The organism is Pseudomonas sp. SORT22 (assembly GCF_018417635.1).
Taxonomy (GTDB): domain Bacteria; phylum Pseudomonadota; class Gammaproteobacteria; order Pseudomonadales; family Pseudomonadaceae; genus Aquipseudomonas.
The window spans coordinates 2,990,168-3,220,853 of record NZ_CP071007.1 but is presented as its reverse complement, the minus strand read 5'-3'; the positions used below and the strand labels follow the sequence as shown (position 1 = coordinate 3,220,853).

The following is a 230,686-nucleotide window of genomic DNA, read 5'->3' as shown; positions in this document are numbered from 1 at the left end:
CATTCGGCCGGCAGCAGCGGTTGCAGGCTCAAGGTCTCGCCGCTGCGCTGCAAGCCCAGCAGTGACTCGACGATCAGCCGGTACATCCAGCCGGCGGCGCCGGTGTACCAGCTCCAGCCGCCGCGCCCGGCATGGGGCGGCGCGCCATAGACATCGGCGGCCATCACGTACGGCTCGACCTTGTAGGTGTCGATACGCTCGGCGCTGCCCTGGCGCAACGGGTTGATCAGGCGCAGCAGTTCCCAGGCCCTGGCGCCGTCGCCCAGGCGGGCAAAGGCCATGCTCGCCCAGACGGCGGCATGGCTGTACTGGCCGCCGTTCTCACGCACGCCGGGCACGTAGCCCTTGATGTAGCCAGGGTCCAGGCTGCCCTGGTCAAAGGGTGGATCAAGCAGCTTGACGATACCGATGTCGCGGCGCACCAGGTAACGGTCCAGCGCCTCCATGGCCAGGCGGCCCCGTTCAGGGGCGGCGGCGCCCGAGAGCACTGCCCAGCTCTGGGCGATGGAGTCGATACGGCATTCTTCATTGCTCGCCGAACCCAGCACCTGGCCGTCATCGAAATAGGCGCGGCGGTACCAACCGCCGTCCCAGCCATGGGCTTGGAGATTGCCACGCAGGGTGGCGGCGCGCCTGTTGCAGTCCTCGGCGAACGGGCCGTCACCCTGGCGCTGGGCGGTGCGGGCGAACTGCTGCAGCACCTCGACGCCGAAAAAGCCCAGCCACACACTTTCGCCCAGGCCCTGTTCGCCGACGCGGTTCATGCCGTCGTTCCAGTCGCCGCTGCCCATCAGCGGCAGGCCATGCACGCCGCACTGCAGGCCGTATTGCAGCGCCCGCTGGCAATGCTGGTAGAGGTTCTCGGTGAGTGCCGAACGGTTCGGCAGGTCGTAGTAGGACTCCTCGCCAGGGTTCAGCGCGCGGCCTTCGATATAGCCGACCTGTTCATCGAGCACGCCGAGGTCGCCGGTCACCTGCACATAGCGGCTGGTGGCCAGGGGCAGCCAGAGCATGTCGTCGGCGCAACGGGTGCGCACGCCGCGCTGCAGCGGCGGGTGCCACCAATGCTGGACGTCGCCTTCGCGGTACTGATGGCTGGCACACAGCAGCAAGTGCTGGCGCGCCGCGGCCGGGTCGGCGTGGATCATCGCCATGCTGTCCTGCAACTGGTCGCGGAACCCGAAGGCGCCACCGGACTGGTAAAAACCACTGCGCGCCCAGAAGCGGCAGGCAATCACCTGGTACATCAACCAGCCATTGACCAGTACATTCAGGGCCGGCTCCGGGGTTTCGATGCGGATGGCGCCGAGTACTTCGCGCCAGTGCGCGCGCACCCGTTCCAGCTCGATCGCTGCCGCGCGCAGCCCACGGTACTGCTGCACCCGGCGGGTGGCGGCGGTGGCGTCGTGCTCGGCGCCGAGGCGGAACACCACTTCCTGGCTTTCACCGTCGGCCAGTTCCAGCGCCACCTGCAGCGCTGCGCAAGGGTCCAGGCCACCGCCGCTGCGCCCGGAGAGCCGCGCCCGGCCCATGGCTGCCGGCGCGCCAAGATTGCCGTTGCGGCCAATGAACTCCAGGCGGTCGCAACTGAGGCTGCGGTCGGCCAGGTCGCTGTCGAGGAACGCCACCCGCGCGGAAAACTCGATGGAGTAGGCATTGCGCGCAAACAGCGCGCCACTGAACGGGTCGGCCTCACTGACCACGTGCATGGCCGTCTTGCTGCGCAGGTCGCCCAGCACCCATTCCACATAGCTGGTTACCGACAACCGGCGCGGCCGGCCCGAGGTGTTGCGCAGCTTCAGGCGCGAGAACTTCACCGGCGCATCGAGGGCGACGAACACCCACAGCTCGCTGTGCAGGCCGTCCTCGTCATGCTCGAAGACGCTGTAGCCAAATCCGTGGCGGGTGCGGTAGCTGCCCTGGCCAGGGCACGGCTGCGGGGTTGGCGACCAGTAGCGGCCGCTGTCTTCGTCGCGCAGGTACAGGGCTTCGCCGCTGGGGTCGCTGACCGGGTCGTTGTGCCAGGGCGTCAGGCGAAACTCATGGGCATTGTCGCCAAAGGTGTAGGCGCCACCGCTTTCGCTGATGACCGAGCCGAACTGCGGGTTGGCCAGCACGTTGACCCAGGGCGCCGGCGTCGGCTGCCCCGGGCGGTGATTGATGATGTACTCGCTGCCATCGGCGCTGAAACCGCCGTAGGGGTTTTCCATCAGCAGCCCTGGCTGCACGCTAGGCCCCGGCCGTACCGGCGCCTGCACCAGGCTGCCGGGGTTGGCTTCGAAGCGCGCCAAGGCGTGCTCACTGCGCCGTTGCTGTACCTGTTCGGCGAGGCTGCCACGGCTGTCGCTGAGCACCAGGCGGGCGACGCTGAGCATCAGCGTGCGGTCTTCGCTGGACAACTGCTGGGCCGGGCGCACGAAGATCCCGCCCGGGCGGTCGAGCAGCGCCGCTTCGCTGCCCGAGGTCACCAGGCCCATGATCAGCTCCTGCAGTTGCTGGCGGTAGCCGGCCTGGTCTTCGTTCCAGATCACCAGGTCCAGGCTCAGGCCTTTCTGCCGCCAGTAGGCATGGGCCTGGACCATCTGGCGCACCAGTTCGATGTTGGCCGGGTCGCTGATTTGCACCAGCACGATCGGCAGGTCGCCGGAAATCGCCTGGCCCCAGAGCCCGGACTGGTTACGCCGATTGCTTGTCAGCACTGCGCTTTCGCTGCGCAGCGACGGGTTGGCATAGATCACCGAGGCGGCCATCTGCTCGAACAGCCGCGCATCGGCCAGGGACGCGTTGAGCTGGCGCAGCAGCACCTGGCTGTGGGTCCAGGCCAGGTCAAAGACCCGGTCTGCCAGGTGCCGGTCGCGGTACTTGTGGATCTGCTGCAGGCAGCTTTCGCGGCTTGGGGCGATGCCGGTGACCAGGTCGATGGTCGCACTCTGCCCGGGATCAAGGCTGATCCGGCAGCGAATGGCGACGATCGGATCGAGCACCGCCCCGGCGCTGTCGGACAACCGCTCAACCTCAGGCAGCAACGCCGCCGGGGCCTTGAGCGTGCGGCCACGGCCGATGAAGCGGGCACGGTCGGTTTCGTACGAGAGCGCTTCGATGTCCACACCATGGGCGGCCAGCAGGTGGCACAGCCATGGCACCGGTTCTTGCTGCGAACGTGGCCGGCGGCTACAGACAATGGCCTGCAGCGGGCGCAGCAGCTCGGTCTGCACGAACAGCTTGCTGAACGCCGGGTGCAGGGCATCGCTGATCGCCGGGGCCAGCACCACCTCGGCGTAGCTGGTCAGCTCCAGTTGGCGGCGCTGGCGGCGCTGGCGGCCATGGTTGGTCAGGTGCAGGCGGCGCAGTTCGACATCGTCCTCGGGCGAGACGATGATTTCAGTGTGGCAGTCGATGTCGCGTTCGCGCAGGCGAAATTCGGCCCGCGCGTCACTGAAGATCGCCTCCTGGCTTTGTGGCCGGTACAGGGTCGGCTGGTGCGCCGTGGACCAGAACGCACCGCTGGCAACATCGCGCAGGTAGCAGAAGATGCCCAGGCTATCGCTGGCGATATCCTCGTGCCAGCGGGTCACGGCCAGGTCGTTGCAACGGCTGTAACCGGCGCCGGCGTTGTTGACCATCACGTGGTAACGGCCGTTGGACAGCAGTTGCACGGCCGGGCAGCGCCGGTTGGGCTCGGTGAACACCCGCAACTGTTGCTCGCCTGCGCTGGCGTCTTCGCTGACCGGGGCCTGGGCGGCGTGCAGGTAGGCGGCGGCAGTCTTCGGCACGCGCTCCTGCAGCAGCAGAGCGCTGGCCTGGAACTGCGGGTCGGACTCGAAACGCCGCTGCATCGGGCGATCGAGCAGCAATGAGGTCAGGGCAAGCAGGCTCATGCCCTGGTGGTGGGCCATGAACGACTTGATCACCACCGCCTCCTGCCCGGGCGGCAGCCGTGCTTCGCTGTAGTCCACCGCCTCATAAAGCCCGAAGCGCCCGGCAACCCCCTGTGCGGCCAGGCGCTGGAGGTTGGCGCAGGCCGCCGCGGGCGCCACCAGCAGCGCCAGGGCACTGGCATAGGGCGCTACCACCCGGTCTTCGCCCAAGCCGCGCTTCAGACCCAGGCCGGGCACGCCGAAGGCACGGTACTGGTAGTTGAAGTGGGTATCGAGGCTGTTGTAGGCCGACTCCGACACCCCCCAGGGGATGCCCAGCTGGTTGCCGTAGGCGATCTGCCGGTTGACCGCCGCGCGGCAGGACTGCTCCAGCAGCGTGCCCGGGTAGGAGGGCATCACCAGCATCGGCATCAGGTACTCGAACATCGACCCCGACCACGACAACAATACCGGCTCACCGGCATTGCTGGTGAGCAGGCGGCCAAGGGCGAACCAGCTGTCCTGAGGCACCTGGCCCTGGGCAATGACGACGAAGTTGGTCAGGCGCATTTCCGAGGCCAGCAGGTCGTAGAAGGCGCTGTCCAGGCGTTGTTCGTCGACGTTGTAGCCGATCACGAAAAGGTCGCGCTGCAGATCGTAGAGAAAGCGGAAATCCATGTTGGCCAGGGCGCCAGCCTGTTCGGCCAGGTGCGCGGCGCTGGCGATACGCTCGCGAGCGAGGTTGCGCACGGCATTAACCCGCGCGCGCTCGGCTGCCGGCCAGCGCTGGGCGTCGAGCTGCGCCAGTTGCCGCCAGCTTAGCGGTAGCTGCGCTGCCGGGTCGTCGCCAGCAGGCAGTTCGAAGGCGCGCAATTCATCGAGCAGGTCCTGGCAGTGCTCCTGCAGCGCAGCGCGCCAGAAGGCGCAATCGCCGCTGGGCTCGGCTGGCGACAGCGGGCAGTCGAGCAGCTGTTGCAGCAGCGCCGGCAGTTGCTGCGGTGCTTGGTTGATCTCGAGCTCGGCGCGCAGCACCTGCCATTGCTCATCGGCAATGCCCGCCGCCTTGTAGGCTTGCAGCAGCACATCGAGGCTGTCCAGCAGCCCCTGGCGCAGGCGCCCATCGAGCAGCGGCGCATCGCCCAGGGCCAGCAAGCCGGGGCGCAAGGTCAGCAGCAGGCCGGCGAGGTTGCCGCTGTCCACCGTCGATACATACAGGGGGTGCAGCGCCAAGCCGCTGCGGGTGTCGTACCAGTTGTAGAAGTGCTGCTGGTGACGCTCCAGGCTGTGCATGCTCTGTAGCATCGCTGCCAGGCGCTGCAGCAGGCGCGCGCTGCCCAGGTAGCCGAAGTCATGGGCGGCCAGGTGGGCAAGCAGGGCCATGCCCATGTTGGTCGGCGAGGTGCGGTGGGCGACGTTGGCGTAAGGCGCTTGCTGGATGTTGTCCGGTGGCAGCCAGCGATCTTCGGCATTGACGTACTGGTTGAAAAAAGCCCAGTTGCGCCGGGCCAGCAAGCGCAGAAACTGCACGCCCTGGGGCGAGATGGCCTGGCTGGCGCCGCTGTCGGCGCGGCTGACCCACCAGGCCAGGGCCGGGCCAGCCAGCCACAGCAGCAAAAACGGTGCGGCGAGGGCGAGCAGGCCCGGCGTTGGCGCCAGCACGGCGATCAGCGCCAGGGCCAGTACCGGCGCGACCCACAGGGTGCGATACAGCCCCGCCAGGCTGTTGACGCTGGTGCGCTCGACCTCCCGCGACGGGCTCCATTGCAACAAGCGCCGTTTGCTCACCAGCATGCGCCACAGCGTGCGGGCAATCGCATCCAGGCTGTAATGGGCCTCGAACGGCAACCAGGCCAGGTTGAAAGTGGCGCGTATGCCGTGCTGCGCGGCGCCGTGCAGCACCGCCAGCAGGTGCTCGGCCAGCGGCACGTCGGTGGTTTTGCCCAGCAGCGCGAGCAAGCTGTCCAGCAGCGGCTGAGTCAGCAGCAGGGCGACCACGGCCAGGGTCCACAGCCCCGGTTGCGGGGCAATCAACCAGGCGCACAGCAGCACACCAAGGAACGCCGCCGGCTCCAGGCTGCGGCGCAGGTTGTCGAACAGCTTCCAGCGCGCCAGGGCGCTGAGGTGGTTGCTTTGCAAGCCGCTACAGCACGGCGCCCAGGGCAGCAGCCACGGCAGCAGTTGCCAGTCGCCGCGAATCCAGCGGTGCCGGCGCTTGACGTCGGCGCTGTAGCGGGCCGGGTATTCCTCGAACAGTTGCACGTCGCTGAGTAGCCCGGAATGGGCGTAACAGCCTTCGATCAGGTCATGGCTGAGGATGCGGTTCTCGGCAAAGCGGCCGTCCAGCGCCTGTTCGAAGGCATCGACCGCGTAAATGCCTTTGCCGATGAACGAGCCGTGCAGGAACAGGTCCTGATACACATCGGACACCGCGCGGGTGTACGGGTCGACCCCGGCATCGCTGCCGAACAGCCGCGCATAGCGCGAACGGGCGGCGCTGGGCAGGCTGATGCCGACCCGCGGTTGCAATATGGCGTAGCCGCGATGGATCCGCCCCTGGACGTCGAAGTGTGGCTGATTCAGCGGGTGCTGCATGGCGCCGATGAACTGGCGAGCAGCATCGCGGGGCAACTGAGTGTCGGTGTCCAGGGTGATGACATAGCGCACTCCTGGCAACGCCGCGATATCGCCGACGATCAGCGCAAAGCGCTCAACGCCGTGCCCGCGCAGCAGCGCATTGAGCTCGGCCAGCTTGCCGCGCTTGCGCTCGTAACCCATCCAGGCGCGTTCGGCGGGGTTCCAGCGCCGCGGCCGGTGCAACAGCAAAAAACGCTCGCCAAGCAACGCCGGGTACTTGCGGTTCAAGGCGCTGATGCGCTCGCTGGCCTCGGTCAGCAGGCCGGCGTCCTGCTCCTGCACCTCGACCGGGCTATCCATGAAGTCGGTGAGCAGGGCGAAGTACAGCTGCTCGTCGCGGTTGGCGAGAAAACGCACCTCAAGCCCTTCGACCAGTTCCTCGACATCGGCACTGCTGGCCATCAGCGTCGGCACCACCACCAGGGTGCGGGCCTCGGCCGGCAGCCCTTCGCGGTAGTCCAGGCGCGGCAGCTGGCACGGCGCAACGGTGAGGGTCACCAGCCAGTTGATCAGGCCGATGGCCAGGCGGCTGGTCATCAGCAGCAGCGCCACGGCCAGCAGTGCCAGGCCCCAACCGGGCCAACCGGCCCGATGGCCGTCGAGCAGAAAGGGCCAGGCAAAGCCCAGCGACAGCAGCGCTACCGGGGTTAAAAAAAACGCCAGCGGCGCGCGGTGCAACAGCCGCTGCCAGCGTTGGGCCAGCGGCACACCGGCGCCCAGGTGGCGCTCCAGTTGCTCAAGGCCCGGGCCGATCAGGTAGAAGCCGACATGCCCGGCGACATCCGCTGCCGGCGGCGGTTGGCCGCGCTGCTGGGCGAGCGCGATGGCCTGTTGCGCGACCTGTTCCTCGCTGTGCCGGCAATGCCGCGCCAGGCGCTCGATGACGTGGCGGTAGTGATCGCGGCTGGCGAAGTCCATGTGCGCGTAGGCGCCTGCGGGGTCGTTGCGCAGCTGGCGCTCGACGTGGCTCAGGCGCTCGACGAAGGCCCGCCAGTCGCTGGTCGAGAGCAACCGCAGGCTGGCAATGCTGTTGCTGATCGACACCTGGTCGGCGGCCTGTTGCTGGGCATCCAGGTGCACCAGGCGCTCGATGGTCAGGCCGGATTCGGCCAGCAGTTGCTCGATCCAGGTCAACGGCTGGATCAGGGTTGCGCTCTGGCCCTGCAGCCTGCGGGTAAGTTCGGCAACGAAGGCGGCGGTCATCGGCGGTTCGGAGCGGGCCATGTCGGCCACCACCAGCACCACGCTTTTGGCGTCGCGCTCGGCGGTTTCGCTGAGACGGTCGGCCCAGTCATTGGCCAGGTTGCGGTCAGCCCAGCTGGCCATGACCCGCGCAGCGATGCGCCGCAGGTTCTCGATCAGGGCCAGGCGCAGCATGATCGGAATCGCCCACAACTCACCCAGGGTCAGCGCGGTGACGCTCTGGTAGGCCTCGACGAAGCGGCTCAGGCTTTCGTCGTCGACCCGCCCATCACCGTGGCTGATGGTTTCCAGGGCGATGTCGTAGACCCTCGGCAAGCCGGTCGACGGGCCGTTGCCCAGGCGCGGCAACTGGCGGCTGTAGCCTTTGGGCAAGTGGGTCTTGGCCAGGCGGATATGGGCTTCGACCAGGTAGTAGTTGTCCAGTAGCCATTCGGCGGCGGGGGTCACTCGCCGGCTGCTGGGCTGGGCGTCGATGAAGCGTGCGCAACTGCTGGCCAGGACCCGTTCATTGTCGGCCAGGCGTGCTAAAAGGCCATCGGCACGGGGCGTCGGGTCCAGCCGGTGCTGGCGGGCGAGCAGGGTGCCATGGCTGGACATTTGTTCGGCGCTCAGCAGCTCCGCGCGCAGCAGCGCCTCGTAGCCGAAAGTACGCGGTGCGGATCGCCATGAAAGGCGCTTGAGCAGCATCAGGGCACGGGGCCAGGGCTTGTCCATGATGTCCTTGTATGGGCTGAGGCTGACAGCTGCAGTGTGCCGCGCTGGCGGTGGCGGGTCTGTACGCTAGCGAACAGAGCGCTTGGTCCATTGCGCTCAGGCTGAGGTGTACAACTCGGTCACCGGCTCCTGGGGCTTGCAGGCCGGGGTGCGTAGCGAAGGGACGAAAATCTCGTTGATCAAATGCTGACGGTGGCGGTCTGAGGCTTTGAGGGCTGCGCTGCAGCCCATCGCTGGCAAGCCAGAGGAAGAGCCCCTTGAAGATCGCCACCTTCAACATCAACGGCATTCGCGCGCGGCTGCCCAATCTGCTCGACTGGCTGCAGCGCGAGCAGCCCGATGTGGTCTGCCTGCAGGAACTCAAGGCCGCCGATGCTGCGTTTCCGGCCGCCGATTTCGAGGCCCTTGGCTATGGCTCGCTGCACCACGGCCAGGCCTCGTGGAATGGCGTGGCGATTCTTGCCCGCGAGGCCCAGCCGCTGGAGATCCGCCGCGGCCTGCCGGGCCTTGAGGACGACAGCCAGAGCCGCTACCTGGAGGCCGCCGTACAGGGCATTCATATCGCCTGCCTGTACCTGCCCAACGGCAACCCGCAACCGGGGCCGAAGTTCGCCTACAAGCTGGCCTGGTTCGAGCGGCTGATCGACCATGCCAAGACCCTGGTCGGCAACGATCACCCGGTGTTGCTGGCCGGCGACTTCAATGTCGTGCCCACCGATTTCGACATCTACAACACCCGCTCCTGGCTCAAGGACGCCTTGCTCCAGCCCGAGAGCCGCGACTGCTACCAGCGCCTGCTGGCCCAGGGCTGGACCGATGCCATCCGCCACCTGTACCCGGATGAGCGGGTCTACACCTTCTGGGACTACTTTCGCCAGCACTGGCAGAAAAACGCCGGCCTGCGTATCGATCACCTGCTGCTCAACCCGGCCCTGGCCACGCAGCTGAAAAACGCCGGGGTCGATGCCTGGGTGCGCAACGAAGCGCACGCCAGCGATCATGCGCCGGTGTGGATCGAGCTCAAGGCCCCGGCGTGAGCCTGCGTACAACGGCCCTCGGGATTGAGTGCAGCTAGCGACTACATATGCAGTTACGAATACTGCGGTGCAAAGCGCTCTCGCGCACTAAGCTTTTAGCCCTTGAGTGCAGGCTTTATCAGGAGGTGTGCCATGCCCACCCGTCGCCACTTTCTTGCCGCCAGTGCCACCCTGGCCGCCGGGCTGGCCCTCACTGGCTTGCCCTTGGCCCAGGCCAGCAGCGCAATGCTCACCCGCAAGATCCCGTCCACGGGTGAGGCGCTGCCAGTGATCGGTGCCGGTACGTCTGGCAGTTTCGAGGTCGAGGCGGGTTCGCCTGATTACCAGCAGCTCAAGCAAGTGCTCAAGGTGTTTTTCAATGGTGGCGGCCGGGTTATCGACACCTCGCCCAACTACGGCGGCGCCGACGCCATCCTTGGCCAGCTGCTGGAGGAGGGCGGCTGGCGGGACAAAACCTTTATCGCCACCAAGATCGCCGCCGACAGCCGCGCCGACGCCGAATCGCAGTGGGCCGGGACCCTGCAAAAGCTGCGCACCGACAAGGTCGACCTGCTGCAAATTCACAACCTGCGCGACTGGCAACGCCAGTTGCCCTATGCCCGCGAGCTTAAAGCCCAGGGCCTGACCCGCTATGTCGGCGTGACCCACTACATTGACAGTGGCCTGGAAGCGCTTGAGCAAATTCTGCGCAGTGAAGCCCTGGACTTCATCCAGATCCACTACTCGGTCAATTCGCCCAAGGCTGCGCGCACCGTGCTGCCCCTGGCCCAGGACAAAGGCGTGGCGGTGTTGATCAACCGCGCCTTCGACGATGGCCGGCTGTTTGCCAAGGTCAAGGGCCAGGCGCTGCCCGGCTGGGCGACCGAGGCGGGGATCGGTAGCTGGGCGCAGTTGTTTCTCAAGTTCGCCATCAGCCACCCGGCGGTGACCACGGTGATCCCGGCCACCAGCCGCCCAGACCGCCAGCTTGACCAGCTCAAGGCCGGTAGCGGGCCACTGCTCACCAGCGCGCAGCAACAAGACCTGATCAAGCAGTTCGCCTGAAGCCATGAAACGCCTGGGCACCCGCGTGTTCAACGTCAGGCCTGGCGAGGCGCCGGCGGTGGTTGCCGGTTTGGCGCTGTTCTTTTTGCTGTTCGCCGGTTACTTCATGCTGCGCCCGGTGCGCGAAACCATGGGCGTGGCCGGTGGCGTGGACAACCTGCAGTGGCTGTTCACCGGGACCTTTGTCGTCACCCTGATCGCCTTGCCGCTGTTCGGCTGGCTGGCCTCGAAAGTACAGCGCCGGCGCATCCTGCCCTGGACCTACGCGTTCATGGCCAGCAACCTGTTGCTGTTTGCGGCCTTGTTCGCCGTGCAACCCGATAACCTCTGGGGCGCGCGGGCGTTCTATATCTGGTTGTCGATGTTCAACCTGTTGACCATCTCCCTGGCCTGGAGCGTGCTCGCCGACCTGTTCTCCAGCGAGCAGGCCAAACGCCTGTTCGGCCTGCTGGCGGCGGGGGCGAGCGGCGGTGGCTTGCTCGGGCCATTGCTCGGGACGTTGCTGGTGGGCCTGATCGGTCACGCCGGGCTGGTGCTGCTGGCCACGGTGTGCCTGCTCGCCAGTGTGGTGGCGGCCATGTACCTGCAGCACTGGCGCGACCTGTACCCGCTGCCGGCGCAAACCGAGCATCCGCGTTCACAGGCGTTGGGCGGCAACCCCTTTGCCGGTGCCAGCGAGGTGTTGCGTTCGCCCTACCTGCTGGGTATAGCGCTGTTCGTGGTGCTGCTGGCCAGCGTCAGCACCTTCTTGTATTTCGAGCAGGCGCGGCTGGTGGCCGCGCACTTCACCAGCCGTACCGAACAGACCCAGGTGTTCGGCCTGATCGACAGCGCCGTGCAGGCCCTGGCGATCCTCACCCAGCTGTTTGTCACCGGGCATGTCGCCCGCAAGCTCGGGGTCGGGGTGTTGCTGGTGGCGGTGCCGCTGGTGATGGTGCTGGGGTTCATCTGGCTGGCCCTGGCGCCGCTGTTTGCCGTGTTCGTGCTGGTCATGGTGGTGCGCCGGGTGGGCGAGTACGCGCTGGTGCGGCCGGGACGCGAAATGCTCTACACCGTGGTTGAGCCCGGGCACAAGTACAAGGCCAAGAACTTTACCGACACCGTGGTTTATCGCGGTGCCGATGCCGTGAGTGGCTGGCTCAAGCGCGGCCTGGATGTGATGGGCGATCATCCGCAGCTGGCGATGCTCATCGGCGCGGGGATTGCCCTGGGCTGGGCAGGCAGCGGCTGGTGGCTGGGGCGTCAGCAGCGCCGGCGCGAGGATCAGCCGGGCCATGTTTAACTGCTGCGCACCCCGCGCAACTGCGCGGCAAGCTCGGCATTGATCGCCACCAGCTTGGCAATGTTCTGCCGGGCCTTGAGCAGTTCGCTGTTGAGGTACTCGGCTTCGTTGGTCATCAGGACCACCTGATGCTTCCACATTTCCACCAGGGTCGGTGAATCCGGTGCGGCGAAGTCTTCTTCGTAGTCGGTCATCATGGTTACTCGTTGTTGCTGTATGTATATACAGTAATCCATATTTGCAACCTTTTGCCAGCCCAGCCGACAAACTGCAGGTGCCTGTGGCATTGTTCGCTAACCTTTTTCCGACCGGGACGGACATGAGCGAGCAGCGTGGCGCCCAGCGGCACATCAGCCTGGACCTGCTCAAGTGGCTGGCGATCATCAGCATGATCGCCGATCACCTGCGTTTTATCTGGCCGGCCGAGCATTGGCTGTTTGTCGTCGGCCGCCTGGCGTTCCCCTGGTTTTGCCTGGCGATTGCCGCCAACGTGGCCCGCGCCCCACCCGGGCAGGCCTTTACCGCGGGCACGGCGCGCTACCTGCAAGGGCTGGTGATTTTTGCCGTGCTGTCGCAGTGGCCGTATCGCTGGCTCAACGGCCCGTCGCCGACGCTCAACATCATGCCGACCCTGGCGCTGGGCCTGTTGATTGCCTGGGGCCTGCACCATCACCGTCGGCGCAGCAGTGTGTGGGTTGCCCTGGCAACAGCTGTGGTGGCGACGCTGGCAGCCGACGGGTTGATGTACGGGCTGGCCGGGGTGCTGCTGCCGGCGGCATTCCTGCTGGCCCTGCGCCTGGGGCCGCTAGCGTGGCTGCTACCTGCAGGCCTGGCGGTGGCGGCCAACCTGAGCAACCTCTGGCTGCGCGCCCATCCGCTGCAGGCCATTTCAGTCATGGCCCTGGGCGCCGCATTGCTGTCGGCCCCGCTCGGCCTCGGGCTGTTGCGCCTGCAGCTGCAACGTCAGGTATGGCGCGTCGGGCGCTGGGGCTACTGGTTCTATCCGCTGCATCTGTTGCTGATCAAACTCATTACCATCATTGACTATACTTGAGCTTCAGGTACTGGCTCACCGGTCGAAGTCGCGCGGACCCAGGTGTATCGATCAGTGAGGGCTTGATTCGGGCCCCAGGTGTCGCAGCATGATGGAAGTTCACTGGGGCTACTTGCTGTTGGCGGCGATGCTGATCGCCTCGGTCGGGGTACTGGCCTGGGGCGCGGCGTTGGCCCGGCGCCGACGGCGCGAAGAGCGCATCGCCCGCGAGCACGAGCGCGACAATCAGCGCTAAGGGTGCCAGCAGCGCAGGTCAGATGGACAACCGTGATGAACCCGCACCTCAGTGAGATTGACCCGCAAACCATGCTCGGCAATCGCCGGCTGTTGTATTTCGAGGATGACGGCGCGACCCCCAACAGCCGCTTGCCGGTGCTGCTCTATCATCTTCGGCTCGCGCCGCAGAGCGATGCCGCGGCGGGCTTCGAAGCCTTGTTCCGCGCCCATCAATGGCCACCCTTGTGGCGTGCGGGCATCTTTGCCTACCAGCATTATCACTCCAACGCCCACGAAGCCCTGGGCGTTGCCTGCGGGCACGCCCAGGTGATGCTCGGCGGTGCGCAGGGCCAGCTCCTGGGGCTCAAGCGCGGCGATGTGCTGGTGCTGCCGGCCGGTACCGGGCACTGCTGCATCGACAGCAGCGAGGACTTTCTGGTGGTCGGCGCTTACCCGCTGGGCCAGCAGGGCTACGATATCCAGCGCCCCAGCGCCAAGACCCATGAGGCGTGCCAGGCGCGCATCGCCCAGGTGCCGTTACCTTGCCAGGACCCGGTGATCGGCGCCGGCGGCTGGCTGGCGTCGGCCTGGCATGTGCTTGCTGATCCGGCGTAGCGGCCCTGTAGGTGATGATGTTTTGCGCGATAAATCCGAGGCAGCCGTGGCTACGGCTGCTGGCGAATTTAAAACGCTAGTCGCGTTGCAGCCAGGCGATATCCTGCGCCTGGTAACGGTGCGCACGGAAGATCGCATTGTTTTCACCCGGCAGGTAAGCCTGTGAGGCGGCGTCCGGGTAGGCGGCAAAGTGCGGGTTGATGTATTCCCAGACCACCTCGCCGGCGCGGGTGACCTCGAACAGGCGGCCGAAGTTGGCCTCGGTGATTAGCGTGTTGCCGTTGTGCAAACGCTGGGCGCCGCCCATGAACGGGGTGAAGAAGGCGTAGCCTGGGGTATCGGCATATTGCCATTCGATGCGCTGGCGCACGGGGTCGATCTCGATCACCCGCGAATGCGGCATCGATACCTGCGGGCGCGAGATGCCGTTGTCGAACACCAGGATACGGCCGTCCGCCAGCTCGCTGGGGCAATGCTGCTGCGCCACCAGGTCATGGCCCAGGCGCCAGAGTACGCGGTCGCTGGCTTTGTCGACGGCGATTACCGAGGATACGCTGCGCAGGCTGAGGATGACCTTGCCGTCGCGCCCCGGCGTCACGCTGTTGGTCATCGGCCAGTGATAGCGCTCGAAACAGGCGTGCAGCGGGTAGTCTTCCGGGGCCAGGTGTTCCCAACTGCGCCATTGCCAGAGCAGGTTGCCGGCGCGATCGACTTCCTTGACCACATCACCGTAGATCACCCCGCCAGGCGCTTCGCTGCCGGGGATACCGCCTTGCACGCGGCGGGCGATGTCCAGCGGCAACGGCTCGGCGGTGGTGTACAGCAGGTTGCCGTTGGCCAGCCACTGGGCGTCGTGATGATGGCCGAGGTCGGTGTGCTGCCAGAGCACTTCGCCCTCGGGCGTTACCTCGCTGAAGGCGCCGCCGTGCCACACCGACCAGCCGGGGAACAGCTCGGGCGAATCCGGGTGATTGCCGTTGTAGCCAAGGTTGCCGTTGGCGAGGATCACCGCGTCGCGCCCGGGGCGCTGGGGCAGTTGCCAGCGGTGCACTTCTTCGCCGTGCAGGTCGATCAAAAACACCTTGCCGCCGGCGGTTTGCGGGGCAAACAGGGTGTAGCCGCCGGCCGAACGTTCGGCGTCGACGGCCAGCAGGCCGGTGGCCTGGCGGCGCAAGGTGGTGCTATCGAGGGTGGGCATCACATTTCTCCAGATGAACGCCGCCCTGCCGGCGTTTGCGGCATGGCGACAAGGGCAGGGGGGTTAGGGCAGCAGGGGGTTGTAGCGGTCGTCGAAGGCCTCGGCGACCTTGATCGGCCGCGGAACCAACCGTGCCTGGGCAAAGCTGTCGGCCAGGCGTTGCTGCAGGCCGATGACCCGGGCGTCCAGGGCCACGTACTGCAAGTGCTGCTGGGCAAGCATGTCGCGCACCAGCCCCAGGGGCAGGCGGGTAACCCTGGCCAATTGTTGCGCCCAGGCTTCGGGGTTGGCCGTGGCCCAGGCCTGGGCGCGGGCCAGGCGCTGGACGAAATCACCCAGCGCCTCGGCTTTGTGCGGATCGTCGAGGGCGGCGAGGCTTGCCACGGTAAAGTTCAGCCCGGTTTCCGGCCACTGGCTGCCGTCCAGCAGTTTTTGCGCACCGCGCGCGGTGGCCTGGCCGACAAAGGGGTACCACACCGCCCAGGCATCGAGCTTGCCGCTGGCAAAGGCGTTCTGCGCATCCACCGGGCTTGCATAGACCACGTTGACGTCACTGAGCTGCAGCCCGGCGCGGGCGAGGGTGGCCAGCAGCAGGTAGTGGCCGCTGCTGCCTTTGGCCACGGCAATGCGCTTGCCCTTGAGGTCGGCCGCCTGGCGAATCGGCGAGTCCGCCTGCACCAGCAGCGCGTTGTTGTTCTGTGCACCTTCGGCCGCGGCGACCACGCGCACCGCAAAGCCGCCGGCCTGGGCAAACACCGGTGGCGCGTTACCGACTACACCCACGTCGATGGCAGCGGCATTGAGCGCTTCCATCAGCGCGGTGCCGGCGCCGAACGGGTGCCAGTCGAGGCGGTAGGCAAGCCCCTGGTCTTGGCCGGCGGCCACCAGCAGCGCCTGGGTCAGGCCGCTCTGGTCGCCGACTTCAAGTTCCGGCGCGGGCGCGGCCCAGACCTGCAAGGTGGCCAGCAGGCTGGTCAGCAACACAAGGTGCTTGGCAGTGAAGGACTTTCTCGGCATCGTCTGGGCTCTCGAATCACGTGTGCCTTGAGTATGTCGACGCAACCTGCCAGCCACCATGCCAAACACCCCACCTTTTCTGCCATGCACAGTGCCCGGACGGTGCTGGTACTGGCATTTCCCGGCGCGCTGCTGCTCAACGCCGCCGGGCCCCTTGAAGTATTTGCCGCGGCGTCGCGGGTGCTCGGCGGCGAACTGGCCGATAACCCGCCTTACCGGGTGATACTGGCGTCGGCCCAGGGCGGCGAGATCGAGACGATCTCCGGGATTGGCGTGATGACCCGTTCGTTGGCCGAGGTCGACAGCGCGCTTGCAATCGACACCCTGATCGTCATCGGTGGGCCGGGGGTTGCCGAGCTTGAGCGTGACCAGCAGGCAATCGCCTGGCTGCAACGCCGGGCGCCGACGGCGCGGCGCCTGTGTTCGATCGGCACCGGCGCCTTCGCCCTGGCCGCCACCGGGCTGCTGGACGGACGCCGGGTGGTCACCCACTGGCAGTTTGCCCAGGCTCTGCAACACAGCTACCCGGCGCTGCGCGTGGAACACCAGGCGTTGTACCTGCATGATGAGCGCTTATGGACCTGCGGCGGCGCCGCGGCCGGCATCGACCTGGGCCTGGCCCTGCTCGAACAGGACCTGGGTGCCCAGGCGGCATTGGCCCTGGCGCGTTACTTCACAGTGTTTTTGCAACGCTCGGCCGAGCAGGGCCAGCTCAGCGCGCCGCTCAAGGCGCAGAGCCAAGCCCTGCACCGCGACCGCGACCAGCGCCTGGTGCGCCTGCATGCCTGGATCGCGGCAAACCTCAATGGCGACCTGCGGGTTGAACGCCTGGCCGAAAAACTCGGCATGAGCCCCCGGCACTTTGCCCGCGCCTATGCCGCGGCTACGGGCGGCACCCCGGCGCAAACCGTCGAAACCCTGAGGCTTGAAGCCGCCTGCCGCTTGCTCGAAACCAGCCAGGAACCGATCAAGCGCATCGCCGAAACCACCGGCTTCGGTAACGAAGAACGCATGCGCCGCAGTTTTCAGCGGCAACTGGGCACCAGCCCGCTGGGCTACCGTTCGCAGTCAAGGCTGCAGCTTGCGCGCTAGCAGGTTTCATCGCCGGCAAGCCGGTTCCCACAGGTGGCGTAGGCCTTGAGAGGCGTGAGCGGATCCATTGGCGACGCTGCTCACACTTCACCTTTACGCTTTTGTGGCGGGCTACGAGTGGTGGTGAATGGACCGGCGATGCACGAAAAGCGAAAGCAAAGAAGCGCTTTGCTTCTAGATGTACGTAATCGCAGGCGCTACCTATCGTCCCTTGCAGAAGGCCGAGTGGAACCCGGAGCGCAGCGTAGGGCCGATGAAGGGACAGGGCGTTTTTGGTTACTTTTGCCGCCAAGCAAAAGTGACCCGCCGTAAGGGCGGAAGGCGCCGGCAGCGCCTCATCATCAAATGGATCAACTCAAACACAGCCTGGCCGCCCCAACACTTGTAAGCCTTCCAAGGCAGTTGCTCCCACAATGTTCAGCTTGCCGGCGCGGCCGGCTTGGCCAGTTCGATACCCGCCGCGCCCAGGCGCTTGAGGATCTCGAACAGCAGGTCGCTCTTGGTGGTACCGACAATCCGCGGGCTGCTGACGTAACCGGTCACGGTCAGGGTGATGCCGTCGGCCGTGAGCTTGCTGAAGCGCACGAACGGCGCCGGTTTGTCGAGGATGGTTTCGTGCTCGCAGTAGGTATCGTAAAGCAAGGTCTGCACCTGCTCGGGGTCGATATCCAGCGGGAACACCAGCTCCAGGCTCGCCACGCCCTGGGCGCTGCCACCGAGGGTGACGTTGCGCAGGTTCTGCGAGATCAGTTGCGAGTTGGGCACGATGACGATCGAGCGGTCGCTGAGCTGGATCTCGGTGGCGCGCACATTGATGCGGCGGATATCACCCTCGACCCCGCTGATGCTGATCAGGTCGCCGACCTTGACCGGGCGCTCGGTGAGCAGGATCAGCCCGGAGACGAAGTTCTTGACGATTTCCTGCAGGCCGAAGCCGATACCCACCGACAGCGCACTGACGATCCAGGCCAGGTTGGTCCACTTCACCCCTAGCGACGACAGGGTCAGGAGGATCACCAGGGCATAGCCGATGTTGGCGAACAGGGTGCTGAGCGAGGCGCACATGCCCGGGTCCATGTCGGTCTTGGGCAGGAACTCGTTGTCCAGCCAGCGGCGCAGCGTGCGGATCAGGTAGATGCCCAGCACCAGGGCCAGCACGGCATTGAACAGGTGCCCGGGGATGATGTTGAACTGGCGCAAGCCGGCGCCGCCCAGGAACGCGACGATGTTGCTGATCAACTGCCCCAGGGTGGTGCCGATGCCGCCAACGAACAGGGTGATTACCGCCAGCAGCAACAGCGCGGCACGGCCGAAGCCGGAGACCAGGGTCTCGATCTGGTCCAGGCGCCGGTCGCCGATGCCCAGCAGTTCCTTGAGCGCCTTGCCGCTGGCCTGACGCGGTGAGAAGACATATTCGCAGCCGTCCTTGAACACCTGGATGAGCACATAGAAGCCGGCCAGCAGGATGAACACCCAGACCACCTCGTAGGTCACAAAGCGCGCCAGCGACACGTAGCCGGTCAGCAGGGCAATCACCGAGATGACCATGGCCATGCTGGCGATGCTGTAGATCAGCCCGGCCATGGTCGAGGCGGCTTCCGGAGCATCGCCGGCGGCGGCCATGACCCGGCGCGCGCGGCTGGTGCGCACCAACAGGGCGATGATCAGGGCGCTGATCACCAGCGCGGCGATTCCCCGCCCGGCGATCACCAGCTGGCTGCTCATGCCGGCGGCGTTGGAGATCTGCACCAGGGCCACCAATACCAGCAAGGTACTGGCCAGCCAGCGGGCGAAGGGCTGCAAGGCCAGCGCCACCGGGTCGGCGATGTCCGGCAGCCGCCAGGACGGATGCGAGGTCGACAGCAGTGCGCGGCTCAAGCCGGTGATCAGCACGCAGGTATAGGCAAGCTTTTCGAACTCTTCAGAAAACGTCGCCAGCATCGACGGCAACGGCAGGTGGTGGGTGCAGGCGTAAAACAGCAGCTCCAGGGCTACCCCGGTGGCCAGCAGGGTGGCCATTACCGAGGCCAGAGCCAGCGAGCTGCGGCGCAGGCGGCCTTCAGGCACGCGGTTCATGCATAACCAGGCCAGCCAGCGCTCCAGCAGCCGGCGGCCGAGGGTCCAGGCCAGTATGGCAAGCAGCACCAGCAGCAGGGTGGCGAAGCGCTGGCCGGGCTGCCAGACCGCGTTGGCGGTATCGTTGACCTCGTCGAAGAACGCCTGCAAGCGCTGGCGGTCGTCTGCCGAAGGGGTGAGCACTGGCGACCAGAATGCCGGGTTGAGCAAGCTGTGGGTGCTCAGGGTCAGCTCGCTTTCGAGCATGGTGCGGCGAATGGCGGAAATCTGCGTCAGCAGGTTGCTGGCGTTTTCCTTGAGCGCGGCCAGGGCTTTGAGGGTGGTGTCGAGGCTGTTTTTTTGCTCGGTAAGCGCCGTGCGTTGCGCGGCGATGTCCGAGGTGCCGGGCACCAGGGCTTCGACCGGCGCCGGGCCGAGCACTTCCAGTTGCGCGCGCAACTGCGCCTGTTCGGGCAACAGCGCCGCGCTCAGCCGGTCGATATCGACGATCAGCGCCTGCAAGCGGTCTTGCGGGCCTTCGAGCTGGTTGTAGTTGTTGGCCTGGGAAATCTGCTGCTTGAGGCTGTCCAGGCGCAGTTGCAGGGCTTGCAGGTCTTGCTGGGTGACCTTGACCACAGGCGCGGCAGCACTGGCGGGAGCTGGCGCAGGGGGTTGTGCGGCCTGCCCGGGAGGGCTGGACAGCAGCAGGGTGAGGGCAATGAAGCCGATGATCTGCAAAGCACTGCGCATGGTTATGCCCGGTTCGGTTATTGATCTCCCAGCTTATGAGGGTAGGACATCGGCGGGCATTTGCCCGGCTGCGCTTGTGCGTTGTGTAGTGAACCGCGAGGCAAAGCCCGCGCCTACCGGGCGGTGGGAGCGGGCTTGCGCTGCGGCTTAAGCGAACATCTGCTTGACGTTGTTCATGGCACCATCGGCAAAGCCCTGGAGGAACGCCTGGAACGCCGGCAGGTCTTGCGCGCCGCCGGTCTGCGGCTCGCCAATGATGGTCCAGGTGGCCAGTGACTGATTGGCGCCCTGGGCCTTGACCTCCATGCGCGCCCAGAGGTTGCCGATGTTCAGCGAGGTGTAGATCAACGACCAGGTCATGACCATCTGCTGGTCATCATGGCTATTGAGTTGCTCCATCACCACGTTGCCATCCTTGAACAGCTTCTTGCGCACCGAGCGCACGCCGCTGCCGGTCATTTCAATGTGCGACAGCGCCGGGATAAACACCGGAAAACCGGCGAAGTTACCGACGATGTTCCACACGCTGCGGGCGTCGGCATTGACGGCCACCGTGGCAACCACGGGCTCGCCAACAGGGTTTTTGATCAGGGTATCGGGTTCCAGATGTGACATGTCGAGCTCCTTTGAGGGGTTAGATGAAGTCGATTTCTTTGAGGAATTCACAACCCCGGCGCAGCAGGGTCGGGCTTTTGGCGGGGTACTCCTCGCCCATGTTGTCGATGCCGTGACGGGCATTGCCGTGCTCGATCATCGAGATGTCGCCGATGTCTTCCTCAAAACCGTTGAGGTAGAAACCGACTACGCCGAACAGGGCGTTGTCGCTGCCGATGGTCGACAGCCGCTGCTGCCAGCGGCTGACCGGCACCAGCTGGAAGTCGTGGCCCATGTGGCGGAACGCCTCGACGTAGTTGTCCCAGCTCAGCGGCGTCGGGTTGTGCAGGTTGAACACCGCGCGGTTGATGGTGTGGCGGCTGGCATGAAAACCGATGAAGCGCGCGAGGAAATCCACCGGCATCAGGTCGAAGTTCAGCGACAGTTGCGGCACTTCCTTCAGTTGCAGCGAGCCCTTGAGCATCAGCATCAGGCGGTTCTGGTGCGGTTGGCAGACGCCGGTGCGGGTATTGAAGGCAATGTTCCCGGGGCGATAGATATTGACCCGCACGCCACGCTCGCAGGCGTTCCAGAGAATCCGCTCACCGACCCACTTGGACAGGTTGTAGCCATTGCGGATGTAGATCGGCGGCGTCGCCGCGGGCGGGGTTTCCAGCACCCGGCCCTGGGCATCGATGCTGCTGGAGGCCGACAGGGTGGAGATGAAGTTGAAGATCTTCTTGCTGCGCCCCTCGCACAGTTTCAGGCATTCAAGCAGCGGCGCCACGTTGTCCTTGATCAGCGACTCGTAGTCGAGCACGTGGTTGACGTTGGCCGCGTTGTAGATCAGCGCGCCGTAGTCGCGGTCCAGGTGTTCGTACTCTTCGGCGCTCAGGCCCAGCAGCGGCTGGCTGATGTCGGCGGCCAGCACCCGCACACGGCTCATGTCCAGGTGTTCGAGGCGGTTGTCGACCAGGGCCTGGGCAAAACGCTGCTGCGCCGATTGCCCGGGGGATGCGCGAACCAGGCAGGCGACTTCGCTGGAGCCCAGTTCGAGCAGTGCCTCGACCAGGTGCACACCAAGAAAGCCATTGGCGCCGGTGACGATGACCTTGTGCACGTCACCCTGGCGGCTGAGCGGCAGCACCTCAAGGTCGACACTGAGGTTGGCGTCGGCCAGGGCCCGGGCGCTGACCACGGCATCGGCGGTGTCGTCCTGCTCGAGCAGGCGCGCCAGGTTGGTCAGGGTTGGCTGCTCGATGAAGCGGTTGATCGACACGCCCTTGGCGAAGGTCTCGCGAATGTCCATGAGCATGCGCGAGAGCAGGATCGAATGGCCGCCGAGGTTGAAGAAGCTCTCGTCCAGGCCGATGTCGTCGGCGTCGATTTCCAGCAGCTTGGCCCAAATCGCCAGCAGGCTTTGCGTGGCCGCGCTCAGCGGCTGGGCGCGCACCTGGCGCTGACGGCTGTCGTCGGGCATCAGGCGCAGGGCCTTGCGATCGATCTTGCCGTTGGTGGTCGCGGGCAGGGTCTCGAGCAGGCGCCAGCGGGCAGGGCGCATGTAGTCCGGCAGGTGCTGCTGGGCATGGGCCTTCAAGGCTTCGGTGGCGCTGTGCGCATCACCGTTGCGCGGTTCGGCGAAGAACGCCAGGATGCGCCGCTGCTCATCGATCACCACGGCCTGCTGGCCGAAAAGGTTGCTGCTGCGCAGCACGTGCTCGATCTCTTCGGGCTCGACCCGAAAGCCGCGGATCTTCACCTGATTGTCCAGGCGGCCGATGATTTCCACGCCGGCGCGGCCCCAGCGCGCCAGGTCGCCGGTGCGGTACAGGCGCTCGCCGTGCAGGCCGCCGCTGCCGTTCAGGTAGCGCTCGGCGCTGGCGTCGGGGTTGTGCAGGTAGCCGGCACCGACGCCGGGCCCGGCGATGTAGATCTCGCCGCTCTGGCCTTCGGACACCGGCAGGCCTTGTTCGTCGAGCAGGTACAGGCGGGTATTGGCGATCGGCAGGCCGAGCAGGCGGTTCGAGTCGCCGGCGCGCATCACCCGGCTGGTGGCCAGCACCGTGGTTTCGGTGGGGCCGTAGATGTTGTGCAGGTGGCAGTGCTCGGCCAGGGCGTCGATCACGTGCGGCTCGCACACATCGCCGCCGGTGATCAGGTGGGTCATGCCGCGCAGGCTGTGCAGCGGCAGGATGCTCAGCAGCGCTGGTGGCAAGAAGGCATGGCTGACTTCGGCCTGGACCACCAGTTGCGCCAGGGCCAGCGGGTCGCGGCGCTGGTCCTCGTTGGGCACCACCAGGCAACCGCCTTCTAGCAGGGTCGGGAAGATGTCCAGCAGCGAAGCATCGAAGTTGATGGTCGAGAACTGCAAGGCGCGGGTCTTGGGCCCGACCTCGACATGCTCGGCGTACCAGGCACAGAAGTGGCTGAGGTTGGCAACGGTCAACTGCACGCCTTTGGGCGTTCCGGTGGTGCCCGAGGTGTAGATCGCCACGCACGGCCGCGCACCTTCCCAGGTGCCGCGCAGCAGCGACTGATGCTGGGCCAAGGCAATGCCCTGGTGGCCATCGGCGCCCTGGTGCACGGCGCTCAGGTGGCTGACATCCAGGCCGATGCAACCGGCGGGGATGGCCAGGTTATCGTCGTGGATGACGATCCGCGCCCGGGCATGTTCGACGATCAGCGCCCGGCGTTCGGCGGGGTGGCTGGGGTCCAGCGGCAGGTACAGGGCACCGCAGCCAAGCACGGCGAGGATCGAGGCGTAGAGGGCCACGCCCTTGCCCAGGGCGATGGCCACCACCGGCTGCTGCCGGTCTTCACCCAGCAGCGGCACCAGGCGCTCCTGGATCGCCACGCTCAGGGCATGCAGCTCGCCATAGCTGACGCTGCGGCCTTCGACCAGCAAGGCCGGGGCGTCATGGTGCTGGCGCAGGCTGGCGGCCAGGCGCTGGATGAACGGCACGCTGGCCGCCTCGCTAATGGCCGGTGCTGCCGTGCGGTTGCAACGGTGGGCGAAGGCCAGGGTGTCGAGCACGCCCAGCCCGGCGCTGGGCACCTGGCCCAGGGCCTGGAAGCGGTACTGGTTGAAGTAGTCGTCATGGCGCGAGTAGCCGCTGACATGCGCCGCTGCCGCCTCGACCAGTTCCTGCACGGCCCTGTTCACCAGGTCGGCGCCGTTGCCCGAGGCCTCTGCAGGTACATCCTGGCGTTCCAGGCATTGCCAGGGCTGGCTGCCCTGGCGGCCCAGCAGGTGCAGTTGCAGGTCTTGCAGCGGGTCGCTGAGGTCGCTGCCGCTGACCTGCAACGAGACTTGCCAGGTGTTGCCCGTTTCCGGCCACGGCGCCAGGGTCGCGTCGTCGATGACCAGGTCCGAGGCGTGGAGTTGCCAGTGATCGTAACTGGCCGGCGTGTCGAGCAAATGGGCACCATGGCCCATTCGCCGCAACTCGTCCGCCAGGCAGGCCAGCCCGCGGCTGCTCCCGCACAGCAGAATTTCAAGACGTCTCATCGGCATTGATTCCTTTGATGTCAGATCAGGTAGGCGGCCAGGGAAGACTGCACGGCCGGATCTTCGAGCATTGCGCTGGCGCGGAAAAACCGCATGATGTTGCCCACCAGGGGATGCCCCGGGGTGATCGGGAAGTCCATGGCTTCAACTTCCAGGCGCAGCGCTGCCTTGACCTGCTCACTGGTGTCCAGGTGGGCAATCAGCGCCAGGTCGAAGGCTTTCTGGATGTCGTTGGTCAGGTAGTGGCTGAGGAACACCGGCATGATCGAAGCGAGGATCTGCCGGTCTTCAGCCGGCGCCGCACTCCAGTAGATGCGCGTCAGCCGCGCCCAGAAGCTCGAATGCCGGCCTTCGTCGGCCAGGTGGTCAGCCATCAGGCCCTTGACCGACTCCTTGACCGTGTCGTCGCGGGCGAAGGCGGCGACATCATTGGTCAGGGTGTTCTCGGCAACCGCCACGCAAATCAGCTCGACCGCCGCTTTCAGGTGTTCGGGGGCCATCTCCATGGCTTTGGGGATCGAGCGGCTGAGCTCGATTTCCCGCGGCAGGGCGATGGGCTCGATACCGGTCAGCTCGATGGTCTGCTGCAGGTAGTCCATGGCCACCAGGGCGTGGTAGTCCTCATCCACCACCACGGTCATGGCGTCGTAGCGGCAGGCAAACGGAAAGCGGATCGCAAAGCTGTCCTTGGCAATGCTGCGTGCGGTTTTGTCGACAATCTCGGTTTCGAAGATCACCACGTCATTAATGAACTTGTAGAGACTTTGCACCAGGGCAAAGTCTGTCAAGTGCGGGCACTGTTCCATAAAGACGGCGCTGGTCACCAGGGGTTGACGGCTGGTCGGGTAAATCAACTTGCCGTCATCTTCCACAGTGCGCCGCGGACGCGTGCGAATGGTCGCTCGCCGCTCCCAGGAGTCGGCGAAAGACTGATACTCATGTGCGTTCATTTAACCTTGCCCACCGTTCAATAGTAATGAACTTCAAATAACAGGCAGCCCTGCTCCGAATGAAACGGACCATGTTCCGTGTGCGCCGCGCGAAAGAAGTAACTGCCTTGCCCGTAGGTCTTTTGTGCACGCCCCGGCGCGGCCTGTTCGGTTTGATCACCTTCGATCAAATACACTTCTTCGTGGTAATCATGGGTATAGATTTCACGCGTGCCGCCGCCGGGGTTAAAGCGCACCAGGCGTGTGCGGATACCGGTACGGGTGTTGGCATCGAGGGTGTCCTTGAACACCGTGAGGGTGATGCCGCGCTCGCTGCTGACCGCATGCCAGGTGGCCTGGTCGTGCTCGATGACTTCGAACTTCATGCGACACACTCGGCGATCTGCACGGCCATTTCGGCGCGCAGTTCGTCCCACAGCACGCGGCGGCTTTCGACTGCGGCAATGGCGGCGGCGTAGACTTCCTGCTGGCGCTGCGGGTCGCCCTGGACCAGGCGATCGAGCAGTTTTTCGGCGGCCGGGCCATGGTCGTCGGAGTCGACGTCGATATGGCGCTGCAGGTAGTAGCGGAAAGTCGGAGCCTGGTCGGTACCGATGTCCCAGTCATCGAGAATGGTCTGGAACATCCGTGGGATCACGCTTTCACGCCCGTGCAGAAAGGCTGCGGCAACTTCATGAGGCTTGGCGTTGATGGCGGTGTCCAGGGTGTTGCTGACAAACCGCACCGCTGCCGGCGAGGCATGGCAGTGCTGCAGGGCTTCGTCAAGCTCGACGCCGCCGCGCAGCAGACGGACAAAATGCTCGATACGGTCGGTGCTCGCGCCAATCTCGCGCATGGCGTGCAGGTACAGTTCGAAGTGGCTGTAGTGGCCGCCTTGCAGGTTCTGGTCGGACTCTTCACCGAGGACGATTTCGTTGATCAGGTGGGCGGCGGCGGGGTCCAGCGGTGGTAGCCACGGCAGGCGGGTGCAGGTCAGTTCCTGCTGCAGGCGCTTGGTCAGCGACATGAAGTCCCAGACCGCAAAAACATGGGTCTCCATGAACGTGCGCAATACCTGCAAAGAACCGATTTCAGCGAAGATCGGGTGGTTGCCAAGTTCGGTTTTGTTGTGTTCAAGAACGGCTTTTTGATTGTGCATGTTTTCCTCGGTTATCAGGTTTTTTGTCGGGATATAAAACAGCGTTATCGTTTTTAGGGCAGCCGCACAGGTGGCCAGAAACTGGCCTGTTGGCGCGTTTGCGTCATGCAATGGCCGGAACCGTTATGGCGCCAGGCAACGGAAAGCTAAGACATAAGAAGTTACAAATCAAGACTTCGCAAACATAAAATTTAGGGGCGGATTAATAACTTGCAGGCACGCGAAAAAGGCAACTTCATTACTGAAGTTGCCAAGCGGCAAGAGGCTGTTAATAGCGTTTTTTATCGCTATTTAATTAGATTTAGCGCATGCCATACCACTGAACTCCCTGTTCGCTAATACCGTTATAACTATTAATTACATGTAAACTTCAGGCCGCCCGCTGGGTGCGCAGCACCAGCGCTGCTACTGCGCAGCCAATCAGGGCCAGGCAGGCGACATAAAACGCATCGCTGTAGGCCATCAGGTACGCCTCGCGGCGTATGGTTGCAGCCAGACCCTCCAGTATCTGCTGCTGTTGCGGCAGCCAGGTGTGCACCGCCTGGTTGAGGCGCTCCTGCAAACCTGGCGAAAACACCGTGACATGTTCGTGAATACGCTCGCTGTGGTAGCGCTCACGGGTGGCAACGATCTGCGTCAGCCCGGCGGTACCGATGGCGCCACCGAGGTTGCGCAGCATGGAAAACACCGCCGATGCCGAGCCCGCTTCGCGCTTGTCCAGGCCCGCCACCGCCAGCACCGACAGCGCCACCATGATGAACGGCTGGCCGATGCCGCGAACCACGGTGGAGGGGATGATGACGTTGTCGGCGCTGTCGACGTTGAGGCTGGCGCCCAGCCAGCAGCCCAGGGCCATGATCAGAAAGCCGCTGGCAACCATGAACTTGGCGCTGGTCCAGGCCATTAACCGCGGCATCAGCGGCGCCAGCAGCAATTGCACCAGGCCATAGGCGATCAGGCTGACGCCGACATCGCGGGCGCTGAAACCCTGCAACTGCGAGAGGTAGTTGGGCACCAGGAACACCAGGCCGAAGGTGGCGCCGCCAAAGATGAACATGGCGACGCTGGCCACGCCAAAGTTGTAGCGCCCGAGCAGGCGCAGGTTGATGAAGGCGCGGCTGCCGTACAGCTGGGTGACCACAAACACCACCAGGGCGATGCCGGCGGCCACCGACATGCCGAGGATATAGCCCGAGCCGAACCAGTCCAGGCGCCCACCTTCCTCGAGCACGATCTGCAGGCCGCCCAGGCCCACGACCATGGCGAAGATCCCCAGCCAGTCGCCGCGGCGCAGTAACTCAAGCTTCATCGGCTTGGCCTCGATCGACCAGGCGATGGCAATCAATAGCGCCACCCCGGGGAACAGCTGCAGGTAGAAAATCCAGCGCCAGGAATAGGCATCGGTCAACCAGCCGCCAATCGACGGCCCCGCGGCCTGGGCGACACTGTTGGCGAGGCTGAACAGGGCCATGCCCATGGCCATCTTGCTGGCCGGCAGTTCGGTGATGATCAGCTGGAACGACAGCGGGATCAGCACCGCACCGGCGGCGCCCTGGATCACCCGGATGATGATCATCGCCTCGAGGTTGGGTGCCCAGGAGCAGGCGATCGAGGCCAGCAGGAAGATGAACGAGCCGGTCCACATCACCCGGCGCATGGAGAACACTTCGACCAGCCAGGCCGTGAGCGGAATCATGACGATCTCCGCCACCAGGTAGGCGGTGGAGATCCACGAGCCTTCCTCGAAACTGGCGCCCAGCGAACCGCGGATTTCCGGCAGCGCAGCGCTGGTGACGTGGACGTTCATGCCGGCCATGAAACAGCCGAACAAGCCGCCGATCACGGCCACCCAGGCCCGCAACGAGACCGGCTGTTCACTGCTCATCGGCAGGCTCCCCGCGGGTGTCGACGGTGGTCACCACCGACATGCCCGGCAGCACCTGCACGCCTCCCTCGGCCTGGTCGAGCAGGATGCGCACGGGAAAACGCTGGACGATCTTGGTGAAGTTGCCGGTGGCGTTGTCCGAGGGCAGCAGGGCAAAGACGTTGCCCGAAGCCGGCGAGAAGCTGGCCACCCGGCCGCGCAGGTGCTGGCTTGAGAAACTGTCGATGCTGATCTCTACCGGCTGCCCCGGGCGCATGTGGGCCAGCTGGGTTTCCTTGTAGTTGGCGACCACGTAGGTCTGGTGCAGCGGCACCACCGCCAGCAGCGGCTGGCCGGGCACCACGTACTGCCCGGCGCGCACCCGGCGCTGGCCGACCACGCCGTCGATGGGCGCGCGGATCACTGTGTCCTGGCTGTCCTGGTCGGCCAGGGCGTGGCGGGCCTTGGCGCTGGCCAGGGCTGCCGAACGTTGTTTGATCTGCGCCTCGGCCAGCAGCGCCTGGGCCTTGGCCATTGCCAGTTGCGACTGCTGCTCGCGCTGGCGGGCCTGGGCGCTCTGCAAGGCGGCGCGGGCCTGAATGGCATTGGCGTTGGCCGATTCCAGGCGCTGCACGGTGGCGGCGTTGTCGCGCACCAGGCCCTGGTAGCGCTGCATGTCCAGTTCGCTGCGGCGCCGCTCGGCCTCGGCGCTGTGCACGGCCGATTCGGCCTGGAGGATGGCTTGCTGCTGCTGGTTGATGCGCTCCACTGCCACCTGCTGGCTGGCCTGGGCGGCGGTCAGCGCCGCCTGGGCCTCGGCCACCCCGGCTTCGGCCTGGTCGCGGCGGGCCTGGTAGTCGCGGTTTTGCAGGCGTACCAGCACGTCGCCAGCTTTTACCGCCTGGTCGTCATCGACTTCAACTCGGGCGACATAGCCGGCCACGCGCGGGCTCAAGGCCACCCAGTCGGCGCGCACGTAGGCGTCATCGGTGGTCTCCAGAAAGCGCCCGGTGCTAAACCAGTAGCCGCCGAACACCAGCACCGCCACCACGCTCAGGCCGCCTGTGGCGTACAGCGCCAGGCGCCGCCGGGTGAGGGTGGGCAAAGGGGCTTTGCGCTGCTGCTGATCGGCAGCCAGCGGTGGTTTTTCAACGGCAATATTCATGGTTGGATTCCAGTGTCGGTAGGTGCGCTCTGCACCAGGGTCGCGGCCGCGGCCGGTGGCGTTTGCCAGCTGCCGCCCAGGGCCCGGAACAGATTGATTTGTGCCCGCGCCAGGCGCCCCTGGGCCTCGACGTGGCGAGCGCGGACGCTGATCAGGTCGCGCTCGCTGTCGAGCACCTCGAGGGCATCGACGGTGCCGGCGCGGTAGTTGTCCTGGGCCAGGGCAAAGCCGCGCTGGCTGTGCGCCAGGGCCGCATCCAGGGCTTGCGCCCGCTGGCGTTCGCCGTCGTAGCCGGCCAGGGCCTGGCGCACATCCTTGAGCGCGCCCAGGGCCACGCCGCGGTAGTGGGCGATCTGCGCTTGCTGCAGGGCCCGGGCCTTGCTGACCCGGGCGCGGTTGGCCTTGATGTTGGGGAACTCCCAGCTGATCAGCGGGCCGACGGCGAACATCACCGCCTGGCTGTCACCGAGGTTGGACAGGTGATGATCCGAGGACGTCAGCGAGGCGCCGAAGCTGACCTTCGGGTACAGGTCGGCCTTGACGATGTCGACTTCAAGGTCGGCGGCGCGCAGGTCGCGCTCGGCCTTGCGCACATCCGGGCGGCGGGCGAGCAGTTGCCAGCCATCGCCGCCAGGCAACGCTGCTTTCAGGGTCGGGATGCTTCGGCAGCTGGCGGCACCGGCGCTGATTGCCGCAGGCGGCTGGCCACTGAGCACGCTGAGTTCGAACAGCGCCATTTGCCGCCGCGCTTCCAGCATCGGCAGTTGCGCGCGGACCTGCTCGCGCAGCCCGCGCAGGCGCACCGCATCGAGTTCGGTGGCGATCCCGGCCTGGCGCTGGCGGTCACTGAGCTGCACGCTGCGCTCCAGGGTCTGCAGGGATTGTTCGGTTTCCTGCAGGCGCGCGCCGTAAACGCACTGGTCGATGTAAGCGCGGCTGGTCTGGGTCACCACCTGCAAACGCACCAGCTCCATGGCCTCGCGGGAGGCGTCGGCCTGGGCCCGGGCGCGCTCGATGGCAGCCCGCACCTGGCCCCAGACATCGACCTGATAGGCCAGCTCGATGCCCGGGTTGAATTCCCATTGCGACGGCGCATGGCTGTCGGTGGCCTGGGCCAGGGTCTGGTCGTCGGCACTTTTGCCGTAGCTGGCACCGAACTCGACGCTGGTCGAGGGCCAGCGTCTGGCGTCGTACTCGCCGATACCGGCGAGCATGGCCTGCACGTTGGCCTCGGCCTGGGCCAGGTCCTGGTTATGCGCCAGGGCTTGCTGGACCCAGGTGTTGAGCTGCGGGTCCTGGTACAGCTCCCACCAGCGCTCGGGCAAGGCCTGCTGGCTGACGCCGGCGGGCAGGCTGGCCAGTGGATCGGCTTGCAGTGCCAATGGCGCCGGGGTCGTTACGGATTGGCTGCTGCAAGCGCAGAGCACAGTCAGGAGGCTGGTGGCGGCGAGAAGCCGGGCGGGGAACGGCGGGGATCGAAGTGCACGCATCACGAAAGTCACATCTAGGGTCGTGATGCCAGATTAACGAGGGGAGGGCAGCGCTTCTGCCGCGAGCGGGACAACCATGGCCGTGACCGGGACAACCTGGCCCGGCAGCGAGGAGGGCGTGGCCGCCATCCTCGCTGCGGGTCTCAGTGGCTGCGCGTGGCGCTGCCTTCCAGGGCGCTGACCTGCCAGTCGCGTGGGGTGTAGCCGAGGATGCGCTTGAACATCGCGGCAAAGGCGCTGGCACTCTGGTAGCCGTGTTCGAGCGCCACGTGCAGGATCGGCATGCCACCGGCCAGGCGCTGCTGGCTGAGAATCATGCGCGTGCGGGTGCGCCATTCACCGTAGGACATCCCCACCTCGCGCTGGAACAATCGCGCCACGGTGCGCGCACTCATGTTCAACTGCGCGCCGCATTGCTCCAGGGTGAGGTCTTGCGCAGGGTCTTCGAGAAAGCGCTCGCACCAGGCCCGCAGGCGTGGATGCTGCGGCACCGGCACATGCGCCTCGATGCGTTCAGCCGCCTCCAGCTCGCGGTGAATCAGCGCGCGCACATGCTCGCCCAACGACTCGTCGCGCTGCTCCTGCATGCGTGATGAGGCCAGGATCAGCTCGCGCAGCAGCCCCGAGACCACGATCACCTGACAGCGGTCGACGTGGGCGCTGAGCAACAAGGTGCGCATGCTCACTTCGCCGCTCATGCGCACCTCGTGGCTGACCCCTGCCGGCACCCAGAGGGCGTGCCCGCAGGGGATCACCCAGTTGCCTTCGTCGCTGCACACGCGCATGACCCCGCTGGTGGCGTAGATCAACTGGTCCTCGGCATGGCAGTGGCTGCCCACGACCTCGCCATGTTCATAGTCCATCGCTAATGGTTCCATGCCTTTCTCCTCAGGCAGAAACGCTGGCGGCGTGCAGGGGTTTGAGCAGGCCCTGGCGGGTGGCCCGCGACACGGCACCGACCACGGCCTTGAGCGATGCCTGGAGGATGCTGTTGTCTTTGCCGACGCCGAATAGCAGCTGGCTGTTGACGCGGATTTCGACATAGGCGATGGCTTCGGCCTGGGCACCGTCACGAATGGCGTGCTCGTGATAGTCGGCGATATCGAAGTTCAGGCCTTGCTGGGCGAAGGCATTGACCAGCGCCGCCAACGGCCCGTTGCCTTCGCCGCTGAGCGCCAGGCGCGCGCCGGCGATGTCCAACTGGGCATCGAGGTAGGTGCAGCTGTCTTCGCTGGCAAGCCGAGGTTGCTGCAGGGTGTAGGGCTTGCCTTGCTCAAGGTAGTTGTCGGTGAAGCACGACAGGATCATGTCGCTGGTGATCTCCTGGCCGGCCTCGTCGGCCACTTGTTGCACCAGGCCACTGAACTCCATCTGCAGGCGCCGCGGCAGGACAATGCCGTGTTGCTCGAGCAGATAGGCGACGCCGCCTTTGCCGGACTGGCTGTTGACCCGGATCACTGCCTCGTAGCTGCGGCCCATGTCGGCCGGATCGATCGGCAGGTAAGGGATCTGCCAGTAGCCCTCGGGGTTGTTGCGCCGGTGGGCGAAGCCTTTCTTGATGGCGTCCTGGTGCGAGCCGGAAAACGCCGTGAACACCAGTTCGCCGGCATACGGGTGGCGCGGGTGGGTCGGCAACTGGTTGCAGAACTCGACTTCGCGCTGCACGTGGATGATGTCCGAGAAGTCCAGCTGCGGGCTGATACCGCTGGTGTAGAGGTTCATTGCCAGGGTCAGGATATCGACGTTGCCGGTGCGCTCACCGTTGCCGAACAAGGTGCCCTCGACCCGCTCGGCGCCCGCCAGGCAGGCCTGCTCGGCGGTCGACACGCCGGTACCGCGATCATTGTGTGGGTGCACGCTGATGACCACGCTGTCGCGGCAGCTCAAGTGGCGGCAGAACCACTCGATCTGGTCGGCGAAGACGTTGGCGGTCGAGACCTCGACGGTGGTCGGCAGGTTGAGGATCATCTTGTTGCTTGGCGAGGGCTGGAACACCTCGGTCACCGCCTCGCAGATCTCCAGGGCGAAATCCAGCTCGGTAAAGCAGAAGGTCTCGGGCGAGTACTGGTAGGTCCACTGGGTTTGCGGGTTGGCCTGCATGTGGGCCTTGATCTCGCGGGTGGCCTGGGTGGCGATCTCGATGCAGCCGGCGCGGTCGACCCCGAACACCACCTCGCGAAACACCGGTGCGGTGGCGTTGTAGACGTGGACAATCGCCCGGGGCACGCCCTTGAGGGCTTCGAAGGTGCGCTCGATCAGGTGGCTGCGGGCCTGGGTCATCACCTGGATGGTAACGTCGTCAGGAATCGCGCCGCTCTCGACCAGCTCGCGCACGTAATCGAAGTCGGTTTGCGAGGCCGCCGGGAAACCCACCTCGATCTGCTTGAAGCCGACCTTGACCAGCAGGTCGAAGAAGCGCCGCTTGCGCTCGGCGTTCATCGGTTCGATCAGCGCCTGGTTACCGTCGCGCATGTCCACACTGCACCAGGTCGGGGCGACCTGCTGGACCCGGTTCGGCCACTGGCGGTCCGGCAGGTCGACGGTGGTGAAGTGACGGTACTTGGTAGAAGGATCCTTCAACATCATGGCGGCGTTCTCCTGTGCCTACGGTTTTGCGCAGCGCCGGTTGCCCGCAAGCAACCGATGCCAATCGCAGATGGGATCCAATTCTAGCGCTGTTACATCTAGAAATAATTGCTAATTTTGCCAGTGACTGGTGAAGAAGCCTTTGATGATCGCCTGAAAGTTGCAGTTATTGGTGATTTATTGCGCTGAAGGATTTTTATGAGCATATCCTCACCATTTGAGCGCCTGCCTGCGACGCTCAGCCGCAAATTGCACCTGGCCTCAGCCGGCACCTAGTGGCGGGTTTCGACTGATCTATAAAAATTGCTAACAAGTCATTGCAGTCCAGCCCTGTTTATCAGCGACTTTCAATCAAACATCATGCTGACACCCCACACAGAGGTGCTCAGCATGACCCTTGACCTGCAGTTCGATCACCTGGCCTTCACCACCGCCGCCGACGGCGAGCTTAAGGCTGCGCTGCAAACCCTGCTGGGCGTCGAGCCCGGGCCGAGGCCGGCGTTTCCATTTCCCGGGCAATGGCTGTACCAGGGCGACCAGGCCCTGGTGCACCTGATCCAGGGGCCGCACACCGAGCTCAGCCATCTGGCCCTGCGTACCCGGCAGCCGGCGTCGGCAGTGCTCGAACGCGTCCGCGCCAGTGGCCTGGCCTACCAGGTCGCGCTGGTACCGGAGCAACGCATCTGCCAACTGTTTGTCAGCCTGCCCGGCGGCCTGGTCCTGGAACTGGACTGCCCGCTCGATCGCGACGACCTCGGCATTACCCACGACTACCAGCAGTGCGACCACGCACCTGTCTGACTTCAGGAGAGCCACACGCATGTCTACTTCAGCTTCGTTGTTCACACCCTTTGAACTGGGCCCACTGCAGTTGCCCAACCGTATCGTCATGGCGCCGATGACCCGCTCGCGCAGCAGCCAGCCCGGTGATGTGCCCAACGCCATGATGGCGGCCTATTACGCCCAGCGCGCCAGTGCCGGCCTGATCATCAGTGAAGCCACGCAGATCAGCCCGCAGGGCAAGGGTTACAGCTTTACCCCCGGCATCTACAGTGCCGGGCAAATAGCCGGCTGGCGTCAGGTGACCGACGCCGTGCATGGCCAAGGCGGGCGGATTTTCCTGCAGCTGTGGCATGTCGGGCGCATGTCCCATGCGAGCTTCCATGCCGATGGCCAGCCGGTTGCGCCGTCAGCGCTGCGTGCCGATGCCCAGGTGTGGGTGGTGGGCGATGATGGCGTCGGGCGCATGGTCGAGGTCAGCGCGCCTCGGGCCCTGAGCCAGGCAGACATTCAAGCGGTGATCGAGGATTATCGGCTTGCCGCCCGGCATGCCCGCGAGGCGGGTTTTGATGGCGTCGAGATTCACGCGGGCAACGGTTACCTGATCGACCAGTTCTTGCGCACCACCTCCAACCTGCGCAATGACGCCTACGGCGGCAGCCGCGAAAACCGTATCCGCTTTCTGCTGGAAGTGGCCGCGGCGGTGGCCGACGAAATCGGTGCGCAGCGCACCGGTGTGCGCCTGGCGCCCTACATCACCGCCCGCGGCATGGACTGCACGGACGTCATCCCGACCATCCTCCAGGCCGCCAAGGCCCTGGGCGCCCAAGGCATTGCCTACCTGCACCTGGCCGAAGCCGACTGGGACGATGCCCCGCAGATCCCCGAGCCGTTCCGCCATGAGCTGCGCCAGGTGTTTGCCGGCGCCATCATCGTTGCCGGGCGCTACGACGAGGATCGTGCGCAGGCCTTGCTCGAGGCCGGGCTGGTCGACCTGATTGCCTTCGGCCGGCCCTTTGTCGCCAACCCGGACTTGCCGGCGCGGCTGGCAAACGGCTGGCCGATGGCGCAATTCGATGGCAGCCGCTTGTTTGGCGGAGATGAGCTGGGCTACAGCGACTATCCAGCCTTTATGACAGGCAAGTGAAGTGGCTGGGTTCCTGGGCTGCAAGCATCAGCTCCAGCGGTACCGGGACTACCCCGTCAAGGCCGGCGGGGGCCTGCAAGCCCACCACCAGCAGCGCCGGGCGCTCGCTCGGTTCGCTCGTGCCGGCGGCCACGGCGTTGATCATTCTGGCGTGGTTGGCTGCAATTTCAGTGAGGGTAGACACGTAACTTCTCCGGTGACCGAGCAAGGCGATTGCTGGCGTCCATAAGCGTTGGGGGGCTGGCCGTCGCGTCAGTATTACGTCACTGCCCGACGGTGATTGCCAGCCTCTGCAATCCGCAGGCCAAGCCTTGTCAAAAAATGGACAGGCCTGGCCGGTTTGCGATGGACGGAGTCACCTCGGGCTGTGCTAGGGCTCCTGACCCTGGCGCAAGCGCGTGCTGATCAGCGCCGCCAGCACCAGCAGCGCGGCGATCAGCCACAGGCCGTTGCGGGTATTGCCGGTGGTCTGTTCGATCAGGCCCATCACCGATGGCCCGACAAAACCGCCGAGCAACCCGCAGGTGGTGACGAAGGCCAGGCCCGCCGCCAGGGCATTGCCGCTGAGGCGGCTGGAGGGGAAGACGAAGATGATCGACTGCACCACGAACAGCATCAGCGCGGTCAGCGAGAAACCGATCAGGCCGATGAACGAGTTCGACAACGACGCCAGCAGCAAGCCGGCGGCCATGGTCAGCAAACCGAAGAACAGCAGGGTGCGGCAGCGCCCCGGCGAAGTGGCCAGGCGCGGCAGGGTGGCGGCGCCGATGGCGGCGGCAATCCACGGCACCGAGGTCAGCAGGCCGATCTGCAACGGGGTCAGGGCGGCGTAGGTGCCAATGATGCCCGGCAGGAAGAAGATCACTGTATAGATGGTGATCTGGTGCACGAAGTACACCGCGATCGCCAGCCAGATCTGTTTGTCGGCGAACATCTGGCTGAGCCGGCTCTGTTGCGGCGCCGAGGCTTTTTCGGCGTTCAGGCGCTGCTCGATGTCGCGGGCATCGGCCGCCGACAGCCAGGGCGCGGAGGCCGGGCCGTCCGGCAGTTTCTTCCACACCACATAGGCCAGAGCTACCGCCGGCAGGCCTTCGATGACGAACAACCACTGCCAGCCGTGCCAGCCCAGCAGGCCATCGAGTTCGAGCAAGGCGCCGCCCAGCGGACCGCTGAGAATATTCGCCAGGCACACCCCGAGCAGAAAATAGCCGGTAGCCCGCGCCCGTTGCTCGCGGTCGAACCAGTAGGTCAGGTAGAGCATCACCCCGGGGAACAACCCGGCCTCGGCCACGCCCAGCAGCAGGCGCATGATGTAGAACGAGGTTTCGCCCTGGACGAAGGCCATGCCCGCCGACAGCAGGCCCCAGGTGATCATGATGCGGGTGATCCAGAAACGCGCGCCGACCCGGTGCATGATCAGGTTGCTCGGCACTTCGGCCAGCGCGTAGGTCAGGAAGAACAGCCCGGCACCCAGGCCATAGGCTGCGGCCGAAAGGCCCAGGTCGATGCCCATGCTGGCCTTGGCCAGGGCAATGTTGGTGCGGTCCAGAAAACTCATCACATAGACCACGATCAGCAGCGGCATCAGCTTGCGCAGCAGCAGACGGTTCAGGCGCTGGTCGTCGGCGACGGCAGGCGCGGCGGCCGCTGTCGCGTTAGTGAGGATTGTCATTGTTTTTTCCCCGTTCAAATGTGCGTACTGCGCGCCGCACGTGTTGCGGCGCGCAGGCTCAGGTCAGTCACGGTTGATGTCCAGCCACACGGCGCCATCGGGATACTGGTAGCGCTCCAGGGTTTGCGCGTGCATTTCGATGCTGTAGCCAGGGCGTTGCGGCGGCATGTAGCGACCGCGGCGGATCACCACCGGGTCGATGAAGTGTTCGTGCAGGTGGTCGACGTACTCCAGCACGCGGTTGTGCAACGAGGCCGAGACGGCGATGTAGTCGAACAGGGCGATGTTCTGCACATATTCGCACAGGCCGACGCCGCCGCCATGGGGGCACACCGGCACATCGTACTTGGCCGCCATCAGCAGCACGATCAGCACCTCGTTGAGGCCACCCAGGCGTGCGGCATCGAGCTGGCAGAAATCCAGCGCGCCGGCCTGGAACATCTGCTTGAACATCACCCGGTTATGGCAGTGTTCGCCGGTGGCGACGCCGATCGGCGCAATGCGCTGGCGGATTGCGGCGTGGCCGAGAATATCGTCGGGGCTGGTTGGCTCTTCGATCCACAGCGGCTCGAAAACTGCCAGGCGGCGCATGTTGGCCACCGACTCATCGACACTCCAGACCTGGTTGGCGTCCATCATCAGCGTGCGCTCCCAGCCCATTTCGTCGCGCAGGATGCTGGCGCGGCGCATGTCGTCTTCAAGGTTGGCGCCGATTTTCTGCTTGATGTGGGTCCAGCCGTCAGCGATAGCCTCGCGGGTCAGCTGGCGCATTTTCTCTTCGCTGTAGCCGAGCCAGCCGGGCGCGGTGGTGTAGCCGGGGTAGCCTTCGCGCAGCATCTGCGCCTCGCGCTCGGCCTTGCCTGGCACCTGACGGCGCAGCAGGGCGATGGCTTCTTCGGGGGTGAGCACGTCGGTGACGTAGCTGAAGTCCAGGCAGCCCACCAGCTGCTCGGGGCTCATGTCGGCGAGCAGTTTCCACACCGGCTTGCCTTCGTGCTTGGCCCACAGGTCCCAGACCGCATTGACGATGGCGGCGGTGGCCAGGTGGATCACGCCTTTTTCCGGGCCGAGCCAGCGCAGCTGGCTGTCGCCTGCGGTAAAGCGGTGCCAGAAGCCGCCCATGTCGGCGGTGATGTCTTCAAGGGTCAGGCCGACAATCAGCGGCGCCAGCGATTGCACGGCGGCGGCGCAGATCTCGTTGCCGCGCCCGATAGTGAAGGTCAGGCCATGACCTTCGAGGCTGTCGGCATCGGTGTGCAGCACGACATAGGAAGCCGAATAGTCCGGGGCGCTGTTCATCGCGTCGGAGCCGTCCAGCGACAGCGAAGTAGGGAAGCGGATGTCGCGAACACTCAAGTGGGTAATACGTATGCTCATGGCGGGCTCTTGTTCTGGGGTGGCACAGGGAGGCCTGACTGTAGGTTGTCGAGCGATACAGGCATAATCGCCAATTCCTAAGTAGGGATACCGGATTTGATATGCCTCCTAAACCCGACGTCGCGCTACCGACCCCTGCCAGCCTGGGGGCGCTGAAGATCTCCAGCCGGCAGATCACCTTGCTCAACGCCCTGGGCGAGTTCGGCAATTTGCGCCGCGCCGCGGCGGCGATGCACACCACGCAACCCGCGGCCAGCCTGTTGCTGCAGCAACTGGAAGAGCGCCTCGGCGTGCGCCTGTTCGAGCGTTTGCCCCGGGGCATGCAGCCGACCCTGTATGGCGAGGTGATGATCCGCTACGCCCAGGGCGCCCTGCACGAATTCGAGCACGCCCAGGCGCAGATCGCTGAACTGGCCCGCGGCGCCTGCGGCCTGGTGCGGGTCGGTAGTGTCATGGGCCCGGTGCCGGGGCTGCTGACCCAGGCGGTGCTGGCCTACAAGCGCGAGCACCCCAAGGTGCGTATTTCGCTGGAGGTCGGTACCAGCGACACCTTGCTGCCGTCGCTGCTGCGCGGCGATTTCGACCTGGTGGTCGGGCGCCTGCCGGATCAGAGCGACAGTCACGAGCTGAACATCGAACTGTTCGACAGCGACGAGCAGATGCGCGTGGTCGCCCGTGCCGGGCATCCGCTGGCCAGCGCCGCACGCCTTGCGCTGGCCGACCTGGCCGAGCTGACCTGGATCCTCCACCCGATCGGCAGCCCCATGCGCCGGCGGGTCGAGAACGCTCTGCAGGCAGCCGGCATGGTGCAGTCGCTGGACATCGTCGAGACCGCCTCGATCCTCGCCACCACGGCGATGCTTGAGGCCTCGGACATGATTGCAGTGGTGCCCAACGACGTCGCCGAGCATTATGCCCGTTACGCCATGGTTGCCATTCTGCCGGTGGAACTGCCGATCTCGATGGTCAACCTGGGGTTGCTGACCTTGCGTTCGCGGCCGCGCTCGGTGGCCCTGGAAACCCTGTTGCACTACCTGCGGGCGCAGTAGCCCTGCGTATTCATCGGCAAGAGGCAGTTCGTTGATGGCTTCAGACATTACCCACGCCAGTTTCTGCAACTGGATCCGCTTCAAGCACCTGGTGCTGATCGACACCCTGGCGCGCACGCGCAACATGCACGCCACCGCCACGCGCATGAACCTCAGCCAGCCGGCCTTGAGCAAGATGCTGCGCGACCTTGAAGAGCAGTTCGGCTTTGCCCTGTTCGAGCGCCTGCCGCGCAGCATGCCGCCCACCGAACTCGGTGAGTACGTGGTGCGTTATGCGCAAGGGGCGCTGGCCGAGTCGCAGCAGTTCGTCGACCAGGTCAACCGCCTGCGCAAGGGCGGCCATGGCTTTATTCGCGTCGGCGGGATTTTTGCCGCAACGCCCCTGGTGCTGCCCCAGGCGATTGCCGCGATCAAGGCGCGCAGCCCGCTGCTGTCGATCGAAGTGGTCGAGCAATCCAGCGACCATCTGCTGGCCATGCTTGAGCAGAACAAGCTCGACCTGATGATCGGCCGCTTCACCGAGGAGCGCTTCAGCCAGCTGTTCGACTTCCAGGCCCTGGAGCCGGAACCCTTCAGCCTGGTGGTCAACAAGGATCACCCGCTCAACCAGCCGGGCAGTGCCTCGCTGCAGGCACTGGGCGACTGGCCGTGGGTGCTGTACCCGGTCGGCACACCGCTGCGCGAGCGCCTGGAGCAGGCCTTCAGGGCGGTCGGCATCGCCACCCCGGCTGACAGCGTCGATACCATCTCGATGCCGATGTTCCTGCATTTGCTCGAGTCCGGGCCGATGATCGCCATGTTGCCGCGCTCGATGGTCGCTGCGCAGTTGAGCAGCGGCCAGTTCTGCGAGCTGCAGTCGCCGTTGCAACTGGCGCCGCTGGAGTACGGGGTGATCACCCGCAAGGACGAACCCTTGAGCGCCTCGGCGCAGGCGTTTGTCGAGCTGTTGCTGGAGTTCGCCCGCCAGCGACGGGCAGAGCAGGGCAGTGCTGGCGATTGATAAAAGCGGCTGACTGACAGCTTGCGATAACCCTGGGTTATCGCTTGATCGGATCATCTCATTGGGAATGTTGCGCCCGGCTCCTTAGAGTTATCGCAGATTCGCCCGGCACAGCACGGGCGGCGCCATAACAAGAAGCCGGCCGCATCCGCCCTGAGAGGTCCCATGCAACTGATTGCCAGCACCCGCAGCGGCGACCCTGCCGTTATCCGCTTGAACCCCCTGGACAATGTACTGATTGCCCGCCAGCCCCTGGTTGAAGGCCAGCACCTGGACGCCGAAGCCATCACCGTGCGCCAGGCGGTCCCGTCCGGGCATAAAGTCGCCACCGAGCGCGTGGAGCAAGGCCAGCCGCTGCGCCGCTACGGGCAGATCATCGGTTTTGCCTCGCAAGTGATCGAGGCCGGCGAGCATGTGCACGTGCACAACGTCGAGATGGGCGATTTTGCCCGCGACTATGCCTTCGGCGTCGATGCCAGGCCAACGCCTGCCAGCGAGGCGCAGTTCCAGGGCATCGTGCGTGCCGACGGCCGGGTCGCGACCCGCAACTACATTGGCATTCTGACTTCGGTGAACTGCTCGGCCACCGTCGCCCGCGCCGTGGCCGACCACTTTCGCCGCGACATCCACCCCGAGGCGCTGGCCGCCTACCCGAACATCGACGGCGTGGTCGCTTTGACCCACGGCGCCGGTTGCGCGGTAGACCCCAGCGGCGAAGCCCTGGGCCTGCTGCGCCGGACCCTGGGCGGCTACGCTATCCACCCCAACTTTGCCGCCGTGCTGATCATCGGCCTGGGCTGCGAGACCAACCAGATCGAAAGCCTGCTGCAAACCCAGCAGCTGCAAACCGGTGATCAGCTGCGCGCCTTTACCATCCAGGGCATTGGCGGTACCTCGAAGACCATCGCTGCCGGCATCGCGCAGGTCGAGGCGCTGCTGGCCGAGGCCAACCGGGTCAAGCGTGAGCCGGTCAGCGCCCGCCATCTGGTAGTCGGCCTGCAATGCGGCGGCTCCGACGGCTACTCGGGGATCACCGCCAACCCGGCCCTGGGCAATGCCGTTGACCGCCTGGTGGCAGCCGGCGGCACCGCAATCCTTTCGGAAACCCCGGAGATCTACGGCGCCGAGCACTTGCTCACGCGCCGCGCGGTCAGCCGTGAAGTGGGCGAGAAACTCATCGCCCGCATCCATTGGTGGGAAGACTACTGCCAGCGCATGAACGCCGCGCTGAACAACAACCCCTCGGCCGGCAACAAGGCCGGTGGCCTGACCACGATTCTGGAGAAATCCCTCGGTGCAGTGGCCAAGGCCGGCTCCAGCAACCTGGTGGACGTCTACCAGTACGCCGAAGCGGTGCGCGCCAAAGGCCTGGTGTTCATGGACACCCCGGGCTACGACCCGGTTTCGGCCACCGGCCAGGTCGCCGGCGGCGCCAACCTGATTGCCTTTACCACCGGCCGCGGTTCGGCCTACGGCTGCGCGCCGGCGCCGTCGATCAAGCTGGCCACCAACAACCGGGTGTTCGAGCACCAGCTTGAAGACATGGATGTGAACTGCGGCGGCATCGCCGACGGCAGCACCAGCATCGAAGAACGCGGCGCCTACATCTTCGAGCAGATGCTGCGCATCGCCTCCGGTGAGCGCAGCAAGAGTGAACAGCACGGCTACGGGCAGAACGAATTCGTGCCCTGGCAGATCGGTGCCGTGACCTGATTGACAGCCCTGCAACCTTCTTGACGAGGCGACATGCACATGAGCTTTAGCGGATACAACTTCATTGGCGGCCAGCGCAGTGCCCTGGGCGACACCCTGGTCTACAGCGTCGATGCCCACACCGGCGAGCGCCTGCCGGGCGCCTTTCACCAGGCCAGCCTGGACGAAGTCGACAATGCCGTGGATGCGGCCAGCGCCGCGTTCCCGGCCTATCGCAAACTCTCGGCCGAGCGCCGGGCGCAGTTTCTCGAGGCCATCGCCGACGAGCTCGACGGCCTGGGCGAGGACTTTATCGCCGTGACCTGCCAGGAAACCGCGCTGCCCAGTGCGCGCATTGTCGGTGAGCGCGCACGTACCAGCGGCCAGATGCGCCTGTTTGCCCAGGTGCTGCGCCGGGGCGATTTTTATGGCGCGCGCATCGACCGCGCCTTGCCAGCGCGCACGCCATTGCCGCGCCCGGACCTGCGCCAGTACCGTATTGGTGTCGGCCCGGTGGCGGTGTTCGGTGCCAGCAACTTCCCCCTGGCGTTCTCCACCGCCGGCGGTGATACCGCCGCCGCCCTGGCTGCCGGTTGCCCGGTGGTGTTCAAGGCCCACAGCGGCCACATGGCCACGGCCGAGCGGGTTGCCGAGGCGCTGCTGCGCGCTGCCGAGCGCACGGGCATGCCGGCGGGTGTGTTCAACATGATCTTTGGTGGCGGTGTCGGCGAGGCGCTGGTCAAGCACCCGGGCATCCAGGCCGTGGGCTTTACCGGCTCGCTCAAGGGCGGCCGCGCCCTGTGCGACATGGCCGCCGCGCGGGCGCAGCCGATCCCGGTATTCGCCGAGATGTCGAGCATCAACCCGGTGCTGGTTTTGCCCCAGGCCCTGGCCAGTCGCAGTGCGCAGCTGGCCAAGGACATGAGCGCCTCGGTGGTGCAGGGTTGTGGCCAGTTCTGCACCAACCCGGGCCTGGTGCTGGGCATCCGCTCGCCGGCCTTCAGTGCCTTTATCGAGCAGCTGCGCGGCCATATGGCCGAACAGGCGCCGCAGACCATGCTCAATGCCGGCACCCTGGCAAGCTACGGCAAGGGTATCCAGGCGCTGCTGGCCCACCCGGGGGTAGAAAAACTCAGCGGCCTGGCGCAATCCGGCAAGCAGGCGCAGCCGCAGCTGTTCAAGGCCGATGTCAGCCTGCTGCTGGAGCAGGACGAGCTGTTGCAGGAAGAAGTCTTCGGCCCGTGCACGGTGGTGGTCGAGGTCAATGATCAGGCCCAGCTGTTGCGCGCGGTCAACGCCCTGCATGGCCAGCTGACCGCCACCTTGCTGGCCGACAGCGACGACCTGGCCGCCTTTGGCCAACTGTTCGAGGTGCTCGAAGTCAAGGTCGGGCGGGTGCTGCTCAATGGCTACCCGACCGGCGTCGAGGTCTGCGATGCGATGGTCCATGGCGGCCCGTACCCAGCGACCTCCGATGCCCGCGGCACCTCGGTCGGCACCCTGGCGATCGATCGCTTTCTGCGCCCGGTGTGCTACCAGAACGTGCCCGATGCCTTGCTCCCCGAAGCGCTGCGCGATGCCAATCCGCTGGGTATCCAGCGCCTGGTCGATGGCAAGCCGAGCAACGCGGCCCTGAACTGATCACGGAGCAACAGCGATGAGCGACGCCCGCCGCGTTGATGTGCAAAGCCTCACAGCCTTCGTCGAGCAATTGTTTGAAGCCGCCGGTGCCGATGCCGAGGTCGCCCGGGTGGTCACCCGGGTACTGCTTGAAGGCGAACTGCTGGGCCATCGCACCCATGGCCTGAACCTGGTCAGCCGCTATATCGGCGGCATCCAGGCAGGGCAGGTCAAGGCCCGGGCAGGGCTGCTCGAACAGCTTGCGCACAGCGGTATTTCCAGCCTGTTCGACGGTCATTATCTGCTCGGCCCGTACTGCGTCAGCCGCGCCCTCGACTGCGCGGCCCAGGGCGCAACGGCACAAGGCATCGGCATTGCCGTGGTGCGCCGGGCGGCGCACATCGGTTGCCTGGCGGCCTACCTGCAGCCGTTCACCGAGCGTGGCCTGGTGGCCATGCTGTATTCCAGCGACCCGTCGGTGGCGCTGGTTTGCGCCCACGGCGGTATTGAACCTGTGTACACGCCCAACCCGATTGCCGCCGGCATTCCGACCCGTGGCGAGCCGATCCTGCTCGATGTGAGCATGTCGACCGTGACCCTCGGCCTGGTCGGCCAGTGCCGCGACAGCGGGCAGCGACTGCCGCACCCGGTGTTGCTGGGCAACGACGGGCGTCTGAGCGACAACCCGGAAGATTTTTTCACCACCCCCAGCGGCAGCATCCTGCCCTTGGGCGGCCAGGCTTTCGGCCACAAGGGCTTTGCCCTGGCGCTGCTGGTCGAGGCACTGACCTCGGGGCTGGCGGGCTATGGGCGCAAGGACGCGCCGGATCAGTGGGGCGCCTCGGCAACCGCCGTGGTGATCGATCCGCGCTTTTTTGGCGGGCTTGACGCCTTCACCGCTGAAACCTCGTTTCTCGGCCAGCTGCTGCTCGCCAGCCGCCCGCGCGACCCCGAGCGGCCGGTGCGCCTGCCTGGGCAAGCGGGCTTGAAACGGCGCAAGCAGGCCTTGAGCGAAGGCTTGAGCCTGTCGCCACAGCTGATCGATAACCTCAACCAGCTCGCCGGGCAACTGCAGTGCCCGACACTTTCGCATTAACCGACAACAAGAGCGCTGACATGACAGAGCACGTGAACACCCAAACACCGCTACACCTGAGCAAAGACGCTGCGCTATTCAACACCGGTACCTGGATCGGCCGCGTCTGGCTGGCGCAGCAGGGCCCGGCCGTGGTGCTGGTCAAAGCCGGCGCCGTGCACGATATCAGCGCCCATGTGGCGACCGTCTCGGCCTTGCTCGAAGTAGCTGAGCCGGTGGCCTACCTGCGGTCGCTGCCGTTGGGCGAGGCGCTGATCGAGTTGCCGGCGCTGCTGGCCAACAGCGACCCGAATCATCGCGATCCGGCCTTGCCCTGGCTGCTGGCGCCGATCGACCTGCAGGCGGTCAAGGCCGCCGGCGTGACCTTCGCCGCCAGCCTGCTGGAGCGGGTGGTCGAGGAGCAGGCCAAGGGCGACCCGGCCAAGGCCGACGCGATCAGGGCGACGCTAGCCAGCCGCATCGGCGCCGATCTGTCGCAGATCGTTCCGGGCTCGGCGCAGGCTGAAGCCTTGCGCAAGGTCCTGGTAGAGCAGGGGCTGTGGTCGCAGTACCTGGAAGTGGGCATCGGCCCGGACGCCGAGGTCTTCACCAAGGCCCAGCCGTTGTCGGCGGTCGGCCATGGCGCCGATATCGGCATTCACCCGAAGTCGAGCTGGAACAACCCCGAGCCGGAAGTGGTGCTGGCGGTGTCGAGCAACGGCACGGTGCAGGGCGCCACCCTCGGCAACGACGTCAACCTGCGCGACTTCGAAGGGCGCAGCGCCTTGCTGCTGTCCAAGGCCAAGGACAACAACGCCTCGACCGCACTGGGGCCGCTGCTGCGGCTGTTCGACGAGACCTTCAGCCTTGAGGATGTGCGCAGCGCCGAGGTCGACTTGCGGGTCGAAGGCCTGGACGGCTTTGTGCTCCAGGGCCGCAGCTCGATGCGCCAGATCAGCCGCGACCCGCTCGACCTGGTGCAGCAGACCCTGAACGAAAACCACCAGTACCCCGACGGCCTGGTGCTGTTTCTCGGCACCCTGTTCGCGCCCAAACAGGACCGCGACCAGCCGGGCAACGGCTTTACCCACAAACCCGGCGATGTGGTGACCATCAGCAACGGGCAGCTGGGCAGCCTGTGCAACCGGGTGACCACCAGCGACCTGGCGCCGCAGTGGGATTTCGGCGTGCGCGCGCTGATCGACAGCCTTGCCCGGCGCGGCCTGCTTGATGCCGCTGTGAGCGCCCGCCAGCGCTGATTGAAAGACGTTCCAGGGATGAGTGTGTGACCGCCTGAAGGATCGCCCCGGCGATAAAACCGCTGCAACAATAATAATAAAGGCCATCAGATGAACGCACTGAAGAAGTACCAACGCATCACCGTTGTCTTCCTGCTGTTGATCGGCATCGTCAACTACCTGGACCGTAGCGCGCTGTCGATCGCCAACACCTCGATCCAGAAGGACATGATGATCAGCCCGTCGCAGATGGGCATCCTGCTCTCGGCGTTTTCCATCGCCTATGCCTTCGCCCAGTTGCCCATGGGCCTGATCATCGACCGCCTGGGCAGCAAGATCGCCCTTGGCGCCTCGTTGCTGGCCTGGTCGGTGGCGCAATCGGCGTTCGGCATGGTCAACAGTTTTGCCGGCTTCATGGGCTTGCGCGTGCTGCTGGGGATTGGCGAGGCGCCGATGTTCCCCTCGGCAGCCAAGGCGCTGTCGGAGTGGTTCGATGCCAACGAGCGCGGCACGCCTACCGGCATCGTCTGGTCCTCGACCTGCCTGGGCCCGTGCCTGGCGCCGCCGTTGCTGACGCTGTTCATGGTCAACTTCGGCTGGCGCGGCATGTTCATCATCACCGGCGTGCTTGGCATCGTCCTGGCCCTGTGCTGGCTGAGCTTCTTCAAGAGCAAGGCGCAGTACCTGGCCGAACTAGCCGCGCAAGGCAAGCCGTTGCCAGGTGAGTACCAGGCGCCACAGGCAACGGCAGAGCCCAAGGCTTCGTACTTTGCCGGCTGGCTCGACCTGTTCAGGCACCGCAGTACCTGGGGCGCGATCCTCGGTTTCATGGGGGTGATCTACATGCTCTGGCTGCACCTGACCTGGCTGCCCGGTTATTTTGAGCGCGAGCATGGCCTGAACCTGTACAAAACCGCCTGGGTGGTGTCGCTGGCCTATGGTTTCGGCGCTGTCGGCACCATCGTCGCCGGGCGCTTCTGCGACCTGCTGGTGCGCCGCGGCCTGAGCATCCTGGCCAGTCGCAAGTTCAGCGTGATCACCGGCCTGGTGCTGGCCGCGCTGTTCACCTTGCCGCTGTCGTATGTCAGCGGCTTGACCGCGTGCATCGTCCTGCTGTGCCTGGCGCTGTTCAGCATCAACATGGCCAGTGCCACGGCCTGGATGATCGTCAACACCATCGTCGACAGCCGCCGGGTGGCCTCGTTCGGCTCGATCCAGAACTTTGGCGGCTACATCGCAGGCTCCGTCGCGCCGATTGTCACCGGCTTCAGCATCCAGTACTCGGGCTCGTTCAACACCGCGTTCATGATCAGTGCGATCGTCGCGCTGTGTTCGGCGCTGGCGTATTTCCTGTTGCTCAAGGCGCCGATTGGCAACGCACAAGCCGCGCCTGAGCGGGTGGTGGGCGTGACGCAATAAGGGGCAGGGTGCAGGGGGCGATGATTGATCACGCCGCCCTGCGACTGTTACTGCACCGGGTTGATGAACGGCCCACCGGTGACCTGGACGAACAGCTTGCGAAACTCTTCGTTCTCAGGGGTAAGGATCAGTGCCTGACGCAGGAACTCCACGCCCTCGCGGGCATTGTCCAGCTGGCAATTGAGGGCGAAGGCCAGGTACAGGTTCTGGGCGTTGAAGAAATCGTACGACAGCGCGACCTTCACCAGGTGCAGCGCACCGTTCAGGTCCTGGGCCTGAAAGCGTGCGTTGAACTCCTGGTTGAACTGACTGGCGTCGCTGGCGCTCAAGGCCGACAGCCCGGGTTGCTTGCGCAACACCACGGTGTGGCCATTGCCGACTTTCGAATCGGTCTCTTCGATGGTTTCGATCAGCCAGTGCCCCAGGCCTACCGAGTTGATCATGTTGATCGCCCGCAGCATGCTCTGTAGCGAGAACACATGGTAGTGCCCGCGCCAGTTGTATTCAGGCATCACGCTCATGTCGACGCGTTTTTCGAACGCATCGATCATCGACTCCAGGGTGGTCAGGGCGCGTACCCGGTCATTGGGGTCGGCGTTTCTTTTCGGGAAGATGCAAAAGAACACGCCATCGTCCTTGATCACCCGCGCGGCCTCGACATAGGCGGCAAACAGGTTGGGCACGTGTTCGATGACGTGCGAGCTGATCAGGTAGTCGAAGGTTTGATCGGCGAACGGTATGTCGGTGAAATCGCCCAGGGCGTCGATCCGGGCAGGCGGGACCTGGTAGTTGGCCTGTTCGTTCTTGTAGAGGTTGAAGTCTTGCAAGTCCAGCGGGTACAGAAACGACTCACCGTCACAGGGGCCCAGATTGAGGCAGTCTGGCAAGTAAAAAGCGTTATGGCTGGCAGCGCCAATCTCCAGACCGGCACCCTGGCAATACTTGTTGGCCAACGCCATACCCATCTCGTTCATATCGAATCCTGTCTGCCCCTGAAAATAGATGTCAGGCCGAGTATACGGCCTGACACAGTGGTTATCGGCAGGGGCGGCAGATTGTTGAGGGCGCCAGGGATTAAAGAAACTTGATCGAGTAATTGACGATCAAGCGGTTCTCATCGATGTCGTAGTTGCTGAAGTCCCGGCGCAGGGTCGAATTGCGCCAGCGCAGCGACAGGTCCTTGAGCGGGCCGCTCTGGAACACGTAGCCCAGCTCCGTCTCGCGGCCCCATTCCTTGCCGTTGCTGGTGGCGCTGGTGTGCACATGATCACCCGACAGGTAGCGGTTCATCAGGGTCAGGCCCGGCACGCCGAGGGCAACGAAGTCATAGTCGTGGCGCAACTGCCAGGAGCGCTCGCGGGCATTGTCGTAGCTTGAGTTGTAGGTGTCGTTGGCCAGCGGGTAGCCGGCGGTGCCGTTGACCCGCATCCAGCCGGTCTCGCCATACACCCGCTGCAGGCCGAGGGAGAAGGTGTGTGCGCCGGTTTTGGCAGACAGCATCAGCGTTGCGGTTTTGTTGTCCAGCTGGCCTGCCTTGGCCGCGCCGTCTTCATCGCCCAGAAACAGGCCAAGGTTGGCGCCCAGCTTCCAGCTACCCACAGCCTGGCTATGAATCAGGTTCAAGTACTGCTGCTGGTAGATGTCCTCGAGCTGGGCATACCACAGGCCCACCTGGGTTGCCTTGTCGTTGAACAGGTACTCGCCGCCGGCAAAGTTGAAACGGTCCGAGGTGGCGTCGGGCCGGCCGGTCATGAACATGCGCTCCATGCTGGCGTCGTTGCGCGGGCTGTTGCCGCGAAACTGGCCGGTATAAAGGGTCAGGTTGTCGATTTCCCGTGAAGTCAGCTGGGCGCCGCGAAAGGTCTGTGGCAGCGAGCGGCCATCGTCCGAGCGCAAGATCGGCAACAGCGAAACCCATTCACCGACTTTCAGTTCCGTCTTCGAATAGCGGGCCTTGAGCGCAACCCCCAGGCGGCCAAAGTCGTCGGCCGGGCGGCCGTCATCGTGCACTGGAAGCAGTTGCGTACCGGCCGTGCCGCGACCGCCATCGAGCTTGACCGAGTACAGCCCCAGCAGGTCGACGCCAAAGCCTAGCGTACCCTGGGTGAAGCCCGAACGCAGGTCGAAGATGAAGCTTTGCGTCCATTCCTCGGCCTTGCCCTGGGGGTAGGCCGGGTTTACGAAGTTGCGGTTGTGGTAGAAGTTTCGCAGGTTCAGCGACGCCGTGGTGTCGTCGACCAGGCCGGCTGCCGAGGCGCCAAGCGAGGCTGTCGAGCAGATCAACAGTGACGCAAGGTTTGCGGTTTTGGTGCGTGCAAGGATCTTCATTATTGTTATTTCCTTTCTAGTGAGCGCAGCAAGCCCTCGCAGCGCAAAGGCCGCGAAAAATGGCGGTTACAGGAGGGAGTGGGGGTCAGGCGCCGATCAGGGCAACCAGGGCGGGCACGGTGAGCACGGCGGTGTAGTAGCCCATGAACTGCACGCCGATGTTGAAGCCCAGAAAGCGCGAGAGAAATCCGCCCAGCAGGCCAATGGTGACGATCACCAGCAAACCGAGCAGGCCGCCTTCCCAGATGCCGATCACCAGGATCAGGCCGACAAAGGTCGCGATCACCGCCTCATGGCTGATTTTGCGCGACACGTAGGAGGCTGCCCGGTGCGCGTAGTTCATGGTGAAGGGGTAGGCGATCAGGATGGCGACGATCACCGCCAGCATGCCGTAGCCGAGAAACTCCCAGGTGCTGAGCAGCGAGTGCAGGTTGTTGACCTGGCCGCTGGCGGCATCGACGCTAAAGCGCGGTGGTGCATTGAACAGCGGCGCAGCCGGGCCGGCGGCGACCGGGCTCAGCGGCAGGCCGAAAGCGATCAGCGGAATCAGCGCTTCGGCGATGTAGGTGGACTCGGTGACGCCGTTGCGCGCAGTGATCACTGTGGTCAGGCGATGGTAGACGTGCTTGACCCGCGAACCGACCGCCTCGCCGAGAATCACGGTCATGGCCACCGGGCTGAACACGAAGGTGGCGCTGGAGACCACCGCAGTAACGGCCGTCCACAGGCTTTGCTTGCTGTCGAGCACGCGCAGTGGGTTGGGAAAGAAACCGCCCCAGCTTTTTACGTCAGGCGACAACGAGAAGGTGCGCGGCTGCTGGCGACGCATGCTGGCGCGCTCGGCCGGCGCCAGCAGAGAGAACAGCGCGGCGATCAACGGGCCGATGGCAATGCCGAGGAAGTAGCTGACGCTGAGCTTGACCCCATGCTGCGCGGTCAGGGTCTGCAGGCCGATAATCACCATGACGAACGGGATCAGGGTCAACACCGCTGCCAGGCGGCCTTTGGAGAACCAGGCGATGGCCACCGCCGCCAACAGGAATACCCACGGCGCGGCATGCTTGATCATGTCGCCGAACGGCGCCAGCATTACCGCGAACAACACCGCCATGGGCACGGCGATCAGGGCGGCAATCACCGCGCCGGAAATCATCTTGCGCAGGGCAATGTGCGGAACCCCGAGGTTGCGCAAAAAGTTCGCTTCGCGCATCAACGGCGTGGCCATGGTGTCGCCCGGGATGCCGAGCAAGGCGGTCGGCACCGCATGGGTCATGTGCTTGGCCACGGCGCCGGCCAGAAAGAAGGTCAGCACGCCGGGGGCGGGTACACCCAGCAGTACCACCAACAGCGTCAGCGGCGCGAGGGTGGTGGTTTCATCGCTGCCGGAGATCAGGCCGATACCGGCAAAGATCACCGCGCCAAGAACCCCCATGCCCAGGGCGATCAGAAACTGATCCATCAACAGGGCAATCATGAGCGGCCTCCGGCGGCGCTGGCTGCGCGGACCACCACGGCAGGTGTCACGTCAGGGTTGTCCGGGGGTGAGCGCAGGCCTTTTTCGTAGTCGGCGAACAGGTCGTACAGATCCATCTCGCGCAGTTCGGCAATCGTCGCCGCAGGCAGGTCGCTCAAACTGCCGAGAGGGCCGAATTCGTTTTGCAGCTCGACAAGGATTTTCGCCCGCCATGCCGGGTCTGCCAGGTGCTCGACAACGTTGCGCTTGGGCTTGAACAGCGCTGCGCTGATGGCGCCGCCGGCCAGGCAGCCGACAATACCGACCAGCATGGCGTAGGCGCGGGCCATTTGCAGCGACTCCACCCAGCCGCTCAGCAGGTGCTGGGCGGTGAAAAACGCGCCGAGGCTGACGCTGGCGCCAATGGCGATGGAACAGATCAGGTGACGACCGTCGACGGTGTCGCCCCAGACTTCGAACAGTTCGGCTTTCATCGGGATTCTCCCACTGCCCTTGCGGGCTTTTATTGTTATGAAGGTGAAGAGATAACGCTTATTGCATTGCACACAGGCGGCGTTGGGCGAGCAGGGCACGGGCGACCCTGGAGCCGGTCGGCCTGCCGAGTTCGGCACTGATGAACTCACCGGCATCGATCAGGGCGCCAAGATCGACGCCATGGTTCACGCCCAGGCCGTCGAGCAGGTACACCAGCTCTTCGCTGGCGACATTGCCAGTGGCGCCGGGCGAATACGGGCAGCCACCCAGGCCTGCGACCGAACTGTCGAACACCCGTACATCGGCTTCCAGCGCCGCATGGATATTGGCGATGGCCATACCGTAAGTATCGTGGAAATGCCCGGCCAGCGCGCTGACCGGCACCACTTGGCGACAGGCCGCGAGCAGCGCCCGGGTCGCCGCCGGCGTACCGGTGCCGAGGGTGTCGCCGAGACTGATTTCGTAGCAGCCCATGCCGAACAATGCAGCGCTGACTGCAGCCACGGCTTCAGGTTTTACTGCACCGGTGAACGGGCAACCCATGACGCACGACACGTAGCCGCGCACGCGGATGCCGGTGTCACGGGCGCGGACCATGACCTGCTGGTACTGGCGCAGGCTTTGTTCGATCGAGCAGTTGAGGTTTTTTTGCGAGAATGCCTCGGAAGCGGCGGCGAACACCGCGACCTCCTGGCAACCCGCGGCGATTGCCGCCTGCAGCCCTTTGAGGTTGGGCACAAGCGCCGTCCAGGTTACCCCCGGGCGCACAGGCAACGCCTTGAACACCTCATCGGACCCGGCCATCTGCGGCACCCAGCGCGGCGAGACAAACGCCCCGGCTTCCAGGGTTTGCAACCCGGCGTCGGCCAGGCGCTGGAGCAATTGCACGCGAATCTGCGGCGACAGCGTCAGCTTTTCATTTTGCAGGCCATCCCTGGCGCCGACTTCGACCAGCCGTACCGCGTCCATTACTGCGCCCGCTTGTGCTTGAGCAGTTCTGCCGCCTTGTCGGCGCGCACATCGCGGGCCTCGACCATCTGCTTGACCAGCCAGTTGAGCTCATCGCCGCGGGCCCCGGCCGCCAGGGCAATGTTGCGTGCGTGCAAGGCCATGTGCCCGCGCTGAATGCCTTCGGTCGACAGTGCCCGCAGCGCCCCGAGGTTTTGCGCCAGGCCCACGGCGACGGCGATTTCGGCCAGTTCCTGGGCAGTTTTCACCCCGAGGATGCGCAGCGACAGTTGCGCCAGCGGGTGGGTCTTGGTGGCGCCGCCGACCAGGCCGACCGGCATCGGCATCTCCAGAGTACCGACCAGATGGCCCTGGCGGTCTTTTTCCCAGGTGGTCAGCGAGCCGTAGTGGCCGTTGCGGCAGGCATAGGCATGGGCGCCGGCTTCCACTGCGCGCCAGTCGTTGCCGGTGGCGACGATCAACGGGTCGATGCCGTTCATGATGCCCTTGTTGTGGGTGGCGGCCCGGTAGGGATCGACCACGGCAAAATTGTACGCATCGAGGATGCCCTCGATGACCTCTTCACCGCTGTAGGCGCCCGTGCCCAGGTGCTCGGGAGCGATGCGCAGCTGAGCCCTGGCCAGGCGCAGGTCGGCGAGGTTGGAAAGGATGCGCAGGCGCACCTTGCCACCGGTGATTTCCTCCAGCAGCGGCGCCACCGCCTCGGCCATGGTGTTGACGGTGTTGGCGCCCATGGCGTCGCGCACGTCGACGATCAGGTGGGCGACCAGCATCGGCCCGCGCGGGCTCTGGGCGAAGGTGTGTACTTCGATGTCGCGGCAGCCGCCACCGAGGCTGTTGAGCAACTGGTCCTTGCGGTTGGCCAGCTCGATAATCTCGTCCTTGCGGCGCATCAGGCTCAGGCGGGCATTGTAGGGGTCGTCGATCTCGACGATCTGCACCTGGGCACGCATCAGCGGCAGCGAACTGGAGGTCTGGAAGCCACCGGCCTCGCGGGCCAGCTTGGCCATGAACGAGGCGGCGGCGACCACCGAAGGCTCTTCGACCACCAGCGGCACGATGACGTCGCGGCCGTTGATCTGGAAGTTGCTGGCCACGGCGTAGGGCAATTCGAAGGTGCCGAGGACGTTCTCGATCATGCCGTCGGCGATTTCCAGCGCCAGGGCGCCGGCGTCGCGAAGCAGGGCGAGGTCCTGCTCGGGCAGTTCGAGCACTGCTTGCAAGTGGCTCAAGCGTTCGGCAGGCGACATGGCGCGGAACATGGGCAGGCGGGAGTCGATGCTCATGGGGAGGGCTCTCTTGCAGTTATTGTTGTGAGATGGCGCCACCCTAGTCCGAACTGTTGTGCTAAAGAAGGTACAGTTTGGACAGACAGTACCCAAGCTGTACCCTCGGTGGATAAAAGGCATTCAGGACACCTGACGATGGCGCGGCTGACACTCGCAGAACAACTGGCGGCATCCCTGGCCGGGCAGATCGGCAATGGCACCTACCGGGTTGGCGAACGCTTGCCGTCGCTGCGCGAGTGCATGCGCCTGTTCGGCCATTCGAAAAACACGGTGATCAACGCCTATGAAGCGCTGGCTGCCCAGGGGCTGGTCGAGGCTCGCCACGGGCAGGGCTTTTTCGTCAAGCAAGGCGCACCCAACGGCCACGAAGCCGAAGAACCGATGCCCTACGAGCGGGCGATGGACACCATCTGGCTGATGCGTCAGCAGTTCGTCCGCGAGCCCGGCCACTCACCGCTGGGCGAGGGCTTCCCGCCGGTCGAGTGGCTAATGGACATGCGCCTGGACAAGTTCACCCGGCAGATCATGCGCACCGGGGTGACCACGCTGTTCCGCTATGGCAACCGCCTGGGCAACGCCAGCCTGCGCCAGCACCTGGTGCAGAAGCTCGCCAGTTATGCAATCAGCGCCAGCCCCCGGCAAATCGTCACCACCCATGGCGCCAACCATGCCCTGGACCTGATTATCCGCCGCTTCGTCGCCCCGGGCGACAGCGTGCTGGTCGAAGACCCGGGCTATTACCCGCTATTCGGCAAGCTGCAACTGCAAGGTGCGCGGATGCTCGCGGTGCCGCGTTTAGCGGATGGCCCGGACATCGAGGTGCTGGAGCAGCACCTGCGCGAGCACAGGCCCAAGCTGTTTTTCATTCAGTCGGTGGGCCACAACCCGACCGGCTCGGACATTTCCCCAAGCAAGGCCCATCGGTTGGTGCAACTGGCCGCAGAACATCAGTTCATCCTGGTGGACGACGACGCCCTGGCCGATTTCAAACCGGCCTCGGCGATCAAGGTCTCGGCGCTCGACCAGTTGCAGCGCTCGCTGTATGTCGGCAGTTTCTCCAAGTCGGTGTCGGCGGCGCTGCGGGTCGGCTTCATTGCCGGCAGCAAGGAGGTTATCGACGAGCTGGGCGACCTGAAGATGCTCCTGCACACCAGCAGCTCGGAGCTGTGCGAGCGCACCGTTGACGTGATCCTCACCGAAGGGCATTTTCTGCGCCACCTGATCCGCCTGCAGGAGCGCCTGAAAGCCGCCACCACGGCGGGCCTGCAGATGCTCGACGAGATCGGCGCCGAGGTGTTCGTGCGGCCAGAGCAGAGCCTGTACCTGTGGGCGCGGTTTCCTGGGGTCGAGGATGCCAAAGAGCTGACCCGCCAGCTATTGCCCAAGGGCTTCATGATTGCCCCCGGGCATATCTTTTCGCCCGAGCAGGCCCGGGTGAATCCGTGGACGCGGTTAAACGTGGCGTATTTGAATGATGCGCTGCTCAAGGCGATGGTGAGGGACTGAATGAGCGAAGACTACGCAGTATGGGATATCGATCAGATTCTTGAGGCTTATAGCCATGAGCCTGAGCTCAGGGATAGTGTCGAAGCCGGCCTGACAGCGTTGCTGGTTTTTCTCGAAAAGCATCAGCTTCTGACCTGTCGGGTAACCGATGCGCAAGGCAAGCTGTTCAAACGCGCGCTCATGGCCAGCGAGATAAGCGGGGAGGGCAAGCTGCTTACCCATGGCCGCAACAATCCGGTACAGCGCTGGCTGGGCTCCAAAGGCGGGCAACAGAATCCGCCGGATATGAAACTGCTGGAAAAAGCCCTGGCCACGATTCGTAAAGCGCAGTGAAGGGGGGGAACCTGGTTTCACCTGCCAGCGCTTAGCGGGCAAACAACAGCTCGGCGAAGCGGTCGGCCATGGTCGGCTTGGACTGGGCAGGCCAGATGGCACTGAGCTCGAAGTGCGGCAAGTCGGCGCCATCGCGGATCTCGCTGTACTTCATGCCTTCGAATTGCAGGGCCTGCACCGTTGCCGGCAACAGCGAAACCCCCCGGCCGGCGGCAACGTAGGCGACGACCGTCAGGGTGCGGTTGGCCTCCTGGATAATCTCGATCGGGTACCCGAGGCGGCGAAACGTGCCGACAATGGCATTGCGAATCAACGGCAACTGCTGTTCGGGAAACCATACCAGCCCGGTGGCGGCCAGTTGCTCCATGCCCACCTTGCCGTCTTCGCCCAGCGCGTAGCCACTGGGTAGCACGGCAATCAGCGGGTCCTGGCTGATGAGCTTCTCGCGCATGTTGCCCTGGATCGACACCGGCGTGTGCAGCAGGCCGATATCGATCTCGCCCCGTTGCAGGGCCAGGCCCTGCTCGGCGTTGCTCATCTCGCGCAGCACCACTTCTACACCCGGGTAGTTTGCCTGCATGCGGTCCAGTGCCCGGGGCAGGGCGCCGAACAATGCCGTGGAGACGAAGCCGATGATCAGCCGGCCGGCCCGTTTGGCGCCGATGGCGCGGGCACGCTGGGTGGCGGCGTCAATCCTGGCCAGGCTGACGCGGATGTCATCGATGATCGCGGTAGCCGCAGGGGTCAGCACGGCGCCGCGCCGCGACCGCTCGAACAGCTTGACCCCCAGCTCGTTTTCCATCCGCACCAGGGCCTGGCTCAACGCCGGCTGGGCAATCCCCAGGTGTTCTGCGGCGCGGGTGATGCTGCCGGTGTCGGCGATTGCCAGGAAGTAACGCAGGTGACGGTTTTCCATAAGCCCACGGTATGAATATTGATCGTTGACATAATAGATATCAATCCAAGATTTTCATAGGATGGCACCAAGGATCGGATCCAATAAAGCCTTGCAGACCGCCAGGCAATAACAAGGAAGCGCAATGACCCAGGATGGCGAAAGGACGATCAGCCAGGCACACACCGCCGAAGGGTTTGCCGATCGTTGGTGCGCACAAGGCGCAGCGGTGATCAGCGCGATAGACAGCCACGCTCACGTTTTCGTCCAGGGCTTGCGCCTTGCTCCAGAGCGGCGACACACGCCGGACTACAACGCCTGCGTGGATGATTACGCCCGCCACCTGGCAGCCAACCGGATTTCCCATGGCGTGTTGGTACAGCCGAGTTTTCTTGGCACCGACAATACCTTTCTGCTGGCCGCGCTCGAACGCTATCCGTCGCGCTTTCGTGGCGTGGTGGTGGTCGCGCCGGATATCGACGAGCCACAGTTGCAAGCGCTGGCGCTGCAGGGTGTGGTCGGCGTCCGGCTGAACCTGATCGGTGTCCCCCTGCCGGCGCTGCGCAGCCTGCTGTGGCAAGGTTTTCTGGCACGCATCAAGGCCCTGGACTGGCACGTCGAGGTGCAGTGCCAGGCCCAGGACCTGCCGGGCCTGCTCAGCGTACTGCTGGCCAGCGGCTGCAAGGTAGTGGTCGACCACTTTGGCCGCCCGGACCCACGCCAGGCCGAGGCCGACCCGGGCTTTGAGTATTTGCTGCGCCAGGGCGACAGCGCCCGGCTGTGGGTCAAGTTGTCGGCTGCCTATCGCTGTGCGCAGCCGGCTGCCGACCCCGGCGGCCGGGCCTTTGGGCGACGGGCCACGCGGCTTTTGATGCAGGCCTTTACCAGTGAGCGGCTGCTCTGGGGCAGTGACTGGCCTCATACCCAGCACCGCCAATGGGTCGATTACGCCGCGGCGAAGTCGGCGCTGGCCGACTGGGTGCCTGACCCGCTCGAGCGCCACGACGTGGTGTGCCAAACCCCGAAGAAACTGTTCAAGTTCAATCCATAAGGAGTTTCCATGAGCCTTTCAAGCTTGCAGCGCAGAGCCGCTTTTCGTCGCCAGGTCGAAGCCCGCCAGGGGCTGCTGGTCGCCGGTGTATTCAATGCCCTGAGCGCACGGATCGCTGCCGATATCGGTTTTCAGGCCTTGTACCTGAGCGGCGCAGGGGTGACCAACATGGCGCTCGGCCTGCCGGACCTTGGTTTCGTCGGGCTGGACGAGATGGCTGCCCATGCCGCCCGGGTTCGCGATACCACCGACTTGGCGCTGATCGTCGATGCCGACACCGGCTTCGGCAATGCCCTGAACGTGCGCCACTCGGTACGGGTGCTGGAGCGCAGCGGGGCAGATGCCATCCAGTTCGAGGACCAGGTGCTGCCGAAGAAGTGCGGGCATTTCAATGGCAAGGAAGTGATCAGTTGCGCCGAGATGGTCGGCAAGCTCAAGGCGGCGGTCGATGCCCGCCAGGACCCGAACCTGCTGATCATCGCCCGCACCGATGCCTGCGCGGTAGAAGGCATGGAGGCGGCCATCGAGCGCGCCCACCGTTATGTGCAGGCGGGTGCCGATATCCTGTTCATCGAGGCCACCGAAAGCCTCGAGGACATCAGGCGCCTGCCGGCGCTGTTCAGCACGCCGAACCTGATCAACATCGTCATCGGTGGCAAGACCCCGACCTTGAGCCGCGATGAGCTGGCAGCGCTCGGCTACGGCATCGTGCTCTACGCCAATGCCGGCCTGCAGAGCGCCTCACTGGGCATGCAACGCGCCTTGGCTACGCTGCTGCGCGACGGCCGCCTGGACGAAGATCCGTCGCTGGTGGTGCCGTTCGCCGAGCGCCAGCGCCTGGTGAACAAGACGATGTTTGATCAACTTGAGCGTCACTACGCTGCGCCTGACAGGTAATTGAACTGCGGCGCCTGCCGCGTATCAACGTCCTTGCGTGCATCTGAATAACAACGTGTGAAACACCGAGACCCTGAAGTTTCGGTGGCGGTTTCCTTCGTCTGAAAACTGACTCAATACAATATTTAATAATCTGAGGTCGGAAGTGGTTATGGATAACCTGATTACGAAAGTTTCAGCAAGTAACACCTGTAACGTGAGCACTAGTGCACGTCGAACGCAGTTGGCGTCGCCGCCCATGCGTGTATTCAGCCACCAGCGCCTCGGGCAGATCCCGCAACTGGTCAGGCATGCGCCCCACCTGATGGAATCCATCAGCCTGGTGGCACGTGTACTGCCGTTCAAAGTCAACGATTACGTGGTCAACAAACTGATCGACTGGACGGATGTGCCAAACGATCCGATCTTTCGCCTGACCTTTCCCCAGGCGCAAATGCTTGACGCCGAAGACCTCGAACAACTGGCGTATTGCGTACGCAACGAGGTCGGTGAACAGCAACTTAACGCGCTCATCCAGCGCGTGCGCGACGGCATGAACCCGCACCCGGCGCACCAGCAGTTGAACGCGCCTTCCCTGGATGGGCAACTGCTGCAAGGGGTGCAGCACAAGTACGCGCAAACGGTGCTGTTCTTTCCCAGCCACGGTCAGACCTGTCACAGTTACTGCACTTTCTGTTTTCGCTGGCCGCAGTTCATTGGCGACAAGTCGCTGAAGTTTGCTTCAAACGATGGCGAACAGTTGCACCGCTACCTGGCGCGCCACCCTGAGGTGACCGACGTGCTGTTCACCGGCGGCGACCCCATGGTGATGACGGCCGCGCACCTGACGCGCTACCTGGAACCGTTTCTGCAACCGGCGCTGAGCCATGTCACCACCATCAGGATCGGCACCAAGGCACTGAGCTACTGGCCGTACCGTTTCGTCAGCGACACCGATACGCCGCAGCTGATGGCGCTGTTGCGCCGCCTGGTGGACAGCGGCAAGAACGTCGCGCTCATGGCCCATTTGAACCATTGGCGGGAACTGACCACGCCAGTCGCCGAGGAAGCAGTGTCTGCCTTGCAGCAACTGGGCATCGTGATCCGTGCCCAGGGGCCGGTACTCAGGCACATCAACGACAGTGCCAGCACCTGGAAACGCAACTGGGAGCAGCAAGTGCGCCTGGGCATCGTGCCCTACTATATGTTCGTGGAGCGCGATACCGGCCCGCAGGACTACTTCCAGGTGCCCCTGGCGCGGGCCCTGTCGATTTACAACGAGGCCATCGAATCCGTCTCGGGCCTGGCGAAAACCGCGCGGGGCCCCTCGATGAGCGCCGGGCCGGGCAAGGTCGAGGTCAGCGGAACCCTCGACCTGCAAGGGCAACGCTATTTCCTGCTGAAGTTCATTCAGGCGCGCGATACCCGCTGGCTGGGCAAGCCGTTCCTGGCCAGGTACAGCGAGACCGCCTGCTGGCTCGATCAACTGCAACCGCCGCAGGGGCAGTCGGAGTTTTTCTTCGAGGCCCAATACCGCCGGTTCGTCGAGCAAGGAGCACAACAAGCTACGCAAGCGCTCGTACGGGGTGAGGCATGAAGGCGCTGGCCTGCGAAATGGCCATCATCGGCGCCGGCTACTGTGGCTTGAGTGCGGCAATCGAGCTGGCTGGCCGGGGTTTTGGCGTACGCGTCTTCGAACGCGGCGAATGGGCGGGCAATGCCAGCGCCTTCAATTTCGGCTCGGTGGCGGCCATGCCCCCGGCCTTGCCCAATCGCGACGCGCAAGGCTCCCAAGGCGCCGATGCGCAGCAGCGCCTGCGCGCGGTGCTGGAGCCGATCAGCGAACTCAAGCGCCAGATCGACACCTTCGAATACGACTGCCAGTGGCGTCAGCCCGGGCACATTACCCTGGCAATGGATGATGATGCGGCGCGCACGCTCAAGCAGCGTCATGCCGAGGCGAGCACGCTGTTTGGCGGCGGTGTGCATTGGCTGGACGCCCGTCAGGTCAGTGCACAAACCGCTGCGCAAGGGGTGGTGGCGGGGCTGCTCAATGAGCACTTTGCCTTGATTGATCCCGCCGGGCTGCTGCTTGCCATGCGCAATCACGCCCAGGCCCTTGGCGTGCGCATCGACTACTCAAGCCCGGTGCTTGCGCTCGATCCGCAGGCAGACTCGGTCAACCTGCAGTTGCCTGCGGCGCGGGTCAACGCGGCGCGGGTACTGATCGCCAGCGAGGAAGCCTGGGGCCTCTGCACAGAGGCTGCGTTGCAACCGCTGACGATGTTCCAGACCCACCTGTGCGAAAGCCAGGTGCTCGGAGCGCGGGATTTGCAGCTGATATCCCGGCGTGCCCGCGTCTATGGCACCGCCACCGCCGACAAGGATTACTTTCGCGTGCACCACGGCCGCTTGTTGTTCGGCAGTCGCCTGGGCCTGGTACCGCTGGATGCCAGCCCCCAGGCCGTGGTCGCCGCCTTGCAGGCGCGGCTGGCGGGCTATTTCCCGTCACTGGCGGCAATCCCGGTGGCCAGGGTGTGGTCGGGCAGCCTCGGCTTTACCGACAACGGCCTGCCGCGCCTGGGGGCCAGCGGCCCGGTGTCCTGGGGCGGTGGTTACTGCGGCAGCGGCATTGCCACGGCCGTACAGTGCGGGCGGCAGTTGGCAAGGATGGCGACCGAGGCCGGTGTCACCACGGGCTCGCAACCGATGCAATCAAGCCAGCGCTGAGCCCGCCCGGGCGCGCTGCGGTTTCCTGAAGCATGCAGGGAGTGTGTTATCCATGAATACCTATGAAATCCCGTCGGTAGGCGCCAAGGGCGTGTCGCGTCACGGCGAGCGCTTCGACGTCATCGGCCTGGGCATCGGCCCGGCCAACCTGAGCCTGGCGGCGTTGCTGGAGCCTTGCAAAGGCTTCAAGAGCATGTTCTTCGAGCGCCGTGCCGACTTTCGCTGGCACGAGGGCATGATGCATGTGAACTCTTCGCTGACCACCAGCTTTCTCAAGGACCTGGTAACCCCGGCTGATCCTTGCAGCCCGTATTCGTTCATCGCGTTCCTGAAGAATACCGAGCGGTTCTACTCGTTCCTTAACGCGCGCTTTCCCACGGTGCGCCGCAAGGAGTTCGAGCAGTACATGGTCTGGGTCTGCCGGTCGCTGCACAACCTGACGTTCGACAGTGAGGTGCTGCGGGTGTCCAGGGATGGCAACGAGTGGGTGATCAACCACGCCAAGGGCACGGCGAGGACCGCCAACCTGGTGGTCGGTGCCGGCCAGCGGCCGTTCATTCCCAAGTGTGCGCAAGCCTGCCTGGGGCCGGCGGTGATGCATTCCTCACAGTTCGTGGTCAAGGCCCCGCAGGTGAGCGGGAAGCGCGTGGTGGTCATCGGTGGCGGCCAGAGCGGGGCGGAACTGATGCAGATGATGCTCAACCTGCCAGAAGCGAGCGCACCGGCGTCGCTGGTGTGGATCAGCCGGCGCAGCAACTTTTTGCCGATGGACGACTCGCCCTTTGTCAATGAGTGGTTTGTCCCCGGCTACAGCGATCACTTTTTCGGCTTGCCCGCCGAGCAACGGCAAGGCGCACTCGCCCAGCAGCACATGGCCAGTGACGGGGTGGTCCAGGCCTTGCTCGAAAGCATCTACCGGCGCCTTTACGAGGTGACCTACATCGAGGGGCGCAATCAATTCTGCCGGCTGCTGCCCGGGTCCACCCTGGAGTCGCTGCGCACGGTCGACGACGGGCTGGCGCTGCGTATCGGCAATGCCTCCGGCACGCGCAACCTGGGTGCCGACCTGGTGCTGCTGGCGACCGGCTCCGAGTTTCAGATGCCGGCAGCGCTGCAGCCGCTGCGTTTCGAGATGGCGACAAAAAATGGCCTGCCCGAGCTCAGCGCAGACTATTCGGTGAAATGGTCGCGGGCCGACCACCCACGGCTGTTCTTCCAGAACGCCGCGCGTCACTTGCGCGGCATCGCCGACCCGAACCTGAGCCTGGCCGCCTGGCGCAGCGCCAAGATCGCCAATGCCGTGCTCGGCAAGCCGCACTACGACGTCGGCACGCCGCCGGGGCTGGTCGAGTGGGGCGCAGAAGCGGCGCCGCCGACGTTCCTGATGCAAGACCAACAACTGACTGAATGAAGGACCACATCATGTCTGAAGCACCTTACATCCTCTACCTCGACACCCGTGCCCTGGCCGGCGAAAGGATCGCCGAAATCGCCGCGGGCCATGCGCTTGGCTTCAAAGTGCTGGTCGCCACGCCCACGCCAGAGGTGTTCAAGTCCATGGGTTGCGCAGGGCTGATCGCCACTCGCCTGGGCGACTATGACGCCGCTCAGGAGGCGATTCTTGGCTACCTCGACGAGCAGCGCATCACGCTCTCAGGCATCGTTGCCTGGAAGGACCTGGAGGTCGAACTGGCCAGCCGCCTGAGCCAGCGCCTGGGCCTGGTGGGGAGCTCGGCCGAGGCCGCTGCCAATGTGCGTGACAAGGCGCGTACGCGCCGCTGCCTGGACGCGGTGGCCAACGCCAACCCCCGTTACGCCGTGGTCAGCGACGAACAGGCGTTCCTTGACGGCCTGCAAAGCGTCGGCCTGCCAGCCTTGCTCAAGCCTGCCGGCAACTCGGGCAGCCGCGGCATCTTTGTGCTCGACCAAGGCTGCGATGCGCTGCAGGTGTACCGCGCCTTCCGTGCCTACAACACTGCGGACAAAGGCGAGATGTACGCGCTGTATGGCGAGCATGCGCTGCTTGAGGAACAACTGGTCGGCAGCGAGCACTCGGTGTCGGGGCTGGTCGCCGACGGCCGGGTGGTGATCAACGCAATCATCGACAAGACATTCGACCGCTCGATCCCGATCCAGTACGAAAACACCACACCTTCGCAGCTCGACGGCGCGCTGCAGGAACGTATCTGCGCCATGGTTCGCGCGGCGGTCGCGGCCACCGGCATTGACTGGTGCGGCTTTCATGTCGACCTGATGGTCACCGCCCAAGGGCCGAAGATCCTCGAGATCGGCGGTCGCCTGGGCGGCGAGTTCATCAACTCGCACCTGCTGCCCAACAGCCTGCTGGGCTACTCCCCGTATCAGGCCGTGCTGCAACTGGCGTGCGGGGTGATCCCGGACGGCTGCGTGGATCGCATCGCCAGCGCCGCTACCCGCGCCGGGCAACGGGTGATCATGCCGCCGCGCACCGGCCAGGTGACCCGGGTCGAAGGCTACGAACGCCTGTGGAAACGCAGCGAGATGCGCTTTCTTCAGGTGGTGGCCGGCGAGGGCGCGCAAATGGCCTTGCCCGCCGAGCGCTTCAAGGCCTACGAAATTGCCTATCTGATTGCCCAGTGCGCCTTGGAGGACGATATCCACGCGGTGCTCGGGCAGTTGGCCAGCGAAGTCAAGGTGGACATTGCTCAGCAACGGGAGGCGTCACATGTCTGAGGTCACGGCAAAACAATACCTGCTGGTACCGGCGATGCCGGCGCCGAACGGCCGGCTGCACCTTGGCCACATCGCCGGCCCGTACCTGAACCTGGACATATTGGCGCGCCACCTGCGCCGCGAAGGCCACCGGGCCAGCATCGTCTGCGCCAGCGACCCCTTCGACTCCTACATTCCGCTGCGCGCCCAGCAGGCGGACGTCGATCCCGCGTCGCTGGCCCAGGAAAGCTGCGCAGGGATCATCAACGACCTGGCCTACATGAACATCCAGGTCGATCTGTTCGTCGATCCGCTCGACCCCGAGCACCGCGAGCAATACCTGGCCGCGCATGTCGACCTGGTCGATCGCTTGAGCGCCCAGGGCCAGGTGAGCTGCGTCGAAGAACAAATGCCGTGGTCCACCGCCAGGCAGACGTTTGTCAGTGGCAGCTTTCTGACCGGGCACTGCCCGCAGTGCGATCAGGCCATTTCCGGGTTCTTCTGTGAAGACTGCGGCGCACATTTCGAGCCGGACCAGGTGCGCGCGCCACGTGCACGCTGGGGCGAAGAGGTGCCCGCGCGGGCACTGGACAACCTGTTCTTCCAGATCCGCGAGCCGCAGGCGCTGCTCGCGCAGTTGCAGGCCACCCAGACCCCAGACCCATTCATCGACATCGCCCGGCGCCATCTAAGCCGGCTGCCAGCCCGGGTACGGGTCACCAACCATGCCGGATGGGGCTTGCCCTATCAGCTGGACGGCCAGGCGCGGACGCTGTTTGGCCATGGCCTGCTGTTTGGCGCGGTGCGTTTTGTCGGCGACTGCTTTGCCCGGGCGACGGGCCTGGCGCAAAACCCGTTCGATCGCGACTCGCCGGTCATCACGGTCAATGGTTTTGGCATCGACAACAGTGTTTCGCACCTGGTCAGCATCCAGGCGATGGCCATGGCTGACGGCCTTTCCAAGCCGTTCGAGCACTTTCTCATCAACCACTTCTACACGCTGGAGGGGCGCAAGTTTTCCACCAGCCTCGGCTGGGCGGTGTGGGTCGAGGACATGGCCCGCGAAGGGCGGGTACCTTGCGATGCCCTAAGGTACTTCCTGGCTAGCACCAGCCCGATTCACCAGCGCACGGATTTCACCCGGCAAGACTTCGAGCAGTTCCTCAATGGCCGCTACGCGGGCCTGATCGAGCAGGTGAACACGGCACTCGGCGGTGCCGCCAAGGCTGCGGCGGTCGATGCGCCGGTGATGGCTGCATTCGATGCAGCCTACGCCGAGCAGGCCCAGGCCCTGACTTTCGCCAGCTTCGATCCGCAGGCGGTGAGCCGCAGCATCGCCGGCTGGGAGGCGCTGTTCGCCAGCCTGGCTGACGACAACAGTCGGTACTGGTGGCTCAAGGGCCTGGCGGTGCTGGCCTGTCCGTTGCTGCCGACGCTGGCGCAGTCGATCTGGCACAGGCTAGGGCAGCCGGGTGAGGTCAGCGTGCAGGCGTTCAAGCAGCAACGCCGCGCTGCAACCCGAGCCGTCGCCAACGGCCAACTGGAGGCCAGCTCATGAAACCTGCCCTTGAAGGATTGCTCATCGTCGACCTGACCCGGGTACTGGCGGGCCCGTTCTGTACCATGCTGCTGGCCGACCATGGGGCGCGGGTCATCAAGGTCGAGCAGCCGGGCAAGGGCGACGACGCCCGCGCCTATGGCCCGTGGTTTGGCAATAAGTCTGCCTATTTCTCGTCGCTCAATCGCGGCAAGCAAAGCATCGCCCTGGACCTGAAGAAGGCCGAAGACCGGCAGATCTTCGAAGACCTGCTGGAGCACGCCGATGTGCTGACCGAGAACTTTCGCCCAGGCACCATGGAAAAGCTCGGTTATGGCTGGGATACCCTGCATGCGCGCTACCCGCGGCTGATCTACGGCGCCGCCTCGGGGTTCGGGCACACCGGTTCGTCATCCCAGCGGCGCGCCTACGACATGATCGTCCAGGGCATGGGCGGGATCATGAGCGTCACCGGTGAACCAGGACGCACCCCGGTGCGCGTCGGGGTGTCGATCGGCGATATCAGCGCTGGCCTGTTTCTTACCTGCGGGCTGCTGATGGCCTTGCTCAAGCGCCAGCACAGCGGGCATGGCGCGAAGGTCGATATCGCCATGTTCGATTGCCAGCTGGCCCTGATGGAATACTTCATCGGGCGCTATTTCGCCACTGGCGAGGTGACCGGGCCGGTGGGCAGCTACCGGCCGGCGATCGCCCCACCGTTTGGCGTGTACCAGGCGCTCGATGGCGGGCTGATCATCGCGGCCGGCAACGACAAGCTGTTTGCCGTGCTGTGCGAGGCCATTGAGCGCCCGGACATGCTGCTCGATCCGCGCTTCTCGAGCGCCGAAGCACGCAAGGACAACGAGGCACTGCTGGCACAGACGCTCAATGCCGCCCTGGCGGCAAAACCGGTCAGCGCCTGGACCGAGCACTTCGCTGCGGCCGGGCTGCCCGCCGGGCCGATCAACCGCGTCGACCAGGCCGTCGCCCATCCGCAGGTGGCCGAGCGCAACATGCTCATCGACATCGACGACCCGCAAGTGGGGCGCTACCGCCTGGTGGGTTCGCCGATCAAGATTTCTGACGCGCCTGACCCACGCAAGCGTCGCGCCGCACCGGCACTGGACCAGGATCGCGAGGCGATCCTCAAGCAACTGTCACGCTCCATTCGGGAGGTAAAAGCATGAATAGCACTGCCAATCCCAAGGTCAAGCCACTGCCCGCCGAGTCGCATGTACCGGGCGTGGTGCTGCGCCAGGCGGACTTCGCCGGCCTGGGCGCAGGGGTCACGCCGTTCAGGGGCGGGCTGTTTACCGTGGCGCCCCAGTGCACCTCGCGCCCGGACAAGCACGCAGTACGCGAATGCTGGATGATCGCCAACGGCGGCGGGGTGCTGGAATACCAGGGCAGCACGCTGCGGGTCGAGCAGGGCGATGTGCTGCTGTTCGAGCCGCATCACCAGCACCAGATTCACAATGATGGTGTGCAACCGCTGGTCATCAGCACCGTTTGGTGGAATGTCCATGCAGGCTGACCTGGTGGTGGTCGGCGCCGGCATTGTCGGCGCGACCCTGGTGGCCCGGGTACGCCAGTGCTTGCCCGGTTTGTCACTGATGCTGGTCGATGACGGCCAGCGCGCCAGTGCCTCGGCGCTGTCGGCGGGCCTGGTGACGCCGTTTTGCGGCGCGGGCAGCCGGCGCCGGCGCTCGGAGCTGGCCTTCGACCATTACCAGGCACTGAGCCAGCGCTGGCCGGGGGTCGCCAAGGTTGCGTTCAGCTTTGTCGCCAGCGAGGGGCAAAGGCCGCTGTTGTTCGACGCCAAGCCACTCGAAGGCCGCCTGGCAGCGCTCATGCACCAGTACCGCGGCGCCTCGGCCAAGCCGGCCTTGTTCCAGGCCGGGCATGCCTTTGTCATCGATGTTCCGGGCTTGGTGAGCGCTTACCTGGCACCTGGCGAGGGTCGCCTGACCCGGCTTGCCGCCCGGGTTGAGCGCCTGGACGGCGATGGCCGTGCCTGGTGCCTGCAGACCAGCGCCGGCGCGGTGACGGCGCGGCGCGTGATCTTCGCCAGCGGTGCCCGCAGCAACGCGTTGCTGGGGGCAATCCCGGGCAGCCTGATCAAGAAGATCGTGGCGTTCGACCTGCACGCTGCACAGCTACCGGACCCAACGCAAGGGGTCATCTACATGCCAGCGCGCAAGGCCTTTGTGATGCCCAACCAGCGCCGCGATGGCTGGCTGTTAAGCATCACCTCTGCCGACTGGCGCGCTGTCGCTGACGGTCGCGTCGACGCCTTGCCCGACGAAGCGCGTGAAGCGCAGAGCATTCTCCAACAAGAGCTGCCCGGCCTGCCCATCCGTTCGCTGCGCGCGCGCGCGGCATTTGACAGCTACTGCGCCGATGGCGAACCCAGGGTCGTGTGCCTGCCCGGGGGGCCTGGCGCCTGTGCGTTGGTCGGTGCTTCCGGCTCGGGGGTGCGTTTTGCCCCGGCGCTGGCAAACGAAGCGCTGGTGGCGGTCGGGCTGCTGGCCAATGCCAGCGCCCCGGGCTTTATCAATCATTGCAAGGAAACCTGAGCATCATGCATGCAGCAACAGCACTGGCGGCCATTGCGCCGTCATTCATATTGATCCTGATCGGTGTCGTGCTCAGGCGTGGCGAGTGGCTGGACAGCGGCTTCTGGAAGGGCGCCGAGAAGCTCACCCACTGGCTGTTCTTTCCGGCGTACCTGGTGCATACCATCGCCACCGCCGGCGCCATGGGCAGCACGGCCAAATCGACGGTGCTGATCCTCGGTGCGGTCACCCTGGTGATTACCTTGGGCGTACTGCTTGGCTGTCGCTACCTGCGCGTGGTGCATGCAACCTTCACCTCGATCATGCAGGGCTCGGTGCGCTTCAACAGTTTCATCTTCCTGTCGGTGGCCTCGCAGTTGCTCACGCCCGAGGACTACGGCGTTGCAGCGGTGGTGGTTGCCTACATGGTGGCGATTTCCAATACCGTGGTATTGCTGGCGTTCGGCAGCAGGGACGGCTCGGTGTGGGGGATTGTCCTGAAGGTTTGCCTCAACCCGCTGATCCTCGCCAGTGGCGCGGGGCTTGCCCTCAACCTGAGCGGCGTGCTGCTGCCGCAAGCGCTTGCCCAGCCGCTGAGCGCACTGGGTGCACCGGCCTTGCCGTTGAGCCTGATCTGCGTCGGGGCGGCCTTGCAGATACCCAGCGGCGAGTTTGCCCGCTTGTGCAAGACCGGCTTGCTCACTGCCAGCATCCGCCTGGGGCTGTTCCCGCTGCTGGCCTATGCGCTGATCAGCGCCTGGCCCGTGCCGCCCTTGGTCGCCACGCTGGTGCTGCTGTACTCGGTGGCGCCCTGTGCGAGCAATTCATATGTGCTGGCAACCCAGTATGGTGGCGATCATCGGCTGATGGCGTTCGTCGTGGCGGTGTCCACGGTGCTGTCGTTCGTGCCGATGTTCCTGCTGGCCGGCTCGCTATCAGTGATGTCCGTACCCTGATCGGTGTGCCCGGTGGCCTCAACGATTGTCGAGGGCGCCACCGGGCAGTGGCCGAGGAACGCACGCAAGCCTTGCTGGTATTGCTCAGGCGGCATCAGCTCGCTGTCTTTGACAATCACCAAGGACTGGCCCTGGCTCACCATCGGCGCGCTGGCCACGAGGTAGCAGTAAGGCGTTTCCAGCACCTGCGCGATCTGCTCCCAGGCCAGGCTGCTGGTGCCGGCACCGGCTTTGTCGAGGCTAAAGCCCTGCTCGTCGAAGCGCAGGCAATAGGTGCTTTCAAGCGATTTCAGTGGCGCCCGCAAGCGGGCTTCGATCAGCCGCTGATTGAGCCCGCGCAACGGTGCCCGGGGCTTGGCGTGGTTGGCGGCGATGCGTGCTTGCAGGTGCTTGATCCAGCGCCCGGAAAAACGCCACCAGAGCGGGATGAACAGCAGCACGAACAGCCCCAGGGTGATGACCTTTTGCGGGGTGAAGCGTCGTTCGGGGAAATAGATCGCCAGCAAGCCGCCGACCACGCACAGGGTGAACATCAGCGGGCCGACCAGGCGGCTTTGCCAACGGGCAAAGGTGGCCATGGCCCGCGCTTGCTGCTGATCCTGCTTGAGCAATTCCTGCTCGAGCCGTTCGGCCATCCAGGTGTGAAGATGGGCGGCGGTGATGCTGAAGTGCAGTTCCATGGCGGCGTTGATCCGAGGTCCGTGTTCGGTGGGGGCGGCAGTCTACCGGCTTTTGCAGCCTGACGGCCCCGTTTCAGGCGGGGAACTGCTCGATATGGCGCTCTACCCACGCGTACAGGCACTCATCGAGGTGCGCGCGCTGCTCACTGAAGCGCTGCTGGCAGGTGTTGAACAGCGCATCCTGGTTGACCCGAACGGCAAACTCTGCGGCGCTTTCGCCCCCGGCATGGGCTGCCCGCAGTTGTTGCTGGCGTTGCTCGGCCTGGTCCAGGGTATCGGCCAGCGCATCCCGCTGCAGGTGCCGAAGCTGGGCGATGGCCTGCGGCAAATGAAAGTGCAGGGCACAGTCATAGCCTTCCCAGTCCTCGAAGGCCAGCCATTCGTGCAACACCATGAAGCAGCGGGTAGCCGGGGGCAGTTGCTCCAGCCGCGCGAAGTCCAGCCAGTACTGGCGCGGCAGTTGCTCGGCGGTTTCCAGCGCCTGGGCTATCAGGTCCAGGGCGCGGCCCTTGTCCTGGTGATGCTGGCGCAAGATGCGCTCGGTCAGGCTGTAGCGCATTTGCTCGATGGCGCTCAAGGCGCGGCTCAGGTCATAGCCTGCGCCATGCAGGTGCGCCCGGGCCTGATCGGCGGGCAGCCCGGACCTGTCCACCAGCACCTGCAGCAGCTCGGCCTTGTAGCACTCGGCGGCCTGCTGCGGGTCGCCTGCGCAGCGCTCCAGCAAGGCCAGGGCATGGCGCAGGCCGATGGGGATGGCGCTGCGCAGTTGCTGCAGGGCCTGGGTAAGTGTCGAGTTCATAGACTGGGGTGCCTCAGTGACAGCCGGTGGGTGGATTATCCACCGGAGCTACTGCAAAACCCAGGGTTGTGTGCAAGCTGGAAACTCACATGGCAAGCCGAAGCCGGCAACTGGTCGGTTGCTTGGGAGAGTGTTTAAAGCTAATGGTTACTCCAAGCTTTTCTTGGATAGAGTAAAGCGGGATGGGGTCCGACGCTTTCAAAGGCTCTTTGCCTGTCGTCCCCCCACAGAGTTCAGAAGGTCCTGTAAAGCCGATGGTTCCAAAGCTCAGCGGCATTGGAGTGGGAAGGGGCGAGGGAGAGTTAGATTCGACCGTGAACTCCAACTCACATTCGCCAGTGAGGCTTCCATCGGACAGAAAGATTGGGGTGGTGAACTTAATTAAACTGAGGTCGAGTTCAGGTGTACCTTGCTTGATGTAGTTGACCGGGACTTTTTGCTTGCCTGGGTTCTCACAGAGACGTTGGTCACCACTTTTCGAGCGCCATTCAACAAACGTGCTGTTGTTAACCATATCCCAACCGATTACGCCAATCACCGCAAACCGGAGTCCACATTTTTCTTGAGCGGTTGCACCAAGGCTAACGTCCAGCGCTTTTTCAAAGCCCAGATTGTTGAAGACGACTCGTTCCAAAGGGCGAGCGGTACATTTAGTCGATCCATCGTTAATCAGATTTGTTGCTATTCCCTTATGGTTCATTTGAATTGGAGGCGTTTCCCCGACCTTGCAATCCGAGGGTAGGCAGGAAGCGATTTCTCCATCGCCGCATTGATAGATGGGAGGGTGGCGGATGCATTGATGCGCGCGAATTGGTTGCCCTGAATCTCCGATTTTCGGTGGGACGCCGTAGGGGATGCACATGCATTCATAGTTGGTATTTGATTTGTTTGGGGCGGCGAAAGAGTCGAGCGACAACAATGAAAGCGCGCAAACAGCCACTACTTTGTACATTTCCTTCACCTCTTTTTGTGTATGGACATACAGGCTTGTAGGCTGTCGGAAGTCAAACTGGGCGCTTGGCCCGAATCACCCATGATAAGAAGTGTAGTGGCAGTTGGAAAACCGGCACGTTCTGAACATTTTGGCAATCGCCAGCAACCTGCGCACTTCACATCGACGATTTACAGTTCGATGCTCGGCGCAAACCTGAGATACCGAGACCTGATCGGCAGAAACCAGTAGAGTGCGCATCACTCCCTCAATTGTTGCTTGAAGCATGAACCGTCTGCTGTTTGTTTCCCTCGATGGGCCCAAGGGCACCGGCAAGACCACGCTCCTGGAGGCCGTGACCAAAGCCTTGCGCGCCGACAAGCACAAGGTGATCCGCCTGTGCGAGAAAAAAAGCGACCCCTTTCGCGGTGCAACCATGGCCCTGGTCAACCAGCTGGTGCGCAATCCCTGCCGGGATCTGGAACTGGCCGTGTGCAAGCGTCTGGCCGATAGCCGCACCTGGATATCCGCGCATGTGCTGAGCAAACAGCCCGCCGACAGCATCATCCTCATCGATCGCTGGTACCCGTCCGATGCGGCGTTTCGCCGTTTAGTGCCATTTGCCGAGATTCTGCAGTTGAACCTGGAGCGCAACGTACGGGTGCCGGACCTGCATGTCGGGGTGGTCACCGACCCTGAAGTGTCGTGGGCGAGGGCCGCAGCACGCAACCGCGGGCTGAACAGCACGGTGATGCACAGGCTCGAAGAGCACGTGGCGAGTACCCAGGCGTTCGCGCAGGCGGTTGCCGATAACGGCTGGGTGCTGTGCCGCAATGAAGGCACGATCGAGGAAGCCACCCGCCAGGTGGTTTCGTCGATCTATGCAGTCCTGCACTAGCAACGGCTACTGTTTCTCGGCCAGCTATTCCTCGGCCAGCGCCAGCCCCTGATCCTCACCCAGAAAGCCGCCACTCTGGTGCTGCCACAGCCGTGCATAGGTGCCGTTGCGCCCGAGCAGTTCGGCGTGGGTGCCTTGCTCGATTATGCGCCCCTCGTCCATGACGATCAGCCGGTCCATGGCCGCGATGGTCGAGAGCCGGTGGGCGATGGCGATGACGGTCTTGCCTTGCATCATTTCGCCGAGGCTTTCCTGGATTGCTACTTCCACTTCCGAATCCAGCGCGCTGGTGGCCTCGTCGAGCAGCAGGATCGGCGCGTTCTTGAGCATCACCCGGGCGATGGCAATGCGTTGGCGCTGGCCGCCCGAGAGCTTGATACCGCGCTCGCCGACCAGGGTGTCGTAGCCGCTATGGCCCTGCTTGTCGCTCAGCTGGCTGATAAAGCCATCGGCCTGGGCGTGGTAGGCCGCCGCGCGGATTTGCGCATCAGTGGCATCCGGGCGGCCATAGGCGATGTTGTCGCGGATGGAGCGGTGCAGCAGGGAAGTATCCTGGGTGACCATGCCGATGGCGCTGCGCAGGCTGTCCTGGGTGACCTCGGCGATGTTCTGGCCGTCGATGCGAATCACCCCCTTGTCGACGTCGTAGAAGCGCAACAGCAGGTTGATCAGCGTCGACTTGCCGGCGCCGGAGCGGCCCACCAGACCGACCTTTTCGCCGGCGCGGATGTTCAAGTTGAGGCCGTCGAGCACCTGGCGCTCGCCGTTGTAGTTGAAGCTGACATTGTCAAAACTCACCGCGCCGCCGCGGGTCTGCAGCACGCCGGCGTTCGGCGCATCCTGCACCTTGGGGCCGCGGGTGAGGGTGGCCATGCCGTCCTGCACGGTGCCGATGTTCTCGAACAGCGCGGTCATTTGCCACATGATCCAGTGCGACATGCCATTGATGCGCAGGGCCATGGCGGTAATCGCCGCCACCGCGCCGGTGCCGACGTCACCCTGGTGCCACAACCACAGGGCGTAGCCGCCGGCGCCGATGATCAAGGCCACCACCAGCGCCTGGTTGACGATTTCGAACTGGCTGACCAGGCGCATCTGGCGAAAGCCGGTCTGCTTGAAATCTTCCATCGCCGCGCGGGCGAAGTGCGCTTCACGCTTGGAGTGGGAAAACAGCTTGACCGTGGTGATGTTGGTGTAAGCGTCGGAGATTCGCCCGGTCATTGAAGAGCGGGCATGGGCCTGCTCCTGCCCGACCTTGCCCAGGCGCGGCACGAAGTACAGCATGGCCAGGCCGAACAACGCCACCCAGGCAATAAAAGGCAGCATCAGCTTGAGGGCGAAGCCACCGGCCAGGGCGATGATGGCGATGAAGTACACGCCGATGCCGGGGATGATCTCGATCAGGGTGAACAGCACTTCGCGCACGGCGAGGGCGGTCTGCATCACCTTGGTGGTCACCCGCCCGGAGAACTCATCGGAAAAGAACGACAGGCTCTGGCGCAGCATCAGCCGGTGGAAGTCCCAGCGCAGGCGCAGCGGCAGGTTGATCGCCAGTACCTGGTGCTGGACCATGGTGCGCAGCGCCACCAGGCCGATGCTGGTCAACAGCACGATACCGATGCCCCACAGCACGCGCCGTTCCTCGCCGTCGGTGGCGCCACCGGCCTGCCAGGTCGAGAGCAGGTCGACCACCTGGCCGAGAAAGGCGAACAACCAGGCTTCGTAGATCGACACACTGGCACTGAGCAGCGCGAGCGCAAGCACATAGCCGCGCGCACCACGGGTGCAGGCCCACAAAAAGCGCAACAGGCCTACCGGTGGCGGCGGTACTTCGTCGGGCGGGAAGGGGTCGAGGCGGCGTTCAAAGATCTGCAGCATGGTGGCTTCCGAAAACGTGTAGCCCTGTAGTCTAGCCGGACGATGACGTCAGTGGGCATCGACCTATCCTGTGCCGATGCCTCCCCACCCCCAGGAGTACCACTGATGGCCCTTACTTTGGACGACCTTGTCGAGATCGAGCACATCAAGCAGCTCAAGTACCGTTACTTTCTTGCGGTTGATTGCCATGACTGGACGGCACTGGAGGCGTGCCTTGCCGAAGACCTGACCACCGCCCTGGACGGCGGCAAATACAGCTTCGACAGCCGGGCAGCCTTTATTGAAGGGCTCAAGGCGATACTCGACCGGCCGACGTTCCTGTGCAAACACCACGGGCACCATCCGCAGATCGAAATGCTCTCGGCCGACACCGCGCGTGGCAGCTGGTACCTGGAAGATCACGCCATCGACCTTGAGGGCGACTGGATGCTGCACGGCACGGCGCTGTACCAGGATGACTACGTCAAGCGTGACGGGCGCTGGTTGATCGTTGCCACAGGCTACCAGCGCCTGTTTGAAACCCTGACCTCACCGATACCTGCACAGTTCAAGGTCACTGCCAACCTGTTTGACCGGCCCTAGAGGCGATATTGACTGGTGGGCAGCACGTCGATCTTGTCGAAATCGATAAAGCGCGCGCAGCTGTCCATCATGATAGCCAGGTTGCGCTGGAACTTCGCCTCGTCGCCGACCGCGTCGAAGAAGGCTTGAGGGTCGGTCATCGCCGCCGGCGGGAAGCACTCTTCGACGATGGCGTCGATCGGCGGGGCGCCGTGGGTCAGCACCTGCACCACCAGGTTCTGCACGTACTGAAAGTTGTCCTGGGTGTCGATGGCCACTGCCGTGTGGTGGTTGCGCCAGATGTCCAGCCAGGCCTGCGGGGTCAGGCGAGGAGGGCGGGTCAGCAGGGCTACTTGCGCAAAACCGTAGGTTCGCTCGCCCGGCGCGCAAGCAAAGCGTGTGTTGCCAATGGCTTCGGACTCACACACCAGATAGGCCGCCATACGCGCGGTTGCCGCCATGATCAGCCGGTCGAACGGCTGCCTGGCACTGGCGTTGGCGCTGTCCAGCCACAGCGACAGGCAGGCGTGCGGCAGCGGCCGGTTGTTCTCCTGGCGCAAGCCTGCCGCAGCGTCGACGTCGCTGTCGGCCAGGTTGAGTTGCAGCCTTTGCGCGCCCTGCGCCTGCAGTTGCGCGGCCAGTTCGCAGCGCAGTTGCCGGGCAAAGGTTTCGCGCGGGGTCTGGGTGTCACGCCAGAGCAGGTAGATGACTTTTTCCATGGCGATCAAGGTCCTTCGCAGTTGGTCAATGAGCGGGCGGGGTATCGACCCAAAGCCATGCTGGGGGCAACGCGAAACCACGGAATCCTCCGAACAGACTAGCGCTGGCCCCTGTTCAAACGCTTTGCCACAGCTAGTCCCAACGGACGATCAGCACCCGCCTGCGGCTCGATAGACTCAAGCCACACCCACTTGTGAGGTCAGCCGAATGAGTCTGGAACACCGCGTTGCCCGCCTGGAGGCGCTTGACGCCATTCGCCAGCTCAAGCACCGCTATTTCAACGCCTGCGACCTCAAGCAGGTGGAGGTCATCCGCGACTGCTTTGCCGAAGGCGAGATCCTCATCGACTACGGCCCGGTGGGGACGTTTCACGATCGCGACAGTTTCGTCGCGCTCTATCAGCAACTGACATGCAACGCGCGGGTGATCGACCTGCATCACGGCGCCAACCCGGAAATACACCTGACCGGTGACGACCAGGCCCAGGGCCGCTGGGCCCTGTACTACTTCAACCTGGATGGCGAGAGCGGCGCCACGCGGCAACTGGGTGGCATTTACCAGGATCGTTACCGGCGCATCGACGGGCAGTGGAAGTTGATCGAGACTTGCTTCAGCGCTCATTCGCGGGTAGAGGGCTAGGCTTTGTACGAAAAGTGCCTGCGCGACGATCATGCTGCGTTGAAAACAGGCTCGGAATGCTCATTTACAACTCGTAAAGTCGTGCGCGACCCCGGCCGTTCCTCGCCTGTTTTCGCCTTGCCTGATCGCCGCTCGGCGACTTTTCGTACAAACCCTAGTCAAGGGCCTGGAGGCGTGAATGCGGTATTTGCTTTAAATGTAAAGTATTCGCATTTATACTGCGCGGCCACGCCTCCCTTGGCATTCCCTTCGCGCAGGTCATCGTGCAGGTCGAGCCCAGCAAACCCACACTCCTGGCAACCTTGGTCCGTCATTATGACGAACTGGTGGACCATGTGCGCCGACGTTTTGGCGAGCGGGTGTTCGCCCGTGAAGTGGTCCATGACCTGTGCCTGCAGTTGCTGGAAAAGGACGAAAAACAGGATGTGCGCACGCCAGTGGCGTTGTTGCGCAAGATCGCCCACGACATTGCGGTTAGCCGCTACCGTAGCGAACGCCGTCGCCAGGGCTGGATAATCGGCGTTGATGCCTTGCCTGAGGTCGCCAGTGGCGCCCCAAGCCAGGAGCGCCATCTTGACGCTGAACGCACCCTGGCGCTGCTGACCGATGCGATTGCCAACTTGCCGGCGCGCTGCCAGGCGGTGTTCGTCATGCACAAACTGCACGAACTGCCGCAAGCGCAAGTGGCCGAACGCCTGGGCATCTCGCTCAAAACCGTAGAAAAGCACCTGCGCCTGGGCATGAACGCGTGCCGCAAGCACCTGGCCTCGGAGCTGCTGCCATGAGCCGCAAGCCCCAGGACTACCGCGAAGAAGACGAAGCCCTGGCGCGCTTTCGCGAGGAGCTCAAGCAGCGATTCCCGCTGCCGGCGCCAACACCCACCAAGCGCAAGCGCGCCACCGGCAAAACCCTGGGGCTGGTTGTGCTGGCCCTGGCGGCGGGCGCGCTGTGGCTGGACCCTGCGTATCAGACTCAACATATCGCCAGCCAGGTCGGCCAGCGCCAGGCCCTGCAACTGGCCGACGGCAGCCAGGTGCTGCTCGACAGCGACAGCGCGCTGACCATCAGTTGGCACCTACGCACCCGCCAGGTCGAGCTGCAACGGGGCCAGGCGTTGTTCCAGGTGTCGCCGAGGGTCTACCGGCCGTTTCTGGTCGATGCCGGCGGGGCAGGGGTGCGGGTGGTCGGCACCCGCTTCAACGTCAACCGCAACGGGCAAGACGTGCAGGTAACCGTGGCCGAAGGCAAGGTCGCGGTGCGCGGGCGTGCCACCGAGGTGGTGACGTTGCTCGAACCTGGCCAGCAACTGCGCGTGCGCGATGGCGTCGCGGGCCCGATGACCCGGGTCAGCGCCGATGATGTCACGGCCTGGAAAGACAACCGCCTGGTGTTCGCCAGCACGCCGCTGGCCGAGGTCATCGCCACGCTGCAGCGCTATCACCGCCAGCCAATCAGGCTGATCGACCCGGGCATGGCCCGCTTGCCGGTATCCGGGGTGTTCGACAGCGAGCATGTCGAGCGCCTGCTGGCGCTGTTGCCGGCAATCCTGCCGGTCAGCGTTGCGACCGCGGCCGATGGTGCGGTGCTGATCAACTCCCGCGACACGAAAAAATAATTTGCGCCAGAGGTAGGGTTGCGCGGCGGTGCTGACGGCTATCTCTCTGCAACCTTACTTTGTGGAGCCTAAAAACGTGAGTCAGCCCTTCCTGCGTGCGCCTGTGCGCCTGTCTTTGCTGGCCAGCGGCCTGCTGCTGAGCCAGTGGTCGCTGGCGCAATCGGCACCGGTCGATTTCGATGTGCCCGCCAGCTCGCTGGAAACATCCCTGAACGCCGTTGCCCGCCAATCCTCGGCGCAGATCCTCTTTGCCAGCGACATCACTGCCGGCAAGAGTGCACCTGCGCTGCGCGGGCGCTACACCTTGCAGCAAGCGCTGCAGCGGCTGCTGGGCAAGAGCGGGCTGACCGCCCAGGAGCGTGACGAACATACCTACCTGGTGCTGCCGGCCGCTACTTCGGCTGTTAAAGAAGCGGCCGCCAGCGATTCGGCTGCAGTGGAACTGGCCAGCCTGCAGATCAGCTCGTCGCGCCTGAACAGCGACCTGGTGCCGCAAGCCCGGCAGGTCAATGTCATCGAGCGCGAGCAACTGCAGCAGTTGCGCCAGGGCTCTGATGGCCTGGCCACCCTGCTGGCGAAAAGCATCCCCGGCATGGCGGACTCCAGCCGCACCATCACCGACTACGGGCAGACGCTGCGTGGCCGGACAATGCTGGTGCTGGTCGACGGCGTACCGCTGAACACCAACCGCGATTCCTCACGTAACCTGGCCAACATCGACCCGGCGCTGATCGAGCGCATCGAAGTGATTCGTGGCAGCAGCGCCATTTATGGCGCGGGGGCAACCGGCGGGATCATCTCCATCACCACCCGCCCGGCCGGTGGCGAGCCGCGTGCGCAAACCACCCTCAGCGCTGTATCGCCACTGAGCCAACTGGACAGCGACGGCCTCGGCGGGCAGTTGCAGCATCACTTGTCGGGCGCCCAGGGCCAGGTCGATTACGCCCTGGATTTTGGCGCCCGGCACATTGGCGCCTCCTATGACGCCAAAGGCCACCGTATAGCGCCCGAGCCGAGCCAGGGCGACCTGTTTGACTCCAACACCTACAACATCGGCGGCAAGCTGGGCTTGCGCATCGACGATGTGCAGCGCATCCAGCTGTCGGCCAGCCACTACAACGCCGAGCAGAACTCCGACTACACCTCCGACCCTTCGGTTGCCCGCCTGCCGCCAGGCTCGGTAGCGGCCCGGCCGCTGTCGGGGCTGTCGCTGGATGAGCAGAACCAGATCAAGAACACCTTGCTCAACCTTGAATATGCGCACACCGACATCCTCGGCGGCACGCTCAATGCGCAGCTTTACTACCGCGACTACTTCACCCGCTTCACGCCGTTTGATGCGCGGGCGGTGGCCACTCGCGGGCGCAATGTCGACCAGGTGATGCAGAACAGCGAAGTGTTCGGCAGCCGCGTGACCCTGCGCACCCCGATCGGCAGCGCCGGCACGACCGAGCTGCTGTGGGGCGGCGACTTCAACCAGGAGCGCAGCGACATGCCGATCGACATCTTCGACCCACAGGTGTACGACGCCAGCGGCGGCCGGGTGTTCGACAAGATCGGCAAGCTGACCTACATGCCCGACCTGACCTCGCGCAGTGTCGGTGGCTTTGCCCAGTTGCAGCACAAGTTCAACGAGCACTGGTCGATGGAAGGCGGCGTGCGCTACGAGTACGCCACCGCCGAGTACGATGACTTCATTCCGCTGTCGGAATCGGCCGCTGCCCAGCCGGCCACGGTGCAGGGCGGCGAGGTGCACTACGATTCGGTGCTGTCCAACCTCAGCGTCACCTACTCACCGGTGGCCGGCCAGGCGCTCTATGCGGCGTTCAGCCAGGGCTTCCAGCTGCCCGATATTGGCGTGCAACTGCGCAATGCCCGGCGCGGCTTTGATATCGATTCGTCGAACCTGGAGCCGGTGAAAACCAACAACTATGAACTGGGCTGGCGCGGCGCCGTGGGCGAGCAGACCCTGGCGTCGCTGGCGGTGTTCTACACCACCTCCAAGCTGGGTGATGTGCAGAGCTTCAACAACGGCCTGATCCTCACCCGCACCCAAGAGCGTATCTATGGCGTGGAAGGCAGTGCCGACTGGCTGACCGGCGATGAGCGCTGGGGCGCCGGTGGCAGCTTTACCTGGATGAAAGGCCGCGAGCAGCCGGACGGCGGCGATTGGCAAGACATGACCGGCTACCGCATCCCGCCGCTGAAACTGACCGCCTATGTGCAGTTCAAGCCCAGCGAAGTGTGGAGCAACCGCGTGCAAGCCACCTATTTTGACGGCGATGACTATCGCTTGAATGGCGTTGCCAGCTTCGGTCGGCGCAAGGTCGATGGCTACACCACGGTCGACCTGATCAGCCAGTACCAGGTGACGGCCGACGATCAGGTCAGTGTCGGTATCCAGAACCTGTTCAACCGCGACTACTACCCGCTGTACAGCCAGCTGATGCGCAACAGCAACAACACCAGCCATCTGCCGGCGCCGGGGACGGTGTTGACGGCGAGTTATACGCATCAGTGGTAGTGGTTCGTTGGCAAGCGGCGAAGCCCGGGCGTTTTTGGGTTTCGGCGCTTGCTGACAGTCAGGCTTCAAGGGATATAGATTTCGATCCAGGTTGAACCTGAGATGTCGCCGGGTTCCGGGGTTTTACCTCCGGTGTGCAGCGTAGAGCTAATAAATTTGCGTTCCCCCCACCACCACTTATCGGGCCCCTCAAGCACCAGGTTGTAACCGCCTTGGGTCGAGTTACCCACCACGCCGATATCTTGGCCATCAATATCCAGCGTCGCTGTCACCCCTCTGCCCAGGGGGACACCGGAGCTGTCCGGATACGCTGCCGTGATTCTCACCGTGGTTGACGCTGTGCACTTGATATCGACCCATGCGCCTCCAAGAGCAGATGGTTTCGCACCCTCGACCGTGTCTTCAAAGAGACCGCGTCCGTACTCGATGGTGTTTTTCCCGACCATATCGCACTGCACAACCGGAGCGACGGGTGCGACGCAAGGCCCGAATCCGGGGATGCCACCGAGCCCGTAGAAACCGGCACTCAGCGTCAAGCAGGTGCCGGGGGGAATCTCTTTTTCGCGCGGCACCAGCACCGACACCCGCAAGGGAATGCTGAAGCCCAGCTTCATGAGGTCCTGCAGCGCTTGCCCCATGGTTTTACTATTGGGCAGGTCCGCAATTTTTTGCGAGGCTATAAAGTATCTTGAGCCTGGCGCCGTGACTAACGATGCTTCCAGAAAGCAGCCTTGTTCATTTTCCGGATAAAGAGGGTTGATGCAAAAACTGGGGCTGGTGTCGCTGGTGGACCAATCGCTGACCGTGAAGTAATAGCGATTGCCGGCAGCTTCATATCGGGTTTCTGTTGGTGTAATGGTTAAGGCGTGTGCGTCGAGCATGAGGGCCCACAACAGGGCCATGAACGTCAGGTTTTTCAGTGAAATAAACACGGTATGCCTCGGTAAAGGGTGCAAAAAAGACGCGCGTCAGTCGTAGCTCAGGGCAAAGGTCAGCGATGCTTCGAGCGCGCCCAGGCCGATGGTGCGATTGTCCAGCGCCTCGGGTTCACCCTGCAGGTAGGCGCTGAAGCCGATCAGGTTGTCGCCGCTGACCAGCTCACCCAGCGGCTGCAACTGGTTCAGCGCCAGGGCAGTTCCCCGCGCCGTCTCAAGCCCGATGGCCACCCCTGTGGTAGTGCCCTGCAGCATCAGCAAGCCCGGTAGTTCGCCGCTTTCCGTGCCGCTGAAGGTAATGCTGACCAGGCGTTTACCCAGGCTCATGTCGCAGCTCTGCAGGTGCAGCACGATGGGCCGGGCGAGGGTACGGCGATTCAGGTACAGGTCCTTGTCACTGACGCTGCTGAAATCCAGCTCGATGGCCTGGTCTTCGACGGCCAGGGTGCAGGGTTCTTCGGCCAGGGTGCCGCGAAAGTACATGTTGTCCTCGGCTGCAACGCTCGCCGGCAACCAGCAGGCGGCCGCGAGGCAGGCGACGGTGGTCAGGGCCCACGTGCGCATAAAACCTCCTAGTAGAGTTCGGCCATCAGCAGCGCCGAAGCGCTGAAATCGCCATTGCCCAGCGTCGCCCCGGGGTTCTTTACCGGCACGGCTTCCAGCCGCGGCAGGACGGCACCGTTGCTGTTGTCGATTTGCCGCGGCTCGTTAAGGATGAAGTCGGTGCCGCCAAGCAGGATGCGTATGCCCAGGTCAGTGACCGAGGTCTGCACGGCCGCCGGGTCGAACTGGGTGGCGATGGCCTTGAGGGTCAGGCGCATGTTGTAGCTGCTACCGGGGGCACCGGCACCCGGGCAGTCGATCTGGTAGGGGATCGCCTGGCGATAACGCTGGCCGTCGATCTTGCTCGGCACCACGCTGCCGGCGAACTGCACATCGATGCGGCCACCCTTGTCGCTGACCACGCAGGCCGGTGGCGTGATCAGGGTGCCGGTGAACTCCATGTTGTCGGCGTGACAGGGCACAGACAGGGCGCTGCCAAGCATGAGGGCTGCGCCATAGGCGACAGTTCGCAGCACGAGGTCGTTGATCATTGGTAATCCACCACCAGGGTTGCCCCGCTTTTGAAACTGCCACCTGCGGTTTCGCTGCCTTGTTGCTTGACCAGCACGGCCTGCAGGGCTGGCGGCAGGTTGGCATTGAAGTTGTGCCAGGTATTGAGCGGGTACTTCTGCCCGGCGATCTTCAGGGCGATACCCAAGTTGTTGTACGACGGAATCCGCAGCAAGGTTTGATCAAATGCAGCACCTTGACCCTCGACCTTCATTTTCAGCTCGCTTTTGACCGCGCGGCTGCAGTTGAGCGAGTAGTTCAGGGTGATGGTCTTGTAGCTGCCGTCGATCGCCGTGGTGTCCACGTCGCCAAACGGGGCGGTGATCGGTTGGTTGTCATTGATCACGCACGGCGGCCTTGCCTGAATTGTCCCTTTGATACTCATCAGCATGGCTTGAGCCGCTTCCGCCGACAGCGGCACGACGAACGCAAACGCCCACAGTAACGACTTGATGCCCGACATGCCCGCCACCTCAGTCATACGCCAGGTTGACGTTGAGGCTGGCGCGAAACGGCCCCGGCAGCAGCGGCGCGGTGGTGCGTTCGGGCCTGACGTAGTAGGTCAGCTGGTTACTGCCGGGGGTAAGGAACCAGGCCGGGGCCAGACGCCCGAGGCGCACGTCCTGGCCGCGGACGTCGGTAACCCGCAGGCCGAAACCCGAGGCGCCAATGACTTTCACCAGCTCGGGGCTGTCGGCGTCGACCACCGCGTTGAAGCTCAGGCCCAGCACCGGCTCGACACTGCTCCAGACCAGCGCACCACTCTGTACATCCTGGCGCCCGCCATTGACCCGCACGCAGCCCTGCAGGCGTAATTGCAGGGGCCTGGGCGTGCCTTGATCGCCCGGCCGGTACAGGGTAGCGGTGCTCAGATCGCCGAGGTCGAGCTCTTGATAGGTCGAGGCCGGGTCCAGGTAGCAGGCGCTTTCCAGCAAGGTGCCGGAGATCTGGAAAAAGGCGTTCTGTTCACCGTTGTCTGCCGCCAGGGCAAGCGTGGTGACGCTTGCGCCCAGCGCCATCAGTGCACGGCTGCTGAAGTTCATGATGAGGCCCCTGTCAGTGCGTGAGGTTCAAGGTGTTACCGTTTCTCGGCAACGGCGGTGGCGGTGCAGGTGCTGGCCGCGCAATCGAACTGCAACTGCGGGCGGCCACCGTAGTCGTTGACGTAGGTCAGCACCGGCTTGTCGCCAAGCGCTTTGCTGGCAACGCCCAGGTCAGCGTGGCCCTGCGGCGCCAGCATCAGCGGCTTGAAGTCGGCCACGGTGCTGCTTTTCGGGCTGCTGCTGGCATCGATCACGGTCACGTAGTAGGGCGTCGGGTTGTTGACCTGGTAACGGCCGTCCTGGCGCGTCAGGGTCAGCTGCTCTTGCCAGGGCGCCTGGTTGATGCCGCTTTTCGGGGCAATCGACACCGGCCGATAGAACAACTTGACCCGGGTTTGCAGGGCGATCTGCAGGGTGTTGGGTTTGTCGCTGCGCGGGGGGATTTCACGCAGGTTGAAATAGAACAGCGATTCGCGGTCCTGGGGCAGTTTGTTCAGCTCGGGCAGGCCCTGGATCTTCACCTGGCTGCTGGCACCCGGCTCCAGGCGCTGGATCGGCGGCAGCACCACCATCGGGCTGGTGATTTTCTGTTCCTGCTCGTTCTCTACCCAGGTTTGCGCCAGGTACGGCAGTTGCTCGTTCTGGTTGGTGATGTTGAGGCTGATGGACTTTTCCGAGCCGGTGAAAATCACCCGGGTGCGGTCCAGGGAGACGGCAGCGCTGGCCGGTTGCGCGATGGCAACGGCAAGCAGGGCCAGCAGGGGCAGGGGGGCGAAGGTTGAATCGTTCATGGTCATAAGCCGTATTAAGTGCATTAGGTGCCGGGTCAGGCCGCGTCGCTATCGGTTGCGAGCGGCTGGCACAGCAGTTCCAGTTGTTGGCCATCCGTGGAAAGCGGGTCGGGCACGGTAAAGTCACATCGCGCCTTGCCGTCCCAGTGCAGCGACATGCGTTCTCCTGACTGCATGCCACTGAGATAAACCTGACCGCCTTCGCCGACGATGCCGGTTTCCTGGCCGCGGCTGTTTTGCACCGTGGCTGCGAAGGGCGGGGCGTCGCGATTGGCCAGGCGAATGATGACCATGGCCTTGTGCCCGGCGATCACGTCGAAGCTGCGGTAGCCGATGGCGCCTTCGGTCAGGGTCGCCTGGGTTACCGATTGCACTGCTTCGACATCCTCGGGCAAGCGGTCCAGGTCGATGCTCGCCTGGTTGCGGTAGTAGCTGTTGACGTCGGCGATCACCGCCTTGCCGAAATAGTTGGTGCGCGTCAGCGCGCCGCTGCCGCGTACCGGCACGCCAGCAACACCCTGGGTGTCGACCAGCAGGCGGGTGCCGCCCATCTGCGAGGTGCGGTGCAACGCGGCGCCTTTGCCGGTGATGGTGGCGCCGCCTTGCAGCGACAGCCCGGCGGAGGTGTATTCGCCGGTCTGATGGCTGGCGCTGGCCACCACCTGGGCCAGGTCGCCCTCGTGGGTGAGGAAGCCGCTGGTGGACTCGCCACTGTCGGACTTGCCGACGCTGAGCATGTAGCGATTACGCTCATCGATCTGGTCGTAATAGCTGAGGGTCTGGCTGGTGTCGCCACGGTTGACCGAGGTGCTGTAGCTGATCGAGCCGGTGCTGTCCCAGGGAATGTTCACCGACAGGTAGGCGCCATCGTCGGTGGCACCGTTGGCGGTGTTGCGGTAGGCGGTCAGGGACAGGCTGAGGTTCTTCAGCCGGCCGAGGTTGAAGTAGCGCGACAGCGACAAGCTGTAGCGGTCACTGGCCTGGCTGTCCCAGTAGGTCTGGTGGTTGTAGTTGACGTACGCGTTGAGGTTGGCATCGCGAAACTGCTTGCTCAGGGTCGCGGTGTACAACTCCTTGCTCTGGTTCAACCGCCGATCACCGCGCTGGGCCTCGATGAACTCGTTCATGCTCATGTAGTTCTTTTCCGAGAAGCGGTAACCGGCGAAGGTGACCTGGCTGTCGTAGTCTTCGAAGCGCTTGGAGTAGCTCAGGCGATAGGACTTGCCGGTCAAGGTGTCGCCCTCGGGCAGTGAAGCGCGCGACTGGGTGACATCGAACGACATCGCGCCGAACACCAGCAGGTCACGACCGACGCCGGCGGCCAGTGCGCCGTAGTCCTTGGCCCCGAGGCCGCCGCCATACAACGACCAGCCGTTACTGACCCCCCAGGAGAATTCACCAGTGGAGAATGCCGGCCCGTCCAGCTGGTGGTTCCAGTCCGAGGGTTTGCCTGCGGCGAGCTTGTAGCGCACCGAGCCCGGGCGCGTCAGGTAGGGAATGTTGGCGGTGTCCATGCTGAAGGTCTGCACGCTGCCGTCCTGTTCTTCGACGCGCACGTCGAGCTGGCCGCTGACCGCATCGTTGAGGTCCTGGATGCGGAACGGTCCGGGTGCAACCTGGGTGTCGTATAGCACACGGTCTTGCTGGCGGATGATCACCCGCGCGTTGGTTTTGGCCACGCCGGTGACTTCCGGGGCATAGCCCCTGAGGTTGGGCGGCAGCATGTTGTCGTCGCTGCTGAGGTTGGCGCCGGAATAGCGAAAGCTGCCGAACAGATTGGAGTCCAGGTAGTCCTCACCGATGATCAGGCTCGACTGCCAGGCGGGGATCGCGCGCAGGGCGTAGAAACGGCTCCACTCGAACGAGCGTTGCGTCGGCTCGCCGGTGGCGCGCTGCAGGTCGGCCTGCCAGTCGCCGCGCAGGCGCCAGGCGCCGAGATTGATGCCGGCCGTGCCATTGCCACTGAGGTAGTCGCTGCGGCCTTTTTCGCGCTTGCGATCGGTGGTCTGGGCGTTGAGGTTGTAATCGAACAGTACCCCGGCAATGCCGTCGTCCCAGCGCGAGGGCGGGTCCCAGTTGGGCGCGATGTACTCCAGCGACTCCTGCGGGATGCTGATGTACAGCCCGGCCGCACTGAGGTCGCCGCGCACCTGCATACCAGGGATGCTGGTAACGTCCAGGCATTCGCCGTCATGCCACCAGAGCAGGCGGTCGCGCACTTGCGGCTTGAGGCCGAGCACTTCCACCAGCGCTGGCGACAGGCAGGCGACACTGCCCTTGGGGTCATCTTCAGGGGCAACAAACGCTACGTCGGTTTCGGACAACGAATCACGGTTGACGTGAACCAGCAAGTTGTACTGGCCGGGCATGATGAAGTTGGCGCTGGAAAACACCCGCAGGTCGAGGTTCTGGCGATCCTTGACATCAAGTACGTCGGTATTGAACTGGAAGTCTTCGGCCGCACCCGCCCACGAGGCGACACAGCACAACGTAGCGGTAGCCAGTACCCTGCGATGATCCACGAGACACGCATCCTTGAAGAGAAAGCAACAGCAGTCCGATAGCACTCAGAAGTGTTGGATATTGAGTTTTATCGTGGCGTGAAAGTCGCCGGCCTCGAGTGACTGGCCGGTACCCACCAGGGCAATGGAATAATTAAGCGCCATGTTGTCGGCCGACAGTGTGCGGTCTTCGACAGGCATGCCCGGGCTGATCAACTTCCCCTGACCATCCTTAATTTGTATGGCAATACCCTTGGCCGCCCCTTGAACGTTGAACTGGGTCTGGCCATCACCTTCAAACGTTATTTTGAACGCGTGCGGGCTTCGCGCAATTTCAGCGCTGCTTCCAATGCAGCGAGTGATGTAGATATTGAGCGGTTGTTGAATCGGGACTTCACCGCTGACCAGTCCGTTGATTGCAGTCGGTTGCAGAAACACCGTCTGGTTTTCATTGCCAACTTGTATTGCACAGGCTGCATCGACAATGCTCCCGGCCATATGCACTTGCGCCTTGAGTATGGGTTCGGCGCAGTAAGCGTGGCCTGCAAGCAGACAAAGATACACCGGCAGTAATAGGGTCGGACGATACATCACAGGCTCCGCAAACTTCCCGGGCACCTGTCAAACACAGATGCCCGGGACGCCAGAGAGGCGATTCGGCTTACTGGTAAGCCAGGGTGAAGTTGGCGAAGGTTTCGAAGTTACCCGGAACGATAGTCGCGGCCACTGGGCTGCCTTCTTTCGGGGTGGTCATGTCGCCTTGCAGGTAGGCCTGGAACTGCAGGAAGGTGTTACCGTTGGACAGTTGCTGCGCAGGGGCAGCATCGCCCAGCTTGATCAGGTCGCCCTTGTTGTCGGCGATGGCCAGGCTGGCGCCCTTGGCGGTACCGTTGATGGCCAGCAGTTGCGGGTTGGCAGTAGAACCCGAACCGGTGAAGGTTGCGGTCGCCGACTTGATGGTGCCCAGCTCACAGCCACGCAGTTCGATACGGAATGGCGTAGCGCGGGACTTGCCGCCATCTTTCAGTACCACGTTGGAGATCTGGTCCATTTCAACAGTCTGGTACTGCGACTCTTGAGCGATGGTGCACGGCGAATCAATGATTGCGCCCTTGAAGGTAATCACGCCGTTGCCTTGATCCGCTGCACTCGCGCCAGCCGAAGCTGCAGCAAGGGCAATTGTCATCATCGCGCCAGTCAAGGTACTCAGTTTCATTACATACTCCTAGATTATGTACAGGAAACCCTCCAGGGTTCCGTTGGCTGCTCGGGTATCGATGTACCGTTGAGCTGGGGCCAGTCTAGGAGTTGTTGTCGTCAATCTGACTAGGAAACTTCCGTTAATACCATCGGAAATTTCCTACATTGAATTATTTCCCGGCCGGCGTCACACCAGCGCATTACGCTTGGCAAGTTCAGCCAGTTCCACCAATGAGGTCGCACCCAGTTTTTCCAGCAGGCGGGTCTTGTAGGTACTGACGGTCTTGTTGCTCAAGAACAGTTTTTCGCCAATGGCCTTGTTGGAGTAGCCCTGGGCCAGGTGTTGCAGCACCACCATTTCGCGGTCGGTCAATTGCTGGATGCGTTCGAACTCGGAGCGGTTTTCTGCCGAAATCACGCTTTCGTGGGTCAAGGTCGGGAAGAAGGTGTAGCCGGCAAGCACTGCTTTCAAGGCGCTGACCAGGTTACCGAGGTCCTCTTCCTTGTTGACGAAGCCGCGTGCGCCCATCTTGATGCAGCGCTGGCACACCGCATCGGCGGTTTGCGAGGTCAGCACCAGGACTTTGCTGGGTGTTTCCAGGGCTTTGATTCGGGAAATCACCGACAGCCCGTCAAGTTTCGGGATGCCAATATCGAGAATGACCACATCGGGGGCATGCTCGCGGGTCAGTGCAAGGGCATCGATGCCGTTGTCGGTTTCGCCCACCACGTGCATGCCGTTGTTTTCCAGAAGAACCCTGACCGCCAGGCGAATGACCGGGTGATCGTCAACGATCAGTACGCTATGCATAAATTCATGAACCTTTAACACACGACGTGTAGTGAGCGAAGTTAAAAATTCTAACACCGATGCCTGCCTGAAAAGCTGACTGTTTTCCTTGTTTTTTATGAGTATTCCAAGTGTATTTCAGATTTGTCCTATGGCCTTTTTTAAAACAGAGGCGATCCAGCAACGGAATTGATAATAATCTGCCCAGTCATCGTACTAAACACCGCTGAACAGCAACGGGCAGGGCATACCGGGTTATGATTACTGGCTCTTTGACGCGCCCTGGTTACTGACCTGCCTATGCATTTACGATTTATCTGGCTGTTGATCTACCCGTTTCTGCTAAGTGTCCCGGTATTCGCCGCAAGTTTGCCGGTTGAGCCGCAAGTGCTGTCCAGCCAGTTGCGCATTGACCGTCACGACGTGGCCATTAGCAACGAAGACTGGCATTGGCTGCGGCGTAAAAATGAACTGGTCATCGGCGTATCGGCCACCGAAACCGAGCCTTTTCGGGTTGTCGATGATGACAACCAGTACGAAGGCATCAGCGCCGACGCCAGCGCGCTGATCGCGCAATTGCTCGGGGTGCAGGTCCGGGTGGTGCCGTTTAGCGACGATCAGGCGGCATTGCGGGCGTTGCAGGCTGGCAGCGTTGACCTGGTGAGCCAGCACATCCGCCAGGCGCCTGGGCAAGCACTGATTTTCACCCGGCCTTTTGCCCGCGATCGCCTGGCGTTGTTCAAGCATGCCAACCAGCCACAGGCATCCCCCGACAACCTGGCCGGTTTGACCGTTGCGGTTGCCAGCCAGCACAGCGAAGAGGCGCGCCGGCGATTTCCCCAGGCGCTCATTCGTGTGTATCCCGGTCATGACCAGGCGATTGCCGCCGCGGCGTTCGGGCAGGCCGACCTGTACCTGGATGATGTGCTCAGCGCTTATTACCGGCTGAATCATTCCTTTTATGGCTTTTTGCGTTTCGAGCGCTTTGTCGATTTGCCAATGGCCGGCTATGGCTATGCCTTGCGCGCCGACAACAGCCGTTTGCAGGCCCTGGTCGATATCGCCATCGAGGCGATCGGCAAGGAGCAACTGACCAATCTGGCCCGACGCTGGCTGGGCAACAGCTTCATTCCCAACGATGAGGGAATCGCCTTCACTACCGAGGAGTCGCGCTGGCTGGCGCGCCATCCCGTGGTGCGCCTGCAGATCAATGACGACCTGGCGCCGGTGGCCTTCTTCGATGCCAACGGTGCGTTCTCCGGGATTGCCGCCGACCTGCTGGAAGTCATCACCCTGAACACCGGCTTGCGCTTTGAGGTGCAGTCGCGCAGTGGCAGCTACCCACAACGTATCGAGTCGTTGCGCAACAAACGGGCCGACCTTGCGATCATGACCGCAAGCCCCGAGCGCGGCGCGGTGCTGCGTTTTTCCCGGCCGTTTCTGTCCAGCCGCTTCGTGCTGTTGGGCAAGCAGGGTGAGCCTGTCGAGCCCGCTGACCTCGCCGGCAAACGCCTGGCGATACCCACCGGCCTGGTCGGGCTGACAGCCTTGCGCGAACGTTACCCCGAGGCACAACTGGTCGAGGCGGGCGCCTCGCTCGACGCCATGAACCTGCTGTACGAAGGCAAGGCCGATGCCGCCGTGGCCCCACTGGCGACCGCGCGCTATTACAACATTCGCCTGTTTGACAATGGCCTGAGCATCAACGCATTGCTCGACATCGGCCCGGCCACTGCCAATTTCGCCATGCGCCGCAGCGATTCGGAGCTGCAGTCGATCCTCGACAAGGCCCTGCAGGACATCTCGCCGGACGAACTCACGGCCATTACCAACCGCTGGCGCTCGCCCCCTGGCATGAGCGGCGAGACCTGGCGTGATTATCGAACGCTGATCACCGAGCTGGTGGCTGGCGCTGTGGTGCTGCTGGCGCTTGCCCTGGTCTGGGTGCTGTACCTGCGCCGCCAGATTCGTGCGCGCACGCGCGCCGAACACAGGCTCAACGACCAGTTGCAGTTTATTGAAACCCTGACCGACAGCATGCCGCGGCCCTTGTATGTGCGTGATGTCGACGGCCGCATGCTGTCGTGCAACCGCAGCTACCTGGCGAGTGTCGGCCTGAGTGCCGATCAAGTCTTGAACAAGACGATCCACGAGATGCCCGGCATCGAGGCGCAGGCGCTTCCCGACTTTCACGGCAGTTACCTGCGCGCCATGCGTGAAGGGCAATCGATCGAGGCGGTCCACGCCATTCGCATGCACGGCAAAGAGGCCTGGATCGAACACTGGATTCAACCCTTCGAAGATTCGCAAGGTGTTACCCGTGGGGTGATCTGCGGCTGGATGGACCTGACCGAGCATCACAGGCTGGTGCAGCAGTTGCAGGAGGCGAAAGAGCAGGCAGTTGAAGCGAGCCGGGCCAAGACGCGTTTCCTGGCGACCATGAGCCATGAAATCCGCACGCCGATGAACGCCGTGATCGGCCTGCTGGAGTTGATCCTCAAGCGCTCCGCCGATGAGCGCATCGACCGCACCAGCATCGAAATCGCCCACAACTCGGCGACCGGCCTGCTGGAGCTGATCGGCGACATTCTTGACATTGCCCGCATCGAGTCCGGGCGCATGAGCCTCTCACCCAAGCGCGCCAACCTGCGGGAACTGGTCGAGTCGGTGGCCCGGGTATTCGAAGGCCTGGCCCGGCACAAGCGCCTGACGCTGATGCTGGAGATCGATGCCGAGATCAACCGCGATGTACTGGTCGATGCCCTGCGCTTCAAGCAGGTAGTCTCCAACCTGCTGAGCAACGCCATCAAGTTCACCGAGGCCGGCTTCGTCAAAGTCACGGTGGTCGGCCACCTCAACGATTCAGCGCAGATGGATGTGCAAGTTATCGTCGAGGACTCAGGCATCGGCATAGCCGCACACGACCAGCAGCAATTGTTCCAGCCGTTTGTCCAGGTACAGCGCAACGTGCGGGAAAACGAAGGCACCGGCCTGGGCCTGGTCATCTGCCGTTCGCTGTGCGAAATGATGGGCGGGCAGGTCAGCATCAGCAGCGAGCCGGGGCAGGGCACACGGGTAGACATGGCGCTGCGCTTCCAGGTGCTTGAGGCGGTTGCCGGGCTGCAGGCGGGGCAGAAGGCGCCGAGCGGGCAACGCTATCGCTTGCAGGTACTGGTGGTGGACGATCATCAAGTCAACCGGCGCGTGCTGCATCAACAACTGAGCTTCCTCGGCCATGACGTCAGCGAGGCTGAAAACGGCCAGGTGGCGTTCGAGCGGTGGTCCGAGGGCGCGTTCGACGTGGTCATCACCGATTGCCACATGCCGGTGATGAGCGGCTCGCAACTGGCGCAGGCCATTCGCCAGGCAGAGGGCGGCGACACAGAGGAACGTACGGTCATCATTGGCCTGACGGCTGATGCACAACCTGAGGGAATCGAACTGTGCATCAAGGCCGGCATGGACGACTGCCTGATCAAGCCAATCGGCGTGGATGAACTGGATGCGCGTTTGCGCGCTTTGCATGACGATGGCCCGCCAACCGAGGTGCAGCCGCATCTGGCCGCGTCCGACCTGCCGATGGCCGCGGCAACGGCGGTGATGGACCTGGCGCCGCTCAAGTTGTTGCTCAACAACGAGCCGATGAAGTTTCGCCAGATCCTCGAGGAATTGGTCAACAACAACCAGCACGACCGGCAACAGCTGGCAGCGCTGCTGGCGCAGCGCGATACCGAAAGCCTGGCGAGGCTGTCCCACCGTATCAAGGGCGCCGCGCAAGTGGTCAGGGCGGTGCAGCTGGTCAGCGCCTGCCGGCAGCTGGATGCGGTGTGCGGTGCGCCGCAGCTGGATGTCGAGCGGCTTGAGGTGTGTGTGGCTGAGCTTGATCAGGCGCTGGGGGTGTTGGAGTCGGCGTTGAGGCAGTCCGGGGTGTTTCCTGGGCGTTGACGCGGCATCCGCTCGTAGGAGTTTGGGAAATTTCCCATAGGCTAGCTGCCTACAGTTACTTAGTTTCAACAGGAGAAACGCAAGCAATTCCTTCCCTGTTGAGTGCAATAGACGATGCCCGACCAACCCCGCAACACCTACAAGCGCCGTACCTTGCTGCAGACGGCGAGCCTTGTGACTGCTGGCCTCGCGTTAACACCGTTAGGCAGTCGTGCCAGCGAAAATGAAACACTGGATTTCGCCAACGGCACTCGCGAGCTGCTGGCCTATCCGCAAAAGCGGCCGCTGATGCGCATCACCGCGCGGCCACCGCACCTGGAAACGCCATTCTCGGTGTTTAACGAGTCGATACTCACGCCCAATGATGCGTTTTTTGTTCGCTACCACCTGGCCAATATCCCGACCTCGATCGACCCGGACACTTACCAGTTGCAGATCAAGGGGCTGGTAGACACGCCGCTGAGCCTGAGCCTTGCCGAACTCAAGGCGTTGGCGCCTGCGGTTGAGGTGGTGGCAGTCAACCAGTGCTCCGGTAACAGCCGAGGTTTCGGCTTGCCGCGGGTGTTCGGTGCGCAGTTGGGCAACGGTTCGATGGGCAATGCGCGATGGACCGGTATCCCGTTGAAAACCGTGCTCAAGCGTGCCGGGGTTCAGGCCGCTGGCAAACAGGTCACCTTTCGTGGCCTCGATCAGCCGGTGCTGCCTACCACCCCGCAGTTCATCAAGTCACTGGCAATCGATCTGGCGCTCAGTGACGAACCGATGATCGCCTGGGCCATGAACGGCACAGACATTCCTTTGCTCAACGGCTACCCGATCAAGTTGATCGTGCCGGGCTATGCCGGCACCTATTGGGTCAAGCACCTGAGTGAAATCGAAGTCATCGATCACACCTTCGAGGGCTTCTTCATGGCCAATGCCTACCGCGTGCCGGACAACGACTGCCAATGCGTACCCGGCGGCAGCGTAGCGGACAAGACCCGGCCAATCGGCCAGCTGAAAGTCCGTTCATTCATCACCAGCCTGCAGGCCGGCGACAGGGTCAAACTCGGCCAGCCGCTGACTCTTGAAGGTATTGCCTTTGACGGTGGTCACGGCATCCGCAGCGTCGAGGTGTCGGACGACGGTGGCCGGCGTTGGCATCCGGCGCAGCTGGGCGAAGACCTAGGTCGCTACTCGTATCGCCAGTGGACACTGGCGTGGCGACCGCGACACCTGGGCAAGGTCGGTTTGCAGGTACGCGCCACCAGCAACAACGGCGAGCAGCAACCGCGGACACTGCAGTGGAACCCCGCCATCTACCTGAAGAACGACATCGAAAGCACCCCGGTTACCGTGGTCCAGGAGTGAAACAATGAACGCTGGGTTGATTAAACACGTTGCACTGTCAGCATTGTTGCTTGCCTGCGCGGCGCAGGCGAATGCCGCGCCGCTGACCATTGAGTTGCCAGCCGAAACAGTCAAACTGCGCCCGTCGCAGGCGCCCGGCTACAACCTGGCGCAACAGAAGTGCGGGATCTGCCATTCGGCCGATTACATCGAGTACCAACCACCAGGTTTCGACCGGGCGCACTGGACAGCGTTGGTCCGCAAGATGAAAGACAGCTACGGCGCGCCAGTATCGGATACGGACGTGGAGGTGATCGGCGAGTACCTGGCGGGGGCTTATTCAGGTGCGCTGGCAACGGCTATGCAACCGCAGACCAGCGTCTTGCCGGCAACCGACAAGCCGGTCAACGACGTGCAGGTGCTGCTGGACCAGAATGCATGCCTGGCGTGCCATGCCATTGACCACAAAGTGGTCGGCCCGGCCTATCGGGACGTTGCCAAGCGCTATAAAAATGATGGCCAGGCGGTCGCGAAACTCATCGAGCATATCAGCCAGGGCGGCAGTGGCCGCTGGGGGGAAGTACCGATGCCGGCATTTGCGGGGTTGAGTTCGCAGGCGCTTGAGCAGTTGGCCGAGTTTGTTTTGCGCCAGTGAGGTGGTGTGGCTTTAGCTGGCCTCTAAATTGCCGCCGGAAGCCGCCCGATTGGCCTCAATCTCGTCCAGAAGCTCGGCGTTGTCTTCTGCCCACTCATAGAGCGCCATCAGCGGCTCGACAAATCTGTGCCCCACCTCGGTCAGTGAATACTCGACCATGGGCGGCACCACCTGGTGCACCTTGCGCGCGAGCAAACCATCACTCTCCAGCTCGCGCAGGGTCTGGGTAAGCATCTTCTTTGAAATTCCCGGCATCGTGCGCTGAAGCTGGCCTGTTCGCATCGAGCCGAAACTCAGCACATAAATCACCATGGACGACCATTTCGGCGCCAAAAGCGCGTGAATTCTGCGAGGCGGGCATTGCTCACAGACCACCATGGGATTACCTGGATCGCGAACAGTGGGTGTGGTCATGGTTACCATTGGGTGCCTACGTTTCAAAAAAGTGCCTAATCGACAGATGATACCTAAAGGCTCAAGCTAACCCTAATCCCTGGATTACCCACTGTAAACAACCTCTAAGGAGATCAGAATGAACAGCCAGCACACGATGCGCGCCTTGGTGCTAGACGACTACGCGACCGGAGCATTGGTGGAGAAAACCGTACAGCGCCCGTCGCCACGGGCGGGCGAAGTCCTCGTGCGCATTGCTGCCAGCGGTGTTAACCCCATCGACAACATGATTCGTCTGGGGCTTGCCCCCTATGCCATGCCGGAGTTGCCCGCGATTCTCGGTACCGACCTTGCAGGCGTCGTGGTTGAAACCGGGCCTGAGGTGACGGCCTTCAACGTCGGCGATGAGGTTTACGGGCTCACCGGCGGCGTTCGCGGGCTGCAGGGCTCGCTGGCCGAATATGCTGCGGTCGACGCTGCGCTGCTGGCATTGAAACCGAAGAACCTGAGCATGCGCGAAGCCGCGGCACTTCCGTTGGTATTTTTGACCGCCTGGGAAGGCATGGTCGATCGAGCGGGTGTCCAGGCCGGCCAGCGTGTGCTGGTGCAAGGCGGCGCTGGCGGAGTCGGCCATGTAGCAATCCAGATTGCCGCCGCACACGGCGCTGAGGTGTACGCGACAGCGTCCGCCGGCAAGCAAGCAATCGTCGCATCCTTTGGCGCTACGCCTATCGATTACAACGCCAGAACCGTCGAGCAATACGTTGCGGATTTCACTGAAGGCAAAGGCTTCGACATCGTTTACGACACCGTGGGCGGACAGAGCCTGGACGACTCCCTGGTTGCGGCCAAAGCCTATGGCCATGTCGCCAGCTGTTTTGCTTTCGCCTCCCATAACCTGGCCCCTGGCTCACTGCGTTGCGTGACGCTGTCAGGCATATTCGTGCTTTTGCCAATGCTCAGCGGGGAAGGGCGCGCGCACCATGGGCAAATCCTGCGGCATGCGACGCGGCTTGCAGAAGAGGGCAAGCTCAAACCGCTGATGGACCCTCACCGTTTTGGCCTGGCCCAAGCCCAAGATGCACAGGTTTTGCAGGGTTCGGGCAAGGCTGTGGGCAAGGTCGTCATCGATATCGAGTAACGTCCTCCTGCCAGACGCTCCATGGTGGAAAATCCAAGACCTTGCGCTAGCCTCAGAGTGCTCCTTCAGGGAGCAGATCGGTCGGGCCATGTACGGCCTTAATACAGTTCTGAGGGAATAGAACAATGTCTAAAATTGATTTTTCATCACTGAAGTCGCAAGTAAATGATTCAGCATCATTGATGCCTAGCATTGCCAATAAAAAAATCCTCATGGGGTTCTGGCATAACTGGCAAGCCGGCCATAGTGACGGTTATCAAGGTGGGCACTTTGCCAATCTGAATCTGGTGGATGTACCCAAGGACTACAACGTTGTTGCTGTGGCTTTCATGAAAGGCCAAGGTATTCCTACCTTCAGCCCCTACAACCTCTCCGAGGATGAGTTTCGCCGTCAGGTCGGCGTGCTCAACAGTCAGGGGAGGGCGGTGTTGATCTCATTGGGCGGCGCCGACGCTCATATCGAGTTGCACAAGGGCGATGAGCAGCCACTGGCGAATGAAATCATTCGCCTGGTTGAAGTCTACGGCTTTGACGGGCTGGATATCGACCTGGAGCAAAGCGCGATTGATTTTGCCGACAACAAGACGGTGCTGCCGGCGGCCTTGAAACTGGTGAAGGATCACTACAAGGCCGAAGGGAAACACTTCATCATCAGCATGGCCCCCGAGTTTCCCTACCTCAGGGTGGGCGGCAAGTACGTTGGCTACCTTCAGGCCCTTGAGGGCTACTACGACTTCATCGCACCGCAGTACTACAACCAGGGTGGCGATGGGATCTGGGTACAGGAGGCCAACGGTGGTCAAGGTGCCTGGATTGCCCAGAACAATGATGAAATGAAAGAGGATTTTCTCTACTACCTGACCGAAAGCCTGGTGACCGGTACGCGGGATTACATCGCCATCCCCGCAGATAAATTCGTCATTGGCTTACCGGCCAACAACGACGCTGCGGCCACTGGCTATGTGATAGATCCTGCAGCAGTTGTCAATGCATTCAAGCGTCTCGACGCTGCTGGCCATGCCATCAAAGGGCTGATGACCTGGTCCATCAACTGGGACGACGGCGTTACCCGGGACAATGTTGCCTACAACTGGGAGTTCTACGATCGTTACGCGCCGTTGATTCACGGCGAATCGCAGCCTGGCGAGCGGCCAACGGCGCCCGCGAACCTGTCGGCCAGGGACGTCACCGAAATCAGCATGACCTTGAGTTGGGGCGCTTCAAGCGGCCCGCGGCCGATCGTGACCTACACGCTGTACCGAAATGGGGCTGCGATAGGCAATACACCAGCGTTAACGCTGAAGGACTCAGGCCTGAAGGCGAACACTCAGTACAGCTACTTTGTCACCGCAACAGACGCTCAGGGGAATCAGTCGCTTCCAAGCAAGAGCCTGATCGTTCGAACGGCCGGAGACATCACCGATCCAGAGTTCCCCGAGTGGCAGTTGAACCAACGGTATTTCAAGGAAGATGGCGTGAGTTACGAAGGCAATCATTACGTGTGCCTGCAAGAGCACGTATCAAACTCAGGCTGGACACCACCAGAGGCGTTTACGCTGTGGGCGAAGGTGGCGATCAAAAGGCGGGCTTAGGGGGAGAATGCGAAGCCCGGCGGTGATGCCGGGCTTTCTTTCATAATACTCGATTTAACATAATATACATTATGCGTAGTCATCTATAGCAGCCCACGGGCAGTGCCAGGACAGATTTCAAGCCTGGCACCACCCGTTTTCAGCCTTACACCGTTACTTGCCGTGCAACGCTTCACTCACCGCATTCACAAACAACGCCTGCTCGTCATACAGCGAACTCGGTGTCTCTGCGTTCTGCCACGTCGACCATTGCACCATCACCAGTTTCTCCGCCGGGTTGATTGCAATGGTCTGGCCGTAAATCCCAAGCGCCCAGAACGTTTGTTCGCTGGTGGCGGTTTTCTTGGGTTCGGCATTGGCATCAGGCGCCGGCGCCGAGTACCACCATTGATAGCCGTACTGTCCGTTCGGTGCCGATGGCGTGACCGAGCCTTTGGCTGTCGTCCAGTGTGTCGAACGTGCAATCCAGTCATCCGGCAGAATCTTCTCGCCCGATGGTAACTGACCGCCGCTGAGCACAAACTGGCCAAAGCGGCCCCAGTCACGCAACGCTGCGTTGAAGCCGTGGCCGCCCATGTCGACTTTGTCTTTGACCAAGGCATGCCAGACGCCATCCTGCTGCATGCCGTAGCGGCTCCAGATTCGACTTTCGAGGTATTTGGCCAGGGTCATGCCGGTGGCGTTTTCCAGCACGCGGCCCACCAGCCAGGCGCCGCCGGTATTGTAGGACCAGACTTCGCCCGGATTGACCCCGGGTTTGCGTTTCACCGATTTGACCAGGTTGAGCACGCAGTCGTATGGCGCAGGCTTGGCTTCGCACTGGGTCATGTGGGAGAAATCGGAGTTCGCTGACGCGTAGTTTTCATCCCAGACCACGCCCGAGGTGTGCTGCAGCAACTGGTGCAAGGTCACCTCTTGCCAGGCCGTGCCTTTGAGTTCCGGGATGTACCGGGTGATCTTGTCGTCCACCGAGTTGATCTTGCCTTCTTTTATCGCCACGCCCACCAGCACGCTGACCACCGATTTGGCCACTGAACGCGAGGTCCACAGGGTGTTTTCGCTGTTGCCCTTGCCGTAGTACTCGTAGGCAATCTTGCCTTCCTTGAGGATCAACAGGCCGGTGACGCTCTGGTTGGCGATGTAGTTATCGATGCTGAAGTGCTTGCCGTTCATTGCATAGTCAATGGCTGGCAATGGGCTGCTGGCCGGCATTAATGGCGATGGTTTGGCGCCCTGGGTGCTGAATACATCGCCTTCGTACAGGCGGTAGGTATTACGAAAACCCACTACCCGTGTGGCCTGGTCCCAGGTCAGCATGTTGTGCGGGTCGGGCAGCGTTTTATCAAAGGGTTGCGGGCAAACGCTGAGCCCTGGAACGCCACAGTGTGCGCCTTGGTCGCTAGCCAGGCTGATACCGCTATGGGTCAAGCCCAGTGCGGCAATGCTCAATGCCAACAGCGAAAAAACCTGGGTGGATTGTTTTTTTATTGTTCTGCGTAACATCGGTACTTCCTCGACATCCAGTGAAATTGCGTCAGTCGATTTCGAGCTTATCAACTTGCCGGGGCGGGAAAAGAACAATAAAGTCCGGGTCGATATTACAAAAACTAACAACAGTGAACGCCATGCCCAGCGACCGTCTGCCTCCGCTCAATGCCATTCGTGCCTTCGAGGCGGCTGCGCGCCTGGGCAGTTACGTGGCCGCTTCGCGGGCGCTGCACGTGACCCAGCCGGCCATTGGCCGCCACGTGAAAAACCTTGAGGACTGGCTGGGCGTGCAACTGCTCGAGCGTACGCCCCGCGGCGTTACTCTGACCGCGGCCGGGCTTGAGTTTCACCGGGCCGCGACCCAGGCCCTGAAGATTCTGGCCGATGCCGGCTCGCGGGTTGCAAGTCGCCAGCAGGAGCGCTGGCTGCGCATTCTGTGCGTGCCGGCGTTCGCTTCGCGTTGGTTGACGCCGCATGTCGATGCAGTGCGCAGCCTGCGCCCGGGCCTGAAGCTGGCCATTGAACCCAATGCCTCGTTCACGTCAGTGGATGCCCGTCAGGCTGACCTGGGTATCGGTTTTGGCCTGCCGGGCGAGCATTCAGGGGTGTTTCTGAGGATGATCAAACCGCCGGTTTTCCCGGTCTGTTCGCCGACGTACCTGGCAAAATTGCCGAATAAAGCCCTGCAGGTGCAGGACTTGCCGAACTGCGAGCTGATTCACGTCGACGACGGCACCTGGTGGAACAGCTGGTTTGCGGCGCAACAGTTACCGCTCAAGGTCAGGTCGAATACCTCGCACATGAGCAACGACATTGCCTTGAACCTGGCCCGGCGTGGGCACGGGATTGCCCTGGCCACCGAAGTGCTGGTCAAACATGAACTGGCAGACGGCTCGCTGGTGCGTTGTACCGACGCGCAAATTGCACTTGAAAGTTATCAAGTGCTGACACCGCAACAGCCGTTGTCGGAAGATGCCGCATGGTTTATCGAGTGGTTGAGCCAGGCGTTGCGCGAGGAGTTTCCCCACGCGGCCATTGAACAAGGGTGAACCTGGAAGTACGCTACTGCCCTGCTCTTTTTTATGGCCTTAAAATATAACTCAACTAAATAACTATTTAGTTGAGTTATATATTCACGCCTCAGGCAAACAGCTTGAGTACGTCTTCCTGCCACTCATGCCCCTGCAGCGACCAGCCCTTCCCCACAGACGGCGGAAAGCCGGAATGGCAGTAACCCTGCTTGCCGGTAAAATCAAACACGGCATGGGGATACTCATTGATCAGCAGCACCGCCTTGCTGTGGTCCATGGACCAGCCGATCTTCACTGTCGAGGGCTTCTCCCGGTCGGAGATATCCTCGACGTTATAGATATGCAGCGCATCCTGGATCGGGTTGTCACTGGCACTGCTGTCCAGGGCGTAGAAATAGGCGGTATTTTCATCGTCCTCGAAGACCACGACAAAAGGCCCCTCCTGCGCCGGTGCCTCGATGACGGTGGCGTGTCCTACGTTCAGCTGTTGCTCTGCTGCGAGATAAATGGGCATGCGGATATCCTTGTCACAACGATAGATAAAAAATTATATCAATATGCCATTAGCCCATTTGTGCTAATCGACCCCCCTCCTCCCTGGCGCTATATTCCCCGGCAACCCCCAGTGTTCCCCAACGCCGCGCCTATGCGGCGTGCGGGATCGTTGTGCCGGTAAAACAGAACAACACCAAGGAAGATGCACCATGAAATCAGCATTCAGCAAGATCACCCTGCTCAGCGCCCTGCTGGTCGCCGTCGCCGGTTGCCAGACCATGAAACCCAACGAAGACCGTCTCAAGTCCACCGCGCAGACCACCATCGGCGAGCCGGTGACGAAGATTTCCAACGTGCGCAGCGACCACAGCTCCACTTACTACATCGCCAGCACCGCATCGGGTGACTACAACTGCGAGCTGCCAAGCGGCGTGATGATCGGGATCGCCTCGATGGGCATGGGCATGGGCGCGCAATGCTACAACAAGAACAGTGGCCGCCCGCAAAATCCGCTGCAACGCTACTGATTCCAGGCTAAACCGCCGCTGCCGAGGCCTCGCGCAACGCCCGCAAGGTAGCGCGCAGCTCGGCCGGGCGCACCGGTTTGGACAGGATCGCGATCTGGCGGTCGTGCAGGGCCGCCTGGATCTTCTCCACTTCGTGGCCGGTAAGAATCAGCGCCGGCACCGCCCTGCCCCGTTGCGCCCGTAGCTCATCGATGCACTCGATGCCGGTGGCGTGGTTGCCCAGGTCATAGTCGGCGACGATGATGTCGCAGTCGCTGGCCAGGTCCTTGCCGCTCAGTTCGGCCTGGACGTCACAGCCCCAGCGCTCGAGCAAGGCCTTGGTGGCCAGCAGCACGTTGCGATCATCCTCCACCAGGCAGACTTTCAAACCGGTCAGCAGGCCGACCTGGCTCGGGTCTTCACGATAGGCCTGGCGCTTGGGCGCGGAAATTTCGCGCAAACCTTCAAGGCTGACGGCCGTGCCATGGCCCACTCGCGAACGTATCGTCACCTGCATGCCCATCATCTGCCCCAGGCGCCGGACAATCGACAGGCCCAGGCCCACGCCCTCGACGTCCTTGTCGCGCAACTGGCGCACGCGGTAGAACTCTTCGAAAACCTTCGGCAGTTCCTGCGCCTCGATGCCGCTGCCCTGGTCATAAATGACAATGGCCAGGCCCTCGCCACGCTTGCGCACGCCGATCAGCAGCGGGCGCTGCGGCGCGTACTTGAAGCAGTTGGACAGCACGTTCTGGACCATGGTCGCCAGCAGCGCCGGGTCAATCTGCACCCAGTGCGCGCAGGCACGCAAGCGCAGCTCAACGCCTGCCCAGCGCGCCGCCTCGGCGTTCTGGCGCAGCAGGTCGTGGAGGAACTCGCCCAGTTGCACAGGCTGCAGGCGCGGCTGCAGGCGGCCGTTGTCGAGGGTGTAGAGGTCGAGGATCGAGCGAAACAGCTGCGAGACGTTGAGCAACGAGCGGTCGATGTTGTCGACCAGCCGGCGTTCTTCATCGCCCAGCCGCGCCTCGCGCAGGCAGGCAGTGAACAGGCCGATGGAATGAATGGGCTGGCGCAGGTCGTGGCTGGCCTGGGCCAGAAAGCGCGATTTTTCCAGGTTGGCGGCGGTGGCCTCCTCCGAAGCCTTGCGCGTACGTTCAAGCAACAGGTGCGCGTACATCGGTATCACCGTGCTGGTGATCATCAGCATCAGCACCATGAACGGTTGCGCCTGCCAGTACGGCGTCAGCTGGTACACGCACAGCAGCGCCAGCAACGCCAGGGCGGTGGCGATCGCCAGGTAGCGCGAGCCGAAGCGCATGCCATTGCCCAGGTTGACCCAGACCATCACCGCGTACAGCGGCAACGCTGCCTCGCCGCCCACCACCAGGCCGAAACAGGTACCGGTGTAGTCCTGGACCATGCTGAAAATGCGCCGCGCCGGGTACACCCCCGGCCAGCGCACGATAACCTGGCGTATAACCACCGACAGCAGCAGGAACAGGATGATGTAGATCACGATCGGCCGGTAGGTTTCAAAATGCTGCCCGGGCAGAAAGCCCAGCACGCTGATATAAACCACGGCAATACAGGCGACAATGATGCGCAGGTTAGCCTGGTCGAGCTCGGAGTTTTTCTCGAACTTCATCGGAACATCCTTGTGCGACAGTCGTCATATCCAGCATGAACACCGGGGCGGTGCCCGTACCCGGTGGTAAAGTAGCACGTCCGAAAGGAACGCCAGGCCCAGGGAGGCACTCACCATGGCATGCCGGATCATCATAGCCGACGACCATCCGCTGTTTCGCGAAGCGATGCTGCGTACGGTCCAGCGCCTGCTGCCCGATGCCCGGAGCGAAGAGGCCGGTGATTTCGACACGGTGCTCAAGCTGGTCGCCAACGGTCCGGAACCGGACACCCTGATCCTCGACCTGCGCTTCCCGGGGCTGACCTGCATCAGCCAGCTGGTCGAGCTGCGTCAGCAATTACGGCGCACCACCTTGATCGTGGTATCGATGGTCGATGACGAGGAACTGATCGGCGAGGTCATGGCCGCCGGCATTGACGGCTTCATCGGCAAGAACATCGCCCCGGACGAGATCGGCCAGGCGATCCTGGCCATCCGTGAAGGTGAAGTGCTGGTGCGTTTTGCCCCCTCCGGGCTCCTGCCGCTGGACAGCAGCGCCGTCGCCACAACCCTGACCGCACGCCAGCAAGAGGTGTTGCGCCTGATCGCCCAGGGCAAGACCAACAAGGAAATCGCCCGCGCGCTGGACATCTCGCCGTTTACCGTGCGCATTCATGTGTCGTCGTTGCTGCGCACCCTCAATGTGCCGTCGCGGGCGGCGGCAGCGGTGAAGTACTCCGGGGTTGCCTGAGGCCCGCGGCTCCCCCGACCAAGTGATCTTGAATTGCCACTTCGCTCTGCTAGCGTTAGCAGCGCAGCCCCCCGGCTGCACGCTGCACAAGGACGATAGACCCTCTGCCAACAATGATTGGAGGCAACAATGAGCGCAGTCACCAGTTCGACCAACTTCGGTCACGGCTACCCTACCCCCGGTCCGCAAACACCCAACGCCCAGAAGGTGCTGGACCACGTGTTCTTTCTCTCCGAATCGGCCTGGAAGCAGGTCCGCGAAGAAGAACAGTTCGATTTCATCATCATCGGCACCGGCTTCTGTTCCCTGGCCTTCGCCGAACGCATCCTCGAAAGCCAGCCCAAGGCGCGGATCCTGATGGTCGAGCGCGGGCCGTTCTTCCTCCCCGAGCACTTCCAGAACCTGCCGATCCCTTACCAGAAAACCCTCGGCGGCTTCTCCGAAACCTTCCCCTGGACCCTCTCGGCGCGTACCGCCAGCCAGCCACCGGGCAACATCGGCTGGCAGCACGGCATGGTGCCGTTCTTCGGTGGCCGCAGCATCATGTGGAGCGCCTGGTGCCCACGGCCGACCAAGGAGGAAATGGCCTACTGGCCCGAGCAGACCATCGCCGCCGCCGAGGCCCGCTTCGAGTCGGCCGAAAAGCTGCTCAACGTCATCCCGGCCGACAAGATCGACACCCAGCTCGACCCGCAGGTGCGCGCCCATGTCACCGAGCAACGCCCGGTCTACGGCACCCTGCAGCTTGAGCTGCAAAACATGCTCGAGCACAACATCGGCAAGATCGACTCGGCCACCCGCTGGTTGTCGGCGCCCCTGGCCGCCGCGGCCGATCGCGCCGGTGGCGTGGACTTTGCCAAGTTCTCGACCCCGGCGGCAATCATGGAGCTGGCCGGCAAACAGGCCGACCGCGCCGCTGCCGGTACTGGCAGCCCGCTGCGGATCATCACCGAGTGCATCGTCGAGCGCATCCACCAGCAGGATGGCGCGGCCACGGCGCTACAAACCTCGCGCGGGGTGATCAACATCGGCAACGCCAAGCTGATCCTGGCCATGGGCACCCTGCCGCCGGCGACCTTGCTGATGAACTCGTTCCCGCAAATCAAACGTGCCGGCGATCGCTTCACCGCCCACTTCATCACCTCGGTGGTGGCACGGGTGCCGCGCAAGGACTACCCGTTCGCCGACAAGCTGGCCGAGCTTGAGCTCGCGGCCATTTACCTGGCCGGCAAGAACAAGCAAAGCGGCATGCAGTACCACGTGCAGTTGTCGGTGCTGTCAGACCGCAAACCTGCAAAGAACGCGCAGAAAGCCGCGCGTTATATGCCGGACGTGGTCGCCACGGCGTCGATGGCGCAACTGGAATCGTCGAAGGACCATCTGGTGTTCGTTTGCGCCGTGCTTGGCGAGATCGACTTCCGAAACCCCGACAACCACTTCCACCTCAACGACCAGGCCGACCCGACCACCAACGTCAACCTGCAGGTGCTGGCCAGCAAAACCGACCAGCAAACCTGGGACACCATGGACGAAGGCACTTTCCAGATGATGGAGCGGGTGTTCGCCCCCGAAGGCAAGGTCGAGTACTGGCACGGCGACCCGAACCTGGGCCACTGGACTGGCGAACGGCCGAGCATTCCTGAACGGCGGGTGGCCGGGCTGGTGCACGAGGGCTCGACCCTGTGGATCGGCGACAAGGACGAAGGCGTGGTTGGCCTGGACTACCGTCCCCATGGCGTGGAGAACGTCTACGTCACCGGCGGTGCGCTGTGGCCGGCCAGTGGTTCGTGGAACCCGACCATGACCATGGTTGCCCTGGCCCAGGATCTTGCCGACCAGCAACTGGACAGCGTCAACACCCCCACCCCGCCCACCTCGGACCTCACTGAAGTCTGACAGGTAGCAGCGGGCTTGCCCCGCGATGAGGCCGGTCAAGCCCATCGCGGCGCAAGTCGAATGCCCACTTGCTTTACTCAGACGCCACAATGGCTCTGGCGAATCAGCTTCTTGTTGATCTTGCCGACGCTGGTCTTGGGAATTTCGCTGACAAAGCGCACCAGGCGCGGAATCGCCCATTTGTTCAGGCGCCCGCTGTCGACAAATGGCTGCAGGTGCCGGGCCAGCGCCGGCTGATCCAGCTCGACGCCGGCAACGCAGACCACCAGGGCCAGCGGCTGCTCGCCCCACTGCGCATCCTCCACCCCCACCACCGCCACCGAATCGACCCCGCTGTGCTGGCTGATCAGGCTTTCCAGCTCCACCGAGCTGATCCACTCACCGCCGGTCTTGATCACGTCCTTGATCCGATCGCGAATCTGCACCGCGCCGCGCTCATCGATGCAGGCCATGTCGCCGGTGTGCAGCCAGCCGCCGGCCCACAGTGCGGCGCCCTGCTCCGGCTCCTTGAGGTAACCCTGGGTCAGCCATGGCGCGCGCACGACGATTTCACCGAGGCTTGCGCCGTCGTGGGCCACGTCTTTGCCCTGTTCGTCGACGATGCGCAGGTCCGCCAGCGGGATCGGCACCCCGGCGTTGATCCGCAACGGCAGTTGCGCCTGCATCGGCAACGCCAGGTCAGCGGCGCCAAGGCTTGTCACGCACAGCAGCGGGCAGGTCTCGGACATGCCATAGCCGCAGTGCACGCGAATGCCCCTGGCGCTGGCCCGCGCGGCCAGGCCCTGGGTCAGCGCGCTGCCGCCGAGCAGCATCTTCCAGCCGCTGAAGTCGGTGCGCTGGCCTTCGTCGCAATCGAGCATTATCTGCAACAGGGTCGGCACGCAGTGCGAGAAGCTCACCTGCTCTTCGCGCATCAGCCGCACCAGTTGGTTGGGCTCGTAGCGGCCGGGGTACACCTGCTTGATGCCCAAGGCCGTGGCCACGTAGGGCACGCCCCAGGCATGCACATGGAACATCGGCGTGATCGGCATGTACACATCGCCCGAACGCAACAGCGGCTCACCGCCGCAGGCGGCGAAGGTGCCGAGTTCGTTGAGGGTGTGCAGCACCAGTTGCCGATGGCTGAAGTACACGCCCTTGGGGTTGCCGGTGGTGCCGGTGGTGTAGAACAGCGTGGCCACCGAGTTCTCGTCGAAATCGGCAAAGTCGAAGTGGCTGTCGGCATCGGCCAGCAGCGCTTCGTATTCGCCCAGCAGCGGCAGTTCCGTGTGCACTTCAGCGCCGTCACTCAGGCGCAGGTAACCCTTGACCGTCGGTAATTGCTCGCGCAACTGGGTCATCAGCGGCATGAAGTCGTCATGCACCAGCACCAGGTGATCCTCGGCGTGGTTCATGGTGTAGCGCACCTGCTCGGGCGACAGCCGTACGTTGACGGTGTGCAGCACGGCGCCGAGCATCGGCACGGCAAAAAAGCACTCCAGCGCGCGGTGGCTGTCCCAGTCGAGCAAGGCCACGGTGTCGCCAGGCTTGACCCCGGCAGCGCTCAGCACATTGGCCAGGCGCTGGATGCGTTCAAGCAAGGTGCTGTAGCTGTAGCGCAGCTTGTCGGCGTAGACGATCTCCTGGCCGGGCTGGTAGCGCACGCCCGACAACAGCAGGCGCTTGATCAGCAACGGGTAGCTGTAGGCGCCGGGCGCAGGTTCGATGATGCGGGTGCGGGTCATGGGCGTGTCCTTCACAGTTGCTCGGCCTTGAGCAGGAACAGGCTGTGGCTGCCGGCCTTGACACTGGCGCTGAGCGAATCGATGCGCGGCAGCAGGCGGGCGAAATAGAAGCGTGCGGTGCCCAGCTTGCTCTGGTAGAAGGCGCCGTGGTGCTGCATAGAGACATCGGCCATGCGCGTCCACAAATAGGCATACAGGGTGTAGCCGAACACCTGCAGGTACTCCACCGCCGCCGCGCCGATCTCCTCAGGGTTGCCCTGGGCGCGGTCGAGCACCCAGGCGGTGAGGTCGTCGAGATTGGCCAGCGCCAGCAACAGCGGGGTCTTGAACTCGGCGCGCGAGGCCGCCAGGGTCTGGGCGTAGGCCTTGATCTCCTGCGCAAGCGCCGCGTAGCTGCGGCCACCGTCGGCGACCAGCTTGCGCCCGAGCAGGTCCAGGGCCTGGATGCCGTTGGTGCCTTCGTAGATCTGGGTGATGCGGCAATCGCGAATCAGCTGTTCCTGGCCCCATTCGCGAATATAACCATGGCCGCCGAACACCTGCTGGCCGTGCACGGTGGTTTCCAGGCCCATGTCGGTCAAGAACGCCTTGGCCACCGGCGTCAGCAGCGCTACCCGCGCTTGCGCCTGGCTGCGCTCATCGGCATTTTCGCTGTACTTGGCCAGGTCCAGTTGCAGCGCCACATAGGTGGAGAACGCCCGCCCGCCTTCGTTCAACGCCTTCATGGTCAACAGCATGCGCCGCACATCGGCGTGCTCGATAATCGGGTCGGCCGCCTGCTGCGCGTTTACCGGGCCAGTGGCAGCGCGGCTTTGCAAGCGTTCGCGGGCGTAGGCCACGGCGTTCTGGTACGAGCGCTCGCCCAGCGCCAGGCCCTGGATACCGACGCCCAGGCGCTCGTAGTTCATCATGGTGAACATGGCATTCAGGCCCTTGTTGGCCTCGCCCACCAGGTAGCCGACGGCGCCGTCGAAGTTCATCACGCAGGTGGCCGAGGCCTTGATGCCCATCTTGTGTTCGATCGAGCCACAGCTCACCGCGTTGGCCTCGCCCAGTGCGCCGTCCTCCTCCACCAGCAGCTTGGGCACCAGGAACAGCGAGATGCCCTTGGCGCCAGCCGGTGCGTCCGGCAGCTTGGCCAGCACCAGGTGGATGATGTTCTCGGTCAGGTCCTGCTCGCCGCCGGTGATGAAGATCTTCGTGCCCGTGACCCGGTAGCTGCCATCAGCCCGGGGTTCGGCTCGGGTACGGATCAGGCCCAGGTCGGTGCCGGCATGGGGTTCGGTCAGGCACATCGACCCCGACCAGCGCCCTTCGTACATGGGCGGCAGGTAGCGCGCCTTGAGCGCCTCGCTGGCATGGTTGAGCAGCGACAGGCAGGCGCCGGCGGTCAGCATCGGGTACAGGGCGAACGACAGGTTGGCGGCGTTGAGCATCTCCTCGACCTGGGCGGCAATCACCTTGGGCATGCCCATGCCGCCATATTCACAAGCCCCGGCAACGCCGACCCAGCCGTCGTCGGCATAGTTGCGATAAGCCTGGGCAAAACCATCCGGGGTGCTCACCCGGCCCTCATGCCACTGGCAACCCTGCTCGTCGCCACTGCGGTTGAGCGGTGCCACCTGCCGGGCGATGAGCTTGCCGGCCTGCTCGAGGATGGCCCGCGCGGTGTCGGCATCGACCTGCTCGGCCAGGGCCGGAATGCGCGCCCACTGGCCAGGAATGTCGAACACTTCGTTGAACAGAAAATCCATGTCACGCAACGGCGGTAGGTAATCAGACATGCGATGAGCACTCGGCTTTTTGGCTGTTAAGGTTCAGCCCCTCGACACTGCCGGGGCTGGGTGAAGGCGCCCGCGCCTGGCTGGCGGGCAAGAGGAAGTGCGACAGCGCCGGGATCAGCACCAGCGCACCGAGCATGTTCCAGAGGAACATGAAGGTCAGCAGGATGCCCATGTCGGCCTGGAACTTGATCGGCGACCAGGCCCAGCCAACCACGCCGGCGGCCAGGGTGATGCCGACCAGGCCGACCACCCGCCCGGTAAAGGCCACGGCGTTCTTGTAGGATTGCGCCAGCGACAGGCCCTGACGCTGGTAATGCAGCTGCACGCTGAGCAGGTACAGCGCGTAATCGACGCCAATGCCCACGCCCAGGGCGATTACCGGCAAGGTGGCGACCTTGACGCCGATGCCCATCATCACCATCAGCGCCTCGCAGAGTATCGAGGTGAGCATCAGCGGCAGTACCGCCACCAGGGTTGCGCGCCAGCTGCGAAAGGTGATCAGGCAGAACAGCGTCACCGCCAGGTACACCAGCAACAACATGCTGCGGTTGGCCTCGCGCACCACGATGTTGGTCGCTGCCTCGATCCCGGCGCTGCCGGCCGCCAGCAGGAACTGGCGGTCCTCGCTGCTGTTGGCCTGGGCAAAGCGCTCGGCAATCGCCACCACCTGGTCGAGGGTGTCGGCCTTGTGGTCCTTGAGGTAGGCGATCACCGGCATCAGCGAGCAGTCGTTGTTGAACAGCTCCGGGGCGTTCACCGAGGCCTGCTGGGCGGCATAGTTGAGCACGTCCTGGTTGCGCTGGATGCTGCTCAGCTTGGGGTTGCCCTCGTAGGTGCCGGCGGTTATCTGGCGTACCGCGTTGGTCAGCGACAAGGTGGTCTGCACCTGCGGGTTCTGTTGCAGCGCCCAGGCCAGGCGGTCGGCGAGCACCAGGGTCTGGTAGCGCAGACAGCCTTCCGGGGCGGTCTTGATCATTACCGCAAAGGTGTCGCTGGACAGCGCGTAATGGCCGGTGATGTAGGCGTTGTCGCGGTTGTAGCGCGAGTCGGCGTGCAGCTCCGGTGCGCCGCTGTCGAGGTCGCCGATTTTCAGTTGCAGGCTCAGCCAGAAACCGCCGGCACCAAGCAAGGCGGCCACTAGCACGGCGCCGGTTGCCCACTTGCGTTCGGTGAAGCGATCGAGCAGGTCCCAGAGTTTGCCAAAGCCGCGATGCTCGGCGGCGCGCAGGTCGATACGCAAGGCCCGTTCAGCGGCCTTGCGCCCGACGCCGACATACGACAACGCCACCGGCATCAGCAGCAGCGAGGTGAAGATCAGCACCGCCACGCCAATGCTGGCGGTAATCGCCAGGTCCTTGATTACCGGGATGTCGATCAGCATCAGTACGGCAAAGCCCACCGCATCGGCCAGCAAGGCGGTGACCCCGGCGACGAACAAACGCCGGAAGGTGTAGCGCGCGGCGATCTGGCGGTGGGTGCCGCGGCCGATGTCCTGCAGGATGCCGTTCATCTTCTGCGCCGCATGGGACACGCCGATGGCGAAGATCAAAAAAGGCACCAGGATCGAATACGGATCGATGGCATACCCCAGCCAGGCGACGATCCCCAGTTGCCAGACCACCGCCGTCAACGAGCACAGCACCACCAGCAAGGTGCTGCGCACGCAGCGGGTATAGAGGTAGATGATCAGCAGCGTGGTCAGCACTGCCAGGGCGAAGAACAGCATCACCTGCAGCAGCCCGTCGATCAGGTCGCCCATCAGCTTGGCAAAGCCGATCACATGCAGTTTGTAGACGCCGCCCGCTTCGTAGTGCTGGCGCAACTGCTCAAGTTTTTGCGAAAAGCCGTGGTAGTCGATGCCGGCGCCGGTCGCCGAGGCCTGGTCGAGCAGCGGCACAATAAGCATGCTTGAGGTGAAGTCGCGAGCGACCAGGCTGCCGACGATGTTGGCCCGCTCGATGTTCTGGCGCAGTTGCTGGATATCGGCGGCCGAGCCCTGGTAGGCATCGGGCATCACCGGGCCGCCCTGGAAGCCCTCTTCGGTGACTTCGGTCCAGCGCACCGCCGGGCTCCACAGCGACTTCATCCAGGCGCGGTCGACACCTTGGCTGAGGAACAGCTCGTCGTTGATCTGGCGCAGGGTCTGCAGGTAGGCCGGGTCGAAGATATCGCCACGGGTGTTCTCTACCACCACCCGCAGGGAATTGCCCAGGCCGCGCAGCGCCTGGCGGTTGTCCAGGTAGTTGCGGATGTAGGGATGACTCTGCGGGATCATCTTCTCGAAGCTGGGCCGCAGCTCCAGGCGGGTCATGGCCATGCTGCCGAGCACCAGGGTAACCAGCAGCATGCACAGCATGAACGCCAGCCGGTGGTTGAACACCAGGCGTTCGAGGCGATTGCCGGAGCGTGCATCGAAGTCGCCGAGGTTGCGGATCACCGGCAAGGTGTCTTGTTGGATGTCGGCCATCAGGGTTTTCTCTTGTTATGGCTGCTGCGGTTGGTCGGGGGCCAGGGTGCGGATGCCGCGCTCACCGACCAGCACCAGCGCGGCGCCGCTATCAAAGGCTGCGCCGCTGACCAGCGCGCGCTGGGTTTGCGCCAGCGGGCTGAAGCTTGCGCCGTCATCGTTACTGACCAGCAGGTCGCCGGCCTGGCTGGCCAGCCAGAACCGCCCGCGGGCGTCGAGGCTGGCGGCGGTGATGCTGGTGTTCAGGTCGGTCTTGACCACTTGCCAGCCGGCACCGCCATCGGTGCTGCGCAGTACGTGGCCGCGCAACCCGTAGGCCAGCAGCGCCCCAGGTTTGCCAATGACGCCGAAATAACTGCCGGCATAGGGGGTGCTCAGGCGCTCGAAATGGTCGCCCGCAGCGCTCAGCTTGAGCAGCAGGCCCTGCTCGCCGCTGATGTACAGCGCGCCGTCGACGCTGGCCAGGCCGGTCAGGTGCAAGCCTTGCGGGTTGTCGCTGCGTTCCAGCCACGGCGTCCAGTGCTGGCCGCCGTCAACGGTGTGCAGCAGCAGGTTGAATACGCCCACCGCAAAACCATGCAGCGGGTCGCTGAACCAGACGTCGAGCAACGGCTTGTCGGCGCCCTCCGCGACCAGGCGCTCACCCTCGCCCACCCAGCGTGCCCATTGATCGCCGCCCGCTTGCGCCCGTGCCTGGTAATAAGCCAGCACCTGCTCGCCGAGCACCCGCCCGTCCAGCTGTTTTTCCCAGCGCTGACCGCCATCGCGGCTGTGCAATATCACCCCGTCGTTGCCCACCGCCCAGCCCAGCTGCGCGGTGGCGAAGCTCACCGCATTGAGGTCGGCGCTGACCGGCACCTGCGCCTGTTGCCAGTGGCTGCCCTGGTCATCCGAGTAGAGGATGTGCCCCCGTGGCCCCACCGCCACCAGGCGCGTACCGGCGACGCTGACATCGCGCAAGGCGCTGGTGGCGGCCAGGGCGCTGGGCTGCGCCGGCAGGTCGAGCACGTCGACGTAAGGCTCGGCCCGGGCCGCGCCCTGCAGCGCGGCCCAGGCCAGCAGCATCACGCTGCAGCGTTTGAAAAAAGCCATCCCTGATCCTCCTCGGTGCGTGCTCGACAGGCTCAGCGAATGCCGGCCCCGGCCAGGGACTCGGGCGACCACTGGGTGCGCGACAGCGGCTCGATGTAGCGAATGCCGCCGTAGGCCCCGACCACGCCATTGAGGTTGTAGGTGCCGCCGATCAGGTCGTAGATCATGAACGGCGTGGCATCCGGGGTCTGTTTGTCGTAGCTCTGGCTGAGGAAGGCGAAGCTGCCGCGGTACAGCTGGCCACGGGCGTCATACTGGTCTGAGGCCAGGGCGATCCAGCTGTCCTCGTCGAGGTAGAAGCGGCGCTTGTGGTAGATGTGCCGGGCGCCGTCCTTGAGCTTGCCTTCGACCACCCAGACCCGGTGCTTTTCCCAGCGCACGAATTGCGGCGCGAGGTGGTTGGCGGTGGTCAGTTGCTTGACGTCGGTGTTGTAGGTCAACCGGTAGGTGTTGTACGGCACGTACATCTCCTGCTTGCCGACCAGGGTCCAGTCGTAGCGGTCGAGGGCGCCGTTGAAGACGAACACGTCATCGTAGGTGCCCGAACCCGAGGTGCCCGGGTTGGGCGTGTCGTAGGCCAGGTTCGGCGCCAGCTTGACCCGGCGCTGGCCCGGCAGGTACTGCCAGGCGCTGCGTGGTTGCACCAGCGGGTTGGCGGCATCGCGCAGCATCATCGCTTCACCGGCGCGGCGGGCCGGCGCGGTGTAGGTGAGTTTCATCTGGTAGTAGGTGTCCTTGGCGCCGATCGGCTTGCTCATGTCCTCGTAGATCGGGTAGCTGATGTTGGCCTGGCCGGTGGTGCTCAGGGTGGCGTTGCCGGCGGCATCGACGTTCCACGAGTCGTACTTGGCGGTCATGCTCACGCCCTGGTAGCGCAACAGGAAGTTCCACATGGCCTCGGCACCGCTCTGCGGAATCGGGAAGGGAATGCCCGGCAGCACATTGTCGACCGCGCTACCGCCCTCCTGGCTGCGCGCACCTACGGCGTTCTTCAAGGTGTTGTCGAGCACCGGTTGCGGCAGCGCCACGGTGCGATGAGTGGGATAGACATCGACGCGAAAACTCGGGAAGCGCTTGAGCAGTTCCTGGGTGGTGGCGGTCAGTTGCCCCTTGTACTGTTCGGCATTCTTGCCATCGATGACCAGCAGCGGTTGCTCGGCGGCGAACGGGTCCGGGCGCATGCTCGCGCCGCTCTGGTATGCCGCCGGCGGGGTCAGCAGGCCGCCCTGGTAGGCGGGAATCGAGCCGTCGGCGTTGGCGGCCTTCTCTGCGCCTATCGGCGTCAGGCTGGTGCCCAGGCGCGCGGCCTGGTCGTTGGAGACGGCGGCATGGGCCGGGTTCAGGGCAGCCAGCGACAGGCACGTGGCCAACAGGGTGTGCACGTAGTTCATGTTGTTGTTTTCCTGTGTGACTCAGAAGGTGGTTTTCAGGGTCAGGTACAGCGCGCCACGGTCCTCGGTGGTGGCGGCGCCGCCAGAGAACGCGGCGTAACCGCCGCCGTAGCAGGTGTAGTCCTGCTCGCCGTCCAGGGCGTTGGGGGTGCTGCCGTCGGTCTGGCCGTTGTTGCAGGACTGGGTCTTGCCGAAGCCATCGACGTACTTGAGGTCGACGAAGTACTGGTTGTAGATCGCCGCGCTCAGGCCCACGGCGTAGTTGCCGGTGTTCTCGGCGCCGCCGCCCTGCACCGGCGATACGCCGTCCAGGCCGACGTTGATCGACAGCGGCATGCTCAGGTCCATGCCCGGCAATACCTGGTACCAGGTCGGGGTGAAGTTGACCGCGATGCCCCAGTTGTCGCGGGTCGGCTGGTCGATGCCGCGGTAGCTGCTTTTACCCTTGTACAAGGCCGCGTTGTGGTTATCGAGCTTGAGCAGGTTGCTGTAGAACAGCTCGCCGAGCAGGGTCGCCGAGTCGAACAACGGCGTATCGGCAATGGTCATCAGGCCGTTGAGGGTCCAGTGCAGGGTGTCGCCGGTGGCGCTCATGCTGTCGCCGTCGGACGGCGCTTCATAGACCACGCCACTGCTGGGCAAACGCGCCGGCAGCAGGCCGAAGCCGCCACCCAGGCCGGCCTGGCCCGGCGCACTGAGGATCGCCGGAATGCTCGCCAGGGGCATGTTGTGGCGGATGTTCAGGTCGCTGCCGACGCTGATACCGCCGACATCCTTGGACAGGCTCAGGCCATAGATGTCGATGTTGTCGGCGTAGGCGAACTGGTAGGTGGCGCTTTGCAGCGAGTTGTAGAGGTTGCCGACCGCGCCCTGGGCACTGCCCGGCGGGCTGCCGAACGGGCCGTTGGCGACGGTCAGGCCGCGGGCGTCGAGCCAGGCCTGGGGCAGGATCTCCGAAGTCTTGCGGTAATACACGCCCAGGGTGCCGCCCAGCCATTCGGGCGACCACTTGGCCATCACCCCCCAGTCGCCGCGTTTGTCCGGGGTCAGGTCGTGGCCGCGGCGGATGTTGGTCAGCGCGCCGCGCACCGGGATCAGCCCGGGCGTGCCGGTGTGGCCGAGCAGAAAGCTCTGTGCGCCCTCGCCCACCAGGTCCGAACCGCCGTAGTAGGTGCCGGCTTCCGGCAGCCGCGCGGCGTCCCAGTCGAGGAAGTACTGCGCGCCGATGGTCAGCTCGGGGTTGACCAGCAACGCCGCCGACAGCTGGTTGCGCGGCACGAACAGCTCCTTGGCTTCGGTGCCGGGTGAGGCGGCCAGCTTGGCCAGGTCCAGGCCAGACTGGCCGTAGCTCAGCGAATGCACCGGGTTGAGCAGGGTTTCGCCCCAGAACAAATTGTGCTGGCCGAGCTTGGCGCTGATCTGCGAGGAGTCGCCCACTTCGCGACGCATGAACACGAAGGCATCCAGTACCTCACCGGACGGGCCGCTGTAGTAGCGCTGGGCATAGTTGCTCAGGTGCGGGCTGCCCAGCGGCACGCCGGTGCCGGGCAAGCCGTTGAGGCTGGGGTTGATGCCCGACTGGCCGCCGTTGCCGTTGACGAACGGGTTGGCGTTGGAGCCGGTGTTGTCGTAGGCCTTGTCGTACCAGCTGGCGGCGCTGACGCGAAAGCCCATGTTGCCCTGGTAGATCACGTCCAGCTCGCTGAGCAGGTCGATACGGTTGGTGACCGTGGTCCCGGCCTTGCGGAAGTTGTAGTCGCCGTCGTTGTTGTTGGGGGTTGCCAGCAGGCGTTTGTCAGCGCTTTCGGTGCGTACGCCGTAGTTGTACTTGACCGTGTTATCCAGGCGCACGGCCCAGTCTTCACTGCCGGTATCGAGTTCGAACGCCTGGGCGCCTGGCAGCGCCAGCAAGCCGATGGCGCAGGCGAGCAGGCAGCGCTGTGGCTTCACAGCACGGTGAATGCGAGGGTTGGACATCGCGATGGCTCCACTTATTGTTATTGTTGTTATCGCCGCCCGTCGAATGCGGGCGTGGTTCAAGCGTCCGTGCGTTACTGCCGGTCCAGGGCCTGGACCAGTTGTTCGGCCCGTGGCCAGGGGCCAAAGCCTGCGGCCGGGTTGAGGTGGCCGACAGCGCCCAGTTCCAGCAACTGGCTGCCCCAGTTGCTGGCCATGGCCCTGACCGCGTCAAGACTGGCCAGGTGGTCGTCGCTGCTGGCGGCGACGATGCTCGGGAACGGCAACGGCGTCATCGGCAGCGGGCTCCAGCCATTGGCGCGCAGGGTTTGCGGGCTTGGGTAGTGCGCCGGCCAACTGGCCGCAAGGTCCGGTGGCGCCGCCAGCAGCGCGCCCTTGATCGGCCGCTGGTAACGCGCCGCCCAGTGGGCAACCATCAGCACCCCGGCGCTGTGCGCCACCAGCAACACCTCGCCTTCAATCTGTTCAAGCGCACGCTGGATGGCGTCGACCCGGGCGTTGCAGTCCAGGCCATCGACCTGCAGCGGCGCCAGCGTATGGACCTTGGCCAGGCGTTCGGCCAGCCGGGTCTGCCAATGCTCGGGCACATGCTCGCGCAGGCCGGGGACGATCAGGACAGTAGCGGTGGTATGCAGTTTTTCCACGTCGGCACCTAGGCTCAGGACAGTCCGCTCGCAGATGATCTCGAGCGCTTGCACAGCCACAGTAATCAGCCCTCCCCGCTGGCGCTTTACATTGCGCGTCAGCGACTTTTCATTTGATGACAGGGTTTGTGGCGTATGTCCGAGTGGCCCGGGGGTGCGGGTCATCGGGCTTTTTTCAGCCGCCGAAAACGGCTTCTCATTTGGCGACACCCACGCTATAACGAATCGAACTACCCGCCATAGAAGCGGGGCGCCTGATGAATGCGTGGAAAACAATAAAATGACCGCCCTCGTACGTGCTGCAAGCCTGACCAACTACCTTGAGGTGTCCCGGCACCTGGGGCTCAACCCCCATGCCCTGCTGGCTCAGGTCGGCCTCAGTGCCAGCCTGCTCGACGACCCCAACCAGCGTATCGCGGTATCCAGCGTGGTGACCCTGCTGGAAGAGTCGGCGCGGGTCAGTGGTTGCGATACCTTTGGCCTGCGCATGGCCGAGCTGCGCCAGTTATCGGATTTTGGCGAGATCAGCCTGCTGCTCAGCCACCAGCGCACCCTGCGCGACGCCCTGCAGGTGATCGTCCAGTACCGGCATTTGCTCAACGACGCCCTGGCCATTCATATCGAAGAAGCCGGCAAGACCGTGATCATTCGGGAAGAAGTGGTCACCGACCAGCCCCAGCGCGGGCGCCAGGCCACAGAGCTGGCGATTGGCGTGATGTTGCGCCTGTGCGCCGCCCTGCTTGGCGCCCACTGGCACCCGATCAGCGCCAACTTCACCCATGCGGCGCCGGCGGACCTGGCCATTCACCGGCGGATTTTTGGCTGCAAGCTGGTGTTTGGCAGCGAGTTCAACGGTATCGTCTGCCCGGCCGCCGACCTCGACACCGCCAACCCGCTGGCCAACCAGGCCATGGCGCGCCTGGCGCAGCGTTACCTGGACACCCTGCAGGCCAGTGGCAAGCTGTCGCTGGAACTGGAAATGCGCAAGACCATCTACCTGCTATTGCCCATGGGCCGGGCGACCATCGAGCAGGTGGCGCAAACCCAGGGCATGAACGTGCGCACCTTGCAGCGGCGCCTGGAGGAATGCGGGGTGACCTTCAGCGATTTGATCAACGGCGTGCGCCGCGACCTGGTGATCCGCTACCTGGAAAACCCCAGCTATACAATGGGGCGCATTGCCGACATGCTCGGTTACTCAATGCCCAGCTCCTTTACCCGCTGGTTCATCGCCCAGTTCGGCATGCCGCCGGCCAGTTGGCGGGCGCAGCATGAGCGCCGGCAAGACTAGCCGGCGCTGTCAAACACGAGTGCTGCGCGCTTGGGTTCGGTGCATGCCAGTCCACTACTGGGGCAACCGTCTACAACCCCCAGTGCATCAATGCCAATACCAGCAGCACCAGGAACACCGTCTCCCCGACCATCAACGCAATCGGCTTGAAGCCCACCGCCGCCAGCTCCTTTAACTGAGTCTTCATGCCCAGGGCGCTGATCGCCACCACCAGGCACCAGCGCGACAGGTCGTTGACCCCGCCCTGCACCGCCGCCGACATCCAGCCGGTGCTGTTGATGCACGCCAGCAGGACAAAACCCACCGCAAACCACGGCAGTAACGGTGGCCGCTGCCCACCGGCATCACCGCCGGCGCGGCGGGTGATCATCGCCGCGCAGACAATCACCGGCAGCAACATGGCCACGCGCATCAGCTTGACCACGGTGGCAATGTCGCCGGTCTCGGTGGACATGCTGTACCCCGCGCCCACCACCTGCGCCACATCATGAATGGTCGCGCCAAGAAACACCCCGGCCTGTTGCGGCGACAGCTGCAGCCAGCTGGCAATCATCGGATAGAGGATCATCGCCAGGGTCGACAACGCCGACACGCCAATCACGGTAAACAGGGTGGCGCGCTCTTTTTGCGGGTGATGGGGCAAGGCCGCGGCCAGGGCCAGCGCCGCCGAGGCCCCGCAAATCGCCGTGGCACCACCGGTGAGCATGCCGAACAAGCGCTGAAAACCCAGGGCCCGTGCCGCCACCACCGAGACCAGGATGGTCACCACCACCAGCATCACCACCAGCGCTACCGGCTTCCAGCCAAGGCTAGCGATCTGGCCCAGGGTAATGCGCATGCCCAGCAGCGCCACGCCCAGGCGCAATACCGTGCGTGCGGTGAATTCGATCCCGGCTTTGCAACGGCCATCGCTGGCCAGAAAGTTCAGGGCCATGCCCAGCAACAAGGCAAACAACATCACCGGGGCATCGTAATGCTCACTGAGAAAACTCGCCGCCGCCGCGGCAATCAGGCTGACGATAAAGCCCGGCGCCAGTTCCCGGGCGCGGTGGTTGGCGGCGGCAATTGCGACCACGCTCATTGGCCCGCCTCCTTGCTCGCCAGCACGATGAACAGCTGCCCATCCCGTTGCTCGACCGGGTAGCTGGCAACCTTGAGCTGCGTCGAGTTGAGCAGATAACCGCTGGCCAGATCAAAGCGCAGGCCGTGGGCGCAGCACTGGATCACCCGTCCGTCCAGGCGCCCGCCGCACAACGAGGCGCCCTGGTGCGGGCAACTGTCGTCGATGGCGTAGAAGCTGTCGGCAACGTTGAACAGCGCCACGCTCCTGTCCGCCCATTCCAGCAACACCCGCCCGCCACGGGGCGGGACTTTGTCGGCCGGTACCGGATACACCCCGCTCATGCCGCCACCTCGTGTTCCAGGGCTTGGGCCATGGCCTGCAGCAACACCTCGACCGGCTGTGCCCCCGAGACCCGCAGGCGCTGGTTGAAGCGAAAGCACGGCACGCCGTCGGCAGCCTGGTCATTGGCGCCGATGAACGGGCTGGCATCGCCGCGCAGGCAATCGGCAACCCGCCCAGGCTCCAGGCCACAGGCGCTGGCGATATGCATCAAGGTCACCGGGTCACCCAAATCCTTGCCCTGCTGGAAGTAGCCGGCAAACAGCCTGGCCAGCAGTGCTTCGGCCTGCTGAGTCGAACCCAGCGCCACCGCGCGCTGCAGCAGGCGATGGGCGTCGGCGGTGTTGGGCATGCGGCTGATGCGGCTGAAATCGATCTCCACCCCTGCGGCCTTGGCGGCGCTGCGCACCTGCGCCTGGCGCAGGCGTACCGCCTCATCGCTGCCCAGGCGCTTGCGGTAAAAGGCCTCGAACGGCTGGCCGGTCCTGGCCATCTGCGGCAGTAATTGCACGCCGCGCAAGAGCAGCTTGACCTCGACCTCCGGCCGCTCGCGGCGCAGTTGTTCCAGCGCCCGCTGCAGATGCGCCTGGCCAATCAGGCACCAGGGGCAGATAAAGTCGAAGAACACTTCGATCGACAAAACGTGCTTCACGGATTCAACTCCAGGCGGGCCATGTCACGGTGGTAATGACGCTTGGCAATAAAAAACACCGCCGCCGCCGCGATGCTGATCAGCGGCACCAGCTGGAAGGCGGCCTGCAGGCCGATCAGGTCGGAGACGCGGCCGGTAATCAACGGCCCGGTCGCAAGCCCGAGCAGGTTGTTGGCCAGGGTCAGGGTGGCAAACGCGGTGCCGTGCACCGAGTAATGGGTCAGGTTGGCGACCATGGCGCTGGACGGGCCGTTGGTGCCGGCGGCAACCATCATCCCCAGGCAGATCAGCACCAGTTGCGCGGTGCCCGAGGGCAGCGCGAAGGCCAGCGACAGCAACAGGCAACTGCCCAGGCAATAACCGATGGCCAGGCTGATCTTGCGGTCCGGGCGCTGCCGGCCGAGGCGATCGCAAAGCATGGCGCAGAGGATCATGCCGATGCCGCTGCACAGCACGATGATGGCGGCGACCACGCCGGCCTGGTCGGTGCCCATGGCGTAGTAGCGATTCAGATAGCTGGGCATCCAGACAATCACCGTGCCGCCGACGAACAGCTGCAGCCCACTGCCCACGTAAGCGGCGATCACCGAGCGGCTGCCGTACAAGGTGTGCAGTGGCCGGGCGATCTTGCAGGCGGCGGCATTGACCCGCTGTGGAGCGATCTTCGCCTCCTTGACGATCAGCGGGTACAGCAACGCCAGCAACAGGCCGAACAGGGCCATCGCGGCGAACGCCCAGCGCCAGCCAAAGTGCTGGGCCATCAAGCCGCCCAGGGCCATGCCCAGCACCGAGCCGAACATGCCGCCGGCCATGAAGGCCCCGGCCAGGGTCGCGCGCATGTCACGGGGGAACACCGCGACCACCACGGCAATGCCGACGCTGCCATAGGCGGCCTCGCCGACACCGACCAGAAAACGCGCGGCAAACATCTGCGGGTAGTTGTCGGCCAGGGCGCAGCCGAGGGTGGCCAGGCTCCAGAGTACGGCCATCAGCACCAGGCTGCGGATGCGCCCGAAGCGGTCGGCCAACAGTGACAAGGGGAAGGTCAGCAGCCCGACCATCAGCGCGACAATGCCGCTGAGCAGGCCCAGCTGGCTGTCACTCAGGGCCCATTCGGCCTTGAGCAACGGGAAGACTGCGTTGAGTACCTGCCGCGACATGTAGTCGGAAATCAGCAGGCCAAAGGTCAGGGCAAAGACAATCCAGGCATATCGCCGGGAAATGCCTCGTGAAGTGTCGGCGCCATCGTCTGTGGCGCTGGCGAGATAGGCGGCCATGCTGCCTCCTTGGGGTTGTCTGGCATGAGACTTACTTATTGTTTTTATTGAAAAGCTGAAAAGCCCGACGGTCAGCGCTGTGGATCGCCGGCCCGGCACGTAACCACGTGCCGGGCCAGGCCAATCAGGCGCGCTGCGGCACACCCTTCTGGCCCGGCTGGCGGTTAGGCGCCATGCCGTTGGCCTTGAGGGTCTGCTCGATGCTGCTGTACTGCTCACCGATGCGGTAGATGGCCCGCGCTTCCTTGCCGTTGGCGATCTCACGGCCCAGTTCATGGGCCACGCGTACGGTCTGCTGGATCTGCTGCACCGAACCGAAGCGCTTGCCGTGCTGGTCGATGATGGTGTCTTCGTTGCCGCAACGCGGGTGCAGCCCCATGGCCAGGGCCATGGTGTTGAACGGCAGCACGTTTTTCAGCAGCGATTCGGCGGTCAGCGTGCAGCCGTTGGGCGCACGGTGAATGAAGTTGAAGAAGTTGAACGGGTTGGGGCCGTCGAAGCCGCCACCAATGCCGATCCAGGTCAGGTTCAGCGGGCCCATGTAGTCGCCCTTGCGCACGATGCGTTCGAGGGTTTCCAGGGCGTGCATGCCGGTCAACTGGAAGTGCGGCTGGATGTTGCTGGCCTGCAGGCGGCGCAGGTGTTCGCGCACCCAGGCCGGGCCGGCCGGCACGGTCATTTCGCTGTAAGCGGCGTGGATCGCCGGATGGGCCAGGGAGGTGCCCTCCAGGTACTCCGGGTACAGCAGCTCCATGATGTTCATCTGCGTGGTGTTGATCGCCACGGTGACCTGGTCGGGCTTGGGCGTAAGCTCGGCGAGCATGTGCCGGGTGTCATCGGACAACCACTTGGCCGCCTCGCCGTCGCTTTCCGGGGCGAACGAGATCGAGCCACCGACCTGGATGATCATCTCCGGCACCGCTTCGCGCACGCCGGCAATCAGTTCGTTGAACTTCGACAGGCGCTTGGAGCCCTTGCCGTCCAGCTCGCGCACGTGCAGGTGCAGCACCGTGGCGCCGGCTTCATAGCAGTCGACTGCCTTTTGCACCTGCTCGTCCATGGTCAGCGGGATGTCTTCGGGAAAGTCCTCGGGCATCCACTCCGGGCCATAGGGGGCCACGGTGATCACCACCTTTTCCATGTTTTCCGGGTGCAACGAATCGTCGAAGAATTGCATGCTGTAGTCCTCGGTCTTGTTATTGTCCTGGGGTGTTGCTGGCCTTCAGAAGGTGCGCTCGCCCTTGATGCCGGCGCGCTCCATCTTGCGGTGGCACGCTGGGTAGTCCATCACCGCGTAATGCTGGGTGCTGCGGTTGTCCCAGATCGCCACGCTGTTGGGTTTCCAGCGCCAGCGCACCTGGTACTCGGGCAGGTAGGCCTGGCTGATCAGGTAGCGCAGCAGGTCACTGGCACCGGGGTTGGCGTCCTGGCCGAAACGCACTCGCTGCGGGGTGTGGTAGTTGCTGAAGTGGGTGGTGAAGGCATTGACGAACAGCACCGGCTCGCCGGTGTCCGGATGGGTGCGCACCACCGGGTGTTCGGCGTCGGGGAACTGCGCCTTGAGCGCCAGGCGTTTTTCCAGCGCCATCGCCGCGCCAAAACTGGCTTCGATGCTGTGCCGGGCGCGCAGGCCCTCGATCCGCGCCTTCACGTCATCCGGCAGGTTCTGGTAGGCCAGCGCCATGTTCGCCCACATGGTGTCGCCGCCCACCGGCGGGCACTCCACACAGCGCAGCACGCACCCCATGGGCGGCGCCTCGCGCCAGGTGGCGTCGGTGTGCCAGGCGTTCTCGTAGCGATCGGCCGGCTGGTCCGGGCGCTTGTAGATCTGCACCAGGCCCGGGTGTTCGGGGTCGCTGCCGGCCACCGGGTGGTCTTCCAGCTCGCCGAAGCGCTGGGCAAAGGCCACATGCTCGGCGCGGCTGAAGGTCTGATCGCGCAAGAACAGCACCCGGTGCTTGAGCAACTGCGCACGCAGCTGCTCGAACAGGTCGTCGTCATCAATTGCATCTGCCAGATTGACCCCGGTGATTTCGGCACCGATGGCGCAGGTCAGTTGTTCGATGTGCATGCTGTTGCCCTCTTCAGATGACGAAGATTGACGAGCCGGTGGTTTTGCGCGCTTCCAGGTCACGGTGGGCCTGAACCGCATCCTGTAATGCGTAGTGCTGGTTGATCTCGATCTTGATCCGCCCGCTGCTGACATGCTCGAACAGCTCGCCGGCCAGGTCCGCCTTCTCCGCCGGGTCGGCGATGTAGTCGGCCAGGGCCGGGCGGGTCAGGTGCAGCGAGCCCTTGATCGCCAGGATCTGCGGGTCGAACGGCGGGATAGTGCCCGAGGCTGTGCCGACGCAGACCATCAGCCCGCGGCGCTTGAGCGAATCGAGCGAGGCCATGAAGGTGCTCTTGCCGACGCTGTCGAACACCACGTTGACGCCAACCCCGTCAGTCAGCTCGCGCACGCGCTTGGCGACGTCTTCATGGCTGTAGTTGATGGTGTGGCTGCAGCCATGGGCGCGGGCCACTTCGGCTTTGGCGTCGGTGGACACCGTGCCGATCACCGTCAGCCCGAGCAGGCGCGCCCACTGCGAGACAATCAGGCCGACACCGCCGGCGGCGGCGTGCAGCAGCACGCTGTCACCCGGCTTGAAGTCATACAGGCGGCGCATCAGGTAGGCCGAGGTCAGGCCGCGCATGGTCATTGCCGCGGCGGTTTCGAAGGCGATGGTTTCCGGTAGCTTGATCAAGGCTGCCGCCGGAATCAGCCGCTCGGTGCAATAGGCGCCCAGGGTGTTGAGAAAGCCGGTGTAGGTTACCCGGTCGCCCACCGCCACCTGGGTCACGCCCTCGCCCACCGCCTGCACCACCCCCGAGGCCTCGACGCCCATGCCGCTGGGCAGCGGGATCGGGTAGGTGCCGTTGCGAAAGTAGGTGTCGGCGTAGTTCAGCCCCACCGCCACCTGACGCAGGCGCACCTGGCCCGGGCCCGGCTCGCCGACCTCGGCGTCCTCGTAGCGCAGGACCTCGGGGCCACCGGTTTCATAGAAGCGTACGACTTTGGCCATGCATGTCACTCCAGTCATCCTGACGCCGTGCGTCAATTCTTGTTGACTGGACTCTATGCCCTACGCCAGGCAGGTGCTTCGCATCGGACGACAAGCTGTTTTCATTTGATGACAAGCGCCCTGGGCTGGCCGCCTGGCGGGCTTTCTCGTAGCATGTCCAGGCCCTTCCTAGTGTCTGCGAGAGCTCGATGAAGTCCCCCGCCGGTTTGCTGTTTGCAGGTATCGACCTCGATCGCGACAGCGCCACCCCGCTTTATCGCCAGCTGTACCTGCAGATCCGCAAGCAGATCCTCACCGGCCGTCTGCAAGGGGGCATTCGCCTACCGTCGACGCGCACCTTGAGCCAGGAATTGCAGGTTTCGCGCATCACCCTGCTCAATGCCTTCGACCAGCTGATTGCCGAGGGTTTCCTGGTCTCGCGCACCGGCGCTGGCACCTATGTCGGTGATGAGTGGCAGCGCAGTACCGATGCCGAGCCGTCAGCACCTGCGCCGCCCAAACTGTCGGACCTGACCCAGACGATGCTGTCGCTGCGCAGCGATCATTTTCGCGGGGTGTCCTACGCCCATTGCGGCGATCAGGCGCCGATCTCGTTCCTGCCCAGCCATGGCGCTTTCGAGGCCTTTCCCCAGGCATTGTGGAAACGCCTGCTCAACCGCCACGGCCACAAGCCGAGCAAGGCCCTGCTCGGTTATGGCGAGTTGCAAGGCCTGCAGACGCTGCGCCAGGCCATTGCCGAGTACGTGTTCGACGCCCGCGGTATCGATTGCAGCGCCGGGCAGGTGGTGATCGTCTCCGGCGCCCAGCAGGCCTTCAACCTGCTGGCGATGCTGCTGCTCAACCCCGACGAGCCGCTGTGGATGGAAGACCCGGGGCATATCGCCGCGCGCATCGCCTTTCAGGCCCACGGCTGCCGGGTGGTGCCGGTGCGCGTCGATGACCAGGGTATCGACGTGCAACACGGTATTCGTGATTGCCCCGAAGCGCGCCTGGCCTTCACCACCCCGTCGCGCCAGCACCCGCTGGGCATGACCCTCAGCCACAACCGGCGCCTGGCGCTGATTGCCTGGGCGGCTGCCAGCGGCAGCTGGATCATTGAAGACGATTGCGACAGCGAGCTGCGCTACGCCGGTCGGCAGTTGCCGGCGCTGTATGCCATGGACCAGAGCGAACGGGTGATCTATGTCGGCACCTTCAGCAAGGTGCTGTTCCCCTCCTTGCGCCTGGGCTATGTGATTCTGCCCCAGGCCCTGGTCGAGCCGTTCTGCACCTTGCGCGCAGTGCTCGACCGCAGCCCGCCGACCCTGCTGCAGGCGGTGACCGCCGATTTCATGAGCGAAGGCCACTTCATTGGCCATATCCGCCGCATGCGGGCGCTGTACCAGGCCCGCCAGCAGTGCCTGCTCGAGGTGCTGCAGCGGCGCCTGGGCGGTTTTTTCCAGGTGGCCCCGGTCGAGGCCGGCATGCACCTGATCGCCTGGCTTGCGCCGCAGCTCGATGACCAGGCCCTGGCGCGGCAACTGGCCGAGCATGGCGTGCACACCTACGCCCTGAGCGACTACTGCCTGAACCGCTACTTGCCGCCGGCACTGTTGCTCGGCTTTGCCGGCACGCCACAGGACCAGGCCGAGGCCAAGGTCGAGGCGCTGGTCCAGGCGCTGCGGGCGATTGGCCATCGGGTCTGAAAGTGGCCTTATCAAATGATCCGTAATGGATCTATCGAGTGTTCCTTGCCGGCGCGATAAAGACGGCGCCGGTAGAACCGGTGCCCGCACCAGGAACGACTCGAATGAACACACTACAAGAACGCTTCGCTACGTTACTGAACCACAATGCGCAAGGTGCCCAGGCGCCGCGGCTGACCCGCGAGCTGGCCAGCCGCCTGCTTGAGCGCCTCGACCAGGCGCGGCTGTTTGCCCACGCCTATCCGCTGCTGACCAACCTCACCCACGGCCGCGTCACGCCGTTTGACCTGCTCGACTTCGCCTATCGCCATGAACTGGCCGGGCTGAGCCTGCACATGCTCGATGGCGAGCACAACAGCCTGTCGCAGATGAACGCCGGGCAGTTGTGTGCCTTCGCCGAAAAAGCCCGCGCATTGCAACTGGACGTGCACCTGGAAATCAGCAGCACGCGCAAGGCCGACGTCGATGCGGTGGTGGCCGTGGCCAAGGTCATCGGCAGCCGCAATATTCGCGTGTACTCGCGTTATGAAGGCCTGCTCTCGCAGGTCATGGACCAGATCGGTGGCGACCTGCTGTACCTGGCCCGGCTGGCCGATGCCCACGACCTGCATTTTGATTTCGAGCAGCATGAAGAGCTCAAGAGCGACGAGATCGCCCAGTTGCTGCGCCAGGTCAATCATCCGCGGCTCAATGCCCTGTTCGATTTCGGCAACATGATCAATGCCTGCGAGCAACCGCTGCAGGCCCTGCACAACCTCGCCCCGCATATCCGCCAGAGCCACCTCAAGGGCGTGCGGGTGGTGGCCGAAGACCAGGGTTTTGGCCACTGCGGGGTACTGCAGGGCAGCGCCGAGGACGAGCTGCCCGGCGCGCGCATGCTGTTCGAGCTGCTGATGCTCGGTGAACAGCAGCCGCAAGTGATCGCCTTCATCCTCGAACAGGAAAACCACTACCTCGCCCCGGCCTTCCGCCAGCGCAACGAGCCGGCCGACCCGTTCATTGCCTACCGGGAAATGAGCGACACGCCGCTGCCCGCCGGCCTGACCCTCGAGCAGATGCTGGCCGGCGAACAGCGCTGGGCCAACAACCAGGTCAGCTACGTGAAAACCTTGCTGGCCGAGTTGCGCACCCTCGCCGAGTTGACCCTGGCCAGCCCTGCCAGCCTTTGAGCCCCTACCCCACTACGCCTGGAGAATAACAATGACTGCGCAAAACAAGGCCAAATGGTTCAAGTTCCTGATACTGATCCTCGGTGGCGGCACCGTCTACAAACTGGCCAACCTCAAGGATGCGTTCTACGTACCCATGCAGGAGTTCATGGGCCTCTCGCACACCCAGATCGGCTTGCTGCTCAGCGCCAACGCCATCATCGCCACTGGCCTGTTCGTGGTCGGCGGCATGCTCGCTGACCGTTTTGATACCCGCAAGCTGATCCCCCTGGGCCTGATCGGTACCGGCGCCCTGGGCCTGTACCTGGCCACCTTCCCACCGTTCAGCAGCCTGATGCTGGTGTTCTGCCTGCTGGCGGTGTGCGCCGACTGCATCTACTGGCCGGCGCTGCTCAAGGCCATTCGCGGCCTGGGCAACGATCAGGAGCAAGGGCGCATGTTTGGCCTGCTCGAAGGCGGCCGCGGGGTGGTCGACACCCTGGTGGCGTTTAGTGCGCTGGGCGTGTTCATTGCCCTGGGCAGCGGCGAACACGGCCTGAAAGCGGCGATCCTGTTCTACGCGCTGATCGACATCGCCGCCGGAGTGCTGACCTGGTTCTTGCTCAAAGGCAATCAGGCCCAGGCCCAGACCAGCGCCAAGAACCCGCTGGCCAACCTTATGGAGGCAATCAAGGTACCGGCGATCTGGCTGGTCAGCTTCAACGTGTTCATGGTCTACATCGTCTACTGCGGCCTGACCTACTTCATCCCCTACCTGAAGGAAGTCTACGGCCTGCCGGTGGCACTGGTCGGCGCCTACGGCATCATCAACCAGTACATGCTGAAGATCCTTGGCGGGCCGGCCGGCGGGTTTATCGCCGACAAGCACTTCAAGAGCCCCAGCCGCTACCTGAAGTGGGCGTTCCTGGCGCTGCTGCCGATGATGGCGATCATCCTTCTGGTGCCCAAGAGCCCGGGCTTCATCTATGCCGGCATGGCCGCGACGCTGTCGTTCGCCTTCATCGTGTTTTCCATGCGCGGGGTGTTCTGGGCGCCGATGGGTGAAGTCGGGATCGCCCCGCACATCACCGGCTCCGCCTTCGGCATCGGCTGCCTGATCGGCTATGCGCCGGGGATGTTCGCCTACGTCGGCTACGGCGCGCTCCTTGACCACTTCCCCGGCCAGCAAGGCTACAACTATGTGTTCATCGCCATGATGCTGCTGGCGCTGATCGGCTTTGCCATCGCCAGCCGCCTGCAGCGCCTGGTGCGCAAGGCGGCGCCGCTGGCCGCAGCGGCCACCGCCTAGGCCACGGGCTACATCTCGACCTGGGTGCCCAGCTCGATCACCCGGTTCAGCGGCAGGTTGAAGTACTTGAGGTTGCTGTTGGCGTTCTTCAGCAAGAACGCGAACAGCGCCTCGCGCCAACGCGCCATGCCGATGCGCCTGGTCGGGATCACCGTCTCGCGGCTGAGGAAGTAGGTGGTCACCATCGGGCTGAAATCCAGGTCCTTGAGGTGGCACAGTTGCAGCGCCGCCGGTACGTCGGGTTCTTCGATAAAACCGAAGTTGAGGTTGACCCGATAGAAGCCCTCGCCAAAGGCCTGTACTTCAAAACGCTGGGCCACCGGCACCCGCGGCCGGTCCTGGGACACCACGGTGAGCAGCACCACCCGCTCGTGCAACACCTGGTTGTGCAGCAGATTATGCAGCAGCGCGTGGGGCACGGCGTCGGCGCGGGCGGTGAGGAACACCGCAGTGCCCTGCACCCGGTGCGGCGGTTGCGCAGCCAGGCTGCTGATGAACAGCGGCAGCGGCAAGGCCGATTCGTCGAGGCGCTCGACGATGATCTTGCGTCCGCGTTTCCAGGTGGTCATCAGAATGAACAAGGCGATACCGGCGATTACCGGGAAGGCGCCGCCCTGGAAGATCTTCGGCGCGTTGGCGGCAAAGTACAGGCTGTCGACCAGCAAAAAGCCCAGCAGCAAGGGCAGCGCCAGCCAGCGCGGAGCCTTCCACAACAGCAGTACCACCGCCGAAGACAGCAAGGTGGTGATCAGCATGGTGCCAGTGACCGCCACGCCATAGGCTGCCGCCAGGGCGCCGGACGACTCGAAGCCGATCACCAGCAGCACCACGCCGACCATCAGCGCCCAGTTCACCGTGCCGATGTAGATCTGCCCCTGCTCCTGGCTTGAGGTGTGCTGGATGAACATGCGCGGCACGTAGCCCAGCTGAATCGCCTGGCGCGTCAGCGAGAAGGCGCCGGAAATCACCGCCTGGGAGGCAATGATGGTCGCCAGGGTGGCCAGGGCGATCATCGGCAGCAGCGCCCAGTCCGGGGCCAGCAGGTAGAACGGGTTGCGGACCGCCTCGGGGTTGCCGAGGATCAGCGCGCCCTGACCGAAATAGTTGAGTACCAGCCCCGGCAGCACCAGCAGGATCCAGGCGCGGGCAATCGGCTTGCGGCCGAAATGGCCCATGTCGGCATACAGCGCCTCGGCGCCGGTCAGGGCCAGCACCACCGCGCCAAGAATCGCCACGCCCATGCCCGGGTGGACGATAAAGAAGTTCACCGCCCAGGCCGGGTTCATCGCCAGCAGCACTTCCGGGCGCTGGACGATGCCATAGATGCCCAGCGCGCCAAGCACGCTGAACCACAGCACCATGACCGGGCCGAAAATGATCCCGATGCGTGCGGTGCCATGCTTCTGGATCAGAAACAGCGCCACCAGCACCACCACCGCCAAGGGCACGACCCAATGGTCGATGCCGACAAAGGCCAGTTGCAGCCCCTCCACCGCCGACAGCACGGAAATCGCCGGGGTGATCATGCTGTCGCCGTAGAACAAGGCCGCGCCAAACAGCCCGAGCAGCACCAGCACCCGGCTCAAGCGCGGGTACGGCGCCGCCGCCCGCCGCGCCAGGGCGGTCAGGGCCATGATCCCGCCTTCGCCCTGGTTGTCGGCACGCAGCACGAACAGCACGTACTTGATGGTCACCACCCAGATCAGCGACCAGAACACCAGCGAGAGGATGCCGAGCACACCGTCATGGTTGGCCTGCACGCCGTAATGACCGGCGAAGACCTCCTTCAAGGTGTACAGCGGGCTGGTGCCGATATCGCCATAGACCACGCCGGCGGCGGCGATCAACAGGCTCAGTGACGAAGTTTTTACGGGGGAATGGGCGCTTGCGGAAGTTGCGGCTTGGCTCACGGTCAGACGTCTCGAAGAAATGCGCCGGCAGTATGGCTTTGTGCTTGACGCACCTTCGTAAAAAGTCCGTAAAATTTTCTTACACTTGTACGGGCCTCATCGCGGGTCAAGCCCGCTCCTACAGGTCTGCATCAATCCTGTGGGAGCGGCGGTGCGACGACTCGACTTGACCCGCGATCGATCTACCGCCCGAGCACAGCGCTCAAATCCAACCCATGCTCGCCCAGCGGCGGGCACCAATAGTAGCCTCCAGTCAGCGGCCGGCTGAAGCGGTACAGGGCATCGACCACGCCATCTTCCAGGCCGCTCATGCGCCGCAGCTGCACTTCGAACGCATCAAACGAGTGACCGAAAGCCAGGAACGCCAGGCCGGCACCACGCTCATCCGCCCAGGGCATCGAGCGGCGGACGATAAAGGCTTCAGGGGCGAAGCTTTCCTGGGCGGTGCGCTTGACGTGGGCCGACTGCGGCGCGTCGTCAAGCTCTTCGTTGTCGGCCTTGCGCCGGCCGATAATGTCGTCCTGCTCGGCTTGCGGCAAAGCTTTGAAACAATTGAGGTCATGGCGCCACAGCTGGAACGCGGCAAAGCTCGAACCGTTCAAGCCTGGTACCTCGCTGGCAAGGATCGCCGCTTCGACGGCGGCGTCTTCCACCGGGTTCTCGGTGCCGTCTTCATAGCCGGTCAGGTCGTGGCCGCTCTTGTGGCGGAAGGCATCGGTGGCCTCGACCCGTTTCAAGGCCGGGGCCAGCAGTTGCTCAAGCGCCTGGCTGTGCAGCCACAGCTCGCCACGGTCTTCACCGCGCAGCCACAGCCACAGGTCGTGCTGGGTGCAGGGGTTGTCGACTGCCGCGGTCAGCTGCGGAAACCCGCGCAGGCCGTCGATGCTGCCACCCAGGGCCTGCACCAGCGGCGCGCCGAAACCGGCCACCACGCGGCTGCCATCAACCTGCTGCAGCAGCCCATCGAGCACGCCCGGCAATGCAGCGGGCGAGTGCAAGGTGAAGAACAGGTGGCGGGCCTGGGCGGGAACGGGGGCGGCGAGAATGCCTGGCTGAAACTGCATCGGGTATCGGGTCCTGGGGCAAAAGCGGCGATGCTACTGTCTGCCGGGCATAAACCGCAAGATCTGTAATGGATATCGAAATCCTTGCCTACACTGGCGGACACCGCCTTCTTGTGAGTCCGCGCCATGACTGCATCGCCCTTGCTCAGTGCCTTCCTGCCCATCGCCCTGGGTTTCATCATGCTCGGCCTGGGGCTGACCCTGACCCTGGCCGATTTTGCCCGGGTGGTGAAGTTCCCCCGGCCGGTGCTGATCGGCCTGGCCTGCCAGATCCTGCTGCTGCCGTTCATTTGCTTTCTGATCGCCAAGGGCTTTGGCCTGGCCCCTGCTTTGGCGGTAGGCCTGATGCTGCTGGCCGCATCCCCTGGCGGCACCACCGCCAACCTGTTCAGCCACCTGGCCCACGGTGACGTAGCCTTGAACGTGACCCTGACGGCGGTCAACTCGCTGATTGCGATCCTGACCATGCCGCTGCTGGTCAACCTGTCGCTGGCCTACTTCATGGCCGCCGACCAGGCCATCCCGCTGCAGTTTGCCAAGGTGCTGCAGGTGTTTGCCATTGTCCTGGTGCCGGTGGCCATCGGCATGCTGATCCGCCGCCTGGCGCCGGGCTTTGCCATGCGCATGGAGCGGCCGATGAAGATCATCGCCGCGCTGTTTCTGGTATTCACGATTGTCCTGGCAATGGTCAAGGACTGGCAGACCGTCGTCGACTATGCCCCGGTGGTAGGCGGCGCGGCGCTGCTGTTCAACCTGCTGAGCCTGGGCGTCGGCTACTGGGTGCCACGGCTGCTGAAAATCCCCAAGCGCCAGGCGATTGCCATCGGCATGGAGATCGGCATCCACAACGGCACCCTGGCCATTGCCCTGGCGCTGAGCCCGACCCTGCTGAACAACTCGACCATGGCCATACCGGCGGCAATCTACAGCTTGATCATGTTCTTTACGGCGGCAGGCTTTGGCTGGTGGGTGAGCCGTGGACATGACCCCGACCCGGTTGCAGCCGCGGTGCGCGATGAACTGCAATCCCGATGACCGCAGGCCCACACGAGTGTCCGTCATGAGCGAATTCATCTACTGCCATCCCGACCACAACCGCGCAGCCGATTACCGCCACTTGCGCGTCTTGCCCAGCACCGGCGCCCTCGGTGCCGACGTCGAGGGCCTCGACCTGAACCGCCTGGAGGACGCAGGCTGGGTCGAACTGCGCCAGGCGCTGCTGGCGCACAAGGTGCTGTTCATTCGCGAGCAGAACCTGCGCCTTGCCGACCTTGAACGGGTCACCCGACAGTTCGGCGAATTCGGCCGCGAGCCCTACGTGACCACCATGGCCGACCATCCGCACGTGGTGCACGTGGTCAAGGAGGCCGACGAGAAGGCGCCCTTCGTGTTCGGTGGCGCCTGGCACAGCGACTGGACCTTCCAGCAGCGCCCGCCGGCCTACACCCTGCTCTACGGCCACGACATCCCGCCTTACGGTGGCGATACCTGCTACGCCAACCTGGCACTGGCCTATCAATGGCTGTCAGCGGGCATGCAGGCGCTGCTGGACACTCTCGATGCACTGCACAGCCCCGAGCGGGCCTACGGGGTCGGCGCCAACCACAACGCCCTGCTGGAAAACATGGCCATCCACTATGGCAGCGACACCTCGCAGGACATGCGCAGCCACCCGCTGGTGACCCGTCATCCGCAAACCGGCGAGAAGGTGCTGTTCATCAACCCTGCCTACACCGTTGGCATCCAGGGTTTGCGCAGCGAAGAAGCCAGGCCGCTGCTCGACTACCTGTTCAACCTGGCCAGCGCACCCGCTTTTACCTGCCGCATGCGCTGGCGTCAGGGAACCCTGGCGATCTGGGACAACCGCAGCACCTGGCACCTGCCGATCGCTGACTACCATGGCATGCGCCGCGAGATGTTCCGGACCACGGTTGCCGGTGATGTGCCCAGGCGCTGAGAATACGCCCGGGTTAGCGCTTAAGCACCTTCAGGCCCCGCGGTGGCGCGCCGTAGGTGCGGCGAAACAGGCGGCTGAAATGGGCCTGGTCGTAGAAGCCCAGGTCCAGGGCAATTTCACTCAAGGGCTGCCCGGCCAGCACCCGCGGCAAGGCCCGCTCCAGACGCAGGTGGGTCAACCATTGCTGGGGCGGCAAGCCGCAGTGATTGCGAAAGCGGCGCAATAGCTGCCACGGGCTCAAATCAACGAATGCAGCCATTTCTTCCAGGCTCGGCGGCTGATCCAGGCGCGACTCCAGCCATTCACGCAACTTCCGCCAACGCTGTGGATCAAAACCGTTGCTGTGCTCGTTCACTTTGAGGGTGGAACCCAGCCCGAGCAGCAGCGCCAGGGTTTCCCACAGGTGACTTGCAAACGCCAGCGGGTCGTGCGGCTGGTGCAAACCATTAAGCAGCTGCTGCAACTGCGGGTGGCGCAGTTGCAAGGCATTGAGGTTGGGCAGGCCCTGGCGGCCGTCGCTCAGGTCACGGCTGACCTCGGCCAGCCAGCCAGGATCAAGGGTCAGGATACGGATGCCGTAGCCCTGGTCATCGGCACTGGCGCCGTCGTGCACGTGCTCCGGGGCCATCAGCAGGATGTCCCCGGCCCCGGCCAACTGGCGCGTGCCGCCAGCGGCGTAGCGCTGCTGGCCGGTGACGATCAGGCCGATGTGGTACTCCAGGTGAAAATGCCGGGGAAAGGCAAATTGCTGGTAACGGGCATCGATCAGGCGTACGCCTGGATGCCCGGGAGCCTGATGGACGACGCTATCCAACTAGCAGGCCGCGCGCCATTGGCGGATCTGGTCGAGGGTTGCGGTGACGCCGCCACACACGATCACCAGCACCTTCTGGTGCTGCTTGAGCTCGGCCGTGGGCGCGTACGCCAGGGCCAGGGCTGCACCGCAGGCGGGCTCGACCAGGATGCGCTGGTCGAGCAGGAACTGCTCGCAGGCCTCCAGCGCCGCCTGGTCACTGACCACATGGCTGACCACCGGCCGCTCCTGGCTCCACTCGAAGGCGCGCTGGCACACTTGCTTGGCCGCCAGCGAAGTGGCCACGGTGTTGACCCCGTCCAGCGCCACCCGCTGCTTTTGCGCCATGGCCGCGGCCAGCGATGCGGCGCCGCTGGTTTCTACGGCAAACACCGGCACCTGGCCCCAGCCGTTGCGCGCCAGGCCTTCACAGACCCCCGACAACAAACCACCGCCGCCGACCGCGACCACTACCGCATCGGGCTTGAAGCGGGTAGCGGCGACCTCGTCGATCATGCTCGCGTGGCCTTGCCACAGCAGCGGGTCGTCGAAGGGGTGGATATAGGCGTCATCCTCGCCCATCAGCGACAGCGCCAGGGCATTGGCCTCGTGCCAGGCCTTGCCATGCACGATCACCTCGGCCTGTTCCTGGCGAATCAGCTGCTTGGCCCGCTCGGTGGTGGTTTCCGGCACCACCACGGTCACCGCCAGGCCGAGAATGCGCCCGGCCACGGCCACGGCGATGCCGGCATTACCGCCCGAGGACGACACGAAGCGGCGCTTGCCCTGCTGGGCATAGGCTTCACAGGCAGCGCCGATGCCGCGCAGCTTGAACGAGCCGGAGGGCTGCAGCGCGTCGAGCTTCAGCCAGACCTCCAGGCCACTGGCCAGGCTCAACGGACGCGAGGCGATCAACGGGGTTTCGATGTGCAGGCTCATACGCTTCTCCATGTACAGAACACTACTACCTTACGCATGCGGCACCGGACAATCTTGTATGAAATTGCGCACCTGCGGGTCAACCCCGGCGCCGCGCGCGCAATTGCTGCTTGATCTTGTGCATGGGCGGTGCATACAGGAACCCGAACGAGACATTGTTATCCCGCCCCTTCAGCGCATGGTGGAGCATATGCGCGCGGTACAAGCGCTTGAGGTAACGGTTGCGCGGCCGTGGCGCAAACGGCCAGTGGCGGTGGACGATGCCGTCATGGACGAACACGTAGATCACCCCGAACGCCGCCACGCCCGCCCCCACCCACTGCAACGGCGCATGCCCGGCGCGGCCGATGGCCACCAGGGCCAAGGCGATCAGGGCCAGGGCCAGCAGATAGACGTCGTTGGTTTCCAGCGCCCCCAGGTGCGGCTCATGGTGCGAGCGATGCAGGAACCAGCCCCAGCCGTGCATGATGTAGCGATGCGCCAGGTAGCCGATGCCCTCCATGGCCGTCAGGGTGCAGAGAAATACAGCGAGGTTGAGGATCATGCGTCGAGCTTCGCGTGGCTGGGCAGAAACGCCGCAAAGCCTACCACCTCGACCCTATTCGCGCACCGTCACCGTCGCCGTGGTACCGGCCCGCAGGTCGGCTTTGCCGGCAAAGCCTGGGTCGATGTCGATGCGCACCGGCACCCGCTGGGCCAGCTTCACCCAGGTGTAGCTGGGGTTGATGTTGGCCAGCAGGCGGTTGCCAGGGGCGTTTTCGCGGTCGGTGATGGCGTAGGCAATGCTCTGCACCGTGCCCTGGAAGCGTTCGCCGCTCATCAGGGCGATGTCGACCTTGCTGCCCGGGTGGATGCGCGGCAGCTTGGTTTCCTCGAAATAGCCGCTGATATGGAACGAGCCGCTGTCGATGCACTATTTGTCATGTTTTTACCCTTGACCCTGCGCTGCCCGAGGGTTAGTTTCTCGCCCGCATTTTTGCATGCCTACACAGGAGTCCTGCATTGGACAGTAGCCCTAGTCGATTGCGACAGGTCCACACGGCGCGCTAGTTCAGCAGGTTCCCCCTGTCACTGGCACGCCGAACATGGCGGTCAGTGGCGATTCGCATCCCTTGTGGATGACAAATCCTCATTCTCCTTCCCGCACACCTTGCACCTTCACCGGTGTTGAAGGCCCGTGGCCCTGCGCATTCTCTTTGTTCACGTACATCGCCCACTGGCGATGACAACGCGGCGTATTGCCGTGGATTCGAGGTTTGCTATGGATTGGAAAGTATTTCTGCTGCGCGTCACCGTCGCGCTGGTACTCGGGGCGCTGATTGGCGCCGAACGTCAACTGCGTCAGCGCCTGACCGGCCTGCGCACCAATGCCCTGGTCAGCACCGGCGCCTGCCTGTTCGTGCTGATGACCCAGGCGGTGCCGGGCATGGCCGCCACCGACGCTTCACGGGTTGCCGCCTATGTGGTCTCGGGCATCGGCTTTCTGGGCGGTGGTGTGATCATGCGCGACGGCCTCAACGTACGCGGGCTGAACACCGCTGCGACGCTCTGGTGCACCGCCGCCATTGGCGTGCTGTGCAGCCTGGGGCTGTTGCTGGAGGCGGCGCTGGGCAGCTGCGTGGTGCTCTGCGCCAATATCCTGCTGCGCGACATCGCCCAGCGTCTGAATCATCAGGACGTGCTGCCGGCCAACGAGGCCGAGCAGCGCTTCGAGGTGCGCATCACCTGCCGCGCCGAAGATGAAATCCAGGTGCGCAGCCTGATGCTGCACAGCTTCGGCAACGGCGGCCTGCGCCTGCAGTCGCTGCACAGTGAAGACCTGGCCAACCCGGCCAAGCTGGAAGTACGCGCCGAGCTGATGGGCAGCCCCGATGCGCCCACCCAGCTGGAACGCCTGGTCAGCCGGGTGAGCCTGGAGAAAGGCGTCAGCTCGGTGCGCTGGCAAGTGCACGAGCTGAGCGCCGATTAGCGGCGTTCGTCCGACAGCGGAGTCGGCTGGTCGGGTTCGGGCAGGCGATCGTCCAGGGGCTGGTCGTCGGGCACCCGCTCGACGTCCTCGGACTGGTCGCGCCGCTGCGGGTCAGAGACATTCGGGTCGCTGAGCGGATCGTGCTCGCGTTGCGGGTTGTTCAGCGGATCTTTCCACAGGGGTTCATCGTCGGGACGTGGCTGGCTCATGGCAGTTACCTCGCAAGAGCGGCGCAAGAAATGCGCGCCGTACAGGTTCGAGGCTGTGCGCGGGTCCGCAGTGCCACCCAGGCGATCAACGGCAGGCCCGGGTAAATATCCTCAATGGCCAGCAAAATCCGCTGCAGCACCGGGCCGTCCTGGGGGTATCGTGTAGCAAAATAATCAGCCAGAGGTGCACTGTGGCGTCCTATACCTTGCGTCAACTGAAGTATTTCGTCACCACCGTTGAATGCGGCAGCGTCGCCGAGGCGTCGCGCAAGCTGTACATCGCCCAGCCGTCGATTTCCACGGCGGTCAAGGGCCTGGAAGACAGCTTCGGCGTGCAGCTGTTCATCCGCCATCACGCCCAGGGCGTGTCGCTGACCCCGGGTGGCGCACGCTTCTACCGCAAGGCCCAGGAACTGCTGCGTATGGCCCGCGAGTTCGAGCAGAACGCCCTGGCCGACAACGACGTGGTCTGTGGCCAGATCGACATCGGCTGCTTCGAGACCGTCGCCCCGCTCTACCTGCCGCGCTTGATCGCAGGCTTTCGCCAGCGTTTTCCGGGGGTGGAGATCCGCCTGCAGGACGGCGAGCAGCAGGAATTGGTGCAAGGCCTGACCGGCGGGCGCTTCGACCTGGCGATCTTCTACGAACATGACCTGGACAGCACCATTGAAACCGAAGCCCTGACCGCGCCCCAGCGCCCCTATGCGCTAGTGCCGGCGGGCCATCGCTTTGCCGGGCAGAAGCAGGTCTCGATCAGGGACCTGGCGCTGGAGCCGATGATCCTCCTCGACGTGCAGCCCAGCCGCACTTACTTCGTGAGTATTTTCGAAGAACTGCAGCTGAGCCCGAACATCGTCTTCAGCTCGCCGTCGATCGAGATGGTCCGCGGCATGGTCGGCCAGGGCTTTGGCTTTGCCCTGCTGGTGACCAAGCCCCATGGCCACAGCACCTATGATGGCCAGGAAGTGGTCTGTGTGGAGATTGCCGAAGATGTCACAGGCTCCGCGCTGGTGGCCGGCTGGCTCAAGCGTGCGCAGCTGACCAAGCCTGCGCAGTTGTTTGTCGATTACTGCAAGGAGCAGTTTGCTGCCTGGCTGGCTTAGGGTTCTACAGCATCGCGGGTCAAGTCGGGTCGCCGCACCGCCGCTCCCACAGGGGCGATGCAATACCTGTGGGAGCGGGCTTGACCCGCGATGAATTCAGCGCGCCGCCCAGGCGTTGAAGCGCTGCTCCAGCTCCTCGCCATGGTCCACCCAGAACCCGGCATCCACCGCCCGCGCCCCGGCCAGGTTGGCCTCGGCGGTCGGCAACTGTTGCTGGACATTCGCCGGCAGCAGCTTCAGCGCCTCGCGGTGCACCGGCCCGTAGGGAATCTCCTCGGAAAACACCTTCTGGGTTTGTGGCTGGCTGGCAAAGGCAATGAAGTCCTCGGCCAGGGCCTTGTTCGGCGTGCCCTTGACCACCGCCCAGTATTCCGGGTCGTACAGGCTTTGCGGCCAGACGATACTGAGCTTCATGCCCTCCTTCTGTGCCGAGGCGATCCGGCCGTTGTAGGCCGCGCTCATGACCACGTCACCGGCAATCAGCCACTGCGCCGGTTGCGCGCCGGCTTCCCACCACTGGATATTGCCCTTGATCTGGTCCAGTTTGGCAAAGGCGCGGCTCACCCCTTGCGGCGTACCGAGCACTTCATACAGCTGCTCGGGCTTGACCCCGTCGGCGAGCAAGGCGATCTCCAGGGTGTACTTGGCACCCTTGCGCAAGCCGCGCTTGCCGGGGAAGTCGGCAACGTTCCAGAAGTCGGCCCAGGAACTCGGCGCCTTGGCCAGCTTGCCGTTGTCGTAGGCCATGACCATCGACCAGACGTAGGTGGCCACCCCGCATTCGCTCAGGGTACCCGGGACGAACTGCGCCGGGTCGCCGAAGCGCGCCGGATCGAGACGCTCGAACAGGCCTTCGTCACAGCCGCGCAACAGCTCCGGGCTCTCGACCTCGACCACGTCCCAGCTGGTATGGCCGACATCGACCATGGCCTTGATTTTCGACAGCTCACCGTTGTACTCGCCGGCAACCACGCGTCCTGCGCCGCTGGCGTTGAAAGGTTGGAAGTAGGCCTTGTCCTGGGCCTGCTTGGTGGCGCCGCCAAAGGAGATGACGGTGAGGTTCTGCGGCGCAGCCGACACCGCGCTGCACAGCACAACCAGGGCAAAGGGAACACAGCAACGCAAGGATCTGGACATGAAGCGGTTCCTCTAATAGGCCGGCACGCCCGCGCGCGCCGGCCACTTTTGGGTTTACAGGCGACCGAATTCGCGGGCGGTACGGTCTACAGCGGTACGGGTCTTGTCGACCAGTTCATCGATGTCGGCGTGGCTGGCCACCAGGGCCGGGGCCATGATCATCCGGCCCAGGGTCGAGCGAATGATCAGGCCCTCTTCAAAGCCGAGGGTGCGGCAACGCCAGGCCATGTCGTTTTCGTTGGCAAAGCGCTTGCGGCTGGCCTTGTCTTCGGCGAACTGCAAGGCCGCAACCAGGCCTGCGCCCTGCACCTCGCCAATCAGCGGGTGGTTGCCGAACACTTCGCGCAGGCAACGCTGCAGGTAGGGGCCGGTCTCGTGCTTGACGCGGCTGACGATGCCTTCGTCGCGCAGCGCCTTGAGGTTGGCAATTGCTACCGCTGCCGCCACCGGGTGACCGGAATAGGTCAGGCCGTGGGCGAATACCCCGCCCTGCTCCACCAGCACCTCGGCCATGCGTTTGGACAGAATCAGGCCGCCCATGGGGATGTAGCCGCTGGTCAGGCCCTTGGCGATCGACAGGGTGTCGGGCTCGAAACCAAAATGCTGGTGGGCGAACCACTCGCCGGTGCGGCCAAAGCCGCCGATGACTTCATCGGCGCACAGCAGCACGTCGTACTGCCGGCAGATGCGCTGGATTTCTGGCCAGTAGCTTTCTGGCGGGAAGATCATGCCGCCGGCGCCCTGGAAGGGTTCGGCAACAAACGCGGCGACGTTGTCGGCGCCAAGTTCGAGGATCTTCTCTTCCAGTTGGCGCGCCGCGCGCAGGCCGAATTCGGCCGGGGTCAGGTCGCCCTCGTGGGCAAACCAGTACGGCTCGTCAATGTGCGCAACATCGGGGATCACCCCGCCCATGTCGTGCATGAACTTCATCCCGCCCAGCGCCGTGGCGCCCAGGGTCGAGCCGTGGTAGCCGTTCCAGCGGCCGATCATGATCTTCTTCTGCGCCTTGCCGAGGATCTGCCAGTAGCGGCGCACGGTACGGATCAGCACCTCGTTGGCTTCAGAGCCGGAGTTGGTGTAGATCGCGTGGCTGTAGTGCGCCGGCAGCAGGCTGAACAGCAGCTCCGAGAGCTCGACCACCGCCGGGTGGGTGGTGTGGAAGAACATGTTGTAGTACGGCAGTTGCTCCAGCTGCTGGCTGGCGGCTGCGGCCAGGTCCTTGCGGCCATAGCCGAGGTTGGTGCACCACAGCCCCGACATGCCGTCCAGGTAGCGCTTGCCATCGTTGTCCCACAATGCCAGGCCTTCGCCACGGACGATCACCCGCGGGCCTTCAGCGTTCAGCGCCTTCTGGTCGAGAAAGGCATGAATGTGGTGCGCGGCATCCGCTGCCTGGTAATCGCCGGTGCTACGGGCAGGTTTGACGTGAGCGGTCATTGCGAATCTCCTTGCGGGTCTTTATCGGTTTGAGTGCCCAGCACGCTTGCCAGCGGCTCGGGCTTGAACAGTGGCTTGCCCATCACGCCCTTGATCCACAGCACGGCGATGATCGAGACGATCAACAGCACCAGGCCTGCGTAGGCAAAAATCGAAAAGGTCATGTCCGGGCTGGGCGAGACGTTCCAGATCGCAAACAGCATGCCGGCGATGCCAAACAGCTGCGGCAGCGGGTAGAACGGCGTGCGGAACGGCCGCGCCACCTGCGGGTAGCGCCGGCGCAGGGCAATGACGTTGACGTGGGTGATGATGTAGGCCAGCAGCCAGGCCAGGGCGGCCGACAACAGCAGCTGATTGATGGCATCGGCATGGTCGTGCATCAGCAGCAATGGCAGGCCGGTGACCGCGGCAATGAACAGCACCGCCACCCAGGGCGCGCCGGTGCGCTTGCCCTGGCGCTTGAACACGCCGAAGGCCTGGCCGTTGCGGGCCATGCCATAAAGCATGCGCGGGATCGCCGCCAGCGAACTGTTGAGGGTGCTGCAGGTGGCGGTGATCGCGGCGGTAACCAAAAACACTTTGCCGGCCTCCCCGAACACCGTGGTGGCGAACAGGTAATGCGGCAGGCCGTTGCTGGCCAGCTCCGCCTGCGGCACGGTGAGCAAGGCGCCCAGGCCGTACAGGCAGATGATCACGAAGATGATGGTCAGGCCGAGCATCATCGAGCCCGGGATGTTGCGCTCCGGGCGGCGGGTTTCTTCTACCAGCGGGCAGACGAACTCGGCGCCGACAAAGCCCCACACCGCCATCGCGGTCAGGGCGATCACCCCCAGGCCCAACGGGTTCCAGTGGGCGCTGTCGAACAGCGCCGGGTTGGGCGCGACGATGTCGCTGTTCATCGCGCTCAGGCCCATCACCAGCAGCACCACGGTCATCACCATCGCCAGCACGGTTTGCAGGCGGGCGAAGATGTCGATGTTGAACAGGTTGAGCACAGTGAACAGCGCCAGTACACCCAGGGCCACGGTAAGCGGTGGCATCGAGTGTGGGTAGACCTTGTCGATGATGAACTCCATCAGCAACAGCTCGGCCGACAGCGCGAACATCGCCACCACGACATAGCCGGAAAAGGTCGCGAGGATCGCCGGGAACTGGCCGATGGCGACTTCGGTGTAGCTGCTCAGGCTGCCGGCGCGGGGGATCATCAGCGCCAGTTCCGAGAACGAACAGGCGTAACTCAGGGCCAGCAGGTAAGCCAGGCCCAGCGGCACGATAAAGCCCAGGCCGGCGATGCCGACGCCTTGCAGCATCAGCACCATGACGCCCTGGGACACCACCAGGCCGATGGCCACCGCCAGCAGCGCGGTAAGGCCGAGTTTCTTGCGACTTGCAGGCGGCGCCAGGGCGCCGGTTTGCACGCTTGCATTGCTGTTCATCGGGTGCTCCGAATTGTTGTTATTAGGTGTTGCCTGTGCTGGCCTCATCGCGGGTCAAGCCCGCTCCCACAGGCCATCAGCCGCGCAGCTGAATCCAGGTCGTTTTCAACTGCGTGTACTTGTCGAACGAATGCAGCGACAGGTCGCGGCCAAAGCCCGACTGCTTGCCGCCGCCAAAGGGCACGCAGACGTCCAGGGCATCGACGGTATTGACCGACACCGTGCCGGCATTCAGCCGCCGGGCGACGCGGTGGGCGCGGTTGAGGTCGTCGGTCCACAGCGACGCCGCCAGGCCATAGATGTGATCGTTGGCCATGGCCACCGCCTGGTCTTCGTCATCGAACACGCTGACCGCCAGCACCGGGCCGAACACTTCTTCGCGGGCCAGGGTCATGTCGGCGGTGACGCCGGTAAAAATCGTCGGCTCGATGAAGTTGCTCGAACTGTCGAAACTCAGCTGTCGACCACCACACACCAGTTGCGCGCCTTCAGCCTGGGCCTGCTCGATGTAGTGCATGATCCGCTGCGCCTGGCGGCTGTCGACAATGGCCCCGGCGCGGCTTGCCGGGTTCAGCGGGTTGCCCGGCAGCCACTGGCGCGCCTTGACGATCAGCCGCTCGATGAACGCGTCGGCGATCGAACGTTGCAGCAGCAGGCGCGAGTTGGCCGAGCAGACTTCGCCCTGGTTGAAGAAGATGCCGAACGCGGCTTTCTCGGCCGCCAGGTCCAGGTCCTGGCAATCGGCGAACACCAGGTTCGGGCTCTTGCCGCCGCATTCCAGCCACACCTGCTTGAGGTTCGACTGCGCGGCGTATTGCATGAAGTACTTGCCGACTTCGGTGGAGCCGGTAAACACCAGGGTATCGACGTCCATGTGCAGGCCCAGGGCGCGACCGGCCTCCTCGCCCAGCCCCGGCACCACGTTGAGCACGCCCTTGGGCAGGCCCGCTTCAATCGCAAGCTCTGCCAGGCGCAGCGCCGAGAACGGCGACTGCTCGGCGGGCTTGAGCACCACGCTGTTACCGGCGGCTAACGCCGGGGCGAGTTTCCAGGCGGCCATGTCCAGCGGGAAATTCCACGGCACCACCGCCCCGATCACCCCCAGCGGCACGCGGGTGATGGTCGCCAGGGCATTGCTGGCGGTCGGCGCCACCTGGTCGTAGAGCTTGTCGAGGCTTTCGCCGTACCAGGCGAACACATGGGCCGCGCCCGGCACGTCGATGTTCCAGGCATCCATCACCGGCTTGCCCATGCTCAGCGAGTCGAGCAAGGCCAGTTCGGCGCGGTGCTCGAGCATCAACTGCGCCAGGCGCAACAGCACGGCCTTGCGCTCGCCGGGCGCCATCTTTGCCCAGGGGCCTTGTTCGAAGGCCTGGCGGGCGCTGCGCACGGCCCGGTCAACCTCGGCCTGGCCGCAAGCGGCGACCTGGGCCAGCAATGTGCCGGTGGCCGGGTTGATCACCGCGAATCGTGCGCCGCTTTCGGCCTGACAGGCCTCGCCTTGAATAAATGCGCTGTCGATCAGGCGCTGCTGTTGCGCCAGGCTGGTCCACTGGTTGAAATCGTTCACTGCAGACTCCTTGTTGTTATCCGTTGTTGGAGAGGTATTCGGCCAGGCGATCCATCAGGCGGTCACAGGCCGCCATCTGCTCGACGCTGACAAATTCATCCGGCTTGTGACCCTGCTCCATGCTGCCCGGCCCGCACACCACCGCCGGGATTCCGGCCTCATCGAACAGGCCGCCTTCGGTGCCAAAGGCCACGGTGCTGAAGGCATCGCTGCCACACAGCTGCGCCACCAGTTGTGCTGCGCCGCTCTCAGGTGCAGTGGCCAGGCCCGGGTAGGCCGAGAGTGCTTCGAAGCGGATCGCCGTATCAGCCTTGATCGCCTGCATGGCCGGCAGCAGGGTGTGCTGCGCGTAGGTGTGCAGCTCGTCCACCACCGCCTGCGGTTCGAACGCCGGCAAGGCACGCACTTCAAAGTCGAAGCGGCAATCGGCCGGGACGATGTTCAGCGCCGTACCGCCCTGGATCACCCCGACCTGCACGGTGGAAAACGCCGGGTCAAAGCGTTGATCGTGATGCTGCGGCGCGGCCAGGCGCTGGCCGATCTCGCCCAGGCGAGCGATCAGCCGCGCCGCCTGTTCGATGGCGTTGACGCCATACGGCGCATAGGCCGAATGGCACGGCGCGCCGTGTACATGGCAACGCATGGCCAGCTTGCCCTTGTGGCCAAGCACCGGTTTGAGCTGGGTCGGCTCGCCAATCAGGCACAAGGCCGGTTGCGCGATGCGCTGGGGCAGCACCTCGAGCAGGCTGCGTACGCCCAGGCAGCCGACTTCCTCGTCATACGAGAACGCCAGGTGCACCGGCCGGCGCAGCGGGCTTTTAAGAAACAGCGGTACTGCCGCCAGTACCGAAGCCAGGTAGCCTTTCATGTCGGCGGCGCCGCGGCCGTACAGCTTGCCGTCGCGCTCGGTGAGGCTGAATGGCTCGACGGTCCACGCCTGGCCGTCCACCGGCACCACATCGGTATGGCCCGACAGCACCACACCGCCCGCCACTGCCGGGCCAATGCTGGCCAGCAGGTTGGCCTTGGTCCGCTGCGTGTTGTAGATCAGCTCGCAGCTCACACCCAGGCCGTGCAGGTAGTCGCGGACGAACTCGATCAAGGCCAGGTTCGAATCGCGGCTGACCGTGGCAAAGCCGATCAGGCTGGCCAACAATGCACGGCTGCGCAGCTCACTCATCGCCCGGCACTCCGTAGCTTGGCGCCAGGGTCGGGTTGAGGGCGCGGGTCAGGTAGTCCTGCAACTGCGGCTCATAGGCGTTCCAGAGCTTGCCCAATTCGCCGATGGGGTTGTCCTCAGCCCAGTCGACGCGCAGGTCAACGATCGGCCAGACCAGCTCGCCGACCACCGACAGCGCCGCCGAATGCACCGCCCCGGCTTCGCCGCCGGCGTCCTGGCCGGCCTCAAGGGCGGTCAGCAAACGCGCGGCCAGGCAGCCTTCGCTGCGCTCGAAGGCCTCGACCATGCGCTCGATCACCGCGCTGTTGGCCAGCAGGTTGCCGGCGGCCACGCATTGTTCGCCGGCCACGGCATGGTTGATGCCCAGCGCATGATTGCCGCTGAACACCGCGGTGCGGCCCTGGGCATCGACCACTGCCACCTGGCGGTACTGGCTGTAGCCGTTTCGGGTCAAGGCGCGGTCCAGGGCCTGGTGCGGCGCCAGGCCTTCGTCCAGGCCATCGAGGATCTGCGGGCCGAGGGCCGGCAAGGTGATGTTCTGGCTCGACACCGCACCGACGCCTGTGCGCAGCCACGGGCAGCGAGCACCAACGGCGATGCTTGAAGAGCTGATGGCAATGCCCAGCTGGCCGGTTTCGGCGCAGCGGCCAACGATGGAGAAGGTCATGGCACGCTCCTTATTCGGGGATGACCGCGATCACGTCGATTTCCATCAGCCACTGCGGCTGGCCGAGGGCGCTGACCACCAGGCCGGTGGAGATCGGGAACACGCCCTTGAGCCATTTACCGACTTCCTGATACACCGGCTCGCGATAGCGCGGGTCGATCAGGTAGGTGGTGGTCTTGACGATATGGCTGAGGTCGCTGCCGGCCTCCTCCAGCAGTTGCTTGACGTTGCGCATGGCCTGCTCGGCTTGCGCCCGCGGGTCACCCAGGCCGACCAGCTGGCCATTGAAGTCGGTACCCACCTGGCCGCGCACATACACGGTGTTGCCGGCACGCACGGCCTGGCACAGGTCGTTGTCCAGGGTCTGGTTGGGGTAGGTGTCTTTGGTGTTGAACATGCGAATACGGGTATGAGTAGGCATCAACGGGCTCCCATGAGGCTGGCTGGTTGGCTGGACGCTTGCTGTTCGGCCTGGCGCTGCGAAGCGTCGCGGTAATTGAGGTAGGTGCGCTGTTTGGCGATGTGATCGGCGATGTGCTTGGCGTCGTGCCACACCCCCCAGATAAACGCCGAGCCGCGCCGCGACAGCCAAGGCAGGCCGACGAAGTACACCCCCGGCTCGCTGGACACGCCGCGCTGGTGCCGGGGCTTGCCGTTGTCCTTGAAGGCGTCGACCTGCAGCCAGCTGTAGTCCACCGAATAGCCGGTGGCCCAGATGATGGTGCCGACCCCGGCCTTGGCCAGGTCGAGTTCCAGCAACGGTTGGGTCAGGCATTGCGGATCAGGGAGAATTTCCCGCGCTTGCGGCTCTTGCGGCAGGTCCAGGCCATTGCGGGCAATGTAGGCGTCGGCGGCATCGAGCAGCGCCAGGTAGTTCTCGTCGCCGCGGGCGATGTTTTCGGCCAGGTTGGCTTCAAAGCTGACCACGCCGTTATCAAAGCCCTTGGTCAGGCCGACCAGGGTCATGCCTTGTTGGGCCAGGCGGCGAAAATCCACGGTGTGGCCGCCGCGGGCACCGCTGACGGCGATAGTCACGTGCTCCTTGCCCGGCTGCATGGTCTCGGCATCCCACTCGCCGAGCACCCCCAGCCACCAGCAGAAGTCACGGTTGCGGTAGGCCCGTGGCGGCCGGTCGTGGGCGCCGACCGAGAGGTACACCTGCTTGCCGGCACGCTGCAGTTCATCGGCGATCTGCACCCCCGATGAGCCGGCGCCAACCACCAGCACCGCGCCTTCAGGCAACTGCTGCGGGTTGCGGTAGGCGGCCGAGTGCATCTGCAATACGTTCGACTGCTTCGGCGCAATCGGCGGGATCACCGGGCGCTGGAACGGGCCGGTGGCAACCACCACCTGCTGGGCCTCGATCACGCCATCGCTGGTGTGCACGGTGAACCCCGGACGATCGCTGTTGCGCAGCACCTGGGTAACTTCGACGCCAGTGCGGATCGGTGCGTTGAATTTGCGCGCGTAGGCTTCGAAGTAATCGGCCACCTGGTCTTTACCAGCGAAGGCGTCCGGGTCGAGGCCGTCGAACTCCAGGCCCGGGAAGCGGTCGTGCCAGGCCGGCCCATTGGCCACCAGCGAATCCCAGCGACCGGTGCGCCAGGCTTCGGCGATACGGTTGCGCTCCAGCACCAGGTGCGGCACGCCCAGGCGGCTCAGGTGTTCACTCATGGCCACGCCGGCTTGCCCGGCGCCCACTACGAGCGTATCGATCTTGGTTTTATTGGTTGTCATGTCTGCGCCCTACTGAGTTGTCCCACGCGGGTGGCCGTGGGAGGGTGTAGGTCGCATTCTGGGAGAGCGCGAAGAAAGGCGAAATTATGATTTTTGTGGTTGTTGGAGAGTAAAAAACTAAGGGCTGCTGCGCAGCCCTTCACCGGCAAGGCCGGTTCCCACAGGGACTCGCTAGTACAGGCGCGCTTTGACCAGCGGCCTGATCAGATAATTGAGCACTGTGCGCTTGCCGCTGAGGATATCCACCTCGGCAACCATGCCGGGGATGATCGGCAGCACCTCATCGCCCTTCTTCAGCTGGCTGCCGTCGGTTTTGATCAGCACCTGGTAGTACGACTCTTTGCCGCGCGGGGTGTCTTCCTCGATGGTGTCGGCGCTGATCTGCTCCAGGGTGCCCTTGAGGTCGCCATAGATGGAGAAGTCGTAGGCGGTGATCTTGACCTTGGCCGGCATGCCCGGCACCAGGAAGGCCACGTCCCGCGGCTTGATTCGCGCCTCGACCAGCAGGCGCTCTTCTACCGGGATCACCTCCATGATCGCCTCGCCCGGCTGGATCACCCCGCCGCGGGTGTTGATCAGCACGGTGTTGACCCGCCCGCGCACCGGCGACAGGATCTCGGTGCGGCGCAACTGGTCCTGGCGTTGCTGGATGATCGGCTCCAGGGCGCTGAGGTCGGCCTTGCGCTGCGAGCGCTCGGTGTAGGCGTCCTGGAAGTAGGTGTTCTTCAGCTCGGTGAGCTTGCCGTTGAGGGTGGCGATGTCCTGGCTGAGTTTCAATGCCTCCATCTGGCTGACCGCGCGCTTGGCCACCAGCGGGCGCACCAGGTCGAGCTGGCTCTGGGCCAGGCGGATCTGCGCCTGGATCGAGCGGGTGTTTTCCAGCAACTTGCCGCGCCGCGACTTGAACAGCTCGCGCTCGGAGCGCGCCAACGGGCTGTCGGGGTCGACCCCGGGGCCGAACTCGATGCGTTCCTTGCCCAGCACCTCGGCATCCAGACGGGCGATCGCCGCGCGCAGGCCGTCGGCCTGGTTGGTCGACTCCTGGACGTTGGTCAGAAAGCGCGTTTCATCCAGGCGCACCAGCGGCTGGCCAACCTCCACCAGCTCGCCCTCCTTGACCAGCAGGCGGTCGAGGATGCCGCCTTCCAGGCTCTGGATCTTCTGGATGCGGCTGTACGGCACCACCCGACCATCGCCACGGGTGACCTCGTCGAGCTCGGCCCAGGCCGCCCAGGCGATAGCGATGAGGATGCAGGCCAGCAACAGCCACAACAGCGGCCGGTACACCGGGTGGGTCACCGCCAGCAGCGGGTCGGCCAGCTCGCGGCGCAGTTTCGCCGCCTTGCGCTCAGAGTCCATGTGCACCTCCTGCGGCCTGTGGGGCCTGTACCTGACTGCCCTGCACCACCTGGTCCAGCGGGCCATCCATGATCACCCGGCCCTGGCGCAGCACCACCGCGCGCTCGACCAGGGCAAGCATGCTTTTTTTGTGCGTGGTGATGATCAGGGTGCGTTTGCCCAGCCATTGCTGCAGGTAGTCGATCACCTGTTTTTCGCTGCTCTGGTCGAAGGCTGCAGTGGGTTCGTCGAGCAGCAGTATTGGCGGGTCCTGCAGCAGTACCCGGGCCAGGCCCACGGCCTGGCGCTGGCCGCCAGACAAACTGGCGTTGCCCTGCAGCGGCATGTCCAGGCCCAGCGAATGGCTGCGCACGAAAGCGCCGAGGCCGACGCCGTCGAGGGTTTCCAGCAGTTCGTCATCGCTCAGGGCGGCGCTTTCGAGGTTGAGGTTGTCGCGCAGGCTGCCCTGGAACAACGCCACCTCCTGGGGCAGGTAGCCAATACCGCGCTGGCGGTCGGCCGGGTCGATCTGGCTGAGGGCGACGTCATCGAGCAGCAGGCGCCCGGCCTGGGCATCGAGCAAGCCGCTGAGCAGGCGCAGCAGGGTCGACTTGCCGGCGCCGTTGCCGCCCAGCAGCGCTACCCGCTCGCCGGCCTGGATGGTCAGTGCCTGAATGTCCACCACCGGTGGGCTGTCACCGTGGCTCAGGCGCACGCCTTCAAGGCGAAAGTGCCCGTGCAGGTGCGGCTTGTGCACGAAGCGCTTGCCCTGGGGCCGCTCCTGCTCGGCGGCCATCAACTGGTCGAGGCCTTCCATGGCCACCTTGGTGTGCTGCCAGCGCCCGAGAATGCCAGCCGCCTGGGACAGCGGCGCGATGGCTCGCGAGGCGAGGATCGAACAGGCCACCAGGGCACCGACGGTCATCGCCCCTTCGCTGATGCGGTAGACACCGAACACCACCACGCCGACATAGCACAATTGCTGGACGATGCTCGAGGCGTAGCTCAGGCTCGAGGCCAGGGCGTGGGTTTTCATTGCCGTGCTTGAAAGCTCGCCGGTCAGGGTTTCCCACTGCTGCAGGCAACGGCCTTCGGCGCGGGTGGCCTTGACCGTTTCCAGGTGCTCGAAGGCTTCCAGCAGCACGCCGTTTTTCATCGCCCCTTCGCGCAGGTTCTGCCGCGACAGATTACCCAGCAGGCGCTGGGTCAGCAGCCCCGGCAGTACCATCAGCACACAGGCGACGATCGGAACCCAGACCACCTGGCCGCCGATCAGGGCAATGATCAACAAAAAGATCAGCACGAACGGCAAGTCGCTGATCAGCGCGGCGCTGGATGAGGTAAAGAACTCGCGCACCGACTCGAACTCGCGCACCTGGGTGCTGAAGGCGCCCATGGACGCAGGCTTGGCGGCGATCCGCGTGCTCAGCACCCGCGAGAACAACAGGCTGGAGAGCTGCAGGTCGAGGCGCTTGCCCAGCACGTTGAGCAAATGCCCGCGCATGATCCGCAGCACGCCGTCGAGGACAATCGCCAGGGCCACGCCGCTGGCCAGAATCCACAGGGTGTCGAAGGCGGCGTTGGGCACCACGCGGTCATATACCTGCATGGCGAACAGCGCCGAGGCAATCGCCAGGACGTTGGCCACCAGGGCGGCGGCGGCCACTTCGGCGTAAGAACGCCAGAGCTTTTTCAGCGGGCCGAAAAACCAGTGCTCGGGCACCGCCCTGGCGTAATCCCCTACCCGCTCGTCGGCGCGAAACCGGCACTTGGCGAACACCGCCGTGCCGCTGTACAGCGCCCCCAGTTCAGCCAGGGGCAAACGCTCGCCGCCGCCATCGCTCTGCGGTACCAGCACCTGAGCGTGCTCAGCGTCGAGCTTGACCAGCACCAGGCTGCGCCCGTCGTTGAGCAGCAACAGCGCGGGCAGCAGGTAGTTGTCCATCTGCGCCAGCGGCAGTTGATCGACCCGCGCGGTGATATCGGCGCGGCGCAAAGCCCGGGCGACCATGCGCAGCGGCAGGCGGCCGTGCTCCAACGGCAAGCCGTCGACCAGCTCGGCATCGCCCAGCGGCCGCCCCAATTGCCGGCACAGCAACAGCAAGCCCTCGCGCAGCGGATCGTTGAGAGGGTCGTGGTTGAGCACCACGACGTTGTCGGCAATCCTGTTGTCAGCTTCCATTCAAGCGATTCTCCACCAGTGGGCCCAACAAGCCGACCTGTGCGGCCGCCCGGTACTCGATGCGTTTGCGTTCGATGTGCAGGTTGATCAGTTGCCGCTCGGCCTCGAAGCGTTCACGCTGGACGTTGAGCAGGTCGATCACATCGCGCCGGCCCACCTCGAACTGCTCGCGGTACAGCTCGCTGACCTGCGCCGACTCGGTGACCTGCTGCTGCAGCGACTTCTCCCGCCAACCCAGGGTTTCGCTGTTGTCGAACAAGGTCTGCAATTGGCGGCGGATGTCGCGCTGCATGGCATCGGCGGTAAAGCGCGCCGACTCCAGGCGTTGCTGCGCGGCGGTCGGGCGGCGGAAGTTGGACAGGCCCTGGAAGGTGTCCATGCGCAAGCGCAGGGCCACCACCGAGTCGCTTTCCGGATGCCCGCCGACTTCCCGGCGCAAGGCTGTGGCTTCGATATTCAGTTGCGGCAGCAACGACGCCTTGGCTTCGCGAACCTGGGCTTCAGCAACGTTGGCGTCTTCCAGCGCCTTGCGTTGCAAGGGCGCGTCGTGGATCACCCGGGTCAGGTCGCTTGAGGCCAGGTAGCGCTTGAGCGACAGCGGCTCGGGGTCGCTGAGGGCATCGGGTTCCTGGCCAACCAGCAGGGCGTACTGGTTGCGGGCATCCTGCAGGTTGCCCTTCTCCAGCGCCAGTTGCTCCTGGGCCCGTGCCAGTTCAAGGTTGGCGCGGTCCAGCTCGCTGCGGTCGGCATAGCCGTCGCCGCCACGGTCTTCGGTCATCTGGCGGATGCCACCGAGGCGCTGCAGGTGCTCGCGCACCGCCTCGACCCGGCGCTCGGCCGCCAGTACATCCAGGTAGGTCTCGACGATATCCAGCGCGGCATCGTCGCGGGCCACCAGCAGTGCCTGCGACAGTTTGCGCTGGGTGGCGCTGGCGCTGTCGACCTTGCTGTTGACCCGGCCCCAGTCATAGAGCATCTGCGAGGCGGTCAGGTCGTAGACCACGTCGCCAAAATCGAACTCCTGCGGCCCGCCAGACACCGACACCGACGGGTAGTAGCCGCCTTTGGCAATCTCCACTTCTGTTCCGGCGCGATCGGCTTCGGCCATCGCCGAGCGCACCTCAGGGTGAATCGCCAGCCCTGCCCGGACCGCCTGGTCCAGTGGCATGGCTGGCGCAACCATCGGCAGGCCCAGCGCCAGCAGCCACAGGGCCACTTGCGCTTGCCGCCGTCCCTTGCGCGCGTACTGCATGCGCGCTGCCATCACACGACAACCTGAACCGTATTGTCCTCGACCAGCAAGATGTTGGCGCCAAAGGTGTAGACGTCGTAGTTGACGCCGTTGATCGCCTGGCTGGTTCCGGTGTTCACCGCCCCGACCACGTTCAGGGTGTCGTTGCTTTCACCGGTGATCTGCAGGGTGTTGTTGGCATCGGTAATGGCGTTGACCTCCGCTGCGGTCAGGGTCAGCACACTGCCCGAATCGCCCTTGCCCAGGTCGATACGCTCGATATTGCTCAGCGTGCCGACCCCCACCGAGTTGTAGTCCAGGTCGATGCCGTTGGCGAACAACAGGGTATCGAAGCCCGCCCCGCCGTCGATGCTGACAAAGTTGGTGGCGGTGATCTGGATGGTGTCGTTGCCGTCACCCGCCACCACATGATCGCCGGTGCCGACGTTGAAGATCAGGTCGCTGCCGGCCCCGCCATTGATATGCTCGGAGCTGCCGTTGGCCCCCGCCATCACGTCGTCGCCGGCGGTGCCGTTGACGTCGATCTGGCCAATGTTCAGCGACAGGCCGTTGGGCACCAGGGTGATGCCATAGGCGGCGCTGTCGTTGCCCTGACCATCGGTTGAGACAACGTTGAAGGAGATCTGCGAGCCAAGGTTGAGGATGTCGGTAATGTTCAGCCCCAACTGGGTGAGGACGCTCGGGCTCAGCAGGTTCAGGGCAAAGTGCCCAGTGCCATCGGCGTTGATTGGCAGCAGTTCGACGTTCAGCACCGGGGTGATGACGCGAATCACCAGGCTGGAACCGGCCTCGGTGGTACCGCTGAAGCCAAACCTGGGGTTCAGCGGGTTGAGGCTGACATCGACCCCGAAGCCGCCGATGGTCACCGGCTGCTCGATGCTGGCGCCAATGCCGATGCTGGCGACGTTGCTCGGGTTGCCGGCCGGGTCGCGGCCGACCACCGAGACCTGGGCACTGAGCAGTTGGTCCCAGCTGAAGTCGATGTCAAGGTCAGTGAGCAGGTTCAGCGACGCCAGCCCGCTGTTGTCGGCGGTTACCGTTACCGTGGCGACTACCCCGCCGACGGTCAGGTTGACGGTCAGCTCAGTGCCAGGTTCGGCAGAGATGGTCAGCAGGTTGCCGACCAGCGACAGCACCGGGGTGGCCGGCGGCACGGTGTCGATGGTGAACGGTGCCGGCGTCGAGGCGGCGCCGCCGTTGATGTCGGCCGTGACGATCGAGGCGCCCTGCGGGAACGGCCCCTGCCCGCCTGGCGGGGTCAGGGTCAGGGTCACGCTGCCAGCGCTGATATCACCGGCCGTCAGGGTATGGCTGACCTCGGCTTCATAGCCGTTCTGGCCGGCGAACTTGACGGTGACCACCTGGCCGGCCTGCATGGTCGGCCGCACGCTCACGTTGACCTGGATGCCATCGCTGATTTCGGCGGCGTTGATCCAGGTATCGGCGGCTTCCGGCACGCTGATGGTTGGCGGCGCCAGGTCCGGGGCAATGACGCTGCCCGGGCCGCTGACGTTGCCGGCCGCATCCACCGCCACCGCCGACAGCAGCTCGCCGGTAATCAGTGGTGGTGCGAACGGCAGGCTGAAGTTGCCGCTGCCATCGACGTTGACCGTGATCGGGTTGGCGCTGTCGCCGTTGACCACGATGCGCACCTGGCTGTTGGCCTCGGCGGTACCGGTGAGCAACGCGCCGTCGGCACTGATGCTCAGCACCGGCGCGCCAGGTGCCACGCTGTCGACCGTAGTGGTTGCCGGCCCGCTGTCATTGCCGGCGGCGTCCTCGGCCACGGCATTGACCACGGTGCCGTTGGCCAGCGGGCTGGCCGGGGTGAAGCTCCAGTTGCCGCTGCCATCGGCGGTGGTCTCACCAATCGGGTTGCCGCCGCCATCGGTGAGCGTGACCTTGGCGCCGATTTCGGCAGTACCGCTGATGACTGCGCCGTTGCTCGGGTTGATCACCGGTGCGGCAGGCGCCACGGCATCCACTGTGGTGCTGGCCGGGCCGCTGTTGTTGCCGGCGGCGTCCTGGGCCACGGCATTGACTACCGTGCCGTTGGCAAGTGGCGCGCCGGGGGTGAAGCTCCAGTTGCCGCTGCCATCAGCAGTGGTTTGACCGATCGGGTTGCCGCTGCCGTCAGTAAGGATGACCTTGGCACCGATCTCGGCGGTACCGCTGATGATCGCGCCATTGCTCGGGTTGATCACCGGTGCGCCAGGCGCCACCGCGTCAATGGTAGTGCTGACCGGCCCGCTGCTGTTGCCAGCGGCATCCTGGGCCAGCGCATTGATCACGGTGCCGTTGGCAAGTGGCACGCCTGGGGTGAAGCTCCAGTTGCCGCTGCCATCAGCAGTGGTTTGACCGATCGGGTTGCCGCTGCCGTCGGTGAGAATGACCTTGGCGCCGGCTTCGGCGGTACCGACAATGATCGCGCCGTTGCTCGGCTCGATTACCGGTGCGGCCGGCGCCACGGCGTCAACCGTGGTACTGACCGGGCCGCTATTGTTGCCGGCAGCATCCTGGGCCACGGCATTGATTACCGTCCCATTGGCCAATGGCGAGCCCGGAACAAAGCTCCAGTTGCCGCTGCCATCAGCGGTGGTTTGACCAATCGGATTGCCGCTGCCATCGGTAAGAATGACCTTGGCGCCGATTTCCGCGGTGCCGGTGATCACCGCACCATTGCTCGGGTTGATCACCGGCGCGGCAGGCGCCACGGCATCCACCGTGGTGCTGGCCGGGCCGCTGCCGTTGCCGGCAGCGTCCTGGGCCACGGCATTGACCACGGTGCCATTGGGCAACGGGCTGGCCGGGGTGAAGCTCCAGTTGCCACTGCCATCGGCAGTGGTTTGACCAATCGGGTTGCCGCTGCCGTCGGTAAGGATGACCTTGGCACCCGCCTCGGCGGTGCCGCTGATCGCTGTACCATTGCTCGGATTGACCACCGGCGCGCCGGGCGCCACGGCATCAACCACCGTACTGGCCGGGCCGCTGTTGTTGCCGGCGGCGTCCTGGGCGACGGCGTTGACCACCGTGCCATTGGCCAACGGCGGCAGTGGTGTGTAGCTCCAGTTGCCGCTGCCATCGGCGCTGGTCTGACCGATCGGGTTGCCGCTGCCATCGGTGAGGATCACCGTGGCATTGGCTTCGGCAGTACCGACAACAACTGCCCCGTTGCTGGCATTGATCACCGGTGTTGCCGGTGCCACGGCATCCACCGTGGTGCTGGCCGGGCCGCTGCTGTTGCCTGCGGCGTCCTCGGCCACGGCGTTGACCACGGTGCCATCGGGCAGCGGCGTGCCTGGCACGAAGCTCCAGTTACCGCTGCCATCGGCGGTGGTTTCACCAATCGGGTTGCCACTGCCATCGGTCAGAACGACCTTGGCGCCGATTTCGGCGCTGCCGCTGATGACCACGCCGTTACTGACGTTGACCACCGGCACCGCAGGCGCCACGGCATCCACCGTGGTACTGCCCGGGCCACTGCTGTTGCCGGCAGCATCCTGGGCCACGGCATTGACCACGGTGCCATTGGGCAACGGGCTGGCCGGGGTGAAGCTCCAGTTGCCACTGCCATCGGCAGTGGTTTGACCAATCGGGTTGCCGCTGCCGTCGGTAAGGATGACCTTGGCACCCGCCTCGGCGGTCCCGCTGATCGCTGTACCATTACTCGGGTTGACGACCGGTGCGCCGGGGGCCACGGCGTCGACCGTGGTGCTGCCTTGCAGGCTGGTGTTGCCGGCAGCGTCCTGGGCTACGGCATTGACCACCGTGCCGTTGGCAAGTGGCGAGCCCGGGGTGTAGCTCCAGTTGCCGCTGCCATCGGCCGTCACCTGACCAATCGGGTTGCCGCTGCCGTCGGTGAGGATAACCTTGGCACCGGCTTCAGCAGTGCCGACGATGACCGCGCCGTTACTCGGGTCGATCACCGGCGCAGCCGGGGCCACCGCGTCAATGGTAGTGCTGACCGGGCTGCTGGTGTTGCCGGCCGCGTCCTGGGCCACGGCATTGATTACCGTGCCATTGGGCAAGGGGCTGCCTGGGGTGAACGTCCAGTTGCCGCTGCCGTCGGCCGATACCTGGCCAATCGGGTTGCCGCTGCCATCGGTAAGGATGACCTGGGCACCCATCTCGGCGGTACCGCTGATGACCGCGCCATTGCTCGGGTTGATCACCGGCGCGGCAGGCGCCACGGCATCCACCGTGGTGCTGCCCGGGCCACTGCTGTTGCCGGCAGCATCCTGGGCCACGGCGTTGATCACCGTGCCGTTGGGCAACGGGCTGGCCGGGGTGAAGCTCCAGTTGCCACTGCCATCGGCGCTGGTCTGGCCAATCGGGTTGCCGCCGCCATCGGTGAGCAGGATGGTCGCGCCGGCTTCGGCAGTACCGCTGATCTCGGCGCCGTTGCTCGGCTCGACCACCGGCGCCGCGGGCGCAACGCCATCAATCGTGGCAACCGCCGCCGCACTGTCGACCCCGCTGGGGTTGCGCGCCACGACATTGATCACGGTGCCGTCCGGCAGCGGCACACCGGGGGTGAAGCTCCAGTTGCCGCTGCCGTCGGCCGTCACCTGGCCGATCGGGTTGCCGTTGCCGTCGGTGATGATGAGGGTGTTGCCGGCATCGGCGCTGCCACTGATGACCGAACCGTTGCTGGGGTCGATCTGCGGGATCGACGGCAACGAGGTATCCACGATAGTGCTAGCGGGCGCGCCGGTGTTGCCGGCCGCGTCGGTGGCGGTGACATTGACCACGGTGCCGTTGGGCAGTTGCGCACCGGGGGTGAACGTCCAGTTGCCGCTGCCATCGGCGGTGGTCTGGCCGATCGGGTTGGCGCTGGCGTCGGTCAGGGTAACGGTGCTGTTGGCCTCGGCGGTGCCGTTGAGGGTATTACCGTTGCTTGGGTTGACCACCGGCGCTGGCGGCGGCACGGCATCCACCGTGGTGGTGCCCGGGCCGCTGGTATTGCCGGCCGGGTCCTGGGCCACGGCATTGATCACCACGCCGTTGACCAATGGCGCAGCAGGCGTGAACGTCCAGTTGCCGCTACCGTCGGCGGTGGTCTGGCCGATTGGATTGCCACCACCATCGGTGATGATGATCCTGGCCCCCGCTTCGGCAGTGCCGCTGATGGTGCTGCCATTGCTCGGATTGATGACCGGTGCGCCCGGGGCAACGCTGTCCACGGTGGTGGCGGCCTGCAGGCCCGTGTTGCCAGTCGGATCGGTGGCGGTGGCAATCACCACGGTACCGTTGGCCAGCGGGCTGCCCGGGGTGAAGCTCCAGTTGCCGCTGCCATCGGCGGTCACCTGGCCAATCGGGTTGCCGCTGCCATCCTTGAGGACAACCGTGGCACCGGCTTCGGCGGTGCCGCTGATGGTGGCGCCATTGCTCGGGTTGATGACCGGGGCCGCAGGCGCCGAGCTGTCGACGGTGACGCTGGCCGGTGCGCTGAGGTTGCCGGCAGCATCCTGGGCGACAACGTTGACCACGGTGCCATCGGCCAGCGCCGAACCCGGGGTGTAGGTCCAGTTGCCGCTGCCGTCGGCAAAGACTTCGGCGATCGGGTTGCCGCTGCCGTCGGTGAGAATGACTTTGCTGTTGGCTTCGGCGGTGCCGCTCAGGCTGTTGCCGTTGCTCAGGTTGACCGTCGGGGCCGGCGGCGCGACGGCATCCACTACGGCAGAAGCCGGTGCGCCGGTGTTACCGGCCGGGTCGGTGGCCACCGCATTGACCACGGTGCCGTTGGGCAGCGGGCTGCCCGGGGTAAAGCTCCAGTTGCCGCTGCCGTCGGCGGTCACCTGGCCAATCGGGTTGCCGCTGCCATCGGTCAGGGTGACGGTGGCGCCGGCTTCGGCGGTACCACTGATGACGCTGCCATTGCTCGGGTTGAGTAGCGGCGCGCCCGGAGCGACGCTGTCTACCGTGGTCGCCGCTGGAGCACCGGTGTTGCCGGTCGGGTCGGTGGCCGTGGCCACCACTACCGTACCGTTGGGCAACGGGCTGCCCGGGGTGAAGCTCCAGTTGCCGCTGCCGTCGGCCGTGACCTGGCCGATCGGGTTGCCGCTGCCATCCTTGAGCAGCACCGTGGCGCCGGCTTCGGCGGTGCCGCTGATGACGCTACCATTGCTCGGGTTGAGTACCGGAGCCGCAGGTGCCGAGCTGTCGACGCTTACGCTCGCCGGCGGGCTACTGTTACCTGCCGCGTCCTGGGCGAGCACATTGATTACCGTGCCATCGGCGATTGGCGTGCCCGGGGTGTAACTCCAGTTACCGCTGCCATCGGCGGTCACCTCGGCAATCGGGTTGCCGTTGCCATCGCTGATGATCACCTTGCTGTTGGCTTCGGCGGTGCCACTGAGGCTGCTGCCATTGCTCGGATTGATGGTCGGCGCCAGTGGCGCGACTGCATCGACAGTGACGCTGGCCGGGCCGCTGCTGTTGCCGGCGGCGTCCTGGGCCACGGCATTGATCACGCTGCCATCGGGCAACGCGGCGCCCGGAGTAAAGCTCCAGTTGCCGCTGCCGTCAGCAGTGGTTTCACCAATGGGGTTACCACTGCCGTCGCTGAGAATGACCTTGGCACCGGCTTCGGCAGTACCGCTGATGACCGCGCCATTGCTCGGATTGACCTGCGGTGCGGCCGGTGCCTGGGCATCGACGACAGTACCGCCGGGGGCGCTGGTGTTGCCGCTGGCGTCGGTGGCGGTGACGTTGACCACGGTGCCGTCGGGTAACGGGCTACCCGGGGTGAAACTCCAGTTGCCGCTGCCATCGGCGCTGGTTTGACCAATCGGGTTACCACTGCCGTCGGTCAGGATGACGGTCGAACCGGGTTCGGCAGTACCGCTGATGACACCGCCATTGCTCGGGTTGACCACTGGCGCCGCGGGCGCTACAGCGTCGACGCTGACCGTTGCCGGCACGCTGGTGTTGCCCGCCGCATCCTGGCTGACCACACTGACCACGGTGCCATCGGCAATTGGCGTGCTGGGGGTGTAGCTCCAGTTGCCACTGCCATCGGCGCTGGTCTGGCCGATGGGATTGCCGTTACCGTCGCGGATGATCACCGTGCTGCCTGGCTCGGAGCTGCCGCTAAGCTCGCTGCCATTGCTCGGGTTGACCGTCGGTGCGCCAGGCGCTACGCCGTCGACGGTGACGCTGGCCGGGCCACTGATGTTGCCGGCGGCATCCTGGGCCACGGCATTGACCACGGTGCCATCGGGCAACGGCGTGGCCGGGGTAAAACTCCAGTTGCCGTTGGCATCGGCAGTGGCCTGGCCGATCGGGTTGCCGCTGCCGTCGGTCAGGGTGATGGTCGCCCCGGCTTCGGCGCTACCGCTGATCTCGCTACCGTTGCTCGGGTTGATCTGCGGCGCTGCCGGCGCCACGCCGTCGACGGTGATCGACGCCGGCGGGCTGCTGTGGCCGCTGGCATCCTGGGCCACCACAGTGACCACGGTGCCATCGGCCAGCGCCGTGCCTGGCGTAAAGCTCCAGTTGCCATTGCCGTCGGCGACCGTCTGGCCGATCGGGTTGCCATTACCGTCGGTGATCACCAGGGTTACGCCGGGCTCGGCAGTACCCGACAGCTCGCTGCCATTGCTGGCATTGACCTGGGGTGCATCCGGGTAATCGGGGGCCTGGACGCTGACGCCCGGGCTGCTGTTGCCGGCAGGGTCAGTGACCACCACGGTGACGGTCTGGCCATCGGTCAGCGGTGGATCAAGCGGCACCTGGAAGCTGCCATCGCTGCCGATCACCGCCGTGACATCCGGCTGGCCATCGCCATTGGTGTCGACACCAACGCTGGCACCGGGCTCGCCATTGCCGCTGACGCTGCTGCCGTCGGGCGCCACTTCGACATCCGTGGGCGCCGCCGGGGCGGTGGTGTCCGGTGCGCTGGCCTGGGCTGGCGGGCTGCTGTTGCCGGCCGGGTCGGTGATCACCACGGTCACCGTCTGGCCATTGCTCAGCGGTGGGTTAAGCGGCACCTGGAAGCTGCCGTCAGGGCCGATGATCACCGTGATGTCGGGATGGCCGTCGCCATCGGTGTCGATGCCCGCCGTGGCTCCCGGCTCACCCTTGCCACTGACCAGGGTACCATCGGGGGAGACTTGCAGATCGCTTGCCGGCGCCGGTGCGGTGGTGTCCGGTGCGGTGATCTGGGTCGGCGGGCTGCTGTTGCCGGACGGGTCGGTGACCACCACGGTCACCGTTTCACCGTTGGTCAGTGGCGGGTTCAACGGTACCTGGAAGCTGCCATCGGCGCCGACCACCACGGTTGCATCAGGCTTGCCGTCGCCGTTAGTGTCGATGCCGACGGTAGCGCCCGGCTCGGCCTTGCCGCTCACCGAACTGCCGTCGGTGGCCACCTGCAACCCCGTCGCTGCACCCGGCGCGGTGGTATCCACCGGTGGGGTTTCACTGCTGCCGCCGCCACCACCGCCGCCGCCACCGCCACTGTTCGACACCGCAACGCCCGCACCAATCACCGCCGCGCCCGCCAGCAGCATCCCCCCTACCCCCAGGCCGCCTGCGGTCGCACCGGCACCGGCGCCCCCGGCAGCGGTCAGCGAGTCAAAGCCTGCAGCGCTTTCCTGGGCGACATAGGTGGCCGCCAGGATGCCCTCTGCGGCAACCGGCGGCAGGCTAACCGCCACCAGCTTGCCTTCATGGACCAGGAACAGCTCACTGGGTGGCTGGCCTTCGGCATAGAAATTGGCAATACGGACGCTCTCGCCGTTCTTGAGCTGCACCACCAGGTCGGCATCGCTTTTCGAATAGCTGGCAACCGCCTCGGGATCGATGTCGAGGGTGATTTCGCTGCTTTCGGTAAGTTTCAGGATGCCGTTGGTAGGGATTTCAGTGACAGCGGCGGACGAGACATTTTGATTGAGGGGGGAAACCTGCGCCTGGATCGACATGCTAGACAGTCCTTTTGCCCATAGATGACCGAAGGGGTCACACTGCTGCCTGAAGAAATAGCAGTTCTGGGAAAAAAAACGATTCTGGCTTTAGGCTTAATACCTAAGCGCACTTAAACGTTTTTGGCGTTAGTCCAAAAGGCTTGCAGCGCCCTTGCAGTTGCGAAAAAAACGGCGATTGACGACACTGCAAAGCCACCTTCAATAGCCTTCGCCATGTCAGTTACCCTGCGCCTTGCCCGCGTCGAAGACGCGCAACTGCTACCCGCCGTCGAACGTTCTGCCGCCCGGGTTTTTGCCGATCAGCCAGGTCTTGAGTGGATTGCCACGGGGCCGGTGATGAGCAGCGACGAGCACCGCCAGTTCATCGACCAGGGCCATGAGTGGGTGCTGGCCGACGCCGACGACGTGCCGCAGGGGTTCCTCTGCGCGCAACCCGCAGGCCGCGACCTGTTCATTCATGAACTCTCGGTTGCGCAATCTGCGCAAGGTCAGGGCCATGGCCGCCGGTTGATCGGCGCCGCCGCTGACTGGGCCCGCGAACACGGCTTCGAAGCCCTGAGCCTGACCACCTTTGCCTGCGTTCCCTGGAACGCGCCCTTCTATGCCCGCCTGGGCTTCGAGACACTCGCTGAACAGCAACTGAGCCAGGCTTTGCGCCAACAGTTGAACCGCGAACAACTGCAGGGACTGATCGGCCGCTGCGCCATGCGCATGAAACTTCAGCCGTTGTCCTGAGGCTGTTCGCGGGCACGCTCGGCCTGGCGCAACTGTGCTTCCTGCTTGCCGATCAGCTGCAGCTGGCGGCGCAATTCCGACACCCGTTCGGCCAGGCTCAAGGCCAGGTCCTGGTTCTGCTTCTCCAGCTCATCGCGTGAACCGCTGAGCTGCGCAAGCTTGACCTCCAGGCCGTGAATTTTCGCCTGCTGGCGATCGCCCTGGGTCTTGAGGCCGCGCTGGGCTTCCTTGAGGGTGCGAACCTGCACCAGCAGGCCTTCGTTGTCGCGGTTAAGGCGGGTCAGTTCGTCTTGCTTGACGATCAGGCTCTGCTGCAACTGGCGCACTTCCACCTGCAGCAACTGTACCTGCGCCTCGTGCCGGCGTTGATCCTGGTCGCGCTGTTCGCGGCTGGCGTTGCGGTAATGCTCAAGGGCATCGCGGGCGTGCTGGTGCTTGTCTTCCAGCGAGCGGACCTGCTCGTCCTTATCGGCCAGGCGCAGGTTCAGTTCGCCCACCGCCTGGTTGAGGGTGGCGTTGCGGGTCTGCTCGCTTTGCAAGCTGGTGCGGGCGGTGGCCAGGGCCTCTGACTCGCTGGCCAGCGCCGCCGCCTGGATTTCATGTTGCTGTTGCAAGGCGGCCAGCGCCTGCTGGCTGATCTGCACTTGCGCCAGCAGGGTCTGGCGCTCTTGTTCAAAGGCACTACGGGCAAGGTCGATACGCGCCTCAGCCTCCTCCTGCAGCTGCGCGGCCAGTTGCTCGACCACTGCCGCCAGCGCATCGCTGAGGTTTGCCGTGCTGGCGGGTGCCGCCGGTTGCAGGCTTTCCAGCTCTTTGAGGTAACGGTGAATGGTGGTTTTCGAGCCGGTATTACCCAGTTCGATACGTACGGCATCGATACTCGGATGCTCGCCCCGGGCCAGCAGCGCCTGCCGCGCCTTGTGCACTAATGCCTTGTTGATACCGCCACGGGCCATGTCAGCTCCTACTATTTCGTACTGTGATACGTACCATGTATTTACATACTATCCTATTGATCTTCCTCACGCTCAAACAATCAAGTCCTGAGATAAAATAATCACGGCTTATCGCATGTGAGGCGCTAGAATGGCAGGTAAATGTGCCCAGAGCGGTACGCCTGGCGGGAACGAGGCAATGAACACGATCGAGCGCTACCTGCAGGCCGCAGTGCGCGATAACACCCGGCGCAGTTACCAGGCTGCGGTCGAGCACTTCGAAGTGAGCTGGGGAGGCTTTCTGCCGGCCACCGCCGACAGCATCGCCCGCTACCTGGCCGAGCATGCGCACAGCCACTCGATCAGCACCCTCAAGCAGCGCCTGGCAGCGCTAGGGCAATGGCATGTCAGCCAGGGCTTTCCCGACCCGACCAAGGCACCGATGGTGCGCCAGTTGCTCAAGGGCATCCGCACCCTGCACCCGGCCGAACCGAAACAGGCGGCACCGCTGTTGATCCAGCACCTGCAAACTGCCGTTGGCGTACTTGAGCAAGAAGCCGCCCAGGCCCGCGCCGGGCACGATTTGCCGGCACTGTTGCGCGCCAGCCGCGACAAGGCCTTGCTGTTGATCGGGTTCTGGCGCGGATTTCGCGGCGATGAACTGGCGCGCCTGCAGGTCGAGCATATCCAGGCCCAGGCGGGTATCGGCCTGTCGATCTACCTGCCGCGCAGCAAGGGCGACCGCCAGGCGCTGGGCGTGCGCCATCGGGCGCCGGCACTCAAAGTGTTGTGCCCGGTCCAGGCTTACCTGCAATGGCTTGAAGTGGCAGGCATTGCCCGCGGCCCGGTGTTTCGCAAACTCGACCGCTGGGGCAACCTCGGCGAACAGCCGCTCAACAGCAACAGCCTGATCGGCTTGTTGCGGCGCATCCTCGAACGCGCAGGCGTACCGGCAGCGTTATATACCGGGCACTCGCTGCGCCGCGGCTTTGCCACCTGGGCCACCAGCAATGGCTGGGAGCTCAAGGCGTTGATGAGCCATGTCGGCTGGAAAGACGCCAAGTCGGCGCTGCGCTATATCGATGCGTCGGTGTCGTTTGGCGAGCTGGCGCTGCTCGACGGCAGCGCCCCGGGGCAATTGACGGATCAGTCCTGAAGCGGGCGCTGCATCTTGACGATCTCGATCACCACGCGGCTGTTGCCGCGACTGAAGGTGCCGTTGCCGATCGGCACAAAGCCGTTGGCTTGATAAAAGCCCTGAGCGTTGCGCGTGGCTTCCAGGTAAACGCTGCTGGCCTTCGTCGCGCGGATGCGCTCGATCGCCAGGTTCAGCAGCCGCCCACCGATGCCCTGCCCGGCACCCGCACCGCAGACAAACAGCTTGCTGAGTTCAAAGCCGTCGATCTCGACGAAGCCGAGAATGCTCCCGGCTTGCGCGACCCACAGGTTGCCCTGCTCGATGGCCGGCAGATAAGTCGCCGGTGAGCGGCCATCGAGCCACATGTGAATCTGCTCGACGCTGTAATGCTCGCCACACTGAGACTCGACCGAGTCCTTGTGCACGTTGAAAATGGCCTGCGCATCGGCGGCCCTGGCCTGGCGAAGTACAATCGCGCTCATCTACCCGCTCCCTGCTTTTATGTGGACTGCCTGGCGTATCAGTTACGCGTCTTGCACAGTGTGCCAGGCTTGAGGTGGGCAACGAAGTTGCACGGGCGATGGCGAGCATCCAGTTGCTCGGCGAGGATACCTTCCCAGGCAGTGCGGCAGGCGCCGGTAGAGCCCGGCAGGCAGCAAACCAGGGTGCCATTGGCAAGGCCGGCCAGGGCACGGGTCTGCACGGTGGAAGTGCCGATATCGAGGATCGACAAGGCGCGGAACAACTCGCCAAAGCCATCGATGTGCTTGTCGAACAGGCAGGCCACAGCTTCCGGGGTGCTGTCGCGCCCGGTAAAGCCGGTGCCGCCGGTGATCAGCACCACCTGCACGTCGTCCTCGGCAATCCAGCCGGCGACCTGGGCGCGAATCTTGTACAGGTCATCCTTGAGCAGCACCCGCTCGACCAGGCGGTGGCCCATCTCCACCGCGCGGCTGGCCAGCAGCTCGCCGGAGGTGTCGGTGTCGAAGCTGCGGGTGTCGCTGACAGTCAGCACGGCGATGTTCAGCGGCACGAACACCGCGTCCAGTTTGATACTCATGCACAGCCCCTTGGCAGCAGTCAGGAAGTTGCGGCCAACGCTAGAGGCAAACACCATTAGCGTCCAATCGATAGATCCGACCGGCTTATCGAGGTGGTCTATCGTCTATTGATCAAGCGCCTCTATCAGCCGGTCACTAATGCCCATTGGACGGCCCGGGGGCATTGCTTTACCGTTTTGCCACCCGCCCTACTGACTTGCCAGGCTGCGCCATGGATATCAAACAACTGAAGTTTCTGCTCGCCCTGGACCAGACCCGCCACTTCGGCCAGGCCGCCGCGCTGTGCCATATCACCCAGCCGACCCTGTCGATGCGCCTGCGTAACCTTGAGGACGAACTGAACCTGGTGCTGGTAACCCGTGGCCAGCGTTTCGAAGGCTTTACCGAGGCCGGCGAGCGCATCCTGGCCTGGGCTCGCACCCTGCTGGCCGCCTATGACGGCCTGCAGGCTGAAGCCGCCAGTTGCCGCGGGCAGATCGTCGGCAGCCTGCGCCTGGGCATGGTGCCGCTGTCGAGCTTCAACCCCATGCAGTTTCTCCAGCCCCTGGCCCAGCGCTATCCGGAGCTGCAGTTCCAGCTGTCGTCCTTGAGCTCCGAACAGATCACCGATGGCCTGAGCCGTAACCAGCTGGACCTGGGTATCTGCTACCTGGACCAGATCAACAGCGCCTATTTCGAAGTGATCGAACTGGGCACCACGCGCATGGGCCTGCTGTATGACGTGCGCCATTTTCAGTTCGAACAGGCTGAACTGCCCTGGGAAGCGGTCAGCGCCGTGCCGCTGGGGCTGTTGAGCAAGGGCATGCACTATCGCCAGTCGGTCGATCTGAGCTTTCGCAGCCGCGGCCTGCAGCCCCATGCGGTGCTCGAAAGCGACTCCAGCTACCAGTTGATCCAGGCCGTTTGCGCCGGGATGTGCTGCGCGATCATGCCGCTCGATTACGGCCTCGAAGGCCTCAGCGAGCACCTGCGTATCGTGCCGATCAGTGCTGCCAGCGTGCATGCACCGATCGGCTTGCTGCTGCGGCGTACCGAGCCGCGTTCGGCCATCGCCGAGAAGTGTTTTGCCGAAGTTCGATCACTGCTCGACAGTGAATTGAAACCGGCATGAGCACTAGCCCGGGGTGCGCTCGGCCAGGTCTTCGAGCAGCTCGGCCGACGGCACGAAGAACAGGCCGCCGGTGACCGCGTTGCTGAAGTCCAGCAAGCGGTCGTAATTGCCTGCCGGGCGACCGACGAACATGTTCTCGAGCATCTGCTCGATCGGCGCCGGCGAGCGCGCATAACCAATGAAGTAAGTGCCGAACTCACCGGCGCCGGGGCGGCCGAACGGCATGTTGTCGCGCAGGATCTTCAGCTCTTCGCCGTTCGCGTCGGTGATGGTGGTCAGTGCGCTGTGGGAGTTGCTGGGTTTGGCTTCGTCACCCAGCTCGATGTCCGACAGCTTGGTGCGGCCGATCACCCGCTCCTGCGCCTCGACCGGCAGCGCGTTCCAGGCGCTCATGTTGTGCAGGTACTTTTGCACCAGCACGTAGCTGCCGCCGCTGAAGCCCGGGTCTTCGTCGCCGACCAGGGTGAATTTGGGCACCTGGCGGCCGACCGGGTTCTCGGTACCATCGACGAAGCCGATGATGCTGCGCATGTCGAAGTACCGAAAACCCTGCACTTCGTCCACCACCTTGACTGCATCGCCCAGGGCCGTGATCAGTTGGGTGGCCAGTTCGAAGCACAGGTCCATCTGCTCGGCGCGGATGTGCAAGAGGATATCGCCGGGGGTTGCCGGCGCGCGGCGCCCTTCGACGCCAAACTCGCGGAACGGGTGCAAGGCCTGTGGCCGTGGCCCGCCGAACAGCTGATCCCAGGCATTGGAGGCAAAGCCGCAGACGCACGACAGGTTGCCGGCCGGCACGCGCTTGCCGACCGAGCGGGTCAGGCCGGCGATATCGGCGCACCACTCACGCACGGTTTGCAGTGCCTCACTGCCTGGGGCCAGGGTGGCGACCATGAAAATCGCGCTGCTGGTGATCGGACTGCCCACCGCCTGGGGTTCGGGAATATCGTTGTTCATGGCTGCCTGCACACGGGTCAAAGCCTGCAGCCTAGCAGATCGGCAGCGGCTATGGCGTGACCTGGTAACCCTTGTTCTGCAGGCAACTGGTATAGGCCGAAGCGCTGGTCGCCTCATTGCTGCGTCGGTCCTGCCGACGCTCCTGGCGCTGGCGGGCACCACCGACAACCGCGCCGGCAGCGGCGGTTTCACCGGCACGGTTCTGCCGGTATTGCTGTTTGACGTCATCATCGACACGGTCGTAGACCTCATCATGCTGGCGTCCCCGTACCTCGGCGCCCGCGGCGCCGGCGGCCGCACCCACGGCAGCTCCGCGCACCCGCCCACCGACATGGGCATCGCTGCTGGCGGAACTCGCGGCGACGTTATGGCAATCGTTGATATCGACCTGCACCTGCTGGGCGCTCTGGCCCTTGAGCGGCACCACGGTTTCGGCCCAGCCCTGCGCACATACAGTCGATAACGCCAAGCACAGGCCAATGGAGGACAACCTGTTCATGATGGACTCCGGGATCGGACAGTAGCAACAGTGTAGCTGGCCAGTAGACGCTGGCTTGCCACCGATGAGGCCAGCACATCAGGTCACACCGGTTCCTCGACCTTGAGTACCTCGCCGCGCTCTTCCAGCAGTTGCACGAAGGTCCTCAAGCTGCGCGATACCGTGCCGCGCCGCCACACCAGCCAGGTGCGCAGGTAGCGAAAGCGCTGGGACAGCGGCCAGACACTGACCGTGCTGCAGCCGGGCATGCTTTCGAGCATGCTGCGCGGCATCAGCGCCAGGCCGGCGCCGGCGCTGACGCAGGCAAGCATGCCGTGGTACGACTCCATCTCAATGATCTTGCCCGGCACCGCCTGGTCCTGGGCAAACCAGTTCTCGAAGTGATGACGGTATGAGCAGTTGGCGCGAAAGGCGTAGATGGTCATGCCGTTGACCTCGCCAGCGCGGGTGATCGGCGTGTGGTTGAGCGGTGCGATCAGCACCATCTCTTCGACGAACACCGGCACCCCCTCGAGCGCCGGGTGCAACACCGGGCCGTCGACGAAGGCGGCGCTCAGGCGCCCGGCCAGCACGCCGTCGATCATCGCCCCGGACGGCCCGGTGGTGAGGTCCAGTTCGACCTTGGCATAGGCCTGGTTGTAAGCCGCCAGCAGCGTCGGAATGCGCACCGCGGCGGTGCTTTCCAGCGAGCCGAGGGCGAAGGCGCCTTGCGGCTCGTCACCCGCCACGGTCAGCCGCGCCTCGGCCACCAGGTCGAGAATACGCCGGGCATAGTCGAGAAAGTTCCAGCCCGCCGGCGACAGGCGCAAACGGCTTTTTTCGCGGATGAACAGCTCGGCACCCAGCTCCTGCTCCAGCTGCTTGATCCGCGTGGTCAGGTTCGACGGTACCCGATGGATGTGCTGGGCCGCGGCACTGATGCTGCCCTGCTCGGCCACCGCCTTGAACATCTCCAGTTGCACCAGATCCATAGTCATTCTCTCTACGTGAATGTTTTGCTCAGTATTATTCAGTTTAAGGCAAAGACACAACGCAGTAGTCTGAAACCGTTCCCCTCCCCTCAGGACCGCCGTGATGACCGCGATCAACTTCCACACCCACGCCTTGTCGATCAACCCCGCCAATGGCGAGCAGATCGGCCACTATGCCTACGAAAGCGACGCTGTCCTCGACGCCGCCCTGAGTCGCGCCGCCCAGGGCTTTGCTGCCTGGCGCCGCACGCCGGTAGCGGCACGCACCGCATTGCTGCTGGCCCTGGCCGGCGCCCTGCGCAACAACGCCGAGGCCATGGCGCGGATGATCACCGACGAAATGGGCAAGCCGGTGGCCCAGGCCAGGGGTGAAATCGAGAAATGCGCGCAGCTCTGCGAGTGGTACGCGGCCAACGGCCCGGCCATGCTCGAGGCTGAAGCGGCCCCGGTGCCCGTCGGCAAGGCGCGCATCGAATACCGTCCACTCGGCCCGCTGCTGGCAGTGATGCCGTGGAACTTCCCGATCTGGCAGGTGCTGCGCGGCGCGGTGCCGGCGTTGCTGGCCGGCAATACCTATGTACTCAAGCACGCGCCGAACGTGATGGGCAGCGCCTACCTGCTGCTCGAAGCGTTCCAGCGCGCAGGTTTCCCCGAGGGCGTGTTCGAGGTGATCAACGTCACCCCAGAGGGCGTGTCCAAGGCCATCGCCGACCCGCGCATTGCCGCCGTGACCCTGACTGGCAGCGTACGCGCCGGTACCGCCATCGGCGCCCAGGCCGGCGCCGCGCTGAAAAAGTGCGTGCTGGAGCTGGGCGGCTCGGACCCGTTCATTGTCCTCAACGATGCCGACCTTGATGAAGCGGTCAAAGCCGCCGTCATCGGCCGTTACCAGAACACCGGCCAGGTCTGCGCCGCAGCCAAGCGCCTGATCGTCGAGCAAGGCGTGGTCGAGGCCTTCACCCGCAAATTCGTCGAGGCCACCCAGGCGCTGGTCATGGGCGATCCGCATGCCAGCGAGACCTACATCGGCCCGATGGCCCGCTTCGACCTGCGCGATGAGCTCGACCAGCAAGTCCAGGCAACCCTGGCCGAGGGCGCGACCCTGCTGCTTGGCGGTGGCAAGGTGCAAGGCAACGGCAACTACTACCAGCCCACCGTGCTGGCCGACGTCACCGACCAGATGACTTCGTTCAAGCAGGAGTTGTTCGGCCCGGTGGCCTCGATCATCACCGCCCGCGATGCCCGCCATGCCCTGCAACTGGCCAACGACAGCGAATTCGGCCTGGCCTCGACTATCTACACTGCCAATGCTGCGTTGGCCGAGCAACTGGCCGATGAGCTGGACACCGGCGGCGTGTTCATCAACGGCTACTGCGCCAGCGACCCGCGGGTGACCTTCGGCGGCGTCAAGAAGAGCGGCTTTGGCCGTGAGTTGTCACACTTCGGCGTACGCGAGTTCTGCAATGCGCAGACTGTGTGGGTGGACCGCAACTGACAGCCGCCACGGCTAAAGGCCCATCGCCAGGCGTAACTGCCTGGCCAGCGCAACGGCTTGTTCGCGGCTGGTGACATTGGTAAAGCCGATCAACAACCCGCGCCGTTGCCCGGGTTGTCGGTACCAGCCTGAAAGCGGCTCGATCGCCAGGCCAAGCACCCGCGCGCGGCGGGCAATCGCACAATCGTCGAGGCCGCCGCGCACATCTGCCACCAGGTGCATGCCGCCTGCCTGATTGTCCAGTTGCAGATACTCACCGAGTTCGGCCTGCAAGGCCTCGACCAGTTGCTGGCGCCGCTGGGCATAGAGGCTGCGCATTTTGCGCAAGTGCCGGGCAAAATGGCCTTCTTCGATAAATGCGCTCACCGTCGCCTGCAACAACTGCGGGCAGTGGTTGTGCATGTCCCGGGCCACGCTGGCGAAGCGCTCTACCTGGGCCTGGGGAACCACCAGATAGGCCAGGCGTATGCCCGGCGCCAGTACTTTGCTGAAGGTCGCGCAGTACAGTACCCGCCCCTCGCTGTCGAGGCTCTTGAGTGCCGGCACCGGCCGACCGCGGTAACGGTACTCGCTGTCGTAGTCGTCCTCGATGATCCAGCTGCCCTGGCTACTGGCCCAGTCCAGCAGGCGCTGGCGCCGCGGCAGCGACAGCGTGACGCCAAGAGGGCTCTGGTGATGGGGCGTGACCAGGGCAAAGCGCGCATCAGCAGCCCGAGCGATAGCGGCGTCGACATCAAGGCCGTCGCCATCCACCGGCACCGGCACCAACTGCACCCGGGCGTGCTCAAGAAAACGCCTGGCCTGGAAGTAACCCGGGTCTTCGAACCAGCAGCGGTCACCGTCCTCCAGCAGGCTGGAGCAGATCAGGTCGAGACAGGCACGGTAGCCTGCGCAGATGAAAACCTGTTGCGCAGTACAGCTGATGCCCCGCGACACCGCCAGGTAACCCGCCAATGCATGGCGCAGGGCAAGCTGCCCTTGAGGGTCCGGGTACGCCAGGCCCTCCACCCCGCTTTGGCGCAAGGTACGCCCCACCAGGCGCGTCCACAGCTTGCGCGGAAAGGCGTCCAGCGCCGGCAAGCCGATCTGCAAGGGCATTGGCAAATACGTCTGCGGCTCCGGGGCCAGCGCTGGCCCCGGCACATCGACATCTACTGCCCTGGTACTGAGCGACGGGGCGACCACCGTGCCTGCCGGGCCCCTGGATTGCACATAGCCTTCACCGCCGAGCATCTGGTAAGCCGCCTCGACCGTGCCGCGCGCCAGGTTGAGTTCCGCCGCCAGGGCCCGCACCGAAGGCAGGCGCTCACCCGGCTGCAAGCGCCCGGTACTGATGGCGTCGCGAAAACGCAGGTAGATCTGTCGATAGAGGGGCGTCATCGTCGGTGGGCTGGAGGCTGGCATGTCCTAGTCATTTGTGCATTTTTTGGACCTATAAGGTAGTCCGTTGCCGCCGTAAAGTAACGGCTCAAATTGATCTGGGAGAAACCCGTGGGCGAACAGGCAACCATCCGCTACCTGCAAGAAGGCACCGAGCAACGCGACGCCTTCGAGCTAATGCGCGAACTTCGGCCGCACCTGGTGGATGCCGACGCGTTCGCGCAGCAAGTCAGGCGCCAGGCGCTGCAGGGCTACCGCTTGCTCGGGGCTTTCTACGGCAAGCAACTGCTGGGGCTGGCAGGGGTAAGGAGCAGCGAAAACCTGCTCTATGGACGCTTTACCTACGTCGACGACCTGGTGGTGTCCCCGGCCATGCGCGGCCTGCGGGTCGGCGCCGCATTGCTCGATGCCGCACGCGCCGATGGCCTGCGCAACGGCCATGCCTACCTGGTGCTCGATACCGGGCTGCATATGCCATTGGCCCAGCGCTTCTATTACCGCGAAGGACTTTTGGCCAAAGGCATGCATTTTGTTCAGGCACTGCCCGCCGCCGAGGCACAGCGCCATGGATAACCTGCTCCTGGTCAATGCCAGCATGCGCGGCAGCACCTCGATCGGCTTGCGCCTGGCCGACGAAATGGTCGCTTGCATCCGCCACCAGTACCCACACCTCAAGGTGACCCTGCGGGACCTGGCGGCCACGCCACTGGCGCCGTTGAGTGCCGGCTACGCGACAGCGCTGACCGGCTTTGTACCGCCGCACGACCCGGTATTTGCAAGCTCCGAGGCACTGATCAGCGAGCTCGAAGGCTGTGACCTGTTGCTGATTGCCACGCCCATGCACAACTTCACCGTGCCGGCAGCGCTCAAGCTCTGGATCGACCATGTGCTGCGCATCCACCGCACCTTCATTGCCGGCCCTGAAGGCAAGGTCGGCCTGCTCAAAGACCGGCCGGTGTACCTGATCGTCAGTTCAGGCGGCTACCACCGCGGGGCACGGGCCCGCCAGCCGGACTTTCTCAGCGCTTACCTGCGCCACGTGCTCGGCACGTTGGGCCTGCAGAATGTGCACTTCGTCTACCTCGAAGGCATGGCCGTCAGTGATCAGGCGCGGCTTGCCAGCGTCACTCAAGCCAGGCTCGAACTCGCCCGGCAGCGCTGGTTTGGCGAATTGACCCTGGCCGACTGAGTGCGACAGTACGTCCCGCTCACAAGGTGCGGCGTTACTTCATCTTCGCTTCGATTTCCTTGTCGACCTCTTCGCGAATCTGATCGATGCTGAAGCTCGCCGGGCGCTGGCTGGGCGGGTACTCGACGAAGGTCTTGAGGAATGCCGCAGCCTTGCGCGTGCCCTGGAACACCAGGTAGTCGTTCTTGGTCAGCCAGTCGTAATACTGGTCAGAGACCACGTCGGCGCGCTCATAGGGGTCCATGCGCAGGTTGAACAGCTTCGGCACCCGCAGGCAGGTGAAGGGCTCGCTCCACACCGTCAGCCCGCCCGGGGCGCGCTGCTCGCAAAACACCAGCTTCCAGTCGCCGAAGCGCATCGACACCAGTTCACCGTCGTCGTTGAAGTAGTAGAACTCGTCGCGCGCGCTTTTCGCCGCCTTGCCGGTCAGGTAGTCGAGCTGGTTGAAGCCATCCAGGTGCACCTTGAAGTTCTTGCCACCGACATCGGCGCCCTTGAGCAGGCGGTCCTTGATACCGCTGTCGCCGGCTGCCGCGAGCAAGGTCGGGAACCAGTCCAGGCCCGAGAACATCTGCCGCGAGACCTTGCCGGCCTCGACCTTGCCCGGCCAGCGGATCATCGCCGGTACCCGGTAGGCGCCTTCCCAGTTGGAGTTTTTCTCGTTGCGGAACGGCGTGGTCGCCGCATCCGGCCAGGACCACTGGTTGGGGCCGTTGTCGGTGGTGTAGATGACGATGGTGTTATCGGTGATCTTCAGGTCATCCAGCGATTTGAGCAGCTTGCCGACATCGCCGTCGTGCTCGAGCATGCCGTCTGCGTAGTCATTGCCGGGCATGCCGCTCTGGCCCTTCATGGCGTCACGCACGTGGGTGAAGGCGTGCATGCGGGTGGTGTTCATCCAGACGAAAAATGGCTTGTCGGCCTTGGCCTGTTTCTCGATGAAGCTGATGGCCGCCTGGGTGGTTTCATCGTCGATGGTTTCCATACGCTTGCTGGTCAGCGCCCCAGTGTCCTCGATCTTGCCGTCGGCGCTGGCCTTGATCACCCCGCGAGGCGAAGCAGCCTTGAGGAACTCCTGGTCATCCTTGGGCCAGTACGGGCGCTCGGGCTCTTCTTCGGCGTTGAGATGATAAAGGTTGCCGAAGAACTCGTCGAAACCGTGGTTGGTCGGCAGGTATTCGTCGCGGTCGCCCAGGTGGTTCTTGCCGAACTGGCCGGTGGCGTAGCCCTGGGCCTTGAGCGCCTGAGCTATGGTTACATCGCGGGCCTGCAGGCCCACCGCCACCCCCGGCATGCCGACTTTGGACAAACCGGTGCGCAGCGGCGACTGGCCGGTAATGAATGATGAGCGGCCGGCGGTGCAGCTGTTTTCGGCATAGTAGTCGGTGAAGATCATGCCCTCCTTGGCGATGCGGTCGATGTTCGGCGTCTCATAGCCGACCACACCCATGGCGTAGGCGCTGATGTTGGTCTGGCCGATATCGTCGCCGAAGATTACCAGGATGTTCGGTTTGTCTGCGGCAGCGGCAGCCGCCGCGCCGAAGGTCGCCGACGCGGCAAGCGCCAGCGTCGATAGCCACTTGTTGTTGCGCTTCATAAGGCCTTGCTCCGTCTCACGTTACCGGCGTTTGCCACGCCACGTGCACGAGATGCCGACTGCCTTGCTGGAACCCGGTGCGCCTCTGGTACGGGTGTGCAATGTGATCGATCGATCAACTCGGTCCGGCGCTGCGTCCAAGCCCTGCGGGCGCGCCATGAACGGGCTGCAGAGAGTCTAGTAATGCTTTGCATTTCGCGAGGTGCAGTTCGTCGCCTGGCAAGTTCCCCTACAGCTTGGGCGGCGCTTCTGTTAAAACGCGTCTTTGTATTCAGACGAACGATTTACCATGGCCTTTTTCTCGCTCAAACACCCTCGCCGCTGGCTCTACGGGCTGGCCCTGACCAGCGTAGTGGTCGGCCTGCCGGTGGGTTGCGCGGTGCTCGAGCACAAGGAGCGCGAGTTGCTGTTTCGCATCGAGCCGGGCAATGCCAGCTGGTACCGGGGCATGCCCGCAGGCGTCCAGGAGCTTGAGTTACGGCCCGACACCTTCAAGGCCGGGCAGAACATCCACGCCTGGTGGTGGCCAGCAAAAAGGCCGGATGCACCGGCCATCCTCTACCTGCACGGGGTGCGCTGGAACCTCACCGGCCAGCTGTTTCGCATCCAGCAACTGCATAACCTTGGCTATTCGGTGCTGGCGATCGACTACCGCGGTTTTGGCCAGAGCCGTGGCGGCCTGCCCTCCGAGGCGAGCGTCTACGAGGACGCGCAGGTGGCCTGGGAACGCTTGCAGGCGTTGCAGCCCGACCCGCGCAAACGGCTGATCTACGGGCACTCGCTGGGCGGTGCGGTGGCGGTCGAGCTGGCCGCGCAGTTGGGCCAGCAAGCGCACAAGGACCAGCGTCCGGTGCCGGCGCGCGGCTTGATCATCGAATCGACCTTCACCTCCCTGGGCGATGCCGCCACGGCAGTGGCCAAGACCTCGCTGCCAGTGCGCTGGCTGCTGTCGCAGAAGTTCGATTCAATCGACAAGATTGCCGCCATCGGCATGCCGCTGCTGGTGGTTCACGGCCTGGACGACCGATTTGTGCCGCCGCGTTTCAGCGAGCAACTGTTTGCTGTGGCGCAGCCGCCCAAACGCCTGCTGCTGGTGCCCGGGGCGACTCATAACAACAGCATGAGTCTTGCCGGGCAGCGTTATCGACAGGCGATCGAGGCGCTTTGAGGTAGACCTGTAGCGGCCTCATCGCGGGTCAAGTCGAGTCGTCGCACCGCCGCTCCCACAGTGGGCCTGTTTACACCGAACCGGTGGGAGCTGGCCTTGCCTGCGATCGAGCGCGCAGCGGTCGTAATCCAGGCGCCGCCTGCTGCATTGACTTCACCGGCCTCATCGCCAGCACTGGTGATTATTGCCCGGCGCCGAATTGATCTTGCAGCAGGATCGCCCGGGCCAGCTCTTCGTCGCTGGCTTTGAGGTCGGGGTTCTGCGCGCGGATGCTCTGCAGCATCGACTCCAGGTACACGCCGCGGATCGCACCGTCACTGGCGATGAACGACGAGGCGTCGTCACGGGCGGGGATGATGCGTTTGTCGTCCTTGAAGGTCGAGTACAGCGAAGCGGATACCCCGGCCGAGGTGGCAACATCACCGGCGTCGACTTTGGCCAGGGCCGAGCCGAAGGGCAGACAGAGCACAAGCGAGGAAACGAGCAGTAAACGGCGCATGGTGATGCCTCCGGATAAAGAGTACCTACATCAACTAGGATTGCCGTAAGTACCTTGAGTTCCCCGGCCTATTGCACCGGCAGAAAGTTCATCAGCAGCAGGCTTTGCGCGTAGTTAAGGCCAATACGCCGATAGCGCTCGTCGAGCATCTGCGCCAGCAGGTCCAGGCGCGCGACGATCTTGCCGAATTCCACGGCAAAGCTCAGGTTGCTGCCCTCCTCCGATATTTCATTGGAAAACAGCAGCAGCACGCCATTGGCGTCCTGGCGCTGGCTGAGCAGCCAGGTGGCCTTTTCGATGTTGCGCGCGGCATTGCTGACGAACTGCGGGTCGATGGTGTCGGTCATGAAAAATTCTGTGCGCCCGCCATGGGCGGTGACCAGCATGCTGCCAATGGCATAGATGAAGGCGCCGACCCGATCGCCGCGAAACTCCGGGCTAAGCGCATAGCTGAGCGCAGCCAGGTCGCGGCGCTCGCCCAGTTGCGCCAACGGCTGGCGTTGCTCGATGGCCTGGCGGATCTGCCGCTCGGCGGTGCTGGCATCGACATAGCCGGACTGGCGCCACTGGTTGGGGTTGCGCTGGTACAGCTTGTTCATCAGCAGGTAAAGGCTGCGCAGGTTGTCGCGCATCGACAGCGTGGCCATGCGGTCGACGCTGGTCTGTAACAGCTCCTGGGGGCGGCCTTGGCTGAACTGGCTGACGATGTCGCGGCCTTGTTGCTGGCTACAGGCGCTGAGGCTGGCAAGCAAGGCGCCCGCCATCACCGGCAGGCGCAGGTGTCGCAGGAAAACGAGAAACGGATCAACCATCGGCACCGGTCAGTAGTCAGCGGCGACGCTGGGAGTCAGCGCCGCCTGGCCATGAATAGAGCCGGTAAATCGGAAAAAGTGCGATGGTGGGCGCGATTGCCTCAGCGACTCGAGTGCAGCGTCAGAGGTGCGCTGATGGAATCAGGTTGTCGGCGCTGGCTTTCTCGAGCTTGATGGCGATGAATTTCGAGGTCGGTGTGAAGGTGCGCTCACCGTAGCTTTCCAGCGGCACCAGCGGGTTGGTCTCCGGGTAGTAGGCTGCGGCCTGTCCTGGCGGAATGTCGTAGGCGACCAGGGTAAAGCCGCTGACCCGGCGCTCGCGGCCGTCTTCCCACAGCGAAACCATATCGACCTTGTCATTGGGCTTGAAACCCAGGCGGCGGATGTCCTGCTCGTTGGCGAAGACCACCTCACGCAGGCCGAATACGCCGCGGTAGCGATCGTCGAGGCCGTACAGGGTGGTGTTGTACTGGTCGTGGGAGCGCAGGGTCTGCAGGATCAGGTCCGGGGTGTCGCCACGGGCCAGAACCTCTTCGTTGACCAGTTGCGCCGGCAGCACGCTGGCAGTGAACTGCGCCTTGCCGCTTTCGGTGTGCCAATCGCGCTGCGCTGCGGTGTTGCCCAGGTGGAAGCCACCGGGGTGCTGCAGGCGCGCATTGAAGTCCTCGAAACCCGGGATAACGTCGGCAATCAGGTCGCGAATGCGGCTGTAGTCGGCAACCGTCCACTGCCAGTCGATCGGCCGGTCACCGAGGGTGGCCTTGGCGATGCCGGCGACGATCGCAGGCTCCGAGCGTAGCAGCGGCGAGCAGGGTTTGAGCTGGCCGTGGGAGATATGCACCATGCTGAAGGTGTCTTCGACGGTGATGCCTTGCGGCCCTTCGGCCTGCAGGTCGATTTCGGTACGGCCCAGGCACGGCAGGATCAGGGCGTCACGGCCGGTGACCAGGTGCGAGCGGTTGAGCTTGGTGGCGATGTGCGCGGTCAGCGCGCAGTTGCGCAAGGCGTCGTGGGTGCGCGGGGTATCGGGGGTGGCCTGGGCGAAGTTGCCGCCCAGGGCGATGAACACCTTGGCGCGCTGCTCTTCCATGGCCTGGATCGCCAGCACCGCGTTGTGCCCGTGCAGGCGCGGGGCCTTGAAGGCGAAGCGCGCTTCCAGGGCATCGAGCAGGCGCGCCGGTGGCTGCTCGTCGATGCCCATGGTGCGGTCGCCTTGCACGTTACTGTGGCCGCGTACCGGCGACAGCCCGGCGCCCGGCTTGCCGACGTTGCCGCGCAGCAGCTGCAGGTTGATGATTTCCTGCACGGTCGGCACTGAGTGACGGTGCTGGGTCACGCCCATGGCCCAGCACATGATCACCCGCTCGGCGCGCCGGTACATGCGGGCAGCCAGCTCAAGCTCGGCCAGGCTCAGGCCCGACTGCTCGACAATATGCGCCCAACGAGTGGCATCGACTTCGGCCAGGTAAGCGTCGAGCCCCGAGGTGTGCTCGGCGATAAAGACGTGGTCGAACACTGCCGGCTCGCCCTTGGCCTGGGCCTCGCGTTCCCATTGCAGCAAAAACTTGGCGATGCCGCGCATCACCGCCATGTCGCCGCCCAGGGCCGGACGAAAGTACGCGGTGTTGGTCGGCTCGGAGCCGTTGCTGAGCATCTCGAACGGGTGCTGCGGGTGCTGGAAACGCTCCAGGCCACGCTCCTTGAGCGGGTTCAGGCAGATCACCTGGGCCCCGCGCTTGACTGCCTCGCGCAGCGGTTCGAGCATGCGCGGGTGGTTGGTGCCGGGGTTCTGGCCGATAACGAAGATTGCGTCGGCGTGCTCCAGGTCGTCGAACACCACCGTGCCCTTGCCGACCCCGAGGGTTTGCGACATGCCGACACCGCTGGCCTCATGGCACATGTTCGAGCAATCAGGGAAGTTGTTGGTACCGTAGGCGCGCACGAACAGCTGGTAAAGGAACGCCGCCTCGTTGCTGGCCCGGCCGGAGGTGTAGAACTCGGCCTGGTCAGGAGACTCGAGGCTGTTGAGGTGCTGGGCGATCAGCGCAAAGGCGTCCTCCCAGCTGGTTTCGACGTAGTGGTCGGTGGCGGCGTCATAGCGCATCGGATGGGTCAGGCGGCCCTGATATTCAAGCCAGTAGTCGCTCTGGCGGGCCAGCTCGGTGACGCTGTAGCGGGCGAAGAAATCCGCATCGACCAGGCGCCCGGTGGACTCCCAGTTGACCGCCTTGGCGCCGTTCTCGCAGAACTTGACCATGCCGCTTTCCGGCGACTCGCCCCAGGCGCAACCGGGGCAGTCGAAACCGCCGTTCTGGTTGGTCTTGAGCATAACGCGCAGGTTCTTGAAGGCGTTTTCACTGCCCAGCCAGCTCTTGGTCACGCTTTTCAGCGCGCCCCAACCGGCGGCGGGGGCGTCATAGTTTTTTATATGTTCATCTTGGCTCATCGCGGCTTCCTCGCTTGGCTCGCAGGGCATCTTTAACGTTTCACCGACTAACAACTTGTTATTGACAGGTTGATTAATGGCGAACTTCGTTTCCTACCCTTTCAGGCTATTGAGCGTGGACTCAGGCGTCTAATCAAAACAAATGACGAACCGATCAAAACCCTCTATCACGCCGCTGAAACCCACGTAATACGGGGGCTGCAAGCTACCGATAGATGAGCCTTATCAGTTGGTCATTATTAGTGATTTGACCGACCTGGATAATTTAAATAGCCTCGACCATCATCAAAGAACTAGTGCGCAAACGCATCCCGGACGCGCGATAAGAGGCCCTGCCCAGCATGAGTGCAAACGGCAAACAACTGGTCGACGGCTACAGTCGTAAAATCGATTACCTGCGCATGTCGGTCACCGATCGCTGCGACTTTCGCTGCGTCTATTGCATGGCCGAAGACATGCAGTTCCTGCCGCGCCAGCGCATCCTCACCCTCGAGGAGCTGTACCAGCTGGCCGAGCGTTTCGTCGCCATGGGCACCCGCAAGATCCGCCTGACCGGTGGCGAGCCGCTGGTGCGCGCCGGCATCGTCGAGCTGTGCGCACGCATCGCCGCCCTGCCCGGCCTGCGCGAACTGTGCATGACCAGCAACGGCTCGCAACTCACCCGCCTGGCCCAGCCGCTGTTCGATGCCGGCCTTTCGCGCCTGAACATCAGCCTCGACAGCCTCGATGCCGAGCGTTTCAAGGCTTTGACCCGCACCGGCGATCTGGCCCAGGTGGTTGCCGGCATCGACGCCGCCCATGCCGCCGGCTTTCGCCGCACCAAGCTCAACTGCGTGGTGCTCAAGGGCCGCAACGATGATGAAGTGGTCGATCTGGTGCGCTTTGCCATCGATCGCCAGCTGGATATTTCCTTTATTGAAGAAATGCCCCTGGGGGTGATCAGCGAGCACCAGCGCAGCGAGTCCTATTGTTCAAGTGACGAAGTGCGCGCGCGTATCGCCGAGCACTTCAGCCTGATCGAGTCGGCCGAATCAACCCAGGGCCCCTCGCGTTACTGGCGTCTGGCTGAGGCGCCGGATATCCGCATCGGCTTCATCTCGCCGCACAGCCACAACTTTTGCGCCAGCTGCAACCGCGTGCGGCTGACCGTCGAAGGCCGTCTGCTGCTGTGCCTGGGCAATGAGCACGCCGCCGACCTCAAGCAGGTGCTGCGTGCCCACCCGGGTGACAGCGAACGCCTGGACAAGGCCATCCGCCAGGCCATGACCCTCAAACCCTACAGCCATACTTTCGATATCAATGGCGAGGTGCAGATTTTGCGTTTCATGAACATGACGGGGGGCTAGCGGCGATGACGCCGGCCCGTCAGCCGGCGGGCAACGCCCGGGCGCGGCACCACAGGCGGGCGATGTCGCCAGCGCGGGCCTGGAGCAAGGCTGGCGCATTGGCACAGGCCGCCTCGAGGGTCATCGGCCCGCTGGTCAGGGCAAACGCGGCGTCGATGCCATGGGCATACAGCTGTTGGTAACCCTCGCCCAAGGTGCCAGCAATCACCACCACCGGCACCCCATGGCGCTGTGCTACCCGGGCCACGCCGAACGGCGTCTTGCCGCGCAGGGTCTGCGCATCAAAACGGCCCTCGCCGGTAATCACCAGGTCTGCCCCCTGCACCGCCGCTTCAAGCCCGGCAAGCTCGGCCACCACTTCGATCCCCGGGCGAAAGGCCGCCTGCATGAAGGCCTTGGCGGCAAAGCCCATGCCGCCAGCGGCGCCGCTGCCAGGGAAGTCACGCACATCAGTGCCCAGCAGTTGCCCGCAGTGGTCGGCAAAGTGTCCCAAGGCCTGGTCCAGGGCCCGGACCTGCTCGGGGCTTGCGCCCTTTTGCGGGCCAAAGATCGCTGAAGCGCCATTGCTGCCGCACAGCGGGTTGTCGACATCCGCGGCAACTTCCAGCTGCACCTCGCGCAAACGCCGGTCCAACGCGCTGGCATCGATGCGGGCAAGCTGGGCCAGGGCCAGGCCGCCTTCAGCGAGCGGCTGATTGTCGGCGTCGAACAATTGCAGGCCCAGCGCCCGCAACATGCCGCTGCCGGCATCATTGGTGGCACTGCCGCCGATGGCCAGGATAATCCGCCGGGCGCCAGCATCCAGCGCCGCAGCAATCAGTTGGCCGGTGCCAAAGGTGCTGCTGCGACAGGCATCGCGCTGCGCCAGGGTGAGCAGTTGCAGGCCACTGGCGGTGGCCATTTCGATGATCGCCGTGTGGCTGTCGGCCAGCCAGCCCCAACCGGCGTCGACCGGCTCACCCAGCGGTCCGCGCACGCGCAGGCTGCGCAGCTCGCCGGCACAGGCAGCGACGATGGCCGCCATGGTACCTTCGCCGCCGTCGGCCATCGGGCACTTGACCCGTTGCGCCTGCGGCAACACCAGGGCAATACCGGCAGCAATGGCGTCGGCGACGCCTTCGGCGCTGAGGCTGTCCTTGAACGAGTCGGGGGCGATGACGATTTTCATGGGGATTCTCCTGATCCAGATGCCTGCATGCTGACAGTTGGGCTGCAAGAGTGCGTCGGTCGGATGCACAAAAACCGCCCGCGCTTGTTTGGCACTTGGCCAAAACCGCCTCAGTTGCCGGCTGGCAGCAACTGCAAGCCCAGGTACAGGCTGAGCATCCCTTCCAGGCGCAACGGGTCGACTTCGCTCAGTTCGGCGATGCGCTCCAGGCGATAGCGCAGGCTGTTGCGGTGAATGCCCAGGGCATCGGCGCAGGCCTGGCTCTGGCCATCGTGGGCACACCAGGCGCGCAGGGTTGCCAGCAGCTGGCCGCTGTTGTCCTTGGCACGAATGCGCTGCAGCGGTTCGAGCAGCTCGTCGAGGGCGTCATCATTGCGATGGCGCCACAGCAACGCTGGCAGCCGGTAGCGGCTCAAGGTCAGCAGGCGCTCGGCCGGCAGCACTTCGCGGCCATAGGCCAGCAAGTCGCGCACCCGCCGATAACCCCGGCGCAGTTGCTCCAGGCTTTGCGCCGGCGAACCTGCGGCCAGGCGCTGCACCTGCCAGCCATGGCGTTGCAAACGCTCCAGCAGTTTCGGTTCATCCAGCACCACGGTGGCGGGCCGGCACCAGAGCAGCGACTGGCGCGCGGGGCTTACGCACCAGCTGTCCGGGTAGCGGCTCATCAACCAGCTGGCCAACGCCTCGGCCGCAGGCCCGGCGTCCAGCTCAAACAGGCAGGGAATGCGCGGCAGTTGCGGCTTGAGGCCCAGCTGGCGAGCCTCATCGACCAGCCGCGGCGAATCGCCAGAGCCGCCCAGCAGCAATGCCAGCAGGTCGTCGCAGCGCTGGCGCCGCCACTGCTGCTCGACCTGCAGGTGACGCTGGGCCAAAAGCATTTCGGCGGTCATCCGTACCAGCTCGCCATAGGTGCGCAACTGCTGCGGATCACCGGTCAGGCCCAGCACACCGATCAAGCGCCCGTCGAGCAGCAGCGGCAGGTTGACCCCGGGCTGCACACCCTTGAGGCACTTGGCCGCTTCGACGTCGAGCTCGACGATTCGACCGTTGGCCAGCACCAGCTGCGCACCTTCGTGACGGGTGTTGATGCGCTCGGGCTCGCCACTGCCGAGGATCAGGCCCTGGCTGTCCATGACGTTGACGTTGCACGGCAGAATCGCCATCGCCCGCTCGACGATGTCTTGCGCCAGGTCATGGTCCAGTTCGAACATGGGAGGATCCTTGTTGTCGCAATGATTGGTCCGGGGCACAGCAGGCCGCACGAATTGCTGTGCAAAAGCACAAAGACAGCCACGGTCCGCTCACCGAGACTCGTCGCAGCAGCCGCCTCGATGCAGGCTGCGGCGATAAACATAACAACAGAGAGAGAATCATGTCATACAGCCCTGCCCCTGACCAAGGCCAAGACGTCACCCGCAATGCGCTGTATCGGCGCATCACCTTGCGGCTGATTCCGTTCATCTTCATCTGCTACCTGTTCAACTACCTGGACCGGGTCAACGTCGGCTTTGCCAAGTTGCAGATGCTCGATGCGCTCAAGTTCAGCGAAACCATCTACGGCCTGGGTGCCGGGATTTTCTTCATCGGCTATGTGCTGTGCGGGCTGCCCAGCAACCTGGCACTCAACCGCTTCGGCCCGCGGCGCTGGATCGCGCTGATGATGATCGCCTGGGGCACGCTGTCGACCTGCCTGCTGTTCGTCACCACGCCCATGGAGTTCTACGTCCTGCGCCTGTTCACCGGCGCCGCCGAAGCGGGCTTCTTCCCCGGCATCGTGCTGTACCTTTCGCGCTGGTTCCCGGCCACCCGTCGCGGGCGGATCATGGCCCTGTTCATGTCGGCGATCCCGGTGTCGGGCTTGCTCGGCGGGCCGTTCTCGGGCTGGATTCTCAATCATTTCGCCGCCGGCCAGCATGGCCTGGCCGGCTGGCAGTGGATGTTCCTGATCCAGGGTCTGCCCACCGTGCTGCTGGGCTTTCTGGCGATCTTCCTGCTCAGTGATGGTTACGCCAAGGCCAAATGGCTAAGCCCAGCCGAACGCCAGATCATCGAAACCGACCTCAAGGCCGATGCCGCCAGCAAGCCGGTGACCAGCAGCGACAGCCTGCTGTCGGTGTTTGCCAACCCGCTGATCTGGACCTTCGGTTTCGTCTACTTCTGCATCCAGAGCGGGGTCTATGCGATCAACTTCTGGCTGCCGTCGATCATCAAGAACCTGGGTTTCAGCGACGCCCTGCTGATCGGTTGGCTGAGCGCCATCCCCTACCTGCTGGCCGGGGTGTTCATGCTGCTGGTCGGGCGCTCGGCAGACCTGCGCAACGAGCGCCGCTGGCATCTGGTGGTGCCGATGCTGATGGGTGCCCTGGGCCTGCTGATCGCGGTGAACTTCGGCCACAGCCCGGTGATTGCGATTATCGGTTTGAGCATTGCCACCATGGGCGCCCTCACCGGCCTGCCGATGTTCTGGCCAATGCCCACCGCACTGCTCAGCGCCGGTACCGCAGTGGCGGGCCTGGCGATCATCAACTCGGTCGGGCAGATGGCCGGCTTTCTCAGCCCCTACCTGGTCGGTTTCATCAAGGACCAGACCGGCTCGACCGATGCCGCGCTGTATTCGCTGGCGGGCTTGATTGTGTTTGGTAGTTTGGTGGCGCTGCGGGTTTCGCGGGTGCGGGCTGCCGGGGCGGCGGCCGAACCGGCGAACTGAGGCAAGCCCGCTCCTACATAATGTAGGAGCGGGCGTGCCCCGCGATGCTTTAAATCAAAGGTGGAACTGTGTAAAACAGATCGAATTCCAATCGCCAAAGGCCTTTCGATCATGATTTACCGTCCACTGGGCCAAAGCGGCCTGCAGGTGTCGGCACTGACCCTGGGCAGCATGATGTTCGGCGAGCCGACCAGCACCGAAGACTCGCTGCGCATCATCGCCAAGGCCTGGGACCAGGGCATCAATTTCATCGACACCGCCGACGTCTACAACGCCGGGCGCAGCGAGGAAATCGTCGGCGAGGCCATTGCCCGCCACCGCCACGACTGGATCCTCGCCTCCAAGGTCGGCTTCGGCCCTGCCGAGGGCCTGCCCAACCGTAGCGGCTTAAGCCGCAAGCACATCTTCAATGCCATCGAAGCCAGCCTGACCCGCCTGGGCACCGATTACCTGGACATCTACTACCTGCACCGCGAAGACCACAACACCCCGCTTGAGGTCACCGTCAGCGCCATCGGCGACCTGCTGCGCCAGGGCAAGATTCGCCACTGGGGTGTGTCCAACTTCCGCGGCTGGCGCATCGCCGAGCTGTGCAACCTGGCCGAGCGCCTGGGCGTGCCCAAGCCGGTGGCCAGCCAGCCGCTGTACAACATCGTCAACCGCCAGGCCGAACCCGAGCAGTTCAGCGCCGCCGCCCATCACGGCCTGGGCATCGTGCCCTACAGCCCGCTGGCGCGCGGCGTGCTCAGCGGCAAGTACGCGCCCAATGCCAGCCCCGATGCCAACAGCCGCGCCGGACGCCAGGACAAGCGCATCCTGGAAACCGAATGGCGCCCAGAATCGCTGCAGATCGCCCAGCAGATCCACGCCTACCTGCAGCCCAGGGGCATCGGCATGGTCGAGTTCGCCATCGCCTGGGTGCTCAACAACCGCGCGGTCAGCTCGGCGATCGTCGGCCCGCGCACCGAAGCCCAGTGGGACACCTACAGCGGCGCGCTGGCGGTGCAGATCAGCGCTGAAGACGAAGCCTTCATCGATTCGCTGGTGACCCCGGGCCACGCCTCGACTCACGGCTACAACGACAGCGCGCACTACGTCAGTGGTCGCGTGGCGCGCTGAGTTCGGCGCCGAGCAGGTGGCTGATGGCGGCCTTGAGCTTCATCGGCCGCACCGGCTTGTGCATCAACGTATGGCCGCGCTCGCGCACCTGTTGTTTTAGCTCGTTGCTGTAATTGGCGGTGATCATCAAGGCCGCCAGCGGTACAGGCCGCTGGGCATTGATCGCCGCCACCGCATCGACGCCGTTGCGGCCGTTGTCCAGGTGGTAATCGGCGATCAGCAGGTCGGCTTCGGCGCTGTTGCAGGCCACCTGGCGCGCCAGGTCCTGCTCGCTCAAGGCCGTCACCACCTCGCAGCCCCACTGCTCGAGCAAGGTGCGCATGCCGGCGCAGATCGCCGCGTCGTTATCCAGCACCCAGATACGCGCGCCTTCCAGGCGTTCGCGCAGCGGCTCGCTGAGGTCGGGTTCGGCCAGCCGCCTGGGTGCCTGGAGGCTGCAGGGTACTTCGACGGTAAACACCGAGCCCTTGCCCGGCACTGAACGCAATTGCAGGCGGTGGCCGAGAATCCCGGCGATCTTGTCGACGATGGCCAAGCCCAGGCCCAGGCCGCGATCCTGGTCCGGGCGCTGCGCATCACCACGACGAAACTCCTCAAACACCTCTTCGCGGCGCTCTTGGGCAATGCCGATACCGGTGTCCCAGACCTCGATCGACAACGCCTTGGCGCGCCGCCGGCAGCCGAGCAGCACGCGGCCGCGCGGGGTGTAGCGGATGGCATTGCTGAGCAGGTTGCGCAGTATCCGCGCCAGCAACTGGATATCGCTGTGCACGCTCAGCCCACAGGGCACATAGGCCATGCGCAGGCCCGCGCTGGCGGCGGCATGAGCAAATTCGGCGGCGAGGTTGTCGAGCAGGTCGCTGACGGCGAAGCTGGCAAGGTCGGCCTTGATCACCCCGGCGTCGAGCTTGGAGATATCCACCAGGGTGCCGAGCAGGTTCTCGACGTCATCCAGCGAGTTGCTGACATTGCGCACCAGCGCAGGGTTAGCGCTGCTCTGTTCGAGCAAGGCACTGGTGAACAGCCGCGCCGCGTTCAAGGGTTGCAGCAAGTCATGGCTGACGGCGGCGAGGAACTTGGTCTTCGACAGGTTGGCCTGCTCGGCTTGCTGCTTGGCCTTGCTCAGTTCGGCGGTGCGTTCGCGTACCCGCACTTCGAGGTTCTGGTAGGCCTGGTGCAGGGCCTCGGCACTGCGCCGGCGTTCGGTGATGTCGCGAATCAGCACGAAAATCCCAACCACCTCGCCACTGGCCAGGCGGTTGGGCACGTAGGAGCGCAGCATGTAGCGTTCCTGGCCGTTGACGTGGGTCTCGGCGCATTCGAACGTCACGCTCTCGCCGGCCAGCGCCCGCTCGATGTAACCCTCCAGGCGCTGGTAGTGCCCGGGGCTGTGCACCTCGCGCAGGTTCTGCCCGAGCATCACCCCCGGCGGCCAGCAGTACCACTGCTCGTAGACCTTGTTGGTGAACTCGTAGACCAGCTCGGCATTGAGGTAGGCAATCAGCGCCGGCACATGGTCGGTGATCAGCCGAATCCAGCGCTCGCTTTCGCTCAGGGCTTGCGCGTGCTGGTAGCGTTCGGTGATGTCGGTGAAAGTGTTGACGAAACCGCCGGTGGGCAACGGATGGGTACGGATTTCCAGCATGCGTCCGTCGAACAGGCGCTGTTCCAGTTCATGCACACAGCGGCCATTGCCGTCGCGGCTGGCCGGGGTCAGCAAGGCCAGTTCGCTGTCGGCGATCACTTCGGTAAAGGATCGGTGGGCGGCGATCGGCGCCAGGCCGCTGAGTTCGAGAAAACGCCGGTTCCACAGTTCCAGCACGCCGTCGGCATTGACCATGGCCACGCCCTGGGACAGGTTGTCGACCGCCCGTTGCAGCAAGTAGGACTTTTGCGCCACCGCCTGCTCGCGGCGCCGGGTTTCGCTGTGCTTGACCTCGGTGATGTCGGTGAACAGCATCACCCGCCCGCCGTCCTGGGTTGGCCGCTCGCTGACCTGCAGCCAGCGCCCGTTGTGCAGACGGTACAGCAGGTGTTCGTCGCTGACACCGCGCAGTTCTTCGCGCAACAGGCCGCTGCTGTGCATCAGGCGCTTGACCTCGGCCAGGCGCATGCCGCTGATGATGCGCAAGCGGCTGCCGGCCCAGAAGGCTTTGAAACGGCTGTTGAAGAGGACGATGCGCAAGTCCGGGTCGAACAGCACAAAGGCGTCGGAGATGCTTTCGATGGCATCGACCAGGTGCTGGTGAGCGGTTTCCGCGCGCAGCCGGGCCTCGCTGAGCAGGTGGTTGCTGGCCTTGAGCTCGACCAGGGTCTGGTTCAGGGCATCGGTGCGCTCGCGTACCTGTTCGGCCAGCACCACCGAATGCTGGAACGCCGCATAGGAATCGTCCGGGCGCGCCGCCCCCGACTCCAGGCGCTCGATCAGCGCAGCGTTGATGCGCAGCAGCTTGTGGTTGGCCCGTTGCAGCTCGGCCAGGCGCGGGTCACTGTTCACACTGGCCTCGGGGCCGGCCGATGGCAACGCCGGTGAAGGTCTGGTTGATGTGCATGCCATTGAACTGTTCCCCGTAGGAGTTGAAACCCAGCACCCGCTGACTGCGCAGAAAACGGCCGACCTCGGCCAGGCTGTCGCTGCCTTCGAGCTCCAGGCGGCGCAGGAAGCAATCGCAGCCGATGGTCAGCAGCAAGGGCCCGAGGCGTTGTTGCAGGCCGCTAAACAGGTGCTGCAGATTCGGCAACAGCGGCCCCGGACGCATGGCGGTGAGGACGATGCCGTTCTCCACCGCGCAATAGAAACTCAGGCTCAGGTCCTCGTGCACCTGCTGGATGGCGCGCACGTAATAACGCTCGTTGATGCGCACCGCCAGCGGGTGGGCGGCGAAGGTGCGGTGATTGATCTGGCTGACCGGCACGCCGATCAACTGCGCGTATTCAAGCGCTGCCGGTTCGGCGTTGAGCTCGTAGACCCGGCGCAACTGGCGATCGGCGCGGGTGATTACCAGTTTTTCACTGCGCGGCTCGATGTGATGGGTGGTGAACACCTCGAACTCAAGCCCGGTGTTGACCAGCAGCACCACCGCAGCGCCACTGCGAAAGGCGCCGTCGAAGTACACATGGGTGTGGTGCAGATGATTGTCGTCACCGGCCGAGCCACCGAAATGCGGGATATCGCCCAACGCCGCACTGAGTGCCGCCAGCACGGTTTCTTCACGGCTGGACAGGCCGTCGAGCAGGGTCAGGGCAAAGCTGTGGCCCTTGATCGGCGCCAGGGTATTGCTACGACACTCGCCCACCAGGCGCTCGACCGTGGCCTGGGCCTGGATCAGGCTGAACGCCGGCATGGCGTCGATCAGTTCGGCGGCGATGGAAAACTGCCGGTGATCAAAACCCAGGGCGGTGATGCAGCCACGGCCGTAACCGTCGGGGGTAAGTTCGCCGGCACTGGTGCAACCGGCCAGGCGAATGCCGCCGAAACTCTGTTGCAGGGCCTGGGCCAGGGCCGGCAGGTCGTACTCGGCGGAGCAGAAGAACAACACGAAACCCAGGTGCGGGTGCAGCAGCTGGCTGGCCAGTTCCTGGGCGGCAAGCTCGGCGGCGCTGGCCCGCGACACGGCACTGATCACGCCCTCGGCCGGGAACTGCTGCATGGGTGCCTCCTGGGTGGGCATTGATCGATGCAGGCAGTTTAGGCAGGCGCGGTAGCGCGCCGAATGCTACTTGGGTACTGGGTATGGGTGGCATTGGTTGTAGAGCGGGTAGCCTCATCGGGGGGCGAGCCCGCTCCTACCGGTCAATGCGTTTACCAGGTCAGCACCGCGCCCACGGCGAAGGTATCGGTGTCTTCATTCTGCGCATCGCCTTCATGGCCGTCGATCTCGAACTGGTTGTACTCGGCGACCAGCTTGAGGTTGTCGTTGATGTCATGAAACAGCGCTATGCCACGGGTTTCATAGTCGGCGCCGGTGTTCACTGCGCCATTGCCGTCATCCCTGGTCTTGCCATACGACAGCGCCAGACGGTTCTTGCCGAGCTTGTACGAGCCCTGAAGCAGATAACCCTTGCTGTCGACCTCACGCAAGGTCGCCTCGCCGGCGTTATTGGTGAAGAACGGGTTGATGCCCTTGGCGGTAAAACCTGAGCCGGTCAGCGACAACCCGCCGATCTTCGCCTGCACGCCATAGCCGAGGCCCTTGGAAGTCACCGAATTGACGCTGCTGTCGGTGTTGTCCGAGGTCTGGTAGGTGCCGTTGAGCCAGCTATAAATCTGCGCGCCGCCGAGGTCGGCCTGGTAGGTGATCTCGCTCTCGGTGCGCGGATTTTCCTGGTAGGCCTTGCCCACCGCGCTGTCGTCGTTGGTGTCCACCGGGTCGAGGATCCCCACGGCAATGCGCAAGCCGTCTAACACCGGCGTGCGGTAGGTGATCTGCGAGGTCGGGAACGGGTACGGGTAGCCGCTGCCGATGTTGCCGAACGACACCCCGCCGCCATCGACCAGGCCCAAGGTGTCGCTGACCTGGCCGTAGCCGGCGAGCAACTCGTCGAGGAGGATGTTGGAGCGGGCGAACAGGCCGAAGTCCTTGCCGATCAACACCTCGCCCCATTCGGGGTTGGCCACGGTGCCGTAGAACTGGCGCACGTCGATGGCGGTGTCGGTGCCGTTGGTTTCGCTGTCGTTGATGGTCACCCAGAACGAGGCCCGGCCGCCGAGCTTGAGGTCATCGACCTGGCGGGTCATGTTGAAGCCCAGGTAATTGGGCAGAAAGCCCATCTTCACCCGCGACTGGCGACGGTCGTATTGCTCCCCGGCGCGGTCGACGTCGCTGTTGACGTAGAAGGCGTTGATGTAGCCGTCGGTGGAAAAGGTCGTCTGCTCCTTGTCGTAGAGCATGATCTCGGCGCCGGCCAGCGGGCTCAGGCCCAGGGCGGCAAGGCTGGTCAGCAACGGCAGGAAACGGCGATTGGCATTGTTATTGTTGTGCATGGCGCTCTCCGCAAAACGGGGGGACAGATGTCGGAGGCGATTATCGAAAGGCCCGGCAAGCGGCCATACCCTGCCTTGGCGGCGCTCCCGTGCTGCTTTGGCGCAACCGGCCCGGCTGCCCGCAGGCGGAACTAATCCCTTGCCCGTCAGTGTCACAAGGCTAAAGTGGCAAGACCCGGTGCGTTAGGCGCGCCCACCCATGCAAAAATGCAGACTGAGCCTGCAGATTTACGGATTGTATTGGGCAAATTTGCACTGATACGATCCTTCGATCCTCTAGCGCCTATCCAGACCGTGTTAAAACACGTGGAAAATCAATAACAAAGCAGGGAGAAAGCGATGACCGCGCACGCTCAAGCGCCAACCGACGTCCATGTACTGGCCGAGGTTCGCAACCATATCGGTCACTTGACCCTCAACCGCCCCACCGGCCTCAACGCCCTGACCCTGGACATGGTCCGCCGCCTGCAGCGCCAACTTGACGCCTGGGCCACGGACTCACAGGTGCATGCCGTGACCCTGCGCGGCGAAGGCCCGAAAGGTTTCTGCGCCGGCGGCGACATCCGTTCGCTGTACGACAGCTACAAGGCCGGTGACAGCCTGCACCGGGATTTTTTCGTCGAGGAATACGCCCTCGACCTGTGCATCCACCATTACCCCAAGCCGGTGCTGGCACTGATGGACGGCTTCACCCTCGGCGGCGGCATGGGCCTGGCCCAGGGCGCCGACCTGCGGGTGGTCACCGAGCGCAGCCGCCTGGCCATGCCGGAAACCGCCATCGGTTATTTCCCGGATGTTGGCGGCAGCTACTTCCTCTCGCGCATTCCCGGCGAGCTGGGCATCTACCTGGGGGTCAGCGGCGTCCAGGTGCAGGCGGCCGATGCGCTGTACTGTGGCCTGGCCGACTGGTACCTGGACAGCAGCAAACTGGCCAGCCTCGATGAGCGCCTCGACACCCTGAGCTTTGGCGAACACCCGCTCAAGGACCTGCAAGGGGTGCTGGCCAAACTCGGCACCCAGGTGCTTGAAGACGCACCGCTGGCCAGGTTGCGCCCGGCCATCGATCACTTCTTCGCCCTGCCCGACGTTGCCAGTATCGTCGAGCAACTGCGCGCCGTGACCGTGGCCGACAGCCATGAATGGGCACTGAAAACCGCCGATCTGCTCGACAGCCGCTCGCCGCTGGCCATGGCCGTGACCCTGGAGATGCTTCGTCGCGGCCGTCACCTGAGTCTTGAAGACTGCTTCAAGATGGAGCTGCACCTGGACCGCCAGTGGTTCGAGCATGGCGACCTGATCGAAGGCGTACGCGCACTGATCATCGACAAGGACAAGCAGCCACGCTGGAACCCCGCCACCCTCGCCGGCCTCGACCGCCAGCGCGTGGATCAATTCTTCGAAGGTCTCTGAGGCCTGGAGTACGCAGATGCAAGACCTGGAACTGACTGAAGAACAGATCATGATCCGCGACATGGCCCGGGACTTCGCCCGTGGCGAGATCGCCCCCCATGCCCAGGCCTGGGAAAAGGCCGGCTGGATCGACGATGGCGTGGTGCAGAAGATGGGCGAGCTGGGCCTGCTGGGCATGGTCGTGCCCGAGCAATGGGGCGGCAGTTACACCGACTATGTCGCCTACGCCCTGGCGGTCGAAGAGATCGCCGCCGGCGATGGTGCCACCGGTGCGCTGATGAGCATTCACAATTCGGTGGGCTGCGGCCCGCTGCTCGCCTACGGCAGCGCCGAACAGCAACAGACCTGGCTTGAGCGCCTGGCCAGCGGCCAGGTGATCGGCTGCTTCTGCCTGACCGAGCCGCAAGCGGGCTCCGAGGCCCACAACCTGCGCACCCGCGCCGAGCTTAAGGGCGATCACTGGGTGATCAATGGCGCCAAGCAGTTCGTCAGCAATGCCCGCCGTGCAGGGCTGGCGATCGTCTTCGCGGTCACTGACCCGGAGCTGGGCAAAAAAGGTATTTCGGCGTTCCTGGTGCCCACCGACAACGAAGGCTTCGTGGTCGATCGCAGCGAGCACAAGATGGGCATCCGCGCCTCCGACACCTGCGCGGTAACCCTCAACAACTGCCGTATCCCGGCAGCCAACATGCTCGGCGAGCGCGGCAAGGGCCTGGCCATTGCCCTGTCCAACCTCGAAGGCGGGCGTATCGGCATCGCCGCCCAGGCCCTGGGCATTGCCCGCGCGGCATTCGAGGCGGCGCTGGTGTATTCGCGTGACCGTATTCAGTTCGGCAAGCCGATCAACGAGCACCAGAGCATCGCCAACCTGCTGGCCGACATGCAGGTGCAGATCAACGCCGCACGGCTGTTGATTCTCCACGCCGCACGCCTGCGCAGCGCCGGCAAGCCATGCCTGAGCGAAGCCTCACAGGCCAAGCTGTTCGCCTCGGAAATGGCCGAGCGGGTGTGCTCCAAGGCGATCCAGGTGCATGGCGGGTATGGCTATCTGGAAGATTACCCGGTCGAGCGTTACTACCGCGATGCGCGCATTACCCAGATCTACGAAGGCTCCAGCGAAATCCAGCGCATGCTGATTGCCCGGGAGTTGAAGCACTACACCTTGTAAACACGGCCTACTGCAGGAGCGGGCTTGACCCGCGATGCGATATCACTGTTGAGTCGCTATCGCGGGTCAAGCCCGCTCCTACAGTCACTCCTCGACATGCACGCTGTCGAGGTAACTGCGCACCGCCCATAAGGCTTCCTGGCTGAGGTAGTCAGCCATCTTCGGCATGTACACCCGGCCATCGCGTACTGCGCCATTGCGCACCCGCTCGACAAACCATTCATCACCGGCAGCGCCTTCGTCGAGCAAGCGCAGGTCCGGGGCGATGCCGCCGGACTTGGCTTCAAGGCCGTGGCAGGCGGCGCAGTTCTGGTTGTAGGCCGAAGCACCGATGGACACCGCCTCGTCGTGGTCCTTGCTGTTGCGGTAGGGGTTTTCTGCGCGCCACTGCTCACCGAGCTTTTCCAGGTTGCCGGTGTTGACCGCGGTCGGCGTCACGTTGCCATGGGCAAAAGCCCCGGCGCTGCTCATCAGGCTGGCGCTGACGATCAGGCTCAACCAGGCGTTTTTTGCTGTTTTCATTGTTCTGCCCTCGACTGCTGTTTGCACGCAAAAACCTCTCGGCTGAAAGGTTGTGCCGGCATCTTAGAAACGTGCTGGCGAGGCCCCCATGCTGCTTTGGTGGCCGCAGCCTCCTCCCTTGGTAGTAGCGCTTGTGGGGCAGTGCCAAATCATGCCCGGCCTGGGAAATTTTCCCGTAAAGACCGGGAGATTTTCCGTATCGATCGCGCCCTTGGCGTTCCAGGCTATGCAGGCCAAAACCTTCATTGGGAACTCCAACCATGACAATAAGATCGTTACCCGCCGCACTTTCCCCGCTGACTGCTGCCGTGCATACCGTCCTCCTGCTGGGCAGCCTGGCCCTGGCCCCGCATGCCCTGGCGAAACCTGTGAGCTGGGAAGACATCGCCGACGACCACAAGAGCACCGGCAACGTGCTGCAGTACGGCATGGGCACCAATGCCCAGCGCTGGAGCCCGCTGGCCCAGGTCAACGACCACAACGTGTTCAAGCTGACCCCGGCCTGGTCGTACTCTTTTGGTGACGAGAAGCAGCGCGGCCAGGAGTCCCAGGCCATCGTCAACGACGGCGTGATCTACGTCACCGGCTCGTACTCGCGGGTGTTTGCCCTCGATGCCAAGACCGGCAAACGCCTGTGGACCTACAACCATCGCCTGCCCGACAACATTCGCCCGTGCTGCGACGTGGTAAACCGCGGCGCCGCCATCTATGGCGACAAGATCTACTTCGGCACCCTCGACGCCCAGGTCATCGCCCTGAACAAGGACACCGGCAAGGTGGTGTGGAAGAAAAAGTTCGGCGACCACAGCGCCGGCTACACCATGACCGGCGCCCCGACCCTGATCAAGGACCAGAAGAGCGGCAAGGTGTTGCTGATTCACGGCAGCTCCGGCGATGAATTCGGCGTGGTCGGCCAGCTGTATGCCCGCGACCCGGAAACCGGCGACGAGGTGTGGATGCGGCCCTTCGTCGAGGGCCACATGGGCCGCCTGAACGGCAAGGACAGCACCCCCACCGGTGACGTCAAGGCGCCGTCCTGGCCGGATGATCCGAACACCGAGACCGGCAAGGTCGAGGCCTGGAGCCATGGCGGCGGCGCGCCGTGGCAGAGCGCAAGCTTCGATGCCCAGACCAATACCATCATCGTCGGCGCCGGCAACCCGGGGCCGTGGAACACCTGGGCGCGTACCTCCAAGGATGGCAACCCGCACGACTTCGACAGCCTCTACACCTCGGGCCAGGTCGGTGTCGACCCCTCGACCGGCGAAGTGAAGTGGTTCTACCAGCACACGCCTAACGACGCCTGGGACTTTTCCGGCAACAACGAACTGGTGCTGTTCGACTACAAGGACAAGGACGGCAAGCAGTACAAGGCCACCGCCCATGCCGACCGTAACGGCTTCTTCTACGTGGTCGACCGCACCAACGGCAAACTCAAGAACGCCTTCCCGTTCGCCGACAACATCACCTGGGCCAGCCACATCGACCTCAAGACCGGCCGCCCGGTGGAAAACCCCGGCCAGCGTCCGGCCAAGCCCGAACCTGGGCAAACCAAGGGCAAGCCGGTAGAAGTCTCGCCACCGTTTTTGGGCGGCAAGAACTGGAACCCGATGGCCTACAGCCAGGACACCGGCCTGTTCTATGTGCCGTCGAACCAGTGGAAAGAGGAGTACTGGACCGAGGAAGTCAACTACAAGAAAGGCTCGGCCTACCTGGGCATGGGTTTCAGGATCAAGCGCATGTACGAGGACCACGTCGGCTCGCTGCGGGCCATGGACCCGACCACCGGCAAGATGGTCTGGGAGCACAAGGAGCGCCTGCCGCTGTGGGCCGGGGTGCTGGCGACCAAGGGCAACCTGGTGTTCACCGGTACCGGTGATGGCTACTTCAAGGCCTTCAACGCCAAGACCGGCGAGGAACTGTGGAAATTCCAGACTGGCAGCGGCATCGTCTCGCCGCCGATCACCTGGGAACAGGACGGTGAGCAGTACATCGGCGTGACCGTCGGCTACGGCGGCGCGGTGCCGCTGTGGGGTGGCGACATGGCCGAGCTGACCAAGCCGGTGGCCCAGGGTGGCTCGTTCTGGGTGTTCAAGATCCCGGCCTGGGATACCAAGACGGCCCAGCGCTAAGCCCATCGCCGGCCAAGCTCGCTCCGTGTTGGAGCGGGCTTGGCCGGCGATAGCCATCTCACAGCCCAGGAGATCCCCATGAAATACCTCCCGCTCTTGCTCACCCTCGCCTGCACCGCCGCCCTCGCCGACGACGACGCGCCATTGACCATCAACGGCTGCACCATCGCCCAGGAGAGCCAGTGCCCCAACGCCAACCTGCGCAACGCCGACCTCAGCAACCAGGACCTGCGCAAAATGAACCTGGCCGGTGCCGACCTGCGCGGGGCGAATTTGCGCCACGCGCGCCTGGACCTGGCCAACCTGGAAAAAGCCCGACTGCAAGGCGCCAACCTCACCCGCGCCAGCCTGCAGCAAAGCAACCTGCGCCTGGCCGACCTGCGCGATGCCAGGCTGATTGCGGTACAGGCCTGGGGCATGTTCGCCCAGGGCGCCAACTTCGAAAACGCCGACTTGAGCGCCGCCTACCTGGAGTTCGCCCGCCTGTCCGGGGCCAAACTGCACAATAGCAAACTGCAGGCCGCCGACCTGGAAATGACCTGGTTGAGCAAGGCCGACCTCAAGGGCGCCAACCTTGCCGATGCCAATCTGCAAGAAGCCAAGTTCGGCGAAAGCAACCTGGAGCAGGCCGACCTGCGCGGCAGCCGCCAGCATTACGCCAACTTCCAGGACAGCAACATGCAAGGCTGCCAGGGCTGCCCGACCACCTGGGACTAGGCAACCACCCGCAGCAAGCCGGCCTCGATCGCCAGGCGCACCATCTGCGCCTGGGAGGCCACCTGCAATTTGCTTTTGAGCAGGGTCAGGTAGTTGCTCACGGTCTTGCTGCTGATGCACAACTGCTCGGCGATCAGTCGGGTCGGCGTGCCCTTGGCCAGCATCAGAAAGATTTCCGTTTCACGTTGGGTCAGGCCGTGAATGCCAGTATCGCCTGGCTGACAGACAAGCTCGGTGGCCAGTGCCTGTTCGATGTAGGCATGCCCGCAAAGCACCCGGCGCACCGCTTCAAGCAGCACGGCAGGCTCCGCCGCCTTGGACAGGTAACCACAGGCGCCGGCCGCCATGGCCTGGCGCACCAGGCCAAGGTCGGTGTGCTCGCTGAAAAACAGCACGCGCAGTTGCGGCAGGCGCTGGCGCAGGCGTCGGGTGGTTTCCACGCCGCTGATACCCGGCAAGTCAACGTCCATGATCACCAGCCCCGGCAACTGCTCGCCGACCTTGGCCAGCGCCTCTTCGCCACTGGCCGCCTCGATCACCGTCATGCCCTCCAGGCCCTGTTGCAGCGCCGCGACCAGGCCCAGGCGCAGCATCGGGTGATCATCCACCAGCAATATCGCCATCTTCGCAGCTCCCGCAGGTTTGCCCCATGCTAGAACGCACGCCTGGGCGCCCGCCTACTACTTTGGTACTGTTTTGCTTGTCGATGGTCGCATTCCCAAAGCGTTGCACCTGGCCTGTAATGAAGGGGTGCAGCACAACCACAACAATAAGGTGCAAAGCCATGTACAAGATTCTGATCGCCGACGACCATCCGTTGTTTCGCGAGGCCATCCACAATGTCATCAGCGACGGCTTTCCCGGCAGCGAGGTGATGGAAACCGCCGACCTCGACAGCGCCCTGGCGATCACTGGCGATCATGACGACCTCGACCTGATCCTGCTCGACCTGAACATGCCCGGTATGCACGGCCTGGGCGGTTTGATCAACCTGCGCAACGAGGCGCCGACCATCCCGGTGGTGATCGTCTCGGCCGAACAGGACAAGCAAGTCGTGCTGCAGGCCATTACCTACGGCGCCGTCGGCTTTATCACCAAATCCTCGCCACGCTCGCAGATGACCGAGGCCATCGAGCAGATTCTCAACGGCAATGTCTACTTGCCGCCGGACATCATCCGCACGCAAAAGAGCAGCAGCCGGCGCAACCAGGGTGACCATCAGGGCTTTGCCCCCGAGCTGCTGCAAGCCCTGACCCGCAAGCAGTTGCTGGTGCTCGAACGCATGACCAAGGGCGAATCGAACAAGCAGATCGCCTACAACCTCGACATCGCCGAAACCACGGTCAAGGCTCACGTCTCGGCGATTTTGCGCAAGCTCAACGTGCACAACCGCGTGCAGGCGATCCTCAGTGCCGGCGACATCGACTTCACCGCTTACCTGCGGCGATAGTCACGCTGCATGACAATCATGCAAATTAGCCATTGAAACCTGGGCAAGGCCTGAAGTAAGCTCGGGCACATCAACTGGAGAGTCACATGTCGCACACCACCCTCACTCACGCTTGCAGCACTGGTCGCCTGTCGCGCCCCGTGGCCGCTGCCGAGTGCGCGACTGTCTCCCCGGCAGCGTTTTATTTTGGGTATTGGTTTAGCCACAGGCGCCGCTGATACCCTCACCGGCGCCCACTTTCAAGGGGCCGCCGAACACGAGAATACTCAACCCCCGGTCGGCCCCCCGACCGGGGGTTTTGCGTTTCAAGGCCCCGGCAATCAACGAATTACATTGAGGAACAGAACATGAACTACGCCACTTACCGTTACCAAAGCTTCAACTTCTGGCGATTTAGCCAATCCCGTTCGGGCCAGCCTGCCGCCTCCGATCGGTCACTTGTTGGTGGCACACATACACATGACGCCAATCCGGCCAACTGTCGAACACCTCGATAGGGCCGAGCGCGCGGGCCAGACCCCGCCAGCCGCCCAGGGAATTCACACCATGCAATCGTCCAACCTCGCTCTGCCACTGTCCGAACCCAGCGCTGCCAACAGCGCCGTCAGCCAACGCCTGCCGAGCCCGATGTTGCTCAAGCAGCAAATGCCGCTTTCCCCCGCCCTCGCCGCCCAGGTCGAAGCCCATCGCCAGGCCGTGCGCGCCATCCTCGATGGCCACGACCAGCGCCTGCTGCTGATCGTCGGCCCGTGCTCGCTGCACGACCCGCGCTCGGCCCGCGAATACGCCCAACGCCTGGCCCGCCTGGCCTCGGAGGTCAGCGACAAGATGCTCCTGGTGATGCGCGCCTACGTCGAAAAGCCGCGCACCACCGTCGGCTGGAAAGGCCTGGCCTACGATCCGCACCTGGATGGCAGCGACGACATGCACGGCGGCATCGCGCTGTCGCGCGGGCTGATGCTGGCCATGCTCGAATGCGGCCTGCCGGTGGCCACCGAGCTGCTGCAACCGATGGCGGCCGGCTACTTCGATGACCTGCTGAGCTGGGCGGCGATTGGCGCGCGCACCACCGAGTCGCAGATTCACCGCGAAATGGTCAGCGGCCTGGGTTTGCCGGTAGGCTTCAAGAACGGCACCGACGGCGGTGTTGGCATTGCCTGCGACGCGATCCGCAGCGCCGCCCACGGCCACCGGCACTTCGGCATGGACGTGCAAGGCTACCCGGCGATTGTCGAGACCCTGGGCAACGCCGATACCCACCTGGTGCTGCGCGGCGGCAGCAAGGGCCCGAACTACGACCGCCAGAGCATCGCCCTGGCCCGCCAGGGCCTGGCCAAAGCCGGCGTCGCGGCACGGATCATGGTCGATTGCAGCCACGCCAACAGCGCCAAGGACCCGCTGCGCCAGCCGGCGGTGTTCAACGAGGTGCTCGAACAGCGCCTGCAGGGCGATACGTCGCTAATCGGCATGATGATCGAGGGCCACCTGTTCGATGGCTGCCAGACGCTGGGCGCGCAGCCGCTCAAATACGGCGTGTCGATCACCGACGGTTGCCTGGGCTGGGATTCGACCGAGCGCTTGCTGCGTGAGGCGGCTGGACGGTTGTGACGCCTTTCAAATAGAGCGGCACGGGTCTGGCTGTTTCGTGCCTATCCTGGCAAGTAAAAAAGCCGCCCCTAGCGGGCGGCCTATCAAGAACACACAAGCCTTGATTCAAGTGAATCGAATGGTTCGAGTTATCAAGGACCCATGCACAAGGTAGCTAACGATGAGTTCGAACGTTAATACAACTGGTTCAGCTCTTGAATGAACTACGTCGATTACAACGTATCCCTCTCGCACCGAACCGACGGGGTAGTACTGCATTCTGATGGTTGCGGCGGCCCCCGGATGCCCCACTACCTGCGCGCCCCCGGAAAGGGTTACCTTGCACCATTGATTGCCATCGAAGTTATGCGTCCTATAGACGATTCGGTTCACGCTTCGCCCATCGGCTCGTGCTCCCGTTGCCGCCATCGCCCAGATGTAACGGCCGCCTAAACTAAGGTAGCTAGAATTGTGTCTGAAGTTCACCTCAGTAGTCACTGGACTGCCGCCATGAGGAGAAACAACCACGCTTATGCTGTAGGCATTGGCGCCCACCCATTCACGCCACTCCCCCCGCTGGTCAAGTGTTACGTCTTTCTGTATTCCTCCATGGTCAAAGTAACCGTTGCCAACCACTCGCAAGGTCGCAACTTGCCCCGGATTGCCCGTCACCAATAATTGGTTGCCCATCGTCGTTTGTGGCGGTATCTTGAGCGAGCCTTCAGCGGTAACCATCACAGCCACCGGGCTCAGCACCCGCATCTCATAAGCAATCACCGGCGCAACGATGTCCTCCACCCTTAAATGAATACTCAGGCGCGAACGGTCAGCCAGGCCTTCAAGGGCCGAGCGCATGATCGAACGTGTGATGCCCCCGCTCACTTCATCCGCAGACACCGGATGCGCCACCAGTAGCGGCAGCGTCCAGCTCCCACCGCTTTTGAGCGTGCCCCGCAGGTCGACCCATACCCGTTGATCCCGGGCAATCCCCTGCCACCTGTCAATCCGCAGGGTGGCGTTGCCGGAAAAGGCTGCCAGTTCCAGCACATTGCTGTCGCGTGCCTCGAGGATCCGCGGATCGGTCAGGCTGATCTGCACCTGCAGGATCTGATACTCACGCACCGGAAACCTGATTGCCTGTGACTCTTCGGCATCCAGACGCAGCGCTACCGCCATTTCCAGAGTTATCCGGCTTTGGTGGGCAAATGCCTGCAAATCCGTCCTGTCCAGGGTAGCGCGTACCCCCCGATTGACTTCACCCGCCGACACCTGCTGCCCTTCCCCCAGACGGATAGTCTTGGGATTACCTTGTACATCGGTGCCATGGCAACGGAACCAGTAGCGCTGGCGCTCATTGATTCCGTTCCACGTCGCCACGGTTGCCAGCGCATTGCCGGGAAAACTCAGCAAATTGAGTGTATCGCCATTGGCCTCCTCGATCCGCGGCCGCGGCGGATTGCTCAACACCGGGCCGATTCCCAGGCGCAGGTAGTCCGAATAGCGCCGACGTTGGCCCAGCTCGCTGACGTGGTAGCGGATGCGTACCTCATGCCCCAGGCTGCGTACCATGTCTCGCTCATACACGGGAAAGCGGATGTCACCGATAAACTGCACATCATAAAAATCGATGATGTTCGCCCCGGCCACCGGGCTCAGCCACTCCATGGTCACCCTTTGCTCTTCCAGCATGCCGTCGTACACCGGAGCCTCGACGTTAGCCACCACAAGGCCGACCGGGTCGAGGGTATCGTTCTCCGCCTCGGGCACGTTCGGGGTGACCAGATCGGGGGCGGTTTCACCGACCCACAGTTTCAGTACTGGCGACTCCCGCGGCTCGCTGCTGCCGTAGAACACCCGGTAGGACAACTCCAGGTACCCGCCCGACAACGCGACGATATGCTCGGGCGGCACGATAAGCGCCACCTCTTTGCCCACCCCAAGTTCAGTCACCTGCCAATCGCGAAAATAAGAATAGGCGTGACCGTTGGCCTGCTTGCCTTGCCAGACCAGGCGTGCCTGCTGGTTGCGGTACATGCCCACCCACGGCGGAACGATCACCTCGGCACGCGACAGGGTGTCAGGGAGGTAATCCTCCTGGCTATCGTTCACCCTCGGCGGCAGCAACTCGGCCGCCTTGCCCCGCACCCCTACGGCAGTGGTTCGCGAAGCAAACTCCTGGCCTTCGCGGGTGACCTTGTAGGAGACATAGGCAAGCCCCCCCGCGATCGACTCGGCGATGCTGTTGGGCACCTCGTGGACAATGGGCCGCGGAGGCGGAATGATGCCTACCGGGTACGGGAGGGATTCATGCGGCGGGATCGCCACCACCTCTTCGGTGAATCCACGAAAGATGAACACCACCTGGTCGCCGACCCGGAAGTCGGGCCGGTCGGCAATCACCGAGACCCCCACATCGGCCCCTTGCAGTTCCCCCAGGTCGAGAAAGCCTTCCTCGTCGAGCCCGGCCACCGCTGGCCGTGGCAGCAACACCAGGCTGACCTCGACAAAGGCGTAACTGGGCAACGAGGCGCCATCGGATTCGTTGCCCACCTCGTCTTCGAGCCAGTACAGCACCAGCAGGCGTTCATCATCGCCCCCGGCCTCGATGGTGGCAAAGTCGACGAACACCGGTATGGTCCTGGCCACTTCGCCTTGCTGGACAACATGAGTGACCTTGGCCCCGCCCCAGCTCAAGTTGAGGACATCACCCGCCTCCATGATGCGCCATTTGTTGACGTACACCGTGATGCCGTCCTGGGCCATTTCCCAGTCGATCAGGCCGAAGGGCACATCTGGCGACATCAGGGCGGCATTATGAGGGCTGCCGGGGATGGGATTGGGCCCGCCGGGCAAGGTGACCTTGACCTTGACCCGCAAACGCGCCGACGCGCGCTTATTGCCGCTCAGCGGCTCGACCGTGAACCATACCTCGCTGACGCCTTTGGGAATGCGGGCAGCGGGCACATACAGGGTGACCGGGTTGTTCAGGTCTATAGGCAGTACAACCGTTGGAATCGGCGTGGCCGGCACCTGTTCATCGCCAAAATGCACATGCAGCTTGTCGCCAACGGCCATGTTCAGGTACGCCTCGATCATGACCATCAGCCCATCGGGGTGGGTTTCCAGGGCCCGCACACCAATGCCGCCATCAAGGCCTGCCGGATGATCGATGAACTCTTTCCATTGCGGAATGCGCACATGGCTGGTTTCGACGCTGGTGATCTGGTTGACACGCATGAACCAGGGAGTACCGTCGGCGGCGACGCCGCGGGTCGCATAGCGCGAGGCCAGGCGGGTGAAGTACAGGGTCTGGCTGAAGCGCGTCCAGCTACCGCCCTGGGGCAGTTGAAACGTCACCGTCACTTCTTCGGCGACGCTGTCGACCACGTCGAACTGGCAATCACCGCTCAGCGCCGTCAACGGCAGGCTGACCACCGGGCCAGGGTGGCCGACAATCCGCGCACTGCCGCTGAGTTCAACCTGCACATAGGTGGCGTTGGCAAAGCCGTCGGCATCGAAGCACACCCGATTGGCCGACCGGCCGTTGGCCAGCGCGCCGCTCGCCGCACGGGCGCGCACACGCTGCTGATCTTGCTGCTGGGCGTACGGGAACACATCAACGAACTTCACCGGCATGTGCTGGGCTTGTGCGCCGCTGATCTGCGCGCTGACCAGCACCGTTTCGGCGTACGGATCTCCCAGCCAGGCGATGAACTCGCCCTGGGCATCGAGAGTGAAGTCCAGTTGCTGGCTGTCGTTGTCGAACTGCGCCGAGCCATTGACGCTGAGACTGCCTTGCGCGCCGGGCCGGCCGGCCAGGGTCACCGCGCAGGTCTGGGTTGGCAGCGACCAGTCCGCCGGCAAGGCCGAGCTGGCCAGGCCGGCATCGGAGATGCCTATGTGCAATTGCCCCTGGCGCACGGTGTAGCTGCGCACCGGACACTCTAGCGCCGCAGCGCCACCGTAGCTGACGCTCAGGTGCAGCGACAACGGGCTGCCATCCTCCAGCGGTTCGAGAAAATCGCGCGGCAACGCCACGCTCAATTCCGCCACCTGCTCGACCGGGCTGTCCTCCCACAGCGCGAGCGTGGCGGTGGCGCTGCGCACTTCCAGCCACACCCGCTGGCCGACGGCCATAAACGGCCAGGCTCTGACGCTGACCTGGGCATCGCCTTCGAACAGGTCCAGGTCCAGCTCGTTGCCGATCGCCTCATCGATCCTCGGGTGCGCCAAGTCGTGATCATTCGGCACGCCGATTTGCACCGCCTGCCTGGGCGATTCGATCGCCGCCAGCTCGTTGCGCAGCACTTCATAATAAAACTGCACCGGGCCGTTGAAGTTCGCCGCCACCGCAGCCGCCGGCACGCTGATGGTGATGCTGCCGCTGTCACTGCCCGCACGCTCCGGGAGGGTGGGAGTGCCGGCGCCCGCCGATCCTTTCCAGTACAGGACGATGCGATCGCTTTCACGCATGCCCGGGTAGCTGATCAGCACCTGGGCGCCATGCAGACCGAGCATCGGGTCGTAACTGCCGTCCTGGGCGCCAATCAGCAGCGGCCGCTCAGGCACCGGCGCCACCGAGCGCAACGCCAGCGCCCGCGCCTGGGACTGTCGCGGCCGCCCGCCCAGCGCCGGCTCGACCACGTAGCTCATCATCACCGTGCTGCCCACCCCGGCCTGGGCGATGGCCTGGGGCACGCGAAAGCTGGGTGCGGCGCCACTGCTGTCGACAAGCTTGGCTTCGCTGTAGCTATGCCCCGGATCCTCAGCTTGCCAGGTAAAGGTGACCTTGTCCCCGGCGCGCTTGCTCGGGTAGTTGATGTTCACCTGCACCCCGAACGGGTAAAAATACGGATCGAGCTCATTGACCGGGTCGTCCAGCTCCGGCGCCGGCAGCAAGCCGGCAGCACTGATGCGCAGCTCCAGCACCGCCGATTGGCGAAAACCGACGCTGCGCGTGCTCAGCATGCGCACCTGGTAGAACACCCTGACCGAGCCCGACTCCAGCAGGTTGATGTGCGCCTTATCGACACTGAACGCCATCTCATCGTCACCTGCCCCCTCGTTATGGGAGACTGCCCGGCTGACCTGGTACAACGTCGGCCGGCCATCACTTTGAGTCCCCTGCCATACCACGGTCACCTGGTGGCCTTGTGTGCGCCCCTGGTACTTGGGGATCATTACCGTGGCCCGGGCAACATCATAGGCCAGCACACCCTCCGGCGCCTGATGGACCCGAGGCACGGTCAGCGCCTTGGGCTGACCTACAAAACCGATGCTCAGGCGCTGCGACTGCTGCTGGCCGCCAGCATTCACCAGCGTGTAGCCCACCACCGCCAGACCACTGGCCAGGGCCCAGGCTTTGTCATTGGGAATGGTGAACGTCAGGGTCTGCGGCAAGGTCCCGCGGATGGTCTGGTCCAGCTCGGTTACGGTCGGCACGCCCGAGTCGATGTAACCGGTAAAGCGCAGCCTGACCGTGTCACCGGTAGCGAATGCCGGCGCGCTGGCCTGCACATGAATCTGCAAGTCGTCGCTGCCCAGCACCTCGAGGTTGATATAGCCCTCGTTATCGAGCCCCGTGACCGAAACGGCCGGCAACTGCGCATGACCGGTGTCGACCACCACCGATACATGCGGCGCCCAGGTCTGGCTGGTGTTGTGGACAATATCGTGCACTTCCCAGGTCACCACCAGGTTGGGGCTGTCACCGGCCTGGAGGATGACGCTGCCGGGCACAGTGAACACCACCGGCTGGTTGAGGTCTGCCTCGACCAGGGTATAACTCAGCATGACCCCGCCCCAGCTCAGGCGGATCACGTCGCCGACCGCGCGGTTCTCATAAAAGTAGACCTGCACCTGAACGCCGTTTTCCAGGTGTTCGGCGGTCACCGGGTTGACACCGACATCCGCCGCCACCAGGCCCTGGTGCCCAGGCTCGGAACCGCCCGGGCGGTCCAGCTTGACCAGGATCGCGAGATCGCGGGAAGGCCCATACTCCACATTGTTGCGGCTGAAGGCATAGCGCACTGTATGTGCACCCGGGGTAAACCGCTCGCTCGGCAGGAACAGGGTCAGCGGCCGGCCGAGGTCGTATCCCTCAAGCACCAGCGGCGCAACGACCGGCGTGCTGTCGGCATCCATGTACACCCGCAACTCATCACCGGCGACCACATCAACGAACGGCGGCACGGTCGCCAGTACGCCACGCGGATCGATGCTCAGAGTATACAGGTTGACACCCGCGTCATGGCCGCTGACCGGTGCTACCGCAGCGAACAGGGACAAGACGGGCAGTTCGCTGGTGGTGGTTGCGTCGACGGTATCGCTTTGCAATTCATTCATGGCAGACATGCCTCGGTGCAGGGGAAACGCGTTGTGGCCCCGCATGCTTACCGCCATGAATAAGGGCCGACCTGGGTAAAGTCGACCCTTATTCAATACCTCGTTATCGAGGCCAACAACTGACAAAAATACTAGGTGGCGGGTTCAAGCCCCATGAAATTTGTCCAGCTATACAGCGCGAAGTGCTCGTAATCCAGGCAGCAGCAAATTCACCGACCCTTGCTCGATGCCAACTATCAGCCACCCCGCATTTACGTTAGGCTTTACGTTTTACCCCAAGGAGCCACTCCCATGGCCAAAGCCACTGCCCGTCACATCCTGGTTGCCACCGAAGACAAGTGCAACGAACTCAAAGCCCAGATCGAAGCCGGCGCCGATTTCGCCGAAGTCGCCAAAGCCAACTCCACCTGCCCATCGAGCCGCCAGGGCGGCGACCTGGGCTCGTTCGGCCCGGGCCAGATGGTCAAGGAGTTCGACACCGTGGTGTTCAGCGCGCCGGTCAACACCGTGCAAGGCCCGGTGAAGACCCAGTTCGGTTATCACCTGCTGGAAGTGACCAGCCGTCAGGACTGATCGCTACTCTGCAAGCCGGCCTCCAGGGCCGGTTTGCTCGCGCAAGTGACCTGCTAAGCTTCAGCCACAGTCGTGGTTCAGGTGGTCAGGCGCTTGCGAATTGCTCCCTTCCCCTTCTTGTTGTTCGTCTTCGGCCTGGCCCTTGCCTGGTCATGCGCTGCCACGCCAGCGCCGGTCCACGCCCTGACGGTATACGGCGAAGCACCGCGCTATCCGTCCAGCTTCCAGCACTTGCGCTACGCCAACCCCGATGCGCCCAAAGGCGGTAGCCTGCGCCGCTCGGCCATAGAAATCGGCCAGTTCGACCACATCATTCCCTACATCGACAAGGGCATCGGCGTTGCCGAGGTCGATGGCTGGCTGTATTCGCCGCTGGCGGTGCGCTCCCAGGATGAACCCTATACGGTGTACGGGCTGGTGGCGCAAAAGCTTGAGCGTGATCCGCAGGGGCTGTGGCTGCGCTTCTATCTTGACCCGCGTGCGCGCTTTGCCGATGGCCAGCCGATCCGCGCCGAGGATGTGCGCTACACCTTCGCGCTGTTGATGCGCGCCGGCAGTCTCAAGTACCGCACCCAGTTCGCCGATGTCTCTGAGGTAAAGGTCGAAAACCCGCGGCAGATCATCTTTTACTTCAAGAACAACCAGAACCGCACCTTGCCTCTGGACCTGGCGACCCTGCCGGTGCTGCCCGAACACTGGTGGAAAGACCGCGATTTCGCCAATGGCGCAGGCTTCGAGGCGCCGCTGGGCAGCGGCCCGTACAGCGTCGGGCGGGTCGACAACGGCCGCAGCATCACCTTCGAGCGTAACAAGAGCTGGTGGGGGCGCGACCTGCCGGTCAACCGTGGCCGTTACAACTTCGACCAGGTGCGCATCGAGTACTTTGGCGACACCGAAGTGGCGCGCCAGGTGCTGCGCGGCGGCGGCTTCGACTACAACCGCGAGTTCTCTGCCACCGCCTATACCCTCGGTTACGCCAGCCCGGCGCTGGACGATGGCCGCCTGCAGCGCGCGCACCTGGCCAAGGACGCCCCGCAAACCGCCCAGGGCTTTGTCTTCAACCTGCAACGCCCGGTGTTCAAGGACCGCCGGGTGCGCCAGGCGCTGGGCCTGCTGTGGGACTTCGAGTGGAGCAACCGGCAGATGATGCGCAACCTGTACATTCGCCAGCAGAGCTTTTTCGCCAATACCGAACTGGCCGCGCGCAACCTGCCCGACGCCCAGGAGCTCAAACTGCTGGAACCGTTGCGCGGGCAGGTACCCGACGAGGTCTTCAGCCAGGTGTTCGAAGCGCCGCGCAGCGACGGCTCGGGGCTGATCCGTGACCAGCAGCTACAAGCCCTCGAACTGCTCGAAGCGGCAGGCTGGCAGCCGCGCGGTGATCAACTGGTCAATGCCCAGGGTGAACCGCTGAGCTTTACCTTCCTCAACGGCCAGGCCGGTTTCGAACGCTTGCTGCTGCCGTGGAAGCGCAACCTGGCGCAGATCGGCATCACCCTGGAGATCCGCCGCATCGACGCCTCGCAATACGTCAACCGGCTGATGGCCCGCGACTACGACCTGATCGTCACCGGCTACCCGGTGTCGCCGTCGCCCGGGCTTGAGCTGTACAACTATTTTGGTTCGGCGGCGGCCAGCGACCCCGGCTCGAACAACTACATGGTGCTCCAGGACCCGGCCGTGGACCGCTTGCTCGACGGCCTGGTCAAGGCCGAAACCAAGGCCGACATGCTGCGCCATGCCCATGCCCTGGACCGTGTGCTGAGCTGGAACTACTACTGGATTCCCAACTATTACCCACCCGGCTCATCTACCGTGTGGTGGAACCGCTTCGGCCTGCCCAAGGTGCAGCCGAGCAACGACGAAGGCCTGGACAGCTGGTGGCAAGTCAGCCCGACACCGCTGACCAACGCGCAGATGGCCGAGCGCCTGGGGAGCCGGCCATGATCGGCTACATCCTGCGCCGTCTGCTGCTGATCATCCCGACCTTGCTGATTATCCTGCTGGTCAATTTCGTCATCGTCCAGGCTGCCCCCGGCGGCCCGGTGGAACAAGCGGTAGCGCGCCTGCAGGGGATCGGCGGCGGTGCGCCGGGGGCCAGCAGCGAAACCCTGCACGCAAGCTCCAGGGCCAGCCGTGGCCTGGACCCCAAGCTGCTGGAGGACATCAAGCGCCAGTACGGTTTCGACAAGTCGGCGCCCGAGCGCCTGTGGCTGATGCTCAGCCAGTACGCCCGGCTGGACTTCGGCTCAAGCTTTTTTCGCGGCGCCAAGGTCACCGACCTGATCCTTGAGAAGATGCCGGTGACCCTGTCGCTGGGTTTCTGGGCCACACTGATCACCTACTTGGTGTCGATCCCGTTGGGGATCCGCAAGGCGGTGCGCCACGGCACCGCGTTCGATGCCTGGAGCAGCAGCCTGATCGTCATTGGCTACGCCCTGCCCTCGTTCCTGTTCGCCCTGCTGCTGATCGTGCTGTTTGCCGGCGGCACCTCGCTGAACTGGTTTCCGGTGCGCGGGCTGGTCTCGGAAGACTTCGACCAGCTCAGCCTGTTGGGCAAGATCGCTGATTACTTCTGGCACCTGGTGCTGCCGGTGGGCGCGCTGGTAATTGGCGGCTTTGCCACCCTGACCCTGCTGACCAAGAATGCCTTTCTCAACGAGATCACCCGCCAGTACGTGATCACCGCCCGGGCCAAGGGCCTGAGCGAGCAGCGGGTGCTGTACGGGCATGTGTTTCGCAACGCCATCCTGCTGGTGGTGGCCGGCATTCCCCAGGCGTTGATCAGCGTGTTCTTTGCCGGCTCGCTGCTGATCGAGGTGATCTTCTCCCTCGACGGCCTGGGGCGCATGAGCTACGAGGCGGCGGTGGCGCGGGATTATCCGGTGGTGTTCGGCTCGCTGTTCATCTTTACCCTGTTCGGCCTGCTGGTGCGCCTGATCGGTGACCTGTGCTACACCCTGGTCGACCCGCGCATCGACTTTGCCACGAGGGCGCACTGATGTTCAGCCTGTCGCCGGTATCGCGCAGGCGCCTGCAACGCTTTCGGCGCAACCGCCGTGGCTGGATTTCGCTGTGGCTGTTTGCCTTGTTGCTGCTGGTGAGCCTGGGCGCGGAGCTGGTGGCCAACGACAAGCCATTGCTGTTGAGCTACCAGGGCCAGTTGTATTACCCGGCATTCAAACGTTACAGCGAGCAGCAGTTTGGCGGGCAGCTGCCATTCCAGCCGGACTACCGCAGCCAGTACGTACGCCAGCTGATCGAGGGCCAGGGCGGCTGGATGCTGTTTGCACCGGTGCCGTTCAGCGCCGACACCCCGAACTACGATTTGCTGGTGCCCGCCCCCAGCCCGCCGTCGGCGGTCAACTGGCTGGGTACCGACGACCAGGCCCGCGATGTACTGGCGCGGGTGCTGTATGGCACTCGGGTGTCGATTCTGTTTGCCCTGGCGCTGACGCTGATCAGCACCCTGATCGGCATCGCCGCCGGCGCCTTGCAGGGCTACCACGGTGGTTGGGTCGACCTGATCGGCCAGCGCTTGCTGGAGGTCTGGTCGGGGCTGCCAGTGTTGTACCTGCTGATCATCCTCAGCGGCTTTGTCGAGCCGAACTTCTGGTGGTTGCTGGGGATCATGGCGCTGTTTTCCTGGCTGGCGCTGGTGGACGTGGTGCGCGCCGAGTTCCTGCGTGGGCGCAACCTCGAGTACGTGCTGGCCGCCCGTGCCCTGGGCCTGCCTGACCGCTGGGTGATCCTGCGGCACATTTTGCCCAACGCCATGAACGCCACCCTGACCTACCTGCCGTTTATTCTCACCGGCGCCATCACCACCCTCACCGCCCTGGATTTTCTCGGTTTCGGCATGCCCGCCGGCAGCGCTTCGCTGGGCGAGTTGGTGACCCAGGGCAAGCAGCATTTGCAGGCACCGTGGCTGGGCTTTACCGCGTTCTTTGCCCTGGCATTGATATTGTCGCTGTTGGTGTTCATTGGCGATGCCTTGCGCGAAGCCTTCGATCCACGGGCATAATCGCAGCCTTTAACCCGGCGGAGCGGCCCATGCAGGACAGTGACAGCCTCAAGGACTATCAGCAGGTGCGCCTGCTGGCGATTCGTTCGCTGTTCGAGATCATCGAGCAGTCCAGCGAAGGCACGATCATCGTCGACCGCGATGCGCGCATTGTCTGGATGAACCAGCGCTACGCCCGGCGCTTTGGCCTTGAAGACGCCAGCAGCGCCATCGGCCAACCGTGCGAGAGCATTATTCCCGGCAGCCTGATGCGCGAGGTGCTGAGCAATGGCCGGCCGATCCTGCTGGACATGCTCGACACCCCCAAGGAGCCGCTGGTGGTCATGCGCCTGCCGGTGCACGACGCCGCCGGCACGCTGATCGGCGCTATCGGTTTTGCCCTGTTCGACGAGCTGCGCAGCCTCTCGCCGCTGCTCAAGCGCTACGCCAGCATGCAGCAGGAACTGGCCTCGACCCGTTCGTTGCTGCGCGCCCGCCAGGCCAAGTACAGCTTCGCTCAGTTCATCGGCACCAGCGCCGCCAGCCTTGAAGTCAAGCGCCGCGCCCGGCGTGGCGCCAGCAGTGACTCACCGGTGTTGCTGCTGGGCGAAACCGGCACCGGCAAAGAGCTACTGGCCCATGCCATTCATGCCGCTTCGCCGCGGGCGCACAAGGCCTTTGTCAGCATCAACAGCGCCGCAATCCCGGAGACGCTGCTCGAAGCCGAGTTCTTCGGCACCGCCCCGGGCGCCTTTACCGGCGCCGAGCGCAAGGGCCGCCCGGGCAAACTGCAGATTGCCGAGGGTGGCACGCTGTTTCTCGATGAAATCGGTGACATGCCCTTGCCGCTGCAAAGCAAGCTGCTGCGCGTCTTGCAAGAGAAGGAATACGAGCCGGTCGGCTCCAACCAGATGATCCACAGCGATGTGCGGATCATTGCCGCCACCTCCACCGACCTGCAGGCGGCCATGGCCCGTGGCGAGTTTCGCGCCGACCTGTACTACCGCTTGAACGTGCTGCCGATCCAGGTGCCGCCGCTGCGTGAACGCCTGGAGGATTTGCCAGCGTTGAGCGAGGCGATTCTTGAAGAGCTGGGCAGCCAGCACGAGCTGGACGATGACGCCCAGGCGCTGCTGGCCCGGCATGCCTGGCCGGGCAATATCCGCGAGCTGCGCAATGTGCTGGAACGGGCGACCTTGCTGGCCGATCAAGCGCGCCTGGGGCTGGGCGATGTTCAGGCGGCGCTGGGCGACCTGGCGCCGCTGCCGGTTGAAGCCGCCACGTTGAGCTATAAACAGGCGTGTGCCGATTTTGAGCGGCAGTTACTCGAAAACACCCTGGCGCGCTGTGCCGGGAATGTACCGGAAGCGGCGCGGCAGCTGGGGTTGGGGCGCTCGACGCTGTACAAGAAACTGGTGGCGCTGGGGATTAAGTCTCAATAAAGAGATATGTGTTTCTTTTTTGAGATTGTTATCGCGGGGCAAGCCCGCTCCCACCGGGAAGATGTCCGACGGCAGGAGCGGGCTTGCCCCGCGAACCGTTCAATCTCAATTCAGAGACTTTCATCTCAAAAAAACAAACTATATCTATATAAATCAACAGCTTAAAGAGTTGGCACGATTCCCGCTATCGCCTCCTGACCAACAAAAACAAGATGCACCCAAGGAGACACTCGATGAGTGTGATCATCGCCCTGGCAGCCCTGGCGCTGCTGATGCTGGCTGCCTACCGTGGTTATAGCGTTATCCTCTTCGCCCCCATCGCCGCCCTCGGCGCGGTGCTGTTGACCGACCCTTCGGCAGTCGCCCCGGCCTTTACCGGGGTGTTCATGGAAAAAATGGTCGGTTTTATCAAGCTGTACTTTCCGGTGTTCTTGCTCGGTGCGGTGTTCGGCAAGCTGATCGAGCTGTCGGGTTTTTCGCGCTCGATCGTCGCCGCCGCCATCCGCCTGCTTGGCACCCGCCAGGCCATGCTGGTGATCGTGCTGGTCTGCGCCCTGCTCACCTACGGCGGCGTGTCGCTGTTTGTGGTGGTGTTTGCGGTGTACCCGTTTGCCGCCGAGATGTTCCGCCAGAGCAACATCCCCAAGCGCCTGATCCCGGCAACCATTGCCCTGGGCGCGTTTTCGTTCACCATGGATGCGCTGCCCGGCACCCCGCAGATCCAGAACATCATCCCCAGTACCTTCTTCAACACCACCGCCTGGGCCGCGCCCTGGCTGGGCCTGATCGGTACGCTGTTCGTGTTCTGCACCGGCATGCTCTACCTGCAGCGCCAGCGCAACAAGGCCCAGCGCGCCGGTGAAGGCTACGGCAGCGAGCTGCGCAACGAGCCGGAAACCGCCGCCGACCTCAAGCTGCCCAACCCGCTGCTGGCACTGTCGCCACTGCTGCTGGTAGGGGTGATGAACCTGCTGTTCACCCACTGGATTCCGGCCTGGTACGGCAAGACCCACACCTTGAGCCTGGCGGGCATGAGCGCGCCGGTGCAAACCGACATCGCCAAACTCACGGCGATCTGGGCGGTGGAAGCGGCCTTGCTGCTGGGCATCCTGCTGGTGCTGGTGGCAGGCTTTGGCGCGATCAAGAGCCGCCTGGCCGAGGGCAGCAAAAGCGCGGTCAGCGGCGCCTTGCTGGCGGCGATGAACACCGCGTCCGAATATGGCTTTGGTGCGGTGATTGCCTCGCTGCCGGGCTTTCTGGTGCTGGCCGACGCGCTCAAGGCGATCCCCAATCCGCTGGTCAATGAAGCGATTACCGTGACCTTGCTGGCCGGTATCACCGGCTCCGCGTCCGGTGGTATGAGCATCGCCCTGGCAGCGATGTCCGACAGCTTCATCGCCGCCGCCAATGCGGCCAACATCCCCCTTGAAGTGCTTCACCGGGTCGCGGCCATGGCCAGCGGCGGCATGGACACCCTGCCGCACAACGGCGCGGTAATTACCCTGCTGGCGGTCACCGGCCTGACCCACCGCGAGGCCTACAAGGATATTTTCGGCATTACCCTGATCAAGACCCTGGCAGTGTTCGTGGTGATTGCTACGTTCTATGCCACCGGTATCGTCTAAGGAGCACCTCATGAGTCTCAATGGCAAGACAGCAGTCGTCACCGGCTCCACCAGCGGCATCGGCCTGGGCATTGCCCAGGTACTGGCCAAGGCCGGGGCCAATTTGATCCTCAATGGCTTTGGCGATGCCCGCGCGGCGACTGCCGAAGTCGCCCGCCACGGCACCCGGGTCGGCCATCACCCAGCCGACCTTAGCGATGTGGCGCAGATCGAAGACCTGTTCGCCTATGCAGAACGCGAGTTCGGCGGCGTCGATATCCTCGTCAACAATGCCGGCATCCAGCATGTGGCAGCGGTCGAAGACTTCCCGGTGGAACGCTGGGATTCGATCATCGCCGTCAACCTCTCGGCAGTGTTCCACGGCACCCGCCTGGTGCTGCCGGGCATGCGTGCGCGCAACTGGGGACGGATCGTCAACATCGCCTCGGTGCACGGCCAGGTCGGCTCCACCGGCAAGGCCGCTTATGTCGCCGCCAAGCACGGGGTGGTCGGCCTGACCAAGGTGGTCGGGCTGGAAACCGCCACCAGCAACATCACCTGCAACGCCATTTGCCCCGGCTGGGTACTGACGCCGCTGGTGCAGAAACAGATCGATGATCGCACCGCCAGCGGAGTCGATCCGCAGCAGGCCCAGCACGACTTGCTGGCCGAGAAGCAGCCGTCGTTGGCCTTTGTCACTCCCGAACACCTGGGTGAGCTGGTATTGTTCCTCTGTAGCGAGGCTGGCAGTCAGGTTCGTGGCGCTGCCTGGAACATCGATGGCGGCTGGCTGGCCCAATGACGGGCAGCCTTGCACCCTGGCTGCGGCATCGTGTTTTTTTATCTGCAAGGAGGCCTTATGCGCCCACGCTCCCTCACCGCGTTGTTCACCCTGACCCTGGCGGCCGCTACTTCGGTACAAGCTGCCAGCCTCAAGGATGTAGCGCCCTACCCCGAGGCCGAAAAAGGCTTTAGCCGCCAGGTGATCCACCTGCCAAAACAGGCTGACGAGTCGGCCTACAAACTCGAAGTGCTGGCTGGCAAACAGCTGGAAGTCGACTGCAACCGCCAGCACCTGGGCGGCAACCTCGAAGAACAAACCCTGCAAGGCTGGGGCTACAACTACTACCGCCTGGAAAAAGTCTCGGGCCCGGCCTCGACCCTGATGGCCTGCCCGGACGGCAAGAAGAAACAGGCGTTCGTGCCGGTGGTTGGCGACGGTTTCCTGCTGCGCTACAACAGCAAGCTGCCGGTGGTGGTGTATGTGCCGGAAGGTGTTGAAGTGCGCTACCGCGTGTGGTCGGCTTCGAACAAAGTGAAAAAAGCTACAGTGGAATAAAGCGCTGCTGCTTGAATAACAGCCCTGTGGGAGCGGCGGTGCGGTGCAAACAGGTACTGTATGCCTTTCGCCGGCACCGACGCCCTGGCCACCCCCGAAGCCCTCGAGCAATTTCGTGACCGCCAAGCGCTGCGCGATCAGGCATAATGCGCGGTTTTTACCCGTTGTGAAGGTAGGTTCAGATGAAAGCACAGGCCCGGCACATTCTGGTCAAGACCGCTGAAGAGGCCGAACAGCTCAAGCAACGCATCGCCAAGGGCGAGGCGTTCGATGTGCTGGCCAAGAAGTACTCCACCTGCCCGTCCGGCAAGCGCGGTGGCGACCTGGGCGAAGTGCGCCCGGGGCAGATGGTCGGCGCCATCGACCAGGTGATTTTCAAAAAGCCACTGCGCACCGTGCACGGCCCGATCAAGAGCAAGTTCGGCTATCACCTGGTGCAGGTGTTCTACCGCGATTAAAGGCTGTCGCGACGCCGTTGCAAGCGTTGACTGCGCTGGTCTTCAAGGTCATTGCGCAGGCCGACGATCAGGGTGGAAATCGCCCGGCTGCTGGTCAGTTGCTCGGCACTGATGCCGGTCACCAGCAAGTCGACCCGCTCACAGCTGCGGTCGAACACCCGCACGGTCAACGAGCGGTCGGCAGCCAGGGTGCATTGGCAGCGGGTGGGTAAAAAACTGCTTTCTATGATGTTGCGCAACTCCAGGGTCGAGAGCATCGGTACATCTCCTTGGCAGGTGGCGGACAGCGGTTCCGTGTTGCCCGGTCCAGCCCCAAGACTAGGCCATATTTCCCAGGCGAATCAGACCCTTTCACTATAAGCACCTGGCGCTTTTACCGACCGGCGGACGGTAGCGGCCATTCGCCACCTAGCATTTTTGTCAGTTGCCGATATTGCGGATTGCTCTATACCTGCAAAGCAAGACCCGTCCGGTACTAACAAGGTGGCTGGACAGCCAGTGGGCCAATGCCTGGAAGATATGGAGCCTGCCTGATGCGAATTTCGCTTATCGCGGTACTCAGCGCCCTACCTTTTGCTGCCCTGGCCCAGAACCTGGTGGTCGGGCCAGGCGATACCCTCGGTGTGGTCGTGCAGACACCCTTGGTCGATGACTTCCTGATGACCGGCGGCACCCTGCAATCCCTTGCCCAGGGCGATGGCCGCGATACCTTCAACATGTCACTGGGGCAGATCATCGGTGCCTTCGAAGACGGCGACATCGCATTCTTCTCTGGCGGCAGCATCGGCCGGGTCGACATGAAGCTGGACAACAACATTTTCAGCATGTCCGGCGGCACCATCGTCGGCAACCTGGTTACCGGCTTTGGCAATGACCAGATCTTCCTCAACGCCGGGTTCATCGGCGGCAACATCAGCACCAGTGGCGGCACCGATGTCTTCGTGATTACCGGCGGCACGCTGCAGGGCAACCTGCTGGCGAGCTTTGGCAATGACTCGCTCAAATGGCAAGGCGGCATCATTCGCGGCAGCGTCGACATGGGCGGTGACGATGATGTAGCCGCGCTCGAAGGCCTGGGCAGCACGCTGCTGAACATCACCGTCAACGGTGGGGCCGGCATCGACAGCCTGACCTTCAACAACAGCCAGCCGGTGGGGGGCGACCGTTATATCAATTGGGAGTCGGTCAGCCTGATCAACGCCAGCCTGTTCAAACTGGATAACACCCTGACCCTGGGCGATGCCAGTGCCGTTGCCGCGCCCACCCGCCTTGACATCGACGCCAGCAGTTCGCTGGTCTCGCGTACCGGGGTGATCAGCCCCTTCACCGCTGGCCAGCTGCTGACGGTTAACAACAACGGGCTAATCGACCTGAGCAGCGGCGGCGACGCCCAAGGCCGGTTGACCATCAATGGCAACTACAGCGGTAACGGCGGCACCCTCAAGCTCAACAGCGTACTGGCCGGCGATGGTGCGCCGTCTGATCGGCTGGTGGTCAGCGGGGGGACGATCTCCGGTAGCACCAACTTGCAAATCACCAACTTCGGCGGCGCCGGTGCGGTGACCAGCCAGAATGGCATCCAGGTGGTTGAAGCCAAAAACGGCGCCACCAGCAGCAACACCGCCTTCGTCCAGACCCGTGTGTTGTCGGCCGGGGCGTTTGACTATCGCCTGTTCAAAGGCGGGGTGACACGCGACAGCATCAATGGCTGGTACCTGCGCTCCACTGTAGTTGCGCCGGTTCCACTGCCCGGGCCTGACCCGGTAACACCAGTTGACCCGGTTGATCCGGTGACACCCGTTGACCCTGTAACACCTGTCGATCCGGTCACCCCCGTTGACCCCGTGGTGGTGATCCCGCCCCCCACCCCAGGCCCTGCTCCCGGCCAGCCTGACTTGCCGCCACCGCCGGTGCCTGGCGAGAGCATCCCGCTGTACCGTCCGGAGGTGGCCACCTACGCCGCCGCGCCTCGCGCTGCGGCGTTGATTGCCCGCGCCGCGCTGGGCACCTTTCACCAACGTCAGGGCGACCAGAGCCTGCTGAACCAGGACGGCGCGTTATCGGCCAGCTGGGGCCAGGCCTATGGCGACAGTTTCCATCAAAGCTGGTCAGGCACCGTCAGCCCAAGCCTGGACGGCAGCCTGTACGGTTTCAAGGTCGGCCAGGACCTGTGGGCCTGGCTCAACGATGACGGCCTGCGCCAGCATGTCGGCGTGTATGTCGGGCACAGCCGCCTGCACGGCGATGTCAAAGGCTTCGCCCTGGGCTTTGAAGACAACAAGGTCGGCGACCTGAAACTCGACAGCGACAGCGTCGGCGCCTACTGGACCCTGATCGGCGCGCTGCAATGGTATGTCGATGCCGTGGTGCAGTACTCCGACCTCGACGGCCGGGCCAAATCCGATCGCGGCGACAAGCTCGACCTCAACGGTCACGCCTGGACAGCGTCATTGGAGGCCGGCTACCCATTTGCCCTGTGGTCGTACTGGACCCTGGAGCCGCAGGCACAACTCATCGCCCAGAAAGTCTCGTTGGACAGCGCCAACGACAGTGTCAGCTACGTTAGCTTCGACACCCAGACCGAGGTGAGTGCGCGCCTGGGCATGCGTCTGGAAGGCAAGTTCAAATCCGCCGGAGTGCACTTGCAGCCTTATGTAACCACGGATTTCTGGAGTGGCAACGGAGGCCGCGACACGCAGACGTACGATCATGTCGACAAGGTCAAGACCGATTACAACTACACTTCCCTGAATGTCGGCACCGGCCTGGTTGCGCAACTGAACAAGAACCTCAGCGTGCATGCGGGTATCGACTACACCACCAACCTGGACAGTCGTCAGCAGGAGCACGTTGGCGCCAACCTGGGGTTGCGCCTGAGTTACTGAACGCGCTTTGTTGCCAGTCACCAAGGGAGCGGGTCTGATGCGAGTGCCACTGTTCTTGACCTTGGGAGTCCTTCCCTGGATGACGTTTGCCCTGGATGCCGAGGCCGAAGATCGCGTCGTGGTCGACGGCGACGTCTTCGGCGACATCATGCAGACCCCGCAGGCCGATACCCTGACCATGAGCGGCGGTACGGTACAGTCGCTGGATCAGGGCGACGGGCGGGACCTTTTGATCATGACCGGCGGCCACATCGTCGGCACTTTTGCCAACGGTAATAGCGTTGCCCTGCGGGGCGGGCGTATCGGCCGCATAGAGTTGCAGCCCGGCAACGGTGATGTAGCGCTCACCAGCGGGTCCATCGACGGCGATCTGATCACCGGTGATGGCCATGATTTTTTGGTGTTTCGCGGCACTGTGCTCGGCGGCAACCTGATCACCGGCAAGGGTATCGACCTGATTTCCTTCGAAGGTGGCGAGATTCACGGCAACGTTTCCACCGGCCCCGAGAACGATCACTTCAACTGGAAAGGCGGCCAACTGTACGGCAGCGTCGACATGGGCGACACCACCGACCAGGTGCTGATGGTCAACCTGCGGGCCGAGCAGTTGTTCGTGCCCTTCAATGGCGGCGCTGCACGCGATGAGTTGCATTTCCAGAACAGCTTTCCCACAAACGGAGCGTTGTACACCAACTGGGAGAGCATCAGCCTTGGCTTCGTCAGCCACTACACACTCAACGACACCTTGGTTCTCGGCGACGGCGGAGGCCCGATCGATGTTGCCACCGGCACGGGCGATCTATTCATCGGCAGAGAAAGCACGCTGTTCTCAAGCACCGGTGTGATCCGGCCCTTTGCTGCCGGCCTGAACGCGCGCCTGGGCAACACCGGCCTGGTTGACCTGCGCAACAGCGGCGATGGCCAGGGGCGCCTGACCGTCATCGGCAATTATTTCGGCAACGAAGGCAGGCTGGCGGTGAACACCGTACTAGGCACTGACGACTCGCCTTCCGACCGCCTGGTTATCAGCCAAGGGGCGATTTCTGGCGATACCGCCCTGCTGGTTACCAATCTTCATGGCCCGGGCGGGCTGACCCGCCAGGACGGCATCCTGGTGGTCGAGGCCGCCAATGGTGCAACCAGTACCGATACCGCCTTTACCCAGACCCAGCGCCTGTCGGCCGGGGCTTTCGACTATCGCCTGTTCAAAGGAGGGATAACGCCCGGCAGCGAGAACAATTGGTACCTGAGTTCGGCGCTGGTCGCGCCTGCTGACGGCCGCCCGCCGCCCTTGGCCGCACCGGCCCCGGGACTCGCCGAACTGCCCCGGGCGATCCACGGCCAGGTCATCCCGCTGTACCGATCGCAGGCCTCACTGTATGCCGCTGCGCCTCGCGCCGCGGCGTTGATCGGACAATTCAACCTCGGTACTTTCCATCAACGCCAGGGCGACCAGCGCCTGCTCACTGAACAGGGCGCCTTGGCCGCCAGTTGGGCGCAAGCCCATGGCTACAGCTTTCATCAAAGCTGGTCCGGCTCGGTGAACCCCAGCCTGGATGGCAATCTTTATGGCTACAAGGCAGGCCAGGACCTGTTTGCCTCGCCCAGCGCCGCAGACTACCGCCAGCACATTGGTGTTTATGTCGGCCACAGCCGTTTGAACGGTGATGTCAAAGGCTATGCGCAGGGATTTGCGGATCGCCCGGTCGGTGACCTCAGGCTCGATGGCGACAGCGCCGGGGTGTACTGGACGCTGATCGGACCGCAACACGGTTACCTCGATATGGTCGTGCAGTACACCGACCTGGACGGCCGCGCGCGCTCGGAGGACGGCGAAAAAATCGACCTCGACGGCCATGCCTGGGGTAGCTCGCTGGAGGTGGGCCGGCCGTTTGCCTTGTCCAACCAATGGAGCCTGGAGCCCCAGGCACAAGTGCTGGTGCAGAAGGTCAGCCTGGACAAGGTGCAAGATGGTGTATCGACGGTCAGTTTCGATACCCGGACCGAAGTGAGCAGCCGCCTGGGGCTGCGTCTTGAGGGTAACTTGCGAGCAGGCACGACGCCCCTGCAGGCTTACCTGCAAACCAACATCTGGCACGCCGATGGCGGGCACGACTCGCTGGTCTTCGCCGGTGTCGACCAGGTCCGGACCGATTATCGCTCAACGTCCCTTGAAGTCGGCACCGGACTGGTGGCGCAGTTGCATAAGCAGTTCAGTGTGCATCTGGGCATTGACTACGCCAGCAACCTCGACAGCCGCCAGCAGGAGCGCGTCGGTGCCAACCTGGGAATACGCATCAGCTACTAGGCACGCCGCGCTGCCAGCAAGCCGATGCCGGCGCAACCCAGCAGCGTGGCACTGACCCGGTTGAACAACCGGCGTGGCCCGGGCTGGCTGAACCAGCGCTGCAGGTAGGCACCCAGCCAGGCGTAGATGGCAATGGCCAGCCACTCCAGCAGCAGGAACAACCCGCCCAGCCAGGCAAACTGCTCGGCCACCGGCACCGGGCTGACGACGCTGACAAACTGCGGCAGGAAGGCGGTGAAAATCAGGATCGCCTTCGGGTTGCCCGCCGCCACCCAGAACTCCTGGCGCGCCAGGCGCAAGGCACCGCGGCGTTGGCCGTCAGCCGCCAGCGCCTCGCCCACTGGCGCGCGCCACAGCTGCCAGGCGATGTAGAACAGGTAGGCTGCGCCCAGCACCTTGACCAGCAAAAACAGGTACTCGCTGGTGTGCAGCACCACTGCCAGGCCCATGGCTGCCAGCACGATCATCCCGGCAAAGGCCAGCAACCGGCCGATGCCTGCCACACAGGCAATGCGCAGGCCGTAACGGCTGGCGTTGTTCAGTGACAGCAGGTTGTTCGGGCCAGGGGCCATGTTCAGGGCAAAACAGGCCGGGATGAACAGCGCGAGGGTGGACAGGTCCATGGGGGCTCTCCGGTGACAGGAGCGACAAGATTCCCGCGCACACAGTTGCCGGGTCAAGGTACAGCTGAGGGAAAAAACTGTGTGCCTGGCAATGCACCCTGCCCCTTTGGCAACAAGCACTTGGCTTGAGGCTAAAGCGATTCGCTTGAACCCGCGCCACCACTGATAGCAAAACAATATCATTACTCACCTTCGGCTTGGCTATACCTCCCTCTGGCACATGAGTGCCCGGGTGCACGGAGGCTGCACACAGGAACGCAGCGCACCGTCACCTGCCCTGTCAACGCTAGGAAAAGGACATTTCCATGGAAAGCATCGGTGTACTCGCCACCCAGACCAACTGGAACGGTGGCCAACGTCTTACCCTCAATGCCGGCGATACCGCCACCTGCACCACCCTGAGCCCGGGGCAGTTGTACGGGATCTTCATCTACAACTCGGCGCAGAACCAGACCAGCGCCACGGTCAATGTGAACTGGAGCAACAGCCAGCCGCCTTGCCCGATCACCGTGCCTGGCACCACCGCCAACGCCGGCCTTGCCTCAATAGGGTTTGTCTCGGGTACGGATACCCAGACAGTCTCGGTGTCGATTGCCCCCAACAGCGGCCTGGCCCAGGTGGATATCTGGCTCGGTAGCGTCAGCATGCCGATCAACACCGCCGGCTTGAACAACCAGGCGTTGCAGGCCAATGGCGAGCTCTACCCGTTCAGCAAGTACAGCCGCTACTACGCAGTGCCACCGTCAAAATGGATGAGCCTGACGATTGCCAGCAAGATCACTCAGTTCGTCTCCTGCCAGTTCCGCGAGGAAAAGGCCGTCGTCTACGTGATCAATGAAACCTCCAACGGCTTGTTGTCGGGCCAGATCACCTCCATCGGGCCAACCGCCAAGACCGCTGGCGTCGTGACCATCCTGCCAACCAGCTTGCAGAGCATCACCAATACCCTGCAGGGCGATGGCAGCCAATGGGTGTGGATGGATGCCGATAGTGCGCAAGACTCGCAATCGGCCAGCATCGCCTTGCAGTCCATGTAATTTCGCCTGAGCTTGCGCAAACGCCCCTCCCGGCAACGTGAGGGGCGTTTGTTTTAGCCGGTGGATTGCGGATAAGCTGCAGGCTTCGCCCCTTTGAGGCTAACGTGATGCTGCGGGCAACCGGCAAAAACCCTACCCTGTTCTGGCGTGACCCGGCCCTGCCCTTTGTCGAGAGCCGCCGCGCCTGCGACAGCCGTGCCTGCTACAAAGCGCACAGCCATCCAACGTTCTCGATTGGCGCGGTCGATCAGGGCTGCAGTGTGTTCACCGGCGCAGGCAAAGGGCAAACGCGCCTGTTGCCCGGCACCCTGGTGTTCGTCCCGGCGCACTGCGTGCATGCCTGCAACCCTGAACCCGGGCTGAGCTGGAGCTACCAGATGCTCCACCTGGACGCCGGCTGGCTGCAAGCCTTGCGCCTGGAGTCGGCCCTGGCCCCGCAGGTTCAGGCAAGGCCTGCGCAGATCACCCGCAATCCTTCTACCTATGAGCGCTTTACCCGGCTCAACGACTTGCTGTTCTCCGAGTCCTGCGCCGGTGTGAAAGAGGCCGCGCTGATCGAGTTCATCGGTGATCATGATGATCATGATGATCAGGCGCCAGCCACCACAGCTCAGGCGCTTGACCGCAGCCTCGAACCCTTGCTCGAGCGCCTTGCCCAGGAAGACGCCAGCAACCTGTCGCTGGGCGAACTGGCGAGCAGCGCCGGCATGGGCCGTTACCAACTGATCCGGGCGTTTCGCGCCGCCACCGGCCTCACTCCCCATGCCTGGCAGTTGAACCTGCGCATCAACCGTGCCCGCCAGTGGCTGCGCAAGGGCCAGGACATGGCCGACATTGCCTACCGCCTGGGTTTTGCCGACCAGAGCCACTTCCAGCGGGTGTTCAAGGCCCATACCGGGGTGACGCCCGGCCTGTACCGCAGCTGAGCGCGCAATTTTCTTCAATACAGGCGCTGCAGCCGCTACGGACAATCAGCAACCCTCTTGCTGAAGAAGTCCGAAACCGATGGAGCAGTTTTTACTCATTGCCGCCGCGCACTTTCTTGCCTTGCTGTCACCCGGCCCGGATTTTTTCCTGGTCGCGCGCACCTCCATGAGCGCCGGCTGGCTGAAGGCAACCGGCGCCTGCCTGGGCATTGCCCTGGCCAATGGCGTGTTTATTGTCGCGGCCTTTGCCGGAGTGTCGGCGCTGCGCCCGGACAGCACGCTGTTTGTCTTCATCCAGTTGGCCGGTTGCGCCTATTTGCTGTACCTGGGCGTGCTGTTCCTGCGCCATGCCGGTGCCAGCGCCCTGACTCCGGTGGGCGATGCCCCTGTACTGCTAAAGAACCCGTGGTTCCAGGGCCTGGTGATGGGCTTTGTGTCGGGGATTCTCAACCCGAAGAACGCGCTGTTCTATGTCAGCCTGGCCAGCATGGTCGCGGCCAGCCAGGCCAGTGCTGGCTGGAAATGGCTGTATGGCCTGTGGATGTTCAGCGCAGTGCTGCTGTGGGATGTGCTGGTGGCCGCGGCCATTGGCAACCTGCGGGTACGCCGGCGCTTTGCCCGGCTGCTGCCCTGGCTTGAGCGGGTGTCGGGGGTGGTGCTGATGTTGCTGGCGCTGGGGGTAATCATTCACCTGGCCTGGCGTTGAGCACGGTGAGGCTGGCGAGATCGAGCAGGCTGAACTGGCCGCTGGCCCAGCCGCCGGTGTCGATATGCCAGATATTACCCAGCACCCGCACCTCACGCTGCGGGGTGTGCCCGACCACCAGCGCCCGCAGCCCCTCAACGGGCGTCTCATCGCCAGCAGCCAGGCGCTTGCGCGACCATTGGCAAACTTCCTGGACCTCGCTCGGTGGCGTGCTCACCAGCAGCTCGCGTAATTGCGACCAGTGGCGGAACGGGCAATCGGCATGCAGCAGGGCGATCAGCCCGTCTGCGGTTTCCACCTCAAGGGCCAGCGGCAGGCGCCGAAAGCGCTCGGCAAAGCGCGCCTGTTCATCGCTGTCCAGGGCCAGGAACCAGCCGCCACCGGCGGCGCGGTACTGGCTGTAGTCGAGGGTGCCGCCATCAACGTGGGTGATCGCCAAGGCTTCATGGTTGCCCTGCACCGCGTGGAACCACGGCTTGGCCAGCCACTCCAGGGCCTGCGGGCACTCAGGGCCGCGGTCGACCAGGTCGCCAACGCTGAACAGGCGGTCTACCGTCGGATCGAAGCCAATAACTGCCAGCCGCTCCTGCAGGCGTGAAAAATGCCCATGGATATCGCCCACGGCAACGTCCCGCCCGCGCCTGTTGGCTGTAAACCGCTCGATCCTGCGCACTGCCGACTCCTCTGTTTTCAATCCGTACAGGCGTACAATGAAGCCTGTGCAGCACACTGCGCAAGGCTGCACCTGGAGGTGAATCATGCGCCCTGCCCTGACCCTGGCCACCTTGAGCCTTTTGGCCTGCAACAGCCTGGCGCAACCGGCGGCCACGCCCAACGTCGAAGTCACCTTCGACAAACCCGAACACTTTCGCGACGCCAGCCTCGACAGCAACGGATTCCCACGCGGTGCCGATGCCTATGTGATGAAGGAACTGAGCGCCTACCTGGTCAAGCTCGGCCAGCGTTACCTGGCGCCCGGCCAGAGCCTGCGCATCGACATCCGCGATATCGACCTGGCGGGCCAGTATGAACCCTGGCGGGCCAATGCCTATTCAGTGCGGATCATGCGTGACGTCACCTGGCCCAGTATCGACCTGCACTATGCCCTGTCGCAACCCGGCCAGGTTGTCAGCCAGGCCGATGCCCATGTGAGCGACAAGTTCTACCTGCAGCGCCCGGGCCGGCGCGCCGACAGCGACCGCCTGTATGCCGAAAAGGCCATGCTCCAGGAGTGGTTTCGCAAGCAGTTCAGCGTGCAGCACCAGACTTCGGGCTTTTAGCCATCAGCTGTTATGCTGGCGGTTTTCCAGCCGTCAGAGGACGGCCCGCAAGCAAGGACGCTTATGCGCAAACACTCTCGCCCGTGGGATAGCAACGACCTGGGAGTACTGGCCCTGGCCGTCGCCGCGCTGACCGGCGCCTTATGGCTGACCCTGTCGTACTGGATAGACCAGGAACGCGGCTGGGTCCGCATGCCCCGGGGTGGTCGCACGGGCTCCGGCTACATCACCTACTACGCCGACCTGCAGCCAGAAGAATTCCACCGGGCCCTGTTGTTCAACCTGTGGTTTGCCGGCGCCTTGCTGATCGCCGGCCTGCTGCTGTGCTGGGCGGTGACGAAAATGCGCCGCTATCCGTCATACAACCGTCACACAGTTTCACGCAACACCCCTCTCAAGTAACGGAGCGGCATTAACATGGACGTGGGCAAGATTGCAGCACTGCTGGTGGTGCTGGGGCTGGCAACGCCGGCCTGGGCCGGTGAACCGATCGAGAACCCGATCGAACGCAGCACCATGGTGGTGGCAATTGGCGTCAGCGTCGTCGTGGCCAGCCCGTTTATTACCACCACCGGTGCGCCGGCGCTGTTCAAGTCGGCCAAGGATGACGCCACCGCGTTCGTCGGCTCCGACGGCGCCATACGTGGCGTCGCCTTCGAACGGGCGGTGCAGGAATACCGGGCCGGCAGCGGCCCACGGCCGATGAGCGACATGCAACTGGCCCTGGCCATCGTCACCCTCTAGCGGCGCCGAACCTGACCCTGCCCAAGCGGTCCAACCCTTAGAGCCTGTTGTTGAGCAACAGTGCCGAGGAGGATCCCCATGGTCACTCACTTCAAGACCGCCGGCCACCTGGCCTGCGGACACCACGGTAAAAACCTGGTCGCCAGCAGCGAACTCAATCGGGTCAAATGCCGTAGCTGCCGCAACACCGATGCGTTCAAGACCGCACGCAAAGACCAGCGCAATGCCGCCCGACGCGCACGCAGGGCCAGCACCCAGCACGCCGCCAGCGACTGGCGCAGTGCCTGGGTCGAGCGCCTGAGCGCCCTGCCCGGTCGCCAGCGCTTGCCCCGCGGCTTTGCCGATCAGGGTTTTGTCTGAGCGCAAGCGCTTAGCTGGCGTTGACCAGGCGCCTGAGGGCAATGGGTGCGATAAAGCGGTGAAACGGCGCGACCGGCAACATGTACAAGCGGCCGAGACGATTGTGCGTGTGCACCACGGTGGACACCACGATCTCGCGGCGCTTGTCGGCGCCCAGGGGCAGGCGCAGCAACGAGATGTAAACGTCCAGGTGCTTGTCGCGATCGACCAGCAGCACTTCATCCGGGCTATTGCTGACCAGGGTGAAGATACCAATGCGCTCATCGACCCGGTAAGACCCTTCTTCGCGATCAAGGTCGATCCTCGACAAGCGCCCCAGGTCTTTCAGGCCACACAGGCGAACCAGGCGATTGCGCAGCACCATCAGGTTGTCGATCCAGCCCGGCATGCTGCTCATCAACCGCAAGAAATGGCCCAGCGCCGTGCGCTCGGCGTTTGCCACCTGCGCCCGCTGCGCATCGACGAAATCGGCGCCGGCCAGTTGCAGGTGGATGCGTGCATTACCCGGAACCGCACAGGCTTTGATGGGCTTGTTCATCGGCGTGTTTCCTTATGGGCAGGGGCGAAAGCCGAGGTCCTGGAAGAAGCGCAGCAAATAGCCATCCGGGTCCTGAATAAGGAAATTGCGCTGGCCGGCCTCACGCTCATCACTGCGGTACCAATGATCTTCCACCGCCCGCCGCAGCGGGTAACCGCCGGCCTCGAATGCGCCGGCCAGTACCGTGGCATCTTCACAGCGGATCTGCAGGTTCAGGCCTCGGCCAAAAGGCGCCTCAAGCGGGCCGACGCGCCAGGGCGATTCGCTGTGCCAGTCCTGCTCAAGCATGATCTGGCTGTTGCCCAGCGACAGGAAGGCGAACTTGTCCTCGGGGCGTTGGTACTCCAGCGCAAAGCCGCCAACCTCGCAGTAAAACCCAAGGCTGCGCTGCAGGTCGCTGACAATCAGTTCCGGCACCAGTGCGTTCATCTTGAACATCGGCATATCCATAAAGGGAAGAAAAGCTAACCACGGTGCTCGCTGCTGAGCACACGGGCATCCTGGTCGATATAAAAGCGCCAGCGGTTGCGGCATTCAACGAAGGTCACGATGGTTGCCGGTGGCTGGCTCATGGTCTCGGTGAGGGCCAGAAACGTGACCTGGTCACAGGCCGGCTGGCGGGCGATAGCGTATAGCGCCTGGCGCTGGGCGCGGCTGATGCGTTGCACGCCCTCTTCACCCCAGCGTGCGTAGGTATTGGTGTGCAATTGCGGGCTATACACCGGTAGCAACGACGCGTCGATGACCGGCGCCTGCTGCGTGCTGCAGCCGGTCATTAGTGCAAGTGCACTCCAGCTAAGATAGCGAAACACCGCTGCGCCTCCCTGGCAAAGCGCCGAGTCTACAACAGCGCTGCGGCCTACTTGTAGAAAATATCCAGGGTCGCGCCGGCATTGAACTGACCAAAAGTCGGCGTTGCGGTCATCCATTTAAGGCGTGCCAGGAAGTTATGGGTGTTGGTGGTCGAAGTGGTCTTGGGGGTGAGCAAGAACTCTTTCTTGAAAAACAACGCGCGTTGATCGTCTTCGTTGATCAGGCTGATGCCCACCGATTTGTTGTCGGTCGGGACCAGCGTGTCCTGGGCCGTGTTCAACGTCGCGGTCAACGGCTCCAGATATCCGCCCAGGCCATAGGCGGCATTGCAGGTGCGCTGTTCGGTGATGGTGAACGGCACCTCCTTGATCGTTGCTCCGACCTTGGCCCCTGAGGTGCGGATCGCACCGAAATTGATAACACTCGGCTGGATGTTGATCGACGACTCGCAAGGCAGGTAGCGAAATTTGTTCAAGCCGTTGACGGTGACGTTGTAGCTCTCGCCGGGCCGTACACCGCCAACCCCGTCAAACTGGAACGCCCGGTAGTTGGCAAGTGAAGTGATCGGCCCTTCCTTGTTATCGCCTGCTGGCGACTTCTTGACGAAGAACAACGAGTAGGTCATGGCTTTGCTTTCTTTTTGCCAGCCGCACGTATCGCCTTTTGGACAGCCGGCCACAGTCCAACCGATGTCCAGCTTTCCACCGGTTAAGGATGAATACAAATAGTCTTTGCCTTGGTAAGTGACGCCGATTTCTATGTCCTTGCCAAGATCGACCCTGTTCGGGTTCATGTAAAAGTAAATATTTTCACTAGGGTTGCCCGCAAAGTCCACCCAACACTCAACCCTGATGGATTGCGTGGGTTGTCGCCAGAGAATGGTGCCGGCAGGCAACGAGTTGGGAATGGCGGTGGTATCGGTAATGGTGGTCGTATCATTGATTAGCGCCGAACTGCTCTTCTGGCATTTCAACGCATAGCTGTCAGGAATGCTCAGAAAAAACAAAACACCAATAAAAAGTAACTGTCTGCTCAACATGGCAACGCCTTCCGGAATAATCACAACTGCAGCTCGCTGCGACGCGCATGGGCCAGCCCGGCGTCGCTGATATAGGCGTAGGCCACCTGGTCGACGCGCCGGTCGCAGTCGCTTACGGGCAATGAATAGGTCGAAAACGGGGCAATCATCAGATGATCAATGACCTTGCCGCAGGCGGCGCCTGAATGGTCAAGCAAACCGACTTCGGTCAGGGTCAGGTAATAGGGCGAATCGTTGCGCGCTTCATAGCTGCCGGCTGCGCTTGCAGACCAGCGCAGCTGCTCCACAGCCTCCTTGACCGAGCCAGGCAATCGTGGCCGATAGAACAGCTTGAGGTTGTGCTGCAGGGCAATCGCCATGGCGTTGCTGTCGGCAGTCTTTTTCGGAATCTGCAGCACTTTCAGCATCAGCAACGACTCGCGGTCATCAGGCAGGCCCTGCCCTTGATAGAGAATGTCGATCGATGCCTTGCTGTTGGCGGGTATCAGCAACAAGGGTTTCGACACCGCCATGGGCAACTCGCGGCTGTCCTGCTTGTCGCCCCAGCCGAGCTTGACCTGCACCAGCGCCGGCTCATTGCCCTGATTGACGATAATCAGCGGCAACTGCTTCTGCGTGCCCTCGAAAACGAACCGGGTAAAGCCGTCGAAGGTAATGTCGGCCCGTGCGCAGGCGCAGGCCAAGGCCAGGAGGAAACCAATTGAGGCGATAAACCTGCGGGGTACTGGCGAGACGCTGCGTTCGAATTTCATCCGCCGATGATGGCGTGGCCCAGGCCCGGCCTGTATCAGACGATTCTGAAAGGCTGATACTCACGGCAGAGTGGCAGCGCCCTGGCGTCGTGTCAGAAGCCCCTTGCCAATACTGCAGCCATGTCCTGCGCCTGCAGCCTCAGTACCTCGCAAAATCGCTCCACCACGGTTGAGGCCGGCCGATAATCCGGGCGTATCAACATCACCTTATACGGCACAGAAACACTCAGGCGGCGAATCGGCAGCCCACTTTGCGCCGCCTCCAGCCCACTCAACGGGTTGATGATCGCCACCCCCAGGCCTTGCCTGACCATGGCGCACACCGATGCAGCACTGGTGGTCTCGATGACCGTGCGCCGATTGACTGCAATCGCTCTGAAATGCTGGTCCAACTGCTGCCGGTAGGTATCCAGACTTGCCAGGTTGATAAAGTCCACCTCATGAAAATCGCTCAGCGCAAGTACGGACTTCGCCAGTAACGGATGCTGGTCGGGCAATACGCAGACCATGCTGGCACTGAAAATCAACTCCCCGTAGGCACCTCGCGGAATCTGCTCGACTTCGGTCAGGCCGAGATCGTGTTGCTGGGCGACCAGCGACTCTTCCAGTAACGGCGATTCTTGCGCCGTGATGCTCACGCTGACGCCGCGGTGCTGCTGGTGGAATCGCTGGCAGGCCTTGGGCAGCAAGGTCTGGGAGAACAGCGGCAGGCAGGTGATGGCCAATCGGCCCTGCTCGAAGTTGCGTATGGCCTGAGCAAAGCGATCGATACGCTCAAGCCCGACATAGGCACGCTCGACCTCCTCTATCAGCAGCAGCGCCTGGGCCGTCGCCACCAGGCGCCCACCTTCACGCTCGAACAGGCGCAAACCGCTAAGGTGCTCCAGGCGCGCCAGTTCCCGGCTGACGGTCGGCTGCGAGGTAAACAGCAGGCGAGCCGCACCGGTAACGCTGCCCGCGTTCATGATGGCGCGAAAGACTTCGATATGGCGAACGGTCAGCTTCACGACAACACTCAACGGGAGGTGATTGACATATCAGATATGAATAGCCTTGAGAAAACTAGCTATTTTTCTGGATCACCTGAATGACTCATCCTCGGGGCTTCCCTGCCTATGAGTAACGCCATCATGACCGCTCCCTTAACATTACTGGCCGACGCCGTGCGCCGCCACGGTTCGCCACTGTGGATCTACGATGCCAACACCATCGGTGAGCGGATCGAGCAACTGCAAGGCTTCGACACGGTCCGCTACGCGCAGAAAGCCAATCCGAACCTGCATATTCTGCGCCTGATGCGCCAGCGCGGCCTGGTGCTCGACGCCGTATCGCTGGGTGAAATGGAACGGGCCTTCGCGGCGGGTGCGTCGGTGGCGGGAGATCCTGCCGGGGTGGTACTGACCTGCGACGTGCTGGATCAGCCCACCCTGGCGCGGGTCATCGAATCGAAGATCGAAGTGAATGCCGGCTCGATCGACATGCTTCGCCAACTGGGCCAGCACTCCCCCGGGCACCGCGTGTGGATCCGGATCAACCCGGGGTTCGGCCACGGTCACAGTCGCAAGACCAACACTGGCGGTGAGCACAGCAAGCACGGCATCTGGCACGCGCAATTGCTCGAAGCGCTCGACTG

The 230,686-nt window shown here is 64.0% G+C and carries 191 protein-coding genes and 1 pseudogene (2 of these 192 cut by a window edge); 87 read left to right on the top strand and 105 right to left on the bottom strand.

Annotation, left to right across the window (positions count from 1 at the left end; all coding sequences use genetic code 11):
* Positions 1-8,408, bottom strand: the 5' portion of a protein-coding gene (locus tag JYG36_RS14770) for a glycoside hydrolase family 94 protein (RefSeq protein ID WP_213601348.1). The gene continues 193 nt to the left of window position 1, outside the view; the window shows 8,408 of its 8,601 coding nt (coding positions 1-8,408); its start codon is at positions 8,406-8,408; the stop codon falls past the left edge of the window.
* A gap of 257 nt (positions 8,409-8,665) precedes the next feature.
* Here JYG36_RS14770 and xth point away from each other — a divergent pair, with 257 nt between their 5' ends.
* The 3 genes from xth (at position 8,666) to JYG36_RS14755 (ending at position 11,771) form a co-directional block, all read left to right on the top strand.
* Positions 8,666-9,445 carry an exodeoxyribonuclease III gene (gene xth / locus JYG36_RS14765; RefSeq protein WP_093383155.1) on the top strand — a complete coding sequence of 260 codons (780 nt, stop codon included), beginning with the start codon at positions 8,666-8,668 and terminating at the stop codon, positions 9,443-9,445.
* A gap of 132 nt (positions 9,446-9,577) precedes the next feature.
* Positions 9,578-10,489, top strand: a complete 912-nt coding sequence (locus JYG36_RS14760) for an aldo/keto reductase (RefSeq protein WP_213601347.1) — start codon at positions 9,578-9,580, stop codon at positions 10,487-10,489.
* 4 nt (positions 10,490-10,493) lie between these two features.
* Positions 10,494-11,771, top strand: a complete 1,278-nt coding sequence (locus JYG36_RS14755; protein ID WP_093383149.1) for an NTP/NDP exchange transporter — start codon at positions 10,494-10,496, stop codon at positions 11,769-11,771.
* Here the strand turns inward: JYG36_RS14755 and JYG36_RS14750 are convergent.
* On the bottom strand, positions 11,768-11,968 hold the full coding sequence (locus JYG36_RS14750) for a hypothetical protein (protein WP_045198863.1): 201 nt from the start codon (positions 11,966-11,968) through the stop codon (positions 11,768-11,770). The genes JYG36_RS14755 and JYG36_RS14750 overlap by 4 nt on opposite strands.
* 122 nt (positions 11,969-12,090) lie before the next feature.
* Between JYG36_RS14750 and JYG36_RS14745 the strand changes: the two genes are divergently transcribed.
* The 3 genes from JYG36_RS14745 (at position 12,091) to JYG36_RS14735 (ending at position 13,656) form a co-directional block, all read left to right on the top strand.
* The gene (locus tag JYG36_RS14745) at positions 12,091-12,825 is read left to right on the top strand and encodes a TraX family protein (RefSeq protein ID WP_213601346.1); all 735 of its coding nucleotides are present in this window, start codon (positions 12,091-12,093) and stop codon (positions 12,823-12,825) included.
* An 88-nt stretch (positions 12,826-12,913) separates the two neighbouring features.
* Complete coding sequence (locus JYG36_RS14740) at positions 12,914-13,060, top strand: hypothetical protein (protein WP_156160215.1); 147 nt, start codon at positions 12,914-12,916, stop codon at positions 13,058-13,060.
* Positions 13,061-13,095: 35 nt separating this feature from the next.
* Entirely contained in the window at positions 13,096-13,656 is a 561-nt protein-coding gene (locus JYG36_RS14735; RefSeq protein ID WP_093383143.1) for a cupin domain-containing protein, read from the top strand.
* Positions 13,657-13,732: 76 nt separating this feature from the next.
* Here JYG36_RS14735 and JYG36_RS14730 read toward each other — a convergent pair whose 3' ends face one another.
* Together JYG36_RS14730 and JYG36_RS14725 are read right to left on the bottom strand one after the other, a co-directional pair.
* Entirely contained in the window at positions 13,733-14,854 is a 1,122-nt protein-coding gene (locus JYG36_RS14730; protein ID WP_213601345.1) for an aryl-sulfate sulfotransferase, read from the bottom strand.
* Between the two features lie 63 nt (positions 14,855-14,917).
* Positions 14,918-15,871 carry an ABC transporter substrate-binding protein gene (locus tag JYG36_RS14725; protein WP_213601343.1) on the bottom strand — a complete coding sequence of 318 codons (954 nt, stop codon included), beginning with the start codon at positions 15,869-15,871 and terminating at the stop codon, positions 14,918-14,920.
* Between the two features lie 33 nt (positions 15,872-15,904).
* On the opposite strand from JYG36_RS14725, the gene JYG36_RS14720 reads away from it, so the two are divergent.
* Entirely contained in the window at positions 15,905-16,963 is a 1,059-nt protein-coding gene (locus JYG36_RS14720; RefSeq protein WP_213601341.1) for a GlxA family transcriptional regulator, read from the top strand.
* A 417-nt stretch (positions 16,964-17,380) separates the two neighbouring features.
* Here JYG36_RS14720 and JYG36_RS14715 read toward each other — a convergent pair whose 3' ends face one another.
* From JYG36_RS14715 to leuA, 11 genes are all read right to left on the bottom strand, one after another.
* Positions 17,381-19,768, bottom strand: a complete 2,388-nt coding sequence (locus JYG36_RS14715) for a DUF3772 domain-containing protein (protein WP_213601339.1) — start codon at positions 19,766-19,768, stop codon at positions 17,381-17,383.
* Positions 19,769-19,915: 147 nt separating this feature from the next.
* Positions 19,916-20,383, bottom strand: coding sequence for an SRPBCC family protein (locus tag JYG36_RS14710; protein ID WP_093383132.1), 468 nt, complete (start codon positions 20,381-20,383; stop codon positions 19,916-19,918).
* Positions 20,384-20,402: 19 nt separating this feature from the next.
* The gene (locus JYG36_RS14705) at positions 20,403-23,870 is read right to left on the bottom strand and encodes an amino acid adenylation domain-containing protein (RefSeq protein WP_213601337.1); all 3,468 of its coding nucleotides are present in this window, start codon (positions 23,868-23,870) and stop codon (positions 20,403-20,405) included.
* Between the two features lie 20 nt (positions 23,871-23,890).
* On the bottom strand, positions 23,891-24,820 hold the full coding sequence (locus tag JYG36_RS14700; protein ID WP_045198880.1) for a diiron oxygenase: 930 nt from the start codon (positions 24,818-24,820) through the stop codon (positions 23,891-23,893).
* Positions 24,821-24,837: 17 nt separating this feature from the next.
* Positions 24,838-25,185 (bottom strand): DUF4437 domain-containing protein, encoded by a 348-nt coding sequence (locus JYG36_RS14695; RefSeq protein WP_213601335.1) that lies wholly within the window; start codon positions 25,183-25,185, stop codon positions 24,838-24,840.
* Entirely contained in the window at positions 25,182-25,958 is a 777-nt protein-coding gene (locus tag JYG36_RS14690; RefSeq protein WP_045198884.1) for a DUF3050 domain-containing protein, read from the bottom strand. The genes JYG36_RS14695 and JYG36_RS14690 overlap by 4 nt, the downstream gene beginning before the upstream one ends.
* A gap of 370 nt (positions 25,959-26,328) precedes the next feature.
* Complete coding sequence (locus JYG36_RS14685; RefSeq protein WP_045198886.1) at positions 26,329-27,843, bottom strand: DHA2 family efflux MFS transporter permease subunit; 1,515 nt, start codon at positions 27,841-27,843, stop codon at positions 26,329-26,331.
* Positions 27,833-28,987, bottom strand: a complete 1,155-nt coding sequence (locus JYG36_RS14680) for an HlyD family secretion protein (protein ID WP_213601333.1) — start codon at positions 28,985-28,987, stop codon at positions 27,833-27,835. The genes JYG36_RS14685 and JYG36_RS14680 overlap by 11 nt, the downstream gene beginning before the upstream one ends.
* Positions 28,984-30,477 (bottom strand): efflux transporter outer membrane subunit, encoded by a 1,494-nt coding sequence (locus tag JYG36_RS14675; RefSeq protein WP_093383123.1) that lies wholly within the window; start codon positions 30,475-30,477, stop codon positions 28,984-28,986. The genes JYG36_RS14680 and JYG36_RS14675 overlap by 4 nt, the downstream gene beginning before the upstream one ends.
* A 143-nt stretch (positions 30,478-30,620) precedes the next feature.
* Positions 30,621-31,355: an AraC family transcriptional regulator gene (locus JYG36_RS14670; protein WP_045198892.1), complete on the bottom strand. Its 735-nt coding sequence runs from the start codon at positions 31,353-31,355 to the stop codon at positions 30,621-30,623.
* A 10-nt stretch (positions 31,356-31,365) separates the two neighbouring features.
* The gene (gene leuA, locus JYG36_RS14665) at positions 31,366-33,063 is read right to left on the bottom strand and encodes a 2-isopropylmalate synthase (protein WP_213601331.1); all 1,698 of its coding nucleotides are present in this window, start codon (positions 33,061-33,063) and stop codon (positions 31,366-31,368) included.
* Between the two features lie 390 nt (positions 33,064-33,453).
* On the opposite strand from leuA, the gene JYG36_RS14660 reads away from it, so the two are divergent.
* Entirely contained in the window at positions 33,454-33,864 is a 411-nt protein-coding gene (locus JYG36_RS14660) for a VOC family protein (RefSeq protein WP_213601329.1), read from the top strand.
* Positions 33,865-33,883: 19 nt separating this feature from the next.
* Entirely contained in the window at positions 33,884-34,990 is a 1,107-nt protein-coding gene (locus JYG36_RS14655) for an alkene reductase (RefSeq protein ID WP_213601327.1), read from the top strand.
* Here JYG36_RS14655 and JYG36_RS14650 read toward each other — a convergent pair.
* The 3 genes from JYG36_RS14650 to JYG36_RS14640 form a co-directional block, all read right to left on the bottom strand.
* Positions 34,974-35,174 carry a hypothetical protein gene (locus JYG36_RS14650; protein WP_143013286.1) on the bottom strand — a complete coding sequence of 67 codons (201 nt, stop codon included), beginning with the start codon at positions 35,172-35,174 and terminating at the stop codon, positions 34,974-34,976. The genes JYG36_RS14655 and JYG36_RS14650 overlap by 17 nt on opposite strands.
* 186 nt (positions 35,175-35,360) lie before the next feature.
* Positions 35,361-36,662 carry an MFS transporter gene (locus JYG36_RS14645; protein ID WP_093383117.1) on the bottom strand — a complete coding sequence of 434 codons (1,302 nt, stop codon included), beginning with the start codon at positions 36,660-36,662 and terminating at the stop codon, positions 35,361-35,363.
* Positions 36,663-36,725: 63 nt separating this feature from the next.
* Positions 36,726-38,039 carry an L-fuconate dehydratase gene (locus JYG36_RS14640; RefSeq protein WP_045198901.1) on the bottom strand — a complete coding sequence of 438 codons (1,314 nt, stop codon included), beginning with the start codon at positions 38,037-38,039 and terminating at the stop codon, positions 36,726-36,728.
* Between the two features lie 101 nt (positions 38,040-38,140).
* Here JYG36_RS14640 and JYG36_RS14635 point away from each other — a divergent pair, with 101 nt between their 5' ends.
* The 7 genes from JYG36_RS14635 (at position 38,141) to JYG36_RS14605 (ending at position 47,132) form a co-directional block, all read left to right on the top strand.
* A complete protein-coding gene (locus JYG36_RS14635; protein WP_213601325.1) occupies positions 38,141-39,088 on the top strand; it encodes a LysR substrate-binding domain-containing protein in 948 nt (315 codons plus the stop codon).
* Between the two features lie 34 nt (positions 39,089-39,122).
* On the top strand, positions 39,123-40,088 hold the full coding sequence (locus JYG36_RS14630) for a LysR family transcriptional regulator (RefSeq protein WP_213601323.1): 966 nt from the start codon (positions 39,123-39,125) through the stop codon (positions 40,086-40,088).
* Positions 40,089-40,253: 165 nt separating this feature from the next.
* Positions 40,254-41,801 carry a UxaA family hydrolase gene (locus JYG36_RS14625; RefSeq protein WP_213601321.1) on the top strand — a complete coding sequence of 516 codons (1,548 nt, stop codon included), beginning with the start codon at positions 40,254-40,256 and terminating at the stop codon, positions 41,799-41,801.
* A gap of 39 nt (positions 41,802-41,840) precedes the next feature.
* Positions 41,841-43,421 (top strand): aldehyde dehydrogenase (NADP(+)), encoded by a 1,581-nt coding sequence (locus JYG36_RS14620; RefSeq protein ID WP_371128649.1) that lies wholly within the window; start codon positions 41,841-41,843, stop codon positions 43,419-43,421.
* 16 nt (positions 43,422-43,437) lie between these two features.
* Positions 43,438-44,496 (top strand): Ldh family oxidoreductase, encoded by a 1,059-nt coding sequence (locus JYG36_RS14615; RefSeq protein ID WP_213601319.1) that lies wholly within the window; start codon positions 43,438-43,440, stop codon positions 44,494-44,496.
* 20 nt (positions 44,497-44,516) lie between these two features.
* Positions 44,517-45,734: a fumarylacetoacetate hydrolase family protein gene (locus JYG36_RS14610; RefSeq protein WP_093383100.1), complete on the top strand. Its 1,218-nt coding sequence runs from the start codon at positions 44,517-44,519 to the stop codon at positions 45,732-45,734.
* Positions 45,735-45,824: 90 nt separating this feature from the next.
* Positions 45,825-47,132, top strand: a complete 1,308-nt coding sequence (locus JYG36_RS14605; protein ID WP_093383098.1) for an MFS transporter — start codon at positions 45,825-45,827, stop codon at positions 47,130-47,132.
* Between the two features lie 47 nt (positions 47,133-47,179).
* On the opposite strand, the gene JYG36_RS14600 is transcribed toward JYG36_RS14605, so the two are convergent.
* The 6 genes from JYG36_RS14600 to JYG36_RS14575 all read right to left on the bottom strand — a co-directional run bounded on the left by JYG36_RS14600 (position 47,180) and on the right by JYG36_RS14575 (position 53,663).
* Positions 47,180-48,106, bottom strand: a complete 927-nt coding sequence (locus JYG36_RS14600; RefSeq protein ID WP_230090851.1) for a class I SAM-dependent methyltransferase — start codon at positions 48,104-48,106, stop codon at positions 47,180-47,182.
* A 100-nt stretch (positions 48,107-48,206) separates the two neighbouring features.
* Positions 48,207-49,460, bottom strand: a complete 1,254-nt coding sequence (locus JYG36_RS14595) for an OprD family porin (RefSeq protein WP_213601317.1) — start codon at positions 49,458-49,460, stop codon at positions 48,207-48,209.
* An 85-nt stretch (positions 49,461-49,545) separates the two neighbouring features.
* Positions 49,546-50,934, bottom strand: a complete 1,389-nt coding sequence (locus JYG36_RS14590; protein ID WP_045198912.1) for a tripartite tricarboxylate transporter permease — start codon at positions 50,932-50,934, stop codon at positions 49,546-49,548.
* The gene (locus JYG36_RS14585) at positions 50,931-51,407 is read right to left on the bottom strand and encodes a hypothetical protein (protein WP_093383092.1); all 477 of its coding nucleotides are present in this window, start codon (positions 51,405-51,407) and stop codon (positions 50,931-50,933) included. The genes JYG36_RS14590 and JYG36_RS14585 overlap by 4 nt, the downstream gene beginning before the upstream one ends.
* A 58-nt stretch (positions 51,408-51,465) precedes the next feature.
* Positions 51,466-52,377: a hydroxymethylglutaryl-CoA lyase gene (locus JYG36_RS14580; RefSeq protein WP_213601315.1), complete on the bottom strand. Its 912-nt coding sequence runs from the start codon at positions 52,375-52,377 to the stop codon at positions 51,466-51,468.
* Positions 52,377-53,663, bottom strand: a complete 1,287-nt coding sequence (locus JYG36_RS14575; RefSeq protein ID WP_093383086.1) for a hydroxymethylglutaryl-CoA reductase, degradative — start codon at positions 53,661-53,663, stop codon at positions 52,377-52,379. The genes JYG36_RS14580 and JYG36_RS14575 overlap by 1 nt, the downstream gene beginning before the upstream one ends.
* A 138-nt stretch (positions 53,664-53,801) precedes the next feature.
* Between JYG36_RS14575 and JYG36_RS14570 the strand changes: the two genes are divergently transcribed.
* Positions 53,802-55,172 (top strand): aminotransferase-like domain-containing protein, encoded by a 1,371-nt coding sequence (locus JYG36_RS14570; RefSeq protein ID WP_093383083.1) that lies wholly within the window; start codon positions 53,802-53,804, stop codon positions 55,170-55,172.
* On the top strand, positions 55,173-55,505 hold the full coding sequence (locus JYG36_RS14565) for a hypothetical protein (protein ID WP_213601313.1): 333 nt from the start codon (positions 55,173-55,175) through the stop codon (positions 55,503-55,505).
* Between the two features lie 31 nt (positions 55,506-55,536).
* On the opposite strand, the gene JYG36_RS14560 is transcribed toward JYG36_RS14565, so the two are convergent.
* Complete coding sequence (locus JYG36_RS14560; RefSeq protein WP_213601311.1) at positions 55,537-56,421, bottom strand: LysR family transcriptional regulator; 885 nt, start codon at positions 56,419-56,421, stop codon at positions 55,537-55,539.
* Positions 56,422-56,545: 124 nt separating this feature from the next.
* Here JYG36_RS14560 and JYG36_RS14555 point away from each other — a divergent pair, with 124 nt between their 5' ends.
* From JYG36_RS14555 to JYG36_RS14505, 11 genes are all read left to right on the top strand, one after another.
* Positions 56,546-57,451, top strand: a complete 906-nt coding sequence (locus JYG36_RS14555) for an amidohydrolase family protein (protein ID WP_213601309.1) — start codon at positions 56,546-56,548, stop codon at positions 57,449-57,451.
* A 9-nt stretch (positions 57,452-57,460) separates the two neighbouring features.
* The gene (locus JYG36_RS14550) at positions 57,461-58,348 is read left to right on the top strand and encodes an isocitrate lyase/PEP mutase family protein (RefSeq protein ID WP_045198924.1); all 888 of its coding nucleotides are present in this window, start codon (positions 57,461-57,463) and stop codon (positions 58,346-58,348) included.
* Between the two features lie 238 nt (positions 58,349-58,586).
* Positions 58,587-59,924, top strand: a complete 1,338-nt coding sequence (locus JYG36_RS14545) for a KamA family radical SAM protein (RefSeq protein WP_213601307.1) — start codon at positions 58,587-58,589, stop codon at positions 59,922-59,924.
* Positions 59,921-61,057, top strand: coding sequence for an NAD(P)/FAD-dependent oxidoreductase (locus JYG36_RS14540; protein ID WP_213601305.1), 1,137 nt, complete (start codon positions 59,921-59,923; stop codon positions 61,055-61,057). Before JYG36_RS14545 ends, JYG36_RS14540 begins: the two co-directional genes overlap by 4 nt.
* A 52-nt stretch (positions 61,058-61,109) precedes the next feature.
* Positions 61,110-62,468 (top strand): lysine N(6)-hydroxylase/L-ornithine N(5)-oxygenase family protein, encoded by a 1,359-nt coding sequence (locus tag JYG36_RS14535; RefSeq protein WP_213601303.1) that lies wholly within the window; start codon positions 61,110-61,112, stop codon positions 62,466-62,468.
* Positions 62,469-62,479: 11 nt separating this feature from the next.
* Positions 62,480-63,769 (top strand): ATP-grasp domain-containing protein, encoded by a 1,290-nt coding sequence (locus tag JYG36_RS14530; RefSeq protein WP_213601301.1) that lies wholly within the window; start codon positions 62,480-62,482, stop codon positions 63,767-63,769.
* Complete coding sequence (locus JYG36_RS14525) at positions 63,762-65,306, top strand: methionine--tRNA ligase (RefSeq protein WP_213601300.1); 1,545 nt, start codon at positions 63,762-63,764, stop codon at positions 65,304-65,306. The genes JYG36_RS14530 and JYG36_RS14525 overlap by 8 nt, the downstream gene beginning before the upstream one ends.
* A complete protein-coding gene (locus JYG36_RS14520) occupies positions 65,303-66,472 on the top strand; it encodes a CaiB/BaiF CoA transferase family protein (RefSeq protein ID WP_045198930.1) in 1,170 nt (389 codons plus the stop codon). Before JYG36_RS14525 ends, JYG36_RS14520 begins: the two co-directional genes overlap by 4 nt.
* Positions 66,469-66,819, top strand: coding sequence for a cupin domain-containing protein (locus tag JYG36_RS14515; protein ID WP_093383062.1), 351 nt, complete (start codon positions 66,469-66,471; stop codon positions 66,817-66,819). The genes JYG36_RS14520 and JYG36_RS14515 overlap by 4 nt, the downstream gene beginning before the upstream one ends.
* Complete coding sequence (locus JYG36_RS14510) at positions 66,809-67,861, top strand: NAD(P)/FAD-dependent oxidoreductase (RefSeq protein WP_176794259.1); 1,053 nt, start codon at positions 66,809-66,811, stop codon at positions 67,859-67,861. Before JYG36_RS14515 ends, JYG36_RS14510 begins: the two co-directional genes overlap by 11 nt.
* 5 nt (positions 67,862-67,866) lie before the next feature.
* Positions 67,867-68,796 carry an AEC family transporter gene (locus JYG36_RS14505; protein ID WP_213601299.1) on the top strand — a complete coding sequence of 310 codons (930 nt, stop codon included), beginning with the start codon at positions 67,867-67,869 and terminating at the stop codon, positions 68,794-68,796.
* Here JYG36_RS14505 and JYG36_RS14500 read toward each other — a convergent pair.
* From JYG36_RS14500 to JYG36_RS14490, 3 genes are all read right to left on the bottom strand, one after another.
* The gene (locus JYG36_RS14500; protein WP_249744353.1) at positions 68,697-69,476 is read right to left on the bottom strand and encodes a YcxB family protein; all 780 of its coding nucleotides are present in this window, start codon (positions 69,474-69,476) and stop codon (positions 68,697-68,699) included. The genes JYG36_RS14505 and JYG36_RS14500 overlap by 100 nt on opposite strands.
* A gap of 73 nt (positions 69,477-69,549) precedes the next feature.
* The gene (locus JYG36_RS14495; protein ID WP_213601298.1) at positions 69,550-70,275 is read right to left on the bottom strand and encodes a hypothetical protein; all 726 of its coding nucleotides are present in this window, start codon (positions 70,273-70,275) and stop codon (positions 69,550-69,552) included.
* Positions 70,276-70,360: 85 nt separating this feature from the next.
* Positions 70,361-71,227, bottom strand: coding sequence for a hypothetical protein (locus JYG36_RS14490; protein ID WP_143013285.1), 867 nt, complete (start codon positions 71,225-71,227; stop codon positions 70,361-70,363).
* Positions 71,228-71,492: 265 nt separating this feature from the next.
* Between JYG36_RS14490 and JYG36_RS14485 the strand changes: the two genes are divergently transcribed.
* Positions 71,493-72,104, top strand: a complete 612-nt coding sequence (locus tag JYG36_RS14485) for a dTMP kinase (protein ID WP_213601297.1) — start codon at positions 71,493-71,495, stop codon at positions 72,102-72,104.
* Positions 72,105-72,128: 24 nt separating this feature from the next.
* Here the strand turns inward: JYG36_RS14485 and JYG36_RS14480 are convergent, their stop codons facing one another.
* Positions 72,129-73,982: an ABC transporter ATP-binding protein gene (locus JYG36_RS14480; RefSeq protein WP_093383047.1), complete on the bottom strand. Its 1,854-nt coding sequence runs from the start codon at positions 73,980-73,982 to the stop codon at positions 72,129-72,131.
* 105 nt (positions 73,983-74,087) lie between these two features.
* On the opposite strand from JYG36_RS14480, the gene JYG36_RS14475 reads away from it, so the two are divergent.
* Positions 74,088-74,564 (top strand): nuclear transport factor 2 family protein, encoded by a 477-nt coding sequence (locus JYG36_RS14475; RefSeq protein ID WP_213601295.1) that lies wholly within the window; start codon positions 74,088-74,090, stop codon positions 74,562-74,564.
* On the opposite strand, the gene JYG36_RS14470 is transcribed toward JYG36_RS14475, so the two are convergent.
* Complete coding sequence (locus JYG36_RS14470) at positions 74,561-75,262, bottom strand: EthD domain-containing protein (protein WP_213601293.1); 702 nt, start codon at positions 75,260-75,262, stop codon at positions 74,561-74,563. The genes JYG36_RS14475 and JYG36_RS14470 overlap by 4 nt on opposite strands.
* Positions 75,263-75,470: 208 nt before the next feature.
* Here JYG36_RS14470 and JYG36_RS14465 point away from each other — a divergent pair, with 208 nt between their 5' ends.
* The 4 genes from JYG36_RS14465 to JYG36_RS14450 all read left to right on the top strand — a co-directional run bounded on the left by JYG36_RS14465 (position 75,471) and on the right by JYG36_RS14450 (position 80,041).
* A complete protein-coding gene (locus JYG36_RS14465) occupies positions 75,471-75,902 on the top strand; it encodes a nuclear transport factor 2 family protein (protein ID WP_213601291.1) in 432 nt (143 codons plus the stop codon).
* Positions 75,903-76,165: 263 nt separating this feature from the next.
* A complete protein-coding gene (locus tag JYG36_RS14460; RefSeq protein ID WP_213601289.1) occupies positions 76,166-76,687 on the top strand; it encodes an RNA polymerase sigma factor in 522 nt (173 codons plus the stop codon).
* Positions 76,684-77,517 (top strand): FecR family protein, encoded by an 834-nt coding sequence (locus tag JYG36_RS14455; RefSeq protein ID WP_213601287.1) that lies wholly within the window; start codon positions 76,684-76,686, stop codon positions 77,515-77,517. The genes JYG36_RS14460 and JYG36_RS14455 overlap by 4 nt, the downstream gene beginning before the upstream one ends.
* A gap of 76 nt (positions 77,518-77,593) precedes the next feature.
* The gene (locus JYG36_RS14450) at positions 77,594-80,041 is read left to right on the top strand and encodes a TonB-dependent receptor (RefSeq protein WP_213601285.1); all 2,448 of its coding nucleotides are present in this window, start codon (positions 77,594-77,596) and stop codon (positions 80,039-80,041) included.
* Positions 80,042-80,106: 65 nt separating this feature from the next.
* Here JYG36_RS14450 and JYG36_RS14445 read toward each other — a convergent pair whose 3' ends face one another.
* The 10 genes from JYG36_RS14445 to JYG36_RS14400 form a co-directional block, all read right to left on the bottom strand.
* Positions 80,107-80,973: a hypothetical protein gene (locus JYG36_RS14445; RefSeq protein ID WP_213601283.1), complete on the bottom strand. Its 867-nt coding sequence runs from the start codon at positions 80,971-80,973 to the stop codon at positions 80,107-80,109.
* A 36-nt stretch (positions 80,974-81,009) separates the two neighbouring features.
* On the bottom strand, positions 81,010-81,540 hold the full coding sequence (locus tag JYG36_RS14440) for a fimbrial protein (protein WP_213601281.1): 531 nt from the start codon (positions 81,538-81,540) through the stop codon (positions 81,010-81,012).
* Between the two features lie 8 nt (positions 81,541-81,548).
* On the bottom strand, positions 81,549-82,070 hold the full coding sequence (locus JYG36_RS14435) for a fimbrial protein (protein WP_213601279.1): 522 nt from the start codon (positions 82,068-82,070) through the stop codon (positions 81,549-81,551).
* Positions 82,067-82,552 (bottom strand): fimbrial protein, encoded by a 486-nt coding sequence (locus JYG36_RS14430; protein WP_213601277.1) that lies wholly within the window; start codon positions 82,550-82,552, stop codon positions 82,067-82,069. Before JYG36_RS14430 ends, JYG36_RS14435 begins: the two co-directional genes overlap by 4 nt.
* 10 nt (positions 82,553-82,562) lie before the next feature.
* Complete coding sequence (locus JYG36_RS14425) at positions 82,563-83,132, bottom strand: fimbrial protein (protein WP_213601275.1); 570 nt, start codon at positions 83,130-83,132, stop codon at positions 82,563-82,565.
* Positions 83,133-83,167: 35 nt separating this feature from the next.
* Positions 83,168-83,929 carry a fimbria/pilus periplasmic chaperone gene (locus JYG36_RS14420; protein ID WP_213601273.1) on the bottom strand — a complete coding sequence of 254 codons (762 nt, stop codon included), beginning with the start codon at positions 83,927-83,929 and terminating at the stop codon, positions 83,168-83,170.
* 29 nt (positions 83,930-83,958) lie between these two features.
* Positions 83,959-86,445: an outer membrane usher protein gene (locus JYG36_RS14415; protein WP_213601271.1), complete on the bottom strand. Its 2,487-nt coding sequence runs from the start codon at positions 86,443-86,445 to the stop codon at positions 83,959-83,961.
* Positions 86,446-86,490: 45 nt separating this feature from the next.
* A complete protein-coding gene (locus JYG36_RS14410; protein WP_093383013.1) occupies positions 86,491-87,015 on the bottom strand; it encodes a fimbrial protein in 525 nt (174 codons plus the stop codon).
* Between the two features lie 70 nt (positions 87,016-87,085).
* Positions 87,086-87,640 carry a fimbrial protein gene (locus tag JYG36_RS14405; RefSeq protein ID WP_213601269.1) on the bottom strand — a complete coding sequence of 185 codons (555 nt, stop codon included), beginning with the start codon at positions 87,638-87,640 and terminating at the stop codon, positions 87,086-87,088.
* Positions 87,641-87,811: 171 nt separating this feature from the next.
* Positions 87,812-88,435: a response regulator transcription factor gene (locus JYG36_RS14400; RefSeq protein ID WP_213601267.1), complete on the bottom strand. Its 624-nt coding sequence runs from the start codon at positions 88,433-88,435 to the stop codon at positions 87,812-87,814.
* A 279-nt stretch (positions 88,436-88,714) separates the two neighbouring features.
* Here JYG36_RS14400 and JYG36_RS14395 point away from each other — a divergent pair, with 279 nt between their 5' ends.
* The 3 genes from JYG36_RS14395 (at position 88,715) to sorB (ending at position 94,343) form a co-directional block, all read left to right on the top strand.
* Complete coding sequence (locus JYG36_RS14395; protein ID WP_249744352.1) at positions 88,715-92,359, top strand: transporter substrate-binding domain-containing protein; 3,645 nt, start codon at positions 88,715-88,717, stop codon at positions 92,357-92,359.
* A gap of 114 nt (positions 92,360-92,473) precedes the next feature.
* Complete coding sequence (gene sorA / locus JYG36_RS14390; protein WP_213601265.1) at positions 92,474-93,709, top strand: SorA family sulfite dehydrogenase catalytic subunit; 1,236 nt, start codon at positions 92,474-92,476, stop codon at positions 93,707-93,709.
* Between the two features lie 4 nt (positions 93,710-93,713).
* Entirely contained in the window at positions 93,714-94,343 is a 630-nt protein-coding gene (sorB, locus tag JYG36_RS14385; RefSeq protein ID WP_213601263.1) for a SorB family sulfite dehydrogenase c-type cytochrome subunit, read from the top strand.
* 12 nt (positions 94,344-94,355) lie between these two features.
* On the opposite strand, the gene JYG36_RS14380 is transcribed toward sorB, so the two are convergent.
* Positions 94,356-94,757: a winged helix-turn-helix transcriptional regulator gene (locus tag JYG36_RS14380; protein WP_176794257.1), complete on the bottom strand. Its 402-nt coding sequence runs from the start codon at positions 94,755-94,757 to the stop codon at positions 94,356-94,358.
* A 118-nt stretch (positions 94,758-94,875) separates the two neighbouring features.
* Here JYG36_RS14380 and JYG36_RS14375 point away from each other — a divergent pair, with 118 nt between their 5' ends.
* Both JYG36_RS14375 and JYG36_RS14370 read left to right on the top strand, forming a co-directional pair.
* On the top strand, positions 94,876-95,877 hold the full coding sequence (locus JYG36_RS14375) for a zinc-dependent alcohol dehydrogenase family protein (protein ID WP_213601261.1): 1,002 nt from the start codon (positions 94,876-94,878) through the stop codon (positions 95,875-95,877).
* A gap of 125 nt (positions 95,878-96,002) precedes the next feature.
* Positions 96,003-97,469 carry a glycosyl hydrolase family 18 protein gene (locus tag JYG36_RS14370; RefSeq protein ID WP_213601259.1) on the top strand — a complete coding sequence of 489 codons (1,467 nt, stop codon included), beginning with the start codon at positions 96,003-96,005 and terminating at the stop codon, positions 97,467-97,469.
* Between the two features lie 153 nt (positions 97,470-97,622).
* Here the strand turns inward: JYG36_RS14370 and JYG36_RS14365 are convergent, their stop codons facing one another.
* Positions 97,623-98,972: a serine hydrolase domain-containing protein gene (locus JYG36_RS14365; protein WP_213601257.1), complete on the bottom strand. Its 1,350-nt coding sequence runs from the start codon at positions 98,970-98,972 to the stop codon at positions 97,623-97,625.
* A 122-nt stretch (positions 98,973-99,094) separates the two neighbouring features.
* Between JYG36_RS14365 and JYG36_RS14360 the strand changes: the two genes are divergently transcribed.
* Positions 99,095-100,006: a LysR substrate-binding domain-containing protein gene (locus JYG36_RS14360; protein ID WP_213601255.1), complete on the top strand. Its 912-nt coding sequence runs from the start codon at positions 99,095-99,097 to the stop codon at positions 100,004-100,006.
* Between the two features lie 91 nt (positions 100,007-100,097).
* Here JYG36_RS14360 and JYG36_RS14355 read toward each other — a convergent pair whose 3' ends face one another.
* Complete coding sequence (locus JYG36_RS14355; protein WP_195884068.1) at positions 100,098-100,502, bottom strand: DUF2251 domain-containing protein; 405 nt, start codon at positions 100,500-100,502, stop codon at positions 100,098-100,100.
* Positions 100,503-100,692: 190 nt separating this feature from the next.
* Between JYG36_RS14355 and JYG36_RS14350 the strand changes: the two genes are divergently transcribed.
* Positions 100,693-101,010, top strand: a complete 318-nt coding sequence (locus JYG36_RS14350; RefSeq protein WP_093382978.1) for a hypothetical protein — start codon at positions 100,693-100,695, stop codon at positions 101,008-101,010.
* 7 nt (positions 101,011-101,017) lie between these two features.
* Here JYG36_RS14350 and JYG36_RS14345 read toward each other — a convergent pair whose 3' ends face one another.
* A complete protein-coding gene (locus JYG36_RS14345; protein WP_213601253.1) occupies positions 101,018-102,634 on the bottom strand; it encodes an ATP-binding response regulator in 1,617 nt (538 codons plus the stop codon).
* Between the two features lie 115 nt (positions 102,635-102,749).
* Here JYG36_RS14345 and JYG36_RS14340 point away from each other — a divergent pair, with 115 nt between their 5' ends.
* Both JYG36_RS14340 and JYG36_RS14335 read left to right on the top strand, forming a co-directional pair.
* Positions 102,750-103,364 (top strand): LuxR C-terminal-related transcriptional regulator, encoded by a 615-nt coding sequence (locus tag JYG36_RS14340; protein ID WP_045200862.1) that lies wholly within the window; start codon positions 102,750-102,752, stop codon positions 103,362-103,364.
* Between the two features lie 129 nt (positions 103,365-103,493).
* Complete coding sequence (locus tag JYG36_RS14335) at positions 103,494-105,260, top strand: GMC oxidoreductase (protein WP_045200864.1); 1,767 nt, start codon at positions 103,494-103,496, stop codon at positions 105,258-105,260.
* A 77-nt stretch (positions 105,261-105,337) separates the two neighbouring features.
* Here JYG36_RS14335 and JYG36_RS14330 read toward each other — a convergent pair whose 3' ends face one another.
* The 7 genes from JYG36_RS14330 to JYG36_RS14300 all read right to left on the bottom strand — a co-directional run bounded on the left by JYG36_RS14330 (position 105,338) and on the right by JYG36_RS14300 (position 116,339).
* A complete protein-coding gene (locus JYG36_RS14330) occupies positions 105,338-106,984 on the bottom strand; it encodes a fatty acid--CoA ligase (RefSeq protein ID WP_213601251.1) in 1,647 nt (548 codons plus the stop codon).
* Positions 106,985-106,995: 11 nt separating this feature from the next.
* On the bottom strand, positions 106,996-108,768 hold the full coding sequence (locus JYG36_RS14325; RefSeq protein WP_213601250.1) for an acyl-CoA dehydrogenase C-terminal domain-containing protein: 1,773 nt from the start codon (positions 108,766-108,768) through the stop codon (positions 106,996-106,998).
* The gene (locus tag JYG36_RS14320) at positions 108,761-111,235 is read right to left on the bottom strand and encodes an efflux RND transporter permease subunit (RefSeq protein ID WP_213601247.1); all 2,475 of its coding nucleotides are present in this window, start codon (positions 111,233-111,235) and stop codon (positions 108,761-108,763) included. The genes JYG36_RS14325 and JYG36_RS14320 overlap by 8 nt, the downstream gene beginning before the upstream one ends.
* 15 nt (positions 111,236-111,250) lie before the next feature.
* Entirely contained in the window at positions 111,251-112,327 is a 1,077-nt protein-coding gene (locus JYG36_RS14315; protein ID WP_213601245.1) for a WD40/YVTN/BNR-like repeat-containing protein, read from the bottom strand.
* Positions 112,328-112,359: 32 nt separating this feature from the next.
* Positions 112,360-113,718 (bottom strand): DUF1329 domain-containing protein, encoded by a 1,359-nt coding sequence (locus JYG36_RS14310; protein ID WP_213601243.1) that lies wholly within the window; start codon positions 113,716-113,718, stop codon positions 112,360-112,362.
* 21 nt (positions 113,719-113,739) lie between these two features.
* Positions 113,740-115,695: a DUF1302 domain-containing protein gene (locus JYG36_RS14305; RefSeq protein ID WP_213601241.1), complete on the bottom strand. Its 1,956-nt coding sequence runs from the start codon at positions 115,693-115,695 to the stop codon at positions 113,740-113,742.
* 74 nt (positions 115,696-115,769) lie between these two features.
* Positions 115,770-116,339: an RBBP9/YdeN family alpha/beta hydrolase gene (locus tag JYG36_RS14300; RefSeq protein WP_213601240.1), complete on the bottom strand. Its 570-nt coding sequence runs from the start codon at positions 116,337-116,339 to the stop codon at positions 115,770-115,772.
* 280 nt (positions 116,340-116,619) lie between these two features.
* On the opposite strand from JYG36_RS14300, the gene JYG36_RS14295 reads away from it, so the two are divergent.
* On the top strand, positions 116,620-117,630 hold the full coding sequence (locus JYG36_RS14295) for an AraC family transcriptional regulator (protein WP_213601239.1): 1,011 nt from the start codon (positions 116,620-116,622) through the stop codon (positions 117,628-117,630).
* 70 nt (positions 117,631-117,700) lie between these two features.
* Here the strand turns inward: JYG36_RS14295 and JYG36_RS14290 are convergent, their stop codons facing one another.
* The 7 genes from JYG36_RS14290 to JYG36_RS14260 all read right to left on the bottom strand — a co-directional run bounded on the left by JYG36_RS14290 (position 117,701) and on the right by JYG36_RS14260 (position 124,026).
* Positions 117,701-118,711, bottom strand: coding sequence for a YeiH family protein (locus JYG36_RS14290; protein WP_213601238.1), 1,011 nt, complete (start codon positions 118,709-118,711; stop codon positions 117,701-117,703).
* Entirely contained in the window at positions 118,708-119,034 is a 327-nt protein-coding gene (locus tag JYG36_RS14285) for a Rieske (2Fe-2S) protein (protein ID WP_045200882.1), read from the bottom strand. The genes JYG36_RS14290 and JYG36_RS14285 overlap by 4 nt, the downstream gene beginning before the upstream one ends.
* Positions 119,031-119,684 (bottom strand): DsbA family oxidoreductase, encoded by a 654-nt coding sequence (locus JYG36_RS14280; protein WP_213601237.1) that lies wholly within the window; start codon positions 119,682-119,684, stop codon positions 119,031-119,033. Before JYG36_RS14280 ends, JYG36_RS14285 begins: the two co-directional genes overlap by 4 nt.
* Complete coding sequence (locus JYG36_RS14275) at positions 119,681-120,961, bottom strand: MFS transporter (protein ID WP_045200886.1); 1,281 nt, start codon at positions 120,959-120,961, stop codon at positions 119,681-119,683. The genes JYG36_RS14280 and JYG36_RS14275 overlap by 4 nt, the downstream gene beginning before the upstream one ends.
* Before the next feature lie 124 nt (positions 120,962-121,085).
* A complete protein-coding gene (locus tag JYG36_RS14270) occupies positions 121,086-122,138 on the bottom strand; it encodes a beta-keto acid cleavage family enzyme (RefSeq protein ID WP_045200889.1) in 1,053 nt (350 codons plus the stop codon).
* A gap of 45 nt (positions 122,139-122,183) precedes the next feature.
* Complete coding sequence (locus JYG36_RS14265) at positions 122,184-123,032, bottom strand: TauD/TfdA dioxygenase family protein (protein ID WP_045200891.1); 849 nt, start codon at positions 123,030-123,032, stop codon at positions 122,184-122,186.
* A 13-nt stretch (positions 123,033-123,045) separates the two neighbouring features.
* A complete protein-coding gene (locus JYG36_RS14260; RefSeq protein ID WP_045200893.1) occupies positions 123,046-124,026 on the bottom strand; it encodes a quinone oxidoreductase family protein in 981 nt (326 codons plus the stop codon).
* Between the two features lie 188 nt (positions 124,027-124,214).
* On the opposite strand from JYG36_RS14260, the gene pdxR (JYG36_RS14255) reads away from it, so the two are divergent.
* From pdxR (JYG36_RS14255) to JYG36_RS14245, 3 genes are all read left to right on the top strand, one after another.
* Positions 124,215-125,711: a MocR-like pyridoxine biosynthesis transcription factor PdxR gene (gene pdxR / locus JYG36_RS14255; protein WP_213601236.1), complete on the top strand. Its 1,497-nt coding sequence runs from the start codon at positions 124,215-124,217 to the stop codon at positions 125,709-125,711.
* A 104-nt stretch (positions 125,712-125,815) separates the two neighbouring features.
* Complete coding sequence (locus JYG36_RS14250) at positions 125,816-126,880, top strand: IolE/MocC family protein (protein WP_213601235.1); 1,065 nt, start codon at positions 125,816-125,818, stop codon at positions 126,878-126,880.
* Between the two features lie 31 nt (positions 126,881-126,911).
* Positions 126,912-128,168 carry an MFS transporter gene (locus tag JYG36_RS14245; protein ID WP_093382904.1) on the top strand — a complete coding sequence of 419 codons (1,257 nt, stop codon included), beginning with the start codon at positions 126,912-126,914 and terminating at the stop codon, positions 128,166-128,168.
* An 8-nt stretch (positions 128,169-128,176) separates the two neighbouring features.
* Here the strand turns inward: JYG36_RS14245 and JYG36_RS14240 are convergent, their stop codons facing one another.
* Positions 128,177-130,078, bottom strand: a complete 1,902-nt coding sequence (locus tag JYG36_RS14240) for a potassium transporter Kup (RefSeq protein ID WP_093382900.1) — start codon at positions 130,076-130,078, stop codon at positions 128,177-128,179.
* Between the two features lie 182 nt (positions 130,079-130,260).
* The gene (locus JYG36_RS14235; RefSeq protein ID WP_213601233.1) at positions 130,261-131,142 is read right to left on the bottom strand and encodes a Dyp-type peroxidase; all 882 of its coding nucleotides are present in this window, start codon (positions 131,140-131,142) and stop codon (positions 130,261-130,263) included.
* A 126-nt stretch (positions 131,143-131,268) separates the two neighbouring features.
* On the opposite strand from JYG36_RS14235, the gene JYG36_RS14230 reads away from it, so the two are divergent.
* Together JYG36_RS14230 and JYG36_RS14225 are read left to right on the top strand one after the other, a co-directional pair.
* Positions 131,269-132,177: a bile acid:sodium symporter family protein gene (locus JYG36_RS14230; RefSeq protein WP_213601231.1), complete on the top strand. Its 909-nt coding sequence runs from the start codon at positions 131,269-131,271 to the stop codon at positions 132,175-132,177.
* A 25-nt stretch (positions 132,178-132,202) separates the two neighbouring features.
* Entirely contained in the window at positions 132,203-133,099 is an 897-nt protein-coding gene (locus JYG36_RS14225; RefSeq protein ID WP_045200909.1) for a TauD/TfdA dioxygenase family protein, read from the top strand.
* A 13-nt stretch (positions 133,100-133,112) separates the two neighbouring features.
* Here JYG36_RS14225 and JYG36_RS14220 read toward each other — a convergent pair whose 3' ends face one another.
* The 4 genes and pseudogenes from JYG36_RS14220 to JYG36_RS14205 all read right to left on the bottom strand — a co-directional run.
* A complete protein-coding gene (locus tag JYG36_RS14220; protein ID WP_213601229.1) occupies positions 133,113-133,913 on the bottom strand; it encodes an AraC family transcriptional regulator in 801 nt (266 codons plus the stop codon).
* Entirely contained in the window at positions 133,914-134,831 is a 918-nt protein-coding gene (locus JYG36_RS14215; protein WP_213601227.1) for a pyridoxal-phosphate dependent enzyme, read from the bottom strand.
* 79 nt (positions 134,832-134,910) lie between these two features.
* Complete coding sequence (locus JYG36_RS14210) at positions 134,911-135,375, bottom strand: sterol desaturase family protein (RefSeq protein WP_195884091.1); 465 nt, start codon at positions 135,373-135,375, stop codon at positions 134,911-134,913.
* A gap of 54 nt (positions 135,376-135,429) precedes the next feature.
* A pseudogene (locus JYG36_RS14205) lies at positions 135,430-135,741 on the bottom strand (HlyD family secretion protein); the annotation flags it as partial.
* A gap of 351 nt (positions 135,742-136,092) precedes the next feature.
* Here JYG36_RS14205 and JYG36_RS14200 point away from each other — a divergent pair.
* Positions 136,093-136,800, top strand: coding sequence for an MgtC/SapB family protein (locus JYG36_RS14200; RefSeq protein WP_045200921.1), 708 nt, complete (start codon positions 136,093-136,095; stop codon positions 136,798-136,800).
* Here JYG36_RS14200 and JYG36_RS14195 read toward each other — a convergent pair.
* Positions 136,797-137,009: a hypothetical protein gene (locus JYG36_RS14195; RefSeq protein WP_213601225.1), complete on the bottom strand. Its 213-nt coding sequence runs from the start codon at positions 137,007-137,009 to the stop codon at positions 136,797-136,799. The two genes, JYG36_RS14200 and JYG36_RS14195, sit on opposite strands and share 4 nt — an antisense overlap.
* Before the next feature lie 191 nt (positions 137,010-137,200).
* On the opposite strand from JYG36_RS14195, the gene JYG36_RS14190 reads away from it, so the two are divergent.
* Positions 137,201-138,112, top strand: a complete 912-nt coding sequence (locus JYG36_RS14190) for a LysR substrate-binding domain-containing protein (protein WP_045200925.1) — start codon at positions 137,201-137,203, stop codon at positions 138,110-138,112.
* Between the two features lie 96 nt (positions 138,113-138,208).
* On the opposite strand, the gene JYG36_RS14185 is transcribed toward JYG36_RS14190, so the two are convergent.
* The 12 genes from JYG36_RS14185 to JYG36_RS14130 all read right to left on the bottom strand — a co-directional run bounded on the left by JYG36_RS14185 (position 138,209) and on the right by JYG36_RS14130 (position 160,972).
* Entirely contained in the window at positions 138,209-139,249 is a 1,041-nt protein-coding gene (locus JYG36_RS14185) for a gamma-aminobutyric acid-binding protein (RefSeq protein WP_045200927.1), read from the bottom strand.
* Positions 139,250-139,303: 54 nt separating this feature from the next.
* The gene (locus JYG36_RS14180; RefSeq protein WP_093382857.1) at positions 139,304-140,686 is read right to left on the bottom strand and encodes an aspartate aminotransferase family protein; all 1,383 of its coding nucleotides are present in this window, start codon (positions 140,684-140,686) and stop codon (positions 139,304-139,306) included.
* Positions 140,683-142,122 carry an APC family permease gene (locus JYG36_RS14175; protein WP_213601223.1) on the bottom strand — a complete coding sequence of 480 codons (1,440 nt, stop codon included), beginning with the start codon at positions 142,120-142,122 and terminating at the stop codon, positions 140,683-140,685. The genes JYG36_RS14180 and JYG36_RS14175 overlap by 4 nt, the downstream gene beginning before the upstream one ends.
* A 76-nt stretch (positions 142,123-142,198) precedes the next feature.
* Positions 142,199-143,692 carry an aldehyde dehydrogenase gene (locus JYG36_RS14170; RefSeq protein WP_213601221.1) on the bottom strand — a complete coding sequence of 498 codons (1,494 nt, stop codon included), beginning with the start codon at positions 143,690-143,692 and terminating at the stop codon, positions 142,199-142,201.
* A gap of 16 nt (positions 143,693-143,708) precedes the next feature.
* A complete protein-coding gene (gene argE, locus JYG36_RS14165) occupies positions 143,709-144,872 on the bottom strand; it encodes an acetylornithine deacetylase (RefSeq protein WP_213601219.1) in 1,164 nt (387 codons plus the stop codon).
* Positions 144,865-145,539, bottom strand: coding sequence for a DUF1028 domain-containing protein (locus tag JYG36_RS14160; RefSeq protein WP_093382838.1), 675 nt, complete (start codon positions 145,537-145,539; stop codon positions 144,865-144,867). The genes argE and JYG36_RS14160 overlap by 8 nt, the downstream gene beginning before the upstream one ends.
* Positions 145,540-145,549: 10 nt before the next feature.
* Entirely contained in the window at positions 145,550-145,960 is a 411-nt protein-coding gene (locus JYG36_RS14155; RefSeq protein ID WP_003201555.1) for a RidA family protein, read from the bottom strand.
* The gene (locus tag JYG36_RS14150) at positions 145,960-147,276 is read right to left on the bottom strand and encodes a flavin-containing monooxygenase (RefSeq protein WP_093382829.1); all 1,317 of its coding nucleotides are present in this window, start codon (positions 147,274-147,276) and stop codon (positions 145,960-145,962) included. Before JYG36_RS14150 ends, JYG36_RS14155 begins: the two co-directional genes overlap by 1 nt.
* 171 nt (positions 147,277-147,447) lie before the next feature.
* The gene (locus JYG36_RS14145; RefSeq protein WP_195884100.1) at positions 147,448-148,635 is read right to left on the bottom strand and encodes a beta-barrel domain-containing protein; all 1,188 of its coding nucleotides are present in this window, start codon (positions 148,633-148,635) and stop codon (positions 147,448-147,450) included.
* The gene (locus JYG36_RS14140) at positions 148,625-150,796 is read right to left on the bottom strand and encodes a type I secretion system permease/ATPase (RefSeq protein WP_213601217.1); all 2,172 of its coding nucleotides are present in this window, start codon (positions 150,794-150,796) and stop codon (positions 148,625-148,627) included. The genes JYG36_RS14145 and JYG36_RS14140 overlap by 11 nt, the downstream gene beginning before the upstream one ends.
* Positions 150,786-152,060, bottom strand: a complete 1,275-nt coding sequence (locus JYG36_RS14135) for a TolC family protein (RefSeq protein WP_195884101.1) — start codon at positions 152,058-152,060, stop codon at positions 150,786-150,788. Before JYG36_RS14135 ends, JYG36_RS14140 begins: the two co-directional genes overlap by 11 nt.
* A complete protein-coding gene (locus tag JYG36_RS14130; RefSeq protein WP_213601215.1) occupies positions 152,060-160,972 on the bottom strand; it encodes an Ig-like domain-containing protein in 8,913 nt (2,970 codons plus the stop codon). Before JYG36_RS14130 ends, JYG36_RS14135 begins: the two co-directional genes overlap by 1 nt.
* A gap of 216 nt (positions 160,973-161,188) precedes the next feature.
* Here JYG36_RS14130 and JYG36_RS14125 point away from each other — a divergent pair, with 216 nt between their 5' ends.
* Positions 161,189-161,710, top strand: a complete 522-nt coding sequence (locus JYG36_RS14125) for a GNAT family N-acetyltransferase (RefSeq protein WP_093382802.1) — start codon at positions 161,189-161,191, stop codon at positions 161,708-161,710.
* On the opposite strand, the gene JYG36_RS14120 is transcribed toward JYG36_RS14125, so the two are convergent.
* Positions 161,695-162,666 (bottom strand): DNA-binding protein, encoded by a 972-nt coding sequence (locus JYG36_RS14120; RefSeq protein WP_213601213.1) that lies wholly within the window; start codon positions 162,664-162,666, stop codon positions 161,695-161,697. The genes JYG36_RS14125 and JYG36_RS14120 overlap by 16 nt on opposite strands.
* Before the next feature lie 178 nt (positions 162,667-162,844).
* On the opposite strand from JYG36_RS14120, the gene JYG36_RS14115 reads away from it, so the two are divergent.
* Positions 162,845-163,801 (top strand): site-specific integrase, encoded by a 957-nt coding sequence (locus tag JYG36_RS14115; RefSeq protein WP_045202008.1) that lies wholly within the window; start codon positions 162,845-162,847, stop codon positions 163,799-163,801.
* On the opposite strand, the gene JYG36_RS14110 is transcribed toward JYG36_RS14115, so the two are convergent.
* Both JYG36_RS14110 and moaB read right to left on the bottom strand, forming a co-directional pair.
* On the bottom strand, positions 163,792-164,265 hold the full coding sequence (locus JYG36_RS14110; protein WP_093382793.1) for a GNAT family N-acetyltransferase: 474 nt from the start codon (positions 164,263-164,265) through the stop codon (positions 163,792-163,794). The two genes, JYG36_RS14115 and JYG36_RS14110, sit on opposite strands and share 10 nt — an antisense overlap.
* 38 nt (positions 164,266-164,303) lie before the next feature.
* Positions 164,304-164,843: a molybdenum cofactor biosynthesis protein B gene (gene moaB / locus JYG36_RS14105; RefSeq protein WP_093387543.1), complete on the bottom strand. Its 540-nt coding sequence runs from the start codon at positions 164,841-164,843 to the stop codon at positions 164,304-164,306.
* 212 nt (positions 164,844-165,055) lie between these two features.
* On the opposite strand from moaB, the gene JYG36_RS14100 reads away from it, so the two are divergent.
* A complete protein-coding gene (locus tag JYG36_RS14100; RefSeq protein WP_093382790.1) occupies positions 165,056-165,955 on the top strand; it encodes a LysR family transcriptional regulator in 900 nt (299 codons plus the stop codon).
* Positions 165,956-165,958: 3 nt separating this feature from the next.
* Here the strand turns inward: JYG36_RS14100 and JYG36_RS14095 are convergent, their stop codons facing one another.
* From JYG36_RS14095 to ptrR, 3 genes are all read right to left on the bottom strand, one after another.
* Positions 165,959-166,912 (bottom strand): Dyp-type peroxidase, encoded by a 954-nt coding sequence (locus JYG36_RS14095; RefSeq protein ID WP_093382787.1) that lies wholly within the window; start codon positions 166,910-166,912, stop codon positions 165,959-165,961.
* Positions 166,913-166,961: 49 nt separating this feature from the next.
* Positions 166,962-167,411, bottom strand: coding sequence for a YMGG-like glycine zipper-containing protein (locus JYG36_RS14090; RefSeq protein ID WP_093382783.1), 450 nt, complete (start codon positions 167,409-167,411; stop codon positions 166,962-166,964).
* A gap of 83 nt (positions 167,412-167,494) precedes the next feature.
* Positions 167,495-168,382 (bottom strand): putrescine utilization regulator PtrR, encoded by an 888-nt coding sequence (gene ptrR, locus JYG36_RS14085; RefSeq protein ID WP_093382780.1) that lies wholly within the window; start codon positions 168,380-168,382, stop codon positions 167,495-167,497.
* A gap of 103 nt (positions 168,383-168,485) precedes the next feature.
* Between ptrR and JYG36_RS14080 the strand changes: the two genes are divergently transcribed.
* Complete coding sequence (locus JYG36_RS14080; protein WP_213601211.1) at positions 168,486-169,877, top strand: aldehyde dehydrogenase family protein; 1,392 nt, start codon at positions 168,486-168,488, stop codon at positions 169,875-169,877.
* A 12-nt stretch (positions 169,878-169,889) separates the two neighbouring features.
* Here the strand turns inward: JYG36_RS14080 and pdxR (JYG36_RS14075) are convergent, their stop codons facing one another.
* Positions 169,890-171,281, bottom strand: a complete 1,392-nt coding sequence (pdxR, locus tag JYG36_RS14075; protein ID WP_213601209.1) for a MocR-like pyridoxine biosynthesis transcription factor PdxR — start codon at positions 171,279-171,281, stop codon at positions 169,890-169,892.
* An 87-nt stretch (positions 171,282-171,368) separates the two neighbouring features.
* On the opposite strand from pdxR (JYG36_RS14075), the gene JYG36_RS14070 reads away from it, so the two are divergent.
* On the top strand, positions 171,369-171,830 hold the full coding sequence (locus tag JYG36_RS14070; protein WP_045202028.1) for a GNAT family N-acetyltransferase: 462 nt from the start codon (positions 171,369-171,371) through the stop codon (positions 171,828-171,830).
* The gene (locus JYG36_RS14065) at positions 171,823-172,446 is read left to right on the top strand and encodes an FMN-dependent NADH-azoreductase (RefSeq protein ID WP_213601207.1); all 624 of its coding nucleotides are present in this window, start codon (positions 171,823-171,825) and stop codon (positions 172,444-172,446) included. The genes JYG36_RS14070 and JYG36_RS14065 overlap by 8 nt, the downstream gene beginning before the upstream one ends.
* A gap of 34 nt (positions 172,447-172,480) precedes the next feature.
* Here the strand turns inward: JYG36_RS14065 and JYG36_RS14060 are convergent, their stop codons facing one another.
* Positions 172,481-174,043, bottom strand: a complete 1,563-nt coding sequence (locus JYG36_RS14060) for an arylsulfatase (RefSeq protein WP_093382765.1) — start codon at positions 174,041-174,043, stop codon at positions 172,481-172,483.
* A gap of 289 nt (positions 174,044-174,332) precedes the next feature.
* Here JYG36_RS14060 and JYG36_RS14055 point away from each other — a divergent pair, with 289 nt between their 5' ends.
* The gene (locus tag JYG36_RS14055) at positions 174,333-175,211 is read left to right on the top strand and encodes an alpha/beta hydrolase (RefSeq protein WP_213601205.1); all 879 of its coding nucleotides are present in this window, start codon (positions 174,333-174,335) and stop codon (positions 175,209-175,211) included.
* A gap of 181 nt (positions 175,212-175,392) precedes the next feature.
* Here the strand turns inward: JYG36_RS14055 and JYG36_RS14050 are convergent, their stop codons facing one another.
* The 3 genes from JYG36_RS14050 to JYG36_RS14040 all read right to left on the bottom strand — a co-directional run bounded on the left by JYG36_RS14050 (position 175,393) and on the right by JYG36_RS14040 (position 178,968).
* On the bottom strand, positions 175,393-175,710 hold the full coding sequence (locus JYG36_RS14050) for a DUF2388 domain-containing protein (RefSeq protein WP_045201991.1): 318 nt from the start codon (positions 175,708-175,710) through the stop codon (positions 175,393-175,395).
* A gap of 68 nt (positions 175,711-175,778) precedes the next feature.
* On the bottom strand, positions 175,779-176,522 hold the full coding sequence (locus JYG36_RS14045) for a hypothetical protein (RefSeq protein ID WP_045201988.1): 744 nt from the start codon (positions 176,520-176,522) through the stop codon (positions 175,779-175,781).
* A gap of 121 nt (positions 176,523-176,643) precedes the next feature.
* On the bottom strand, positions 176,644-178,968 hold the full coding sequence (locus JYG36_RS14040; RefSeq protein ID WP_213601203.1) for an FdhF/YdeP family oxidoreductase: 2,325 nt from the start codon (positions 178,966-178,968) through the stop codon (positions 176,644-176,646).
* Positions 178,969-179,309: 341 nt separating this feature from the next.
* On the opposite strand from JYG36_RS14040, the gene moaA reads away from it, so the two are divergent.
* The gene (moaA, locus tag JYG36_RS14035; RefSeq protein ID WP_093382746.1) at positions 179,310-180,314 is read left to right on the top strand and encodes a GTP 3',8-cyclase MoaA; all 1,005 of its coding nucleotides are present in this window, start codon (positions 179,310-179,312) and stop codon (positions 180,312-180,314) included.
* A 19-nt stretch (positions 180,315-180,333) separates the two neighbouring features.
* Here moaA and JYG36_RS14030 read toward each other — a convergent pair whose 3' ends face one another.
* On the bottom strand, positions 180,334-181,482 hold the full coding sequence (locus tag JYG36_RS14030) for a glycerate kinase (protein ID WP_195884115.1): 1,149 nt from the start codon (positions 181,480-181,482) through the stop codon (positions 180,334-180,336).
* 110 nt (positions 181,483-181,592) lie between these two features.
* On the bottom strand, positions 181,593-182,693 hold the full coding sequence (locus tag JYG36_RS14025; RefSeq protein WP_045201980.1) for a sugar diacid recognition domain-containing protein: 1,101 nt from the start codon (positions 182,691-182,693) through the stop codon (positions 181,593-181,595).
* A gap of 161 nt (positions 182,694-182,854) precedes the next feature.
* Between JYG36_RS14025 and JYG36_RS14020 the strand changes: the two genes are divergently transcribed.
* Complete coding sequence (locus JYG36_RS14020; protein WP_093382740.1) at positions 182,855-184,189, top strand: MFS transporter; 1,335 nt, start codon at positions 182,855-182,857, stop codon at positions 184,187-184,189.
* A gap of 111 nt (positions 184,190-184,300) precedes the next feature.
* Positions 184,301-185,308, top strand: coding sequence for an aldo/keto reductase (locus JYG36_RS14015; protein ID WP_213601201.1), 1,008 nt, complete (start codon positions 184,301-184,303; stop codon positions 185,306-185,308).
* Here the strand turns inward: JYG36_RS14015 and JYG36_RS14010 are convergent.
* The 3 genes from JYG36_RS14010 to JYG36_RS14000 form a co-directional block, all read right to left on the bottom strand.
* Positions 185,286-187,865: a PAS domain-containing hybrid sensor histidine kinase/response regulator gene (locus JYG36_RS14010; protein ID WP_249744351.1), complete on the bottom strand. Its 2,580-nt coding sequence runs from the start codon at positions 187,863-187,865 to the stop codon at positions 185,286-185,288. The two genes, JYG36_RS14015 and JYG36_RS14010, sit on opposite strands and share 23 nt — an antisense overlap.
* Entirely contained in the window at positions 187,795-188,958 is a 1,164-nt protein-coding gene (nosP, locus tag JYG36_RS14005) for a nitric oxide-sensing protein NosP (RefSeq protein WP_213601198.1), read from the bottom strand. The genes JYG36_RS14010 and nosP overlap by 71 nt, the downstream gene beginning before the upstream one ends.
* 152 nt (positions 188,959-189,110) lie before the next feature.
* On the bottom strand, positions 189,111-190,292 hold the full coding sequence (locus JYG36_RS14000) for a porin (RefSeq protein ID WP_213601196.1): 1,182 nt from the start codon (positions 190,290-190,292) through the stop codon (positions 189,111-189,113).
* Positions 190,293-190,631: 339 nt separating this feature from the next.
* On the opposite strand from JYG36_RS14000, the gene JYG36_RS13995 reads away from it, so the two are divergent.
* Positions 190,632-191,702, top strand: coding sequence for an enoyl-CoA hydratase/isomerase family protein (locus tag JYG36_RS13995; protein WP_045201970.1), 1,071 nt, complete (start codon positions 190,632-190,634; stop codon positions 191,700-191,702).
* Between the two features lie 16 nt (positions 191,703-191,718).
* Positions 191,719-192,870 carry an acyl-CoA dehydrogenase family protein gene (locus JYG36_RS13990; protein ID WP_213601194.1) on the top strand — a complete coding sequence of 384 codons (1,152 nt, stop codon included), beginning with the start codon at positions 191,719-191,721 and terminating at the stop codon, positions 192,868-192,870.
* A gap of 84 nt (positions 192,871-192,954) precedes the next feature.
* Here the strand turns inward: JYG36_RS13990 and pedF are convergent, their stop codons facing one another.
* A complete protein-coding gene (pedF, locus tag JYG36_RS13985; protein ID WP_045201967.1) occupies positions 192,955-193,392 on the bottom strand; it encodes a cytochrome c-550 PedF in 438 nt (145 codons plus the stop codon).
* A gap of 260 nt (positions 193,393-193,652) precedes the next feature.
* Between pedF and exaA the strand changes: the two genes are divergently transcribed.
* Entirely contained in the window at positions 193,653-195,524 is a 1,872-nt protein-coding gene (exaA, locus tag JYG36_RS13980) for a quinoprotein ethanol dehydrogenase (protein ID WP_213601192.1), read from the top strand.
* 78 nt (positions 195,525-195,602) lie between these two features.
* Positions 195,603-196,241 (top strand): pentapeptide repeat-containing protein, encoded by a 639-nt coding sequence (locus JYG36_RS13975; RefSeq protein ID WP_045201964.1) that lies wholly within the window; start codon positions 195,603-195,605, stop codon positions 196,239-196,241.
* Here JYG36_RS13975 and JYG36_RS13970 read toward each other — a convergent pair.
* Positions 196,238-196,864, bottom strand: coding sequence for a response regulator transcription factor (locus JYG36_RS13970; protein WP_093382718.1), 627 nt, complete (start codon positions 196,862-196,864; stop codon positions 196,238-196,240). The two genes, JYG36_RS13975 and JYG36_RS13970, sit on opposite strands and share 4 nt — an antisense overlap.
* Positions 196,865-197,025: 161 nt before the next feature.
* Here JYG36_RS13970 and JYG36_RS13965 point away from each other — a divergent pair, with 161 nt between their 5' ends.
* Positions 197,026-197,691 (top strand): response regulator transcription factor, encoded by a 666-nt coding sequence (locus tag JYG36_RS13965; RefSeq protein ID WP_045201960.1) that lies wholly within the window; start codon positions 197,026-197,028, stop codon positions 197,689-197,691.
* Positions 197,692-198,237: 546 nt separating this feature from the next.
* Positions 198,238-199,299: a 3-deoxy-7-phosphoheptulonate synthase gene (locus JYG36_RS13960; protein WP_213601190.1), complete on the top strand. Its 1,062-nt coding sequence runs from the start codon at positions 198,238-198,240 to the stop codon at positions 199,297-199,299.
* A gap of 105 nt (positions 199,300-199,404) precedes the next feature.
* On the opposite strand, the gene JYG36_RS13955 is transcribed toward JYG36_RS13960, so the two are convergent.
* Positions 199,405-205,623: a hypothetical protein gene (locus JYG36_RS13955; RefSeq protein WP_213601188.1), complete on the bottom strand. Its 6,219-nt coding sequence runs from the start codon at positions 205,621-205,623 to the stop codon at positions 199,405-199,407.
* Between the two features lie 291 nt (positions 205,624-205,914).
* Here JYG36_RS13955 and JYG36_RS13950 point away from each other — a divergent pair, with 291 nt between their 5' ends.
* From JYG36_RS13950 to JYG36_RS13910, 9 genes are all read left to right on the top strand, one after another.
* On the top strand, positions 205,915-206,196 hold the full coding sequence (locus tag JYG36_RS13950; RefSeq protein ID WP_045201958.1) for a peptidylprolyl isomerase: 282 nt from the start codon (positions 205,915-205,917) through the stop codon (positions 206,194-206,196).
* 93 nt (positions 206,197-206,289) lie between these two features.
* Complete coding sequence (locus tag JYG36_RS13945; RefSeq protein ID WP_213601186.1) at positions 206,290-208,143, top strand: extracellular solute-binding protein; 1,854 nt, start codon at positions 206,290-206,292, stop codon at positions 208,141-208,143.
* Complete coding sequence (locus JYG36_RS13940; protein WP_213601185.1) at positions 208,140-209,198, top strand: microcin C ABC transporter permease YejB; 1,059 nt, start codon at positions 208,140-208,142, stop codon at positions 209,196-209,198. The genes JYG36_RS13945 and JYG36_RS13940 overlap by 4 nt, the downstream gene beginning before the upstream one ends.
* Entirely contained in the window at positions 209,198-210,220 is a 1,023-nt protein-coding gene (locus JYG36_RS13935) for an ABC transporter permease (protein ID WP_045201955.1), read from the top strand. The genes JYG36_RS13940 and JYG36_RS13935 overlap by 1 nt, the downstream gene beginning before the upstream one ends.
* 29 nt (positions 210,221-210,249) lie before the next feature.
* Positions 210,250-211,641, top strand: a complete 1,392-nt coding sequence (locus JYG36_RS13930) for a sigma-54 interaction domain-containing protein (RefSeq protein WP_093382698.1) — start codon at positions 210,250-210,252, stop codon at positions 211,639-211,641.
* Positions 211,642-211,874: 233 nt separating this feature from the next.
* A complete protein-coding gene (locus tag JYG36_RS13925; RefSeq protein ID WP_045201951.1) occupies positions 211,875-213,266 on the top strand; it encodes a GntP family permease in 1,392 nt (463 codons plus the stop codon).
* Positions 213,267-213,276: 10 nt separating this feature from the next.
* Complete coding sequence (gene hbdH / locus JYG36_RS13920; RefSeq protein WP_213601183.1) at positions 213,277-214,047, top strand: 3-hydroxybutyrate dehydrogenase; 771 nt, start codon at positions 213,277-213,279, stop codon at positions 214,045-214,047.
* Positions 214,048-214,104: 57 nt separating this feature from the next.
* Positions 214,105-214,584, top strand: a complete 480-nt coding sequence (gene eco, locus JYG36_RS13915; RefSeq protein WP_093382690.1) for a serine protease inhibitor ecotin — start codon at positions 214,105-214,107, stop codon at positions 214,582-214,584.
* Between the two features lie 182 nt (positions 214,585-214,766).
* Complete coding sequence (locus JYG36_RS13910; RefSeq protein WP_007932676.1) at positions 214,767-215,042, top strand: peptidylprolyl isomerase; 276 nt, start codon at positions 214,767-214,769, stop codon at positions 215,040-215,042.
* Here JYG36_RS13910 and JYG36_RS13905 read toward each other — a convergent pair.
* Entirely contained in the window at positions 215,039-215,299 is a 261-nt protein-coding gene (locus tag JYG36_RS13905) for a DUF1652 domain-containing protein (protein WP_213601181.1), read from the bottom strand. The genes JYG36_RS13910 and JYG36_RS13905 overlap by 4 nt on opposite strands.
* Before the next feature lie 276 nt (positions 215,300-215,575).
* Here JYG36_RS13905 and JYG36_RS13900 point away from each other — a divergent pair, with 276 nt between their 5' ends.
* Both JYG36_RS13900 and JYG36_RS13895 read left to right on the top strand, forming a co-directional pair.
* Positions 215,576-217,927: an autotransporter family protein gene (locus tag JYG36_RS13900; RefSeq protein ID WP_213601179.1), complete on the top strand. Its 2,352-nt coding sequence runs from the start codon at positions 215,576-215,578 to the stop codon at positions 217,925-217,927.
* A gap of 79 nt (positions 217,928-218,006) precedes the next feature.
* Positions 218,007-220,235, top strand: a complete 2,229-nt coding sequence (locus JYG36_RS13895) for an autotransporter family protein (protein ID WP_249744350.1) — start codon at positions 218,007-218,009, stop codon at positions 220,233-220,235.
* On the opposite strand, the gene JYG36_RS13890 is transcribed toward JYG36_RS13895, so the two are convergent.
* Positions 220,232-220,858 carry a LysE family translocator gene (locus JYG36_RS13890; RefSeq protein WP_213601176.1) on the bottom strand — a complete coding sequence of 209 codons (627 nt, stop codon included), beginning with the start codon at positions 220,856-220,858 and terminating at the stop codon, positions 220,232-220,234. The genes JYG36_RS13895 and JYG36_RS13890 overlap by 4 nt on opposite strands.
* 305 nt (positions 220,859-221,163) lie before the next feature.
* Between JYG36_RS13890 and JYG36_RS13885 the strand changes: the two genes are divergently transcribed.
* From JYG36_RS13885 to JYG36_RS13875, 3 genes are all read left to right on the top strand, one after another.
* Positions 221,164-221,895, top strand: a complete 732-nt coding sequence (locus tag JYG36_RS13885) for a hypothetical protein (RefSeq protein WP_045201935.1) — start codon at positions 221,164-221,166, stop codon at positions 221,893-221,895.
* A gap of 107 nt (positions 221,896-222,002) precedes the next feature.
* Entirely contained in the window at positions 222,003-222,821 is an 819-nt protein-coding gene (locus JYG36_RS13880) for an AraC family transcriptional regulator (protein WP_213601174.1), read from the top strand.
* A 79-nt stretch (positions 222,822-222,900) separates the two neighbouring features.
* Complete coding sequence (locus JYG36_RS13875; RefSeq protein WP_213601172.1) at positions 222,901-223,527, top strand: LysE family translocator; 627 nt, start codon at positions 222,901-222,903, stop codon at positions 223,525-223,527.
* On the opposite strand, the gene JYG36_RS13870 is transcribed toward JYG36_RS13875, so the two are convergent.
* Positions 223,505-224,200, bottom strand: coding sequence for a metallophosphoesterase (locus JYG36_RS13870; RefSeq protein ID WP_249744349.1), 696 nt, complete (start codon positions 224,198-224,200; stop codon positions 223,505-223,507). The genes JYG36_RS13875 and JYG36_RS13870 overlap by 23 nt on opposite strands.
* Before the next feature lie 85 nt (positions 224,201-224,285).
* Between JYG36_RS13870 and JYG36_RS13865 the strand changes: the two genes are divergently transcribed.
* The 4 genes from JYG36_RS13865 (at position 224,286) to JYG36_RS13850 (ending at position 225,911) form a co-directional block, all read left to right on the top strand.
* On the top strand, positions 224,286-224,807 hold the full coding sequence (locus JYG36_RS13865; protein ID WP_093382668.1) for a DUF3016 domain-containing protein: 522 nt from the start codon (positions 224,286-224,288) through the stop codon (positions 224,805-224,807).
* Positions 224,808-224,870: 63 nt separating this feature from the next.
* Positions 224,871-225,209, top strand: a complete 339-nt coding sequence (locus tag JYG36_RS13860) for a hypothetical protein (RefSeq protein ID WP_195884134.1) — start codon at positions 224,871-224,873, stop codon at positions 225,207-225,209.
* Positions 225,210-225,224: 15 nt separating this feature from the next.
* Entirely contained in the window at positions 225,225-225,551 is a 327-nt protein-coding gene (locus tag JYG36_RS13855) for a DUF2388 domain-containing protein (RefSeq protein ID WP_045201922.1), read from the top strand.
* A 78-nt stretch (positions 225,552-225,629) separates the two neighbouring features.
* Complete coding sequence (locus JYG36_RS13850; protein ID WP_213601170.1) at positions 225,630-225,911, top strand: hypothetical protein; 282 nt, start codon at positions 225,630-225,632, stop codon at positions 225,909-225,911.
* Between the two features lie 10 nt (positions 225,912-225,921).
* Here JYG36_RS13850 and JYG36_RS13845 read toward each other — a convergent pair whose 3' ends face one another.
* From JYG36_RS13845 to JYG36_RS13820, 6 genes are all read right to left on the bottom strand, one after another.
* Complete coding sequence (locus JYG36_RS13845; protein ID WP_093382665.1) at positions 225,922-226,449, bottom strand: DUF2867 domain-containing protein; 528 nt, start codon at positions 226,447-226,449, stop codon at positions 225,922-225,924.
* A gap of 12 nt (positions 226,450-226,461) precedes the next feature.
* Positions 226,462-226,887, bottom strand: a complete 426-nt coding sequence (locus tag JYG36_RS13840; protein ID WP_093382662.1) for a bleomycin resistance protein — start codon at positions 226,885-226,887, stop codon at positions 226,462-226,464.
* 26 nt (positions 226,888-226,913) lie between these two features.
* Complete coding sequence (locus tag JYG36_RS13835; RefSeq protein WP_093382659.1) at positions 226,914-227,225, bottom strand: hypothetical protein; 312 nt, start codon at positions 227,223-227,225, stop codon at positions 226,914-226,916.
* 83 nt (positions 227,226-227,308) lie between these two features.
* Complete coding sequence (locus JYG36_RS13830) at positions 227,309-228,301, bottom strand: fimbrial protein (RefSeq protein ID WP_213601168.1); 993 nt, start codon at positions 228,299-228,301, stop codon at positions 227,309-227,311.
* Positions 228,302-228,321: 20 nt separating this feature from the next.
* Positions 228,322-229,053 (bottom strand): fimbrial biogenesis chaperone, encoded by a 732-nt coding sequence (locus JYG36_RS13825; RefSeq protein WP_213601166.1) that lies wholly within the window; start codon positions 229,051-229,053, stop codon positions 228,322-228,324.
* A gap of 92 nt (positions 229,054-229,145) precedes the next feature.
* The gene (locus JYG36_RS13820; protein ID WP_213601164.1) at positions 229,146-230,060 is read right to left on the bottom strand and encodes a LysR family transcriptional regulator; all 915 of its coding nucleotides are present in this window, start codon (positions 230,058-230,060) and stop codon (positions 229,146-229,148) included.
* A 123-nt stretch (positions 230,061-230,183) separates the two neighbouring features.
* Between JYG36_RS13820 and lysA the strand changes: the two genes are divergently transcribed.
* Positions 230,184-230,686, top strand: the 5' portion of a protein-coding gene (gene lysA, locus JYG36_RS13815; protein WP_213601162.1) for a diaminopimelate decarboxylase. The gene runs 730 nt beyond the window's last position; the window shows 503 of its 1,233 coding nt (coding positions 1-503); it begins with the start codon at positions 230,184-230,186; its stop codon lies off the right edge, out of view.

Excerpts from the sequence above, each read along its gene's own strand:
- JYG36_RS14260 (WP_045200893.1), bottom strand. The coding sequence starts at position 124,026 with ATGGCCAAAGTCGTACGCTTCTATGAAACCGGTGGCCCCGAGGTCCTG.
- JYG36_RS14475 (WP_213601295.1), top strand. The coding sequence starts at position 74,088 with ATGGCCCTTACTTTGGACGACCTTGTCGAGATCGAGCACATCAAGCAG.
- JYG36_RS14265 (WP_045200891.1), bottom strand. The coding sequence starts at position 123,032 with ATGCACATCGAACAACTGACCTGCGCCATCGGTGCCGAAATCACCGGG.
- JYG36_RS13865 (WP_093382668.1), top strand. The coding sequence starts at position 224,286 with ATGCGCCCTGCCCTGACCCTGGCCACCTTGAGCCTTTTGGCCTGCAAC.
- JYG36_RS13975 (WP_045201964.1), top strand. The coding sequence starts at position 195,603 with ATGAAATACCTCCCGCTCTTGCTCACCCTCGCCTGCACCGCCGCCCTC.
- JYG36_RS14640 (WP_045198901.1), bottom strand. The coding sequence starts at position 38,039 with ATGAGCATACGTATTACCCACTTGAGTGTTCGCGACATCCGCTTCCCT.
- JYG36_RS14230 (WP_213601231.1), top strand. The coding sequence starts at position 131,269 with ATGACTGCATCGCCCTTGCTCAGTGCCTTCCTGCCCATCGCCCTGGGT.
- JYG36_RS14510 (WP_176794259.1), top strand. The coding sequence starts at position 66,809 with ATGCAGGCTGACCTGGTGGTGGTCGGCGCCGGCATTGTCGGCGCGACC.
- JYG36_RS14110 (WP_093382793.1), bottom strand. The coding sequence starts at position 164,265 with ATGAGCGCGATTGTACTTCGCCAGGCCAGGGCCGCCGATGCGCAGGCC.
- JYG36_RS14180 (WP_093382857.1), bottom strand. The coding sequence starts at position 140,686 with ATGACCGCTCACGTCAAACCTGCCCGTAGCACCGGCGATTACCAGGCA.
- moaB (WP_093387543.1), bottom strand. The coding sequence starts at position 164,843 with ATGAGTATCAAACTGGACGCGGTGTTCGTGCCGCTGAACATCGCCGTG.
- JYG36_RS14365 (WP_213601257.1), bottom strand. The coding sequence starts at position 98,972 with ATGTTACGCAGAACAATAAAAAAACAATCCACCCAGGTTTTTTCGCTG.
- JYG36_RS14620 (WP_371128649.1), top strand. The coding sequence starts at position 41,841 with ATGAGCTTTAGCGGATACAACTTCATTGGCGGCCAGCGCAGTGCCCTG.
- JYG36_RS13890 (WP_213601176.1), bottom strand. The coding sequence starts at position 220,858 with ATGGACCTGTCCACCCTCGCGCTGTTCATCCCGGCCTGTTTTGCCCTG.
- JYG36_RS14630 (WP_213601323.1), top strand. The coding sequence starts at position 39,123 with ATGGCTTCAGACATTACCCACGCCAGTTTCTGCAACTGGATCCGCTTC.
- pdxR (WP_213601209.1), bottom strand. The coding sequence starts at position 171,281 with ATGCCAGCCTCCAGCCCACCGACGATGACGCCCCTCTATCGACAGATC.
- JYG36_RS14030 (WP_195884115.1), bottom strand. The coding sequence starts at position 181,482 with ATGAAAATCGTCATCGCCCCCGACTCGTTCAAGGACAGCCTCAGCGCC.
- JYG36_RS13940 (WP_213601185.1), top strand. The coding sequence starts at position 208,140 with ATGATCGGCTACATCCTGCGCCGTCTGCTGCTGATCATCCCGACCTTG.
- JYG36_RS13855 (WP_045201922.1), top strand. The coding sequence starts at position 225,225 with ATGGACGTGGGCAAGATTGCAGCACTGCTGGTGGTGCTGGGGCTGGCA.
- JYG36_RS14195 (WP_213601225.1), bottom strand. The coding sequence starts at position 137,009 with ATGAGCCAGCCACGTCCCGACGATGAACCCCTGTGGAAAGATCCGCTG.
- JYG36_RS14125 (WP_093382802.1), top strand. The coding sequence starts at position 161,189 with ATGTCAGTTACCCTGCGCCTTGCCCGCGTCGAAGACGCGCAACTGCTA.
- JYG36_RS14435 (WP_213601279.1), bottom strand. The coding sequence starts at position 82,070 with ATGATCAACGACCTCGTGCTGCGAACTGTCGCCTATGGCGCAGCCCTC.
- JYG36_RS14395 (WP_249744352.1), top strand. The coding sequence starts at position 88,715 with ATGCATTTACGATTTATCTGGCTGTTGATCTACCCGTTTCTGCTAAGT.
- JYG36_RS14065 (WP_213601207.1), top strand. The coding sequence starts at position 171,823 with ATGGATAACCTGCTCCTGGTCAATGCCAGCATGCGCGGCAGCACCTCG.
- JYG36_RS14375 (WP_213601261.1), top strand. The coding sequence starts at position 94,876 with ATGAACAGCCAGCACACGATGCGCGCCTTGGTGCTAGACGACTACGCG.
- JYG36_RS14150 (WP_093382829.1), bottom strand. The coding sequence starts at position 147,276 with ATGACAACCAATAAAACCAAGATCGATACGCTCGTAGTGGGCGCCGGG.
- moaA (WP_093382746.1), top strand. The coding sequence starts at position 179,310 with ATGAGTGCAAACGGCAAACAACTGGTCGACGGCTACAGTCGTAAAATC.
- JYG36_RS14755 (WP_093383149.1), top strand. The coding sequence starts at position 10,494 with ATGAAACGCCTGGGCACCCGCGTGTTCAACGTCAGGCCTGGCGAGGCG.
- JYG36_RS14360 (WP_213601255.1), top strand. The coding sequence starts at position 99,095 with ATGCCCAGCGACCGTCTGCCTCCGCTCAATGCCATTCGTGCCTTCGAG.
- JYG36_RS14725 (WP_213601343.1), bottom strand. The coding sequence starts at position 15,871 with ATGCCGAGAAAGTCCTTCACTGCCAAGCACCTTGTGTTGCTGACCAGC.
- JYG36_RS14210 (WP_195884091.1), bottom strand. The coding sequence starts at position 135,375 with ATGATCCTCAACCTCGCTGTATTTCTCTGCACCCTGACGGCCATGGAG.
- JYG36_RS14305 (WP_213601241.1), bottom strand. The coding sequence starts at position 115,695 with ATGTCCAACCCTCGCATTCACCGTGCTGTGAAGCCACAGCGCTGCCTG.
- JYG36_RS13825 (WP_213601166.1), bottom strand. The coding sequence starts at position 229,053 with ATGAAATTCGAACGCAGCGTCTCGCCAGTACCCCGCAGGTTTATCGCC.
- JYG36_RS14670 (WP_045198892.1), bottom strand. The coding sequence starts at position 31,355 with ATGGAACCATTAGCGATGGACTATGAACATGGCGAGGTCGTGGGCAGC.
- JYG36_RS14055 (WP_213601205.1), top strand. The coding sequence starts at position 174,333 with ATGGCCTTTTTCTCGCTCAAACACCCTCGCCGCTGGCTCTACGGGCTG.
- JYG36_RS14595 (WP_213601317.1), bottom strand. The coding sequence starts at position 49,460 with ATGAAGATCCTTGCACGCACCAAAACCGCAAACCTTGCGTCACTGTTG.
- JYG36_RS14615 (WP_213601319.1), top strand. The coding sequence starts at position 43,438 with ATGAGCGACGCCCGCCGCGTTGATGTGCAAAGCCTCACAGCCTTCGTC.
- JYG36_RS14175 (WP_213601223.1), bottom strand. The coding sequence starts at position 142,122 with ATGAACAGCAATGCAAGCGTGCAAACCGGCGCCCTGGCGCCGCCTGCA.
- JYG36_RS13935 (WP_045201955.1), top strand. The coding sequence starts at position 209,198 with ATGTTCAGCCTGTCGCCGGTATCGCGCAGGCGCCTGCAACGCTTTCGG.
- JYG36_RS14710 (WP_093383132.1), bottom strand. The coding sequence starts at position 20,383 with ATGTCACATCTGGAACCCGATACCCTGATCAAAAACCCTGTTGGCGAG.
- JYG36_RS14025 (WP_045201980.1), bottom strand. The coding sequence starts at position 182,693 with ATGTTCGAACTGGACCATGACCTGGCGCAAGACATCGTCGAGCGGGCG.
- JYG36_RS14585 (WP_093383092.1), bottom strand. The coding sequence starts at position 51,407 with ATGAAAGCCGAACTGTTCGAAGTCTGGGGCGACACCGTCGACGGTCGT.
- JYG36_RS14545 (WP_213601307.1), top strand. The coding sequence starts at position 58,587 with ATGCGTGTATTCAGCCACCAGCGCCTCGGGCAGATCCCGCAACTGGTC.
- leuA (WP_213601331.1), bottom strand. The coding sequence starts at position 33,063 with ATGATGTTGAAGGATCCTTCTACCAAGTACCGTCACTTCACCACCGTC.
- JYG36_RS14525 (WP_213601300.1), top strand. The coding sequence starts at position 63,762 with ATGTCTGAGGTCACGGCAAAACAATACCTGCTGGTACCGGCGATGCCG.
- JYG36_RS14290 (WP_213601238.1), bottom strand. The coding sequence starts at position 118,711 with ATGAGCGTGGTCGCAATTGCCGCCGCCAACCACCGCGCCCGGGAACTG.
- JYG36_RS14100 (WP_093382790.1), top strand. The coding sequence starts at position 165,056 with ATGGATATCAAACAACTGAAGTTTCTGCTCGCCCTGGACCAGACCCGC.
- JYG36_RS14140 (WP_213601217.1), bottom strand. The coding sequence starts at position 150,796 with ATGGAAGCTGACAACAGGATTGCCGACAACGTCGTGGTGCTCAACCAC.
- JYG36_RS14135 (WP_195884101.1), bottom strand. The coding sequence starts at position 152,060 with ATGGCAGCGCGCATGCAGTACGCGCGCAAGGGACGGCGGCAAGCGCAA.
- JYG36_RS14590 (WP_045198912.1), bottom strand. The coding sequence starts at position 50,934 with ATGATTGCCCTGTTGATGGATCAGTTTCTGATCGCCCTGGGCATGGGG.
- JYG36_RS14430 (WP_213601277.1), bottom strand. The coding sequence starts at position 82,552 with ATGTCGGGCATCAAGTCGTTACTGTGGGCGTTTGCGTTCGTCGTGCCG.
- JYG36_RS14515 (WP_093383062.1), top strand. The coding sequence starts at position 66,469 with ATGAATAGCACTGCCAATCCCAAGGTCAAGCCACTGCCCGCCGAGTCG.
- sorA (WP_213601265.1), top strand. The coding sequence starts at position 92,474 with ATGCCCGACCAACCCCGCAACACCTACAAGCGCCGTACCTTGCTGCAG.
- JYG36_RS14520 (WP_045198930.1), top strand. The coding sequence starts at position 65,303 with ATGAAACCTGCCCTTGAAGGATTGCTCATCGTCGACCTGACCCGGGTA.
- JYG36_RS14090 (WP_093382783.1), bottom strand. The coding sequence starts at position 167,411 with ATGAACAGGTTGTCCTCCATTGGCCTGTGCTTGGCGTTATCGACTGTA.
- JYG36_RS14350 (WP_093382978.1), top strand. The coding sequence starts at position 100,693 with ATGAAATCAGCATTCAGCAAGATCACCCTGCTCAGCGCCCTGCTGGTC.
- JYG36_RS14340 (WP_045200862.1), top strand. The coding sequence starts at position 102,750 with ATGGCATGCCGGATCATCATAGCCGACGACCATCCGCTGTTTCGCGAA.
- JYG36_RS14325 (WP_213601250.1), bottom strand. The coding sequence starts at position 108,768 with ATGTCTGATTACCTACCGCCGTTGCGTGACATGGATTTTCTGTTCAAC.
- JYG36_RS14040 (WP_213601203.1), bottom strand. The coding sequence starts at position 178,968 with ATGAGCCAAGATGAACATATAAAAAACTATGACGCCCCCGCCGCCGGT.
- JYG36_RS14120 (WP_213601213.1), bottom strand. The coding sequence starts at position 162,666 with ATGGCCCGTGGCGGTATCAACAAGGCATTAGTGCACAAGGCGCGGCAG.
- JYG36_RS14735 (WP_093383143.1), top strand. The coding sequence starts at position 13,096 with ATGAACCCGCACCTCAGTGAGATTGACCCGCAAACCATGCTCGGCAAT.
- JYG36_RS14285 (WP_045200882.1), bottom strand. The coding sequence starts at position 119,034 with ATGAGCGGGGTGTATCCGGTACCGGCCGACAAAGTCCCGCCCCGTGGC.
- JYG36_RS14465 (WP_213601291.1), top strand. The coding sequence starts at position 75,471 with ATGAGTCTGGAACACCGCGTTGCCCGCCTGGAGGCGCTTGACGCCATT.
- JYG36_RS14160 (WP_093382838.1), bottom strand. The coding sequence starts at position 145,539 with ATGACCTTCTCCATCGTTGGCCGCTGCGCCGAAACCGGCCAGCTGGGC.
- JYG36_RS14495 (WP_213601298.1), bottom strand. The coding sequence starts at position 70,275 with ATGAACTCGACACTTACCCAGGCCCTGCAGCAACTGCGCAGCGCCATC.
- JYG36_RS14720 (WP_213601341.1), top strand. The coding sequence starts at position 15,905 with ATGTCGACGCAACCTGCCAGCCACCATGCCAAACACCCCACCTTTTCT.
- JYG36_RS13970 (WP_093382718.1), bottom strand. The coding sequence starts at position 196,864 with ATGGCGATATTGCTGGTGGATGATCACCCGATGCTGCGCCTGGGCCTG.
- argE (WP_213601219.1), bottom strand. The coding sequence starts at position 144,872 with ATGAGTGAGCTGCGCAGCCGTGCATTGTTGGCCAGCCTGATCGGCTTT.
- eco (WP_093382690.1), top strand. The coding sequence starts at position 214,105 with ATGCGCCCACGCTCCCTCACCGCGTTGTTCACCCTGACCCTGGCGGCC.
- JYG36_RS14335 (WP_045200864.1), top strand. The coding sequence starts at position 103,494 with ATGAGCGCAGTCACCAGTTCGACCAACTTCGGTCACGGCTACCCTACC.
- pdxR (WP_213601236.1), top strand. The coding sequence starts at position 124,215 with ATGAAGTCCCCCGCCGGTTTGCTGTTTGCAGGTATCGACCTCGATCGC.
- JYG36_RS14250 (WP_213601235.1), top strand. The coding sequence starts at position 125,816 with ATGAACACACTACAAGAACGCTTCGCTACGTTACTGAACCACAATGCG.
- JYG36_RS13845 (WP_093382665.1), bottom strand. The coding sequence starts at position 226,449 with ATGAACAAGCCCATCAAAGCCTGTGCGGTTCCGGGTAATGCACGCATC.
- JYG36_RS13930 (WP_093382698.1), top strand. The coding sequence starts at position 210,250 with ATGCAGGACAGTGACAGCCTCAAGGACTATCAGCAGGTGCGCCTGCTG.
- JYG36_RS13950 (WP_045201958.1), top strand. The coding sequence starts at position 205,915 with ATGGCCAAAGCCACTGCCCGTCACATCCTGGTTGCCACCGAAGACAAG.
- JYG36_RS14485 (WP_213601297.1), top strand. The coding sequence starts at position 71,493 with ATGAACCGTCTGCTGTTTGTTTCCCTCGATGGGCCCAAGGGCACCGGC.
- JYG36_RS14705 (WP_213601337.1), bottom strand. The coding sequence starts at position 23,870 with ATGAGACGTCTTGAAATTCTGCTGTGCGGGAGCAGCCGCGGGCTGGCC.
- JYG36_RS14155 (WP_003201555.1), bottom strand. The coding sequence starts at position 145,960 with ATGCCTACTCATACCCGTATTCGCATGTTCAACACCAAAGACACCTAC.
- JYG36_RS14480 (WP_093383047.1), bottom strand. The coding sequence starts at position 73,982 with ATGCTGCAGATCTTTGAACGCCGCCTCGACCCCTTCCCGCCCGACGAA.
- JYG36_RS14275 (WP_045200886.1), bottom strand. The coding sequence starts at position 120,961 with ATGGCCGCCTATCTCGCCAGCGCCACAGACGATGGCGCCGACACTTCA.
- JYG36_RS14700 (WP_045198880.1), bottom strand. The coding sequence starts at position 24,820 with ATGAACGCACATGAGTATCAGTCTTTCGCCGACTCCTGGGAGCGGCGA.
- JYG36_RS14580 (WP_213601315.1), bottom strand. The coding sequence starts at position 52,377 with ATGGACGCGGTACGGCTGGTCGAAGTCGGCGCCAGGGATGGCCTGCAA.
- JYG36_RS14750 (WP_045198863.1), bottom strand. The coding sequence starts at position 11,968 with ATGATGACCGACTACGAAGAAGACTTCGCCGCACCGGATTCACCGACC.
- JYG36_RS14730 (WP_213601345.1), bottom strand. The coding sequence starts at position 14,854 with ATGCCCACCCTCGATAGCACCACCTTGCGCCGCCAGGCCACCGGCCTG.
- JYG36_RS14370 (WP_213601259.1), top strand. The coding sequence starts at position 96,003 with ATGTCTAAAATTGATTTTTCATCACTGAAGTCGCAAGTAAATGATTCA.
- JYG36_RS14405 (WP_213601269.1), bottom strand. The coding sequence starts at position 87,640 with ATGAAACTGAGTACCTTGACTGGCGCGATGATGACAATTGCCCTTGCT.
- JYG36_RS14490 (WP_143013285.1), bottom strand. The coding sequence starts at position 71,227 with ATGTACAAAGTAGTGGCTGTTTGCGCGCTTTCATTGTTGTCGCTCGAC.
- JYG36_RS14610 (WP_093383100.1), top strand. The coding sequence starts at position 44,517 with ATGACAGAGCACGTGAACACCCAAACACCGCTACACCTGAGCAAAGAC.
- JYG36_RS14745 (WP_213601346.1), top strand. The coding sequence starts at position 12,091 with ATGAGCGAGCAGCGTGGCGCCCAGCGGCACATCAGCCTGGACCTGCTC.
- JYG36_RS14225 (WP_045200909.1), top strand. The coding sequence starts at position 132,203 with ATGAGCGAATTCATCTACTGCCATCCCGACCACAACCGCGCAGCCGAT.
- JYG36_RS14000 (WP_213601196.1), bottom strand. The coding sequence starts at position 190,292 with ATGCACAACAATAACAATGCCAATCGCCGTTTCCTGCCGTTGCTGACC.
- JYG36_RS14740 (WP_156160215.1), top strand. The coding sequence starts at position 12,914 with ATGATGGAAGTTCACTGGGGCTACTTGCTGTTGGCGGCGATGCTGATC.
- JYG36_RS14145 (WP_195884100.1), bottom strand. The coding sequence starts at position 148,635 with ATGGACTCTGAGCGCAAGGCGGCGAAACTGCGCCGCGAGCTGGCCGAC.
- JYG36_RS14020 (WP_093382740.1), top strand. The coding sequence starts at position 182,855 with ATGTCATACAGCCCTGCCCCTGACCAAGGCCAAGACGTCACCCGCAAT.
- JYG36_RS14410 (WP_093383013.1), bottom strand. The coding sequence starts at position 87,015 with ATGTATCGTCCGACCCTATTACTGCCGGTGTATCTTTGTCTGCTTGCA.
- JYG36_RS14635 (WP_213601325.1), top strand. The coding sequence starts at position 38,141 with ATGCCTCCTAAACCCGACGTCGCGCTACCGACCCCTGCCAGCCTGGGG.
- sorB (WP_213601263.1), top strand. The coding sequence starts at position 93,714 with ATGAACGCTGGGTTGATTAAACACGTTGCACTGTCAGCATTGTTGCTT.
- JYG36_RS14215 (WP_213601227.1), bottom strand. The coding sequence starts at position 134,831 with ATGAGCCTGCACATCGAAACCCCGTTGATCGCCTCGCGTCCGTTGAGC.
- ptrR (WP_093382780.1), bottom strand. The coding sequence starts at position 168,382 with ATGGATCTGGTGCAACTGGAGATGTTCAAGGCGGTGGCCGAGCAGGGC.
- JYG36_RS14660 (WP_213601329.1), top strand. The coding sequence starts at position 33,454 with ATGACCCTTGACCTGCAGTTCGATCACCTGGCCTTCACCACCGCCGCC.
- JYG36_RS13925 (WP_045201951.1), top strand. The coding sequence starts at position 211,875 with ATGAGTGTGATCATCGCCCTGGCAGCCCTGGCGCTGCTGATGCTGGCT.
- JYG36_RS14540 (WP_213601305.1), top strand. The coding sequence starts at position 59,921 with ATGAAGGCGCTGGCCTGCGAAATGGCCATCATCGGCGCCGGCTACTGT.
- JYG36_RS13860 (WP_195884134.1), top strand. The coding sequence starts at position 224,871 with ATGCGCAAACACTCTCGCCCGTGGGATAGCAACGACCTGGGAGTACTG.
- nosP (WP_213601198.1), bottom strand. The coding sequence starts at position 188,958 with ATGCAGCAGTTCCCGGCCGAGGGCGTGATCAGTGCCGTGTCGCGGGCC.
- JYG36_RS13830 (WP_213601168.1), bottom strand. The coding sequence starts at position 228,301 with ATGTTGAGCAGACAGTTACTTTTTATTGGTGTTTTGTTTTTTCTGAGC.
- JYG36_RS14675 (WP_093383123.1), bottom strand. The coding sequence starts at position 30,477 with ATGCGTGCACTTCGATCCCCGCCGTTCCCCGCCCGGCTTCTCGCCGCC.
- JYG36_RS14530 (WP_213601301.1), top strand. The coding sequence starts at position 62,480 with ATGTCTGAAGCACCTTACATCCTCTACCTCGACACCCGTGCCCTGGCC.
- JYG36_RS14760 (WP_213601347.1), top strand. The coding sequence starts at position 9,578 with ATGCCCACCCGTCGCCACTTTCTTGCCGCCAGTGCCACCCTGGCCGCC.
- JYG36_RS14565 (WP_213601313.1), top strand. The coding sequence starts at position 55,173 with ATGAGCGAAGACTACGCAGTATGGGATATCGATCAGATTCTTGAGGCT.
- JYG36_RS13835 (WP_093382659.1), bottom strand. The coding sequence starts at position 227,225 with ATGACCGGCTGCAGCACGCAGCAGGCGCCGGTCATCGACGCGTCGTTG.
- JYG36_RS14535 (WP_213601303.1), top strand. The coding sequence starts at position 61,110 with ATGAATACCTATGAAATCCCGTCGGTAGGCGCCAAGGGCGTGTCGCGT.
- JYG36_RS14655 (WP_213601327.1), top strand. The coding sequence starts at position 33,884 with ATGTCTACTTCAGCTTCGTTGTTCACACCCTTTGAACTGGGCCCACTG.
- JYG36_RS14080 (WP_213601211.1), top strand. The coding sequence starts at position 168,486 with ATGACCGCGATCAACTTCCACACCCACGCCTTGTCGATCAACCCCGCC.
- JYG36_RS14685 (WP_045198886.1), bottom strand. The coding sequence starts at position 27,843 with ATGAGCAGTGAACAGCCGGTCTCGTTGCGGGCCTGGGTGGCCGTGATC.
- JYG36_RS14270 (WP_045200889.1), bottom strand. The coding sequence starts at position 122,138 with ATGCAATTCTTCGACGATTCGTTGCACCCGGAAAACATGGAAAAGGTG.
- JYG36_RS14625 (WP_213601321.1), top strand. The coding sequence starts at position 40,254 with ATGCAACTGATTGCCAGCACCCGCAGCGGCGACCCTGCCGTTATCCGC.
- JYG36_RS14400 (WP_213601267.1), bottom strand. The coding sequence starts at position 88,435 with ATGCATAGCGTACTGATCGTTGACGATCACCCGGTCATTCGCCTGGCG.
- JYG36_RS14560 (WP_213601311.1), bottom strand. The coding sequence starts at position 56,421 with ATGGAAAACCGTCACCTGCGTTACTTCCTGGCAATCGCCGACACCGGC.
- JYG36_RS14605 (WP_093383098.1), top strand. The coding sequence starts at position 45,825 with ATGAACGCACTGAAGAAGTACCAACGCATCACCGTTGTCTTCCTGCTG.
- JYG36_RS14380 (WP_176794257.1), bottom strand. The coding sequence starts at position 94,757 with ATGACCACACCCACTGTTCGCGATCCAGGTAATCCCATGGTGGTCTGT.
- JYG36_RS14695 (WP_213601335.1), bottom strand. The coding sequence starts at position 25,185 with ATGAAGTTCGAAGTCATCGAGCACGACCAGGCCACCTGGCATGCGGTC.
- JYG36_RS14690 (WP_045198884.1), bottom strand. The coding sequence starts at position 25,958 with ATGCACAATCAAAAAGCCGTTCTTGAACACAACAAAACCGAACTTGGC.
- exaA (WP_213601192.1), top strand. The coding sequence starts at position 193,653 with ATGACAATAAGATCGTTACCCGCCGCACTTTCCCCGCTGACTGCTGCC.
- JYG36_RS14115 (WP_045202008.1), top strand. The coding sequence starts at position 162,845 with ATGAACACGATCGAGCGCTACCTGCAGGCCGCAGTGCGCGATAACACC.
- JYG36_RS13995 (WP_045201970.1), top strand. The coding sequence starts at position 190,632 with ATGACCGCGCACGCTCAAGCGCCAACCGACGTCCATGTACTGGCCGAG.
- JYG36_RS13875 (WP_213601172.1), top strand. The coding sequence starts at position 222,901 with ATGGAGCAGTTTTTACTCATTGCCGCCGCGCACTTTCTTGCCTTGCTG.
- hbdH (WP_213601183.1), top strand. The coding sequence starts at position 213,277 with ATGAGTCTCAATGGCAAGACAGCAGTCGTCACCGGCTCCACCAGCGGC.
- JYG36_RS14245 (WP_093382904.1), top strand. The coding sequence starts at position 126,912 with ATGACTGCGCAAAACAAGGCCAAATGGTTCAAGTTCCTGATACTGATC.
- pedF (WP_045201967.1), bottom strand. The coding sequence starts at position 193,392 with ATGAAAACAGCAAAAAACGCCTGGTTGAGCCTGATCGTCAGCGCCAGC.
- JYG36_RS14015 (WP_213601201.1), top strand. The coding sequence starts at position 184,301 with ATGATTTACCGTCCACTGGGCCAAAGCGGCCTGCAGGTGTCGGCACTG.
- JYG36_RS14320 (WP_213601247.1), bottom strand. The coding sequence starts at position 111,235 with ATGGCCGACATCCAACAAGACACCTTGCCGGTGATCCGCAACCTCGGC.
- JYG36_RS14680 (WP_213601333.1), bottom strand. The coding sequence starts at position 28,987 with ATGAATATTGCCGTTGAAAAACCACCGCTGGCTGCCGATCAGCAGCAG.
- JYG36_RS14555 (WP_213601309.1), top strand. The coding sequence starts at position 56,546 with ATGACCCAGGATGGCGAAAGGACGATCAGCCAGGCACACACCGCCGAA.
- JYG36_RS13895 (WP_249744350.1), top strand. The coding sequence starts at position 218,007 with ATGACGTTTGCCCTGGATGCCGAGGCCGAAGATCGCGTCGTGGTCGAC.
- JYG36_RS14455 (WP_213601287.1), top strand. The coding sequence starts at position 76,684 with ATGAGCCGCAAGCCCCAGGACTACCGCGAAGAAGACGAAGCCCTGGCG.
- JYG36_RS14235 (WP_213601233.1), bottom strand. The coding sequence starts at position 131,142 with ATGCAGTTTCAGCCAGGCATTCTCGCCGCCCCCGTTCCCGCCCAGGCC.
- JYG36_RS14130 (WP_213601215.1), bottom strand. The coding sequence starts at position 160,972 with ATGTCGATCCAGGCGCAGGTTTCCCCCCTCAATCAAAATGTCTCGTCC.
- JYG36_RS14470 (WP_213601293.1), bottom strand. The coding sequence starts at position 75,262 with ATGGAAAAAGTCATCTACCTGCTCTGGCGTGACACCCAGACCCCGCGC.
- JYG36_RS14600 (WP_230090851.1), bottom strand. The coding sequence starts at position 48,106 with ATGAACGAGATGGGTATGGCGTTGGCCAACAAGTATTGCCAGGGTGCC.
- JYG36_RS13885 (WP_045201935.1), top strand. The coding sequence starts at position 221,164 with ATGGAAAGCATCGGTGTACTCGCCACCCAGACCAACTGGAACGGTGGC.
- JYG36_RS13900 (WP_213601179.1), top strand. The coding sequence starts at position 215,576 with ATGCGAATTTCGCTTATCGCGGTACTCAGCGCCCTACCTTTTGCTGCC.
- JYG36_RS14715 (WP_213601339.1), bottom strand. The coding sequence starts at position 19,768 with ATGCGCAGTGCTTTGCAGATCATCGGCTTCATTGCCCTCACCCTGCTG.
- JYG36_RS14185 (WP_045200927.1), bottom strand. The coding sequence starts at position 139,249 with ATGTCCAGATCCTTGCGTTGCTGTGTTCCCTTTGCCCTGGTTGTGCTG.
- JYG36_RS13880 (WP_213601174.1), top strand. The coding sequence starts at position 222,003 with ATGCTGCGGGCAACCGGCAAAAACCCTACCCTGTTCTGGCGTGACCCG.
- JYG36_RS14345 (WP_213601253.1), bottom strand. The coding sequence starts at position 102,634 with ATGAAGTTCGAGAAAAACTCCGAGCTCGACCAGGCTAACCTGCGCATC.
- JYG36_RS14575 (WP_093383086.1), bottom strand. The coding sequence starts at position 53,663 with ATGAGCATCGACTCCCGCCTGCCCATGTTCCGCGCCATGTCGCCTGCC.
- JYG36_RS13910 (WP_007932676.1), top strand. The coding sequence starts at position 214,767 with ATGAAAGCACAGGCCCGGCACATTCTGGTCAAGACCGCTGAAGAGGCC.
- JYG36_RS14420 (WP_213601273.1), bottom strand. The coding sequence starts at position 83,929 with ATGACCATGAACGATTCAACCTTCGCCCCCCTGCCCCTGCTGGCCCTG.
- JYG36_RS14315 (WP_213601245.1), bottom strand. The coding sequence starts at position 112,327 with ATGGCTTTTTTCAAACGCTGCAGCGTGATGCTGCTGGCCTGGGCCGCG.
- JYG36_RS13840 (WP_093382662.1), bottom strand. The coding sequence starts at position 226,887 with ATGTTCAAGATGAACGCACTGGTGCCGGAACTGATTGTCAGCGACCTG.
- JYG36_RS14095 (WP_093382787.1), bottom strand. The coding sequence starts at position 166,912 with ATGAACAACGATATTCCCGAACCCCAGGCGGTGGGCAGTCCGATCACC.
- JYG36_RS14060 (WP_093382765.1), bottom strand. The coding sequence starts at position 174,043 with ATGAAGCGCAACAACAAGTGGCTATCGACGCTGGCGCTTGCCGCGTCG.
- JYG36_RS14505 (WP_213601299.1), top strand. The coding sequence starts at position 67,867 with ATGCATGCAGCAACAGCACTGGCGGCCATTGCGCCGTCATTCATATTG.
- JYG36_RS13955 (WP_213601188.1), bottom strand. The coding sequence starts at position 205,623 with ATGAATGAATTGCAAAGCGATACCGTCGACGCAACCACCACCAGCGAA.
- JYG36_RS14355 (WP_195884068.1), bottom strand. The coding sequence starts at position 100,502 with ATGCCCATTTATCTCGCAGCAGAGCAACAGCTGAACGTAGGACACGCC.
- JYG36_RS13965 (WP_045201960.1), top strand. The coding sequence starts at position 197,026 with ATGTACAAGATTCTGATCGCCGACGACCATCCGTTGTTTCGCGAGGCC.
- JYG36_RS14330 (WP_213601251.1), bottom strand. The coding sequence starts at position 106,984 with ATGACCCGCACCCGCATCATCGAACCTGCGCCCGGCGCCTACAGCTAC.
- JYG36_RS14645 (WP_093383117.1), bottom strand. The coding sequence starts at position 36,662 with ATGACAATCCTCACTAACGCGACAGCGGCCGCCGCGCCTGCCGTCGCC.
- JYG36_RS14295 (WP_213601239.1), top strand. The coding sequence starts at position 116,620 with ATGACCGCCCTCGTACGTGCTGCAAGCCTGACCAACTACCTTGAGGTG.
- JYG36_RS14050 (WP_045201991.1), bottom strand. The coding sequence starts at position 175,710 with ATGCGCCGTTTACTGCTCGTTTCCTCGCTTGTGCTCTGTCTGCCCTTC.
- JYG36_RS14010 (WP_249744351.1), bottom strand. The coding sequence starts at position 187,865 with ATGGCATGCACATCAACCAGACCTTCACCGGCGTTGCCATCGGCCGGC.
- JYG36_RS14200 (WP_045200921.1), top strand. The coding sequence starts at position 136,093 with ATGGATTGGAAAGTATTTCTGCTGCGCGTCACCGTCGCGCTGGTACTC.
- JYG36_RS14045 (WP_045201988.1), bottom strand. The coding sequence starts at position 176,522 with ATGGTTGATCCGTTTCTCGTTTTCCTGCGACACCTGCGCCTGCCGGTG.
- JYG36_RS13850 (WP_213601170.1), top strand. The coding sequence starts at position 225,630 with ATGGTCACTCACTTCAAGACCGCCGGCCACCTGGCCTGCGGACACCAC.
- JYG36_RS14500 (WP_249744353.1), bottom strand. The coding sequence starts at position 69,476 with ATGGAACTGCACTTCAGCATCACCGCCGCCCATCTTCACACCTGGATG.
- JYG36_RS14310 (WP_213601243.1), bottom strand. The coding sequence starts at position 113,718 with ATGAACTACGTGCACACCCTGTTGGCCACGTGCCTGTCGCTGGCTGCC.
- JYG36_RS14440 (WP_213601281.1), bottom strand. The coding sequence starts at position 81,540 with ATGCGCACGTGGGCCCTGACCACCGTCGCCTGCCTCGCGGCCGCCTGC.
- JYG36_RS13960 (WP_213601190.1), top strand. The coding sequence starts at position 198,238 with ATGCAATCGTCCAACCTCGCTCTGCCACTGTCCGAACCCAGCGCTGCC.
- JYG36_RS13990 (WP_213601194.1), top strand. The coding sequence starts at position 191,719 with ATGCAAGACCTGGAACTGACTGAAGAACAGATCATGATCCGCGACATG.
- JYG36_RS14570 (WP_093383083.1), top strand. The coding sequence starts at position 53,802 with ATGGCGCGGCTGACACTCGCAGAACAACTGGCGGCATCCCTGGCCGGG.
- JYG36_RS14550 (WP_045198924.1), top strand. The coding sequence starts at position 57,461 with ATGAGCCTTTCAAGCTTGCAGCGCAGAGCCGCTTTTCGTCGCCAGGTC.
- JYG36_RS13905 (WP_213601181.1), bottom strand. The coding sequence starts at position 215,299 with ATGCTCTCGACCCTGGAGTTGCGCAACATCATAGAAAGCAGTTTTTTA.
- JYG36_RS14425 (WP_213601275.1), bottom strand. The coding sequence starts at position 83,132 with ATGAACTTCAGCAGCCGTGCACTGATGGCGCTGGGCGCAAGCGTCACC.